The sequence below is a fragment of the Heyndrickxia sp. FSL W8-0423 genome (genome assembly GCF_038009395.1).
Lineage (GTDB): Bacteria > Bacillota > Bacilli > Bacillales > Bacillaceae_C > Heyndrickxia > Heyndrickxia sporothermodurans.
The window spans coordinates 2302914-2533599 of record NZ_JBBPBE010000001.1 but is presented as its reverse complement, the minus strand read 5'-3'; the positions used below and the strand labels follow the sequence as shown (position 1 = coordinate 2533599).

Sequence of the window (230686 nt, the reverse complement as noted above, 5' to 3'; positions counted from 1 at the left end):
CATTTTATGAGTGTTTATTTTTATTATGAATGATTTTGAACTAGGTTAAAAGAAAAAACAACCCAAACAGGTTGTTTTTCCACTTTTATGAAAAATCTTTATTATTATCTGTTTTTACGACTAATGTTTTCGCATAAATTTCTTCTAATGCCTTGCCGACATACTTTTGCGATTCAAAATGATCTAATGTCTCTTTACCATCTTCCTGAAGGTGACGAGCACGCTTTGCCGCTACCGAAACAAGAGAATATTTCGAATCAATTATTTTCAACAATTTATCAATAGATGGGTATAACATTTTATTCAACCTCCAGCATTTTTATATATCTTGGGGCAACTCGCTCTGTACGGCAGTGTTCTGCTTGAACAATGGCGTTTATACGTTCACATGCAGCCTCAACTTGATCATTTTCGACGACATAATCATATAATCGCATAAGCTCGATTTCTTTTCTCGCTTCTTTCATGCGATTATTAATTAAATCATCGGATTCGGTTCCTCTTGTCGTAATCCGTGTTTGTAATTCTGAAAGGCTTGGTGGGGCAAGAAAAATAAACAGTCCATCAGGAAATTTCTCCCTTACTTGTTTAGCACCTTGAACTTCAATTTCTAAAAATACATCTTTACCCGAATCCAATGTTTCTTTTACATAATCAATTGGAGTACCGTAATAATTGCCAACATATTCTGCATACTCCAAAAGCTTATCTTGTTTAATTAAAGCTTCAAACTCTTCCTTTGACTTAAAAAAATAATCAACCCCATCGACTTCACCTTCTCTTGGTTTCCGTGTCGTCATAGAGATAGAATATTCAAACTTCGTTCCACCTTTAGAGAAAATCGCTTTCCTAACAGTTCCTTTTCCAACACCAGATGGTCCCGAAAGAACAATTAATAACCCTTTTTCCTTCATTCAAGAATCCTACCCTTCTTCACCATTATCGTCCTTATTTCCTAGACGATGTGCAACTGTCTCAGGCTGAACAGCAGATAAAATAACATGATTATTATCCATTATAATGACAGCCCTTGTACGCCTTCCGTAAGTTGCATCAATTAAGCTTCCGCGATCTCTTGCATCTTGAACTAGTCGCTTAATTGGAGCAGATTCCGGACTTACAATTGAAATAATCCTATTTGCCGAAACAATATTCCCAAATCCGATGTTTATTAGCTTTATAGACATCATTATCCCCCAAACAACTAATAGTCTATTTTACACCTTAAATCATGTAAATAATCATGATTATTCAATATTTTGTACTTGCTCCCTTATTTTTTCTAGTATCGTTTTCATATCAACAACATAAGATGAAATTTTCGAATGATTTGCTTTTGAACCAATCGTGTTTACTTCCCGGTTCATCTCTTGAATCATAAAGTCAAGCTTTCTTCCAATTGGTTCTTGAAGTAATATTGTATCTTTAAATTGGGCTACATGACTTTCTAACCTTGTAATTTCTTCGTTAATATCTGCTTTTTCGGCAAATATGCCTATTTCGGTCATCAATCTTGCTTCATCAATTATACCATCCGAAAGGTCATTCATACGTTTTTGTAATTTAGTTTGATATTGCTCGACGACTAATGGTGCTAGTTCTTTTATATACAAAATGCGTTGACTAAAGTGTTTTATTTGATCAGATAAATCTTGAAACAGTTCTTTCCCTTCAACTTCCCTCATCGCTTTAAGATTTTGAACTGCTTCTTCAACAGCCTCAAGGACAAGCTGATATATTTCTTCATTCTCATCTTCTTTTTCAACAATTTCTAGAAAATCTTCATTCATTAATATATCCCGCAGTTGAATATCGTCGGGGAAATTATATTTCTGTTTTAACGTGTTTATAAACTGATAATAATCATCAAGTAGATTCCAGTCAATATGTAAACTTTTATGGGTAAGTCCATCACCATCTAACGTAACAAACACTTCTACTCGTCCGCGATTAATGAATTTATTTATTACTTTTTTAATTTTATCATCAATTTTCATTAATTGTCTCGGCATCCGTATATTTATTTCACTAAAGCGGTGATTTACTGATTTAATTTCAACAAATACACCAAATCGCGTAGAATCCTTTTTGCTGCTGCCATATCCAGTCATGCTAAACATTAACATTCTCACATCCCTTATACTAACTGGTATTTATCATTTATGTATATAGTATAGCGGATTTCAAAAAATAGAAAGGTAATAGAGAGTTTCTCTATTACCTTTGGCATTATATCATAATTTACTCTTTTTTTCTTACAAAAAGTGAACCTGCTAGTAAAAAAGTTGGAACTGAGCTTAATCCAACGATTAGTAACCAGTCTTTCGGTATAATCGGTAGCGTATGGAAAATTTGTTGTAACGATGGTACATAAATGACGATTAACATGAGTAGGATCGAAGAAATAACCGCCCAAACTAAGTACATATTGCCAAATGGATTTCGATTAAATACTGATTTTTCACTTCTACAATCAAAAACGTGGATAAGTTGAGTTAATACTAAAGTCGCAAATGCAACGGTTTGAGCATATTCTAGTTGATCCGGATTTTTACGATAAATCGTTAAAAAGGCAAGCAAAGTGACCAATCCTATGAGAAAACCTCTGGATACAACTTTCCAGCCAAGTTTCCTTGCAAATATTCCCTCTTTCGGATGACGTGGTTTTCGTTTCATCACATCATCTTCAGGTTTGTCTAATCCAAGTGCCATAGCAGGTAACCCATCTGTGACAAGATTCACCCATAAAATTTGGATTGGTACGAGTGGCAAAGGAAGTGACATTAACATCGCAAATAACATAACCAAAATTTCACCAACGTTGGATGCTAGTAAATACCGAACAAATTTTCGAATATTTTCGTAAATATTACGACCTTCTTTAATCGCCGCTTTTATCGTGGCGAAATTATCGTCTAATAATATTAAGGATGAAGCTTCTTTTGCAACATCTGTACCCGTAATCCCCATGGCAATGCCAATATCAGCGGATTTAATTGCCGGTGCATCATTAACGCCATCACCTGTCATTGCAACAATATGACCATGATTTTGAAAAGCTTTAACAATTTTTAATTTATGCTCTGGAGAAACCCTTGCAAAAACAGATACTTCCTCTACAACATTTTCTAATTCATCAACGGACATTTCATTTAATGCTGAACCCTCGATTACTTTCGACTTTCCCTTTAAAATACCTAGCTGTTTCGCAATTGCTTTAGCTGTAATAGCGTGGTCTCCAGTAATCATTACCGTTTTAATACCGGCCTCATGACATTCTTTAATCGCTTGTTTCACCTCTGGGCGCGGTGGATCGATCATCCCCTGTACCCCAACAAAAGTTAACCCTTTTTCAGCTTCTGATTCATGCATTATGTTTGTATATTCTTGTAATGGCTTAAATGCAACCGCAATTGTCCTTAATGCCTTCGAAGCTAAATTTTCAATAGAAGATTGTATTCCTCTTTGTAATTCTAGTGATAAGGATTGCATTTTCCCGTCCCACAATACTGATTCACTTAAACCAATTAAAACATCCGGCGCACCTTTAGTAATAACAAACCTTTTTCCATTTTTATCTTTCACGACGACACTCATCATTTTTCTCGTTGAATCGAACGGAAATTCCTTCTCGATTGTAAATTGTTTAAGAATTGATTCCCTCGTCATTCCCGCTTTCATAGCAGAAACAAGCAATGCTCCTTCAGTAGGATCCCCATCGATGATAAATTCATCATCCTTCATTTGGATTTCGGCATGATTACAAAGTAAACCGAAAGTTAGAAGTTGATATAGACTTTTTTCTTTATGCGGAACAATTTCTTCCTTATCCTTATAAAAATTCCCTTTAGGATGATAGCCTGTACCTGATACAGTCCACGTATTTCCACCACTCCACAAATGGGTAACCGTCATCTTATTTTGGGTCATCGTCCCTGTTTTATCGGAACAGATAACCGATGCACATCCTAATGTCTCAACAGCCGGAAGTTTTCGGACAATCGCGTTGTTACGAATCATCCGTTGTACTCCAAGTGACAAAGCAACGGTAACAATTGCCGGCAGACCTTCAGGAATGGCAGCAACAGCTAGTGAAACACCTGCTAAAAACATCGTATACAGATCATGTCCATGAACAACACCTGCTATAACAACTAGCAATGTTAATAGAAGTGCTACAGTAATTAGTATTTTTCCAAGTTGCTCTAACCTTCGTTGCAACGGTGTCATCATTGTTTCGGCATTTTGAATCATATCAGCAATTTTCCCCATCGCAGTATTCATCCCAATGCCGGTGACAATTCCAACTCCATTGCCTCTCGTTACCATCGTCCCCATAAATGCCATATTAGTTAAGTCCCCTAAACTGGCATTTTTCTCCGTGATCGGGTCAATTGTTTTTACAGCTGGCACTGATTCACCTGTTAATGCAGACTCTTCAATTTCTAAATTAGCCGTATGAACTAATCGAACATCCGCTCCAATTCGATCCCCGCTTGAAAATTTCAGAATATCTCCAACGACTACTTCTTTTGATGGAATTTTACTCCACTCACCATTACGTAGTACCACCACTTGTGGCGCAGATAACTCTCTTAATGCATTTAATGATTTTTCTGCTTTTCTTTCTTGAAAGAATCCTAAACAACCATTAATCAACACAATCATAATAATCGCAATTGCATCGATATATTCTCCTAGTAAACCGGAAATTAACGTAGCTGCAAGGAGAACCAATACCATAAAATCTTTAAATTGACTAATAAAAAGCATGAGTGCAGATTGCTTTTCCCCCTCTTGCAACTCGTTCCACCCAAACTGTTTTCGCTTTTTTTCGACTTCACTATCTGATAATCCTTGATCGATGTTTGAATTTAATACCTTTTCAACATCTTTTTCCTTCATTTCATGGAACATCATTCACAATACACTCTCCCCTTACCGAAACCGTAGTTGTCCACCTAATATCAAGTTATTCAGCCCTGTCCCAAAAAATGATATAATGATTAGAAATATTGTAGTAAGGGAATGTGAATTATGTCTTTTGACGGCTTATTAACTAGGGCAATGACAAAAGAACTTGCCGAAATACTTGTTGGAGGAAGGATAAATAAAATCCACCAGCCATACCAAAATGAAATAATTATCGTTATTCGTGCAAACGGAAAAAATCATAAACTACTCATCTCTGCACATCCAAGCTATGCAAGGATCCAATTAACGAACGAACAACATGAAAATCCACAAGATCCTTCCATGTTTTGTATGCTCTTACGTAAACATCTTGAAGGATATTTTATCGAAAATATTTATCAAGCGGGTCTTGATCGCGTGATGATCTTTGAAATTAAAGGTCGTAATGAAATCGGTGACATCTCTTATAAGCAGTTATTCGTGGAAATCATGGGCCGTCATAGTAATGTCATCTTGGTAGATAAAGAAAAAAACATGATCATAGATAGCATTAAACATGTGCCATCATTCATCAATAGTTACCGTACTATTCTTCCAGGTCAAGAATATGTTTTCCCGCCGAAACAGGATAAAACAAATCCTCTTCATTTGACAGAGGATGAGATCGTACGAAAACTTGATTTTAATAGCGGTAAAATGGATAAGCAATTGGTTGAAAATTTTTCAGGACTTTCACCACTTCTAGCAAAAGAAATTGTTCACCGTGCAGGGTTAGTCAATCGTACAACGATTCCAGAAGCAATGATGGACGTCATGAAAGACATATCTACTTACAATAATTGTCCAACAATCATTCAAACAGCCAACAAAGAGGCCTTCTATTTCATACCAATTACTTATTTAAATGGTGAAACTAAATCCTATCGTACAATCAGTGAAATGCTTGATCGATTTTATTTTGGTAAGGCAGAAAGGGATCGTGTTAAACAACAAGGTCATGATTTAGAAAGATTTATTAAAAATGAAAGAGAAAAAAATGAGACGAAAATAGAAAAATTAAAAGCGACATTATTGGAAGCAGAAAATGCAGATCGTTATCAATTATTTGGTGAATTATTAACAGCAAATCTACATTTAGTTAAAAGAGGCATGTCTGAAATAGAAGTGATAAATTACTATGATGAAAATGCTAGAATGGTAAAAATACTTTTGGATCCTAGAAAAACTCCGTCAGGAAATGCACAAAGTTATTTTTCAAAGTATCAAAAGGCAAAAACTGCTCTTGTTATCGTACAAGAACAAATCGAAAAAGCTCGGGAAGAAATGAAATATTTCGATAGCTTATTGCAGCAAATGGAATCCGCATCACCAAAGGATATTGAAGAAATACGAATGGAGCTAGCGGAAGAAGGGTATATTCGTCTTAAACAAAAACGTGGAAATAAAGCAAAGGTACAAAAAATAACCCTTGAGACCTATACTGCTTCAGATGGAACAGAAATTTTAGTGGGGAAAAACAATAAACAAAACGATTATTTAACAAATAAAGTGGCAGGTAAGGACGACGTTTGGTTGCATACAAAAGATATTCCCGGTTCACATGTAGTCATTCGCAGTAAAAATCCAAGTACTGAAACGATTGTAGAAGCTGCAAATCTAGCTGCCTATTATAGTAAAGCAAAAGATTCCTCCTCTGTTCCTGTTGATTATACGAAGGTAAGATATGTAAAAAAACCGAACGGGGCAAAACCTGGTTTTGTCATTTACGAACAACAGCAAACTATATATGTAACACCTGATGCGGACAAAGTGTTAGAAATGAAAAAATAATTTATGGTTAAACTCTAACCATTATTTAATGTGTACCATTTATAAAACATTTTTAAAAGATGATCTCTAAATTTGAACAGAGATCATCTTTATTCATTCATCGCTATTTTGTTAAACCGTGTTAGTTTTTCATTTAATCATGGTTATTCTGTTCCCGTTAATTTCTTTGCTGTTTCAAAAAATATTTGAACGGCATTTGCGATATGTCGGGAGTCCGACCACTCCTCCGGACAATGGCTCAGACCATGTTTACTTGGAATGAATAGCATCCCGACATCCGTAAAGTCAGAAAAAACCATGGCATCATGGCCTGCACCGCTGTTAATTGAACAGTAAGGCAACTCTAACTTACTGCTGATTTCTTTTAATTGAGCGACAATCTCTTGATTCATGGCTTTCGGCCGCATATATAATTGCTGCTCTGCCAAAACTCGAATATCATTTGTGTTATATGACTCTATTAATTCGTTCAGTTTCCGAATGACATTTTGGATATGTTCTTCCTTACCAGACCGTATATCAACTGTAAAAACGCACTTTTTCGGGATGACGTTGGCACCGTTTGGAAAAACATTCAATTGCCCCGTTGTAATGACGGTTCCTTCCCCTTCTTCGATGGCGAGGTCAGGAAATTGAGCAATCATTTTAGCAGCAGTTACAAGTGCATCCGATCGTCGATCCATCGGTGTGGTGCCCGCATGTCCGGCCTGTCCTTCAACAGTGACTTCAAATTGAGTCAGACCGACAATTGTCTCCACTACACCAATCGGAATATTTTTTTCCTCAAGAATCGGTCCCTGTTCGATGTGCAACTCTAGGAAGGCCTTGATTGTTTTAGGATCTCTTTTTTTAGGAAGTAATGGATCCAATCCGATTTTTTCCATTGCTTCTATTGTAGTAATCCCATCTTTATCTTTTAACTTCTTGAAATCTTCTTCACTCAGCAAACCGGTAATCCCTCTTGAACCCATTAAACCTCCGCCAAATCGTGCTCCTTCTTCCTCAATTAATGCAATCACCTCTAGCGGGTATTTAGGTTTAATTTGATTTTCAGCAAAAAGTGCAGCTACTTCAAGACCTGCCACTACACCTGCAGGTCCGTCATAAGAACCTCCATTTGGAACAGAATCAAAATGGGAGCCAATGAGAACACTTGGCGCATTCTTTAGTGTACCATCGAGCTTTCCGAAAATATTACCCAATCCATCTTCATGAACCGTTAATCCGTATTCCTTCATTTTTTCAATCAGATAGTCCCGTGCCTGCCTGTCCTCTTTACTATAAGTAAGCCGTGTTGTCCCATTTCCAGGTGTAGCTGTAAATTGACCTAATGTGTTAATATGTTCTTCAATTCGTGCTTGAAGATTCTTCATTTAAATCGCCTCTTTTATTTATAAGAATTTGACAAAGATGCCTGCAAGTATAACTGATACAATAGTAACGGTGATAAACCCGCCGACCAGCATTGGCGGTAGCATGTGACTTGTCAGCACCTCTTTTTCTTTCTCATCTTTTGTTAATGATTTAATTACTTCATTCGTGATAATGTAGTCAGCTGGAAACCCATATAGGGCAGTTAAGGATATCGCAAATGCCATTTCCTTGCTTACGTTAAAGATCTTACCTGCGACAAATGAGAAAATGTACATCCCGATTACTCCAATCACAATTGTACCTACGAGTGGATAAATAATTTCCAACATCATGCTTGGTGTCGCCTGTTTTAACCCATCGAATATAAATAACATAAGTCCCATAATGGCAAAACCGAACGCATTTGCTTTTTGTAACGTCTGCTTCTCGAGAAAACCAATGCTTTTTCCAATTATCCCAAACAGTAAGCACAGAACAAACGGGCTTATTGATATAACAGGTGCCAATAGAGTGGAAACAATATAGGCAAGTAAAGCAACCAAAGCAAGTCTAAAAAACTTAAAGTACTCTGTGTTATATTTTTCCGGAAGTTTTTTAAAAAGTTTAAGCTCTGTCGACATTACAGATTCTAGGGAAGCTGCAGTTTCAGCCGCCGAATGAGCTTGCGCCTTCACGGCTATTTCACCCTTGCGATACTGGTCAAGTAGTTTTTTCCCTTCTTTTTTTAACATGATTGAAGTAAGAGGGTATCCGGCAAATCCCTGCATAACGTAAATGACGATAGCAAATACCGATAGAGAAGCGAGACCTGCTTCCTTTGCCCCTTCTGACATGATCAAAGCGGACACGATACCACCTACCAGTGGCGGAATACCGACAACAACTGTTTTAAATCCATAAATAAAGGTTCCAATCCCCAACAACAGGACGATAATCCCTAATATCCCTGAAAGGGCAATAATAATAGTCTTCCATTGTTGTTTCAATTCTTCTAGGGACAGCAATGTTCCCATATTTGTAATTAGGAGGTACATCAGCATCGTTGCAACTACCGACGGTATACCAGCAATTGAAACGATTTCCTTTGGAAAGAATGTCCAATATCCGATAAGAAATAGAATTGCTGAAATAAAGATTGATGGCACCCAGGCTTTGGTTCGTACCGCCACCCAGTCTCCAATTAAAAGAATAAAAACGACAATGACTAAAGCTAGCATTTGCGGCATAAAGTTTACCTTCTTTCTATGATGTTGTATTTATTCGCATAACGAAGGAATAAATAATATTAATACAATAATATAATTATACTTTTCCGTCAATTCTAATTATTAATAATTTTCGTGCAACCGCTTTCAAAATAATAGATGCAGCAAATATTCATTTAACGTAAAAAGCACCTTCCTCCGAGGAAAGGTGCCTTTTATCGTTTTTCAGTAGAACTGGAAACTAGTCAAACTCAAAATGAATAGAGGTTTTAACTGTTACTACTTACGGGCGGAATAGCAATAATCTCTCTTTGAAAACTTCTTAAGTTGGATAACAATTTATTACCTTTTCTTTTTCTGTTGGACTAATGACCATCAGCCCCTTGTTCAGCTTCAGGTTTAATCGCAAAAAAAGTCGCAATCGCGGCAATTAAGCTCAAACCACTAAGCATGTAAAACCATGAATTTTCAGCACTTTTCATTAAAATAGCCATAACTGGCGGGCCTGCAGCTACACCGATAAAACGCATCGAGCTATATATCGAGGAAACCGTCCCACATTCTTGTTTTTTAATTCCTGAAGTTATAAAGGCATCAAGGCACGGTAAACTTACTCCTATACCAATTCCGCCTATTGTAAATAGCATCAACATAAACCACATTGTCTTCGAAAAACCTAGCACTGCTATCGATATAACCAATAAAATTATCCCTATAAACGTGACCCATTTCATTAAAACTTTGTTTTCTTTTATTAATTTCCCAGTAGTATAAGAAGCTAAGCAAAGAGCTGCTAATGGGATGGCAAGCAGAAGCCCCTTTTTTATATTTTTAATATGATAAACTTTCTCCAAAGTATCAGATAAGTAAAATAAAACGGAAAATAATACAAACATTAAGATAATCCCTATCATAAATATAGAATACAGCCATCTTGAATTATTTTTAAATGTTTCTTTTACGCTAGCAATAAATTTCTTAAAAGGAATCGGTTCTTGTCTTTTATTTGGAGTTTTCACTAGAAATAACATAAGTAAAATTGAAATTAAACAAAAAACAGGGATTGAAAAAAAGGGAATAAACCAATAAAATCCCGCTAAAAATGCCCCTAAAATCGGGCTCAAAACTTTTCCAAGTGTATTAGACGTTTCAATTAGTCCTAATGAGCTGCTTACTTCTTCGTCTGTCTTAAACATGTCGCCAATAAGCGGCATCACAATTGGGAAAGCTCCCGCAGCCCCTGCCCCTTGTAAAGCACGTCCGATTAAAATCATCCAATAGGGATGCTCCATTTTCCACCCCGCCCATGCAGCAATGAGTCCTCCAATCCCTGTAATGATCAAGCTTGGGATAATCACCTTTTTTCTCCCTATATGATCTGATAAAAATCCCGCAATAGGGATAAGAATGATGGCAACAATGGAGTAAATCGTAATAATAAAACTGCTTTGAAAAGAAGAAATGTCTAATTTGTTCTCCATAACCGTAAGAACCGGAATTAGCATCGAATTTCCAAGCGTCATGACAAGCGGTATTGAGGATATTGATAATACCGCCCATCTTTGATTATTCGATTTATTTTTCGAACGACTTTTTGAGCCTTTTTTTGATTTTATCGATTGAATATTTTCAACATAATCCATCAGATACACGCCTTTTTATCATAGTTATTTATTATTCTCTTTCATTTCCCGTGCGGATCGGTAAATCTTAGTGTTCATACTCCCTTGTATAATATTTTCTAAAAAAATTCACCTATTAACTCCAAATAGCTCTCATCCTCGAACATCTTTTTATCTTGTAATTCCATTTCGGCAAGTCCATCATAAATAGAAACAAGTGCATATGTATGATCATTTCCTGTTATTGGAGTTAATAATTCCACCTGATGATTATAATTTTCATTCCTAAATTTTTTTATTGCTTTAAGATTTTCAATTCCTTCTTTAAATTTATCTTGCTTTATTTCAAATGTTTGATAAACATATATTGGCATTGATGTCACTCCTAAAAATGAACTTTTGTATGTATAATATCCGCTTAAAACCTTCATTTATTCTTACAAAAAATAGAAGTAGGTATCTCATTTCACGAATAGAACTATTTAAGTGGTTGAATAAGTCCTTAATAGGGTTTGGTCTTCATTTTGGATATCATGTACATAAGTAGAGCTCCACCTTATTAATAGGCGGAGCTTATTTTATATACCTTGTGGATATAAATTATCACTTTTTTTCCTTCTCTTAACAAAATGCATGATAAGCACAACTACAACAATAAGAGCAACAAATAAGAGACTGACAAAAAATCCAAGCCTGCTTGTCTTATGAAATAATGTTCCGCTCACTGCAAACAAAATCAAAGCCATACCTGTAAATCTTTTTACATGATCAAAACCAGAAGCCTTAATAAACCTTGGAAAAGAAATAAGAATAAAAAACCAGTTATATAAGAGCATTAATCCTGCAGCCGTTGTAATGTATTCATATACACGATCCGGCATAACACGAGAAAGAATGATTGAAACAATCAAACCACAAATGGTGAGACATAATGCAAATGGAGGGACCTTTAATTTCCCCTTTTTAGCAAATACTTTAGGTGCATCACCATCTTCTGCTAATGTTACAACCATACTTGTCACAGCAAATAACGAAGCGGCCATCGTTGAAAAACCGGCGATAATAATTCCCCCATTAAATAAATGTGGAAAAAAGGAAATATTGTATTGATCAAGAGCAATAACAAAGGGACTCTCCTTTGAATAAAATTAACTGGCGGTTACTAGACCTGTTGCTAAAATAAGTGAGATGAAATATATGAGGGTTAATATCATTAACATAATGGTCCCTGACTTTTTCGCATCTTCTTTCTTCTTTAATCTTGTCGCCATAATCCCCATAATTTCAATCCCACCGAATGCATAAAATCCAAAAATCAACGATGACCATAACCCCTTCATTCCATTCGGCAAGAATTCCTTTCGAGTTTTCGGCAGTGTAAAGTCGTGATGGTGTCCTCCAAATAATCCAAAGAGAACAGCAATTGCTAAAATAATAAACATAAAAATAGCAGCAACTTTAATTATAGCAAAAACATTTTGAGCCCGTTCAAAGCCTTTTGTTCCTATAATCACCACTACGATTCCAAGAATCGCATATCCAGTTGCAAATAACCATAATGGAGTGTTAGGAAACCAGAAACGAGTTAGAATTGAAAGTGCAGTTAGCTGACTCCCGGTTATTAACATTTCCGAAAACCAATACACCCACCCGCTACTGAAACCCGCCCATGGACCAAATGCTTTCTTAGCGTACGAACGAAACGACCCTTTTTGAGGATCCTTAGCAGACATTTTTGTTAAGGCATCCGTTACAATATATGTACCAACTCCAGCTAACAAAAAGGTAATAAGAATTGAGGTTCCCGTCAGCTTAATCCCAATTCCAGAACCGAGGAAATATCCCGTCCCAATAATACATCCTACCCCAATAAGGGAAAGCTGCCACCAAGCTAATTTCTTTTCCTTCTCCTTACCGCCTTTTCCCCCTACACTTTCAGGAATCTCCATTAATAATTCCCTCCTTAGAATCTACATTAGTATGAACAGACTAAATTTCTATTATGTACTAGCCTTCCTTTTTAACTTAAAAACTGGATGTTTTACATAATTACGTCTGACAATAAGTAGAAAAGGTGAAGGGAACATTTATAAAGAAATGATTACGGGACTCAGGTTTTTTATTAAGTTATTATACTGATAATATGAATTCATCTTTAGTTGTATTTTTCTAAAAATTTGATCACTGCATTGGTCATATTGGTTGCTTCTTCGTTTTTGGATGTTCCGAGAAGTTCGGTTAATTCGCTATGGGAAAGAGTTCGTGCTTTAAAACTGGCTACTTTGTTACCGGATTTTTTTGTTGTATCCAAAAATTTACCTATACCATTATTTCCATGATCAATCAATAACGTTGGCGGAAGATCTTTATTTGATGCATAAGTAATTGGTGAGGCTTTTTCCCATACTTTTTGATCGTTTCCGAATACCTTTTTGTAAGTACCAAATCTTTTGATAAAATCTGTTAAATCAAGCGGGCCTTCTATATCTACAACTGAATTAATCAATTTGTATGAAAGTCCCACATTACTCAAAAAATGAGGATTTGTAACGACTAGCAATATTAAATGAGCGCCGGCAGAATGGCCAATCAAGTTTATTTTAGTTCGGTCAAAATGATAGTTGTCGGCGTTGTCGTACACCCATTTTATCGCATTGGAAACGTCATTTGCCATTTCCCGATAGCTTGCTTCTGGAGATAAACGATAGTTAATTGAAATGAATGCATAACCATTTTCAGTAAAAAAATTAGGTTTATCTGAAACGCTTTTTTTATCCCCACCTCTCCATCCACCACCATGTGCATAAATAATAACGGGTAGATTTTCCCCGTTTTGATTTTTAGGTGTATAGATATCTAATGTTTGCTTCGGATTATTACCATATTTTAGATTCGATTCTTTTACCTCTTGTCCACTTGCATGCTGAAAATAATAAAATGCAGTTCCTAAAATGAGAATACAGAAAACGTTAAATGATAAAAGTCTTGGTTTCAATTGTATTTTCCCTTTTTTCATCTCAAACTCCTTCAATGCACGATTCATGTTTCTAGAATTAAACAACTTATAAGTCCTTAGGACATTTTAAATTTGTATTACAATAGTACAAACTAGATTATAATAAAAGTACCAAAGATCAAAGGAGACAAATACATTATGAAAATTATTGTTACCAGCATCTTCGTTCAAGATCAAGATAAGACATTGAAGTTTTATACAGAAACGTTAGGCTTTATAAAAAAGCATGACGTTCCTGTCGGAGAATTTAGATGGATAGCTCTTGTTTCTCCTGATGGTCAAGACGGAACCGAGCTTTTGCTCGAACCGAATGACAATCCGGCCGCCAAAGAATATCAAGAGAAGATATTTTCCCAAGGCATCCCAGCAACAATGTTTGGCGTTGAAGATGTTCGCGAAGAATACAACCGATTAATAAAACACGGAGTGAAGTTTACTATTGAACCGACAGAAATGGGCGACGTCACATTGGCTGTCTTCGATGATACATGTGGCAACCTTATTCAGATTGCCCAGCAGTGACTTTATGACGAAGAGTCCTCATAATGAAAATGTACCCTACTATAAAGGGTACATTTATTGTTGAGACAGTCTTTTCCGATTATTTTTTCCAATCTGTTGGATTTTCCCGCCATTCTTTAAGTGTTTCAAGGTCTTCCTCTACTATCACACCTTTTTGAAGTGCGACATCAATTAATTCTGTATATGTTGCTAATGAATATGCCGGTATCTTCGCTTCCTTCAATTGTTCTTTTCCCTTAGCAAGTTCGTAAGTGAAAATAGAAACGACTCCTAATACCTCACAGCCGACACTTCTTAGTGCTTCCACAGCTGTAATAACACTACCACCTGTCGAGATTAAATCTTCCACGACGACGACTTTTTTACCTTCAGAGACTTTCCCCTCTATTTGATTTCCTTTTCCATGTGCTTTCGCTTTTGAACGTACATAACACATCGGAAGCTGTAGTTGGTCACTGACCCATGCTGCATGAGGAATTCCTGCTGTTGCCGTACCTGCGATGATTTCAACATCTGGAAAATGAGTAGTAATCAATTCACTTAATCCTTTGGCTATTTCTTTTCGAAGGGAAGGATAGGATAAGGTAAGTCGATTATCACAGTAAATTGGTGAAAGAATTCCGGATGACCAAGTAAATGGATCGTTAGGTTTCAAAAATACAGCTTCTATTGATAAAAGTTGTTCCGCAATTAAATTCGAATTAGTCATTTCCATTTCCCTCCCATAATTGTTTAACCTTTAAATATGTTTGCAGTGGGTCAGCCGACTTTGTGATAGTTCTTCCAACAACAATCGCAGATGAACCAATGTTTCTAGCAGATTGTGGGGTAACTACTCGTTTTTGATCATCGATAGAATCTTCCTCAAGGCGAATACCAGGAGTAACGCGGAGAAACTCTTTATTCGTCACCTTTTCAATTTCTCTTGCCTCAATTGCCGAACAGACAACACCATCTAAACCTGATTGATAGGTAAGTTTGGCATAATGCAGAACAGAATGTAAAATTGAATGTTCAATTAGCTGCTCATTTTTCATTTGTTCTTCAGAAGTGCTTGTTAATTGTGTGACAGCAATTAATAATGGACGCTTTTTACCAATTTCTGTTCCTGCTTCGAGTCCTGTAAGAGCTGCTTTCATCATATTTGATCCACCAGCTGCATGCACATTTACCATGTCAATATCAAGACGTGCCAATCCCTTCATCGCATGATGAACCGTATTTGGTATATCATGAAGTTTCAGATCAAGAAAAATTTTATGACCGTACTCCTTTAATTTTCCAATTAATTCTGGACCTGTTTGGTAAAATAATTCCATTCCTACCTTTACATAAAGGGATTCTGAATCGAACGCACGTAAAAAATCTATCGTTGAATCATAATTAGAAAAATCTAATGCGATGATAGGTGTATTAATCATGATCTTCCCAGCTCCTTCCGATCAATTCCGAAATATGTGAAAATCCTAATTCATCCAGTTTATTTGGTAATTCATTTATTAATTTTTGGCAAATAAATGGATCAATAAAGTTTGCTGTTCCTATTGCTACTGCACTAGCACCTGCGTAAAAGAATTCGATAATATCATCAACAGATTGAATACCGCCCATACCGATAATTGGTATTGACACTTGTTGGCTAACTTCATATATCATTCGGATTGCGACCGGTTTAATTGCCGGACCAGATAGACCACCTGTCCGGTTTGCTAATATTGGCTTTCCTGTGCGAATATCAATATTCATCCCGAGAAGCGTATTAATCATTGTTAGTCCATCGGCCCCCGCTTCTTCTACCGCTTTTGCCATATCAACAATATTGGCAACATTAGGGGAGAGTTTCACATACACAGGAACTTCTGAAACTTGCTTTACTTGTTTCGTTAAATCATGAGCAACTTCAGGAATTGTTCCAAAAGCAATTCCACCCGTTTTCACATTAGGACATGAAATATTAAGCTCAAGTGCTTTCACATTTGGGGCTTTTGATATTTGTTTCGCCACTTCTACATAATCCTCAGTCTGAGAGCCAGCAACATTCGCAATAATCGGTACATCAAATTGTTCTAACCATGGAAGTTCATTTTCTAATACTGATTGGAGTCCTGGATTTTGTAATCCAATCGCATTTAACATTCCTGCAGGAGTTTCGGCAACACGTGGTGTAGGATTCCCAAATCTCGCCTCATAAGTTGTTGCCTTTATCATAATAGAACCGAGGATACTTAAATCGTAGAACTGACTATATTCCTTCCCGAAGCCAAAGCATCCAGATGCGGGCATGATTGGGTTTTTTAACGACAATCCTGGTAATTCTATATTCAAGCGACTCATATAATCACCTCTCCAATTTTGAATACCGGACCATCACTGCAAACCTTGCGATATTTCGTACCAGACGGATCATCTGCTAGATGACAGACACATGCAAAACATGCGCCAATTCCACAACCCATTCTTTTTTCTAATGAAATATATCCTTCAATTGCTGGGTACTTATTTTCCAACGCTTTTAACATCGGCATTGGTCCACATGAATAAAGACAGTCAAAGGAGAGATCTTCTTGCTCCAATACATCCGTAACAAAGCCTTTTGTCCCTAATGAACCATCTACCGTTGCCACATATGTTTTTCCTAATCTACTAAATTCGTCCATATAGAATACTTTACTAGCCGTTTCATGACCTAATACATGGAAAACCTCAACACCTTGTTTGACAAGTTGCTTGGATAATTCATAGAGTGGAGGAACGCCAATTCCCCCGCCAACTAACAACGCTTTCTCACCTTTTTTTCTTTCGATCGGAAAGCCGTTTCCTAAAGGTCCAAGAACATCAATCGTTTCTCCGGCTTTTTTATGTGAAAGTATACGTGTTCCTTTCCCATCAGCCCGATAAATCATAGTAAATCTTTTGTTGGTGTGATCAATTTCAGCTATACTGATAGGTCTTCTTAATAATGGTTCGATAGATTTCGAAATTCGTAGGTGAACAAATTGACCCGGCTGCTTCATTTCATTAACAAGCTCACCTTCAAGGCTTAATTCAAATATTTGCGAAGCAATTTCCCTCTGAGAGCTTATTTTCATCTTCTCTTGCTTAATCATATCGTTACCACATCTTTTTTGATCTGATTTGCTGGCATCGCTTCTGACGAGAACGTCATTGATTCAAGCACCCTTAAGATGGCCTCAGCCGTATCTAATGATGTTAAACATGGAATATTATTTTCTACTGCTTCACGGCGAATTCTAAATCCATCACGCTCAGGCTGCTTTCCTTTTGTCAATGTATTTATGACAATTTGAACTTTTCCGTTTTTAATAACATCCAGCAGTGTAACGCCATCTGAGCCGATTTTATCAACAACATCCACTTTTAATCCTGTCGCTTGAAGGCTACCGGCAGTACCACTTGTTGCCATAAGCGTAAAGCCGATTGCGTCGAATCGCTTAGCAAGTTGGGTTGCCTCCTCTTTATCCTTATCAGCAACAGTAAACAGTACCGTTCCATAGTTTTGAATTTTCATACCTGAAGCTACTAGGCCTTTATACAATGCCTTTTCCAATGTCATATCTTTCCCCATTACTTCGCCAGTAGATTTCATTTCTGGTCCTAATGTAATATCGACTCTTCGAAGCTTAGCAAAAGAGAAAACTGGTACTTTCACATACACACCTTTCTTCTCCTTAACAAGGCCTGTTCCGTAACCTAAATCTTGAAGGCTTTGACCTAGTATCACTTTTGTTGCTAGATTTGCCATCGGAACATTCGTAATTTTACTTAAAAACGGTACTGTTCGACTTGATCGTGGATTTACCTCAATCACATATAATTGATCATTTGATATGACGTATTGGATATTTAATAACCCAATTATATTAAGTCCTTTTGCTAGTTTCGTTGTGTATTCAACAATTTTATTCTTCATGCTCTCTGAAATACTTTGTGTTGGATACACGGCGATTGAATCCCCAGAGTGAACACCCGCACGTTCAATATGTTCCATAATTCCCGGAATTAATATGTCTTTTCCATCGGAAATGGCATCTACCTCGATTTCTTTTCCAATTAAATAGCGATCGATTAATACTGGATGATTCGGATTTACTTGAACAGCATTTTCCATATATTGATATAATTCTTGCTCGTGATAAACGATTTCCATAGCTCTGCCTCCTAATACATAGGAAGGGCGAACTAGCACAGGATAACCGATATCATTAGCTATTGTTACCGCTTGTTCAACTGAAAAGGCTGTTTTTCCAAGTGGTTGACGGATATTCAATTGTTCCAACGCTTGCTCAAATTTATCGCGATTTTCGGCACGATCAAGGCTTTCTAACGATGTTCCGAGAATTTTGACACCTCTTTCCACAAGTTGTGATGCAAGGTTAATGGCTGTTTGGCCACCAAACTGGACGACTACCCCTTCAGGCTTTTCAAGGTCGATTATATGCATTACATCTTCAATTGTTAGCGGTTCAAAATATAGTTTATCTGAGATACTAAAATCGGTTGAAACCGTTTCTGGATTACTATTAATAATGATTGCCTCATACCCTGCCTCTTGAATCGCCCAAACGGAATGGACAGTTGCATAATCAAACTCGACACCTTGCCCGATGCGGATCGGACCAGAACCTAAGACAACGACACTTTTTTTATCTGTTACGATCGATTCATTTTCTTCTTCATACGTACCATAAAAATACGGTGTTTCCGATTCGAATTCTGCCGCACATGTATCAACCCTTTTATAAACAGGGATTAAATGATGTTGCTTTCTCCATTCGTAAACAGTTTTCTCATCTGAATTCCAAAGTCTCGCAAGCTTATGATCGGAAAATCCATATTCCTTTGCTTGTTTAGCTGTTTCTTTGTCAAATGGTTTATTGATTAATTCTTTTTCAAAGTGGATAATTTTTTGTATTTTATATAGGAAGAATAGGTCTATTTGACTCCATTCGTGAATCGTTTCGATTGTCACACCTCTGCGAAGTGCTTCACTTAAGTAAAAGATTCGTTCATCGCCAGCTTTTCGAATTCTCTTTTCAATCAGTTCATCACTAATTTGATCTGCATCAGCCAGTTCAAGATGATACGTATTGCTTTCTAGAGAACGAACTGCTTTTAATAATGATTCCTCGAAGCTTCTTCCTATTGCCATTACTTCCCCTGTTGCTTTCATTTGTGTTCCTAGTCTACGATTAGCTGATTCGAATTTATCAAACGGCCAGCGAGGGATTTTCGTAACAATATAATCTAATGCCGGTTCAAAACATGCATATGTTTTTCCTGTTACAGGGTTTATCATCTCGTCTAAAGTTAATCCCACTGCAATTTTTGCGGCTAGCTTTGCAATTGGGTAGCCAGTTGCTTTCGAAGCGAGAGCAGATGAGCGACTAACTCGTGGGTTTACTTCAATGATATAGTAATTAAAGCTATATGGATCAAGCGCTAACTGCACATTGCAGCCACCTTCGATTCCTAGTGCACGAATGATTTTTAATGAAACATTTCTAAGTAAATGGTATTCTCGATCACTTAATGTTTGGCTTGGAGCGACAACTATTGAGTCACCTGTATGGATTCCTACTGGATCGATATTTTCCATATTACATACAACAATTGCATTATCATTCGTATCACGCATCACTTCATATTCAATTTCTTTATAACCTGCAATGCTTTTTTCTAAGAGACATTGGTGAACTGGACTGTTATTTAACCCGCTTGTGACGATTTCTTTTAATTCCTCATCGTTTTCACAAATGCCTCCGCCTGTACCACCTAATGTGTATGCAGGTCGGACGATTACTGGGTAGCCAATATGTTTCACAAATTCGAATGCTTCATCTAGAGAATGAATAATATCACTTTCAGGTACAGGTTCATTTAAGTCTTTCATCAAGCTGCGAAACTCATCACGATCCTCTGCTTGCTTAATGGCAGATAATTTTGTTCCTAACACTTCCACATTGCATTCCTCGAGTATGCCCGCTTGTGCTAATTCCATTGCCATGTTTAACCCTGTCTGTCCACCTAATGTAGGCAAAATGGCATCAGGCTTTTCCTTACGAATAATTCTACTGATGAATTCTAATGTTAAAGGCTCGATGTATACAACATCTGCAATTTCAGTATCTGTCATAATCGTTGCAGGGTTAGAGTTTACAAGAATAACACGGTAACCTTCTTCCTTAAGTGCTAAGCATGCTTGTGTACCTGCATAGTCAAATTCAGCCGCTTGGCCGATAATAATCGGTCCTGAACCGATTACTAAGATACTTTTAATGTCTTTACGTTTAGGCATGTTGTTTCACCGTTCCTTTCCATTCTTCGATTCGTGATAAAAATTGATCAAATAAGAAATTCGTATCTTCAGGTCCAGGTGATGCTTCTGGATGATACTGTACAGTAAACACCGGATGAACTTGGTGCTCAAGTCCTTCAATTGTTTGATCATTTAAATTTATTTGAGTGACACGTAATTGTGTTGTTTGGATTGATTCTTCGTTCACCGCATATCCATGGTTTTGTGATGTGAAAAATACTTTTCCAGTGTGTAAATCTTTTACTGGATGATTTGCCCCGCGATGACCGAATTTTAATTTATACGTATCAGCTCCACATGCTAATGCAAATAATTGATGTCCTAAACAAATGCCGAAGATTGGTAGCTTCCCTATTAACTCTTTTATCATCTTGATTGCCTGAGGAACATCTTTCGGATCACCAGGTCCATTAGACAACATAACACCATCCGGCTTTAATGCTAAAATTTCAGCTGAACTTGTATTATATGGTACGACCGTTACATCACAATCTCGTTTATTAAGTTCTCTTAATATCCCATGTTTTGATCCGAAGTCAACTAACACGACATGATGCCCACGCCCAGGACTAGGATAAGCTTTTTGGGTCGATACTTGTTCAACTTGATTAGTAGGGAATTCTTGATTTTTTAATTGGTTTATCACTTCAGCTGGATTAGCAGAAATATGACAAATGGCACCTTTTAATGTTCCATATTGACGTATGATCCGGGTTAATTTTCTCGTGTCAATTCCAGAGATACCTGGAATATTTTTAAGTTTTAAAAATTCGGATAAACTCATATCATTCCGCCAGTTTGATGGAAACTCAGCTGCTTCCTTCACGATTAACCCTTTAATTGATGGTTGAATGGACTCATAATCATCACGATTAATTCCGTAGTTACCGATAAGCGGATAAGTTAGTGTAACGATTTGGCCGCAAAATGATGGATCTGTTATTGTTTCTTGATAGCCAGTCATCCCTGTTGTAAAAACAATTTCACCCACCATTTCAATCTCACTACCAAATGCCTTTCCAATCATGACTGTTCCATCTTCTAAAATTAATTGTCGTTTCATTTTCCAGCACCTCCTTCATTCCATTTCAATTCGCCGTCTACAAATGTTGCAACAGGCCAACCTTTACAATGCCATCCTGTAAAAGGTGTATTTTTTCCTTTCGATTCAAACTCTAAAGGATTGATGGCCATCTCTTTTTCTAAATTGATTAACGCAATGTCTGCGGCTGCTCCTACTTCCAATCGTCCGGATGACAATTGAAAAGCCTTAGCTGGAGCAATCGTTAGCCAATCAACTAATTGATTTAAAGTAAATATCCCTGTTTCAACGAAATGAGTGTATAGTAGTGGAAATGCCGTTTCTAAACCGACAATTCCAAATGGAGCGCTGCTCATTCCTTTACTTTTTTCTTCACTTGTGTGTGGCGCATGGTCGGTCGCAATGAAATCGATTGTTCCGTCTAATAGCCCTTCAAGAAGTGCTTCGCGGTCTTCCTTTCCTCTTAATGGCGGATTCATTTTATAATTTGTATCAAGACTTGGAATATCTTCGTCACATAAGAGTAAGTGATGTGGCGTGACTTCCGCCGTGACATGAATTCCCGCTCTTTTAGCATCGCGGACGAGGCGAACGGATTCTTTTGTGCTTATGTGGCAAACATGATAGTGACACCCGGCAGCTTCTGCAAGGAGAATATCTCTTGCAATATGAACGGACTCACAAACAGAAGGAATTCCTGGAATGTCATGCTTTTTAGAAAAATCTCCCTCATGTACTGCTCCGCCATAAATTAGTGAATTATCTTCACAGTGTGCAACAACTGCCATATTAAGTGCAGCCGCTCGTTTCATTGCCTCAAACATCGTACTTGCTGTTTGTACTCCTACGCCATCATCAGTAAAAGCGAATGCACCATTTTCCTTTAATCCTGCAAAATTTGTCAGTTCTTCCCCTAACTGACCTTTTGTAATTGCTGCATATGGTAATACCTTTACATGGGCTGTTTCTTCAATCCGGTTCATCAACCATTGCATTTGTTCAGGTGTATCCGGAACCGGCTTCGTATTAGGCATGCATGCAACGGTAGTAAACCCACCTTTAGCCGCAGCCATTGTTCCTGTTTCTATCGTTTCTTTATGCTCACCACCCGGCTCCCTTAAGTGAATATGTAAATCGATAAATCCTGGTGTTAGTAAACTGCCATTTGCATCAAAAATCGTTTCATCATATATTTCTAACTGTTCTCCAATTTCTTTGATTACACCGTTATGAATACGAATATCAGCCTGCATTTGTTTTCCATTTCCTGCTAAAATTTTTCCGTTTTTAATAATGTAATTCATGTAAACAACCCCTAACTGAATTTTCTAATGCTCGTTTAATGACAGCCATACGAATATAAACGCCATTTGCCATTTGCTTAAAAATTCTCGATTTTTTGCTCTCAACTAGTTCATCAGCAATCTCAACATTTCTATTGATTGGTGCAGGATGCATGATAATACTTCCGTTTTTCATTCTGCTTTCGCGTTCCACCGTTAAGCCATATTGTTCATGGTATTGTTTTGCTGTATAAGTAGATTGTCCTTGATGTCTTTCATGTTGAATTCTGAGAAGCATGACAACATCTGCCTGTTCGATCGCTTGATTAATAGGTACATAGTTTCCTAGTGAAAATGTGTGGTCAAACCATTCAGGTGGGCCCGAAAACACTACATTTGCCCCTAGTTTTGTTAAAGCTTCCATATTTGAACGGGCTACTCGACTATGTGAGATATCGCCTATTATCGTAATATTTAAGCCACTGAAACCACCGAATTCTTGTTTAATGGTGAATAAATCTAGTAATGATTGGGTTGGGTGCTGACCACAACCATCCCCTCCATTAATAATCGGAATATTTATTTTTGGTACTAATTCCTTATAATAATGATCCTGATTATGCCGTATAACTGCTAGGTTTACACCAATCGATTCTAGTGTTTTTACTGTATCGTACAATGTCTCACCTTTTTGCAAGCTAGACGTACTAGTTTCAAACGGAATGACTTCTAACCCTAACTTTCTTTCCGCCATTTCAAAACTGCATTTCGTTCTTGTGCTTGGTTCAAAAAATAAATTTGCTGCATACATTTTTTTAGGCGATGACCATGTACTGCCGTCCTTAAACATTTGAGCTTCTAGCAAAATTTCATTAATATCTGCATTTGTTAAATCCGCCATTGTTAATAAATGACACAAAGTAAATTCCTCCTTTTAAAAAAAACGCCCTATCTTAAATTAGGGCGTTTTTTTAATGTGTAACTTCATGTACACATTGAATGAAACACCCTTGTAAGTCTCTCTGGACTTCACTTAAAAGGTGATATGTTAATACTCATTTTCAATTTCACTAAACAGATCCAATTCTGAATCCTCTGTCGGTCTGCCAGGCAAGACAAGGTTTAGAATCACACCTAATATTGCAGCTAATGCCATTCCTGATAGCTCAAATCCTTCAGTAAATCTAATGAATGCTCCCCCTATTCCTACAACTAGGATGACGGAAGAAATGAGTAGATTACGATTATCTGCAAAATCGATTTTATGCTCAACAAGCATTCTTAGACCGCTTGCAGCAATAATTCCAAATAATACGATAGATACGCCACCCATTACAGCTGTTGGGATGGAACTCAATAGGGCACTAATTTTTCCAATGAAACTGAAAGCTAACGCAAGAACACCGGCACCGCCAATTACGTATACGCTATATGCTCGAGTGATTGCCAGGACTCCGATATTTTCTCCGTAAGTAGTTGTTGGCGGGCCACCAATTAGCGATGCGATAACGATTGAAACTCCATCACCTAACAGGGAACTATCTAGACCAGGATCCGCAACTAAGTCACGGTTTACAACTTTACTCAATACGATTTGGTGTCCAATATGTTCAGATAAAGTTACAATGGCAACAGGTACCATTAGCATCACAACTTGCCAAGAGAATGTCGGTTCATATGATATGAAAGGGAAAACAAAATCTGGTAATGCAAACCACTTCGCTTCAATGACACCTGAAAAATCTACTAATCCGGCAAATACAGAGATAATATAGCCTCCAATTATTCCTATGAGTACTGGGATTAGTTGAAAAAACCCTTTAAAAAATGTTGAACTAATAATGATGATTGCAATTGTGCAGAGGGCGACAACGATATGTTTTGTACTATAAATTAGATCTGCTTGAGGTGCACCTGGATTTTCGTACATTGCCATTCCTACTGCCGTTCCAGCAAGTCCTAGACCGATAACGATTATTACTGGTGCTACAACGATCGGTGGCAAAAGTCTCATTAACCATCTATATCCTAGTTTATTTATTAGTAAAGCAACAAGTCCGTAAATGATTCCGGCAAAAAAGGTTCCCAGCATGGCAGCTCCCGGACCACCTAATGCCTTTGCACTTATTAGTGGAGCAATGAAAGCAAAAGATGAACCTAGGTAAGCAGGAACCTTTCCTCTTGTGATAAGTATATAGGCAAGTGTTCCTAATCCACTCGAAGCAAGTGCTACTGCAGGACTTAAATGCACGAGTAGCGGAACTAAAACCGTTGATCCAAACATCGCAAACAAATGTTGGATGCTTAGGCTAATCCATTGGGATGTATTTGGTTTTTCATTGATGTCTAGTATGATTTCTGCATTTTTTCCCATTATTTAATCTCCTTTTTCTTAAGATGTACCTAACAACGGTTCTCATACAAAAAAACCTCTTTATAGCAAGAAGCCACAAAGAGGTTAGTCCATCATTGAATATCACAAAATCCAATAATAGATATCCACCTTTGTCAGCCTCTCTGGACTGCTTTTAAAAGGATGTATTTAATTTTCATAAATACTTACTTGATCCAATTCATCCACTTCATTAAGTGCAACAACAATTCGCTCTGAACTGGATGTAGGAATATTTTTTCCGATAAAATCTGCACGGATAGGCAGTTCTCGATGTCCCCGGTCTACTAGTACGGCTAATTGAATTTGCGAAGGTCTTCCAATATCCATCAACGCATCCATTCCTGCGCGAACCGTTCGACCTGTGTATAATACATCATCCACTAATATAACCTTCTTATTATTTATATCAGTTGGAATATGTGAACCTTTTACTTCTGGTACCGCATTCTCGGTCTTTTCCGTTAAATCATCACGATACAAAGTAATATCCAAAACCCCAACTTGTATCGATTCCCCTTCAATTTGCCCAATCCTTTCGGCTAATCGCTTAGCTATATGAATCCCACGGGTTTTAATTCCTACGAGAATGCAATTTTCAATACCTTTATTTCTCTCGATTATTTCATGAGCAATACGGGTAAGAGCTCTTCGAATAGCTTGTTGATCTAGAACAACTGCTTTTTGAGACATTTTTTTCACCTCTCAGATAAAAAACCCTCTCACCTAGAGGAGAGAGGGTTGACGAATGCATGTCTAACTATTAATAGCTTAAATTCGCTATATCCGTTTCCTTCTCAGCCTCACAGGACTGTATTAAAGGGGCTTATTAAATTATATTTAGAATACTATTAGTTTGCCTGTCTGTCAACTATTTTTTAAGGGACTGGATCAATTGAAGAAAATCTTCAGGCAATGGTGCTTCGAATTCCATGTATTTTTCGGTACGTGGATGGACAAATCCCAACACACCTGCATGCAGTGCTTGACCATTAATTGACAATGTTTTCCTTGGACCGTACTTAGGATCACCCGCAAGTGGAAATCCAATATATTTCATATGGACGCGAATTTGGTGGGTGCGTCCTGTTTCTAATTGACATTCTACAAATGTAAAATCGTTAAAACGATCGAGTACGCGAAAATGCGTTACTGCATGTTTACCACTATCTACAACTGTCATTCTTTGACGATCAACTGGATCCCTGCCAATTGGAGCATCTATCGTTCCATAATCATGTGGAATATTTCCATGGACGATTGCAAAATATTTTCTTGTTACGGATTTATCAACCAATTGGTTTACTAGACGCTCGTGGGAGAAATCATTTTTGGCAACCATTAATAATCCGGAAGTATCTTTATCAATCCGATGGACAATCCCAGGTCTCATTACACCATTAATGCCGGAAAGATCAGTACAATGTGCCATTAAACCATTTACTAACGTACCTGATGTATGACCTGGGGCAGGATGTACTACCATTCCTTTTGGTTTATTAACAACTAAAACATCTCCATCTTCATAATAAATATCAAGATTCATGTCTTCAGCCTCTACATCTAATTCTTCTGGCTCAGGGATTTCTATTACTAGTTGATCATTAATCATACATTTATAATTTGCTTTAACGTTTTTTCCGTTTACAGTTACATGACCTTCTTTAAGCCATTGCTGTACTTGCGAACGGGACCATTCTTCATTTAGAGCAGAAATAACTTTGTCGATCCTTTCATTATTTTCACTCTCAAGAATGATGTGTTCCATTTTTTCCATAAGTTTTCTCCTTTGATTGTCGTTCTTCTCTCAACATTTGTATGAGAAGCAGAACAACCCCGATCGTTAATGCTGCATCCGCGATATTAAAAATAGGAAAATCGATAATTTCCGCATAAAGAAAGTCAATAACTTCTTTTCGGAAAAGTCGATCAATAAAGTTTCCAATTGCACCGCCCAGCATAAAAGCCAAACTAATCCCTAATAAAGGTTTTCCTTTTGCATGTTTTTGAATGTAATAAATAATTCCCCCAACCACAATAATCGTGATTAAATAAAATAACCACATCTGGCCTTGTAAAATTCCCCATGCGGCACCTTGATTCCGATGGGATGTAATTGAAAAAACATTTTCGATTACAGGAATTCTTTCTCCAATTTCCATGTTTTTCTCAACTAGAATTTTTGTTAATTGGTCTAAAGCTATAACAAATAAAGAAATTATGTAATATATCACAAAGGAAACCCCCGTATCTTTTTCGTTAAAAAAGCTTTGCTTCCTTTGCATTGTAGCATAAAACGGGGGACTTAGAAAAGCTTATTTGTCATTAGCTAAAAGGGATTGTAATTTTTCCAAAGGACCATAATTGTTTCCATTCGTCAGAGGTTTTTAATGTAGGTATTGTTTCAAGCCATTCTTTCGGAATCGGTTCGCCATTTCGTTCACATTTTCCATAATTACCTTCATTCCATTTTGATAGGGCGGTATTAATGTCCTTTAATTCATCATTAATCAACTCTTTAATTAAGTCATCATTCGTTTCGTAAGAATTTAATTCTACTTTTAGATCATGAAGTAAATGAAATAAATGTTGATGTTCATCATTAAGGTACATTGATATTCCCTCCTTCATAGGTTGATGTTAGCTTACCCTTATTTTTTAATTATTTATCGAGTAACTCTTTCATAAAGTTACAGAAAATAGAAAACCCTCGAAGAATTACCTCCGAGGGTTTTATCTTTATGCGTTATAATAAGATTCTTTAACAACAGCAGCACATCTAGGACACAATGTTGGATGTTCTTCAACTTTCCCAACATCAGGGGTAACAACCCAGCAGCGCTCGCAAGTTTCACCATCCGCTTTTTCAACCAAAATAGCGGCATGTTCAAGCTTCAGTGCTTGTTCTGGCGCATCTTCAACAGAACCGGCAATTTCAAATCCAGAAACAATAAATAATTGGTTCATGTTTTCTGAAATGGAATCTAATAATTGTTTTGTTTTTTCATTTACAAATAAAGTAATTTTTGCAGTTAATGATTTTCCAATTACTTTTTCATTACGTGCCTCTTCTAAAGCTTTTAAAACGTCATTACGAAGTTTTAAAAATTCTCCCCATTTGCTTTTCAGCTCATTTGCATTTGGTAAGTCACTGAATTCCGGCATATCTGTTAATTGGACGCTTTCTTCTGCCGTACCAGGAATATATGCCCATACTTCATCAGCTGTGTGAGGCAAGATTGGTGATAAGAGTTTCGTTAACGCTGTTAAACAATCATATAATACAGTTTGCATTGCACGTCGTTCAAAATTGTCTTTTGCTTCGATATATAAAACATCTTTTGCAAAATCTAAATAGAATGAACTTAAATCTAATGTACAGAAGTTATTGACCGCATGATAAATACTTGAAAATTCATAGTTTTCGTATGCATCATGTGCATGTTTAATTAAATCATTCAATTTCACTAGCATATATTGATCAACTTCACGTAAATCTTCGTAAGCAATTTTATCTGAAGAAGGATCAAAATCGGATAAATTCCCTAATAAGAAACGGAATGTGTTACGAATTTTGCGATAAACTTCTGATACTTGTTTCAAAATGGCATCAGAGACACGAACATCCGCCTGATAATCAACAGAAGCAACCCATAAACGGATAATATCTGCCCCTAATTGATTGATTACTTTTCCTGGTAAAATTACATTTCCTAAAGACTTACTCATTTTACGTCCTTCACCATCAAGTGCGAACCCGTGGCTTAACACCCCTTTATACGGTGCTTTCCCCGTCACAGCTACAGCAGTTGTTAATGAAGAGTTGAACCAGCCACGATATTGGTCGGAACCTTCTAAATATAAATCTGCAGGGCGTTGTAAGTCATCACGCTCATATAATACTGCCTGATGAGAAGATCCCGAATCAAACCATACATCCATAATGTCATTTTCTTTCGTAAATTTACCATTTGGACTTCCCGGGTGAGTGAAGCCATCAGGTAATAATTCATTTACTTCTTTTTCAAACCAAACATTTGAACCATGTTCACGGAAAAGTTCTGAAACATGTTCAATTGTTTCGTCTGTAATAATTGGTTCACCATTTTCCGCATAGAATACAGGAATTGGTACACCCCATGCACGCTGTCTAGAAATACACCAATCACCACGATCACGAACCATATTAAACAGTCGGGTTTCTCCCCATGATGGAACCCATTTTACTTCTTTGATAGCTTCCAATAATGCAGGACGGAATTTATCAATTGAAGCAAACCATTGTGCCGTTGCCCGGAAAATTACCGGTTTTTTCGTTCTCCAGTCATGTGGATAAGAATGGGTAATAAAGCTTAATTTTAATAGCGCACCGACTTCTTCTAACTTTTCGGAGATTGGTTTATTTGCTTTATCGTAAAATAGCCCTTCAAATCCAGGTGCCTCTGCCGTCATGACACCTTTATCATCAACAGGACATAAAACGTCCAAACCATATTTTTTCCCTACAAGAAAGTCATCTTCCCCATGTCCGGGCGCAGTATGAACACAACCCGTACCGGAATCTGTCGTAACATGTTCGCCTAACATAACTAATGAATCACGATCATAGAATGGATGTTTCGCTAAAATATATTCTAATTCTTTACCGAGAACCGTTTTAACAATTTGTGGTGAATTCCATTCTAAAACTTCGGATACTTCTTCAAGAAGCGCTTCAGCAACTAAATATTTTTCATTTGCTACATTTACAACTACATATTTTAGTTCCGGATGAACGGTAATTCCAAGGTTAGCGGGAATTGTCCAAGGTGTTGTTGTCCAAATGATAATTTTTGTTTCATTATCTAATACACCTTTTCCATCTTTTACTTCAAATGCTACATAAATAGAAGCTGAACGTTTATCTTGGTATTCTATTTCCGCTTCCGCTAAAGCCGATTCGCTTGACGGAGACCAGTAAACTGGTTTCAGTCCTTTATAAATATAGCCTTTCTTCGCCATTTCTCCGAAAACTTTAATTTGTTGTGCCTCATATTCAGGTTTTAATGTTAAATATGGATTTTCCCAATCACCACGAACACCTAAACGTTTAAATGCTGTCCGTTGATTATCTACTTGCTGATATGCATATTCAGCACATAATTGCCGGAATTCTGCGATTGTCATTTCTTTTCTTTTTACACCTTTATTCGTTAACGCCTGTTCAATTGGAAGACCATGTGTGTCCCAGCCAGGAACATATGGAGCTTGATAGCCGGTCATTGATTTGTAGCGGACGATAAAGTCTTTTAATGTTTTATTTAATGCATGACCCATATGAAGATCTCCATTGGCATATGGTGGTCCATCGTGAAGAACAAAAAGCGGTCTGCCTTTAGTTTTGTCTTGAACTTTTTGATAAATATTCATTTCTTCCCATTTTGCTTGGATTTCTGGTTCTCTTTTTGGGAGATTTCCACGCATCGGAAATTCTGTTTTTGGCATTAATAGCGTATCTTTATAATCCATGTCTTTTCCTCCTAATTATTTGACTCCGTTACAAGTTTAATGATTTCCTCTATTTATTGACAATTAACTAAGGTGCCATACAAATAAATAGAAAAAGCCTTCTCATCCCTGGAAGGGACGAGAAGACTTTCCCGCGGTACCACCCTAATAGATATCATTAATGGATATCCACTTACACATTCGTATCGTGAATGAATCGCTTGTATCTACTTACCAACTTGATGTTCAATACAAGAACTCTAGGGTGATTTTCCAATTATTCGCTTATACCAAGCTTCCACTATCCTTGGTTCGCTTATTATAATAAGACGTTGAACAATTGTACTGTCCCTGTCATCGTTTGTGTATATATTTGATATAAATTATATGTGATACAATTTCATTTCGTCAAGATTCAAGATTATTTAATTTCTTCTTCAATATTTAATTCTGTAGCATCGATATCAAATTCCATTAAATTATCCCAATCATCATTCTTAAGTAAATCTAATTGAGCTTCTATGAGCATTTTGAAACGAGTTCGAAATACTTTTGATTGCTTTTTAAGCTCTTCAATTTCTAAGGCAATTTTCCGAGCTTTTGATAATGCTTCATTCACTATACGATCCGCATTTTTTTCAGATTCTCTAATAATCAGCTTTGCTTCTTTTTGTGCATTACCGCGGACTTCCTCCGCTGCTTCCTGGGCAACGACGATAGATTTATTTAATGTTTCTTCAATATTCGTAAAATGTCCTAGACGTTCATTTAGCGAAGAAAGCTTTTCTTCTAGTTCTTTCTTTTCACGTATAATCAGCTCGTAGTCTTTGATGACTTGATCAAGGAATTCGTTCACTTCATCTTCGTCATACCCGCGAAAGCCTTTACTAAATTCCTTATTATGTATATCCAATGGTGTTAAAGGCATCTTGCCACCTCCAGTAAGTTTTAATCTTCCGCTTTTCTCTTATCCAGCTTCAGTGCCTAGCCCCTCGAGGTCAAATAACCTAAACCAAATGAAGACAAATTGCGGACTTCCTTTGGTTTAGAACATTTGCTTGTCGGGGCTGACAGAGGCACTTCCGCTTTTAACTTATTATACTTTTTTTCGACAGTTTGTGGGGATTTTCCTGCAAATTTATCAAATTATTTCATTACGCCCACCAGTATTCGCCATTTTTCTTTTCTTGTTTGGCCATCAATGACAATAATTTTGCTTCTACCATAACCTCTTGCCGAGATCATATCACCTTCATCACAAATAAACGAAGTTTGCTCAGTCATCCTCCAATTTACTTTTACTTGTCCATGTTGAATAAGTGTTTGGGCTTTCTGTCTGGAAATGTTATAAATTGATGATATAACAGCATCTAATCTTAAAGAGCTAACAGTTGTTTGTTGTTCATGCCATGTTTCACCTATTGAAATCATTTCATTCATATTCATTTCCAATAATTCGATCGAAATTTTCCCGACCTGGCAAAATTCTAGTTTTATATAATCTTTTAATTCTTTAACAATGAAAAATTGGATCCGATGACCACCGATAAGGATGTCCCCGAATTTTTCCCTTTTAACTCCTAAAGACATAAGGGTGCCAAGTACTTGACGGTGTGTAATCGTAACAAATTTACTAGGATATTTTATTTCAAATAAAGCAATTTGGAAGTCTTCGTCGGCGGGAGTATAATAATCGGGATAGAGTAGAACCCTTTTTCTTTCACAAAACTCATGGCCTCCGAATACATGTACCCTCACCTGTTGTCCTATACCAATAATCGATTGAACAATATGAATTTGTCTCGGATCTAAAAAATCGGTTAGCTTTGGTGCATAACAGTCTTCAACATATTGTTTCCAATTGACAACTTGATCAATAAATTCTTTCTCTTCCGGTCTAAAATGTTGATAAATATTATCCATAAAATCCCCTAAAACGTTAATAGTCAAAAATAGATAAAGGTTCGTAGGCACTACCTAAATAATCCAAAAATATAGTGCCCTTACCCCTCTTCCAGCAAGATTTAACACAATAATAGCGATAATTGGTGAAAAATCAATCATTCCAAATGGTGGAATAATGCGACGAAATTGTTCTAAATACGGTTCACATATGCGTGCGAACATTTGACCAATTGAAGATTGTTGCGCATTAAACCATGACATAAATATATAAATAATAATTATGTATGTATAAATCTCAATAGCTTTAATTAAAATTCCAAACAAAATATCCATTCTACTTAAGACCACCTCGAATCAAAATCATTTTGCTGAATTAAGTCAGTAATATTTCCCGAAACTTCTACATTATCTGGCGTACTCAAAAATATATCTGTTCCAATTCTTTGAATATCTCCACCAATAGCATAAACAGTTCCACTTAAAAAATCGATAATTCGTTTTGCTTGATCACGATCAATCCTTTGTAAATTCACAACTACTGCCCGTCTATTTTTTAAATGATCAGCAATTTCTTGTGCCTCGGCATAAACTCGTGGTTCAACCAATATAACTTTTGAAGATTTTTGAACACTTTGTAAGCTGACAACATTTTGCTTTTGTTGTTGCGTCTTTGGATACTGCTCAGGTTCCATTTCATTATCCAGCTTTTCGTCTTCAGTATATTCATATTCATCATCCAATAAAAAAAATGATTTCAACTTCGTTTTCAATCCCATACGAACACCTCCATTTTATCCAACTAATGATGTACCTATTCTTACAAAAGTCGCCCCTTCTTCAATAGCAATTGTGTAGTCATTTGACATTCCCATAGATAATTCATTACATGGAGCATACTCAAGTTGTAAGGCTTGGACTTTATTTTGCAATTCTTTTAATCCACGAAAGCACCGACGAATGCTTGCTTCATCCTCTGTTAAAGGTGCCATCGTCATTAATCCAACGACTTTTATTTTATTTAAATTTTTTAAATTATGAATAAAACTTATCACATCTTCAGGATTAATACCATGTTTAGAATCTTCTCCAGAAACATTTACTTGAATGAAACAGGAGATTTGCTTTTCAGCCCTTTTATTAATTTCTTCCGCTAAAGACAGTCGATCAAGAGAATGAATGTACGCTACTTTATCAATAATATTTTTCACTTTGCGTGTTTGGAGAGTTCCAATAAAATGCCATATTGCACGTTCTTTAAGCGCATCCCACTTTTCAATTAAACCTGTGTCACGATTTTCACCTAAATTAACAATACCTGTTTCTACCGCTTCTTCCGCACGTTCAGTCGTTACATATTTAGTTACTGCAATAATAGTTACTTCATCAGGATTTCTCCCAGACTTTTTACATGCGATATCAATATTTTCTTTAATAATTGAAAGATTTTCAGACACTTTCATGAAGAAGCTCCTTTCAAACCAATAAAACTTAACATTCTTCCTGTTTTTCCATAATCACGTCGATGTGAAAAAAATTCATCTTGATCACATCTTGTACAATAGTTCGTTAAATAAATATTTTCAGGGGGAATACCCGATAATTCAAGGATAAACTGATTCAATTTTTTTAAATCTAGTTTAAACTGCCCTGGAGTTATTTCTTCATATGGCATTTCAATATTCGGTTTCATCCAGTTGTTTACTTTAGCAATTACCCGGTTATCAACAACATAACAATCTTTGCAAATAGAAGGACCAATGACTGCTTGGATATGTTGTACAGCTATTCCTTCACTCGTCCATTTTTCCACCATTTTCTTACCGATCCCATCAACCGTACCTTTCCATCCTGCATGGGCAATACCAATCATATTATAGTCCGGAGCAAAAAAATAAAGAGGAACACAATCCGCAAAACACAGTGTTAGCAATGTATTTTTTTCTTCAGTATAAAGACCATCTGTATTTTGGAGACTACTTTCATAATCAAGAGCACCTTTTCCTGCTTCAGATTCGCCTACTTTCGCGATTCGACAACCGTGCGTTTGCTCCGCTCCAACCCAGCTATTAATATCGAAATCAAGCTTTGTAGATAATAACTGACGATTTTGCTGAACATCAGTTAATGCATCACCAACATGAAATCCACAATTTAACGTTTGAAATTCATTTTTACTCTTCCCGCCATTTTTCGTTGTAAATCCGGCAATTAAGTTTGAATTTAGTCGATTCCAGCTCTCTATAATAAAATATTCTTTTTCCTTTTTTTGAAATGGCTCAAACATATATTTACTCCTATATTTTCCGAAAGATTCTTTTTAATAGTGTATCATAAATTCAGCTTATGTTCATTTTATAATTCAGTTACATCTTAAATTAAAAAACTAAAAAAAAAGAAGCTTATCCCTCCTTCAATTAGATAAGCTTGATAAATAAAGATATTATTATTGTTTAGGTTCCTGTAATTGTTGTTGCATATAGTTTTGATCACGGAAACGAACTAATATTACATCCGCTCCGATTTTGACAATATTGCTCCAAGGTATAATAAATTCTTCATCTTTTCCGAAAAAGCCAAAAACCTTTCCCGACCCACCTACAATAATACTATCAATTTTCCCGGTATCCAAATTTATATCTATATCTCCGATGTTTCCTAATTTCCGCCCGTCCGATATACTGACTACATCTTTTACTTGAAATTCTGAAATACGAACCATTGATAACCCCTCCATCAAGTCATGGCTTATTAACAAGTGCACAAATTATAATACATGTATATGCATTGGAAGGACATTTTAAGAAGAAAACTATTGGATTCGTTATAGAAATAAATTATGGACAAGTATCCTGTGAATTCCCAGGATACTTGTCCACCTATTGTATATTCTTATTCATTTGTTTAATTGCCGCTTTTTCTAATCGAGATACTTGCGCTTGGGAAATACCAATTTCCTCCGCCACTTCCATTTGTGTTTTTCCTTGAAAGAAACGCTTACGAATAATCATTTTTTCGCGATCATTTAATCTTCGCAACCCCTCTTGTAAAGCAATTTCTTCTACCCATTGTGTATCGCGGTTCTTTTCATCCCCAAGTTGGTCCATCACATAAATAGGGTCCCCTCCATCATTATAAATAGGTTCAAACAATGATACAGGGTCTTGGATGGCATCTAATGCAAAAACAATTTCTTCATGGGGTACTTCCAATACTTTAGCAATTTCTTCGGCTGTAGGTTCCCGTGAAGTTTTGCTCATTAGTTTCTCACGTACTTGGAGAGCTTTATAAGCTATATCACGAAGTGACCTTGAGACACGAATTGGATTATTATCACGCAAATATCTTCTTATTTCTCCTATAATCATCGGTACAGCATAAGTTGAAAATCTTACATTCTGACTTAAATCAAAATTATCAATAGATTTCATAAGTCCAATACAACCGACCTGAAAGAGGTCATCGACATATTCACCACGATTATTAAAGCGTTGGATTACACTTAATACGAGTCGTAAATTGCCGTTTACAAGTTTTTCTCTTGCATGTAAATCACCTTCATGCATTTTTTTCAATAATTCTCGCATCTCTTCGTTTTTTAGCACAGGAAGTTTAGATGTATCTACCCCACAAATTTCTACTTTATTCCTCTTCAAGTCATTTCCCTCCTCATAGGAGCTGCTGTTCAAAATTAAGTATCTCCGCGGGTGGGAAAATTATGCATGGGTAGAAATTTGAGTAAGGCCTCTTCTTTGCAAAATTATTGATGCGAAAAGGTTTTATTTAAAAAAAATTTTTTAAACCATTTTATTAAACTCCTTTTTTAACCTTTTTATAATTCTTTTCTCAAGTCGTGAAATATACGATTGTGAAATCCCTAGCATATCAGCTACGTCCTTTTGTGTTTTCTCTTCTCCACCTTGCAAGCCAAAGCGAAGTTCCATTATTTGCTTCTCTCTAGGTGTTAACTGATGTAATGCACTGAATAATAGTTTTTTATCGACATTTGCTTCAAGATCCTTCGTGATAATATCCTCCTCTGTTCCAAGTACATCGGATAGTAATAATTCATTTCCGTCCCAATCAATATTAAGCGGTTCATCGAAAGATACTTCCGAACGAATTTTATTATTTCGGCGCAAATACATTAATATTTCATTTTCAATACAGCGGGATGCATAGGTTGCCAGTTTTATTTTTTTCTCAGGATTAAATGTATTTACCGCTTTGATAAGACCAATTGTTCCAATGCTGATCAGGTCCTCAATATTTATGCCTGTATTTTCAAACTTTCGGGCAATATAGACAACTAATCGTAAATTTCGCTCAATTAATAACGATCTTGCTGCCATATCACCTTTGGGAAGCTTCTCGATTAATACTTCTTCTTCTTCTTTCGTTAACGGCGGAGGAAGCGCCTCACTTCCGCCTATATAATAAATCTCATCTGTTTTAATCCCCAGTTTAATTAAAATTTTGTACCAAAAATAGGATAATTTTATTCGAAAATTTTTCACGTTTAGTCCCCCTTCTAAATGATTGATGTTAGGAGTATAGTAATAATACCTTATTTAATCTTTTCGTTACGATGCGGATTGGATTGGTATCCCAGTTAACATTTTTGGATGAACAATACATTGAAACATGTCATCACTTGATAAACGTTGATTTGTAAAAGAAATAAGCGCCTTCTTTACGATCCAACTTTCGTATTCCTTCTCAATAATCAGATTGTCTGGTTTATAAGCTAATAATAATTGGTTGCTTTTCCCGACGACTTTAGCTGGGATGAAGCGGATTTTTTCACTCCATTCAGAAGGCAATGTTGTCTTTCCTTGAAGAAATCGATCTGAATGATCAGTAATTTCCTTAATTTCTATCGGAAACTGATCTAATGCATGCTGTATCGAAACAATCATTACCGGCTGTTTTGATAACGGATCGTATAATTGGTTTCCACTATCGATTAGCCCCTTTAATTGCAAAGAAATTCCGTTTATTGTTATTTTCACGTCAACTAATTGATCATATTGAATATTCGCCATTTCAAAATCTTCAATTCTTTGTTTTGAAAAGTACCATGCGATCGGCAAACCAAAGAGGACGAATAGCCAGCTAATAGGATCACCAAACCCTTTTACACTCGCAAGCAATACCGAATTCTTCAATTGAAAGTCAAAATGAATGAAATAATGGGTTCCAATTAACAATCCCCCAATCAAAAATGTAACAAAATAAAATGTTAAGAGGTTTGAAAAAAAATACTTCAAACGTTTAAACCCAAATGTGGAGTATACTATTAAAATGGAAAATGCTAATTTCACTATTGGATGACCTGCATAAGAAGAAAATGGTGTAAGACTCATAATAATGAGTAATGAGCCAATAAACCCTCCAATAAATATCCTCCATATAGAGATCCGACGTTTTAATATAATGGCTGTCAACCACAGAAGCATCGAGTCAACAAGTAAGTTTAGTAGCCATATAACGTCCATATAGACAACCAATTATATCCCCCCATTTGATGTGGTAGTTTGATTGTATCGTACATACTCGTTAAAAGTGTGTCATTTTTTGTGCGTGAAATTAGAGAAGTTTTCAATGTTTATTACGAATTTTGTCAAATGAAAGATATGATTTACCAAAGGAATGTTTGTACTTTTAAATTGAGGAATTTTATTTAAAATAAAAGGTTATACCAGATTGTTGATTTCTTCTGCCCTGTACTCGCTTTTAGTGGGTCGTGGCCAAAAATAAATAAAACCGGATAAGTTTCCTTATCCGGTTAGTAATTATTATTGGTTTCTGCGATTTCTATTTCTTAAAAATGTTGGGATATCTAACGTATCTTCAGCATGTTGATTATTGCTGCGAACTGACTCTTGAATTTCTTCACGTTTCGGTTCGCGCTTCACAGTTTGAGCAACATTTTGTTTTGGTTGTCCTGTTCCAAATGAAGGGCGTGTTTGTTGAGGCTGTGGTGCCGTCTCATTAAAGCCTGTTGCAATAACTGTTACGATAATTTCATCTTTTAAACTATCGTTAATGACAGATCCAAATATCATATTTACTTCCTGATCCGATGCAGATGCTACAATATCAGCTGCCTCTTGAACCTCATACAAGCTTAAATTCACCCCACCTGTAATGTTCATCAAGACGCCTTGGGCACCTTCAATTGATTTTTCTAATAGTGGAGAAGAAATTGCCTTTTTCGCTGCTTCAGTCGCACGGTTTTCCCCAGTAGCGATCCCAATTCCCATGAGGGCTGATCCCTTATTTGTCATAATTGTTTTAACATCGGCAAAATCGAGGTTGATTAGTCCCGGTGTAGCAATTAAATCTGATATACCTTGAACACCTTGACGTAATACATTATCGGCTTCACGGAAAGCCTCTAACATCGGTGTGCTTTTGTCAACAATTTCCAACAAGCGATCATTAGGGATTACGATGAGTGTATCAACCGCTTCTTTCATTGCAGCAATACCACCGGCTGCTTGTGTTGCACGTTTTCGACCTTCGAAAGTAAATGGTCTAGTAACAACACCAACAGTTAATGCTCCTAAGTCTTTTGCTATTTGCGCTATTACAGGTGCAGCTCCAGTACCAGTTCCACCACCCATTCCGGCGGTTACAAATACCATATCTGCTCCTCTAAGAGCTTCCTCAATTTGTTCCTTACTCTCTTCAGCTGCTTTTTTCCCAACTTCCGGATTAGCACCAGCACCTAAACCTCTAGTAAGCTTTGCACCAATTTGCATTTTTATTTCGGCTTTTGATAGGTTTAGAGCTTGGGCATCAGTATTAACAGCTATAAATTCAACACCTTGAACATCATGTTCAATCATACGGTTCACAGCATTATTACCGCCACCGCCTACGCCAATTACTTTTATCGTCGCTAATGAATCTAAATTTGTATCGAATTCCAGCATGACAAATCCTCCTAATTCGTCGATATTCCATCAAGACCTTAATATCTACGGCTCGGCAAGTCTGTGAAGAATTTTTAACGAATAATTATTCTTTCATCAAACATATTCTACTTACCTCTTTAATTACTCAAAGAAGTAGCCAAAGAATTTCTTCATTCTTGTGGAAATTTTCTCGTCTTGTTGTTTTTCACTTTTTTGTTTAGGTTGCGGTTTTTTAACTGATTTTTTTTCAATATGTTCTTGTTGAACAGATGATGCACTGACATTACGTCCTTGCAATCTAGCATTCTTATATGCGTATTGAATTAATCCTACTGCAGTTGTATATTGCGGTTCCCTTACACCTATATAATCCGGAATCGCTACTCTTACGCGATTTTGGAATACAGATGTAGCAAGATCCATTACCCCAGGAAGATTAACGGTACCACCAGTTAAAACGATACCACCAGGTAAATCCATAATTCCCATACGTTTTAATTCTTGAAGAACAAAATCAAAAATTTCTTCTAATCTAGCTTCTATAATATCAGAAATTTCTAATTGGTTGTATTGTTGATGTTGATCACTACCGATAATAGGCACACTAAAAACCTCATCTGACATAGCATCAACACTGTATGCATGTCCATTTTTCACTTTAATTCGTTCTGCATCTTCTGTTGAGGTTCTTAACACGATAGATAAATCTTTAGTAATATGTTCCCCACCGATTGGCATAACGCTTGTTTCTTTAATATATCCATTTTCAAAAACAGCGAGGGTAGTTGAACCACCGCCAATATCTACTAAAACAGTGCCAAGATTTTTTTCATCCTTAGATAGTGCAACAGCACCGGCTGCTAGTGGTTGAAGGACGATTTCGGTAATTTCTAAACCTGCTCTTTCAACACATCTTAATGTATTATGTAAAATTGTTTTGGAACCCGTTACAATGGTGCCTTCCATTTCGAGACGAACACCAATCATCCCACGGGGATCATTGATTTCATCTAAACCATCTACGATAAATTGTCTTGGGATCACATTGATAATTTCACGTTCCGGAGGAATGGAAATGACTTGTGCGGCATCCATTACCCTTGCCACGTCTTCATCAGATATTTCTCTATTTTCACTTGAAACAGCTACAACCCCATGACAGTTTTGTAACATTACATGATTGCCTGCAATTCCAACGATCACATGATTTATATTCATGCCAATCATTCTTTCCGCCTGTTCAACAGCCTTTCTAATTGAATGAACTGTTTCATCTATGTCAACAATTGATCCTTTTCGAATTCCTTCAGATTTCACATTCCCAACACCGATGATGTTTAAAGATTCATCTACCATTTCACCAATTATTACCTTAACGGTGGATGTACCGATGTCAAGACTTACATATATGTCATTGTTGTTCATACTTTGGCACCTCCCTTTGCCTAAATTATTAAAAAAATAAATTATTTAAATTTTTTAATAGGATATCAGAAATTACTATCTATAAGATATATATATTATAAAAGAATTCGTCATAAGAAAAGATTTCCCTTTAAAAAGTTTAAACTTTTTTCACATTTTCACGTTTAGTCGTCCATTTCGCTAATAAAATTCGTCTTATCACTGCAATATTTTGAAAAAGTCTTACACCAAATGCAAAAATTGCAGCTAAGTATAAGTCTACACCAAGATGTACTCCTAGAAAAGCTAAACTTGCAGCAAGAATTATATTAAAAAAGAAACCTGAAACGAAAACAAGGGTTTCATATATATTTTGCAGGTAAGCACGGATGCCGCCAAACAATGTATCAAGTGCCGCCAAAACGGCAATGGAAAGATAATTGGCATACTCATCAGGGATTCGTATATCAGTTAATAATCCTAAAACTACTCCCAAGATCAGTCCAAAAATTGGCAGCCACATATTTTATCTCTCCTTTTTGATAATATTTTTCGATCATGTTGAATCGTTTTCTCATTTTTCAAAGTTATTCAATTGATTTCATCCCTTTTATTACTATACTATCTTCAAAAGCAGGTATAACAAGTGACTTTTTCGGCTTGGAAATCGTGATTTTTAAGTTTTCAACAATAAATTCATCGATCACCGGGGACACTTGTATACGGTTATACAATTTATTTGCCTCATCCATATTTTTAGTAATAATTTTTATTTGAAAGGGATATTTTTTTATCGAATGACCGTTAATTTTTGTTTTTCCATTTATATCACGAATAACTGTTGTATTAATCAATCTTTCTCCATCAATCGAAATTTGATCGGCACCATACATATTTAAATCGTTTACTAGACGTTTTAATAGCATTGGGGAAACATCTGCGACAGGTTGCCCAAGCAACAATGCTTCTTTTAAAATGGAAACGGTAATGACAAGACCTGGACCTTTTATGTCTGTTTGTCCCGCTTCTTTTTTTAATCCTTCGAGTGTCTCTTTTAACGCCATTTCTTTGCTGTCTTTTATTTTCGTTTTATACTTAGATATCCGTTCTTCATTTGATCGAATCTCTTCAAGTAATTTCGATTGTAATTCCTGTTCTTTAATTAAGTCATCTCTTAACGCCCAAACATCTCTAGTATCCCGCACCTTCGGCTCTTTAACTGTTTGAAATTGGATGGCCAGCATGAATCCAATTATCACAGTAATCAATGTCATACTTATTGTAAATTTTGACCCCACTCCTTTTCTCCTTTGCATCTTTTAAGATTCACCAAAAATCGGTCCGATTTGTATTTGATCCTTTTTTTCTACCGTAAAGATAATATTATCGTTTACAAGTTGGTCCTTTATACCACCAGTAATTGACAATGCCGATGCCAGTACATCCGGATCGCCAATTGCCGAAATCTTAAACGGTTCCGGAAAAGGGACACCATCAACGGTAATTACCGGGCCATTACAAATGATATATGAATTATGGTTAATTCTCTGGCCATTAATTGCTATTGCTTGGGCACCGGAAACATATAACTCATTAATTACTTTAAATACATGATGATCATGCACGATATAGCTATTGACATTCTCCTTTTTCGGGTCATATGCACCATCTTCAAGTGTCACATCTATACCTTTTCCTGCAACCTTGACTTTACCCAAATACATTCTGTACTTCTCAGCATCTTCTGCAAGATTAAAAAAAACTTGTTCTTCCTTAGACAAGTCTTTTTCCATTGTCCGAACAGTACTTTGTTTTTTTTCTAATTCCTTTTGCAATGAACGATTATCTTGCTTTAGTCTAATCAATTGTTTTCTCAATTCTGTTTCTCTTGCAAATTGTGGATCTGTTAGTTTTTCACTACTTGATTGTTCTTTGTTTGCTAGTTTATAGGAAAATGCAAGCATGAAACCTAACACAATACAGACGAGAGCGAGTATAACACTTTTTCCTTTTGATTTTCTACTCGCCATTTTTGTCTTTTCCCTTAGCTTTAAAAGATTTAAAAACCGATCCCACTTCCAAATCGATAATACCTTTTTCTTTCGGATCCAGTTGAGAAACAATTGAAGGGTAATAAATGATTTTGCTAGCTAATGTTCTCATCGTTGCTGAAACTTCAAAGCCGTCATTCATATACATTGTAATATGATAATTATCCGTCTTTTTTGGATCATAGTGAATTTCCGAAATTGAATTTAGTATTTCATCAGGTAATTGCTTAAGCTGGTCTACCATTTCGTTTAAAAATTTTCCCTTTTTAAAACTAGTTAGTATCGGTATGTTAGTCAATATATCATCTTGTTGTTTGTTTAGAACACTTCCATTTCCAAGAACCGGTAAAAGCTTTTTACCGTTAGATATGTAGGCAATTTTAGCATGTTCCGTAATATTGACAACAATACTATTCGGAAAAACAATTTTAACTGAAGCTTTCTTTACTTCCGGAATTGATTCGACCTTTGCAGCGGTTTCCTCTTTATTCACTTTCCATACATTCGTCCTTCTTGATAATCCCGATTTCTGTATGATTGACTCGTCGCTAATTGTTTTATTACCTTCTACTTTAATTTTATTCACGTGGCTAAGAGGGGATTGAAAGTAGATAATTAACAGTATTAGCAAAAAGAAAACAGAAATTAAAAGGATCAGACGACGATTTGTTTTTCTTTTCCGCTGTTCTTTAAGTTTTGGAATTCGATCTTCTAAAGAGACAACTTTTCCATCTGGCACATTTTACCCCCCTTTTTTCATTTCTCTTATCTTTTTCGTTTCTATCATACTATATTCTAAACCAGTTTAAACTCTAGTAAAAGAATAATTATATGATTGTAATATAACTGTAGATAAAAAGTCCTAAACGTAAACAAAACCCTTAAAAAAGGGTTTTGTATTTACTGTGACTTATGCTATTTATAATCGTGCGTATCTGCTAATATTTAGCAATACCCCTATCGCCATTAGCATCAATGTTAAGGACGATCCACCATAACTTAAAAATGGTAAAGTAATCCCAGTGACAGGCATCAAGCCTGTTACAACTCCAATGTTTATCATAACCTGGATGGCTACCATCGATATGATCCCAACTGCTAAGAAACTGCCATAGAGATCTGGTGCACCTAGAGCGATTCGAATCCCTCTCCATAATAATAGGGAAAACAGCAGAAGGACAAAGGTGCCGCCAATAAACCCTAATTCTTCTGACAATATAGCAAAAATAAAATCCGTTTGTGGTTCAGGTAAGTAGAAGAATTTTTGCCTGCTTTCACCTAACCCTAGTCCAAATAATCCACCTGGTCCAATGGCAAAAAGCGACTGAATGATCTGAAATCCTGTTCCTTGCGGGTCTTGCCATGGATCTAAAAATGAGGTAATTCTCGCCATACGATACGGAGCTGATAATATTAAGGCAACGAAACCACCAACACCTATTAAACCTAAAATGACAAAATGGAATATTCTTGCACCAGCAATAAAAATCATTACAATACATGTTCCTAACATTACTGTGCCCGTTCCTAAATCCGGTTGTAACATAATCATGCCAAATGCAAGGAATACAAGAGATAAGGATGGAAGTAAGCCTTTCTTAATTGTCGTTATATATTTTTGTTGTTCAGATAAAAACTTGGCTAAAAAAGCAATCATTGCCAATTTTATGAATTCAGAAGGCTGAATAGAAAAGGCACCAACACCAATCCAGCTCCTTGAACCATTTCGCTCCATACCAATCCCCGGTATTAGCACCAGTACCAATAAGAGGAAACAGCCAATTAAAATGACTTTTGCCCATGATCTCCATGTCCAGTAATCGACATTCATAATAAAAAACATAGCGATTACACCAACCCCGGCAAATAAAAGCTGTCGTTTTGCAAAAAAGAAGGAGTCATCAAATTTAAAATTGGCCCAAATCGCACTAGCACTATAAACCATAATAAGTCCAACAGTCAACAATGTGAGTGTAACAATAATTAACATAAAATCGGGATTCGATTTTTTAACCGGCAAAGTCAACACCTCGAGAGTGAAAGATTAGAGCTCGTTTTTGTTCAATCTCAAGATGTTCATCCTTAAGCAGTTTGACAAGCCCTTATTTTAGCTTATGCACTGCATCAATAAAAATATCACCGCGAACTTCAAAAGTTTTATATTGATCCCAACTTGCACAAGCAGGTGACAGTAAAATAACATCTCCGGGATTTGACAAATCAAATGCTACTGGTACTGCCTTCTCAACATTATCGACACGTTTAATGATTTCTATTCCCGCTTTTTGAGCAACTTCCTCAAGTTTACTAGCAGTTTGACCAAAAGTAATCATCGCTTTAACATTTTTCATTGCTGGGATTAATTCATCAAAACCATTCCCGCGATCAAGTCCTCCCGCTAACAAAATAACAGGTTCATTAAATGCATTTAATGCACTTTGAGCTGCCAAAATATTTGTTGCTTTAGAGTCGTTAAAAAATCTTCTTCCCAAAATTTCATCAACAAATTGAGTACGATGTTTCACACCTTTGAAGGTAGTTAACACTTTTCTAATCGCTTGATTACTTACACCTAATAGCTTCGCTGCTGCTACAGCTGCTAATATATTTTCCAAATTATGATCTCCTGGTAAAGTAATATCACTCTTTGGCATGATTTCCTCGCCTAAAAAGGAAACCATTCCGTTTATAATTGAACTACCATTTGCAATATTTGTAGTTGTTGAGAATGGAATTAATTTAGCTTTTGAAAAGGAAATTAGCTCAATTAATTCATCTTGATCAGCATTTACGATTAAGTAGTCCTCTTCAGATTGATTTTTTGTAATATTTGCTTTTGCCTTTGCATATTCTTGTTTTGTTCCATGATAATCTAGATGCGCTTCATAAATATTGGTAATCACTGCAATATGCGGTTTAAATGATTGTATTCCCATTAATTGAAAGGATGACAATTCCACGACCATTTGATTATCTTCTGTCGCCTTTTGTGCTACCTCTGATGCCACCGTTCCAATATTTCCTGCAATTAACGGGTGAAATTCTTTATCGGCCTGTAGCATATTAAAAATTAACGTTGTCGTCGTTGTTTTCCCATTTGTCCCTGTAATGCCTACGATCGGTGCATCGGAAACTTGGTAAGCAAGTTCCACTTCGGTTATGACGGGAATCCCTCGATCAATTGCACCAGCAACTAAAGGATTCGTATAGGGAATCCCCGGGTTCTTTACGATTAATTCAAAGCCCTCATCCAATAATTCGATCGGGTGACTTCCACAAATAACTTTTATCCCCTGCTCTAATAACCCTTGAGCTTCCGGATTTTCATCAAGAGGTTTAAAATCATTTACGGTAACAAAAGCACCTAAACTATGTAAAAGCGAGGCAGCACTAACCCCACTCTTTGCGAGTCCCAATACTAATATTTTCTTATGTTGATATTGATTCGTCTTTTTCACTTACAACCACACCTCAATATAAATCGCTAATATAGCGCATAATAACCCTACTGTCCAAAAAGTTACAACAACTCTCCATTCTGACCAACCACCTAATTCATAATGATGGTGTAACGGACTCATTCGAAAGATCCTTTTTCCCGTTGTTTTAAAAGAAATGACTTGTAAAATAACAGATAAAGTTTCAATAACGAAAACCCCACCAATAATGATAAGTAAAATTTCTAGCTTTGTTAAAATTGCAATAGTTGCAATGGCGCCTCCAAGTGCCAATGATCCGGTATCTCCCATAAACACTTTTGCTGGATGTGCATTAAACACTAAGAAACCTAATACTGCACCAACAACCGCAACAGCAAACACAGCAACTTCAAATTGTGATTGATTCCATGCTAATACTGCTAATGCTCCAAATGCAATCGCACAAGTACCTGAAACAAGACCATCAAGTCCATCTGTTAAATTAACTGCATTCGAAAATCCTACTAGCCAAAAAATGATAAAAATTAAATAAAACCATCCTAAATCGAATGAATAATCAATACCAGGTATTGTAATTACAGTTGAAAAATTGAATTGACGAAATACAATATAAAAAATAACTGATATGATAATTTGTCCAAGTAACTTCTGCTTAGAAGTTAGCCCTAAATTTCTTTTTAAGACAACTTTAATAAAATCATCTAAAAACCCTAGTAAGCCAAAGCCAACAGTAACTAATAAAAGCAGATAAGTTTTTACCGTCGGTTCGGATAATTTCCCTGTCATAATAAGTGTTGTAATAATAATTGATAAAAGAATAACTATTCCACCCATAGTAGGTGTTCCCGTTTTCTTTTGGTGCGATTTTGGCCCTTCCTCGCGAATACTTTGCCCAAATTTTAATCTTCTTAAAAAAGGAATAAAAATAGGAGAAAGTAGTGCAGTAATTAGGAATCCCATTAAAATTGTAAAAAATAATGCTTGCTCCATCATTCTATCCCTTCCTACTCTTTTCTATATATTTTTTTATCGTTTCTTTTAACCGTTCATCTTCTACAGCTATATCATATGTGTATTTCGAGCCGTTCAGAAGTGAAGGTGAATAAAATGCAAATTTAGTCATTGTTTCACACTCTTTTTGATTTAATTTCCCCTTGTAATCCTCACATAAAGTAAGTAATGTTGCAATAGGCTGTTTGACAAAAAAAACTGGAAAATGGTTTGGCGTATAAGATGGAAGTGGTTCATTCTCCTTCCATATTGCCGCAATCGCTCCATTTTCAATTGCTTTATCCAAATTAGCATCATGTATCGGTATAAATAATCCTTTTGGTTGAGGGAAGTCTGAGAATATTGATACTAGTTCAAATGTAATATTCGACTGATTAATCCCCCTCATACTATTTGAAAGATGATTAATATCTTTGATTGATAGCATTCATCCATTCTCCTTTACCGCTTCTAAAGCTACAACACGATCATCAAACTCAAGAATTTGATCTCCAATTTGTTGATAAGTTTCGTGTCCTTTCCCAGCAATTAAAACGACGTCCCCACTTTTAGCTTGTTTTATGCCATAAAAAATTGCTTCGCGACGATCAACAATCGTTTGATAATTCTTTCCCGTCACACCTGCCTCCATATCTTTTAAAATTTGGACAGGATCTTCACTTCGGGGATTATCGGAAGTAAAGATTGGATCAGAAGCATACTGACAAGCGATTTGCGCCATAATAGGGCGCTTTGTTTTATCCCTGTCGCCACCACATCCAACAATGACAAAAACACGTTTTTTGGCAAAATGTTGAATTGTTTTCAAGACATTTTCAAGACTGTCCGGGGTATGTGAATAATCAACAATAATTGGAAAATCCTGCCCACCATGAACTAACTCAAATCTGCCGGCAACCCCTTTAATTGATTCGATTGAATGGATAATTTGTTCCATTGGAATATTAGAAACATATGCAGCTGCAATAGCTGCCAACACATTATATATGCTAAATTTTCCTATTAGTTGAATATGCAGCACATGTTCTCCTTCTGGAGATTTCAGTGTAAAAGTCGTTCCTTTTGCACTTATTTCAATGTTTTTTGCATAAAAATCTGCTTCATGATCAATTCCATAGCTAATAATATGTGCAGCCGTTTCTTTTTGAATTTTTTCCGAAGCCGGGTCATCCGTATTTAGTACAGCGAATTTCGGACGATTGTGATCATATGTATTTCCTAGTTGGGAAAACAATAAGCTTTTTGCTCTTCGGTACTCTTCCATCGTATGGTGATAATCTAAATGATCTTGCGTCAAATTCGTGAACACAGCGATATCGTAATCACACCCCATTACTCGCCCTTGATCTAATGCATGAGAGGAAACTTCCATAATAGCAGAATCCACATTCAAATCAACCATTTGTTTAAACGTTTTTTGAAGTGTCATACTATCAGGAGTTGTATTTTTTGTATCCAGAATTTGCTCCGCCATTTTTATATACATCGTTCCGATCAGTCCTGTTACTTTGCCCGCATCGCGAAAAATTTGGTCAATTAAATGACTTGTTGTTGTTTTTCCATTTGTTCCTGTAATACCAATTAAATGTAGCTTTTTCGTAGGTTGTTCATAAAAGGCATCTGCGAGTATAGCCATAGCTCTTTTCGTATTTTTCACAATAATCACAGGGATTGTGACATCAACAGGATGCTCTGCGACAATTGCTACTGCACCTTTTTCCTCGGCTTCTTTTGCAAACGTATGTCCGTCAACTGTAAGACCTTTAATGCAAATAAATAATGATCCCTTTGTTACTTTCCGATTGTCTTGAACAATTTCGATAACTTCCGGATTTTCATTTGGTTGTTTTATTAGTGGCAATACTTTAAGTAACGTATGTAATTTCATTTTTTAATCCTCCAATAGTTCAACCTATGGAAAAGTAGACGATTTCCAAATAGGCAGATAAAAAGCAGTCCTTATCTATTTTACTAAAAAAAACTGATTGATGCTATTTCTTTAGCAAAAAGAAGCAGCAAACAAATGCCGCTTCTTTCAACAATAATGTAATTGTCCGATTTTAATTCATATAAACACGTATTGTAGCCCCTTCTTCCACTTTTGTTCCTGGCTGAGGGTCTTGTCTAATAACTGTCTCTCCTTTTCCTGATACGTCTAATTTTAGATTATCTAATTGTTCTAATAGGCCTTTTTTCGTTAATCCTTTTAGATCCGGCACTTTTATCATAGGAGTATCCAAATAAGGAGTAATTTCTTTTTCCATTTGTTTTTTTCTTGGTTTAACGCCCATTGCACGAAGACTATCCCCAATGATTGTCCCAGCTATAGGAGCTGCCACCTGTCCTCCAAAAAGAACAGTGTTTTTGGGATTATCAACGGCTAAATAAACAACGATTTGCGGATCATCAGCTGGTGCAAAACCTATGAATGAAAGAACATAGTTATTTTCTAAATATCCTCCACCCGGCTTCGGCTTTTGAGCTGTACCCGTTTTTCCACCTACACGGTAGCCCTCTACAAATGCTTTTTTTCCCGTTCCTTTTGCGACAACGCTTTCCAAAGCTCTTCGTACTTCCTTTGAAGTTTCCTTAGAAATGACCTTTCGCTTTGCAACAGGCTTTTTTTCCATAACCGTTTTCTTTGTTTTCGGATCAACGAGTTCTTTTGCAACAAATGGTTCAAATAATGTTCCGCCATTTACAGCAGCAGAAACAGCAGCTACCTGTTGAATTGGTGTGACAGACACTCCTTGTCCAAATGCGGTCGTAGCTTGTTCTACCGGCCCCACTCTATTCATATTAAATAAGATTCCTTTCGATTCTCCAGCCAAATCAATCCCTGTTTTGTCACCAAATCCAAAATTGCGAATATATTTAAATAATTTCTCTTTCCCAAGTCGTTGTCCTAATTCTACAAAACCTGGGTTACAAGAGTTTTCCACTACCTCTAAGAAAGTCTCTTGCCCATGTCCCCCTCGTTTCCAGCATTTCAAATTGGCATTCGCTACTTTAATACTCCCTTTATCATAGTAAGAGTCCTTATCGAGATCAACTTTCCCCTCTTCTAGCGCAGCGGCCAACGTAATAACCTTAAAAGTTGAACCTGGTTCATACGTACTCCAGATAGGCAAATTCCGATTATAAACTTCTTGTTTTACGTCTTGAAATTTAGCGGGATTAAACGTCGGTCGACTCGACATCCCTAAAATTTCACCTGTTTTCGGGTTCATAGCGATTGCGATAAGACCATCCGGTGTATATTTCGTTTCAGCAATATCCAACTCTCTTTCGATGATCGTCTGTACCTTCGTATCGATTGTCAGCTTTAAATCAAGGCCATCTTTCGGCGGTTTATAATCGTCTGACATATCAGGCATCCTTCTCCCTTTTGCATCGGAATAAAATTGAACAGAACCTTTTTCACCTTTTAACTCTTCATCGTAAAAAAGTTCTAGTCCCATCAGCCCCTGATTGTCTACTCCTGTAAACCCTAAAACATGCGACAAATAGCTGCCGTACGGGTAGTATCTTTGTGAATCCTCTCCAATATAAACACCTTTCAATTTTAAATTTCTTACTTCATTTGCTTTATCAGTAGAAATTTTTCTCCCTTCTTTAATTCTTTCCATCCGTGAATTTGTTGTAATTTGCTTGTAAATTTTCTCTTTGGAAGCATTTAATACAGAAGCTAGCTTTTCTGCAGTCTCACCCGGGTTTACTACTTGTCTTGGGACAACAAATACGGTTGGCGCACTTTTATTTTCCGCAATTGGTATATCATTTCGATCAATGATCTTACCTCTCTCAGGTTCAAACGGAATTTCCCTGCTCCACAATTCCTTCGCACCACTTGTTAACCAGTTTCCTAAAGCTAATTGGACATAACCTAGCCTGACATCAATGATACCAAATATTAATATCCCAACAAAAAGAACAATTACTAATCGTTTTCTAACTGTTACATTGGATACACGTTTCACGTAAACGATCCTCCTCTTATTCTAGTAATGACTCGTACATTTCACATTTCTCAACTAGAATATATGCTTGTACATGTAGCAATAGAACAGAACAAGGCTGACCTTTTCAATAGGTCAGCCTTGTGTTAATCAAGTGGAGAATCGTCTTCATTTTTCTTTTTATCTTTTTTCGGTGTTTCCATATTTTCTGCAGATTGAAAATTTACTACTAGATGGTCACCTGTCTTAATCGGTGAGGATGGACTAATATTTTGCTTCGTTACATAACCAGTTCCAATCATATTAAGTTTTAAATCTAGTAACTCCACAACTTTTAATACATCTCTTTTTGACCAATGTAACATATCGGGAACGGATGGTTTTCCGTTCGTTTTTAGAATGACTTTTTCTCCTTGAAGCAGAGTAGAACCAGCTTTCGGCAATTGATCAATAACTTGGTTGCCATCCCCGATTGCAATCGCCTCATATCCTAAATCTTTTAATGTAGTTATCGCATCACTAACTGATTTCTTATCTACATTTGGAATGTTTTTAATTTCTGATTTTTCCATTTTTGCAGGTTTAATATTTAAGTATTGTAAACTATTTTTCATAACCGGATTAAATATTGATTGTACAACTTTGGAGCCATTTTCATAAGTCGTCTGTGGCTGTTTTACTGTTACATAAACAATTAATTTCGGATCTTTCTTCGGTGCCATACCTAAAAATGAAAAAATATAGTCACTTCCTCCTCTTAAATATCCGGCACCATTAGGATTGGGAATTTGCGCAGTACCTGTTTTTCCAGTGACAGAGTATCCTTCAATTTCATATCCTTTACCAGTTCCGTGTTTACTTGTTACAACTGTACGTAAAATATCCCTAACTTCTTTAGCTGTATCTGCACTAATAGGCTTGCCAATTGATTCCGGTTTTGTTTTTTCTTCCTTATTATTATTTGGATCTACTACTTTATCAACAATATATGGCTTCATCATAATGCCATCATTCGCAATCGCAGTTGCCGCTTGGACCATTTGGATAGGTGTAACAGTTGTTCCTTGGCCATAGGTCGTCGTATATTTTTCTTTTGGCCAGTTGTATAGTATTTTTCCCGACGCTTCATTCGGTAAGCCGATGTTTGTTGGAACACCAAAATGAAAACGATCTAGATACGTACGAAACGTGTCTTTTCCAATCTTATCAAGCAATTTAGCGAATGCTACATTTGATGATCGTTGAACACCTTCCAAATATGTGATCGGTCCCCAACCTTGTCCATAATTCCAATCATTAATAGGTCTTGGATCATTTTTAACTTTGAAAGTTCCAGACATATATTTTTCATTCGGATTAAACACACCTTGTTGGACAGCTGTTGCTAATGTAAATATTTTCATCGTTGATCCCGGTTCAATCGGTTCTTCTATCGCTAGATTTTGCCATTTCTTTTCGATGCCTTCACGAGTCATCGAGTCAAAGGTAGGCCTTTGTGACATTCCTAAAATTTTCCCTGTTTTCGGATCTGCGACAATAGCTACCATTTCTTTCGGATTATACTTTTTGTCAACCTCGGTCATCGCATCTTCTAAGAAGCTTTGGATTTTTTTATCGATAGTCAAATAAATATCTTTTCCGTTTTTGGGCTTTTTCACCTTTTCCTTAGAACCGGGAATTAAATAACTCCATGCATCTCCTTCAAACTGGATTTTCCCGTCTGTCCCTTGGAGATCTTTATCATAAAATTGTTCAATTCCCATTTTCCCTTTTGTTTTTTCCCCTATTTCTATTTTACCTGTTTTTTTATTTAGTTCCTCCGGTTTTTGAGCAAAACCAATGACATGTGATGCAAACACACCATTTGGATAGTATCGTTTAGATTCCCGGGCGAATATTATTCCAGGAAGTTTTAATTTTTCAATTTTTTCCTTCGTTTTATACGGTACATCTTCCCCTGCTTTGCCGAATTCAACTTGCTTTGCACCTTTTTTCGTTAAACGTTTATATATTTCGTTTTCCGGCATATCGATATATTTTGCAAGCTGTTCCGCCGTTTTTTGCGGGTCCATCACATGGTTTGGATGTTTTGGATCAATGGTCATTTTCTTATCGAGAATCGCTTGCAGGCGAAAAGAAGTTGTATCCTCTGCAATGACTTTCCCATTAACGTCATAAATATTCCCGCGTTTTGACTCAATTTCTGTATTTTTTAAATGTTGCTTCATTGCCATTGCAGCTAACGGTTTGCCTTGAACCTGGCCCGATACCTGAATCGTTAACATCCGAACGATTAGTATAAAAAAGAGCAGGCCGAATATTAGAAATAATATCGCTGCTCCGATGTTCATGCTAATTTTACTTTTTCTCATTGTCCCTCAACAACCTTAATATTTTTGTCATTCATTTTTAATCCTTGCTTTTTAGCAATTTCCCGAATACGTTCATATTTGCTTAAGTCACTAACTTGCATTTTTAAATCTTCATTTACCTTTTTCTTTGTTTGAACAGAGGCTTCCATCTGATGAATTTCTTTATTCACTTTATATATTGCTGCTTGCGTAGCAATAACCTTAATAGCCATAATGCAAACAAATGCGATAACGAGCGCAGCTAATAGCTTTTCACCTAATGTGATTTGACTGCGCCTATGTATTGGTTGAATTTTCGGTTCTGTATGAATCTTCGGTTGTATATATGGTTGTTGTTGTTTTCTTGCTAAATTACTCAATTTATGGACCCCCATTCATCATTTCTTAATTTTTCTCAGCAATTCGCAGTTTAGCAGATCGAGCACGATTATTCTCCTCGAGTTCTGAAACATCCGGAACAATCGGTTTTCTAGTAATGATCTTTAATTTAGGCTTATATTCGTCAGGTATTATTGGCAATCCTGGCGGCAATTCTGGCCCACTACTTGCTTCTTTATAAATTGATTTACATATTCGATCCTCTAAAGAGTGAAACGTAATGACACTAATTCTCCCACCTGGATTTAATAGGTCAATAGCTTGTTTTAATGAATCTTCGAATACACCTAATTCATCGTTTACAGCAATTCTTATAGCTTGGAAAACCCTTTTCGCAGGGTGACCACCTTTACGTCTTGCCGGTGCAGGTATACCTTCTTTAATTAATTCTACTAATTCACCAGTTGTTTTAATTGGACCATTTTCTCTTGCTGCTTCTATTTTCCTGGCAATTTGCTTTGAAAATTTCTCTTCACCATATTTGAAAAAAATTCGAACTAAATCTTCATACGGCCATTCATTTACAACATCATATGCTGAAACATCACCTTGTAAATCCATACGCATGTCGAGAGGTGCATCATTGTGGTAACTAAAACCACGTTCCGGTGTATCTAATTGCGGCGAGGAAACACCGAGATCATAAAGAATACCGTCTACTTTCTCAACACCAATCTTGTTTAGTTCTTGTTTAATATAACGGAAATTACTTTTAATAAATATTACTTGATTTTCGTATTTTTTTAGCTTTTCTTTCGCATGTTCGATTGCTGTTTCGTCCTGATCAAAGGCATATAATTTTCCTTTAGCGGATAGCTGGGATAATAAATACTCACTATGTCCCGCTCCGCCAAGTGTACAATCGACATACACTCCATCCGGTTTGATATTTAGTCCATCGACTGTTTCTTTCAATAACACTGTAGTATGTTTGAACATGTTGTATCACCTTTCTAAACGAATTAATATTTTAGAGTACTCTATCGTGGTTAAGAATTATATGTCAAAGCCAATCATATTTTCAGCGATTTCAGCAAATGATTCTTCAGACTCTTCAAAGTAGTCTCCCCATAATTCTTTACTCCAAATCTCAATTCGATTAGAAACTCCTAGAACAATACATTCTTTTTGTAATTGTGCGTAACTGACGAGTGGAGAAGGAATATTAATCCTTCCTTGTTTATCAAATTCACTTTCGGAGGCACCTGAAAAGAAAAAACGGGTAAATGCACGAGCGTCTTTTTTCGTTAATGGGAGGGCTTTTAATTTCTCTTCAACTTGTTTCCATTCTTCAAGTGGGTAACCAAATAAGCATCGATCCAATCCTCTCGTAATCACAAAGGTATCACCGAGGAGTTCTCTAAACTTTGCCGGAACGATTAAACGCCCTTTTGCGTCAATGTTATGTTGGTATTCCCCCATGAACATAGTACAAGCCCCCACTTTCTATAAATAATGTACCACATTCCCCCACCTTTCACCACCTCTTTTTAATATTTTCTATCAGAATGGAAAATTCCTGCTAATTTATTTAAATTTCATAAAAAAAAAGAGACTAGCTACAATGCTAGTCTAAATTCGAATTAATTTATGTTTGCCATCGAACTGATATTGAAGTGTCATGATTTGGTCAATAAATGTTTCGCCGTATTTGTTTAAGAAGTAATAGATGTTCCATATTCGTTCCTGTGGTGCTCCGTTTGGTTTCAGAAGTCGTTCTATGCGATTATATCGTTCAAGCATGACATCGTTTTTTTCGGATATCATTATATCCGCTTTTCTTTGAAGAAAGTCCAATTGATTTTGATGAAATTGAAGGTTTTTCTCTACAATCGGTAATAAACCTTTATCAGCTTTCGCTTCCATTTGTTTATATTGAGTCTCTAAGAAAGCTTTTGATTCACTGATCAGCCTTTCCAAATCATGATTTTTAATTGAATCCCAATACACTTGTTTTTCATCCTGCAATCCATGACGAATAACTTTTTCAACATCCAAATTCAATTCATTCATATCAGACTCAATCGAACGTTCCAATAGGCTTATGTTCAATCTTGGAATGATCGGAGGCATTTGAAATTGCAGTCCTTCAAATGCTAATTTCAGCTCACCCCAGTAAGCAATTTCTCCCGGACCTGCAATGAATGCTAATGTAGGAAATAGCCATTCTTGCATAATGGGACGAGTCACCACATTATTACTAAATGCACTCGGATTTTCCTCCAAAATATCGAGAAGTTCGTTTTTTGTAAAAAAGACTTCCCCATTCTTCCCCACAAATCCATCTTTTTCTTGTTGATATTCTAATAAAATTCTTTCCATACCATTATAATAAAATAAATTTAAAGCATTCTCACTTATGTCAATTGCATTTGGAAAATCATTTTCTTTAATCAACGTTTGTTGACGGATAACAGAATCAGTAATTCGTTGCTGGTTTTCGATGAGTTCTTGAAAAAATGGGACTTCTAATTGACGTAAATTTTTATCGGCAGAGTCAATGACAAGCAATCCATAGTCTTTAAATAAATCAACAACGATATACGTAAAAAAATCTACTAATGACTTGGATTGATTTAACGCTTCATCAATTAGGGCCATGATATTTTTAGTGTGAACGGTCTCGCCAAAATGCTCAAATACCTTTTTTATCCATTTACTTAATTGATTCTTATCATAAACAATATCAGAAACCATTCTTTTATCGATTGGTCCTTCTGAATAGCTGATTTTTTTTAACGACCTTTCGCTTTCAACAAATACATGATTGATTTCTAAATAATCATGGTCCTCTCCAGCTATCCAAAAAATTGGCACGACAGGTTTTCCTAGTTTTTCTTCTTGTTGTTTAGCAAGATGAATGATCGAAATAATTTTATGTATTGTATATAAAGGACCCGTTAATAAACCCGCTTGTTGACCACCAATGACTACAGATGAATCATCAAGTTTTAACTTGAGTAATGATTCTTTTATTTCCCCTGATTTCGGAAAACGTTCCATATATGTTTCAATACAATTAGCAAGCTCATCTCTTGCAAAGTTTCTTTTATGTAAATCTTCCAACCTTTTTTCAAAAACATGAGAATTTGTTATGTCATAATGAAAAAAACTTTTAACAGGCTGCTTTTGGTCTATATACAGCGAGGCAAAGCGATTTGTTGCTGGAATCGAGATAGTTTCCAGTTCCATTTTGTAATTCTTCCTTTCTCATAGCACAATTTGTCGTCTAATTTTCCACGCTACACTATTTTCTTCAAAGAGTATACCATCATTAGAAAGGAAAATAAAAAATCTTGCTTTAGTGAAGGCGCAATTTAGCTACCAATTACAGATTCCATTACACTAGAGGTTAATCCATATAGAAGTAAAATAATATAAATGCAGAAAAATAACAAAAAATTCAAACGCCAATACCCGCGAAAAATCCTTACATAATCAATTTCATCACGAAAATATCGATAAACAATCGCAAACAATAACGCTAACAGTAACATAACTAGAACAATTAGCCATAGAAAAGATTGTCCCCAAATCGTTTTTATAAAAAAATGTACAGAAATAATTAAAATTAGGGTTGTAATATCAATCGAGATGGTTACCGCTTTTCGATGATTTTTTGTTGTTTGTTTGACCAATACAAACGATAGAAAATATCCAATAAAAGGAATGATAATTAAAATTGCGATCATCCAAGATATAAAAGTACTCATTCAATTCCACTCTTTTCCATCCCTTTAATCATGCCATAAACCATATTTGTTAAGGGCAATTGGACATTTTTTTCCTTAGCTAGCTCTAATATATATCCGACAATTGCATCAATTTCTGTCTTCCTTTGTAAAGTAATATCCTTTAACATTGAGGATTCGTTATTTTCCGTATTTCTGCAAATCCTAATGATTTCATTCAAAACCATCTTGGAATCTAATTCCGGAAATAATGGAATAATCTCATTATATAAATCATGAAAAATTCGCATAAAGAAAGTATTTTTAATTAGTTCCCCATTTTTCACCTTCAATATAGCCGTTAATGGATTAATTATAGCGTTTACTAATAATTTTTTTAAAAGGATCTCTTTATAATCTAAATAAATTTTGAATTGAAAATATTCACTATGCCAATTGAGAAGCGGGCTAATACGATTTATCTCCCCTCGATAAGGAGCTAGTTTCGTTAATCCAATTCCATTATGCTCTACTGTTGTTTCGTTTATTTTTAATGCACCATGTTCAATCGATCCGACAATCATTGATTCATGTTCTAAATGATTGAGTAATTTTAAATGTGACATTCCATTTTGCAAAAATAGTAACGGAATATTTTTATGTATGTTAGTAAGATCTGATTGGATGTTTTCAAGTTGATATTGTTTAACCGCAATAATAATTAATTCTTGCTTATTAAACTCATTTTTATCCATCGTCGCTCTCACTCTAGTTGTAAAAGTTGAATCTAGGGTTTCAATTGTTACCCCTTTTTCGTTAATTAGATCCATCTGTTCATGTCTACGGGGAAAGAGTGTAACATCAAATTGCTTGCCTAGGTAGGATGCAAAAAGTAATCCTATTGATCCGGCTCCGAGTATTCCAATCCTCATAATATCCTCCGTTCTATATATACTTCTACTACCATTTTAACAAAATATTAAGGGACAGACACTAGAAGTAGTATCTGTCCCTAAAAAAATTATACTGGATAGACTGGATGTTTTCTCGTACTAAATTGTAATTCCTTTGTTTCATATAAACTGAATCGATTAATTAATACAGCTCTTAACCGATTAGGTTCTACAATTTCGTCAACAATTAATTCCGATGCAAGCTTATAAATGTCGATTGTTTCTTGATATTCTTTTTGTTTTTCTTGAATAAAAGCAATTCTTTCCTTCGGATCCTCAATCGCTTGTATTTTATTCGAGTACACTGCATTGACCGCCGCTTCCGGTCCCATAACCGCGATTTGTGCAGTTGGTAATGCGATGCAGCAATCAGGTTCGAATGCCGGTCCCGCCATTGCATACAATCCCGCTCCGTATGCTTTTCGGACAATGACAGAAATCTTAGGAACTGTTGCCGAGCTCATCGCGGCAATTAATTTAGCCCCATGACGGATAATCCCCGCTCTCTCAACCTTTGTGCCAATCATAAATCCTGGCACATCTGATAAAAATAGCAACGGAATGTGGAACGCATCGCAAAGTTGAATAAACTTCGCACCTTTATCAGCGGAATCAACAAATAGCACACCGCCTTTTGCTTTCGGCTGATTAGCGATGATTCCAACGACCTTGCCATCTATTCTTGCTAAGCCAGTGATTAATTCAGTAGCGAATAACTTTTTAATTTCAAAAAAACTATCTTCATCTATTAATTGGTTTATACATTCATACATATCAAATGGCGCATTTTGATGTTTAGGGATAATTTCTTCCAACGTACGCCCGGATTTAGGGGCAACCCCTTCAATTACACTAGGTTTTTCTTGAAAATTCGTTGGAAAATAAGATAAATATTTTTGCGCTTCTTTAATTGCTTCTTGTTCGGAATTTACAAGTACATCCCCACATCCACTTACAGTGCAATGCATGCGAGCACCGCCCATCTCTTCCAACGAAACTTTTTCTCCTATAACTTTTTCAGCCATTCTTGGTGACCCTAAATACATCGAAGCATTTTTATCAACCATAATGACAATATCACAAAAAGCGGGAATGTAGGCGCCACCTGCTGCAGATGGGCCAAATAATAGGCAAATTTGCGGTATCATGCCGGAAAGCTTTACTTGATTATAAAATATTCTTCCTGCCCCTCTTCGATTCGGAAACATTTCCAATTGATCCGTAATCCGCGCTCCTGCGGAATCGACTAAATAAAGCAATGGAACTTTTAACTTCTCCGCCGTTTCTTGAATTCGAATAATTTTCTCTACTGTCCGCGCTCCCCATGAACCGGCTTTTACGGTAGAATCATTTGCCATAACACAAACCGTTTTTCCACCGATTTTACCAATGGCTGTAACAACCCCATCCGCCGGTAAATCATCTGCTGTACAATTGGCAAACATGCCATCTTCTTCGTATTCACCGGAATCAAATAAAAGCTGCAAACGATCTCTTACAAATAATTTATTTTGTGTTTTTAGCTTCTCATGATATTTTTCCGGTCCGCCACGTCTTATTTGTTCTTTTCTCGTTTCAAATGTTTGCTCAGTGCTAGATAACACCATTGGTCACTCCTCCTTTTATCAATCTAATTACTCAATCGTTAGAAGCACATCCCCTTCATTAACAAAATCACCGATGTTTACATGAATTTCATTTACTTTTCCTGCAGTTGGTGATTCAATCGGGATTTCCATTTTCATTGATTCCAACATGACTACTGCCTGCCCAGCTACTACTTCATCACCGTTATTTACTAATACATTTAACACAGTTCCTGCCATTGATGCTGTCACTTCGATCATTTGTTTTTCCTCCTATAATAAATTAATTGTTCACTTTCATTTCATTGACTAAATTTGTTGTATAATCACCATTTTGGAAATTTGTAGATAACAATACGTTTTTTAAAAAAGGAATGTTTGTTTTAATGCCTTCTATTTTCGTATGATCTAAAAATTCTCGTGCTTTTTGAATACAGTCTGTTCTATTTGATGCAAAAATGACGCATTTAGCGATCATTGGATCATAGAAAGGGGTGACTTGTAATCCGGAAAGATATCCCGCATCAATGCGAATTCCTTCAATACTTCCCCACGTTAATTGAGTGATCTTTCCCGGGGAAGGAAAAAAAGTTTTTGGATCTTCCGCATAAATTCTTAGTTCGATTGCATGACCACTCTTTTCAATTTCGTTTTGCGATAAAGGAAGCTTTTCCCCTTGCGCAACAAGAATTTGCCACTTTACTAAATCGAGACTGGTTAACATTTCGGTCACAGGATGTTCCACTTGTAATCTCGTGTTCATCTCAAGAAAATAAAAATGTTCATTTTCATCGACAATAAACTCTACTGTACCAGCATTTTTATATCCTACAGCTTTCGCGGCATCAATTGCGGCTGCATACATTTTTTGTCGTGTTTCACTGGATATGTTGGGTGATTGGGCCTCTTCGATGACCTTTTGATTTCTTCTTTGCACCGAACAATTTCTTTCATATAGGTGAACAATATTTCCATATTGGTCACCGAATATTTGAACTTCAATATGACGGGCATTATCGATACATTTTTCAATAAATACTTCATCAGAACCGAAATATGCTTTAGAGCGCGCTTTAGTAGATTCATAGTGTTGATTGAGCGCTTGTTCATTTTCACAGCGCACCATTCCAATTCCACCACCGCCGCCACTTGCCTTTAACATAATTGGATACCCAATTTGATTGGCAAGATCCTGTGCCTCTTCAAGACTCTTTATCCCACTAATACTACCTGGAACAATCGGTACACCCGCTTCATGCATCGTCGTTCTTGCCTTTATTTTATCTCCCATCGATTCAATTGTATCAGGCGATGGACCGATAAAAATGACTCCATTATCAACAACTTTTCTTGCAAATTCACTATTTTCCGACAACAGACCATAACCTGGGTGAATTCCATCGACCTTTTCCCTTATCGCAATTTCAATCAACTGATCCATATTTAAATAAGATTTGTTTACCGGAGACTCTCCGATACGGAAAGAATAATCAGCCTCTTTCACAAACGGCATGCAGGAATCTGCATCTGAGTAAACGGCAACCGTTTCGATGCCCATTTGCTTACATGTATGAATAATACGTAAGGCAATCTCCCCGCGATTTGCAATTAATATTTTTTTCATCAAAATCCCCCTTAAAGAAGAATGGATAAAACACGATAAAATTAATAAATAATTGGTGTCCTTTAATAGAAAAAAGCTATCTTATCAAAGGACACTCAAAATATAAAAAACGAAAAATTTCTCCCCTAATTTTATTATTTCTACAAATTTTGTTTTTTTCCTGCAAATTTTGAAAACGTTTTCTTACATAATAGCAGAATTTTTTATAATTTTGTTATATAATTATATTAATTACATTAATCTAAAATGAATATTGATTGATTAGTAAGTTTACTTTAATCATATTCGTTTATTGTTATTTTATTAAAAGGAGCATTCCTGTTAGAAGGATTTTCGGGGACTTGAACAAAAAAGAGCCCTCTTGGTATGATACGGGGTGTCAAATCATAGCGCGAATTGACCCCTAACTTAGTTAACCAAGGAGGACTCCAAAGTGGATTTTAAACAAAATCAGAAAATAAATCAAGTCACCGAGAATACACTCGTAGTAGGAATTGACATTGCCAAGCGAAAACATTTTGCTTGCTTTGTAGATGATCGTGGTCGGGTGCTCCAAAAATCTTTCCCAGTATTACAGTCTAGTGATGGCTTCCAGTGTTTTTATCAACGTATTTTAACTGCAATGAAAGAATACGAAAAAACGGAAGTCATTGTCGGGATTGAACCAACAGGCCATTACTGGCTAAATTTAGCTTATTTCCTTGAGGAACGGGGTATTCCCCTAGTCATGACCAACCCTTTGCACGTTAAAAAGTCAAAGGAATTGGATGACAATTTACCAACCAAACATGACCGTAAAGATGCGCTAGTAATCGCTCGTCTTATTAAAGATGGACGCTTCAGTTATCCACGTATCTTGAAAGACATGGAGGCTGAACTTCGTGTTGGATCAACGTTTAGAGGGAAATTGACAGAGGAACTTAGTGCTGTCAAAAACATGATTATTCGCTGGTTAGATCGCTATTTTCCTGAGTTCACTCAGATCTTCCCGTCATTTGGAAAGATGGCAATGGCCGTACTAGAATGTACCCCATTTCCGAGTGATCTCCAACAGAAACAAGCTGATGAGGTTTTATCCCTTTATCGAAAGATTGAGGGGCTCAAATCTCCCCAACGACCAAAAGCAGTGCGCCTCATTGAAGTCGCTGCTTATTCCATTGGAGTAACAGAAGGACGTGAGATGGCCCGTATTGAAATCGCCACGCTCGTTCGCCGTTACCATCAGCTGGAACAAGATATCGAGAGGATTACTCAACACTTAGTTGAGCTTGTAAAAACTTCTGTAGAGTACGAGTGGCTATCAACGGTACCAGGACTAGGAGATACAACGATAGTTGATTTATTAGCTGAAATCGGAAGCTTTTCATACTATGAAGACCCACGCCAACTAATCAAACTCGCGGGGTTAACATTACGAGAGAGTTCTTCCGGACAGCACAAAGGGCAAAAGCGCATCTCCAAACGTGGCAGAAGAAAGCTGCGTGCCCTCCTATTTAGAGTTATGATGCCGATGATTCGACATAATGAGGCTTTTAGAAAACTGCACGAATATTATACAAATCGTCAGGTTAATCCATTACGTAAGAAGCAGTCTATCGTGGTTCTATGCGGAAAACTATTAAAAGTGTTACATGGAATCAGCACGAAGCACAAAGCATTTGATGCGCAGCGAATGATGAAGGATATTCCTAGTCTCGCAGAGGCTATATAGATTTCTACATCCCCTTTACAGACCTAGACAACAGGATGACACGGAGAAGCTGGCATTATATTCACCATTCGACCTAGAGTCCCTAAAGGAGCTTCGCTAGCCTCTGCCTTATGACTAGACCGAACGAAGGAATGTAGGCACACAGATGCCCAGAGACATGGGAGGGTACGTCATCATAAGTTACGCAGAGATCCATTGTGCATCACATAATTCTCTGACACTACTTACCACTATTAACCAGTAGTGACCGCGTAGCGTACCCATATAATGGAATAGTTTCTCATAATATAAAAATATTGTTAGGAAGCGTGTCGAAAAATATTTTTTTGACACCCCACCAACGGCTCAAACCGTTGATAAATCAACATTTATAGAGGGAGGAATTCCATTGCCTATTCAAGTTGAACGATTAAAAATCAATTACAAAACTCTTGAAGAGTTTAAAAAGTTTAAAGAATACGGTGTGCAAGAACTTTCAATGTTAGAGGATCTACAAGAAAATATTATTGAAGATAATTGCGACTCTCCTTTTTACGGTATTTACTATGGAGATAAATTAGTCGCACGGATGAGTCTTTATGAACGTTCCGCCAAATATGATTTATATTTCGATCCTCCACAAAACTATTTAGAATTGTGGAAACTAGAAGTGCTACCTGACTATCAATTTAAAGGCTACGGAAAAAAACTCGTCGAATTTGCTAAAAGCTTTGGTGTACCTATAAAAACCAACTCTCGCATGAAATCAAAAGAGTTTTGGGAAAAGATGGGCTTTCAAACAGTAACATATGATATGGACAGAGATTTAGGACAAAATCCTCTTGTTTGGTATCCCGAAGGTGTAAAAGAGAAAAAACAAACAGCTAACTAAAGCTGTTTGTTTTTTTATTAGACTGTTAAAATATTTTATTTATGTTGCAATGTTAATATTCTCGCTTTTTCCAAGATGGCTGCCATAGCGGAGTACTCTTCCTTTAAAGACTGATACTCACTTTTTAAACTATCATAACTTTGTTTTTGTTTTTCCAATGATTCAGTTAATTGTTGAATTTGCTGCTTTAATTTTTCATTTTCTCGTATCGTAGTTTCACTTGTACCTTGTTCACTTTGAAGTTGCTGTAAGTACTTTATCACATTGCTTATACTTTGATCTATGTTTTGCTCAGTGAAGCTTTGAGAATTAGTATTTTGCTCACTAACGGAAACTGTTTCAAAGGTTTGTGATTCTGATAATTTTGATTTTCCTTTACGTTCTTTCCTTTGTTTTTTCGCTAGTTCAATACCTGATTTATATTGTTTGCGAACATATGAATTCCATCTGAATCCGCATGCTGCAGCAGTTCGATTCATTTGTTTTCCAACTTCTTCAAATGCCTGTAACTGGGTTCCACCATCACGGATGTGACGTAACACCACCTCAGCCAGTAATAAATCCTCATCATGTGTCCAAGCATCTTGTCGTGTTGATGACATGTCTATCCCTCCTATAGCTTTTTATTCATACATATGCTACTAGTAGAAAAGATAGACTAATTATGACCGAGAATTATAGTTTATTACTATTGTCATTTACTTCATTATCTTCTATTGCCGTACATTTCTTTGAAAACTAAAAAAACGTGAAGAGCCATGGTCTCTTCACGTTTTTCTTGTCACAATTTCTAGTTGTTTACTACTTCTTTGCCTTTATATGTTCCACACGCTTTACATACACGGTGTGCAAGTTTCATTTCTCCACAGTTAGGGCACTCAACCATGCCAGGAACTTGTAGTTTGAAATGTGTACGGCGTTTTCTCTTCGCTGTTTTGGAAGTTCTTCTAAAAGGTACAGCCATTCTTCCCACCTCCTTATAGAGATCACTGTTGTTATAAGATCCAGTATTGCTGGTTCTTCAAAAATTTACGATTGTTCATCAAAGAATTTTGCCAATCCCGCTAAACGTGGATCAACCTTTTTTTCTTTGCTTTCCTCATCTTGTTTAACTTGTTCCTCCGTTACAACTTCCCATTCATTACCTGAAGGAAGATTTGCATCATTTTTAGCTGATTCACTAAAAACTTGTATTGGAATTTCAAGTAAGAGTAATTCTATTATGACGGGGTCTAAATCTACAATATCACCATTAGGATAATGGATTTCAACATCCTCTTCCTCTTCGTATGAGGTAGTGGAGTTTAAAAGATATATCTCGGTAGATTTAACGTCAATAGGATAATCCACATCTACAAGTGTTCTCGAGCAAGGAAGTACTAATTTTCCCGTTATATGTAAATGAAATGCAATTTTTTCAGATGTAATATCAGCATTACCAGTTACATGAATCGGTGAAACATCACGTATTTGCGGATCTCCTTTTTTTAAGTCCTCAGCAATATCGATTGTTTCATTAATATCCATACTCTTACCACGGTACTTTAACAATTGAATTGTTGACCATTTCAATGTAATCACTCCAAGACAACAAAGGTAATTATAGCTTTCATTATACCTTTTGTCAATATTTTATCTTTACGCGTATTTGCGTATTTTAATCTATTGTATACTGTTCTAAAAATTTTTCAAATTTCTATACCTTGTTAATTAGTATATACAAAATTTTAATTTAGTTTTATCCAAAAATGAATCCATGTTATATTAAAAGAAATTAAGTACTATTCCAGCAACATTTCCACTTTTGGAATAAAAAAATTTGGAGGATAAAATGAACAGTACTGGAGTTATCGTTGAATATAATCCATTTCATAATGGGCATTTTTTTCATGTAGAAGAGGCTAGAAAACGTACAGATGCTGATGTAATAATCGCTGTCATGAGTGGAAATTTTCTGCAGCGAGGAGAACCGGCAATTATTTCTAAATGGGCAAGAGCAAAAATGGCTTTGCAAGCCGGCGTAGATATTGTTGTTGAACTTCCTTATGCCTTTGCTGTACAACATGCTGCAACTTTTGCTTATGGATCTATAAATATTCTACATGCTTTAAAATGCAATTCTTTCTGTTTCGGTAGTGAATCAGGGAATATTAACGAATTTTCCGATGCGATCGATTTAATAGAAAATCACCGTGTGGAATATGAAGCCTTTGTTAAGGAATTAATGAAAACCGGAGTTAGTTATCCAACTGCTCTCTCACAAAGCATGAAAAAAATTTATTCCGATCCTAAAAATTACATAGATTTAGCAAAACCAAATAATATTCTCGGCTTTCACTATTTGCAAATAAATAATACACTTCAATCCCCAATGCGCGCTTTTACGATTAAACGAAAAAATGCAAATTATCATGACGAAGAATTTTCATCATCAACGATTGCTAGTGCAACATCAATTCGTAAGGCGACCTTTGATGCAAACCAATCAATTAATGGCATTATGCAATACGTACCCGAGACAACGTCAAACGTTCTTCAAGAATATTATAATGACTATCAAACATTCCACAATTGGGAAATGTATTGGCCATTTCTTCAATATCGATTATTATCCATTGAAGAGACCGATTTAGCAAATATATATGAAATTGAAGAAGGGATCGAACACCGATTAAAAAGACTCGCAAACGATGCCGTTAGCTTTCATGATTTTATGCAGAGGGTGAAGACAAAAAGATATACATGGACAAGAATTCAAAGAATGTGTGTACATATTTTAACCAATACAAAGAAAAATGAAATGGTACGTCATCACGATCATATTGAATATATCCGTCTATTGGGCATGACAGAAAGAGGGAGAACGTATTTAAGCGGAATCAAAAAAGAAATGGATGTTCCGCTTATTTCAAAGATTTCTTCTATTCCAAGCGAATTAATCGAACTTGATGTTCGCGCATCAAACATATATTCACATGGATTGCAGGAGCCATATCGACAAAAATTATTTAAAGCCGAGTATTCTCAACCACCTATTTATATTCAAAATAACTAAATAGAAATTACAAAAACCGCTATTCAAATACTCTAAGCGGTTTTTGTTTTACGTTATTTTAATGCTTCAAGGTATGCTAACGCATCATCAAAAGTTTTAACAGGCACTATCTTCATTTTTGTTCCAATTTCTTTCGCTGCCTTTAAAGCTTCCTTATAATTAGATTCAATTGTTGGATATTCTTTTTTCATTTCCGGTGTTATTTCATCGTCTGGGGCGAAAAATATTTTTGCGCCTTCTTTATCTGCAGCTACTACTTTTTTATCAATTCCGCCAATGCGGCCAACTACCCCATCGGGCTCAATTGTGCCAGTACCTGCAATGCTATAGCCTTTTGTTATATCTTCTTTTGTCAGCTGATTATATATTTCTAAACTGAACATTAACCCCGCTGACGGACCTCCGATACTTTCTGTATTCATTTTCACTGCAGGATTTGCAATTAGTTCACGATCATCAACTAAACCAATCCCCATGCCAATTTTGCCATTAGCATCGTCAAACTTTGCTAGTTGGATGTCGGCTGTTTTTTCTTTATTGTCTCGTACAAATGTTATTTTTATTTGATCTGCAACCTTTTTATTCTGAACATATTGAATGAATTTCTCAGACGATTCAAAAGTATGTCCATCCACTTTAATTATTCTGTCGCCAGCCTTTAATACTTTTGCTGCCGGCATATTCGGGTACACATCGAGCACATATACACCTTTATAATTAAAATGATACGATTTATTCGCTTTATTATACGCTACCTGAATGGCATTATTTTTGGAAGATTCCATTAAATATAATTGGTAAACATTATATTCCTCTTCCGTTTGTTTTTCATCCCTAACCTCATTTAGCGGGACAATGTCCTCAAATTTCTTTATTTTTGCTAATGCATAATCATAAATATTTGCTCTTCCCATACGGACAGTTGTTAACATCAATTTCCCTTTTTCAGGATAGCCGTTTTCGACATGTACATATGAATCTAATTCATGTGCCATACCCGGTTTCTCTACATAATAAGGTAATCGATAAAAGAAGAGTGCAATCATTATCACTAAAAATAGAATTAATATACGGGACCAAATCTTACGTTTCATTCTGATTTCTCACCTTCCATTCTTCAATCGACTGTTTAATTGCCGGAATATATTTTTTTGTTTCCTCTTCTCCTATCTTAATGATTTCTTCAATATTTGTAAAAGCTCTTGAACTATAAAGTGAAACATCCGGTTGGATGAAAAAATCGGATATTGTCTCATAATTTGTCGTATTTTCCATTTGTAGTATATCAATACTTTGCATTATGACATCATAAATATTCGTAATTTCTGCATCTCTTTTTACGAATGAAACATCTACTCCAATTATAATGTCGGAACCCATATCTTTAACAACCGATACTGGTACCCGATCAATTACGCCACCATCCACTAGTAGTCTGTCGTTTATTTTTTCCGGAACAAAAATTCCCGGTATTGAGATACTTGCACGTACAGCTTCTGCAACTGAACCCGTTTTGAATATTACTTTTTCACCTTTAATTAAATCGGTCGCTATCACTTGAACAGGAAGCTTTAAATCTTCAAAATTTTTGTTATGTGTAAAGAGTGTTAAAAATTCTTTGACACGTTTTCCAGATATAAATCCCATCTTTGGAATCGTAAAGTCCAAGAAAAATTTTCTTTTAAAAGCTGTCGCTATTTTAATGAGCTGATTCATATTATGTCCTACACCATAAAATGCTGCAACTATTGCCCCCATACTACACCCGGCAAGGTAATCGATTGAAATATTATTGTCCTCCAATGATTTCAATACGCCTAAATGGGCAAATCCACGTGCACCGCCGGATCCTAAAGCAACTCCGATTTTTGGGTTACTCAACACATATCACCTCATACAATGTTTAATGGAAATTTAATATTTACAAACATCATATGGTCTAAAATATTTCTCTATGAGTATATTGATTTATATGGGGACAAGTATATTTTAATGGATTCATATGATTAATTAGGGAGGCACATAACTTGATTCAATCAAAACTTAAAACAATATTTTTAGCCCTAGGCGCAACATTAATAGCTATTTCAATGATTATCCTTCCTGTAGAAACATTTGATGCATCAAAACGAGGCTTAACAATATGGTGGGGAACTGTCTTCCCTTCCCTTTTTCCTTTTTTTGTTATTTCTGAATTATTAATCGGGTTTGGCGTCGTGAAATTTATCGGGGTTATTTTAGAGCCTTTGATGAGGCCATTATTTCGCGTCCCTGGCGTTGGCGGATTTGCCTGGGCAATGGGAATGGCTTCAGGAAATCCCGCAGGTGCCAAAATTACTGCGAGGCTGAGGGAAGAAAAACAAATATCAAAAATTGAAGCGGAGAGACTCGTCTCATTTACAAACTATTCAAGCCCCCTTTTTATTTTTGTTGCTGTATCCGTTGGTTTTTTTCATAATAAAGGTTTAGGAATCCTTTTTGCGATTGCACATTATTTAGGGAATATTCTCGTAGGATTGATTATGCGCTTCTACGGTTACTCTAAAAAGGAAAAATTAGAAGTAAAAAATAATAAATTCCGTGTTTGGGAAGCTATCCGCGCTTTACATAGAACGCGTATTGAGGATAAAAGACCGATCGGAAAGCTATTAGGGGACGCAGTCGTTTCTTCGATTCATACATTACTCATGATTGGTGGCTTTATCATTTTATTTTCAGTTATTAACCGTTTACTTTTTCATTTACAAATTACAGCACTTTTAGCAAGTGTAATTAAAGAATTTTTTGCTATTTTACACTTTCCAAATCAGCTAACAATCCCTTTTATTTCGGGATTATTTGAAATTACAATTGGCAGCGATTTAATTAGCCGGGTAAAAGAATCAACATTACTGCAACAATCCATCCTTACTAGTTTTATACTAGGGTTTGGCGGTTTTAGTATACAGGCCCAGGTAGCCAGCATCCTTGCACAAACAGATATCCGTTTTAAACCATTCTTTATCGCAAGAATTCTTCACGGATTGTTCGCTGCCATTATCACTTTACTCATATGGGATCCTATTTTTGGAAAACAATATGAATCGAATGAATTTCCAATTTCTTTACCGGTATTTCTGCAAAATTCTCATAGTTTCCTTGATAAGTTATTTCAGTGGGGAATCGAATTTGGGCCAATTATTACTATCTGTTCCTTACTACTATACATTTTCATTTATTCAAGAAGATATGTTTATAAAAAATAGGAGGACGCCCCTCCTATTTTTTTACTTGTCATTAGAGTATTTAATTTTCAACGCTTTTTCAACTTGAGGTGGAACTAATTCCGATATGGACCCGTTATATTTTGCTGCTTCCTTTACAATACTTGAACTTAAAAAGGAATACTGATTATTTGTCATAATAAAAAACGTTTCAATCTCCTCGTTAAGAACTCTATTCATTGAAGTAATTTGCATTTCATATTCAAAGTCGGATACGGCCCTTAATCCACGAATAATCGCATTTGCATTGACACTTTTCGCATAATCGACAAGTAATCCTTGAAACGTATCGACAGCAACATTTGGAATGATTTTCGTTACTTCCTCTATCAATTGAACCCTTTCGTCCACCGTAAATAATGGATTTTTTGACGAATTATTTAATATGACAACAAACACTTTATCAAAAACCTTTGCTGCTCTCTTTATTATATCTAAATGTCCATATGTAATTGGATCAAAACTCCCCGGACAAACCGCAATACTACCCATCCTTCAATCCCCCTATTTACCTATACTATAAATTGAAATACCAATCATGCCGTAAACTGCTTCTTTTGTTTTCACTAAATCTCCTATAACACTTGGTAACTGTATATCTGAACTACACTCGCAGACAACGTAACCGCTTTCAGTTAATAATTTGCTATCATTGATTACTTGCAAAAGTGACACAAGTTTTTGCTTTTTATATGGCGGGTCAAGGAATATGACATCCAATTTAATATCCCGTTTAATAATGGCTTTTAAAGCTCGTTCAGAATCATTACGATAAAGCTCACTCTGTTGTTCAAAACCACATTCACTTATGTTTGCTTTAATTGTTTGGAATGCATTCATATCTCGATCGACAAAGATTACTTTTTCGAGTCCTCTACTTAGCCCTTCAATTCCTAGTCCACCACTGCCTGCAAATAAATCTAGACCAATTCCTGTTGTAAAATAAGGACCAATCATGTTAAAGATGGCTTCTTTTACTTTATCTGTTGTTGGTCTAGTTTGATTACCCGGTACAGATTTTAATATTTTTCCTTTTTTACTACCTGATATCACTCTCATCTGCTTCACCACATAGTTCTTAAATTTTCCTTACTATCCTACCATATTGTGCGAATAGGGAAAAGCGAAATTTGAAAAACTGAATGTATAATTCTGGAGATGATGGTGATACTTTTATTAGCAACATCATTTAACGATGTTGTTGCCAACCGCGGAGAAGACTTACGTTTCCCCATAAGTTCTTCCTCCGGTTTCTCCTCTCCCTTTGCCTTCTGTCCTTTTACATAGGATATAGAAGGACCCTGCAGATTTTTTGCAGGGTTTTTTATTGTTTATTTTTATCTGATTGATATTTGCTTTTCATTTTCATCCACTTTTACATGAAAGAGCTGCTGCAGCCATTTCATATCAATATAATACTCTCCGTTAAATTGGATAAAAGGATTGGAAAGTAAGCCGTATTTTTCTCCATTATAATCGAATATTTTTTCACCAAAATAAAATGTAAAGTGGTTATTCTTATTTATTAATCGAACGGATTGATTCCTATTTTCCAATTCAACTTTATAGCCGAGTGATTTAGCTGTGTCATTGAATGGTAGAAAGTTTTTCCCGTTTGATCTATGCACTTGCAACTTCCATATTTCTTTTCCTCGCACGAAAATCCTCCTCTGATCAAACAGAACAAATGATTTATTCGGTGCTGAATAGCGTTTATTCTCCGAAAAAAAACTCGTTCCTAATCCCGTTGCCTTTATTATCAATTGATCTAGTTTATGACTGGTTAACTTTCGTTGATCCATGTTGAAGATACTATTTGAAAAAGAGTTAAATTGTTCCTTACTTAACTTGCTTCTAAGCTCCGAATACATAAATTTTGCTTTTTTCGTACCTATAGCTTTATCTGTAACGATCGAGGCAATAATATCCTTCATCCACTCTTCTTCTTTAGGAAATATGAAATGATTATTTATCGCATTCTTAATGATTTGCTCTTCAAATCCTTTTTTCTTTACATTATTTTCAATTAATAATGAAGGTGAAAATGTTTGCGGATAATCATGTGTTAAAATAATAACCATTTTATTATTTACTTTTATTTTTTCTAGAGTGTTAAGTTTTAAATCTGCGAGATTCATAGATTTTTCATAATAAATCGTTAACCAATTATTCACGTTCTTTTTTGTTAACTTTTTTTTATGCCAGAAAAGACTGGGTGCTTGTCCATCGTTATCAAAAACAAAATAATTAATATACTTTTTTTTCTTTATCGATGTCGTGTTTGCTGCTGCAATCCATATTCCGTGCTTAAATTGTTTTTCAATTAAATGAACTTTACTAGCAGCTACATGTTGATTATTAAATTTTGCTACCCAATTTTTTAATAATAAAGTAGATTCACCTTTCATATTAATTGTATATTTTAAAGTAATTTTCCCTGACTTTATTTTCACATTCGTTTTTTCATTATTCGTCCATTGACATTGATTGTTCTCATTCAGACATTCACGATTATTGGCTGCTTGTGGCCAATCAATCGTATAATTACCTCCGCTAAGCGATGGTATAATTTGCTTTATATAAAATTGATTATTATGATGTTCAATAAAAATATCTTGTTGAATGGAATGTATCTTGTTTTGGTCCGACTTTGCAGAAAAACCGTCCCATTGAAAGTACAGTAAAAAACTAATAATCAATAATAGTAAAAGGGTTAAATAAATTACGTTTTTTTTTCGAAGCATTTTTTTCTCCTTTGAATACGAAACCGTTCTATCTTCTCAATTGAATAATTCAATGATACATTAATAAGGAGTGCTTTATCTAGTTGAAAAAATTTTAAAGAAATTAGGAAAAGTGAGGACTTGATATGCTACAACGTTTCATTGAACTTGGTGAAGGATATTCAGATATATATGAGCTAATTGAATTGGCAAAAGCAAATAAACATCGATTACACCATTTAATAGCGTTACATACGACAAATGGTCAAAAACAATTGACCTCACTATGTGTTGTGCTCCAACCAACCGATCCCGGTGAGTTTCAAGCTATTTATATTTGTCGTGAAGGGATACCAAATCCACATTCGATACCGAACCAAAGATTCGACTTATTTAATCATGTTGCTCAAAGTTTAGAAAAGCAAATAATTGAAATTGATGTAAAGCATTCAAAAGAATTTGCGGAAAAAGAACTGTATTTCCAATATTTAATTGGAATATTAAGACTGAATCACTATATTCCGCCATTACGATAAAAAACCTCCGTATGGAGGTTTTTTATCGTAGAAATATCTCTTTATTATAACCCTACTTTGTAATCATACTCTTTTGCTTTGTCGGGCTTGGAATTTTCATATTCAGTTTTCAAAAAAGGTTTCCATGATTGTTCAACTTTTCGAACGAATGGCATGGAAGAAAATTTCTCCAACAGTTCATTAATTTCAGTTTGATCACAGTATAACACAACGTATTTCATTCTTTTTGAAACATAATGAACGTTCCCAAACCGTCTTAAGGTTTTAGCGTGCTTTAAGTTATAAAGCCAAATAATTAAGCTTTGTCTTTCATTAAACATATAGTTTTCCCCTTAATTCTACATTCACACTATTTTAGCATATTCACTAGATGATAATCAATGTCAGAAAATTATTGTTTTATTTAAAGGTTTTAAAAAAAGGAATACAGACGAGTATTCCTTTTTAAGTCAAGTGTTATTCTGTTATGCAGAACAACTGCATCCTCCACCGGAACCGCATCCTCCAGAGCATGAACTATTTTCAGCAAAAAAAGGATTTCCTGTAGGAACTTTTATATGTTGGGAAACTGATTTACCAACGATCATACTGACATGATCAAGAATATCTTGTAAAGCATTTTCTGCTTTGCGAAATCTTGCAACATTTTCATCCATGTCCATTTCACGTTTTGCTTGACGTGTACGGATATTGATCGATTTGTAATCTGGATGATATCTACCAAAACGTTGGACATCTTCGTAATAGTCTTTCATTTTGATAAATTCTTTAATCTTTTCTTGCGTTTGTGCATCTTTATATAATTTATTATATGATTTTCTATATTCATCAGCAGCTTCTGATTGCAAAATCATTTTTGCCAAATCTTCCGCTTCAGTTATTATTTGCAGTCTTTCAATAGTTGCAAGCAAATAGCTCACCTCCAACATTATATTACCATGTTTTCAGTTAGCATGCGAATGATACATATTATAAGATAGTTACATAAAATTCTTTGGATAATCCGTGACTTTTATTATTTAATTTCACTACATCAATTTTTACATGATGAACACCTTTGGATAAATTTTTCATTACAAATGCTGCTGTGTGAAACTCCCCTTTCAATTGTCCATCAACGTAAACAACAATTTTGCCACGTTCTATCGCTTTATTTGCCCCGGAAAAAGATATATTTGGTACAAAACACTCGATAAATATATCCTTTCCATGAACGATATGACGAATAGAGGCATCTTTCGTTTTATCACTTTGAGCTGCTTTTCCGCTTTCCGATGCTTCAACATTAAATGATTCCGGCTTTGGTATATTTTGTTTACAACCACTCATAATTATTAAAAAAAGAGTTAAACAAATTAATCCTCTCATAACTATCACTCCTTGTCTTTAGCTTCTACAGAACAAGAAGTTTTTACACAAAAAAAAGATACATTTTCATTTAAATGTACCTTACATTGCAAATCATTTTGAGTATAAACCTTGAAGCATATTCATCATCATTGAAGCCATCTGTATGTTATTGTTGATTTTCTCAACTCTTTGCGGGATTGTCTTTTCGAAAAAATGTAAGGAGGCAATTTCAAATTTTTCAATTTCTTCGGGATGACGACTTAATTTTCGATACCACATCGGTTGTCTTCTTAAAAATTGTTTCAGTTCTTTTTTTGAGTAAATGTATTCCATTACATCTTGCCGCAAACTAATTCCTCCTTCTTAATCTTTTCGAAATGCAAAAGGATTCCTTTGTTCATTTGTTGGTGTAGTTGATTGCTTCTCACCTTGAAATTGTGCTAGTACTCCTTGCACAGATGCAATGACTTGACTTAAATTATTGAGATGGTACTGCATTTGGTTGGCATCCACTTTTTGGATAATACTTCCGATTTGTTTCATCCATTTTCCGTTACTTTCAGCCTTTTCATTGCTATCTGACTGAGTCTCTACCGTACCATCATCGTTATTTCTGTACTTTTCCCAAAAAGGGTCATCTTCACCTAGTAAATACCAATCTTCATAAAACTCTTGAAGTGTATTTGAACCATTTTTTACTTCGGAGATTAATTTTGGATGCTCCTTGACGAATTCTTTAAACTTTTCAACTGTCGGGTGAAGTTTTTTATTCCCCATTATCATTCACCTCATAATAGTGTAAAACTTTAATCTATATTTTATAAAAATTTATAGATAGGAGTCATTACAATGCCTATAATAATTTATGTAAAGATTACAAAAAGGTGAGAATGTTTATTTAGATATTTATTGTTTATAAGTAAATAAAAAAGCCTATAAACTAAGGCTTTTTTACTTTGCAATAAATTTAATTACTTCCACGTTTTCTCAATAAAATTTTGGGTATAATATTTTTGATATACGCCAACACCTAAATGTGTGAATTTAGGTTCCAATAATGCTTTCCTATGCCCTTCTGAATTTAACCAACCTTCTACTGCAGAAGGGGCATCCATATACTGTGCTGCGATATTTTCGCCTGCTAATTGGTAAAAAACATGTGCAGCTTGAAGACGTTTTTCTAAGTTGCCAAATTTCGGAGATTCATGGGAAAAATATTTTTCAACTGCCATATCTTTACTATGATTATAGGCTACTTCAGCTGTTTTTTGGTCCCAAAGCAATTTATTTAATTCAAACCTACTACGTAAAATATTTGTTAAGTCAAATATTTGTTTTTCACTACCTACTTCAATTGCTCTCCAACGGGATTCAACGATCGGTGCAGGGTCAATTAATCGTCCCCGATAACTTATCTCATATGGGCGCTGCTTGATGAGCGTCTCTTTATCCATAAATCGTACACCTGATAAAGTTCCTTTAAATTTATCAAATGAAAGCTGTGCATATATCGAACCTAATTGGACGAGAGGTCTCATATTTAAATCTTCTTCAGATAATTCAAACCGATATGTTCCTTTATCATACTGTACTGTAATATCAGTATCTAAAAGTAACTTTTGATAGATATCTTGAATCTCTTCGTTAATTTGAAATGGAGTGATATTCGTTTTACTTCCAATGGCATAAATTGTTACTACCTTTCCTTTATACACTCCGACTTGAAAATATTTCTCTTCATTTTTATTATAAATCCACCACTCATAGTCATATGCTGAGGGGTCGATTCTATTCGGTTTTCCATATTTTTTTACTATTTTATTTGCCGGTTCTCCAATAAAAGTAGATAATCCTTTATTAGGCCTTTTATACGGCTCCTTATCAATCTTTTTCTTTGGAGTTTTATCGTTTTCAGTCATAGGTATTTCTTTGATGCCAGTCCCATTTAAAATATTATTCTCGTTATCGGGTTTTAGATGGAAGTATAAACTAATGATAAATATAATAACTAATACGATGATCACCTTGAAAACAGTACGCAGATCTTTCCCTCCTTCTAAAAATTTAAGTTTTATCGTAAAGGTAAGATTTTTTTAAAAATTTAATATGTTCTATATTACTATACATATTATATCATTTAAACATTATGTGTTTGAAGTAAAACAATTGGTTCTTTTCATAAACTTCTCTACGATTTGAGAACGAAAAATCAATTAAATGGTAATGGTATTCATGATATTCCAAATATAGGCGCATAATATAAGTATAGATACTCAAGTCGTTATATCACTGATTATTCACAATGTATTCATTGCAAGAATTGTTTTTTTAGACTATTATAAGACATGTGGGAAATTGTGTATGTACTTATAATTTGTTCTTGGAAGTATGAGGAGGGAATAAAGATATGAATTTTGAAAATATCGGCATTCAAGCATTTAAAGCAGATTTAAACAGATTAGATGATGTAATGAAGAAATACGGAATGGTTCGTGCGGAACAATGGGATTACGAACGTGTATCATATGACCGTAAATTTATTATTAAAGAAGGTACATATTATCTTCGTGTCCAAGCTTACGCAGTAGAAGGCGACGTAGATACTTTCGATGCATTGATGCAATTAATGACACCTATATTGGGTAAACATTATTATCCACACGGAGTTGAATACGGTGATGATGAAATTTATCCTACACATTTAGTAAAACAATGTGAGCAAATTCTTACTGACTTGAAAAAAGAAATTGAAGCCTTTGCTGAATAATATACAAAAAAACAGTGCGGAATTCTGCACTGTTTTTTTATTTAGGTCCCTAATATAGCCTTTATGACAGAAGTTGTTTCTCCTCCATGATAAAAAACATATAGAAGTAAATACACAACAACGCCAGTTATCCCTGTAAAGAACCAAATAATACTTGTAATCGGACCTAGCTTGCGGTGAAGTGCTAATCTGTTTTTGTAGCCAGTCCACAAAGAAATAATTCCAAACACGGCCCCAATTGTTGCTAATGTAATATGGAAGATTAAAAAAACTGTATAGTATATCTTTATACTATCCGGACCACCAAATGATGTATTTCCAATAAATATCGTTCTTGATGCATAAATGATAAAAAATACTACCGCAAAGATCGCGGCAAGTGTCATCATTTTTTTATGCTGGTCGATTTTTTTCTTGCGAATTAAATTCCAACCAATTGCGACAAAAATAGCACTGATCACTATGCAAGATGTACTAATAGTTGGTAATATAGGAATCATCATATTTTCTCCTCTCGTTTTTCCTTTTGTATGTATTGTCGATAGAGGCGCATTTATCCTCTATCATATTTCCTTTTTATTCCGTCGGTTGTGGATGTTGTGACATCATTAGATTTTTTGTCATTTCCTCAGCTTCTTGTTGATCCTTTTTAAACCATTTATAGAATATTCTTGCTAGTACAATTCCATAAATGACTTCCTGAACAAGTTTCATAATAATCGCCCCTAGTTGTTGATCCTCAACAACAGGAAGTTTTGAAAATAACTCTGGTCCGCTTAAGTTAAGACCAGCCAATGTATCTGTTGGTACACATAACGCCATCGCTTGAAGCCAAAGAGCTCCATTCGAATACGTTTCATATAACGGTTTTCCAGCAAAAATTAAAATTCCACAAGCCGGGGTAAGTAACATCGCGCTTGAAAATAAATAACCAACCCGTTTCAATCCATTTAATTGCTTTTGGCCAGGTAATGTATTAATTAATGGCCACCACATAAACATAGCAAGTAAAAACAAGGACATAGTGTATGCACTGTGAGCAGTCTCACTCATTTTTATCTTATCAAAGATAAATGGAAGATGATAAAACGAAAAAGCAACATTAAACAGAATCACTGCTAAGACTGGTTTTGTAAAAAAACGAAAAATTGTTTTTACTACCGGAAGCCGTATAAATGCTTCCCAAAGCCAATTTGGTATACTTAGCATGAGCAATGGAGTCATAATCATTAATAAAATAGACATTTGTACCATGTGATAAGTAAACATAATGTGAGCCAAAAGATCGATTGGCGACCCTTTTACTAAATAAAGCAAAAGCATTGAAATAATGAAGTAAATCGCTTGTTTTCGCTTTAACGGCTCACTATTTTTAAAATCTTTTCTCCACTTTGTTGTAATTAAAAAGTATAAAACCGACATAAATAGAATCGTTATGATAAAAAACGGACTCCATAATGCCTGGAAACCAAATATGCTTAAAGGCATTGCCTTCACCTCTTTTTAGATTTTGTACAAGTCTACCATCTATAAGTTGTACAAGTAAATGTTGATTCCTCTCATTCCATTATACTTTTGTAAAAATGAATCTTCAATCTTCCATGATGACAATCTATTGACAGTTTACCTAAAGGAATTATTCCTTCAAAAAAAATCCAGTCTTTCGACTGGATTTTTTCTTACCACCAAATAATAGTGAAAAATGTTAACAATGTTAGAAATCCGACAAAAGCTCCTGAGAAAAGAAAGAGCTGTGGAGCCTCATGTCCTTTATGGCTCATATGCATAAAATAATATAATTGGAATATTACTTGCACAACTGCCATTAAAAGAATGACCGGAATCGTAAACCATTTTGATAAGTCAGCGGCAACCGCACCGAAAGCAATGAGAGTTAATAAAATCATCAAGACAAATGAAACAACTTGATATTTCATTTCCTCCGCGCTTTTACGACGACGATACTCATAGTCTACTCTTGGGTTGCCGGTATTTGTTTGTTCGTTTGTCATATTCTTATCCCACCATTCCCATTAAGTATACGACTGTGAAGATGAATACCCATACAACGTCAATGAAATGCCAATAAAGACTAGCAACATAAAATTTCGGTGCGTTGTACAGATCCAAACCACGACCTGCATTGCGAATCATTAGTGACAAGATCCAACATAATCCAAAAGCAACGTGGGCACCATGGAAACCTACTAAAGTATAGAAGGCTGATCCAAATGCACTGCTTGTAAATGTATGATGGAAGTGACTTACATAATGATTAAATTCATAAATCTCTAAACCTAAGAATGCAGCACCTAATAGTACAGTTACTAATAACCATGCTTGCATTTTTTTAAATGCAAAGTTTTTCATATGATACATTGCATATACACTGGTAATTGAACTTGTCAATAACAGCATTGTAGCAATAAATGATAATGGTAATTCAAATAGGTCTTTTGCATGCGCCATGGATGGATCAGGCACTTTATCTTTTAGAGCAATATATGTTGCAAATAAGGAGGCGAATAACACCGTTTCGCCGCCAAGGAATAACCAGAAACCTAAAAATTTGTTCTTCCCTTCGAGGGTTGCTTTTTCAGGTGCTTCAGGCCATGTTTTTGGAGTAAACTTTTCTTCAACATGCATTACGCCTTAACCCCCTTATCGTTATCATCTTCAATTAATTCTTCTTTATGAATATGAAAACCATGATCATCTTTAAGAGAACGTATTAACATTGATCCAAATGCGATCGCTAATCCAATAATTAACACTGGAATTCCCCAAGTATTTCCTTCATCTCCGTGATACATTGCACCAAATGCTGCAATAAATAATCCTAAAGAAATGAATACTGGCAAAATTGATCCATTTGGCATATGGATGTCACCAAGTGGTTCCGCAGGTGTTAATTCTTTTTTACCTTCCATTTTTTCAATCCACCAAGTATCGATACCACGAACTAATGGAAGTTGCTTAAAATTGTAGAAAGGTGGTGGTGATGGAATTGCCCATTCAAGTGTACGTCCATCTCCCCAAGGGTCGTTCCCCACTCTTTTATTACGTACTGAAGTCACAACGATATTAATTAACATTACGATAACACCGAAGGCCATGAAAGCTGCCCCGATGGAGCTAACTAAGTTCCCAGTTTCTAAACCTTGATTCGGAAGGAACTTCCAAATACGACGAGGCATACCCATTAGTCCTAAGAAATGTTGGATAAAGAATGTTAAATGGAACCCGATTAAGAATGTCCAGAAAGTGATCTTTCCTAATGTTTCATTAAGCATCGTTCCAAACATTTTTGGCCAATAGAATTGTGTACCCGCTAATAGAGCAAATACTACACCACCAACAATTACATAGTGGAAGTGAGCTACTACGAAATAAGTATCATGATATTGATAATCCGCTGGCGCAGCTGCAAGCATTACACCTGTTACCCCACCCATTAAGAATGAAGGAATGAAAGCTGCTGCCCATAACATTGGCGTTGTAAATTTAATATTACCGCCCCACATTGTTAATAGCCAGTTGAATATTTTCATACCTGTTGGAATGGCGATAGTCATTGTTGCAACCGCAAAGATTGCATTTGCAATATTCCCTAGACCAACTGTAAACATATGGTGAGCCCAAACCATGAATCCAAGGAATCCGATCAAGACTGTAGCAAACACCATTGATGAATAACCGAACAATCTTTTTCTTGAGAATACCGCAAAGATTTCTGAGAAAATACCGAATGCAGGTAAAATTAAGATATATACTTCCGGGTGTCCGAAAATCCAGAATAAATGTTCCCAAATAATTGTATTACCGCCGCCGGCAACTTCAAAGAATTGAGCGCCAAACATACGGTCAAATGTTAACATGAACATTCCTACTGTTAGCGGTGGGAATGCAAATAAAATTAATGCAGATGTGACAAAAGTTGTCCAAGTGAACATTGGCATACGCATATATGTCATACCTGGTGCACGCATATTAATAATGGTAACTAAGAAGTTAATACCACCCATTAATGTACCAAAACCGGTAATCTGTAAACCTAATGCGTAGAAATCCACACCATGTCCTGGTGATGCTAATGATAATGATGCATATGAAGTCCAACCTGCATCAGGAGCACCGCCTAAGAACCATGATAAGTTAACGAAAACTCCCCCAAAGAAAAACAACCAAAACCCTAATGAGTTAACAAACGGGAACGCAACATCACGTGCGCCAATTTGTAACGGCATGACTGCATTCATAAATGCGAATACAAGAGGCATTGCCGCCAAGAATATCATGGTCGTACCATGCATTGTGAGAACTTCGTTATAAAGACCAGCACTGACAAAGTTACTATCAGGAAGTGCAAGCTGGATACGAATGATCATTGCTTCAATACCACCGATTAAAAAGAACAATCCCCCTGCAATTAAATAAAGAATTGCGATCTTTTTATGGTCTACTGTTGTTAAATAGTCCCAAACGACAGCACCAAAGCCTTTTTTCTGAGCTTTACTACTCACAGTTAAACCTCCCTTTATGCCTTAATAACCAATTATTGTTGTACTTTTAATCCCATTAAATATTCCGCTAATGCATCTAAATCTTGATCAGACAAGTTTTTAAATGCAGGCATTTTATTTCCTGGTTTATAAGCTTGTGGATCTTTAATCCATTTTTTTATATTTTCTTTATTATGATCCAAGATACCTGCTACACGTTCACGTTCACCAAAATCAGTTAAGTTTGGTGCTCTACGTGCCGTTTCAGGTGTAGAATTGTCCGGTGAAACTGCATGACAGCCAATACAAGAGTTTGGCATTTTGCTTTTGAAAATATCTTCACCTTGTTTAGCTAGATCAGATGTTGGCTGTACGCCTTCTTTTCCAACACTTTTCATATTCTTAACCCATTGCGCAAAGTCATCTTGTGACATCGGTTTAACTTTAAAATCCATTAAAGCATGTGACGGTCCGCAAAGTTCAGCACATTTTCCGTAAAATACGTCTCCGGCTTCTTTTGCTTTTTGACTATCAAATTTCAACCAGAATTTATTGACATTATCCACATTCGTATCGATTTTCCCACCAACTGCAGGAATCCAGAATGAATGCTTAACATCAGATGATTTTAAAGAGAAATATACTTTTTGATCAGTTGGAACAACTAAATCTTGACTTGTAACAATTCCTAAGCCAGGATATTCGAATTCCCACCAGTATAGATTCGAACGAACATTGACAACCAACTCTTTTGGCTTACCATCTTTGTCCTTTTTCTCCATTGCAGCCGTATCACCTAGATTAAAGGTAGCTGCAACTACTGGTATTGCAAGAACAAGTAATAGAATAATCGGAATAACTGTCCAAATAATTTCAAGAACATGATTTCCTTCCACTTGTTTTGGTATCATGTTTTCTTTTGCTTTTGTCCGACGGAAGCGAATAATCGCAACAACGAAAATAACTACTACTACAGCAATTACAATAACCATAATGCCAGTACTCAATAACATTAGATCATATTGCTTTTGCGCGACTTCACCTGCTGGTTTTAGTGCTGATAAGAATGGTTCACCACCACAGCCGGAAAGAGCTAGCGCCAAAACAGCAAATACTGAGACAAGACGCCATTTTTTCAGCCATTGTTTCATAGCTTAATCAAACCCCACTTTCATTTTATGTCTTTCGTTACAAGGACTGTAATATATATGGATTTCTTTTAAAAGAAAGAATTCCCGAAGTTAAATAAGGGTAACGATTACCATTGCAACAAACAAAATCGTTAAGTAATTTAATGAATACACAAACATCATTCTAGCCCATTTTATATCATCCTTCATTTTAAAACCATATAACCCTATAGCTAACCATCCTATATTAAATAGAGTAGCAATAATAAAGAATGCTATGCCTAATGGTAGAAGGAAAAATGGCAGTGGCAGTAAACAGGCAACCCATATTACGATATGAATTTTAGTCACTTCAAACCCTTTTACTACCGGTAACATCGGTATATTTGCAGCTCGGTATTCCTCACAACGCTTCATTGCTAAAGCATAAAAATGAGGCGGCTGCCAAATAAACATCATCAAAAAGAGTACCCATGCAATCGTATCTAAATTTGGATCTACAGCTGCCCATCCGATTAAAGGCGGAACTGCACCCGATATACTTCCAACAATCGTATTACTTACATATAAACGTTTAGACCACATAGAATATAAAACAACATAACTGAAAATACCAATAATACCTATTATCCCTGCAGTGATTGACGTCATAAATAAAAGAATTGTTCCAAGTATAATAAAAGAAAATCCGATCGTTAATACTTTTGCACCACTCATTTTGCCGGTTACCGTTGGTCTTGATTTTGTCCTACTCATAATAGGATCAATATCACGGTCAATGAAATTATTAATACTGCATGAACCTGCGATAATTAAAGCTGATCCAAGTAAAGTAAGAATGACAATATGTATTGACTCTAAGAAGTGTTGATTAGTAAATACTAATGCCAGCCACAGACCAGTAAAAGTAGTTATTAGATTTGAATTAACAATCCCTATTTTAATTAAAGATAAAAAATCCTTAATTGCCGTAGTTTCCGGAATGTTTGCCTTTTCAATCTCGATCACTCGACTATTTGACATTCGCTCCCCCCCTCGTTTGTAATAAACAACATATATAATATTACTATAAAACAAATTTTACCGTTTTTCTATAACCCAGCGAATTTTCGTTAATTGTTCACTTTTGACCTTATTATGTACCTTGTTTTTTTTATATATGTCATTTATCTAGTTTCAGTTTACCACAATCTCCGAAAAATAGACTTTTAATATGGGTGGGAGATTATTTTTCTGCATCAATTCCATATTAAAACATATCTTGAATGTTTTTTGTGAATATTTTTCAAAGGTTTTATGTCTATTTTGTGTCACGAAATGCAGATATTGAAGAGACATCCCCATTTTCTATAAAATTTTTAAAAAGAAAATTTGGTAAATTTGTTACATGATTAAATTGGTGAAAGAATTGTAACATTTTATCGGTTGTCTTTTTGCAGGCTTTTAGGTACTATCATTAAGTGTATTAGATTAATTCATATCGGTTCGACATCATACTTTATTATGATCTTTTGGTCATATGAAATATTAGGTTAGTAGGTGAATAAATTGCGTCGAGGATTAAAATGGTTAGCAATTTTAACGACGCTAGGAATGCTTTTCGTCTTGATCGGTGGAGCATTAGTTACAAAAACCGATTCCGGTATGGGATGCGGGAGATCTTGGCCACTTTGTCATGGTCAGCTCTTGCCAAGCCACATAACGATGAAGACTTTAATTGAATTAGCCCATCGCTTTGTATCAGGTGGTGTCGGAATTCTGTTACTAATTTTATCGGTTTGGTCATGGAAGGCTATCGGCCACAAGCGCGAAACAAAATTTCTAGTGATTTTATCTTTATTCTTTTTAATATTACAAGCACTTATTGGGGCAGCCGCAGTTGTTTGGGGACAATCCAGTTTTGTGTTAGCACTACATTTTGGCATATCTCTTATCTCATTTGCTTCAGTGTTCTTATTAACATTATTAATATTTGAAGTGGATCAAAAATTTGATGCCTCGAAAGTAGTTTTTGATAAGCGAATGAAATTTCATATTATTGGAGTTACGATTTATAGTTATATTGTTGTTTATACTGGGGCCCTTGTCCGTCATACAGTTTCAAGCTTAGCGTGCAGAGATTGGCCATTTTGTTTAAACGATGCGATTTCACTTCCAACAAACATGTACCAATGGGTCCAAATGGGACACCGTCTTGCAGCAGGTATTATCTTTCTTTGGATCGCATATATAACATACTTAAGCTTTAAAAATTACAGAAATCAGCCGGTTATCTATAAAGGTTGGATCATTGCATTTATTCTTGTCTGCTTACAGGTCATTGCAGGAGCTCTTATAATCATAACAAGATTAAACATATATATTGCACTTGCACATGCATTGTTTATTTCTTGCCTTTTTGGTTTACTAAGCTATTACCTATTATTGATCGGTAGAAGTAATAAAAATATGGAACTGCTAGAAAAAGAACAATATAAAAAATAAAACACGTACAAGCAACTTGTACGTGTTTTATTTTTTATATTTTTTCAATTTCTATTAAAAGATCATTAGGTGTGATAGCTTCACCATTTTGGACATAAAGCTCTTTAACGACTCCGGAAAATGGAGCTTGGACAGTTGTTTCCATTTTCATAGCCTCAGTTATCATGAGGTGATCACCTTGATTGACTCGATCCCCTTTACTAACCATCAGCTTAATAACAGTACCCGGCATAGTTGCTCCGATTTGTTGTTCATTTTTCGGATCCGCTTTTACCTTATTTGCTACAGCAGATTTTATGCTTTCATCTTTAATAATTATTTCACGCGGCTGGCCATTTAGTTCAAAATATACAATTCTTGTTCCATCTTTTCGAGGTTGTCCTATTGAGACTAATTGAACAAAAAGTGTTTTTCCTTTTTCAATTTCTACTTCGATTTCTTCGCCTAATCTCATTCCATAAAAGAATGTTGGTGTATCGATAACGGAAACATCACCAAATTGCTGAACAGTTTTGACATAATCTAAGAACACTTTAGGATATAATGCATAAGAAATCGTTTCATGGTCATTCGCTTCCCTGCCTATTTCTTTAGACAATGCGTCTTTCAAACTAGGAAGATCAACATTTTCCATTAATTCACCCGGACGAATTGTAATAGGCTCTCTATCCTTAAGAATCACTTTTTGAAGCTCTTTTGGAAAACCGCCAACTGGTTGCCCTAAATAACCTTGAAACAATTCGACTACGGAATCAGGAAAATCTATTTTCATACCACGTGAATAGACATCTTCTTCCGTTAGGTCGTTTTGCACCATAAATAAAGCCATATCGCCAACAACCTTAGAAGATGGGGTTACTTTTACAATATCTCCAAACATACGGTTAACAATTTGGTACATTTCTTTCACTTCATCCCAACGATCTCCAAGCCCTACAGCTTTCGCCTGTTGTTGCAGATTACTATATTGCCCACCCGGCATTTCATGTCGGTATACTTCTGTGTGCGGTGAATTCATTCCACTTTCAAAGTCTCGATAATATTTTCTTACATCTTCCCAATAATCAGAAAGCTTTTCCGCAGATTCGATATTTATTTTTGGTTTTCTTTCTGTACCCTCTAACGCATAATATAATCCATTTAAGCTTGGCTGTGATGTTAAGCCCGCCATTGAATTTAATGCCACATCTACAATATCAACACCTGCATCAATTGCTTTTGCATACGTGTAAAGACCATTCCCGCTAGTATCATGTGTATGCAGATGAATTGGGATATCGATTGTTTCTTTTAATTCAGATATTAGTTGATAAGCTGCTTGCGGTTTTAATAACCCAGCCATATCTTTAATAGCAAGAATATGTGCCCCTTGGTTTTCTAATTCTTTTGCCAAGTCCTTATAATATTGAATATTATATTTAGTTCTAAACGGATCATTAATATCACCAGTATAACAAATTGAAGCTTCCGCAATCTTTCCAGTTTGTCTAACAGCATCAATGGCAACTTCCATTCCTTTTACCCAGTTCAAACTATCGAATATTCGAAAAACATCAATACCTGCATCTGCAGACAGCTTTGCAAATTCACGAATAATATTATCCGGATAATTTTTATACCCTACCGCATTAGAACCTCTAAATAGCATTTGGAAAAGGACATTTGGAACTCTTTCTCTTAATTCCTTCAAACGTTGCCAAGGATCTTCCTTTAAAAATCGATAAGCAACATCAAAGGTAGCTCCTCCCCACATTTCTAACGAAAATAAATCCGGTAATAATTTAGATGTTGGTTCGGCTATTTTTTTAATGTCTTGGGTTCTTACTCGTGTTGCAAGTAATGATTGGTGTGCGTCACGGAATGTTGTATCAGTTAGTAACACTTCTTTTTGTGATTTAATCCATCTTACTAAACCTTCAGCCCCATCACGGTCAAGTACTTGCTTTGTACCGGAAGCGGATTCTTCTACAAGACTTACTTTTGGTACTCTATTTTTCGGATAGAACGGCTTTTCCTTCTGTTCAATTCCCGGGAAACCATTAATCGTAACATTGCTAATATAAGAAAGCATTTTCGTTCCACGGTCACGGCTTGCAGGAAAGTCAAATAGTTCCGGTGTAGAGTCAATGAATGATGTATCATACTCTCCGGTAATGAAATTTTTATGTTTCACTACATTTATTAGGAAAGGTATATTTGTTTTAATCCCTCTAATTCTAAATTCTTGAAGATTTCGCACCATTTTTGCTGCAGCTTTTTCAAATGAAGTAGCTGATGTAGATAATTTTACTAAAAGGGAATCATAAAATGGAGTAATAACAGCTCCTTGGAAGCCATTTCCCGCATCAAGTCGTACACCGAAACCACCGCCGGAACGGTAGGCCATAATTTTCCCAGTATCGGGCATAAAATTATTTAATGGATCTTCCGTTGTCACCCTAGATTGGATGGCATAGCCATTGATTGTGATTTCATCCTGCTCAGGAATATTGACAATTTCACCATGTAATTGATGCCCCTCCGCAATTAAAATTTGCGACTGAACAATATCAATGCCAGTAATCATTTCTGTAATTGTATGCTCCACTTGTACACGCGGATTTACTTCAATAAAATAAAATTCATTGTCTGCTACTAAAAATTCAACCGTACCAGCGTTTACATAATTGACGTTTTTCATTAAATTAACTGCCGCTTGACAAATTTCCTTTCGTAACTCATCGGATAGTGATACACATGGAGCTACCTCAACGACTTTTTGATGACGTCTTTGAACTGAACAATCCCTTTCAAATAAGTGAACAATATTGCCGTTCGCATCACCTAATATTTGTACTTCAATATGCTTCGGATTTTTAATAAACTTTTCTACATAAACCTCATCATTTCCAAATGCCGCTTTTGCTTCTGACTTAGCGCGAGTAAACGCTTCAGTCACTTCCTCCGCGTGATTAACAATCCTCATCCCACGGCCGCCACCGCCTAGTGATGCTTTAATGATAATTGGATATCCATGTTGCTGACCGAAATCTTGAACTTCGCTAAGGGAAGACACTGGACCATTACTACCCGGAATGACCGGAATATTAGCAAGAATGGCTTGTTCCTTCGCTTTTACTTTATCCCCAAACATATCTAAGTGATTAGTATTTGGTCCGATAAATGTAATCCCCTCTTCCACACATCGCTTTGCAAATTGAATGTTTTCGGAAAGAAATCCATATCCCGGATGGATGGCATCGACATTTGAACTTTTCGCAATTTCAATAATTCCTTCAATATCTAAATACGCATCAATAGGTTTTTTTCCTTCACCAACTAAGTATGCTTCATCAGCTTTGTAACGATGATAGGATCCTGAGTCTTCTTTAGAATAAATGGCTACTGTACGGATATTTAGTTCCGTACACGCTCGAAAAACTCGAATCGCAATTTCTCCTCTATTTGCTACCAATACCTTTTCAATTTTTTTCATACAGTATGTCTCCCCTTTGCATGATCTTCGATGGATTAGTGATTATATTGTAAATTAATGTACCTTAAATCCACGATTATTAAATTTCGAATTCACAAAAGTAGTAGTTTCTTCTTTTTTCTTATACTTATCTTCATATTTTACAAACATTGATACATTGACTAACACACCTAATGAAGCGGATAAAAGAAGCAATGAGGATCCTCCATAACTAATCAATGGTAGTGGAACCCCTGTTATCGGTATTAATCCGGACACCCCTCCCAAATTAATAAAGCTTTGAATACCTATCATACTTGAGATACCTATTGATAATAAACTGCCAAATGGATCCCGGCATTTTACCCCTATATATATACCTCGTAAAACGAGATAGGATAAACCAATAATGACAAAACCGACACCAAAAATTCCAAGCTCTTCTGCAATGATAGCCATAATAAAATCTGTATGCGGCTCGGGAAGATAGCCAAGCTTTTGAACGCTTTGCCCAAGACCTAATCCCTTTACACCGCCGGATCCTAAGGCCAAATAGGAATTGTATAATTGAAACCCTTCTTTTGCTTGGCTTTTGAAAGGGTCCATATAACCAGTAATCCGTGCAATTTTATTTTTTGTAAATATTTCATCCTTTTTTAATAAGAAAAATGGGGAAAGGAGTAGGACAACAATTAATCCCAAACCCAATAGTTTCATCATCGTTTTCATTTTCATTCCGGAACAAAGCAATATCGTAAGTCCAATCGCAAAAATTATGGACGCTGTACCAAAATCAGGCTCTATCGCAATCAAAAAACAAACAAAAATTAAAAATAATAAAGGTGGAATGACTCCTTTATTAAATTGATCAATATATGACTGTTTTTTCGCATAAACTGCAGATAGGTAGATGATGACATTTAACTTTACAAACTCTGATGGTTGAATCATGCTTGTCCCAATTTTAAACCAGCTTTGCGCATTATTTGAATTATGACCAAACAGACGGATCCCGATAAGGGCTACAACCGATATAAGCATAATCGCCCCAAGAAATTTATTGCTTTTATATATTTTATACGGAAAAAAAGCGGTAAAGATAAAAACAACTAGTGACAATATAAAACTTTTTAATTGTTTCATATAAAAGAAATCACTGCTAAAACCGTATTTTTGAACAGCAACCACCATGCTTGCACTATATATCATGACTAATCCGAATAAACAAAGAAGTATGTACACGACGACAAGTGAATAGTCATAAGACTTTAAGATTTTTTTTAACATAGTAACCTTCCAATCCTTTAGTCTATAAAAAGATATTCTTCAATAATTTTTTATTTCCTGCTTAGTGAAAGAAATTAATAAAAAGTTTACAAAAGATACTCTTCACTCCTATTTTACAAAAAAACTCAAACAATTTCTGTGAACTGTTTGAGTTTTTTAATTATGATTTTTTTGTGGACGCTTCATGTAAAGCGGTAAGCTCTCGTTCTAATGAATCGAGTAATTCCTTACCATCCTTCTCTTCCACTAAGCCTAGTCTGACTGCAAAATCTATTTCACGGGATAGGCCAAACATTTGTGTATCCAATACTTCTTCATATAATGGACATTGGGGCATCGTTAAATTATCCATCTGGACTTTAATTAAGCGCAAAATTTTCTCTGCGTCCACCCTTAAAAGAGAATAGGCTTTTTCCCGGTGATCCATTTTAATTTCAGACGCCATATAGATCCCCCCAATTTACGAACAATTAGACAATCCTATCTAAAAATTTTACTCTGAAAAGAAGCAAAATGCAAGGATTAAGAGTATTAATTTTCGTACTTCTATTTTCTCATATAATTTTGGTTTAGGAAACTTTTTTCATTATGAAAAGTTTAGGTAAATGTGACAAGTTCATTTTTTCAGAGTATAATTTTAAAATGTAAGGAGGTTAAAAAATGATTATTCCAATAAAAGGTAATGTTAAGTTCCCAATTACTTTAGACGCCGGAACTTGGATATTTGACGATCGGAAACTAGATTTAACTACATATTTTGATAATAAGAATACCGGTATTGACGAGGATGAAGAATATACAAAAAGTGTTGGTAAATTTTTTGATCGCGAAATTAAAGAAGGTGCAATATCCCCCCCAACATTAAAATCGGAGAAGAAATTTTTGAAACAAAGACTTCTAACCGGTACATTCGGCATTAAGTTCGAACCGTTTTTAAAAAACGCTGAACCTCTTGAAAGTGCGACTACGCTTATTATTGAAACAAAAGATGAAGAAATACAAATTCCGATCAATGAAGCTTACGACCTTATCATCGCTTTTTCAAAAGAAGGGAAAGCGCTCAAAGAGGACGGGCCAGTACACATTTTATTCGAAGACGGCTCAAATAAAGATCAGCCAATAAAATATGTCAAAGGTTTTCGTGTGGAGTAATCTTTAATAAGTTATTGCAGCAACAGAATGGTATACACACCATTCTGTTGTGTTAATAACGACAAATTAAAGATTTTTCTTACTTTCATTTTTATAGAAGATCAGCTGCTAATTGTGCTAATCCCGATCTTTCACCTTTCATTAATTTAATATGCCCGGCCACTGATTGATCCTTAAACTTTTCGAGAACATACGTTAATCCGTTATTATATTCGTCTAAATATGGATGATCAATTTGTTCTGGATCACCCATTAACACAATTTTACTTCTTTCTCCCACTCTCGTTAAAATCGTTTTCACTTCATGCTTCGTTAAATTTTGAGCTTCATCAATAATAATAAATTGGTCCGGAATACTTCTTCCGCGTATATACGTTAATGCCTCCACTTCTATCGATCCCATTCCAGCGAGTATTGCCTCTAATTCACCTGGTTTTTTTGTATTAAACAGATATTCTAAATTATCATAAATCGGCTGCATCCAAGGTCTTAATTTCTCTTGTTTTTCACCTGGTAAATACCCCAAATCCTTTCCTACCGGCACGATTGGACGAGCAACAAGAAGTTTTTTATAGGAATGTAAATCTTCCGTTTGCATCAGCCCCGATGCTAATGCAAGAAGAGTCTTTCCAGTTCCTGCTTTTCCAATCATTGTTACAAGATTAATGTCTTGTCTAAATAATAATTCCATCGCCATTGTTTGCCCTACATTTCTAGGCTTAATTCCCCAAATCGGCTCATGGTTATAAACTAATTTTCGTACGACTTTACCTGTTTGATCTACAATCCCAATAGCGGAAGAAGAACTTCCTAATGCGTCTTTCATGATTAAAAATTGATTGGGGTAAAAAGGGTGATGGGTAATCTCCGATAAAGCTAATTCACCTTTCTCATAAAATAAATTTAATAAGTCGATATTTATATAAATTTCAAGTAAGCCTGTGTATATATGATCAATTTCTACTACTCGATCGTTTAAAAAATCTTCCGCCTGTAATCCGAGTGCATCTGCCTTAACCCTTACTAAAGCATCTTTACTAACTAGAATGACCGGTCTACCATTTTCCTTCGTTTCCTCCTCTAAGAATAAATTCTTAGCGACGGCTAATATTCGATTATCATTCGTTTTTTCAATAAATATATCTTGTAATTGTTGAAATGATCGGTGATTTAATTCAATTCTTAGTACTCCACCATTCTCAAGAGGAATCTTTTCATGGAGCTTCCCTGCTTTTCTAAAGCTGTCAATCAATTTGGATACTTGTCTGGCATTACGTCCAATTTCATCCATATACCTCTTTTTCGAATCAACCTCTTCTAGCACTACAGCTGGAATGACGATTTCATTATCTTCAAAAGAAAATATGGCATTCGGATCCTGTAATAAGACATTTGTATCTAATACATATATTTTCTTCAAATTGATGCCTCCTGCTCCTTATTGGATTATTGTATAATATGAACTTTTTCTACTTCCTGTTCATTTGAAGTGGACGGACATTGCTAAAATATATGAACAAATGAATAAAGATAGAAGAAAATTGCACACTAAATATAGAAATGCGATATCGCACCTAGATTATTGCGATGCAGCTAGACAATTAGAAAAGCGGAATGGATTAAGAATAGATTAAATGAGGTGAGTTTAGTTGAAAAAAATAGGATTACTTCTTTGTACTACTATCTTATTAAGTGCGTGCGCAAACAATGAAGCTGGACAGGGTAAAAACAACAATAATATCACACCAAAAACGATTTCTGTTAAAGATAGCAATATAAAAAATGTTGATAGAAAAACAGGACAGCAAATTTCACAACGTCTTGTAGACCTTGCCGTAAGCGTTCCCAATGTTAAAGATGCAACAGCGGTAGTATTCAGTAATTATGCTCTTGTTGGGATTGATGTTGATGATAATATTGATCGTTCCAGGGTGGGGTCCATTAAGTATTCGGTTGCTGAGAGCTTAAAACATGATCCATATGGAGCTAACGCTATAGTCGTTGCTGACCCTGATTTTACACAACGTCTTCGCGAAATTGGACAAGATATACGCAACGGCAAACCCGGACAAGGGATTATCAATGAACTCGCAGATATTGCAGGTAGGCTTATGCCGGAAATACCGAAAAATATCGTAGAACCAAAAAATCCGCAAAGCGGAACGGAAAAACCTAAACAAGAATTAAATCAATCAAAAGATAAGCAACTTGAAAGAGAACAAGAAAACCAATCAAATAATAAAAAATAAAAATGAAAAGTCCAAAATTTCCACACTTTCATTTCCATGTTATACTAAAAAAAACGGTAACTCGGGGTGTAACTGAATGAAAGTAAAATGTGTATTATGCGAAAAAATAAATGATATAGATGATGATTCCATCATGGCAAAACGACTTCGAAATCGTCCGATTCATACTTATATGTGTGATGAATGTTATGAAAGAATAACAGAAAAAACGACAGCAAGACTTGCATCAAGAGAAGAAAAAGATCTTAACGATATATAAAAAAAACAAATCCGCCATTTTCGGCGGATTTGTTTTTTATGCATCATTTTGCGCTTGATCTTTTTTGTAATTGTACCTGCGTATTTTATAAATGATTAAAATAAGGGCAGCAACTACGAGTCCTTCTGTAATCGGAAGAAATATTGCTAAAAAGGTTAAAATCGTACATCCCAATGCTAAAAACAAATAGATCAAAATCGATTTTAGCATTGGAAGTTTTTGAGCAAAGCCCAATTTATAAACAAGAATACATAAAGCTACAATGGTTAAATAAAGCATCCACATTCCTAGTTTTGGAAATTCATCAACTCGATACAAGCCTGCGAAAAAGGAAAGATGTTCCTGCACATTTACCTCTGGCACAATAGACTCCCTTTCTAGAAATTAGTTTTTAATTAAATTTCTGCGTATTTCATTTTTTTAGCAGCTTTTTCACGTTCATTTTTGTTTAATATTTTTTTACGCAAACGAATCGATTCAGGTGTAACCTCACAATATTCATCATCGTTTAAGTATTCAAGTGCTTCCTCTAATGACATTATACGTGGTTTTTTAATAACTGATGTTTGATCTTTCGTCGATGAACGGACATTTGTTGCATGTTTCACTTTCGTAATGTTAACGGTAATATCATTTTCGCGAGTATTTTCGCCAACGATCATACCTTCGTAAATTTCTGTACCTGGTTCAACAAATATTGTCCCTCTATCCTCTATTTGCATGATACCATATGTCGACGCTTTCCCTGTTTCCATGGAAACAAGCACACCTTGGTGGCGGCCGCCAACTCGACCCGGCTGCATCGGTTGATAACTATCGAAAGTATGATTAATAATTCCGTATCCACGGGTTAGTGTCATGAAATCAGTAGAATAACCGATTAGTCCACGGGCCGGCACATTAAAGATTAAACGCACTTGACCGTTTCCGTTATTAACCATATCAAGCATTTCGCCTTTACGGGAACCAAGTGATTCAATAATACTTCCTGTATACTCTTCAGGAATATCAATTTGTACCCTTTCAATCGGTTCACATTTAACACCATCAATTTCCTTTACAATAACAGATGGTTTTGACACTTGCAATTCAAAGCCTTCACGACGCATATTTTCAATTAAGATGGAAAGATGAAGTTCACCGCGGCCTGAAACAATCCAAGCATCAGGAGAATCTGTGTTTTCAACTCTTAAACTTACGTCTGTTTGTAATTGTGCGCGAAGACGTTCTTCAATCTTCCTTGATGTGATATATTTACCTTCACGGCCTGCAAATGGGCTATTATTAACAATAAACGTCATTTGCAATGTTGGCTCATCAATGCGTAATGGTTGTAGAGGTTCTTGATGGTCAATTGGACAAACTGTTTCTCCAACATTAATATCTTCCATACCAGACACTGCTATAAGGTCACCCGCATGTGCTTCTTGAATTTCTTGACGTTTCAATCCGAAGAACCCGAAAATTTTAGATACCCGGAATTGTTTTACCGTTCCATCTAATTTCATTAATGCAACTTGTTGTCCTACATGCATCGTACCACGGAAGACACGTCCAATTCCAATTCTACCTACATAATCATTATAGTCCAGTAAAGCAACTTGGAATTGTAAAGGCTCTTCTTTAGTATCAGCAGGTGCCGGAATATGGTCAATAATTGTATCAAATAATACTTGCATATTGTCATCTTGTTTCGTTGGATCATTGCTAGCAGTTCCGTTAATACCGGATGCATAGATAACCGGAAATTCTAATTGATCTTCATTTGCATCCAGCTCGATAAATAATTCGATCACTTCATCGACAACTTCCTCTGGTCGAGCAAAATCACGGTCAATTTTATTTACAACTACGATCGGAGTTAAATTTTGTTCTAATGCTTTTTTTAGGACGAAGCGTGTTTGGGGCATACATCCTTCATATGCATCAACGACAAGTAGAACCCCATCAACCATTTTCATAATACGTTCTACTTCACCGCCAAAGTCAGCGTGTCCTGGTGTATCCATAATATTAATTTTTATATCTTTATATTGAATAGCGGTATTCTTCGCTAAGATTGTAATGCCTCTCTCACGTTCAATATCATTAGAATCCATTGCTCGTTCAGCTACCTGTTCATTTGAACGAAATGTTCCGGATTGCTTTAATAGCTGATCGACAAGCGTTGTTTTCCCATGGTCAACGTGTGCTATAATCGCTATATTACGTAAATCTTCTCTTATTTTCAAAAGTGGTTCCTCCTGCCTTTATGACCGTCAATGTTAGTATAACTATAACTTACGTATTATATCATAGTTATTTATAAATCACCACTAATGCATTATTTCCATCTTCACTATGCAAAGTGGAGTTTTTCGAGTAAAATGATATTTATACTAGCCTTGATGAAGGAAACAAGTAGGAGGCAATTGATATGAAAGATATAAAATGGATTTTCATTCTGTTCGCTACAATTGCGGCTGCCTCAATGATTGGCATCGGAGTAGCAATCGGGGAAAAAAGTATCCTCGGTATAATTATTTGTATCCTTGTTCTCATTCTCGTGATGGGATATGGGTTCAAAACAAAAGCAAAAATGCGTCAAGAAGGACGATTATAAAAGATGTAAAAATAACAATAGCTACCTCTCATTTGAGGTAGCTATATTTATTCAATGGACAAAAAATAATTATCCAGTATTTCCTTATGGAGTCCACTATTACTCACAAATACCGTGCCGCTCTCTAATATGTGTAATGGTTCACCTTTAACCGTAGATAGTTTACCTCCTAACTCTTCTATCAAAAGTTTTCCGGCAGCAAAATCCCATGGGGCTAAACGCATGGCAATATAAGCATCTAATCTGCCTGTTGCAACATAGGCTATTTCAAGCGAAGCTGCACCTAGCGATCTTGTTGCACGTGAATCATGGACTAAACGATGTAAATTGGCGGTTGGGATATGTCGATTGGATATTATCCAAGAAGAATTGATCCCGATAATTGCATCTTCAACTTTCGTATCGGTCAATTTAGGAATCGGAACTTCATTAAAATAGGCTCCTTTACCTGCTTCAACAAAGTAAAGTTCATCTTGAACTACATCATAAATATAACCTAGCTTTCCTTTTCCATTTTCATAAATTCCAATGGAGATGGCAAAATTTCTTTGTTGGTGGACAAAGTTAACTGTGCCATCGATTGGATCGATTATCCATAACACTCCATTTGTTTGATCGATTTTCTGTCCATGCCCTTCCTCACCAATAATATGATGGTCCGGGAAATGTTCTTGAATATTATTGACAAAAAACGATTCTGTCTCCTTATCTATATTTGTAACTAAATCATTCCGATCCGACTTCGTTTCTATGTCTAATGTTTTTTTAAATGAATCAATGATATTAATTCTTGCTTCCTTTAGCCACATTCTTACATATGTATCAATTTGCTCCCAATTCGTCATCGCCCTGTCCTCCATCAAATCTTCGACTTAACTTATTGTATGATTAGCTTAAAGGAAAAAATTATGTAATTCAAGAAATTAACTTTATATTTAACTCCATAAAAACGAACCCCATCTGTGATGAGGAACAGGGAGTTCGTAAACCTACTTGGAAATACTCCTACATTGCTTTCATCCTTAATAATTCTTCTCGTATTTTTTCAAGTTTCTTTTTCGTTAAATCCTTTTTCTTATGGTCATTATTTTGAATTGCCTCATAAAGGACAGCTAGCTCATAGTCCATTTCTAATCTAAGTACTGCTATTCGTTGCTGATCAAATTTTTTCTTTTTCGAAGTGTTCATTACTTGTTTCATGAACTTCACATCCCTTCACTTTTTGCATTTTACAAATAACTAAATTTTCAGATATTACTTACTACATCATATGATGCTTCACTAATCGTGCAACAAAAATGTGTAATTGCCTAAGTAATTTCATTTTAGGAAATTTGTCGATTATGCTAAAATAAAGTCAATTGTAGGAAAGATGTTCAATAGAGGCTCATTTATGAAATTCCCAAGTTTTTCACATTCAGACTTAAAACGGCTTCCATTGCTTTCTTTTACCCAATCTAAAAAATGAATAAACGTTATGAAGGAGATTATCAACAATGCAATTCGAAGGTTTCACGAAGAACGATTTTGACACATTTAATATAGAAGGTCTTGACGCGAGAATGGAAGCTATCGAAGAACGAATTCGACCGAAATTCCGTGAAATCGGTCAATTATTAACGGACGAACTTTCCGTAAATTTAGGGGAAGAAATGTTTTTACATATAGCGAAACATGCCCGTCGCACTGTAAATGCCCCGAAAGATACTTGGTTGGCAATAGCGGGTAACAAACGTGGATATAAACAACACCCTCATTTCCAAGTTGGATTGTTTGACGACCATGTTTTCATTTGGTTAGCGTTTATTTACGAATTACCGAATAAAGCGGAAATGGCAAAGACGTTTTTGAAGAACTTAAAAACGATCAAGTCATCCATTCCTAATGATTTCGTTGTTTCTCAGGACCATATGAAAAAGAATGCAACTTCATTGAAGGAAATCGACTTAAAAAACGCACTTGAACGTTTCCGTGACGTCAAGAAAGCGGAATTCCTTATTGGACGACAAATTGCAGCCAATGACCCGATTTTAACGAATGGCACCGAATTTATCGACGTTGTAAGAAATACGTTTGAAACACTTATCCCATTATATAAATTAGCGTATAAATAGGAAATCGATTCTAAAAAGAGAAAATAGGAAGCGAGCAATGCTCCTTCCCCATTTTATCTTTTATTTTTACATTTTTATTATGTTACCGGGTTCAGATTCTTTTAATCTTTTTACAACTTGATAGGATGAATATCCACTTTCTTTTTCGAATTCATTACAATATTTTTTTTCATCAGCTTTTCCAGGAACGATTTCTTTAAATCGTCGATATTTCTCCATTAATTCTTCACGTTTTATTCCCTTTTCATAGGCCTTCTCAATTGCCTCAAAAAATTGGATTACTTCTATAACCTCAGTTGTTGACCAATCCATTGAGAAAGGATATTGATATTCCATTTCTACACCGTCTTTCTAGTTGTTGTTTACGATTACTTTCCCCATTTTTTACGAATTTCATTAGCATCTTGGATCATTCGTGTGATTAATTCCTCAACACTCGGAATATCATTAATTAACCCCATTACTTGTCCCGCCCACGCAAATCCACTATCTACTTCTCCATTATATATATAATTTTTATTTGCTTGTCCACTAATATAGTTTTTAAGTTTTTCGTATCCTCCATTATTTTTTTCAATCTCTAAAATTTGCTCTGTCCATTTATTCGTAATTGCTCGGCCGGGTGCACCTAAACTACGTTTTATGACGGTTGTATCTGTTTCTTTTCCTTTAATAATTGCTTGCTTATAAAGTTCGTTTGCGTGCACACATTCCTTTGTTGCAATAAAACGTGTCCCCATTTCAATTCCTTCAGCACCTAAGCATAAAGCAGCCATTAATCCTCTTCCATCACCGATTCCTCCTGAGGCGATGACTGGGATTGAAACAGCATCTACAACTTGTGGAATCAATACTAATGAACCTATATCGTCTTTCCCCAAGTGTCCACCACCTTCTTGACCTACTACCATAACTGCATCTGCACCTAGTTCTTCCGCTTTTTGAGCTTGGCGTTTAGCTGCCACAAGTACTAATTTTTTTACATTTGAACCTTCTAAGTACTGAAAAAACGGCGTGGGATTTCCTCCTGTTACAGATACTACCGCTACTTTTTCATCGAGGGCTACATCTAAATAGTCAGTATATGGTCTTCCGTGTTGTCCGATAGCAAAATTAACTCCAAACGGAAAGGTAGTTAATTGTTTAACCTTTTGAATTTCTTTACGGAGTGCCTCCGGGCTTTCTAAAGACATTGCAGTTATTTGGCCAAGCCCCCCTGCATTAGATACAGCCGCTGCCAATTCTGAGTAGGCTAAATAGGCTAATCCTCCTTGAATAATTGGATATTTAATATTAAGTAAGTCGGTAATTCTAGTGTTCCAATTCATATGTATTCACTCCTCAATATCATCAGCATTATATAATACTTCTCCTATTTACTTATATTTTCCTTTCGTTATGAAGAAACTATTTTCAATGGTAAGGTTAAATGATATAATTTCTTTTGTTTTAAAAGATGTAACATTAAAAGAGGTGTGAAGTTCATTGTCACAATTTGATACTCCGTTATTTACTGGATTAGTGGAACACGCGAAAAAGAATCCAGTTCAATTTCATATACCCGGACATAAAAAAGGCTCAGGAATCGATCCGGAATTTCGTCAATTTATCGGGGATAATGCATTATCGATAGATTTAATTAATATTGCACCTTTAGATGATCTCCATCAACCAAAAGGAATGATTCAAAAAGCACAGGAATTAGCTGCACAAGCCTTCGGAGCTGACCACACATTCTTTTCCGTCCAAGGTACGAGCGGTGCTATTATGGCCATGATTATGACGGTCTGCGGACCTAACGATAAAATTATCGTTCCTCGAAATGTTCATAAATCTGTTATGTCCGCCATTGTTTTCTCAGGGGCTATTCCTATATTTATTCATCCCGAAATCGATCCGATTTTAGGAATATCCCACGGAATCACGACTGAATCTGTTTCAAAAGCTTTGCAACAAAACCCTGATGCAAAGGGCGTATTAGTTATTAATCCAACCTATTTCGGGGTTGCCGCTGATTTGAAGAAAATTGTAGAAATCGCCCATTCCTATCAAGTTCCGGTTCTCGTTGATGAAGCGCACGGAGTTCATATCCATTTCCATGAGGAACTACCGATTTCAGCAATGGAAGCGGGAGCGGACATGGCAGCAACAAGTGTTCATAAATTAGGTGGATCAATGACGCAAAGTTCTGTATTAAACGTAAAAGATGGATTAGTGTCTTCAAATCGTGTGTCAACAATATTGAGTATGTTAACGACTACATCCACCTCATACTTATTATTAGCATCACTTGATGTCGCAAGAAGAAGACTTGCTACACATGGAAAGGAATTACTAAATAAAACGATTCAGCTAGCTCAATCCGTTCGTGCTAAAATTAATGAGATTGATCATTTATACTGTGTCGGTAAAGAAATATTGGGAACAAAAGCGACATTTGATTATGACCCAACAAAACTAATCATCTCTGTCAAAGATCTCGGAATAACAGGATATGATGCTGAAAAATGGCTGCGTGAAGTATATAATATCGAAGTAGAACTTTCCGATTTATACAATATTCTCTGCCTTATTACACCTGGCGATACAGAAGTGGAAACAAATCTGCTAGTAAAAGCACTTCAAGAGCTTTCTGATCAATTTTCACATCTGTCTAGCTCGGTAAGTATTCAAGTCATGCTACCGGATATTCCCGTTCTAGCTTTAACACCTCGTGATGCATTTTATGCGGACACAGAAGTCATCCCTTTCGAGGAATCTGCTGGAAGAATTATCGCTGAATTTATTATGGTTTATCCACCGGGAATCCCTATTTTTATACCGGGAGAAATAATAACTGAAGAAAATTTAAAATATGTTCGCAAAAATATTGAAGTTGGCTTACCAGTACAAGGTCCTGAAGATTTCGATCTTAAGTCACTACGTGTTATTAAGGAGCATAAAGCAATAAAATAAGCTTTCTCCCATAGGAGAAAGCTTTTCTTATTGTTTATTCATTTTCTTTTTCAATTTGTTCTTTATGACAATTCGCACAGCTCGAATATAAAACAGATACTTTTTCGTCTTCAAAATGATCAATAATTTTATTACATGCTTGGCAGATTAAAGTTCCCATATGAATGTTCCCTCCCAACGGAATTTGAAAACGTTTTCTATCTAAGATAATAATAATACATCTTAATTGAAATTTAAAGTCTATTTTGTATGACATATTTATGTAATTTTTATATTAAGTATGACAAATATAAAAAACGATAAGACGTTCTTATCGTTTTTTATTAAGAAAAAGGTAATGGTACTACTTGTTTTAGGATAACTTGTAATAAGAGATAAATTGATAAACTGGAAAATGTAATAATAATAGTCGATCGGTTCGATTTTACAATCATTTTTGTTAATAAAAATGATAAATAAAAGAAAACAATAAAAACGATTATCTTATATAGTAAATGATCTCGATGTGAAAGCCAAACCGCTAATGTAAAACAACTCCAAATCATTAATTGAAAAAGAAATGCAACATATTTTTTCATAGCATCACCAAGACTCATAATAATGTTGTTTCTACATGTACCATAATTCTCGTATGTTGATAATATTTATCATATGACCGTATTACCTCATTTTAAAACCTCATTTCAAAAAAAAAGCAAAAAAAATAAACCACAAAGCTGTGGTTTATTTTTTTTTTTGTAATTATTTAACAATGTGAATAGGTGTTCCAAGAGCAACTTCTGCTGCTTCCATTGTAATTTCACCTAATGTTGGATGTGCATGAATAGTCATTGCAATATCTTCAGCAGTCATCCCTGCTTCAATTGCTAAACCAATTTCCGCAATCATATCAGATGCACTTGTACCGGCAATTTGCCCACCGATTACTAAGCCATCCTCTTTACGAGTAACTAGTTTTAAGAAACCATCTGTACTATTTAATGCAAGTGCACGACCGTTTGCAGCAAATGGGAATTTCGCAGCTACAACTTCGATTCCTTCTTCTTTTGCTTGTTTTTCATTATAACCAACAGTTGCAAGTTCAGGTTCAGAGAATACAACTGCAGGAATTCCAAGATAATCAATTTCAGAAGGATGTCCAGAAATCGCCTCTGCAGCAATTTTACCTTCATAAGATGCTTTATGTGCGAGTTGAGGACCTGCAACGATATCACCAATCGCATAAATGTTTGATACATTTGTACGACATTGTTTATCGATATTAACAAGACCACGATCTGTCATTTCAATACCCACTTGTTCTAAACCAAGTTCATCTGTATTCGGACGACGACCAACAGTTACTAAAACATAATCAGCTTCTACGGATGTTTCTTCTCCTTTTACTTCATATGTTACAACAACACCGTCTTCTTTTTCTTCGACACCTTTTGCCATTGCGTTTGTTACAATTTCAGCACCTTTTTTCTTTAAGTTACGAGAAACAAGTGTTGACATTTGTTTTTCAAAGCTTCCGGCAAAAAGTTCGGCGCTTCCTTCAAGGATTGTTACTTCTGTTCCAAAGTTTGCGTAGGCCGTACCAAGTTCAACACCGATAACGCCTCCACCAATGATGACTAATTTCTTTGGAATTTCAGGTAGGCTTAATGCGCCAGTAGAATTAATTACTCGTTTTGAGTATTTAAATGTTGGAATTTCAACAGGGCGTGAACCAGTTGCAAGAATTGCATTTTTAAATGTATATGTTTGTGCGGAATTTTCATCCATTACACGTAAAGTGTTTGCATCAACAAAGTAAGCTTCGCCTTTCACAATATCCACTTTATTGCCTTTTAGAAGACCTTGAACACCGCCAGTTAACTGCTTAACCACTTTCCCTTTCCATTCCTGAACTTTAGAAAAGTCAACTGTAACATTTTCTGCAGAAATACCGATATCGTCAGAATGTTTAGCTGTTTCATAACGATGTGCAGCTGTAATTAATGCTTTTGAAGGGATACAGCCGACGTTTAAGCAAACACCGCCGAGCTCACCTTTCTCAACAATTGTTACTTTTTGTCCTAGTTGGGCAGCACGAATCGCTGCTACATACCCGCCAGGGCCTGCACCGATGACTATAGTATCTGTTTCAATTGGGAAATCTCCTACTACCATTTTATTACGCCTCCATTAATAATAATTCAGGATCGTTCAATAGACGCTTAATATGGTTGAGCGCATATTGAGCGGTAGCTCCATCGATAATACGATGATCAAAGCTCAATGATAATGCTAACACAGGTGCTGCTACAATTTCACCATTTTTTACTACTGGTTTTTCAGAAATTCTTCCGATACCCAAAATTGCTACTTCAGGGTGATTAATTACTGGAGTAAACCATTGACCACCGGCTGATCCAATATTCGTAATTGTACATGAAGCACCTTTCATTTCGTTTGGAGCTAATTTACCATCACGTGCTTTTCCTGCAAGCTCGTTAATTTCTTGAGAAACAGAGAAAACAGATTTGCGATCTGCGTTTTTCACTACAGGAACTAATAATCCTTTATCTGTATCTGCGGCAATCCCGATATTAAAGTAATGCTTATGAACGATTTCACCGGCAGCATCATCAATTGATGTATTAAGCGTCGGAAATTCGCGTAATGCACTTACTAGCGCTTTAACTACATAAGGTAAGAAAGTAAGCTTAATGCCTTTTTCAGCAGCAACTTCTTTGAATTTTTTACGATGTGCAACAAGTTTTGTTACGTCAATTTCGTCCATTAATGTAACGTGTGGAGCTGTGTGTTTAGAATTAACCATTGCTTTAGCAATCGCTTTACGAATTCCACTCATTTTTTCTCGAGTTTCTGGGAATTCTCCTTCAGGGATTGCTACTTTAGCTTGTGCAGCTGTTTCTGTAGTTTCCGCTGCAGTTGTTTGAGTAGAAGCTTCTTCGTTTACTGCTGCACCACCATTTGCATATGCATCAATATCTTCTTTTTGGACGCGGCCATTATTTCCACTACCTTGTACTAAACGAATATCCACGCCTTTTTCGCGAGCATATTTTCTAACTGATGGCATAGCGATTACACGTTTACTAGGATCTGCTTCTTTCGTTTCAGTTGCAGCTTGGGAAGAACTTTCAGTTTTATCTTCTTGTTGAGTGTTTTGCTCAGCTTTTTCTTCAGTCTTTTTCTCTTCTTCCCTTGGACCATGATCCCCTTTAAATTGAAGGTTTTCATATCCTGGCGCATCAAATTTGATTAAAACATCACCTACGATGGCAACTGTACCTTCTTCAACTAATATATCTTCAACAGTACCTGCAACTGGTGATGGAATCTCAACAACTGCCTTATCATTTTGTACTTCACACAGAACATCATCTTCTGCAACTTTATCGCCTGGCTTAACAAACCATTTTACGATTTCACCTTCATGAATTCCTTCACCAATATCTGGTAGTCTAAATTCGAATGACAAGATTGTTCACCATCCTAATTAAAATTTTATTTTGTGTATTGATTGTATCTAAAATTGCATAGCCCTTCGATAGGAAGGGCAAAAATTGAATTTGTTTAATTATTAAAAAGTAAGCACTTTTTTAGCTGTTTCGATAATATCTTTATAGTTTGGTAACCAAACTGATTCTGCTTGTGAGAATGGGTATACAGTGTCAGCAGCAGTTACGCGTAACACCGGTGCTTCCAAGCTCAAAATTGCTCTTTCATTAATTTCAGCAATAACATTTGCAGCAATTCCAGCTTGTTTTTGTGCTTCTTGAACAACAATTGCGCGATTTGTTTTTTCAACAGAAGCAACAATTGTATCGACATCAAGTGGACTGATCGTACGTAAATCTACAACTTCAACAGAGTATCCTTCTTTTTCAAGTTCATCAGCAGCTTTTAATGATTCATGAACCATCGCTCCATAAGTAATAATGGAAAGATCTTTACCTTCACGTTTCACATCTGCTTTCCCAAGAGGAATTGTATACTCTTCTTCAGGAACATCCTGACGGAATGAGCGATACAACTTCATATGCTCTAAAAAGATAACAGGATCATTATCACGAATTGAAGAAATTAATAATCCTTTTGCATCGTATGGCGTAGATGGAATAACGACTTTTAATCCTGGTTGTTGAGCAACAAGACCTTCTAAACTATCAGCATGAAGTTCCGGTGTGTGAACACCTCCACCAAATGGGGAACGAATCGTAATTGGGGCATTTAAGCTTCCGCCTGTACGATAGCGCCAACGTGCCATTTGTCCACTGACAGAGTCCATTACTTCAAATAAGAATCCAAAGAATTGAATTTCCGGTACCGGACGGTAGCCTTCTAATGTCAAACCGATTGCCAATCCACCAATTCCAGATTCTGCAAGTGGTGTATCAAATACGCGCTCTTCACCAAATTCTTTTTGAAGACCTTCAGTCGCACGGAATACGCCGCCGTTAACGCCAACGTCTTCACCGAATACTAAAACATTTTCATCATTACGTAATTCAGTACGTAACGCATCGGTGATTGCTTGAATCATTGTCATTTGCGCCATGGCTTACTTCGACTCCTTTGCTTGATAAATTTCATTTTGTTCTTTTAAGTTATGAGGTAGTTCCTCAAACATAACAGAAATTAAGTCAGTTACTTTTTGTTTTGGCGTATCGTCTGCCTTTTTAATAGCAACTTTAATATCTTCTTTTGCTTGTTCAATGACTTCAGTTTCTTTCTCTTCACTCCAAAGTCCTTTATTTTCTAAATATTTACGGAAGCGGACTAATGGATCTTTTCTTTCCCATTCATTATCTAAATCAGAAGTACGATATTTTGTTGGATCGTCACCTGACATTGTATGTGGTCCATAACGGTAACAAAGTGTTTCAATTAATGATGGACCTTCACCGTTAATAGCGCGTTCACGTGCTTCACGAACAGCGACATAAACAGCTAATGGATCCATTCCGTCAACAAGTTGCCCCGGAATTCCTGCTGCTACAGCTTTTTGTGCAATTGTTTTTGCTGCAGTTTGCTTTTCACGTGGAGTAGATATAGCAAATTGGTTATTTTGAACAACAAATACAGCAGGAGCTTTGTATGCACCAGCAAAGTTTATCCCTTCGTAGAAATCACCTTGAGATGAACCACCATCTCCTGTATATGTAATAGCTACAGCTTTTTTACCGCGTTTCTTTAATCCAAGTGCTACACCTGCAGTTTGTACATATTGTGCACCAATAATAATTTGTGGTGGAAGAATGTTAAGTCCTTCTGGGATTTTCATACCTTCAACATGTCCACGGGACCATAAAAATGCTTGGTGTAATGGTAGGCCATGCCAAATAATTTGTGGTACATCACGATAGCCAGGAAGGATATAATCCTCTTGTTCCAACGCGAAGTGCGAAGCAATTTGTGATGCCTCTTGTCCTGCTGTAGGAGCGACGAACCCTAAACGTCCTTGTCGATTTAATGAAATTGAACGTTGATCCAAAATACGTGAATAAACCATACGGCGCATTAATTCTTGAAGTTCCTCATCTGAAAGATCTGGAACAGCAGATTCATTAACGACTTCGCCTTGTTCATTTAAAATCTGGAACATTTCGAATTGCTCTTCTATTTTTTCGAGCGTTTTCTTTGCATCGAATTGTGCCTTCTTTGTAGAAGCCATAAAAAGTCACCAATCCTTTCTCATAATAAAAAAATAAATGATTTATTACATACAAATATAGGTTACCCAAAAACATACCGCAGAACCAATAAAAAATTCGCGATACCAGTGTTTTTACCATAACCATTTTTTCTAGCTACTAGATAACATTTCATAAATAGAATGTAATAGTTATCTAAAATGACCTGTATTAATTAAATACAAAAAGAAATTAATACAATATTTATTGAATACATTTAATAGATTACATCAATATAATCACCTCGTCAAATAATTAATTCTTGTACATTCATTATTTTCTCGCTATAGTTTTGCGCATCAATTTTGTGTGTTTATTTTCTTCTGTACTAATTCATCAACAGATCTGTATTAGTACAAATTGATCCTTATGTAAGCGTTAGCAAATTGCTGCTCATTGTTTTTTTATCCGCTGTTATATGACAATATGTTTCAGTTAACAACAAAAAAACTAGCCAATTTGTTAGCTAGTCAATTTTAATATGTGCATCTTGATAAAACTCCATTTTACTTTCATTAAACTCTTTAGTCCGGTCATTAAAAAGTTTATTCATTTTTAATACTTCAGAATAAGCTTGATTTGTCAGCGCTATTTGTTTTTCTAAATCATCCATTGATAAATTTTCTGTTTTTAACATTTTATATAGCTTACTATTTGTATCAATTCCTTGATTATATGCCGTATAAAGTTGATCATGTGCTTTATAGCGTTCCTGCATTAAATGATAAAGTTTAATTGCTTCAGTTTTTACTTTTTTAGCTTCAATTTTATTTATTTGAGGTTTCATTTTAGAAAATTCTTTTTTAGATGAAAGAATTGATTCTTGTTCAACATCCATTCGTTCTTGTCGTTTTGCTAAATTTTCTAAAGCAGAATCGGATAATTTCTCAATTTTATCCATATCATTCATTCCAAGATTGATAATTTTATCAAAAATCTTCTTTTCTTGCGATTCTAATTCCTTCAGCGGTTTTTGCTGCTTATTAAATTCCTTTTCTTTGGATACCGTTTTTTCTAGTATTCGATAAATTTTTTCTTCTGGACTTTCTTGACATCCCGCTAGTATTGCAATAACTGTTACACAAATAAAAATAATGCGAAGTTTAGTCACAAATGCTCCTCCTTACACTGTAACATTTAAACTATATCGATTATTGCGAAATTTAACAATATGTAACGAATATATAATTGTTGGCTTGTCCAAAAGTTATTTTTTATAATTTATTCAAAAATAAGCGTTAATATGCCTTTTTCTCTTATTTCAAACAAAATAATTCTATTAAATAGAAAAGCCAAGAAAAAATTCTCGGCTTTTACTTTTTTACGATATAAAATTGAAATGTTTTAATCCTTGATAGATTCCCGCTTCTGATACATCTGAAGTAATATAATCCGCGTATTGTTTTACCGTTTCGCTAGCATTTCCCATCGCTATTCCGGTTCCAACTGTTTCTAGCATTTCTATATCATTCAACCCGTCTCCAAAAGCATATACATCATCAATTTCAAATCCGATTTTTTCTATCAATATCTTTATTCCTTCGGCTTTCGATCCTCCGCTGGGGATTACATCCATCGAAAATTCATGCCATCTAATGAAATTAAATGGTTGGTAGTTATTCAAATACAAACTTTCTTCTTTTTCCTCGCAAAATAATAGAGCTTGATAAATTTCTTTATCTTTATAAAAATTCGGATCAAATGCGGGTGATGCAACCTTTAAACTTTCTATACTTGTATTAACGAATGGATGATTTTGAGTATTCGTTGTCATTGTTTCCTCGTTTAAGAATACTATAGGATGTTTATGATTGTTGGAGTCATCAATTAACTTTTCTAATTCTTTTTGATTAAGAGGGTTTGTATAAATAACTTCATTTTCGAATACAACGTATTGCCCATTAAAACATACATAGGAATCTATCTCTAACTCTTCTCTTAAATCTTTAAACATAAACGGTGCACGTCCGGTAGCAATTGCTACATACACTCCGTTATTTTTTAATTGGGTAATGGCTTTCTTTGTTGATTCCGGCAACTTCTTCTCATGATCCAATAAAGTTCCATCAATATCAAAAAACACAATTTTCTTCATTTCTCTACTCCTTACATGTTGTAAACTTCCTGAGGTTAAATTAATTTATAATCAAATAATTGTAGCATACTTAACTTTGTTTATGAAATTTGATGGCATAATTCCAATTATACCCTTGAAGAAAAATTGTATTATTGAGTAGAATATTATTAAGTTTAATCTTGGCCGCCTTTACTTTACGAAAAATTACATTAAAATAGAATATAGAAAAGTTACATTTGATAACGGAGTTAGGAGAGAAAAAAATGATTTATAAAGTTTATTATCAAGAAAGTAAAGATGAAATAGCAGTTCGTGAAAATACGAAAACAATGTATATTGAAGCGGACTCAGAAAGAGAAGTACGTTTATCTTTAAAAAACCGTCAAATTAATATCGAATTCGTACAACTCTTAGAAGGTTCTTACCTTGAATACGAAAAAAACCATAAAAATTTCGAGCTATCGGAGACTAGATAACCTATATGAAATTTGTAAAAAATGATCAAGCAGCCGTATTTGCCCTTGGCGGTTTAGGGGAAATCGGAAAAAATACTTATGCTGTACAGTTTCAAGATGAAATTATTTTAATTGATGCCGGGATTAAGTTTCCGGAAGATGAATTATTAGGAATTGACTACGTAATACCGGATTACACTTATTTAGTAAAAAACGAAGAAAAGATTAAAGGCTTGTTTATTACCCATGGACATGAAGACCACATTGGCGGAATTCCCTACTTATTAAGACAAGTAAATATTCCGATTTATGGTGGAAAACTTGCCTTAGGGCTAATTAAAAACAAGTTAGAAGAACATGGTTTATTAAGACAAACTAAATTTCATGAGATTCAGGAAGAAGACGTAATCAAATTCAGAAAAACATCAGTCACGTTTTTCCGAACTACTCATAGTATTCCTGACTCTTACGGAATTGTTGTCAAAACACCACAAGGGAATATCGTTCACACAGGTGATTTTAAATTTGACTTCACACCGGTTGGTGAACCAGCCAACTTAACGAAAATGGCGGAGATAGGTAAAGAAGGTGTACTTTGTCTACTATCAGATAGTACAAATAGTGAAGTCCCTCATTTTACAATGTCTGAACGACGCGTCGGTGAAAGCATTCAGGACGTATTTAGAAAAGTTGATGGAAGGATTATTTTTGCAACATTTGCATCGAATATCCATCGCCTTCAACAAGTAGCGGAAGCGGCTGTAATGAACGGCAGAAAAATAGCTGTGTTCGGACGAAGTATGGAAGCAGCAATAAATATTGGACATGATCTTGGTTATATCCAGTGCCCAAAAGATACATTTATTGATGCACAGCAAATCAATCGATTACCAGCTAATAAAGTAACTATTTTATGTACTGGTAGCCAAGGTGAACCAATGGCTGCACTTTCTAGAATTGCTAATGGAACACATAGACAAATCCAAATTCAACCTGGGGATACGGTAGTCTTTTCTTCTTCACCTATTCCTGGTAATACGATCAGTGTAAATCGTACAATTAATCTACTTTTCCGTGCCGGCGCGGACGTTATTCATGGACCACTTAATGATATTCATACGTCTGGTCACGGTGGACAACAAGAACAAAAATTAATGTTACGATTAATTAAACCTAAATTTTTCATGCCTATACATGGTGAATACAGAATGCAGAAGACACATGCTCAGTTAGCAATTGATTGCGGTGTCCCTGAAGAAAACTGTTTCATTATGGATAACGGCGAGGTTCTTGCATTAAGCAGCGATTCAGCGCAAGTTGCCGGAAAAATCCCATCAGGATCCGTGTATATTGATGGAAATGGAATTGGAGATATCGGTAATATCGTCTTGCGTGATCGACGTATTTTATCGGAAGAAGGTTTAGTTATAGTCGTTGTTTCAATTAATATGAATGACTTTAAAATTGCTTCAGGTCCGGATATTATTTCAAGAGGATTTGTTTATATGCGGGAATCAGGAGATTTAATTAACGAGGCACAAAATCTGATTTCTAAACATCTAAACAAAGTAATGGAAAGAAAAACATCACAGTGGACTGAGATTAAAAATGAAATTACAGATACACTCGCTCCATTCCTTTATGAAAAAACAAAACGCAGACCGATGATAATGCCTATAATAATGGAAGTTTAAATAAGAAAAGCGAAAGGCTAGACGTCGGAACTGGACAATAATAAAAAAGGAACATTCCAATTGGAATGTTCCTTTTTTATTGGGATAGTTTTTTCTCAAATCGATGGATGTCTGTATCTGCTCCAATAATAATTAGAACATCATTTGGTTCAATCGTGTCATATGCTTGAGGTGAAATGATCATCGTTCCACCGCGTTTAATAGCAACAATATTCAAGCCATATTTTGCACGAATATTTAAATCAACAATTGTATTTCCAACTAACCATTCATTAGCCACGATCTCTGCTATACTGTATTCATTTGATAGTTCAATATAATCCAACACATTATTAGAAACGATATGATGGGCGATTCTTCTTCCCATATCCCGTTCAGGATGGACAACATGATCTGCTCCGATTTTATCCAGAACTTTCGCATGATAATCATTTTGTGCTTTAACGGTTACATTTTTCACTCCGATTTCCTTAAGCATTAATGTTGTCAGTATACTTGCCTGGATATCGGCACCAATCGCCACAATCACATGATCAAAATTTCTAATTCCGAGGTTTTTTAATACTGTTTCATCGGTTGTATCGGCAATAACCGCATGTGTGGCGATTGAAGCAAATTCGTTTACCCGATCCTCGTCTTGATCTATTGCCATTACTTCCATACCTTGATCCGCTAATTCTTTACATATACTTCCGCCAAAACGCCCTAAACCAATGACGACAAATTCTTTTTTCATTTTTATTCCTCCACCTAAAGATCACTAATATCTTTGATTTTAGCATATATAACATTAATAGAACAGAACATTTACTTCTTTCCTTCGTAAAGAACAAAAAAAGAGAGGATAAGGGCTTAAATAGTCCTCATCACACTCCTATTCTTTTTTTATTAATTGGTGTTGAAATGCATATATAACAGCTTGCGTACGGTCTTGCACTTCTAGCTTACTTAAAATATTACTAACATGTGTTTTAACCGTTTTTAATGCGATAAACAATTCATCAGCAATCTCTTGATTAGTCATCCCTTCGGCCATAAGTAATAAGATTTCTATCTCTCTATTCGTCAAATCATCATGTAAAGGTCGTTTATTCCCTTGCTTCATTCGCATCATCATTTTACCGGTAACTTGTGGTTCAAGAACAGATTGTCCTTCAAATGTAGATCTCACAGCCTCGGCAATATCATTTGCTTTAGAAGTTTTTAACATATAACTTGTCGCACCAGCTTCTAAAGCGGGATATACTTTTTCATCATCTATAAAACTCGTTACGATAATAATTTTTGCTTCCGGCCATTCTTTAATGATCTCCCTCGTTGCTTCTATTCCGTCCATCTCACTCATTACTAGATCCATGAGAATAATATCCGGTCGCAATGATAGGGCAAGCTTCACTCCCTCTTTGCCATTTGCCGCTTCACCGACAATTTCGATATCTTGTTGAATTGAGAGAAAAGCAGAAACACCGATTCGAACCATTTCATGGTCATCTACTAACAAAACTTTTATCATACCACTTCATCCTTTTCTTTTATAATAGGAACCCTCACTTCAATGCTTGTTCCTTTTGTCGGGAGACTAATCATTTTTATCGTTCCACCTATTTCAGCAGCGCGTTCACGAATGTTTTGCAAGCCATAGGAACCGGCTTTTTCCTTCCCCATTTCAAATCCAATCCCGTCATCAATTATTTTTAATAAGACAAATTGTTCAAGCTTAATTAATAATAATTCCATCGTACTAGCCTTCGCATGACGGAGTGTATTTGAAATCGATTCTTGCATAATACGGAATAAATGATCTTCTACCCCTTTATCAAGCTTTACATTTTCAATTTTCCAAGTAACTTTTAGTGGGAGTTTTGCTGTTAATTCATGCAATAGCTCTTCTGCACCCTTTTTCAAACTTTTTCCTTCTAATTGTATAGGTCGTAAATGAAGCAGAAGGGCTCTCATTTCAGATTGTGATTCATTAATAATTTCTTCCACTAACTTCATTTGTTTTACAGTAATGTTAGCATCTGGATTAGGATTTTGATTAATCGCCGATAAAAGCATCGTTGCAGCAAAAAGCTGCTGGCTTACCGAATCGTGGAGCTCCCTTGCTAAACGATTTCGCTCTTGTGATAATACTTCTTGTTTCATGCTTTCATTCCAATCTGCACGTTCATTGGCAAGCTTTTGTGAGGCCTTTACTTGCTCATCAAACCGATTTTGGATACGCTGAAATCGCTCATATAATATGGATACTTCAGGTAATTTTTCTGCAGGAACTTTCGCTAAATCAAATTCACCCTTCTCAAGGTCAATTAAATGACTTTCTACTTCTTCCAGTTTCTTTTTCATCAAATATCCAATGACTAATCCACAAACGATTCCGATAATTATACTTGTAATAATAATAAATACAAAAACTGGGATAAGAAATATTTGCTTAAAGAACAGTGCATTATACCAATCGATTTTAACAGCTTGAATATAAATTGCGGAAACAAAAATCGCTATTACAAGAGAAAAGGAACTAAAATATATTAAAAATGTTTTCTGCATATTCATACGTGTTTCACCTCAAAATCACCAATCGGCAATGAGGTAATGATTTTTATTTTCCTTGAAGATTCTTCATAATTCTCCGAGTAATAGATAATGTTTTGATTAAATACATTCTCTTCCATATCATAAATTTTTACATTTCCAGTAAATGAAGAGTGGTTAACTGTTATCGCTACATCATATGGGATTAACAGCTGAATATTTCCGGCAATCCCTCTAATCATTACAGTTGATTCCCCTAATGGAAGCATTGTCATACTTAAATCAATAACTGTTTTCCCTAGCCCACATTGGATATTAATATCGTCCCATTCATATATATTGTTTTCGATCCGTTGGCTTCCAAAAAGTTTATTTTTAATATATGGTTGTTTTCGATTGATCTTAGCGTGTGTAGAAGGATCCACTGTTTCCACTTTAATAATTTTTGGTTCCTTCTTTTTCTTCCGATAGCGGAATAAAAGATAAATAAGAATTGAAAACATAAGAATTTTGAAGACAACTGTAGTAAGGATCGTTATGATACCTATTGAAATACCAATAATGATAAAAATAATACCGGAGGACCTATTGTTTTTTTTCCATCCAAAATAAATGAGGAGTGCGCTTATTCCAAGCATTATAAGGGACTCTGAATTAAATGAAATTTCAAATAAAATTCCGACAACGGCAACTAAGATTATCCATGTGGGCATGTTTTGATCTGATCTTGTTCTCATGTTGCCTCCTTCTGTCATTTATGACGAATTAAAGTTTTCACATACTTTTGTTAAACATGCGACGAGGGGGTGTCCAAAAGTGTTTGCAATCACTTTTCAGACATCCCCTTATCGCTAAAAACATTTTATTCTACTGTTCGCTTTTAATATTATCATGGATTACCATTTATTTAATAGATGTTTCTTTGTTTTTCAGCCCTTTTTCAAGTTCAGAAATACGAGAATCAAACATACTCATGTTAAAGCCTGAATTTAATTTAGCTTCAAGATGATCTATATACTTTTCAGTTTCCTCAAATCTTCTATTTGATTTTCCCATTACCGAGTCATCCAATATATGATTCATTTTCTTCGTTACCTTTATAACATTTTCCCTGCCCATTAATTCTAATCGTTTAATTTGCATATCCTTTAACTTCATTTTCATTTCACGGTGTTTCTTCTCTAACACTTCCAATTGATTCGATGCTTCGTTAAAAGCCTCTCTAAGGCTAAGTGCTTGCGTCTTATAAACTGCTTCTTCATCAATGGCTATTTGATGTAATTCTAGTTCATTCGCTTCTAATGCAATTTCTGCTTGCTTGCAGCGTTTGTCGGCCATAAATTCTGTTTGTTTTAATTCACGAGCAAATTCTTCCTTAAGTAAATATTGTCTTTCAATTAACTTCTCTATTTTTTTAGCCTCTTTCTCACTGTCCCGTAAATATTGGTTAAGCAAGCCGATAGGATTTTTCTTTTCTTTTGTTTCCATTGCATCATGCAGATCTGCCATTACCGAATGTTTAATCCGATCAAATAATGTTGACATGTTATCTCTCCTTTTTATCAATTCGATATATCTAATCATAAGAAAAAATTGAAAAATCGATAACGATCCCTAGCTTTATTTTTCTATACGACTTAAGGCGTAGATTATATTTGAAGCATATGAAAAAGGATGACTGGGTGTCATCCTCTCTCCTTGCTACATAGCTTCTAACATTTTAAATTGTGCTTTGACTAATCGGTAGTATTCACCTTGATATTTCATTAGTTGATCATGATTTCCTTCTTCAATGATCTTCCCATGATCAAGAACAAAGATTTTATCAGCCTCACGAATAGTTGATAGCCGATGGGCAATGATTACAGACGTTCTTCCCTTTAGCAATGTTCGTAACGCAGTTTGTATTTGTACTTCTGTTTCAGTATCAATACTTGCTGTTGCCTCATCTAAAATAATAATTCGTGGATCTGCAAGCAATGCTCGCGCAAAGGATAATAGTTGTCGTTCACCAACTGACAATATATTTCCTCTTTCTTCAACTTGCGTTTCATAACCGTTTGGTAGCATTTCAATAAACTTATGTGCACCAATCGCTTTAGCAGCAGTAATTGCTTCTATATCCGATGCATCCGGACGGCCGAATTTAATATTTTCCATTATTGTTCCGGAAAAAATAAATGTATCTTGCAAAACAACACTGATTTGGTTTCTTAAACTCTTTAAAGAGATATCTTTTAAATCATAACCATCAATCTTTACTACACCGCCAGTTGGATCGTAAAAACGACTGATCAAATTCGCAATAGTTGTTTTTCCGGAACCTGTATGACCCACTAGTGCAATCGTTTGACCTGCTTTCATTTCAAGATCAATCCCTTTAAGGGCTAAACGATTATCATCATATGAGAATTCTACATTTTCAAACCGTACATGCCCTTTCATTGCCTGCAATTGGATTGCCTTTTCACTTTCGTGTACAATTGGTTTTTCATCTAAATATTCAAATATTCTTTCCGAAGATGCCATTGCCATTAACAATTGATTATAAACCTGACCGATTCGAGAAATAGGCTCCCAGAACATTCCTAAATAAAAGGCGTATGAAACAAATTCGCCAAGATTCATCGCATCCGTACGTATTAGATGGGAGCCATACCAGATGAGGACTGCTGAACCAACGGCATTTGTTAGTTCAATCAACGGTCGAAAGAAAGCATTCTTCTTCGTAGCAATTCTCCAAGCTTCATAGTTTTCCGTATTTACACCATCAAAGAATTTCATATTTTCTTTTTCCTGTGTAAAAGCCTGTGTAACACGTATACCTTGAATACTTTCGTTCAAATGTGAATTTAATTTCGATTGTTTGATTCTCATAAACTGCCATGAGCGACGAATGTTTTGTCTAAGCTTTGTAGAAATGAAAAACATAATTGGCAATATAATAAGAACCGCTAACGTTAATTGAGGGCTTAATGTAAATAGAATGACAATGACCCCAACTAACATAATCATATCCATTAATAAGTTAACGACACCATTTGTAAACAAATCTTGAAGTGAATTTGTATCATTCATGATTCGAACAAGAATTGAACCTGCTGATCGCTGATCAAAAAAACGATGGGATAATTGCTGTACATGTATAAATAAGTTTTTCCGAATATCATATATTACCTTTTGTCCAAGCTCATTCATCCACCGTATTCTGAAAATATTAGCTCCATACGATATCAAATATAACGCAGCAATTAAGACAACGATAATCGTTAAAAAATCTCCATCCTTCTGTCTTATTCCTTTCTCAATCGCAAATACCCCGATTAAAGTAGGAATAATCAATCGGATTGCTGTATTCAAAAGCATTGCCGCAAATGATTTTGGCAGCAAATTTTTAGAATATGGTTTTAAGTAATTCAAAAGTCGAAGCATTTGTTTCCAGTTAAAAGGTTTATCAATAATCTGTTCAGTCGAATAATTAAACCTTTCAACTTGTTTGTCATTCTTTTCCTTAGCCAATGAATGTCACCTCAACCTGTCTGGGATTGCAGTATGGCCTGCTGATCTTTATATTGAATTTTGTATATCCGCTCATATGGTCCGCCATTTGCCAATAGATCGTCGTGTATTCCTCTTTCGACGATTTTTCCGTTTTCTAGCACGAGGATTTCATCAGCATGTTTTAGCGATGATATACGATGAGCGATAATAAATGTTGTTCTATCCTTCATCACTTGTCGTAATCCTTCTTGAATTTTAAATTCAGTATCCATATCAACTGCACTTGTTGCATCGTCTAAAATCAAGATACTAGGATTTAGACATATAGCACGCGCAATCGCGATTCTTTGTTTTTGACCACCGGATAAGCCAAGTCCTCTTTCCCCAAGCATTGTATTGTATCCATCGGGTAATTCCATAATAAAGTCATGTGCTTGTGCTCTCTTTGCTGCTTCAACAATCTCTTCCATCGTTGCATGTGGACGGCCATAAGCAATATTCGCTTTGATTGTTGATGAAAATAAGAAAGATTCCTGTAAAACAATCCCTATATTTGAACGCAATGATTGAATTGAATATTCATTAACCGGTTTTCCATCAATTAATACAGTTCCTGAGACTGGTTCATAAAATCGCGTCATTAATTGGGTAATGCTCGTTTTTCCAGAGCCAGTTGCACCAATTAACCCGATAACTTTTCCCGGTTCTGCTTTAAAATTGATATTTTTTATCGCGGCATTTTCATCTCCAAAATATTGAAGAGTTACATCTTGAAATTCAACTTCACCTTTAAAGCGTTCAGCTTCAAATGCATCCTGTATGTCAACGATTTCATTATCAGCTTCTAAAATTTCTAATAATCGCTCCCCGGATGCTTTTGACTGTGAAAATAAATTAATGGTGAAACCAAGATTGATAATTGGCATGAGGATATAGCCTAATAGACTATAAAAGGCAACAAGTTCACCTGGCTTTAAACTACCGTTTATAACAAGAAATCCACCATAGGCTAATAAAATAATAATTCCTAAGTTACCTATTAACTCCATCAAAGGAAAATACTTCGCCCAAATATTCGCTGTGCTTATTTGCTGGTCTCGATAATCATCATTAGAGAAATTAAACTTTGATGTTTGAAAATCTTCTCGCGATAATGATTTAACCGTATTGATCCCGCTAATATTTTCTTGCACATTCGTATTAAGCTTTCCAAATGATTTTCTAATTCCTCTAAAAGCAGGATGGACAACCTTATCAAACTTATAAACTGATATTGTTAGAAATGGCAGCATAATCATTGTCATCAACGTTAGTGATACAGAATAGTAAAACATGACACTGAAGCTAATCCCTAAAATCAAAATAAAGCGTAATGCCTCAGAGAATCCAAATGATAAGAAAAAGCGAAATCCTTCTACATCTGCTGTTAGGCGCGACATTAAGTCACCGGTTTTCGCATTATCGTAATACCGAAATGGTTGAAATTGAAGTTTTTTATAAAGTTCATTACGGAGACGATAAACAGAGGTTATTCCGAATAGGTCGCCAGTGTATTGTTGAATAAAGGTCGCAACCCCTTTAACGAGCATAAGTATAACAAACCCAATTGATAAGTATGGTATCATTTCATATTTCTTATCATATATGACTTCATCGATTGTTAATTGTAAAATAATTGGATAAATGATTGTTATTGCCGTAACAATAATTAAAAAAAACATGGACGTTATAAACAAGCGTTTATATGGCATATAAAAGTTTTTTAGCTTTTTAAACGTATCCATTTCATTCCCCCCACTTGAAAAAATTAATATAAACGTAATATTAAATATAACGGTTATCGAAATATTTATCCATCATTTTGTTCTAATTTTTACAAATTTTTTTTATTTCCCTATATTCAAAGATATAAAATAAATCAAATGATAATTTGTAAATAAAATGTAAAAGGATTTCAATTTGATTTTGCTTTAATAAGGGTTATCATTTTAAAATAGAGGGAATATATATAAGCGCCTCTTGAACAACAGAGATAAGTATTGAAAGGATGTATTAAATGGATTGGCTTACAAAGAAATTAGTAGATTTTGATTGGGCAGGTTTTCTGCTTGATGTCGGGATGTTTTTATTAAAATTAGTAATTATCTACATTGTTTATAAAATCGTTAAAGTGATTGGAAAGAAAATAATTCACTCTTCTTTTGAAAAGTATCAAAGCAAAATGTCGATTTCTAACGGAAGAACAAAGACCCTGCAAAATTTGGTAGACAATACGTTTTCATATGTTTTAGTTTTTATACTTTTTGTAACATTACTTCAAACGTTAGGGATTAGAACGACAGGAATACTTGCCGGGGCAGGGATTGTCGGCTTAGCTGTAGGTTTTGGGGCTCAAGGACTTGTCAGTGACGTTGTTACGGGATTTTTTCTTTTACTAGAAAAACAAGTAGATGTTGACGACTATGTAACGATCGGAAGTTTTTGCGGAGTTGTAGAACAAGTGGGTTTACGAACAACAAAAATTCGATCTACAGATGGAACAGTGCATTTTCTTCCAAATCGCCAAATTACCACATTAAGTAATCATTCACGCGGAAATATGCAAGCACTGGTTGATTTCTCAATTGGAGACCCTGCTTCAATCGACCATGCGATAAATGTGATTCAACAAGCGTGTGATCAAATAGCAATTGAAGATGATAATATTGTAGAAGGGCCCAATGTTTTAGGCGTTCAATCATTCGAAAGTTCGGATGTAGAGCTACGAGTTATAGCTAGAACAAAGAATGGGAAACAATCAGGTGTTGAGCGAAAGTTGAGAAAAGTGATTAAAGAAACCATTGATTCGCAAATAAAAGTAAAAGAAAATTCTAATTAAGTATAAAAAAGATAGGTGAAAACTTTTTACCTATCTTTTTTATTTACTAATTTATAATGATTGAATATATTCAACGATTGTGTTAATAGAGAAATCAATAGCACCCTCTTTTGGGTTTAATTTGGCATGGTGCAATCCGTACGGTGAATCGACGCCTAGCCAAAACATAAATCCCGGAATTTCCTTAAGCATGTATCCAAAGTCTTCCCCGGTCATTGCCTCCTTACAAATAAATAGATTCACATCATTTTTTTGCTTCAAAAACTCTATGAAATGCTTTGTTGGTCGTTCGTGATTGTAAACTTGATGATACATGCTGCCATAATCAATTTTGGCTTCACATTCGAACCCATTTTCTACTCCTTTAACAAGTGCTTCAATCCTTTTCTTGACCTTTTTCATCGCTTCAACTGAAAGGGTTCGAATGGTCCCTTCCAGCCTTGAATTTTCGGCAATGATGTTTTGAACTGTCCCACCTGTAATTTTACCTACTGTAATAACAGCACTATCAAGCGGATCAACATTTCTTGAAACAATGGATTGGAGCTGGGTAACTAAATAAGAAGCTGCTACAACCATATCGTTCGTTTGGTGAGGATAGGCAGCATGCCCACCTTTTCCTTTTAGATCAATAAACAGTTCGGATGTATTAGCAAATAACAGCCCTTCTTTAACGGCAATTGTGCCAACGGGATACTCTGGTGCAATATGTAAGGCAAAGATAAGATCCGGCTTCCATTCTTTAAATTCTTTACTTTGTAATAGTGGTTCCGCTCCACCAGGACCCTCTTCAGCAGGTTGAAAAATAAAAAGTAAATCGTCTTTAATCGGATGATTAACAAAATAAGTTAAAACACCTAAGGCAATACTCATATGAAAGTCATGACCACATGCATGCATCCTACCTTCGTGCTCTGATTTAAATGGTAAATTTGTTTGTTCTTCAATTGGCAGTCCATCTATATCTGTTCGATAACCAATTGTTTTAGATGGATTGGTTCCGAATATTTTAACTAGCAGACCAGTTCTCCATTTGCGGATTTCATACCGATTTCCGGGTAGTTGTTGAAGATAATTTAGAAGATATTCTTGTGTTTTAAACTCTTTAAACCCAAGTTCAGGGATTTTATGCAGTTCACGGCGAATATGCACAAATTGGCTTTGTTCCATTTTCTATTTCCCCTTTTATAAAAAGCCCGGCACGTTTGCCAGGCTCTAGAAATTGTTTCTTAAAGATTACGAAGTTCTTGTTTAATTTCAATTTTTGATTTTGTTTTTTCATCGATTTCTTTTAATTTTTTAGCTGGAACTCCGGCAACAAGCGTGTTCGGAGGAACATCGCTCACTACTATTGCTCCTGCAGCAACTACAGATCCTTTTCCAACGGTTACACCTTCTAGGATGACTGCATTTGCGCCGATAAGCACATCATCTTCAATAATAACAGGTTTCGCAGATGGCGGTTCAATCACTCCTGCTAACACAGCTCCTGCTCCGATATGGCAGTTATTTCCAACTGTTGCACGTCCACCTAATACGGCATTCATATCAATCATTGTGCCATCACCAATAACAGCACCAATATTAATTACTGCCCCCATCATAATAACTACATTATTACCAATTTCAACTTGGTCGCGAATAAATGCACCCGGTTCAATACGAGCATTTATATTTTTCATGTCCAGCAATGGGATTGCAGAATTGCGTCGATCATTTTCAACTACATAATCTTCAATTTTATCCCGGTTTGCTTCCAACACTGCGGATATTTCAGACCATTCACCAAACACAACTCCGCTGTTTCCATTAATAAATGTTTTGGCATGATCGCCAAAATTTACACCAGTTAACATTCCTTTTACATAAACCTTTACTGGTGTTGTTTTCTTGCTATTAGATATAAAAGAAATAATTTCATTAGCATCCATTAGGATTAATCCCCCTTCTATTATGTATGAAAATTACTTTATCAAACTAAATGTTGATATACAAGATAAAAGATTAAAATATATGTGGTTGGTTTGCTATAAAATCATTTACCACTTCAACAAAAGCTTGTACTTGTTTCAATTCAAAGGCAGATTCATAGCCAAGTAACCATGTATCACGTTTTAATCTTTGATCATGGTCACCTTTCAATGGAATCTTATACATATCTTTTGCAGATTCATTTAAAGTAATCGCTGGTAATATCGCATATCCGATTCCATTGAAAGTCATTTGCTTACATGTTTCAATTTGATCAACGACAATCGTTCGTTTAGGGGTCGTCTGAAATTGACGATGCCACCAATCTTGAATTTCTTGATAATAATTGGAGTCACTTTTAAATTGGATGAAAGGCCGATCTGTTTTCAACACATCTTCCACATGTTGAATTTCTTTATCTACCAAATATAGAGTGTCTTCAAATAAATGCAATTTATGTCCTTTCCAATCTGTCGAGCCGCGAAGAATACCAATATGGACTTCATCATCATAAAGTGATTTTAATATTTCACTACTCCATCCGGTCATTAATGAAATTTTCGCATGTGGATATCGATTCACAAATGTTTTCAAAACTTTAGGGAGCCAGTTTTGTCCAACAATTGAAGCGCAGGCGATTTTTAATGTACCATGAACTTTAGACTCTAAAGTTTGGATTTGTTCTTTAACCTTCTCCTCTTGATCTAAAACATTATTTGCAAACCGAATCACTAACTCACCCGAAGGAGTTAAGATCAATCCTTTTTGGGTTCGCAGAAATAATTTAGTTCCCCATTGCTTTTCAATATTTTGCAATCTTTGTGATAATGCAGGCTGAGAAACGAAAAGACGTTCTGCAGCTTTTCGCATATTCATTTCTTCCGCAAGAATGGATAGCAGGGAAAATTCATTCGTTGACATACACATACCCCAATAAGTTTTACTTATATTATATCAAATAAAAAATAAGCTCCAAGTAATAGGAGCTTATTTTTTTACCAAATCATACTTTTGAAAATTATAAATGATTTAATTTTTGTACATGCTTCTTTAATTCTTTTAGTAATGATCTTCTTGTGAAAATTCCGGCAAAAAATCCTTCCTCATCTTCTACACATAAAAATGGATGATCGATAAGAAGACCTAAAGCTTTTTCAAAGTGATCATCAATTTTTAGCCGTGGAATTTTAGTTGTCATGACATCTTCAACTTTTTTTTCACTAAGTTTTTCAAATTCAATTCTTTCAAGCCCTAAAATAGATTCAGTAATTAAGGATGAACTAATAAGCCCATGTAATTTGTATTTTGGATCTAATACTGGGATCGCTGAATAGCCGCTTTTTGTAAGTACTAATAATGCATGTTCCAGACTATTGCCCACCTGAACATGGGCTACTTTTTCTGAAGCAATCATAAAATCATTGATTTTTGGTTCAAGAAATTCGTTACTCCGTAAGGAAATCATAATAAAACTCCCTTGTTATGTTTTAAGGTTTCCCTACATCATTTTATCATAAGACAAAGAATTAAGTATCGATAAAGCATATAATAAATTATTTCTTTTTTTGAAGTATCGTTTTAATCTCTTGCAATTCTTTTTTCGTACTAATCAACTCAGCTACAATTAGCAACATTAATAACAATTGAATCCCTACTAATAAATAAATCATATTATCCTCCCCTTCTCTATAAAAAAAGAGCCCTAATTGAAGGCTCTAAGATGGATTCTTTTCTTCTTGAACAAGATCGAAAATTTCTATGGCAGTAATATCAATATCATCGAATTGGTATTTATTCACTTTCTTATCTTCATCATATTCTTCAAGTTCAAAAGTATCTGTAGCAGGGAAGAATTTCACTTGACATAAGGTTTTTCCGTTCACTTCAAATCTCCGTTGTTGAATTTCACCGGTATCTTTTGCATCCTGCATTGCCTTTAGTCTTTGGATTATACCTAATAGTTGGGACATAATTAACTCCTTTCCTAATTACGCTTGTTTCACAATTTAAGTCACCGATTTATCATAACCTAAACGAGAAATGATTACCACTCTCAATGTACTTAAACAAACATGATTTAATATTGCCATTATTCATAAACGGAAATCTTGAATTTTAATCCTATTTATTTCTCTATTTTATCATTCCCGAAAGTTGAATTCTAATAACTACAATGGGATTAATTGCGGAGAAAAAAGAATAAAGAAAGCAGACATTCCTGCTTTCTTTCAAATGATTCGTAAAAAGGAGTGATAACTAAAAAAGCGATGATGGAATTCCTTTAAAGGATGGTTTAGGAGCATATTTTCATTTAATGTAGAAAATGAATGGACTATAGAACCATTCGTTCCTGTTGTACCCTTTTGTTTGCTTTCTATTTGTTTTACAATTTTAGGAGGTATTTTATCTAAAACCTCATCAACCTTCCACTTTCCATCTTCATGAATTAATCGTACACCTTTGTAATCTTTTTCATATTTCACAGGCCCTTCTTGATGATGATTAATAGATTCAACAACATAATAACAATTTCCGTCCTTTACCACTTTAGTATATTCATCATAAGAAAAGAAAGGAATATAGTATAATGGAAAATCAGTTCCGAAAGTTTGGTAACCATGGTCAGTTTTAACAAGGTTTTCTTTAAGAAATAAAGGAATAAACTTTTTCGTAAAATATGGTTCCATTAATTCATTAATTTCGTTTAGTGACCGTTCCTTTTCACTTAATTGTACTTGAGCATCGAAAGCTCTTTTTACGATTGGTTTAATCGAAGAATCATCTGTACTTGCATACACATTAATTGCTTGTCCACCACAAATAATGATTAAAATAAAAATACTTACTGCAGTAAAAACTCGCATTATTATTCCTCCTTCTATTGTGAAGCATAAAAACTGTTTCCACACATGTTACCTGCAAACTAATTGTAGCAATAGAAAATTGTCGATATACCCAAAATGTTTCGTAAAATTCAAACAAGAACTGACAAAGATTATATTACATTATATTCCCTCATAAAAAGTATTTTATCTAGTTCAATAGCACTAAAAAAACCATCCTAAACGGATGGATCTCACTAGATTTAGAAAATATTCGATAATACTGTTTTTGGTATAACTATTCTAACCGTAACTAACGGATTGACAATTTGACTTATTTGAAGATCACAAACCGCGCTGAGTAGCCTATAGGCATCATTAAATGATAATGCAAGCTTTTTTTCAAATAAATGGACGACTGCTTCCATTCCTTTGCTTGATGCTTGTTCCAAGTTTTCGGCAGAAGAAATATACATAAATGATTCTTCTGTTTCTACGATTGGCATAGGAATTGCTTCATGAATTTTTGACAAAGTCATTGTAACTTTCCCACCAATTTCTACACCAGAACCATTCAGTTCTCCATCGCCCATCGTTGCATGTAAATCTCCTAAAGCTAACATCCCCCCATCATGAAAGACCGGAAGATATACTTTGTTTCCAGTAGTAATATATTTAGTATCCATATTACCACCGTGATCACCGGGTGACTCACACAAAACATCCCCTTCAAGCGGAGCCGTACCAATCACACCAATCATCGGCTTAATAGGAAGTTCAATTGCATCATTAAATGAAATTTTCCCATTATTAACGTCGAAAATTCTCGTATCTGTCTCTTTCACCAATTCCCCAAGGGGCCCCATTCCAGGATATAAGACCATTACACCCTTTTTATCTAACTGAATATCTTCGATGTCAACAACAAGTGTTTCTCCCGATTTTAGATTATTTATAAAAATTGGACCTGTTGCCGGATTAATATAATCAATTTGCATATTTGGTCGCAACTGCTCAGCGCTTGTAATGGCCCCTCCATAGCAATCAAATGTTTCAACAGAAAAAGTTTCACCTAAATCAACTGTATATGCAGGTTGATGCCTAGAAGAAAAACTTAATATAGATTTCCCTTTTTGAAGTGTTTTCAAAAGTTCCCCCACCTTTTATCCTTTAGTCTTCTGAAACAAAACAACCTTCATCCGTACAGTATTCACTTTTTGCTTTATTAGGATTGATCATTTTCAAAGGTGTTTTCCCTTGTTCCTCTTCCCATACCATGTTTAATGCATTTACAAATGCTTCAACAGGTTGTGCACCGGAAATAGCGTATTTTTGATTTAATACAAAAAATGGGACGCCTGTAATTCCTATTTGTTTAGCCTCATCCTCATCATCTCGCACAGCATCTGAGTATTTTGACCCATTTAGCATTTCAATTGTTTCTTCACGATTTAAGCCGATTTCCTCTGCCAAATCTGCTAAAGTATTTAAATCACTTATTTTTTTTGAGTCTGTAAAATATGCTTTTAGTAATCGTTCAGTCATTGCCGCACCAAACGATTTTTCTGCAGCAAACTTCGCCAATCGATGGGCATCGAATGTATTTGTCGGGATCATCGAATCAAATTTATAAGTTAATCCTATTTCTGCCGCTTGTTCCCCTATATTTTCATTTGCTTCTTTCGCTTGCTCTATGCTCATACCATATTTCTTTGCCAATGCCTCATGTATATTCAATTTATTATTCTTACTCGCATTTGGATCTAATTCATAGCTTCGATAAGCGATTTCCACTTGATCCCTTTCCGGAAACTGTTCTAATGCCATTTCGAGTCTTCTTTTACCTATATAACAAAATGGGCAAACAAAATCAGACCATATTTCTATTTTCATCTATAACACATCTCCTTAGCTTAGACCTTTTCATATTATAATAACACTCTCGTATAGAGGTTATCACGAAAAGTGCTTCACTATAACAGTTTGTGTTAAAAAGGATATTGATTTAACCATTGACCTCCATCCATTGTGATACATTCACCATTTATATATGCTGCCTGTTCAGAAAAAAGATAATAAGCCAAGCCCGCAATTTCTTCAGGTGTTCCTAATCGTCCTAGTGGTACACTATGTAGTGTTCTTTTTGCAGCCTCCTCTGATTCCCAAAGTTTATCCGCTCCACCGGTTCTTTCAATTGGTCCAGGTGCAATGGCATTCACCCGTATTCCATATTTTCTTCCCCATTCAACCGCAAGTGTGCGGGTCAAAGACAATACTCCAGCTTTAGCTGCAGCGGAATGTACGACACCAGGACCAGCATCCCAAGCATATGTTGCTACCATATTGATTATGCTTCCTTTAATCTTATTCTCAATCCAATAGTTTCCTACTGCTCTTGAACAATAAAAAGTTCCATTTAAAACAATATTTATGACAGAATTCCAGCCATTTACCGATAACTTTTCCGCGTGAGTAATAAAGTTTCCTGCTGCATTATTTACCAGAAAATCAATTCTGCCAAACTTATCATTTACTTCCTGCACCATTCGTTCAACATCTTCCGGATTTCTTACATCCATCTGTACAGTCAAAATATTAGAATGAAATTGAAGTAACTCCTTTTTCACATTTTCGAGGCGTTCTTCATTTCTTCCAGTAACAACAACACTTGCTCCTTCTTTAGCAAATCGATACGCCATATGCATTCCCATTCCACTAGAACCACCAGTAATAATAACAACTTTATCTTTCAATTACGTCTCCTCCTTCATGAATGAATACTCACTCATATTGTAACATGAAGTGATTTGAAATATTGCAAATTATTTTCATAAAAACAATGCAAAAATAAAAGGACCGAAAAACAGTACCTGTAGAGTAGATTTTTTCACTGTCTACTCTACAGGTACTGTTTATAAAAGGGCCATTCTATTTATCTTCCATCTTATTTAATAGAGACTCATTTAATTTCGTTAACGAGCGGATAATTGATTTTTTTCGATTATACCCTTTAACCGTCACCGTAATATCATTATATTCTGTATAAACCTGTCCCCAAGCACCGGAAGGGGAAAAACCATATGAAAATATTTTTAATACCCCTTTTTCAGAAGGAAAATATAGTATATCCAAATGCTCATGTGGTGTCATAATTGAAACCTCCCTTTTTAGAAACATCAAATGGAAACTTCATATTCTTTAAGTCTCTAAATTAATTATATTATAAAATAGTATGATTTTCGTTAACAACTTTAACAACAAATTTATCCATATTTCCTAAACAGCAATAGACGATTGAAATCACTATATATATAAAACTTTTTGCTCAATTTCTTTCGCGCTGACCGGGCGGCTAAAATAGTACCCTTGAGCCTTCTGACATTGAGCGGATACAAGAAATTGAACTTGATCTTCTTCTTCTACACCCTCTGCAATCACTTCCATCCCTAAATTATGGGCAAGATGTATGATTGTTTTTGTAATTGCTGCATCTTTTTCATTTACTTGAATTTCACGAACAAAAGACTGATCAATTTTCAAAATATCGATAGGAAATCTTTTTAAATAATTTAACGAAGAATACCCCGTACCGAAATCATCAACAGAAATGATAATTCCTATCTTCTTTAAACGATGCAACATTGAAAGTGCAGCGATTGTATCTTCCATCGCACCTTCAGTAATTTCAATTTCCAATGCAGATGCAGGTAATTGATTCATGAATAATGCTTTTTGAATGATTTCCGGTAAGTTCGTTTGCAGAAATTGCTTTGGAGATATATTAATTGCAACACGTATATCCTTATAACCTTTGTTACGCCAATCCGCTAATTGGGAACAAACACTATGAATTACCCACTCTCCAATCGGAATAATTAATCCTGTTTCTTCAGCCAATGGAATAAACTGTGATGGCGGAACATTTCCAAATTTCCTGTTTTGCCAACGTAATAATGCTTCAAATGTTTTTATTTTTCCTGTTTTTAAATTGACTTGGGGCTGATAATGCATTACAAATTCATTCATCTCAATCGCTTTACGTAAATGAGCCTCCATTAGAATATAGTTTGGAAAGGCATCTTTCATATCAGAACGATAAAATCGAAAATGACCTTTGCCCTTTTCTTTCACCTGAAGAAGTGCACCATCAGCATTTTTTATTAATGTTTCCGAATCTTGACCGTCTGCGGGAAACATACTTATTCCTATAGATGGTGTGACATAATAGTCCTGTCCATTAATATCAAAAGGGATATTAAATAAAGCTAATATATTTTGTGAAAATCGATTGACTTCTCTTTTTTCATGACCCGGTAACAAAATAACAAACTCATCTCCGCCTAAACGGTAAACACGATAATTAGCTAGTTTTAAAGTACCTAATCTTTCTGCTGTTTGTTTTAACAAAACATCTCCAGCTTGGTGGCCAAGTGTATCATTGAAATATTTAAAACGATCTATATCCATATATAATAAAGCAAATTCACGCTTTTTCTGCTTTGAATTAGCAATTTCCATTTGCAAATGTTCCATAAGCGCACGACGATTCCATAATCCAGTTAAATGATCGTGCATCGCCATAAAATTCATTTTTTCATGATTCTCCCATTGCTCTGTTAAATCACGAATAATAATATATATACCAATAATTTTTTCGTTCACTATTATCGGTACTGTTTTTAGTTGAACATTTATCTTCCTTTCTTCATTGCCGATAAAGATACAATCACTTGTTTGGGGTTCACCTAATAATGTATTAGTCATCACCCGAAAAATATCTGATACACTTTTTCTATCGACAAAATCGTAAATCGAACGATCAAGCATTTCATTTTCCGAATACCCAAACATTTCTTGACTTGCAGGATTTACATTTAATATTCGTCCCTTTTCATTTACAGAAAATATTGCATCTAAATTATGTATAATAAGAGATTGGTATATTTCTGTACTCTCCATTAATTGTTTTTTTTCAAATGCAGTATACGAAATATCTCTTGTAACCGAAACAATATAATTAATCGTATTATTTTTATCGGTAATCCCAGTAAGGCGAGATTCAAAAATTCTTTTTTCCCCATTTTCGATTTCTATTTCATCCAAAAAAACTACGGTATCGTTTGTTTCTATTACCTCTTTATAATAATGGATTAAATGTTTAGCATGCTCTTTCGGTAAAGCCTCTGTTAATAACTTCCCCATATCATTCTTATGAAGATTAGCATGTTCTAATCCTTTTTCATTTGCATAGACATAGCGAAATTTCCCACCTTGTTCCACTTTCAAAATTATAATTTTGTCCGAAAGCTGCGTAAAAAAAATGTCTTTAACCATTTTTTCTTCAAAAAGATTTTCAGGATGCTTCATATCATTTATTTGTCTATTATTTTTCTGATTCATAATCTCATCCTTTTTTTACCCTTGTTATCCAATTAACCCATAAAAAATCTGTTGTTTTTTCTCTATTATTGTCTATTTTACAAGGAATTAAGAAAAAAGAATAGGCATTTAAAAAATAATTAAAAATGTCTATTCTAAAGTTTGGCCAGGTTTTTAAACCCGGCCCGTTAAATTATTTGTTAGAAATGAAGGGCCACCAATTTCCTTTTCCAAGAGATCTTACCATAACGGGTACAAACAACGGTAAGATGATAAAGGCATAGAATAATAGACCTGACAACACGATTGTAGCAATTTGCAGCAATGACATCACGCCTGAAGGAAGCATCGCAGCAAAGGTACCCGCTAATATAATGGCAGCAGATATGATAACCGTACCCATGTTTTTCATTGCAAGTAACATACCTTCTTTAACATTTATGTGGCGATATTCTGAAAATCGATCCATTAAGAAAATAGAATAGTCTACACCTAATGCCATGATAATAACAAAACCGAAAAAAGGTACCGCCCAACTTATCCCGGAATGACCAAGTAGATTAACAAAGATCAGCTCAGTAATCGCCATTGAAGAGTAATAGGTTAGTAGTAACGATGCGATTAGATAAATTGGCATAATTAAGGATCGTAAGAGAATGACTAAAATTAGTGCGATCCCTGCGAGCATAAACATCACCGTTCGATTATAATCAGCATTTGACATATTTTGAAGATCATGATTCATACTCGTAATTCCTGAAATACCAATATGGGCATTTTCTAATTTTGTTCCTTTTATTGATGTTTTTACTGTATTTTCAATATCATTAATCGTTTTCATTGCTTGATTAGAATATGGATTTTCATCTAGTACTAAATCGAATGTTGTTACTTTCCCATCTTTAGATAAATAGACGTTAAATACTTGTTGAAACTCCTTATTACTTATTAATTCATCAGGAATATATATACCGGACTGTTGGATTGGTGTTTCTTTAGACATTTTATTTAAAAATGAATTGGCGTCGGAAAGTCCATTTTTAATTTCTCCAAGACCATCAGCACTTTGAGTCAATCCATCTGATAACTGATTCATCTGACCATTAAGCGGACTAAAACCTTTTTGAAGTTTAATTTGACCTTCAGCAATCTGATTCAGTCCATTCGAAAATTCGGGTAGCTTATTTACTACTTTATTTTGACCATTTGCAAGCAATGTAAGGCCATTTTCAATTTTCTCTAAACCTGAAATAATTTGATCGAATCCGGATGCAAAACTGTTTAACCCAAACGTAATTTTTGATAAACCTTGATTTGCTTGAGATAGTCCATTAGTTACTTTAGCTAAGTTTGCATTCAGCGCACTCATTCCTGGTGTTAATTCCGTTTTTAATTTTTGTGAGATTCCTTGAACTGTTAATTTTATTTCCATATAATTTTGATTTATTTGCAAACTAGGATTCTCTTTTTCTATAGCAGTGAAATTACCATTTAGATTTGCCAGCGCTTTTTGAACTTCTTTCAACCCGGCATTTACTTCAATATATTTCGGAGTAAGTTGATCCAATCCGGAATAAATGGTTTGGTAGCTTTTCAGCAATTCATTGGCACCATTTTTAAGCTTAATTGCTTCCTTTTTTGCTTCCTTCACTCCAGATTTAATCTCTTTTGTTCCTGTACCGCTTTTTCTAATATTCTCTTCAATTTTGGAAAGGGTATTTTGCAAATCACCAAATCCTGATTGGAGTTTAACCGTCCCATTTTGTAGGGCTCCAATCCCTTCTGTCGCCTCTTTTAATTTAGGGGTTGATTCTGAAAGTGATTTTGCAGCATCACTTAATCCATCTTTAATCGTTCCGATTCCTTTATTTCCTTTTTTGATGCCATCGCTTACCGTATCAACTTGATTTTTCACATACAATTCTTCCAATATTTTTCCGACAGGTCTTGTTGCACTGCGTACCTTTTCTATATCTTTTGTATGTGATAAATCATTACTAATTTTTTCGATTAACCCTAAATATTCTTTTGATTTCATTGATTCGTCATTTTCCATGACAATTTTAACTGGCATAATTTCACCCGGACCAAAGCTATCAGATACTAAATTAAATGCCTTTACAGATTCATATTCTTCACCTATTTCGTCTAATGAATTATATGATAAATCACCGTCATAGGAAATGAGTAAAGGGACTGTAAAAATTGCTACTATACATAGTGCAATGAGCGGACGAGTAATGGCTAAGTTTCCCATCCAGCCCCAAAGTTTGCTTTGTGAATGTGAAATGTCACCTTTAATCGGCCAGAATAGCTTATTTTTCAATGTCGCCATAAAAAATGGTACAATCGTCAGCAATGAAATTAGTAAAAAAATGACCCCAATAGCAACTGCAGAAGCGGATTGGTATAGTTTAAAACTGGCAAAGCCAATCGATGCAAAACCAATCATTACTGCTAAACCACTAAATACAACTGTCTTACCGGCACTTTTATATGTAGCTAAAATTGCACCGAAAGTGTCATTTCCTTTTGAAAGTTCTTCCTTATAACGGCTCAGAAGTAATATACAATAATCTGTTCCGATCCCAAAAAGGACAGCAACTAAAAAGATTTGTGTAAAATTCGATAAAGGAAAATTCAGTTTATCGACTAAAAAGGCAACAACCGATTGACTAACGAGATACGTTAAACCTACCGTAACAAGTGGAATAATCGGCGCTACGACTGAACGGAAAACTAAAATTAATACGATTAAAATAAATATGACTGTGATGATCTCTGTTTTTTTCAAACCGTTTTGTGAACTTATAACAACATCTTCATTAATTAGCCCATTACCCGTCATCATCGTTTCAACGTTTGGTGTTTGGATGGCTTTGTTAAGTGTTGCTCGAACGTCTTTTACTTCCTTGTTTTCCATATCTACATCCAACATAGCGAGGATAGTTTTACCGTCTTTCGCTACAAGCTGATCTTTTAAATCGCTTTGACCAAAATGGGTAGTAATTTCATTAATTCCTAGTTTATCCTTGTTATCTTTTAATTGATTAATCGTTTTTTCTATATTTTCCGTCTGTTCTTTAGTCAATTTCTTTTGATTATGGAATATAACAATAAATGGTTCTGAATGGGATTTATTAGTTGCGTGTTTATCAATTATTTCTTGTGCCAAGGTTGATGGGTATCCATCAGGAACGGTAATTTGGCCTTTTTCTCGGACTAGTTGTTCCATATTTGGTGCTTTCCATATTAATAAAGCAGCGGCTAAAATCCATAGCGCTAATACGATCCATCGGAAACGGACAATCGCCTTCATACATTAGTTTCCTCCTTATGATCTTGTATGATTGAAAGAATTTTCTCGTACAGATCGATGAATGCCTCAAAATCTTTAGGATCTAACTTCTCTAAATACTTAGAAACAAAGCTCTCGATCTTTGCTTCGCCTTGTTCATAAATTATCTGACCTTTTTCTGTTAGAGAAAGATAGATATTTCTACGGTCGTCTTTGTCTCTTTGACGTAAAATGAATCCTTTTGCCTCCAATTTCTCTATTTTCACTGTAATTGCGCTCTTATTCACACAAAGTTCTTCAGCTAATTCCGATGCTCTTATGTATTTTCGATTATATAACTTTCTTAAAATCGCAAATTGTTCAATAGAAAAACCGTCCAGTACTTGTTCAGACATTATTGACGATATTCTTTTTGTAGCGAATAGATAAACATCTTCATATCGTTTTATTAATAATTTTATTTTATCGTTTTCCAAATAGTTCACCCCTTAAACAGTTGATAACCTTAACTATATTCCGTGCTATATTTTTTGTCAATTAGGATAATAAGAGGTTTAATAAAATCGTTAATTTTCAGACAAGCTTTGCAATACGGGACATAAGTAGTATAATATGGTTAATATTTTATTTTGAATGGACAAACGAAAGAATTATTTCGAAAAATATGAAAGGAGATCTTTTTTTGAATTCGCACGAATCCACTCCATTAAAGCCTACAATTTTAAACCTTTCTCAAGCAATCTTTACAGTGAATCGTCATGCAAAGACGGCTACAAATCCAAAGTATTTGTATAAGCTAAAAAAAGCGACAATTGAAAAAATGATTATTGAAAAAAAGGCTAGTAAAGTAGGACTACACTTTTCAGAAAATCCAAAGTATAGTAAACAACAATCTGATGTCCTTGTAAAATGTGGAGATTATACTTTCCATATTCCACCTTCAAAACAAGACTTTCAAGAACTACCACATCTAGGAAAACTTGATCACTCTTCAAAAAACCCAAAATGTCGCGTATCGCTTAATCAAGCTAAACAATTGTTGGAACGATATACAGGTATCTGTGAGCTTCAACATACACAGCATCGGCCAAAAGCAACAAGACCCATTTTCAAAAAACTTGGTGAACGATATTAAAAATAATAAAATGGACTACTATGAAAATAGAGTCCATTTTATTATTATTTAGTGTTTAAAGAAAAGCAACAATCTTTTAGTATAGAGCCCTATTTTATATGTTCATCAATTTTTAATATTAATTGATTTATTTCAGGTTTGCTTACTTGATCATCTGCGCCTACGATTTCGCCTTTATGTCGTAAACTGTCAGTAATCAATGAGGAAAATATAATGACTGGTACTTGTGATAGCTGCTCATTGTTTTTCACTTTCTTAGTAAAATGATGGCCATCCATTTGTGGCATTTCAATATCAGTAATAATTAATTGCACTTCATCTAAAATATTTTTACCTGCCATGAGTATCGATTCTAAATATTGAAAGGCATCTTTACCATTTTCAAAAAATTCCACATTTTCATATCCCGCTTCATATAATGTGTCATGAATCAACTTTCTTAATAAAGAAGAGTCTTCAGCAACGACGATTCTTTTAGATGAGCGTTCCCTTTTACCAAGCTTTTTTATTTCATTTTTATTAATTCCTGTTTCCGGATTTATTTCAGTAACAATGCGTTCGAAATCTAACATGAGAATCATATTGTCATTTTTCTTTATTACTCCAACTATTTGTGCGCCATCTCCGGAATATAAATCGGAGGGTTTTTCAATTTGATCCCATGAGATTCGATGTATTTGAGTAACATTTTGTACTTGAAACACTACTTTTTGTTTATTAAATTCAGTAACAATGTATTTTTCATCGGCATTAGTTGTCGATTCCCCAAGTTGAAGAACTTTTCTTAAATCGACAACAGGCAATACCTCTCCCCTTAATTGAATGATCCCTTTAATAAACGGATGAGCGTGAGGAATAAATGTCACAGGAAGAGGTTGTATAATTTCTTTAACTTTGATGACGTTAATTCCAAAACTGTTGTTATGTATTTGAAATTCTATTATTTCTAATTCATTCGTTCCACTATCTAATAAGATTCCATTTGAACTTTCCATAAAAGACTTCCCTTCGCAATTATTCATTGTAAATATACCACGAAATAAACATATTGTCTGTTATCTAAAAAATGAAATCTATAATTCTTAATGTCATTTTGCAATAATTTTTCTCTTATTCCATCTTAGTCATGATAAAATATAAAAAAGCAGGATAAAAGGATGAAGATAATGGAACATTTACTTAATAAACAAGTATTAGACATTGAAATATCCGGAATTAGAAAGTTCTTTAATATGGTGAGTGATATCGATGATTTAATTTCTTTTACAATCGGACAACCTGATTTTCCTACGCCGGAGCATGTGAAACTGGCTGGAATAAAAGCGATTGAAGAAGACTTTACTTCTTATACACATAATGCCGGTTACTTCGATCTAAGAAAAGCAGCGAGTGAGTTTGTATTAAAAAAATATGGATTAACGTATCGTCCTGAAGATGAGGTAATTGTTACTGTCGGTGCCAGTGAAGCGATTGATATTGCCTTACGAACGATTTTAACGGAAGATGATGAGGTTATTTTACCCGGACCTATTTATCCTGGATATGAACCAATTATCCGGATATGCGGGGGAGTTCCCGTCCATATTGATACAAGGGATTCACAGTTCAAATTAACGGCTGAAAAAATTAAACCGTATATAACAGACAAAACAAAATGTATCATTTTACCTTACCCTTCTAATCCGACAGGTGTAAGTTTATCTGAACAAGAAATTAAAGAAATCGCATCCTTACTAAAGAAGAAGAATATTTTTGTCATTGCGGATGAAATATATAGCGAGCTTGTTTATGATAATGCCCACTATTCAATAGCATCAGACTTAAGGGAACAAACGATCGTCATAAACGGATTATCAAAATCTCATTCAATGACAGGTTGGCGAGTTGGATTTTTATTTGCAGATCAATCCGTTTGTAAGCATTTCCTAAAAGTACATCAATATAATGTATCGTGTATATCATCAATTTCACAAAAAGCTGCATTTGAAGCACTAACGACTGGCATAGATGATGCAAAATTAATGCGGGAAGAATACTTTAAGCGAAGAGAATATGTTGGTTTACGATTATCAGAAATGGGATTGGACTATGTTAAACCGGATGGTGCGTTTTACTTTTTTGTTAAAATACCGGAAAATTTCTCAACTAGCTCTTTTGATTTCGCTCTCGATTTGGCTAATAAGGCAAAATTGGCCGTAGTACCCGGAAGTGCCTTTTCTAAATACGGCGAAGGATATTTCCGTATATCCTACGCCTGTTCAACAGAAGTTCTTCAAAAGGGATTGGATCGATTAGAAACGTATTTAAATAGCATGAAATAATTGCAAAAGCGTATCTCACGGCTTTGATGTGGATACGCTTTTGTTATTTTATTATTGACCTTTATACTTTCCGTTGTTTTTACTTGCTTTTTCTTTCTTGGCTTTGTCTTTATGGATTTTATTAGCTGCTGCACTTCCCATTTCATGTGCAAATTCTTCATTTAATACAGCTGAATCAAAGCCTTTTTTATTTTTTTGATCTGCATCATTTTTCTTCGTACGTTTCGCCATTTTTCTTCCTCCAAACATAAATAAGATCAGACATATTTAGTTTGAATAATTGGCTAAAAATTATTCCCAATACTTGATTAAAGCTTGTGTTCCACTATTCTCTTCACCTTTTTCTGCCAACTGATCATAAAGTTTTTTCGCAAGTGAGAGACCCGGCAGGTGTAAATTCATTTTTTCAGCCTCTTCTAATGCGATTCCCATATCCTTAATAAAATGTTTGATGAAAAATCCCGGGGAATAATCATTCACTAACATTTTTGGAGCTAGATTTGACAATGAAAAACTTCCAGCAGCTCCTGCACTAATGGATTTCAAAACATTTTCAGGATCTAAACCGGCTTTTTTCGCATATACGAGTGCTTCAGCCACGCCAATCATATTTGTAGCAATGGCGATTTGATTACACATTTTTGTATGTTGGCCCGCTCCTGCTGAACCTTGGTATATTATATTTTGTCCAAAACATGATAAAATTGGTGACACTTTTTCAAAGATGGCTTTATCGCCACCAACCATTATTGTAAGTGTTCCATTTTTTGCTCCAATGTCTCCTCCGGAAACCGGTGCATCCAATGAATATAAGTCATTTTCTTTCGCAGCATCATAAATCGATTTTGCGAGAGTTGGTGTAGATGTTGTCATATCAATTAGAGTTGCTCCTTTACGAGCATGAGCGATTAGCCCATTCGAACCAAAATAAACCTCTTCTACATCATATGGATAGCCAACCATCGTAATGATGACATCCGCTTTTTCAGCAACCTCTTTTGGAGTATCACACCATGTTGCGCCATTATTGATAAGCTCTATTGCTTTTTCTTTAGATCGATTATAAACAAAAAGCTCATAATTCGCCTTTGATAAATGAAGGACCATACTTTTCCCCATAATGCCTGTTCCAATGAAACCAACCGCTAATTGTTTTTTATCCACTGAAATTCTCCTTTGACAATTAAATATTTTAATATGTACAAAAAAAGAGCCCGTGAAACAGGGCTCTTAAGAAAAGAATAGGGGATGTGAGAAAAAATCTCCAATTTATGCTTAAGCTTATTTTACCCTTTTTAAATATAGATAAACCTATTTAAATTGACTTTATTTTTCCTCCATCTACTAGAAAACTGCTGCCAGTCACATAAGAATTAGCAGCGGAAGCTAAAAATACGACAATATTTGCAAATTCCTCCGGTTCCCCATATCTTTTTAGCGGAATTGTTTGTTTCTCCATTTCTTCCACTTCTTCAATTGATTTATTATTTTTCTCTGCATTAATTTCATCCAAATGTTTCACTCGATCAGTAGCAATCCGACCTGGGCCTAAAGTATTTACCAAAATATTATATTTTGCAAGTTCCATTGATAACGATTTAGACAATCCGACGATTCCCGTTCTAAAAGTATTAGAAAGGATTAGACCTGGTATCGGCTCTTTAATTGAAGAAGAGGCGATATTAATAATTTTCCCACCGTTTTTCTTTAACAATGGCAAACATTCTCTAATAATCCTTATGTAGGATAGCAAATTAAGTTCAAATGCATTCTGCCATTGCTCATCGGAAATTTCTTCAAATCCTCCGGCTGGTGGTCCACCTGCATTATTAATTAAAATGTCTAATGAACCGTATTCACGATCTAATTTGTCCACTACCGCACGTATTTGCCCGGGGTCAGTAATATCACAGCCAATAAAGTCAACTTTTCCAGTCCCAACTTTAGAAAGCTCCTCTTTTACCGACTTTAATTGTTCTTCATTTCTACTAGCCAACAATACGTTCGTTCCTTCTTGTACAAAAACTTTTGCAATAGCTTTTCCTAATCCTTGACTTGAAGCGATAACTAAGGCAGTTTTCCCTTTTAATCCAAGTTCCATTAAACATTCCTCCTCGTATAATAAGTTTTAGAAATTGCTTTTATTGTTCTTTGATAACTAAATAATTAAGATATTGCTATCTATGATGGAGGCAATGCTGCTCTCTCTTTATATTCATAAATAGCACAACCCGAATTGCTTGGATACTGGGGGATATCCCTGGATAATAGACATTGGAATGGATCCAACTGGGAATATGCTGTTTCCTCCTGTAGTTCGACTACGATTAAAGACTGTGACCCAGACAATGGTTGTACTGCAAACACACAAGCTGTATCGGTGTATTTCTATACCAATGTTAGTGGACATTGGGGCAGCTTTTAGAGACGCACCTTTTGAATACTCATACGCGAGGCTGTTGCCAGACCATTGTTTCTAGGGATATCCCGCAGTATCCAAGCTTATTCCATAATCAAATGAAAGGAGGTCCTTTCCGTGAATTTATTTGTAGGTATTGATGTAAGCTCTAAAAAACTTGATGTGTGTTTTCTGGACAGCGAAGACACACGTTTAAAAGAAACGACTTTTCCAAACGATATTCATGGAGCGAACCAGATTAAAGAAAATATCTTAGCTTATCATGGACAATCCCATTACGAAAAAATCATTGTCGGCATGGAATCCACCTCTGTGTATAGCTTTCACCCTGCGCATCTTTTAGATAACGATGCCGACTTAAAACGGATTGGGGTGGAAGTGGTGGTTCAAAATCCAAAGGCGATCCATCGGTTTAAAGGCTTATTTGAAGAAGATAAAACCGATAAAATTGATGCATTTCGGATTGCCGACTTTCTTCGGTTTGGGCGCTATAATAAAACCATCATCAAGGAAGAAAAGTATGTTGCCCTTCAGCGTTTAACGCGTTCTCGTTATCAGGTCATTCATCAATTGACCGAGTGTAAGCAGCATTTCCTTGAAAATCTCTATTACAAGTGCAATACATTGACCAATGAAGTAGATACTTCTGTTTTTGGTTCGACCATGATGGAGTTGTTCGCTGAATCCTTTTCGCTGGATGAGATCGCTCAGATGGAGCTGGAAGAGCTGGCTGAGTTCCTTCAAGAGAGAGGAAAAGGTCGCTTTCGTCAGCCAGAAAAAGTTGCGAAATCCATCCAAAAGGCGATTCGTGACTCCTACCGTTTAGGCAAGGTCGTACAGGACTCCGTTGATGTCGTATTGGCCACCTATGCCAAACTCATTCAAACACTTAAAAACCAGGTCAAAGAGTTAGAAAAAGGGATTGAGTCCCTATTTCACATTATTCCAGAAGGACAGTGCTTGAAAAGCGTGCCGGGTATTGGTCCGGTTTATGCGGCAGGGATTATCGCCGAAATCGGTCAAATTGATCGATTTGAAACACAAGCGCAAATAGCTAAATATGCCGGTCTCTTCTGGAAAAAATCGCAATCAGGCGACTATGAATCGGAACGAACACCACGAGTCATGTCGGGAAATCAGTATCTTCGTTATTACTTAGTTGAAGCTGCCAACTCGGTCCAACGAAATGAACCCGCCTATCGTGAATTTTACTTAAAGAAGTATAAAGAAGTTCCGAAATTTCAACACAAAAGAGCCCTTGTCATGACTGCAAGAAAATTAGTGCGTTTGGTGGATGTGCTACTACGCAATCACCAACTCTACACGCCAAAAAGGAGCGTGTAACTCAAAAGCAAATAGCTGCTTTTGAATCCTTTCAGCAAACCCGAACAAGCGTTCTTGTGATGGTGCGGGTTTAGTTCAGTGCGCCTTTTTTTCCTTTGAAAGTCCAAAATCAACTTTATTTTTTATGGATTTTCTCTTGACTTATTACCACAAGTCTTTCTATAAGTATAAACGATTCATGATACACGTTTCATTAATTTTTACAAAATAAAAAAAACAGACGAAATTTATCGTCTGTCAAAAGAAAATAGGGGGAAAAATGAGAAAGAAATTACTCACCTCAAGGATTACCTTCAATTCAATCTTGAGATAATTAACTTTACCACCTATTTCTGATCATTAAACCAATTTCATTTTAACAACTCAATTACAATGAAGTAACATTCTTTACAGCTTCAATTACTTCTTCATTTGTTTGAAGTTGTAAAACTTTTTCAGCTAGTTTTTCCATGTCTGATTTGTTCAGAGAACGAATTTGTGAACGTGCTTTTAAAATAGAAGATGCACTCATCGAAAATTCATCAAGACCAAGACCAAGAAGAATTGGTATTGCGATTTCGTCACCCGCCATCTCACCACACATGCCAGTCCATTTACCTTCTTTATGTGAGGCATCAATAACCATTTTTACTAAGCGTAAAATGGCCGGATTATATGGCTGATACAAATAAGAAACGCGTTCGTTCATGCGATCCGCTGCCATTGTATATTGAATCAAATCATTTGTTCCAATACTGAAGAAGTCAACTTCTTTCGCAAATTGATCAGCAAGGACAGCTGTTGAAGGAATTTCAACCATGATTCCTATCTCAATTTGATCCGATACTGGAATATTTTCAGATTGAAGTTTATCTTTTTCCTCCAATAAAATCGCTTTCGCTTTACGGAATTCATTTAATGTCGCAATCATTGGGAACATAATTTTTAAATTACCGTATACACTTGCACGTAAAAGAGCACGTAATTGTGTACGGAACATATCCTGTTCTTCTAAACATAAACGGATTGCTCTAAAGCCAAGGAAAGGATTCATTTCTTCCGGCAATTTTAAATACGGAAGGTTTTTGTCCCCGCCAATATCTAATGTGCGGACAACAACAGATTTGTTTTCCATACCTTCTAAAACAGCTCTATAGGCTTCAAACTGTTCTTCTTCTGTTGGGAATTGATCTCTTCCCATATACAAAAATTCTGTTCGGTAAAGTCCAACCGCTTCACCACCATTAGCTTGTACACCTTGCAAATCGTTAGGAGTACCAATGTTAGCCGCTAGTTCGACGTGATGGCCATCTTTGGAAACAGTCTTTTCATTTACAAGTTTTGCCCACTCAGCTTTTTGCTGTTCATATTTTTCTTTTTCTTGTTTATATTGATTAATTACTTCTTGTGTTGGATTAATGTGAACTTCCCCATTTAAACCATCTACTATAATAATATCGCCATTTGCAATATCTTCAATGGCAGTCTTCGTTCCAACGACAGCCGGAATTTCGAGTGATCTTGCCATGATTGCAGAATGTGAAGTACGTCCCCCAATATTTGTCGTAAATCCTTGAACGAAGTCACGATTAAGTTGGGCTGTATCAGACGGCGTTAAATCCTCGGCAACGACGATTACTTCCTCTGAAATTAAGCTTGGGTTCGGAATTTTCACATTTAATAAGTGTGAAAGAACTCTTTTTCTTACATCGCGAATGTCGGCTGCACGCTCTCTCATATATTCATTATCCATTTGTTCAAACATCATAATGAACATATCAGTCGTTTCTTTTAATGCACTTTCCGCATTTATTTTTTCATCGTTAATTTTTCCTTCAACAGATGAAATGACCTCCGGATCATTAAGTACGAGAAGATGTGCATCGAATATTGCTGCTTTATCCGCACCAAGTTTTTCATTCGCATGATTTCGTATTACTTCAAGCTCGGAAGTAGCCGAAGCAATCGCGTCTTTAAATCGTTGCACCTCATTTGAACTATCATCAATTTGTTTTTTTTCAAACGATAGATCAGGTTCAACTAAACGGTATGCTTTAGCGATAGCAATTCCATTAGAAGCTGCTATTCCTTTTAATATTGTTGACATTATTCAGCTAAACCTTCTTTTTTCAATAATTCGTCAAGACTTTCTAACGCAGCCGCTTCGTCGCTGCCTTCTGCACTAATTGTAATTTGAGCGTCTTTACCAATTCCAAGAGACATTACACCCATAATTGATTTTAAATTTACTTGTTTTCCGTTATATTCTAGTTGGATTTCAGAGTCAAATTTACTTGCTGTTTGTACAAGCAATGTTGCCGGACGTGCATGAATTCCAGTATCTGCGATAACTTTAAATTGTTTTTGTGCCATTTGTAATATTCTCCTTTATAAATAAATTATATTGTTCTTATAACAAAATAAGCCACCTATCCCATTTCGTCAATAAAAATTAATAGGAAATGAAATAAGACTCTCCAATTGTTAAGGGTACCACGCGTTTAAAAAGATGACAAATTTATTGCTCACTTTATAGTATTACATTATTTTAAAAGGTTATGAATTCCCTTCATTAAGGACCTTTACAGGATTTCTAATTTTGAGTTGTTTTTTATTATTGCACTAAATTAGCTTCTAGGTATTTCTAAATATTTATAAATTACATGGCCATTTCGTTGAGCGATTCCTTGAAAATGTTTAAAGTCCTCCTGTTCAACGAGAACCTTTCGTACATCATAGAAATCTGCATTATCAACATACAACTCCTGAATTTCTCCTGTTCGTAGCTGATTTAGCAACTCCATTATTTTTTCCTGTGTCAAAAGAACCACACTCCATATCGATGATACTAAACAAGCCTTTAATAAAATTAACACATTCCGCATTAATACAAAAGAGCAAAATATTGTTTAAAAACTTGAAAATTTCTATAGAATGGTGCAAACTTAATAGAAGATATTAGAAAATTATAATAAATAACACGAAATGGGGGACGTCAGATGAAAAAAGCCGATGTTGGAAATGTTATTGAATTTAAAAACGGTTTGCGTGGCGTTGTTGAAAAAGTGAATGAAAACTCAGTAATTGTTGACTTAACATATATGGAGAATTATCGAGAACTCGAACTAGAAGAAAAAACGGTTATTAATCATAAAAATTATACGATCATCCAAGAATCAATCCAAGCATAAAAGGACTAAAAAAATTGGCTTGAATAGTCAATTTTTTTAATCCTTTTATTTACATATTGTTCATACGCTCAAATATTTTATTTGCTTTTAATATTTGTTAAAATATACTTTATAAGTTGTTTTGTTTTCTATCGTATAGTCGAGGGGAGTTTACATACAAATGAAACGCAGCGCGGCAGATATTAAGCTGATTTTAGGTATATTGTTAGCGCATGTATTGTTGTATATTACATTTCATGATAAATCAATCTTTTGGTACATATATACTGCAGTATCATTATTACTTATAAGCTATTCTATCGTTAATGAAAAGACCGATGATGATGTATCGACTAAGAAATACTTGTTTAAAGGGATTATTTCCGGCATTGGTTTATATTTAGTCTTTTGGATTGGAGACTGGTTTTTCTCCATCGTTTCTCCATACTTAGAGAATAAAGTAATCAAAACTTATGATTTGCTTTCTCCAAAATGGGTTTGGCATTATTTTGTTTTAGTATTTATTATGGCACCCGGCGAAGAAATCTTTTGGCGTGGCTTTATTCAAAAAAGACTGATGAAACAGATTCAAGGTTGGATTCCTGTTTTAATAACTGCCATTTTAAACGCTTCTGTGTTTATCTATTCAAGTAATATTGTTTTAATGTTCGCCGCATTAGTTGGAGGCATTGTGTGGGGTACGCTTTATTATAAATTTAAAAGCATCCCGCTTGTCGTTATTTCCCATTTAATTTTTGATTTATTGCTAATCGTTGTTCTTCCACTTCATTAAACCTCAAAAAAAGGCTTTGAACCGGCCTATTTTTTGAGGTCTATTTTGTCTTTTTTTACCCATAATAAAATGATAAATAATAGACTTATATAACCGAATAATGGATATAAAAATGAGAGAAGTGTGCCATAATTAATCTTACTAATTAACGTTACAACGGCAATGATCATTATATATATCCAGAACATTTTCAAAGAGATATATCGACGCAGTTGTTTTCCTAGACCATAAATATTCCCAATAATCGATGTGAAAATTTCACCGTAAATTATTGCTACATAAATAAAATAAATACTGCTGAACATATTTTGGACAATAATCGCCATAGGAATATCATACTGGGTTACGTTCGGTAGCATAATGAGTGTAATATGACTGGATATTAAAATAAGGGTTAATAAAACGCCTCCGATAATACCCCCCCATTTGACGATTTCTTTATCATTCACTTCATAGGCAATTGGCACCAGCACAGCTTGGGCTAATGTTAAATTAAGGGCTGCATAGGAAAATGGTGAGAAAAAAAATTTCCATCCATTATCAATCTCCGGAATATGAAAAAATGTATCAGCAAAATTTGGGGCTACGAGTGATTGTGTCATAATGATAAAATTATATAGAACCATCATCGGTACGACGAAAGAATTAACTGCAAATACGCCCTTCGTTCCAATAATCATAATGAGTATCGTTAATCCAATGGTAAGAAATATTCCTATATTTTTATCGATTCCTAAATGATCTTCAAATACGGAACCTGCACCTGAAAACATAACTCCACAAACACCTAACAACATAAACAACATAAATATATTCATCAACTTTGCAATGCTTTTTCCAAATACATATTGATTAAAAATCTCATATGAATGTGCTTTAAGATCAATGGCCTTCACCATGATTTTTGAACCTAATACAATAAATAAATATCCCGCCATTAGAATAGATAAAATTCCGATAAATCCATACTTCGTAAAAAACACAACTATTTCTCTTCCAGTTGCAAAACCGGCTCCAATTACTGTTCCAACATAAACTGCAGCAATTTGACATGCCCCTACCCACTTTTTCATTAACATCCCCTCACATTTGTATCCGTTTTGTCAAAACTTTTATATAAAATAGGCTATAAACTACCTTAATAGAGGGATTTTTGAGCAAAAAAATTGCCACCCCCCTAAATCTAAGGATAATTGAGGTTACCACACACCCAACAACCTTAGAAAAGGAAGTGACAAGTTGTACCCTCAAATTATAACCTATTTACTAACTTTTATAAAATTCCAAGAACAAATAATTCGAACATTACTCACCCTACTTATTGGGAAGAGTATGTTTGATAAACCGAAAGATCAGCAGCCTGTTAACAAACCTTATCGAAAACTACAAGTTGATGATCTTCCCATTATCGAAATCCCAGAAAAGCTGAATTATCGAAATCTCCTAACGGAGTACCAAGAGAAGCATGGGAAATCTCTTAAACCCGTTCGAAGACACAAGAACGCAAAAGTGTCGGTACCTAAAGGAATGAAATGTCCTAAGTGTGGTGCACCATCTGATTATCTTTATGCCAATAATGGTGATAAGGGACAGTATCAATGCAAGGTATGTTCTTGCCTTTTCAGCGATAAGAATCGTTTTTCGAAAGAGGCCATTTTGAAATGTCCTCATTGTTCTAAAACACTCGATAAGATCAAGGAGCGAAAAGATTTCGATGTGTTTAAGTGTAAAAACGACGACTGTCCGTATTATCAAAAGAAATTAAACGGTATGTCTTCCAAAGAAAAGAAACAGTTTAAAAAGGATCCCCAGTCGTTTAAGTTAAGGTATATTTTTCGCCAATTCCACATTGATTTTCAACCATTATCCAAGAATTCACCGGAGTTGCCAGTTGTTGATCTGTCTAGAATCTATGCTTCTCCGCATACGTTAGGTTTGATATTGACCTACCATGTGAATTACGGTCTTTCCGCAAGAAGGACCGCTGCCCTTATGCAGGATGTTCACGGTGTAGCTATTTCTCATCAGACGATATTGAACTACGAAAATAGTGTGGCTCTTTTACTTAAACCTTACGTGGATCACTATCCTTATGAGCTTTCAGATCAATTCTGTGGTGACGAAACCTATATCCGGGTCAATGGAAAATGGCATTATCTCTTTTTCTTCTTTGACGCGGTGAAAAAGATCGTCCTTTCGTACCGAGTGTCGCCTAATCGTGATACAGCATCCGCCATTCAAGCGATAAACGACGTCCTACTGAAGATGGAAGAGATCCCTGAAAACCTTACATTCGTAGTAGATGGAAATCCAATCTATCTTCTAGCCCAGCATTTCTTCGCTCAGAATGATATTTCTTTCGATGTGAAGCAAGTAATCGGGCTGACAAATGAAGATCCCATCTCAACCGAATACAGACCGTTAAAACAGATTATCGAAAGACTGAATCGCACATTTAAAGGAAATTATCGCTCTACACAAGGATTTGGATCGGATCATGGATCTGTTTCTTTTGTCACCTTGTTTGCGGCGTATTTTAACTTTCTACGACCACATGCATCCCTAGAGGGCAAGGTACCCGTTGTGAATCCAAAGTTATCAGGACTTCCTACCATGCCTGCGCGTTGGACAAAGCTCATCGAGTTAGCTCAACGATGGATAGTCGAACAAAGATCCGCCTAACTTTTTGTTTAGCAGAGCCCTTGGACCATTTAGCAATCGGCGGAGCGAACTCTTGACAAACCGAACTTGCCAATGGTTTAAAATGAAAATACCAAGGGCTTATTTGGTATGCCTTCTTTTTGTCCCCTTCGCCCTTGTTAACCTTGGATCAAACCATTGGCGTGTTTGTCAAGAGCGATTGCGGGAGCTCCCCACCTAATAAATGGAAAGTAACCTAAACAACTATTTAGTTTTCATAGAACTTTTTACAATACCTTTGTATCCACTACTAAACCATATGTACAAGCAATTAAAATTACGACAACAATATATTTTTAATAAAAAGGTCAAAAATGGTCAGTAAAATAGTTTACAAAATATAAAAATGGGTGTATGATAAATTCATAAGGTCAAAGATGGTCAGAAAAACAAACCATCATTTTTTTGATCAAATAGGTCAAAGTTAGTCAAAATCAAATTTTTTCGAAAAACATTTCATTGCTATTTAAGGAGGAATGCTTTTATGAAATGTCAAAAATGTCAAATGAACTTAGCAAACGTCCAATTACGAGTAAATATCAATGGTCATACACAAAATCTCCATCTTTGTTCCGAATGTTATCAAAAGGAATTTGCAATGAAGAAAACACCATTTGGTGGAATTCCTTCAATGAACGGATTTGAAGATTTATTTAAAGGATTGGGAAATTTCTCTGAAGTAAATATGAACACTCAAGAAGCGTCACATACAGGTAATAACAGCTTTCTCGATAAATTCGGTAAAAATTTAACGAATATCGCTAAAGCTGGACTAATCGACCCTGTTATCGGCCGGGATCAAGAAATTAATCGTGTAATAGAAATATTGAACCGCCGTAATAAAAACAATCCAGTATTAATTGGTGAGCCTGGTGTTGGTAAAACAGCAATCGCAGAAGGACTTGCCTTAAAAATTGCAGAAAACAATGTTCCGGCTAAATTAAAAAATAAAGAGGTATATTTATTAGATGTTGCCTCACTAGTTGCAAATACTGGAATTCGTGGCCAATTTGAAGAGCGTATGAAACAATTAATAGGAGAATTGCAGAGCAGAAAAAACATTCTCTTATTTATAGACGAAATCCATCTGCTTGTTGGTGCAGGTTCCGCTGAAGGCTCTATGGATGCAGGAAATATATTAAAACCTGCTTTGGCTAGAGGTGAGCTTCAAGTCATTGGTGCGACAACATTAAAAGAATATCGTCAAATAGAAAAAGATGCTGCATTGGAGCGTCGATTCCAACCTGTTCAAGTGAGTGAACCGACAATCGAACAAGCAATCAATATATTAAACGGATTAAAAGAAAAATATGAAAACTATCATCAAGTAAAATATTCTGACGAAGCAATAAACGCATGTGTCAACCTATCACATCGTTATATTCAAGATCGTTATTTACCTGACAAAGCCATTGATTTAATGGACGAAGCAGGTTCGAAATTAAATTTAACTTTCGGTACTACCGATCGTGCAGATATTAAACAGCGGCTTGTTGAAATAGAATCAGAAAAACAAAAAGCATTAGAAAAAGAAGATTATGAAACTGCCGCAAAATTACGTGATGAAGAGGAAAAATTAGAAAAAACATTGAATGCAAATGATCAAACGAATCATTCAGCAATTGTCGATGTATCCCTCATTCAGGAAATTATTGAACAAAAAACTGGAATTCCAGTTGGTAAACTACAAGAAGACGAACAACAAAAAATGAAAAACATTGAGAAAAACTTAGCAAAAAAAGTAATCGGCCAAGAGGAAGCAGTGAAAAAAATTGCTAAAGCGATTCGTCGCAGCCGTGCAGGTTTAAAATCAAAAAATCGTCCTATTGGTTCTTTCCTCTTCGTAGGTCCAACTGGTGTCGGTAAAACCGAACTAACAAAAACATTAGCCGAAGAATTATTTGGTACAAAAGATGCGATGATCCGTCTTGATATGAGTGAGTTTATGGAGAAACATAGTGTATCAAAATTAATCGGTTCACCTCCAGGATATGTTGGTCATGATGAAGCTGGACAATTAACGGAAAAAGTTCGCAGAAATCCGTATAGCATTATCCTGTTAGATGAAATCGAAAAAGCACATCCAGATGTACAGCATATGTTCCTTCAAATCCTTGAAGACGGACGGCTAACCGATAGCCAAGGTCGTACAGTAAGCTTTAAAGATACAGTTATTATCATGACTAGCAATGCAGGTACAGCTACTAAAGAAATACATGTCGGATTTGGTCAAAATAACGCCGTCAAAGAAACAAGCATTCTTGATTCACTCGGTAGCTTTTTTAAACCCGAATTTTTAAACCGGTTCGATAATATTATTGAGTTCCAATCTTTAAAGAAAGAACACCTACTTGAAATTGTTGATTTAATGATTAATGAATTAAATGAATCATTAGCCGAACAGCAAATTTCATTAGAGGTGACAAATGAGGTAAAAGAAAAACTTGCGGAATTAGGATATCACCCTGCATTCGGAGCAAGACCGCTTCGCAGAGTAATCCAAGAGCAATTAGAGGATCGCATTGCAGATTATATTTTAGATCATCCAGATCAAAAAGAATTAGTAGCAACTCTTAAAGACAATACAATCAGCGTTTCCATTAAAAATTAACAAAAAAGGAGAAAAGCGATAAGCTTTTCTCCTTTTTTGTTATAACTTGCTATCATCCACTTGATCTAGCCATTGTTGAATAGTACCAATGACGGATTCCACACATCCATCCTCAAATGGCGAAATAAGATTTGCTTCTTTAACTAGTTCTAAAAACGATTTGCTTCCACCTTGTTTGCATAAATGGATATAATCTTTCCATGCCTCTTCATGATTTTCTTGCGACTTTTTCCAAAATTGAAATGCACAAATTTGGGCAAGTGTATAATCTATATAGTAGAATGGTGATTCATAGATATGACCTTGTCTTTGCCAGAATCCGCCCTTTTCAAGATATTCTAGGCCGTCATAATCACGATGCGGTAAATATTTCGCTTCAATATCTTTCCATGCTTGCTTTCTTTCCGCAGGAGTTGCTTTTGGATTTTCATAAACAAAATGCTGGAATTCATCCACAGCGACACCATAAGGTAAGAATAAAAGTGCGGAGCTTAAATGGGCAAATTTATACTTATCTGTGTCCTCTTTAAAGAATAACTCCATCCATGGATATGTGAAAAATTCCATACTCATTGAATGGATTTCGCAAGCTTCATGTGTTGGCCAATTATACTCAGGAATTTCAAATTGGCGACTAGAATAAACTTGGAAAGCATGGCCGGCTTCATGTGTTAACACATCAATATCACCCGAAGTACCATTAAAGTTTGAGAAAATATACGGTGCTTTGTAATTCTCAATATACGTACAATAGCCACCGCCCGCCTTTCCTTTTTTCGCCACTAAGTCCATTAAATGATTCTCATTCATAAATGTAAAGAATTCATCTGTTTCCTTCGATAATTCCGAATACATTTTTTTGCCATTATCAATAATCCATTCAGGAGATCCTTTCGGAACAGCATTTCCTGATACAAATTGAAAACCTTCGTCATAAAACTTAAGAGAGTCAACACCAATCCGTTCTTGTTGACGTTTTCTTAATTTAGTCGCAAGCGGAACAATATATTCCTTCACTTGGTCACGGAATTTCGCCACCATATCGGCATTATAATCAATGCGTGACATACGATAATAACCGAGTTCAACGAAATTTTCAAAACCAAGTTTTAATGCAATCTCGGTTCTAATCTTTACTAATTCATCATAAATACGATCAAATTCATCCTCATGAGCAACGAAAAATCCAAATTTCGCCTCTACTGCCTTTTTCCTCGTATCACGGTCTTTCGATTCTGTAAACGGATCAATTTGTGCAAGGGTTCTTTCCTCCCCTTCAAACATAATTTTTGCAGAGGCAATTAGCTTAGTATACTCAGATGTAAGTTTATTCTCCTTTTGTAATAAAGGAATAATCTCAGGAGAAAATGTTTTTAACTTTCCTTCTGCTAAATCAAAAAGCTGCTTCCCCCACCTGTTTTCAAGTTCTGTACGAAACTCAGATGATACTAACGCTTGGTAGTATTCAGATGATAGACCTTCTACCAACGGCATAACTTCATCCATATAATCGTTTTCAGCTTTATAAAATTCATCATTCGTATCAATCGTATGACGAATATAGCAAAGATTAAACATCGTTCCTAGCTCATTGCTTATTTTATTAATATTTTTCATTGCTTCACTTTGCTCTTCTACATTTTTTGCATGTTTAAATTTTTCAAGTTCTTTATGAAAAGACGCTTCTACTTCTTCCATATTCGGTCTTTTGTATTCATAATTCTCGAATTTCACACTCATTACATACACCTCACTAAAATTATTCAATCCATGATTTATTCGATATAGATAGTTAGAATACCTCCTTTTAAATGAAAAAAGCATTTCTTCGGTCAAGAAATGCTCATTTCACTATCATAAGTGGGGAATATTTAATCCAATCTTTTTTAACGATTCAATTGCTACTTCCTTCTCATCCGGACTTAAAACGGACATCACTTGATGAATTCGATCTTGATGTTCCGGGAAAATGGATTCGATAAATTGTTTTCCTTGATCAGTAATGTGAGCAAATGTAACCCGTCGATCATTTGCACATCCTACACGTTCAATAAGTTTTTTCTTTTCCAATTTATCTACTACGTACGTAATACTTCCACTAGCTAATAATATTTTATCCCCAATTTGTTGTAATGGCTGATCGCCTTTATGATAGAGTAGTTCTAGTACAGCAAATTCTGTCGGATTTAAGCCGTTTTTCTGAATAAATTCATTCGTATATTCATTTACGGCCCGAAATGCTCTAGATAATACAATAAATAATTTTAACGATTGCTGAACTCCATTATCCATTCAATCCATTCCTTTACCTTTTACATATGAAAAACTATAAGATTTCTATTATTTTAATACAATTTATACTATGATAAAAGAGTAATTATCTAAATAGAGGTACTTCCATGAAAAATAATCTTAAAAAAATGTCACTATATTTTACTTTAGTTCTCGTTCCTGCTCTATTGATGACTCTATCATATGGGTACTATAGCTTTAAAAAAAATAATGAAAAATCAATTATGCAGACAGAACGTGATGCATCCATTTATCAAAGACAGTTGGATCAAGTAATTGGAGAAACAATAAAAAGTTTAGAGGTATTGGCAATAACATTTGAATCAAATTTTACTAATGTTTCCGATGTGAAAACAGCTCTTAATACAATTAGCGGGAAAGACCCGCGATACGGAGGAATCTATTTTTTAGATAAGAACGGAAATGTCATAACTGGAACAAATGACTATTTGAAACAATACAATCTTAAAAATCAAAGCTATATTAAGACGGTGTACCAGACTCATCAATCCGTCGTATCCGATCAAGTGGAAACATTATCAAACAATAAAAAAGTCATCGCCATCGTAACACCGGTAATAAAGAATAATGTCGTACAAGCAATAATCGTGGCACATATCCGCACAGATTATATCGTTAATATTATTCAAATGTTAACACCTAATACATTTGTGCATGTTGAAAGTGAGCAGGGAGTTCCTATTTTTTCAACGGATGATTCATTAATGCTTAATCCAACTAAACATTATGTCAGTACATCACTGGAAAGGGTACCTTGGAAAATCACATTAATTCCAAAAACGACAAAAATTAAATCTGTTGTCATTAAAACGTTTATATTTTTCTTAATCATTACGACTATCATACATGTTATTTATTTATTTTTCCATTCATTGTCAATCAAACGACAAGCAGAACGTGAAAAAATTCAAAATGATGCTCAAAAGTTAGAACTTGTAGGTACTCTTGCAGCGAGTACAGCCCATGAAATCCGAAATCCGTTAACTGGTATTAAAGGACTCGTACAATTATTATCAGAAAAATATAAAGATCCGAAAGACCAATTTTACTTTTCGGTTTTACACAAGGAAATCAATCGAATCAATCAAATTGTTAATGAATTCCTCATACTCGGCAAGCCTACCGTTCAAAAAATGGAAAAAATTGATTTAGACCAAGTGATTAATGACTTAAACCCATTAATTTATTCCGAGGCAAATTTATATAATGTCCACTATTCTTATCAAATTAAATCTGAGGAAATAACAGTATTGGCAACAATTGACCAATTAAAACAGGTTGTCCTAAATATAACAAAAAACGCCCTTGAAGCTATGCCAACAGAAGGCAAATTGTTACTTAATCTAGAAAAAAAAAGTAATCATGCTTATGTTTCTATTTCTGATAATGGAACAGGAATTTCCCCAGAAAACTTAAAAAAAATCTTTACGCCTTTTTTTACTTCAAAGGAAAACGGGACTGGTCTTGGTTTAGTCGTATGTAAAAGAATTATCGAATCATTTGATGGGAATTTGTCAATAAAAAGTGAATTAAATAAAGGTACAGAAGTATTAATTACCCTTCCTATTTAAAAAGGTTAATCTCGGTTAGGAGATTAACCTTTTTAATTATATACAGTGATGTATGAAACTAAAGGTGGGATTAATAGAGTCTAGTTCATTGATGATCAGTGAGGGTTATGCATGGTATATAATACTCTTTTAAATGGCTTTTAGTACGTTATATTTCACAACTCTCTTATTACTAAGCTTTTTATTTTTATATATAATAAATGAAGCTTCCCTGATAACGACTGGTTTCATACTTCTATCTTTTGATTGTTGGAATTTTTGATATTCATTCAAAAGCTCGTCTAATTCCTGAGAGCAAAAAATAGTTTTATCATTTGTTAACCCATATCGTTTTCCAAGTTGAATCATTTCTTCCCTTTTTACTTGAATTTGTTTTAAATATCTTTTTTCTTTTATTGCATTACTATAGGTATACACTTTTCATTCTCCTTCAATTTCATTCTCATGTCGAATTTTTTCGACTACCTTGTGAATTATCGCAGGTATACTCATAAAAGTAAATAGATTCGCAATATTAGACATTCTTTTTACAAATTTTCTTTAGTTCTACATAGAATACGATTGTTTTTCGACATTTCTCCGTAATATTCCCGATTTTTCTACACTCTTTTTTTACGTTTCTCTACTAAAAATTCTATTAGAAACAAAAATTAATCCCTTTTTATGAAAACTATTAACATTGAGGTTTTGTGCAGACTCCTATAAAATATATTAGGATAAGATAGTAACTTAAATCTCATGCATATTTGAAAGAAGAGGTAATACACATTCATGAAAATCATTGCAAGTACATTAAATGCTAAATACATTCACACGAATTTGGCCATTCGTTATTTAAAAGCTGCAGCAGCACCGGAATATAATATTGAACTTGCCGAATACACGATCAAAGACCCCGTGATGAATATTGTTTCTGATTTATTTACAAAAAAACCTGATGTCCTTGGGTTCAGCTGTTACATTTGGAATATTGAAGAAACCATTCGAGTCATTCAAATGTTAAAAAAAATTATGCCGGAACTAACGATTGTACTCGGTGGACCGGAAGTATCCTATGATACGACGTATTGGCTTAAGCGTTTACCGGAAGTTGATTTCATCGTAATGGGTGAAGGTGAAGAAACATTTAAACAGCTCCTTAATGAAATCCAAGGAAAGAAAGATTTCAAGCAAGTTCACGGCATTGGCTATATGGAAAATGGGAAGATGATTATCAACCCGATTCGCAATAAAATTGATCTTCGTGAGCTTCCATCACCTTATCGATTTGAAGAGGATCTCCCCCATCTTTCAAAACGAGTGATCTATATTGAAACAAGCCGCGGATGTCCGTTTAATTGTCAATTCTGTCTCTCATCTATTGAAGTGGGCGTTCGATATTTTAATCGTGAAAAAATTAAAGAGGATATTCGTTTCTTAATGAAACACGGTGCAAAAACAATTAAATTTGTCGATCGAACATTTAATATTAGTAGAAGTTATGCAATGGAAATGTTTCAGTTTCTCATTGATGAGCATACACCGGGAACTGTCTTTCAATTTGAAATAACCGGAGATATAATGCGTCCGGAAGTAATTGACTTTCTAAATAAAAATGCCCCAAAAGGATTATTCCGATTCGAAATTGGTGTTCAATCAACAAATGATTTAACGAATGAATTAGTGAAAAGAAGACAAAATTTCGAAAAACTTACGCGGACCGTTACAATGGTGAAAAACGGAGGTAAAATTGATCAGCATCTCGACCTTATCGCAGGGCTTCCTGAAGAGGATTACCAATCATTTCGAAAAACCTTTAATGATGTGTTTGCATTACGTCCGGAAGAACTTCAATTAGGCTTTCTTAAGATGTTGCGCGGAACAGGTTTGAGGATTCGCGCAAAAGAACATGACTATATTTATATGGATCATGCCCCTTATGAAATTTTAGGGAATAATATTCTTTCATTTGATGATATAGTTCGAATAAAACAAGTAGAAGATGTATTAGAAAAATATTGGAATGATCATCGTATGAATGAAACGATTGAATATTTAGTTACAAATGTTTTTGAAACACCATTCGATTTCTTCCAACAATTTGGTACTTATTGGGAAGAACAAGGATGGAGCAGAATTGGCCATCAACTGGAAGATTTGTTTAGAAGATTGTTATCTTTCTTAAAAGCTAACGAAGAAACAAGTGAACATATTGAAATTATCGAAGGATTAATGAAATATGATTACCTTCTTAATCAAAGATACAAGCCTCGGAAATCCTGGTGGGAGGATCGAGTAAATAAAGATGAAAGAAACACTATCTTTAACGATATCAACACGAATCCGCAACAGTTAGGTGAGAACTACGAGCATCTTCAATTAACGCAAAAAGATCTTAATAAACATACAATTATTGAAAAGATTCCATTTAACTTACATCACTATCACACAACAAAAAAAATAAACCGTGAAGATAGTTATATGCTTGTTTATTTTGATCCAAAGACCGGAAAATCATCTATTTTTAGCTCAATAAAAAAGTAGCCGCTTCATGCAGGCTACTTTTCCTTTTTAGGAGTCTTTTCCTCGTTTTCTTTTCGTCCGGCGTCCTTTGCTGCCTCATAAAACTTTATCGCATTTAGATCTCCTATTTCAACACCAAATTCTTCTTGAACATTGCCTTTACCGTTGTTTTTCTTCATTTTCCTTTACGGCCTTGTTTAGAATTTCGGTTTGCATGTTTTGCTGTTTCTTCACCATTCGCAAATTCCGCAGAAAACTCAGCCTCTTCTACATTCCTTTTTGGTGTATGACTATGTTTCACTGCGGCATTCACTTCAGCCTTTCGCTTTGCCATCTATATCCCCTCTTTTGACTATTTTATGGTACACCAATAGTTTTTTCCAAAACCATTTTGAATAAACCCAAAGAGATTATCCAATTATTAGTCGTTCCTTAGGATAATGATAATTATTCGATTGATCTCTTCCACCCATCATGTACATTAACGAAACAATTCCTACTCTTCCAATAAACATCAAAACAATTAATAAGCACTTACCAAATATCGACAAGTCAGGAGTTATTCCCAATGATGCTCCTGTCGTTCCAAATGCGGAACAAACCTCGAAAATTATTGAAAGCAAACTTTGATGTTCTGTTATGGATAAAAGAATAACCGAAACGATACAAATAAATGAAGCAATGACAAATACAGCTAATGCCTTTAATACATCCATCTCATGAATTTCCCGCTTGAAAATCTTTATATTTCGATTTCCTTTTGCAAAATGAATAATAAATAAAACAATTATCGCAAACGTTGTTGTCCGGATTCCTCCCCCAACTGAACTTGGCGAAGCACCAATAAACATTAATCCCGACATAATTAACAATGTTGGAGAGGAAAATTGATTAATATCTGCTGTTAAAAGGCCCGCGCTTCTCGTTGTATTTGATTGAAAGGTAGTATAGAAAAAAGCATCATACCAATCCTTTCCTTTTAAAAATAAATCCTTTTCTAACAAAAATATGGCTATTGTTCCAAAAACAAATAATATTCCATAGGTTGAAGTCGTTATTTTCGTAAATAATGAAAAGTGAAATTTAGGTGCGTTTTTCTTGCGTAATAAAAATTCTTTAAGCTCCAATAAAACAGGAAAGCCAATTGCCCCAAGGGTAATGAGGATCATATTAATAAATTGTACAAAATAATCTTTAGCAAACGGTATAAGCGATTGTCCAGTTAAATCAAATCCTGCATTCGTGGTTGCACTTACTGAAGCAAATAATCCGTGCAAATAAGCATCTTTCCAATCAGAATAATAAGTTAAAAAATATGTCCCTAATATTAAGGCTCCGCTTAATTCAATCATTAAAATTAAAACCAAAATTAATTTCAACATTTTAACTAAACCGGAAAGATTTGTTTGGTTTTGGTCTGTCATAATAAGTTTACGCTGTTTCAAACCAATCTTCTTGCCGAGGATTAACCAAAAGAATGTCGTAATCGACATAATTCCAATTCCGCCAATTTGCAGAATTAGCATTAATATAAATATTCCACTTGTACTGTATGTCTCAGATATATTTATTGTCGATAGTCCTGTTACACTTACTGCACTCGCTGCTACAAAAATTGTATCAAGGACACTAATATGGACCCCTGGTTTATGAGCAAAAGGAAGACTAAGAAAGATCGACGAAATAGAAACAGTTAAAAAATAATAATATACAATTAATTGAAACGGCGTTAATTTTCTTAATTTCGTTTGTAAATAATGTCTCATTAAACAAGATTCCTTTCCTACCAATGAATCAAATTCTTACTCCTTCTAATATATAGAAGAATGGCTGCGATTAAAAGGAAAATTATTTCAATAACATTTTAGAACTACTTAACTTCATTACAACCTTTTACCATTCATGTTTACCGCATTTATTAAACATAATAGTAATACAAGATTTTTATTAATTTTTGAAAGGGGTATTTAAAAAATGGCAAGAAGCAGCAATAAATTACTAATCCCAGGAGTAGAACAATATTTAGATCAAGTGAAATATGAAATTGCCCAAGAATTTGGAGTCAATCTTGGTTCAGATACCGTTTCACGTGCAAATGGATCGGTAGGCGGAGAAATTACAAAACGTCTTGTTAAACAAGCTCAGTCCGAACTTTCCGGTAAATAAAATAAATTAAAAATAAAGAGTAATCCGCTTTCAAGGACTTACTCTTTATTTTTGTGATTTTTCCCATGAATATTATGTTTAGGTTTATGATTGCTTCTTTCAATTTTATATTTATGCTTATTTCTCGGTTTATGTCTGTCTTTAGCGGTATGATGCGGATCAAATTTACCTTTTCTATACTTTTCTCTATGTTTCCAGTGACTTTTTTCATAGTCCTTATGTAAGTAGTCTTTTTTTAAGTCTGAATGAATATCTTTTTTTCGGTTATTTACTTTTTCCCGATTCTTTATTTTGTAATCTTTATGATGCCTGATCACATTATTAAAGCGTTTAGAATGATTTTCTTTTTTTGTTTTTTTAACAGGAGAAGCACTCATTTTTGTTGCAGGCAACTTATCTATTTTCTTATTCGTATGTTTATTTGGAGTTATTTTAATCCCATTTTCAATTTTTTTAATTTGAGTTTCTTTTTTAATTGAATTTTGGTCATCTATTGATTTATTTTTTCTTTTTTTCTCTACAATGAATTTACCAGGAGAAATACCTTTTTCACGTGCAGTTTTTCTTTCTTTTATAGATCCTTTTACGACTTCAATTTTAGCTTCTATCTTTTTAGCGGCGGTTTGAACTTCTTGAATTTTTTGATCAAGTAAATCATCCTTTGATTGTTCTTCTTTGTTTATTATAGAAGCTATGACAATGTTCTGTTTTTGTTTTATGTAGCCCATTGTAATACATGTATCCATAATTGTTTTAGCAACATTGGCAAAAGATTGATCTTTATCAAATTTAGTAGATGTTAATACCTTCTCGCCTATCTCATTATACGCATTCGTTCGAATGACATGGAAATTTTTATCTAATACAAACTCGATACTTGGATTCATATCCATCGTCACATAAGCATATGCCGAATCTTTTTCAAATGGATTTAAAAGCATCAAACCTATTATAAATATAGCAACTAGTGCGGACGCGCACGACAATAAAGTATATTTGCTCCGCCTCGCAAGTTTTCTTTCATCTGTTTCAAAATAAATTTCTTCCCCGATATCGTATGTATTTTCTGTTTTCTTACCTTTAATAAATTCCCCTTCAGGAGTCAGCATGACCAAGTGCTTACTCTTTATTTCTAATATGACACCCTTTTTCATTGTGATAACCGCCCTTTTACGTACTCCCTTAAATAAACAAAATCCAATGAAATAATTAAAGCGATGGCAATAATATATTTTCGATTACGTTCTAATGTTTTCCGACTGACATTCACTTTGCTTTCGAGCATTTTAATTGGTAATCTTTTTTTATCGTTCAAATAATGTAGAAGCTCTGGATCATTAACCAATGTTTTGGCAACTTGTATCGCATTTATTCTAGCATCTTCATGTTTAGGTGAATGTTTTATCAAATCCTTAAATTTTAATCCAAACGTCTGCAAAAGATTGGCAAATCGATTAATTTCGTCTTTTCTCTTTTCGTTATCTATGTTTCGATTATACTCCTCAACAGATAATGTATTTTCAAAAGTCAGAGAGCTTTCATCCTCATTTATCCCTCCATCGAAGCTTAAATCTTTATATTTATTGTTACTTCTAAGATAATCAATCACTCTTCTTTTAATAATGACTTCTGCAAAAGATAAAAGAGAAGCACCTTTACTTTCATCAAACTTAAGTATCGAGTCATGGAAGGCAATGAGTCCAATGCTAAATTCATCATCACTATCATTAATATAGTGCTTACATACTGAAGAAACAGTCTTCTTGATGAATGGCTGGTAGTCTTGAAGTAATTGATTTAATATATTTTCATCACCATGTTGGGCCAATAGAGCCATTTCTTCTAATGATATTTGTTTCCGATCTTGCACTAAACAATTTAGCATGAAAAATTCACCTCATTATCCACTAATTATAGCATGGAAGAGGTGCGTAATAAGTTTTCTATCTATTTACAAATTTGTTTCACCATACATTTCGAAAATCAACTTCGTTTTTTTGAGGGTTTCTAACAGAACAAAAAGAAAAACTATTGGAAATTAATAACATATTAATCCAACAGTTTTTCTTTTTTCCTTAGCTTATGCACTTTGTCTAATTTGTTGTTGATCTTTTTTACGTGATACTAAGTAGCCGCTTACGGCAATTCCTATGAGTACTACCCAGAAAATAAGCTTCCATGCAAGTGATTCTGGAAAATGTTTATCTAAAACATTCACACTTGGATGCGCCAACGTAAATACTGCTAATTTAACTCCTACCCAACCGACAATTAAAAATGCTGCCGTTTCAAGACTAGGGTATTTTTGTAATAGATTAACAAACCATTTTGCGGCAAAACGTATGATGACTAAACCAATAATGCCTCCGAGCAGCATGACTAAAAACTGCCCACCATCAATGCCGCCAATTTTCGTCCAACCAGTTGGTTTCAACGTTACAGCTAGAGCAACAGCTGCTAACATTGAATCAATTGCAAAAGCAATATCAGCAATCTCTACTTTTAAAACAGTCATCCAGAAAGAAGGCTCTTTCTTTTTACTATCTTTATTTTTAATATTTGTTTTACCGGTTTTGTGTTTAACAATATGGTGTGTCGCAATATAAAGCAAATATACTGCTCCTATTGCTTGAATTTGCCATACATTTACTAATAATGAAATTAAGAATAATGCCGTAAACCGAAACACAAATGCTCCAAAAAGGCCATAAAACAAAGCTTTTTTTTGTTTTTTTTCAGGCAAGTGTTTAACCATCACAGCCATAACTACCGCATTATCTGCGGCTAGGATTCCTTCAAGTCCAATTAAAATTAATAGTACCCAGCCATATTCTAATAACATTGAAACGTCCATATAAGATTCTCCCCTTTTTAATTTAATGAAGTGTGACGAAAAACCCTATAAAGACAAAAAGACCTCTGCCTATTATAGGCAAAGGTCTTGCTAGACATTATTCATGTCAACAAAGCCGATGGATTTTACACCCATGTAATGACGACTTTGTTTTAAATGTTTAAGTCACAAATTATCGTGTCTTAAATCATTTAACGCTACTCCCCTTTGACATTCGTCAAAAGCTATTTAATTATATTTAAAGTATATGGGAGTTTGCGCTAAATTACAACTCTAAATTTCTGAAAAAATTAATAGTTTTCCTTTTTCGTCCATAAAATGATATAGCGAATGATAAAACCTATGAATAAACCCGGAATTAAGAAAATCATTGGTAGAAAGATAGGACCGATAAAAATACTTTTTACCGTTACAATTGGCGAATACATTAGTCCAATTGTAACAAAATAAGCGCCAAATGCAAATGGGAGGTAATCATATTTTTTTGGATTTTCCCGTGTCACTTTATAAGCATCCCACATTGCAAACATATACAAACAAGGGTAAAACATTAACCACTGATAGTCAATAATATTAGCGGCTTCGGATGTTTTTCCCAAAAAACTTAGCATAATACCTTTATTAAAATGGCTTTTAACATTTATTATAAATTCAAGTCCTACGAATAATATCCCTTTAATATAGGAGCCGGATAATAATTGTGAAAATCCTGGTAAAGCAACACTCCACAGAATAGCTTCTAATGGTTCGTTTTTTTTCATATTACTTTTAGGAAAATTCAGTAGTTTTTGTATCATTAAGCACAGGGGTAAATTCCTCTTCCATCTCATAGGTAGTCATTCTTTCAGGAAAGCTATCGCTTAAATAACCAATCCAAAAACTTGAAAAATCCAACTCTCTCCAGTCATTTTTTCCCATAATTTTTCCTCCTATCATAACCATATAATTACCAAATAGCGAATAATTATTCTTATTGAAAGAAACAAATAAAGAAAATAATGTTCTTAGGAGCGGAGCTTTTTATAAATGAATTTAACGATCCAGAAGCCCATATTTTTTTTTAAATCGAAGGAGTATTTTAATCCACGCTTTACCAAAAACAGCGAGAAAAAAAACATTCGAAATCGCATGAGCTAGATCAAAGTATAAACTTGTACCAAAGGAAGCAAGAATATGTGAAATCGTAATTTGGTCCATATTCCCCACAAAAAACCATATATTCATAACCCAACCAAATAATATTCCTGAAATAAACCCAAATATGTATCTCCCAATTGACCATTTCATAAATTTTGTGTGGCGCAATAGACCTGCTGCAAGGCCAATCATTCCCCAAGAATACATTTGCCATGGGGTCCAAGGACCTTGGCCTAGAAAAAGATTTGAAACTAGCGCAGCTAATGCGCCAACAACAAAACCACTTTCAGCACCTAAGGCTAAACCTGTAATAATAATGACAAATGTCGTTGGCTGAACACTAGGAATGGATGCAAATGGAACTCTTGATACAGCAGCAATCGCTGAAAGTACAGCGAGTAAGACAAGCTCTCTTCCCGATACTTTTCTTCGTTCAAATCGAATAACGAATGGTAAAAACGTTAGCATGACGAATAAAACGCTAACAAGCATAAAATGATGCTGAATAAAAAGTGTTACGAGAATAAGCATGATTGACAGCATTAACGCAGAGCTCAGTAATATTACTTGATGACGCGCCATTTTGTTCTTGCCTCCTCCACTGTCAAAACATTTGGAGCACTGCTTCCTCTAATCATTCGATTAATTGTTGTCGTATAAAAAGTATTTCCCGAAAAAAAACTATGTACAGGTGCGGTTACAGTTATGTTTCCTTGGAATAACATTGCACATCTTGTCGCATACTGCGCGGCAAATTCGATATCATGGGTAATTAATACAATTGTCACCCCTTTTTCCCTTAAACGAACTAATAACTCTCCAAATCGTTTTTTTGCATCGGGATCCAAACCTTTTGTCGGTTCGTCGATTAACAGTACTTTTGGATTAGTCAGCAATACACCAGCAAGTGCTGCTTTTTGTAATTCTCCACCGCTCAAATCATATGGATGTCTATTTGCTAGGCTGGCTAATTGAAACCATTCAAGAAGTTCCTTCGCTCTCGTTTTTCCTTCATTTAGTTTATGCTGTTTAATAATTTCATCAAGTTCAGCTTCCAATGTGTCGTGTAAAAAGAATAATTTAGGGTTTTGCGGTAAATATCCAATATTTAAAGGATCGTGTTTTTTCATTCTTTTCCCTTTATAAAGAATCGATCCCCCTTGGGGCTTTTCTATTCCCGCCATGATTTTTAAAAGGGTAGACTTTCCTGTCCCGTTTGCACCAACAATCGCCAGTGCCTCTCCCTCAAAGACCGAAAGAGACGTACGATCCAGTATTTTTCGTTGATCTTTAGTATATTGAAAATCAATATTTTTCATTTGCAATAAAGGCGTACCTTCAGGAATTTCTTCTTTACTATTCGTTCGTACCTCTTCAATATTAAGTTGTTTTACCCACAGTTTTCCTTCTTTAACTGTAAGAGGAAGCTCTCTTTCTTGGATATTTAATGAATGCTCCAAATACAAAATGGCGGGACTAGGTAAGTATGAGTACAGTTTATTTTCAGCATTATTACCAATCCTTAGTGAAACATTGCGAGGTGTACTATCAAAAATGACTTTTCCTTGCTCGAGTATTATTGCTCGATCGGCCAGTGCAAATAATTCTTCTAAGCGATGTTCAGCAATAATAACAGTAATTCCAAATTCCTCGTTCATACGATGCAGCATTCCGATAAATTCCTTAGCCGCAACTGGATCCAATTGGGCTGTTGGTTCATCAAGCAATAATATCCTTGGCTCTAATAGGAGGATTGAAGCTAAATTGACAAGTTGCTTTTGACCACCTGAAATCTCATATGTCTTTTTTTCCAACAGATCATCTAAGCCAAAAAAGTGGACCATCTCAGCTACTTTTTTCCTCATATATTCAGTCGAAAAACCGATATTTTCCATTCCAAATATTAATTCTTCCATTACTTGATCCATCACTAATTGATTTTCCGGATCTTGAAAGACCATACCGAGCTCTCTTGCCGCTACTTCAGAATCTAATTGAAAGATTGGTTGGTCATTATAGTAAATATCACCGGAAACTTTCCCATGGGGAGACACTTCCTTTTTTAATAAACGCAGGAGGGTAGATTTTCCACTTCCAGATGCTCCACATAAGACAATGAAGTCGCCTTCATTTACATAAAATGACACATTGTCCAGTGCGGGACTTCGTTCTTCCGGATAATGAAAACTTATATTTTTCGCTTCCAATAATGCCATCTTAATGCCTCCCTGCCTTCTATTATCAGTGGAAAACTAATGTACAACATAAATATTATAAGGAAAAACCACTCTCTACCGATTAATCTTACAGTTTCCAAAATAGGATTAATCGCTAGAACATTATCACCTAGATACCATCCGAAAATTGAAATGCTTCCTAGTATGACAATAAATCCTAAAGCTAGCCAATCTTTGCTATGCATTTGATACGGTGTATACCGGCTTCTTTTTTTCACCCCGTACCCTCTTGCAATCATCGAATCTGCTGTTTGGATCGCTTCTTCTAATGACCAAGTTAACAAAATTTGAACTAGTTGAACACCATTTTTTGCGCGTAATTTTAAAGGACCTTCCGCTACAGATAGACCCCTTCCTTTTTGAACCTGTTGAATTTCCTGCAGTCTTCGTTTTAACAACGGAACAAATCGCATAGCTAACATAGCTAGTAATGCCCATTGTGGTAGCCATTTTGAAAATAAAAAAAGAAATTTATTCGCTGTTATCACAAGATTATAAGAAGCGAATAATATCATTAAGCATAATAGTGAAAGTGAAAAAATAACCCCTTGAATAACCGCTTCAAGCATGATCGGATTTTGTCCAAGATAAAATAAGATATATGTACCACGATGATTAATAAGAGGATTAATGATTATAAAGAACATTGAAACAAAGAGTAGCATTTTCCACCATTGTCTAATTGCTTTTCCCCTATCTAAACTAATATTTACACCAATGAGAATGATTGCTCCAACAAACAAAAACACTGGATGCTTTGAAAGCATAACCAGTGCCGCAGCCCCGATGTAGTAAAGAAAACATACGAAAGGATGAAACGATCGGAATCCCCTATTATTTTTTACTATAGTCTGTCGTATAGATCCACTCAATTCGATCACCATTCTTTACAGTTACTACTCCAGCACTACGATTTAATAATACGCCATTTTTTTTAACTGTCCAACCGCTCATTGGACCTAAATCAAATTCAAAAAGGTTCGCTATCCCTTGCACATAGGCGGTCGCTCCGCTTCCAGTCACACTTATAGGTATTCCCTTTTCTTTAAGGATTTTTCTCGTTGCTGTGAGCATTGTATCCCCGTTATTTATAACTACTTTTGTTTGCGAAAGAATCGTTCCAGTTTTTTTATCCCCTACAATACTTATCTGAACACTTGATAGTGGGGTTGCCGCCTTTTTCTGATGATTATTTTGCTGTTTTACCGTTTCTTTCGGTTGAGACGTTTGTTTTTTTGTTTGTTTTCTTGTTTCCTTTTTCGTTTCTTTGGTCTTATTCTCTATTGAAGCTTGTTTTCTTTCAGAAGATTTTGGCTTCTTTTCAGTAGTAGTTTTACTACTATTTATGTTACTATCTCTATTCGTTTTACTCACATTTTGGTTATTCGTTTTTTCTTCTTTCTTATTACTGCTTTCATTCGTAGTTGATTTAGACGTTTGCACTTCTTGCTTTTTTTCTCTTTCATCACTACTATTGTCCGCTTCCTTTTGTAAACCATTTTCGTTTGTATTACTTGCTGTAATGTTAGTTGCTTTGCTATCTTCCGTTATAGGTTTTACTTCATCCTTTTGACATCCTGCGATCAAAAAAATAGTCAAAGATGCAAGTAGCAAAACGGCGAAAGATTTCAACAGTTTCATTCAATCCATCTCCTATGTTGTTTTTGGATAAGCATAAATAATATACCTATTCGGCGCGTTCCCAATAAAATGAAAAGGATAACAAGTTGTGAGTACAAGCTCTTCTTTAGGTGCTGTTGAATGGATGATTGTTCGATCTTCTGCATCTACTACCTTTGTCCGTTCCACTATATACGTAAAAGTTTTTCCTTGATAAGTAACAATCAGTGGATCTCCTTCTTTCAACTCACCAAAACGTCTAAATACAGTATCACGATGACCAGAAAGAACAATTTGGTCATTTCCCCCAGGAAGTGCCGATTTACTAAAATGACCGACTCCCTTTTTAAGCTGTTCGTCAGTCGTTCCTTCTACAATTGGAAGCTCTGCATTCAATGTTGGAACTTCTAATATCCCTAATACATGTTTATCGACAGATTGAGTAGTTCTATTAATTCCGGGTTTTTCTAAAAATTTTATTGGCGTGAGTTCCCTAGCCTGCTGAAGAGCCAGCACTTGCGAGTGTTGGCTCTTCAAAATTTTCCAGCCACTGAAAAACACACAAAATAGACCCGCTATCAATAGAATCAGTGCTGAAATTTTTTTCATTTTATATCATACTCTCTTTTTGCGGGCATTTACATACAATACACCGCCTAAAATAATTAAGATCACACCAAAAATAAGAATATTGTACGTATTTGTTGCTGTATTTGGTAATCGTTCACCTTTAGTTGTTTTTTCCGACTGCTGATTCGTATCTTTCGGTAGATTATCGTTGGTTGTTTTTGGCTTTTCATTTGGTTTTTCATTTGGTTTTTCATTTGGCTTTTCATTTGGTTTATTAGATGATTGACTTCCTGCAAATTGATAAATCGAGCCTTTGCCATCTAAATAATCATTGTAAGCCGTTAACCCTAATAATGCTTGTACTGTTGCAATAATGTTAGATTCATTGTCAGTTATAATATGTGCAAATCCGCCATCTTTTTGTTTAAAAGAAAGTAAATGCTGAACTAGATTTACCCCTGATTTTGTAAACTGTTTCCCATTCGGGTCAACGCCAATGGCCGTTAAACCAATTATCACTTGTGATGTTGTTTCACTGGCATCCCCACCATTAATAGCGCTGCTAAAGCCTCCATTTTTATCCTGTTTGCTCGATATCCATTCCACTGCACTGTCAATAGCGGATTTTACCTTTTCTTGACTTTTATATGGAGATAGCGCAGCAAGTGCCATCGCCGTAATATCTACACTTGGACTATCGCCATATAGTGGCCAACCACCATCTTTTAACTGATTTTTAAGCAGGTAATCGAGTAATTTTTCTCTAGTCCATTCGGCATCAGTCGGAACCTTATACTTACCACTATCTAGCGCTAATAAAGCATAAATAATTCCATTCGTACCTTGATTGGTCATTCGTTCATTCTCATATATTTTCTTAATTAGGTTGTACCCAGCGAAATTAGATGCATCTTTTCCCGCAGCTGTAATACCAATAGCTAATCTTTCATAATCAGTTACGTTACGAAAAGTTCCGTCATTTTCTTTAAGTAAGTTTTCAATATTTTTCAAATAGGAATCTGGTACAGTATGACCGGATTTTTTCAATCCAACAATCTCAAATTCATTGCTTCCGCCATTTTTTAATATATAGTTGGCCGTTGATTTAAGCAGTGCTTCTACTTGTTTCTTTGAAATTTTTGTTTGTGTATCATCTATTTTCCCATCTGAATTATTGCTATTATCAGGATTTTCATTTTTATCATTTGTATCGGTAGGAGGTTCAGTTCCAACTACATTTAATTGAATTTTATCTTTATCCTTAATTTCATAAGAGGATAAACCAACTTCCATAGGTTTTCCGTTAAGAGAAATTGACCAATAATCACCTTCAGCAAGTTTCGTATTGCCAATATTATTTACATAACCAAAGAAACTCGAATCGACCGTAGTTTTAAGTTCAATTTTTTTTGTCTTTGCTGCAAGTTTTAATGCTGCATAGGCACTCGTACCTTCAACAACTTCAACCTCTGTTTCAGGTAAAACTTCCTTTTTATTTTTATCTTTAGCAGTAATTTTTGCTTTTATTGTTTTAGCCGGATAACTAACTACTTTTAATAAAAGATCATCACCATTTTGGACCGTATAACTCGATGCCCCTACTTGTGATTCACTACCATTAATATAAAAACTCCAATAAAAACCGCCATTTTCATATTTCGGTTCCGAATCACCAATCTTTACGATTTGTTCACCGAAATTCGGATCAACTTTCGTTTGAAAATCTACCTTTTTCTGTTTAGCTAATTCCTTTAAAACAGTGATTGCTTTTTCATCCTTATTTAACTTAACAACAGATGTAGAAATAATCGGTTTCCCATCTTTATCCAATACTGTGACCATTGCTGCGTTATTTAACGTTGCAGCTGACGCCCTTTGCCCGCCGAATAGTGTCCACTGCAATGAAAGAAGTAGCACTGCGGTCAAAATAGCAAGTATTCGCCTCTGAAAAATCCTTTGTTTCACATGTTTCCCCCCCAATTAAAATAAATAAAAAAACATCTCCGAAGTGGAGATGCGTGGTTTGACTGAGGAATGTGAAAAAATACCCTCAAGTTCAACACCACCCTATCCACGTAGGTTGTTCGGTGTAAAAAAATAGGCAGGTCTCCTGGCTCATGCTCAACACCCCTTAAAACCTTCCCATCCGCAGATAGTGGTATTGCTTAAGGAGCTCCCATTTACAGTGGCGGGACCGCGCCGGAATTTCACCGGACTTCCCTTTTAATGATCGATAGAAGAAATTACAATTAATTCTTCCTATCTATCAACCTATTTTTCTCACTATTCATTTAATACATAATTCACTATATCTATATATTCAAAGTGTGTCAAGATATGGAACATTATGATAACATTTCAATCATTTATGCAATCAATTTACTTTTATTTACTGTTATTGTTTTTCCAGTCCAACCAAAGACGATTGTTAACAATGGTGACAATAAGCAAAAAAAGGAAAATGGTAAATAGTCCATTGTAGAAACCCCAAGTACATTCGTTAAAAATACTCCACACACACTCCAAGGAACTAATGGATTTACAACTGTTCCAGCATCCTCTAAAACTCTTGATAGATTTTTGTTTGCAAGTCCCAATTTTTCAAATAGTTTTTGAAATGCTTCTCCCGTTAGAATAATAGATAAATATTGTTCTCCAATTAAAATATTTACCCCAATAGCTGTAAATGCAGCTGCTGTGATGACTGATCCAATTTTGTTTAATACTTTTGCTAAAGCCTTTAATAAAACCGGAATAATTTCTAAAGTAAACAATAATCCACCCATACTTAACGCAAGTATGACAAGTGAAACGGTAAACATCATACTATTCATTCCGCCTCTTGTTAACAAACTATCTATTGCTTCATTGCCCGTTTTCGAAACGTAACCATTAAAAAGAATTTGGAAAAGTTCTTGTCCACTTGGTATATGATGAAAAAGTGAAAGAATAATGGCAAGCAGTGAATTTAATGCTAATGTTAAAAATGCTGATATTTTTTTATAAGCGAAAATTGCGAGTACAACTACCGGAATGAGGCTATACCAATGTACTAAATTGGTTTGTATTAGTGCTTCTTGAATACTAGTTAACTTATTTAAGTTCGCTGCCGATACACTCGGTGAACATACGGCATAAATGATAAAACTTATAATAAATGCTGGTACAGTAGTCCATGCCATATTTCGAATATGCTCAAATAAATCGACGCTCATCATTGTTGATGCGATGTTCGTCGTATCGGATAATGGTGACATTTTATCTCCAAAAAAAGCTCCTGAAACAATTGCTCCCGCTGTTAACGCTAATGACGCATCAAGGGCGGAGGCAATTCCAATAAAGGCAACACCGAGAGTCGCTGAAGTTGTTAACGAGCTGCCGATCGCCATTCCCACAATAGCCGTAACAACGAAAACAATCGCATAGAAGAAATGAACAGTTACAATTTTAAAGCCAACAAAAACTAAAGTTGGAATTGTCCCACTTAGCATCCATGCAGCAATCAAAATTCCAATTAAGAAAAAAAGAAATACAGCGGATAGACCTGATTTCGCTCCATTTACCATCCCTTCTTCAAGAATTTTAAACGGCACTTTCTTCATTAGGCCATAGGATATAAGCATTAAAATTGATAATAAAATAGGGATATGAGGTGCAGCAGAATATTTCATTAAACTAATACTCATTAATCCTACAATAATCATTATAAGAATTATTGCCTCTATAACGGATGGCGAATGAGCTTTTTTATGATTTAACATGTTGATTACCTCCTCGATTTTAATAGAAAGAGCCTCTTCATCCCTAAAAAAGGGACGAAGAGGCTCTCCGCGGTACCACCCTATTTAATGACCGAAATCATTCACTCTTTTATCCAAAATGTTTAGCAACGGTGTATTTCATATCTATTGCTGCCTGAATTTTCAGCTCCCATTCAGTCTCTTCTTGCTGCATTCAATAGAATTACTTATGTCCGTTTTCTGGATCATCATTATTGACTTTTACACTTAGATGCTTTCAAGTAATAAAGTATTTGAATATAATATACCATGAAATTCGAATTAATCAAGAGTTAATTTTTTGGACAGGCTGTTACACCTGTCCCATTCATTATTCCATCGGATTTGTTAGCCGAATATCCGGATTTTTATCTTGGAACCATCTAAGTGCAAAATCATTTTCAAATAAAAATAATGGTTTATCGAAACGATCTTTTACTAAAAGGCTCCTTGAGCTTGAAAGTGATTCGTTTACTTGATCCTCATCAATCCAGCGAGCGATTTTCGATCCGATTGGCTCCATAATAACATCTGAATTATATTCATTTTTCATACGATGAACGAATACTTCAAATTGCAATTGCCCAACGGCACCTAGAATATAATCTTCCATTCGATACGTTTTATATAACTGGATTGCACCTTCTTGAACGAGCTGATGAACCCCTTTATGAAAATGTTTTTGTTTCATAACGTTTTTTGCAGATACTTTGACAAAAAGTTCAGGTGTAAATTGTGGAAGCTTTTCATAATTAATTAGTTGTTTTCCAGATGTGATTGTATCTCCAATTTGGTAAGTTCCCGTATCATACAACCCGATAATATCTCCACTTACCGCGGTGTTTACTGTACTTCGATCATCTGCAAGAAATTGGGTTGATTGCGATAATTTCATCGATTTACCTGTTCTTGATAAAGTGACATTCATTCCACGGTCAAATTGTCCTGAGCAAATCCGTACGAAGGCAATGCGATCACGGTGTGCAGGATTCATATTCGCCTGAATTTTAAAGACAAACCCAGAAAAGTTTTCATCAGTAGGATCGATGACCCCTGCATCTGAATTTCTCGGTTGCGGTGATGGTGCAAATTGCAGATACGTTTCAAGAAAGGTTTGGACCCCAAAGTTTGTTAAAGCACTTCCGAAAAATACAGGCGTTAAAGTCCCATTGGCAATTCGTTCATTTGAGAATTCATTACCTGCTTCATTTAATAATAAAATTTCTTCAAGGGCTTGTTCATAAAGACCAGATTGTTTAATTGGTGAGTCTCCGTCAATTTCTCCCTCTTCATTAAGTGGAATAAATCGTTCGTTCTCTTCAACACGAAACTGTTCAATTCTATTATGGAAACGGTCATATATCCCGAGAAATTCTTTCCCCATTCCGATTGGCCAATTCATCGGATACGATTCAATTCCCAATACTTCTTCTAATTCTGCTAATAACTCTAAAGGGGTTTTCCCTTGTCTATCCAACTTATTAATAAAGGTGAAAATCGGAATTCCTCTCATCCGACAAACTTTAAACAATTTCAGTGTTTGCTCTTCAATCCCTTTTGCGGCATCAATAATCATTACTGCACTGTCAACCGCCATTAATGTACGATACGTATCTTCACTAAAATCTTGGTGTCCGGGAGTATCGAGTATATTAACCCTTTTTCCATCATATTCGAATTGCATAACAGAAGATGTTACTGAAATTCCCCGTTGCTTTTCAATTTCCATCCAGTCTGAAGTTGCAAATTTTCCTGATTTTTTCCCTTTAACCGTACCAGCTGCACGGATTGCGCCGCCAAAAAGAAGTAATTGTTCGGTTAATGTTGTTTTCCCAGCATCCGGGTGGGAAATTATCGCAAAGGTTCGTCTTGATAAAACCTCGTCTTTCAAAGAAGTCATGTTGTAAAATCCTTTCGTTTGTAGATTCAAAATTTATATTCTATGAAATGTTTATGTTTTTACATTGGAATCACCTGTTTACCTTTCTACATTTCTCTTGTCCATTGATTAATTCGATGTGCTAAAGCAATTGCATCTTCATCAGTCAATTTCACCTTAAGTGAATCAATTAATTTCTCCAATAACTTCTCACCAAAGTCATCATATGTATAAGTTGTAGACCATTCTATTGCAGGAATAGCAACAACAAAATATTCATCTTTTTTGTTTTCATATATGAATAAGTTCATTTCTTTATCATTGAACATCGTTTTACGAATTTTCATTTCCTGTCCTCCAGTCACATTATATTATAAGGGAAAAGTGTCCGAGAAAAAAACAAATTATCCAATTTGCAAAAAAAAATAGAAGGAACAAACTACGGTCCCTTCTTTACTTCTTATTTACATAGCACCAATTGGAACTGTTTCACCGATTCGTCCTTTTCTTCCCGTTGTCATTTCCGCTTGGGTTAATGAATTTAGTATAGCTTCCTCTGTTGCTTCTGCTGCCGCCTGGAAAAGAAGATTCATGATCGGATGATCATCTCGTAATATTTTTCTCTGTTCAATCGCTTCCTTGGTATCGTGAGGAATCTTTTCAGCGTTAGAAAATGCGATGACAACATCACCGCTCCCATTATGAATATGACTCCCAGTTCTACTCAATCCAACAATACATCTTTTTGCCAATCTCTTTAATTGCCGATCGGAAAGAGGGGCATCCGTTGCTAAAACCATCATAATCGATCCATCCGGTCGCTCGGTATGGTCTTCTTCTACTGATTTCGCATAACGGAACTCATCTTTTTTTCCAAAGTTGCTTTGAACTAACATTCCTACTGTAAATGTTAATTTCTCAAATGAAATCATTCGGGATGAGCTTCCAATTCCACCTTTATACCCAAAACACATCGTTCCTGTACCAGCACCGACAGCTCCTTCATCCGCTTGATTGCTAGTTGCATTTTGAATTGCTTCAATCGCATGTTCCGGCTTTACCGCAAGGAGTCGAGCGGAGTTTAAATAACTATCATTACACTCACCCACCACAATATTAATTGAACTTGTCGTATCTCCGATTTTCGGATTCTCTTGTAGCATATACTGAAGTGTGCCTTGTAAAACTGGACCCACACTAAAAGTATTTGTTAACATAATGGGAGATTCAAGACATCCAAGTTCTTCAATTTGAACTAGACCTGTCGTTTTTCCAAAACCGTTTGCCACATACGATGCAGCTGAAACTTTTTCCGAAAATAAGTTTCCATCATGCGGTAAAATCGCCGTTACACCTGTTCGAATACATTCATCATTTAAATCTTCCATTAAGGTAATATGCCCTACCTGCACGCCTTTAACGTCCGTTATGCAATTGTTCATACCTGTCGGAAGGATTCCTACTTTAATTCCAATTTCACGTGCCTTCATTTTCATTCCCCCATCCTACGTTCATGCCTGTAATAACATCAATGACTTCGATGATATTTCGTTTTCCTGACTCCAATTATAAATAATCCTATACATTTCTTTTATATTTTCAGACGAAAAGTTATAAAAATCTATTAACTCTACTAATCGTAAAATTTGTTCAGTAGAGATAGATACTCGTTTAGTATTGAACAATGGAATATCTATATCATTTTTTTCTACTATATCGTTAATGGCATGATAAATATCGGAACTAGCCTCTTGTTGGAGTCTAGTTAAATTGTGCCATCGAGCCGATTTCGGTATGTAAAAACCTTTAAAATATTCCGGCTCTTCGATTAGTCCATCTACTTCTTTACTGCAAATACCTCTTACCAAAAAATCTTCTCTTATCTCCCGTCTTTCTTTTTCAAATTGATCATTAATTATTTTTAATACAAGTAAGTCTTGCACAATAAATAAATGCTTTCCTTGCATTATTTCTTTGCATTTGAAAAGTAGCTGTTCAAACGATATAGACATAAAGTCCCCCCTTTCGGCTATATAAAAAGAACCTTAATTTATCCTATGAAAATTAAGGCTCTAAAAAACTTATTGTGGAACGATGTCTGATTGTACATAGGCAAATAGTAATTGCTCTGTGTTGCGGATGGATGATTCATGCGTGCGTTCAAATGCGTGAGAAGATTCAATTCCAGGCCCAACAAGACCATGAACGATATCAAATCCAGCACGAATAGCGGCTGAAGCATCAGAGCCGTAGAATGGATAAATATCCACTTTATATTCAATATTGTTTTCCTTCGCTAAGTTGACTAAATGTTTACGTAAACCATAATGATATGGACCGCTAGAATCTTTTGCACAGATAGAAACAGTATATTCATCAGAGGACTGGCCGTCACCAAGAGCGCCCATATCGACCGCTAAATATTCGACGGTTTCTGGGGTAATATTCGAATTTCCTCCATAGCCAATCTCTTCATTATTAGAAATTAGAAAATGTGTTGTGTATGGTAGTTCAACATTATTTTCTTTAATGAATTTAATTAGTCGTAAAAGAATCGCAGCACTTGCTTTATCATCAAGATGACGAGATTTAATGTATCCTGATTCCGTAATTTCCACACGTGGTTCAAATGAAACAAAATCTCCTTCTTCAATACCAAGTGCACGTACATCTTGTTCATTTAATACTTTTTCATCAATACGAACTTCAATATTATCCTCATTACGCTCTGCCTTTCCTGCGTCTTTATACACATGAACGGATTGCTGATGCATAAGAATTGTTCCTGTATATACTTTTCCTGAAGAAGTTTCAATTTTACAATATTCCCCTTCAACGGAATTCCAACGGAAACCACCGATCATCGTTAACTTTAAGCGGCCATTGGCTTTTACTTCCTTTACCATTGCACCTAATGTATCTACATGCGCAGTTAACATACGATGTTGTTTCGTGTTTTTCCCTGGTAATGTGATAATAAGTCCGCCTTTACGATTTCTATACATTTCAACATTTGAATCTTTTAAATATTGCTCACAAAAGTCGATCACTTTTTTTGTATTTCCCGATGGACTTGGAATCGAAACGAGTTGTTTAATTAACTCCATTGTTTCTTTAGCATTGCCATATGTATTCATGAAAGATCTCTCCTATTTTCAATTTCACCCTTCTATTATATTAGAATATTTTGAAATACAATAGTCATACGCGTTATTTTTTCGAATAATCATGTATAATCATTTATGAGGAGGAATGTACAAATGGGAGAACACCGTTTTCATTTATCAGCAAATTGGACTGGTGGAAGAAATAGTGTTGGTGAAATTAATGCCGGAAATTTAAAAACACAAATTTCGATCCCCCCTGAAATGGATGGTCCGGGAATTGGAACAAATCCTGATGAAATGCTCCTTGGAGCTGCAGCAACATGCTATATTATTACGCTTGCAGCAATGTTAGAAAGACGAAACATTCCTGTTGCAAGTTTAACGCAAAATTCAGAAGGTATTGTGGAAGTAGATAAAGGCGTCATTACATATAAAAAAATTATTCATCGCCCAAATGTCGTCTTGAAAAAAGAATGTCCGGCGGATCAAGTAGAAAAAGTGAAGCAGCTAGCAGAACGGGCAGAAAAAAGTTGTATGATTTCAAGAGCTATTCAAGGTAATGTTGAAATTGGTTTAGAAGCAATTGTCGGGATTGAGAATTAACGGATGTAATTAAACTCATTTTTTCTATTCTAAAAATCCCTCCTTCGGAAAAACTATTGATGAATAGAGAAGGAGGATTGAAAGATGAAGAAAAATCAAAAACCGTCAATTGCCCCTGGAATGGACGATGCTGAAGAATTAGATAGAGAGGCTACCCCCGAAGAAATTGAAAAAGGGGAATACACAAATGTAACAACTTTTTCTTGGGATGAAGTAGATCCAAGCTAAAACTTACCACTTTTGGCAGCCGCTAGCTGCCATTTTTTTATTCAAAAAAATGACTGATCCCCGCTAAAAGTGTAAAATGGGTTCATATAACTATATTATACAAGGAGAGAAATCACATGAAATTTGCAACGATTGGAACTAATTGGATTACGTCCACTTTTATTGAATCTGCCCACAAATCCGGAAAACTTACGTTGAAAGCGGTCTATTCAAGGTCTATTAATAAAGCAAAAGAATTTGCTGCAAAGCATTCCGTTCCATTATATTTTAACGATATAACGGAATTAGCGAAACACCCGGAAATTGATATCGTCTATATTGCCTCACCAAATTCATTGCATTTTGAACATGCAAAACTATTATTAGAAAATAATAAACATGTCATTTGTGAAAAACCGATTTTTTCTAATATGAAAGAGTTTACAGAAGCTCACAAAATAGCTAATGATCATGGAGTTTATTTATTTGAAGCTATTCGGAACATCCATACCCCAAATATAAACCAGTTAATGAAGCAATTGCCCAAAATCGGAACGATAAGAAGCGCACTATTGCATTATGTACAGTATTCATCTCGCTATGATGCCTTTTTAGATGGGGAAACTCCAAATGTTTTTTCAACAGAATTTTCCGGGGGAGCATTGGTTGATTTAGGAGTTTATCCACTTTCCGTCGCAATTAAACTTTTTGGAAAGCCATTATCCTATTCATATCATCCAACTATACTTCGAAGTGGTGTGGATGGAAATGGAACTCTTATTCTCCGGTATAAAGAGTTTGTTTGTACAATTATTTGTTCTAAGATTTCTCACTCATATATTCAAAACGAGATTCATGGGGAGACTGGATCAATCCTTATGGATAGCGCAACACCAACGAGTTTAGAGTTGATAAATAATAAAACAAAAGAAAGAAAATCTATTGGTGTAGATCAAGAAGAATTAGATATGATCTATGAAATCGAAACGTTTACCAATATTATCGAGAAGAATGATCAAAAAGCCTATTCAGAACTAACTCAAATTAGTGAAGCAATACTATCAATTACTGAAACAGCTAGAAAGCAAAATAATATTATCTTTCAATCGGATAAATAAATTTTTTCATAGAATCCATGAAACGAGCCGGAACATAGCTAGTTCCACGTTTCACGGATTTTGTGCTGGTATATTATTCACCCGTATTTAAAACGCCATATTTCATTTTCTCCTTCACTTATGGTACATAGTTACTATATAATAATTATGACTATATACTTAGGGAGCGAAAAATACGATGATAAGAGAAGATGAACATTTACTATTTATTAAAGAACTTGGTCGCCTTTTTGAAGATTTCAATCATTGTGAATGTGAAGAAATTCGAAAAGATATTCTTAAGGATATTCAGTTGCTTAGTAATGTAATAAATCCTGATCATGAACTTTCTTTTCGCTCAATTGTCTAAATTTCTTCTTAAAAAAATCATTCATATACTAAACTCAACACTCCTTTTTTAATTCCAAGTGAAAGATTAGCTTTTTTTATAGGAATTTAATACTATTTGATTATTTTATTTTGGGGGAACTCAAGTGAAAAAAATTGCTCTAGGTGCCATCACAATTATCGTCATTCTTGTGCTAATTTTTATTTTTGTGATGGAACTTTACCCTTTTTCTTAAAAATACAAGTACATAACCCGTATATGGCTGCATAAAACGCAGCCATTTTTCATGTGTATTTTTCTTATAAGCATTTCTTCACATTAAATCTATTTTTTCGGTAATACTAAAAACAAATAATAAAAAGGATGATACTATGGAACAAATAGCTTCTATCTTTGCTTATTTTGGTTTTGGTGTGCCAATATTCATTTTTGCTATTACCATCCTAATCGAATTACTAAAGAGAAACCCAATAAAAGAATGAAGAGTTTGGAAAGGATAACATAGATTGATGCACATAATAAAATTAATAGGAGCCTATCTTCCATTTATAGGATTTGGATTCTCATTTAGTGTTTTCATTATTGCTTTCAGTGCAAGTATGATCAATAAAAAGAAAACAAAGAACCAAAATTAGCAAGCGAACAATCTTAACAAATTATTAATATTTATTTAACGAAATATTAGTATCTATTTATTATGATTAGTTTGTATCCGATATAACAGATACTTCCCCCCGAAAAATCCAGCTTGCTGGATTTTTTTGTACTTCAAACCCTATCCAATAACAGGAAGATATAGGTAATGAAAATGATGATTAATAATAGACTGGACTGGTTTTCAGAACCAATCTGATAAGAAAAACTTATTTTGGTTATGAGCTGTGAAGTGAGCGAGATGGGACGATGATAATGCAAATCTTGCAGCTATGGTACAGGTATTGGGGCAAGCGGGACAATGATTACTCGATTCACATAGCTATGGTACCGGTTTAGGGTGAAGTGGTACGATGATTACGCGATTCACACAGCTATGGTACCGGTTTAGGGGTAAGCGGGACGATGATTACGCGATTCACGCAGCTATGGTACCGGTATTGGGGCAAGCGGGACGATGATTACGCGATTCACACAGCTATGGTACCGGTATTGGGGCAAGCGGGACGATGATTACGCGATTCACGCAGCTATGGTACCGGTATTGGGTGAAGTGGTACGATGATTACGCGATTCACGCAGCTATGGTACCGGTTTAGGGGTAAGCGGGACGATGATTACGCGATTCACGCAGCTATGGTACCGGTTTAGGGGTAAGCGGGACGATAGTTGCTCAGAACCCGCTGAAACGGCCCCTCAAAGGTAAGAATCGTGCTGCAAACACCTCCATAAGATCCGAAATTCCCTACCCATTCTTTCTTAGTGTATAGTACCTTCGATTTCCTGAATCGCTTATTTTTTTAGGTGTATGATATTTGGATCCTCAATTTCCAATAGTTCTGTCCTATCATCCCATTCGTCTATTAGGCTTTCCGGAAGCTCTTCTTCCAATTCTTCAAAATTCACTTCTGTCCAACTTCCTTTAATAAAATTGAATAATCTATTTGGCAATTACAGCACCCCATTTATAATAAAATAACCGCTCCACATTAGTATTTAACTTAAAAAACAGTTTTTATCCAAAATGAGATATAAATTTCACCATAAAAAAAGCCCAACTGCATCGCAATTGAGCTTTGGACTCATTTTTAATCACTATTGACCTATAAATAATCCGATGGCCAACAAAAGTCCAAAAAATGTATTCGTTTGTGCTGTCGATTTCATAGCTGTAATCATTTTAATGCCAACTCCACCGCCTACGAATCCTTTAATTGCTTTAACCGGAATCGGCAGACTTAAAAAGACAAAACAAGTCCACGGACTTACAATATTCATCACAACTAATAACAATATCCATAAATAAGCAAGCGCAAATGCAACACCTAATACATAGATTGCATTTTTCCGGCCAATTAAAATGGCTAATGTTTTTCTTCCACCGAGCGTATCTTCCTCTATATCTCGAATATTATTAGCCAAATTGATTGCCCCAACTAAAATTGCAATAGGAATGGATAATAAAACACTTTGTTGATTAACATACCCCGTTTGGATAAAGAATGAAATCAAAATAAACATAGATCCCATACATACTCCAGCAAATAACTCGCCGAATGGTGTATAAGCAATTGGGAGCGGACCACCAGTGTATAAATAACCGATTGCCATGCCAACCACTCCAATTAATGCTAACCACCAGCTGCTTGCCATACAAATATAAAAGCCAAATATAATTGCGATTGCATAGCATAAAATAGCTAAATTCAGGACAGTTTTAGGTTTCATTCCTTCTCGTACAATTGCCCCGCCGATACCAACCGAATCAGCTGTATCCAGTCCCCTTTTGAAATCATAGTACTCATTAAATAAGTTCGTAGCAATTTGTATAAATAAACAAGAAAATAGCATAGCTAGAAAAAGCCAAATATTAATATGATTATAGAATCTTGCAGCAGCTGTACCGATAAGAACAGGTACAAATGAAGCTGTTAAAGTATGAGGACGAGTTAACTTCCACAACACCTTCAAGTTCTTTTTTCGATTCGTGTCCATGATTTTTAATCCTTCCTTTAATCATTCTCACCCGTTCAATATTTTATCATATTTTTCATTCATACGTTATATAAAAAATATAGAAAAACCGTAAATCTAATTTTCATTCGTTTAATTGCGAACGCCAAATTTCCACAAAGAACACTAGCGGCTGATAAAAGACAAAAAAATATCCAGTCATAGACTGGATACAAAAAAGTTTTATAAAAATAGGGGATAAGAAAAGAAAAATCTTATAAATTCATTTTACACACTTTAAAGCGTTAATGCATGAGGATATTAGATTAATACTATTTACCCCTTTTTTATTTATATTTTGTACTGAAATTGTAATTGAGATAGTATCCTAATAAATACAGATGTTTTAGCTATACCTATACCAGTCCCAAAATGTTGATCCTTGAGCAATGATAAACTTTTCTAACCAATTATCAAATTTCATAGGTATAATATTTTCTTCATCTTCAAACGTTACTCCATCCTCCATCCAAAAAAGATGATGTTGCGGTGTAATTACTAGTCTACATCCGTATAGCCGTATCCAATCGGAAACCAACCTTTTGGATAATCCATAACCTCCAAATCTTTAATAATGTCATTAACAGAATTTAATTCGAAACCACCACCATATTCAGGGTCATCATATAACATTGCACCATTATGCATTAATAAAAAATCTATATAGATATTTAAAAAGTCTTTTGGTAGTTTTGTAATTTCATCCGCCGTTGCAGGTTAATAAAATGTAATTCTCAATTTTTCTACATAACCACCTTCTCGTTGAACAGTAATAAGATTATCTTTATCTAATCTACTTTTGATTGTATCAATAGTTATTTTTAATGATGTCATGAACCAATATTCCTTCTAGTTAATAATTTGTCCACCAAGGATTTACTTCACTTCTATGGAATTGCTTTTTTAAGGATATTAAATTTGAATAATCATTTGAACCATAATACTCTCTTGGACGAATGTGATGAATTTCATAATTTCCCGTAATTATTTAATTAATTTATCTATTTCATTTTGCAATTTTATCATTCTATTAAATGCAGCTAATGCTACTTTTAGATGCTCCTTTTTAGGTTTAGATGTAAAAAATAAATATTGAAAAACATAACCGATAATATAAATAGGTTTAAAAAACTTGATCAACATTTTATTTTCTACAATAAAAAGTTCATATGCAATTGAATATGATAAAATAAGTAATAATAGAACATTAATATCATTTATTCTTGGTATAAACAAAAAAATTATAAACACTGTTAAAACAAAAGTTAATAGATTTGTTCCACATGATTCATGAACTCTTGATTGCTTTTGAACATTTAGTAGGTTAAGTTTTTTACCTTGATCATAACAATTCGCAACCATATGTTCTGCCGCATGATATTTTGATACTTCCGTAAATCTAATATATATTGTCAATATTAATACGATTGAAGGTATTATTAATTCAACTGGCACATTAAATGAATATTCCTTTGTAACTAAATTTATCAAAGAGAAATAACTTAATAAAAATGTGACAATTAATGAAATGCAAATTATCAAAAGGAACTTTTTTAATGAAGTAAAAAGTGATGAATAGAAATTCCAAACACCTCTAATAAATGGTATCTTGGATATAAAATATTCAAAATCAAAACCATGGTTTTCTATGTATTCGTACTCATCAAAATCAACATTATCAATAACTTCTATTGTATTATTTATACGCTTTGCAGTTACTGTAACATCGTTTGAACGAAACGTGACCCCATTTAAATGAGCTCTTCCTCCATAATTCATTCATTAGACCCTCACATCCTATTAAAATTAAACTTTTCTTCAACAATGGACATTTTCCGCCTTCTTATATACAAAAAATGTATCATTTTACTTTATTTTGTTATTATATCATTTGTAGATTTGGAAAGTTTACTACTAAACTATATTTACAAAATAGAGGTTACAATAATTCCTCCTTTATATAGTTCATTCGACACAGGAGAAAAGATCCCTCTAAAATTATGGATAAATTTTCATACTGCATTCCCCACTTGCTTTAACACATTCAATATCAGAGGCGAAACTTGGACTAATGCCAAAAAAACAATTTAATTTGTTTTTGGTCAATATTTTCGTAAAAGGAAATAATTCAAGTGAGATAGAATACTAATATTAGGTGATGAAAATGAAAAAAGTTAAAACTAATATAGGGGCTGGCTAATAAAGAAGGATGAACACAATAGGGAATCTTTAAAAGACAGATATGGAAAATTACTTAATACATTATGGTGTACCGGTAATAGTTTCCCTTCAGTACCGGAGCTTTATGATATTGCAGAGCTATTATGTTAAAGTGGATGAACTATACGAAAGGATTGTAGAAAAAACAACTGAAGATATTTCAGTTTTAGAACTTGATGAACCGAATAAAGTACATAAAATAAGGAGTAAGTATTATGAATTTAAATTTTTTATCAGAATTAAGAAATATTCGTATTACACTTGTTGTGCTGACAATTGTTTTAACCCTTTCAACATGTAGTAGGGACAATACTCAAAATATTAATAATGATTCTCAAGAAATATACCCCAAGTTTTCATCTACTAACATGATAGATTTTGGCAATGGTGACTTTGGAGTATTAACCAGTGAATCTGATTATGGAGATGATGTAATTCGTATTTATCATTACGATAAAAAAACAAATGAAGTTACATTTAAAAAGGAACAACCGCTAATTGAATTACAGAATAATGATGAATAGTAATGCAGCCCTGATAAATGATCCTGTTACAACAACATAACCACCAGCTGCATTATTAACTAATCTTTGACAATGGAGAAGATACTTCTTACAAACGTTTGCTGTAATATCTTGAACATTAACTATTTCATTTTCAGAACAATATTGTTGAAACTGTCCAAGAATATTTTTGCAGGCTAGAATAGTAGTAGATGATAAATTTTTAAATTCCCTTTCATCTAAAAAATCTTGAATGGCAAATTTGATAAGCATAAAAAAACCACCTCGCAATTATTTGCAAAGTGGTTTAGTTAGTTGGCAGGAGTTTTTATGACGACCATAACATTTTTAGTTATTTAGAATGTCGCTTGAACCCTTGATACGACTCGGTTTATGACCTGTGAGGGACTTGAACCCCCGACCCCAACCCTGTCAAGGTTGTGCTCTCCCAACTGAGCTAACAGATCGAAATATAATGTAGAACAATAATAAATATATTATGCTTCCTCTCTTCTGTCAACTGTTTTTTGTTGTATAAAATTATTTTCTTTTTTAAGTAGTTCGAAGTAAAATTAAAATAAGTTGATAGGAGGCAGTAAATTGAGTACACAAAAAAGCACGATTACAGAAATAATGTTTGAGAGTAAAGTATTAGGGGAAAATTTAACCGTCTTAGTTTATTTACCTGCGAATTACTCTCCATTGTATAAATATAATTTATTAATTGCGCAAGATGGGAAAGATTATTTTCAACTAGGAAGAATAGCGCGAGTGGCGGACGAGTTGCTGGATAATGCAGAAATTGAAAACGTTATTATCGTGGGAATCCCGTATCGAAATGTCCACGATCGACGAAAGAAATATCATCCAGAAGGTGAACAAAACGATGCATATATTCGATTTTTAGCGCATGAACTCGTTCCATTTTTAGATGAAAAATATCCTACATACCAAGTTGGGAATGGGAGAATCTTAATTGGAGATTCGCTTGGGGCGACCGTTTCATTAATGACAGCTGTGAAATATCCAAATATTTTTGGAAAAGTTATTTTGCAATCGCCATTGGTCAATGATCAAGTGTTACAACTTGTGAAAAATCATCCAAACCCCCATCTGTTAGATATTTATCATATTATTGGCAAGGGAGAAACAGAAGTTACCACGACAAATGGAAGTATTCAAGATTTTTTAACACCAAACCGTGAACTTCATCAATTATTTGAAGAAAAAGGATTTCAAAACTTTTATGAGGAATTTGAAGGAAATCATACATGGAAGTTTTGGCAGCCCGATTTAAAAAGAGCATTAAAACATGTATTATAGACTGATATATAGTTTATTATGTTAAATTTTCCGAAAAATTGTTATAATAATATTAATTAAGTATTTTTTAAGGAGGTAATAACAAATGAAATATGGTATTGTCATGTTTCCATCAAAGAAACTACAAGATCTTGTGAATTCCTACAGAAAAAGATATGATCCTCATTATGCGCTGATTCCTCCTCATATTACTCTAAAACATGTATTTGAATCTTCGGATGATGAAATTAAGACAATTTCGCATAAACTTAATCAATTATCTAAACAGCATCATCCGTTGAAGATTCATGTATCAAAGGTTAGTTCATTTCAACCTGTAAATAATACAATTTATTTCAAAGTAGAGCCGACAGAAGAACTTGAACAATTACACAAACAATTGTATAGTGAACTGCCTGGTGAAGATCCGGAATATTCTTTTGTCCCTCATATTACCATTGGGCAAAAGTTATCAAATGACGAACATTCAGATATTTATGGGCAATTACGTATGGTCGGAATCGATCATGAAGAAGTGATCGATCGTTTTCACCTTTTATATCAACTTGAAAATGGTCAATGGACCGTATATGAAACATATCGCCTAGGAGAGGAATAATTGCACTGTGAAAGTCATTCAAGTAGAAACAGAAGAACAGTTAAACGATGCATTTACTATTAGAAAAAAAGTCTTTGTCGAAGAACAGCATGTCGATGTTGAGGAAGAAATTGATCAATACGAAGAAAATTCGGAGCATTTTGTTTTATATGATGAAAATAATGCGGCCGGAGCCGGGCGTTTCCGAATCCTTGATGGAAAAGGAAAGGTAGAACGAATATGTATTCTGCCTTCTTATCGCGGCAAAGGTGCCGGCAAAATAGTGATGGATGCAATTGAACAATATGCGACGCAGCAAGATGTTCACGTCTTAAAACTTAATGCGCAAACACATGCCATCCCTTTTTATGAAAAATTAGGCTATAAAGTAATATCAGAAGAATTTATGGATGCGGGAATTCCACATAAAACGATGGAAAAACGCATTTAAATGAATGAGGGTATCATAAGATGCCCTCATTTTATTTTTCTTTTATAAAAGAACCCTCTTTAGGAAAACTTACTACTAAAGGAGGATATTATGAAGCTGTTTATTGAATACATACTAGATGAACTTGAACAAATTGGATTAAACAATAATTATCGGGTTTCTCTTTCCTCTTCAAAAAATGAGGAAAATTATGTAAGAGGTGTTATGCAGTATTTTGATCAATACTTCGATATACATTTTATTATTATTTTTAGCCATCCCGAAAAAAATCCAAATTTAAATTATATTTTTTGGATTCTAGACCGAGAAGGCAACAAAAGTTTAACTAATGGATCAGAGAAAAAAGAGAAAAAAACTGACATCATTAAAGAAAAGGCACTAAAAGAAATAAAAATCAACTTAACCGAAGGAGAAGATATTCGCTACCTACTGGAAGAAATCAATCAAATCGTAAAAGGAAATGTATAAAAACCAGTTTACTGGTTTTTTTTGTTGCCTCAATTACTTTTCTCTCCCAACAAACTTTTAAAATTCAGGTACCTAATTATCGCTTTAACATATGTTATATTGAACAATTTGCCTAGGCATTAGCACAATGAAAGGATGCGATGAATCTGAAAAGAAAATATGTATATTTTATCCCATTTTTACTTTTCATCTTATTCATATCAACAATTATGAGTGGGTGTAATAAAGGGAATCCAAAGGCAGCTTCTTCTTCAGATGACAAGGTTCTGCGGATCGGATATCAGAAAAATTGTCCTTTAGTTATTCTGAAAGAGCTCGGTACGTTGGAGAAGGAATTAAAATCTCACGGCTATAAGGTAAAGTGGTCTGAATTCCAAGCGGGTCCAGCACTACTTGAAGCATTAAGTGCCGGCAGTATTGATTTCGGTAGAACGGGCGATTCACCACCAATTTTTGCACAAGCAGCGGGTTCTACATTACGATATGTTGCCTCTGGGATCTCTAAATATCAAGGCTCAGGTATTCTAGTCAAAAATGATGGACAAATCAAAAGCTTAGCTGATCTAAAGGGGAAAAAGATTGCATTTGCAAAGGGTTCAAGCTCCCATTTTTTACTCATTAATGCGTTGAAAAAAGCGAATATATCTATAAACGATATTGAACCCGCCTATTTAGCACCAGGAGATGCAAGAATAGCTTTCGAACAAAATAAAGTAGACGCTTGGGTTGTTTGGGACCCATTTACGGCAGATGCTGAAAAATTACCTAACACAAAATTACTCGTAAATGGCAAAGGGCTAACATCTGATCGCGATTATTTTGTTGCCTCCTCTACGTTTGCGAAGGCCCATCCTGACATTATTAAAGTCGTTTTAAAGGAAGTACAAAAATCGTCAGACTGGGCGAATAGTCATCAAAAAGAAGCAGCCGAGCTACTTTCAAATCTTCTCGGAATTGAGGAGTCCTCCATGCTCAAGGCGATTGAAAGAAGAACATACGGTGTTGAAAAAATAACAGATGAAGTAATCAACGAACAGCAACATATCGCTGATACATTTTACGAATTAAAAATTATTCCGAAAAAAGTAAACATAAAGGAGAATGTCCTCAATTTAAACGAAAACTAGAAACGAAAGGATGCCTATACGTGAAAACATTCATAAAGAAACTAGTGCCTTGGGGAATTCCCGTTCTAATCGTTGTATGCTGGCAGTTTTTCACAAAGTTTCACATCTTGTCTACCAACTTTTTACCAGCCCCTTCCGATGTGTTTGTGGCGACATTTCATTTAATCAATAACGGAGAGTTATTTCATAATGTATGGGTTAGTTTATGGAGGGCTTTACTTGGTTTTTTCATTGGTGGAAGTATCGGTTTTATCCTCGGACTGTTGAATGGCATCTTTCGAACGTCTGAAACATTATTAGATACTTCGATACAAATGCTGAGGAATATCCCACATCTTGCCCTCGTGCCGTTAGTGATTCTATGGTTTGGAATTGAAGAGGAGGCAAAAATATTTCTCGTTGCGACTGGTGTTCTATTCCCTATATATCTTAATACCTATCATGGTATAAAAAATGTCGATAAGGGATTAATCGAAATGGGAAAAAGTTATGGACTAAAAGGTTTCCCCCTCTTTGTTCACATCATTTTCCCTGGCGCCCTTTCCTCCATTCTTGTCGGTGTCCGTTTCTCTTTAGGGATTATGTGGGTGACACTTATTGTAGCAGAAACTATATCTTCTACTTCGGGAATCGGCTATATGGCGATGACCGCAAGAGAATTTATGCAAATGGATATCATTGTATTAAGCATTCTTCTATATGCCTTATTAGGAAAGGCATCCGATATCATTGCCAAGTTTTTTGAAAAAAAATGGCTTCAATGGCATCCAAACTATCAACAAAGGAGGATTGATTAAATGAGAAGCAAAGTCAAAAAAGGTTATTTAAGACTTACACATATTAATAAAAGTTATAAAAATGTAGCAGTTTTAAAAAATCTTAGTCTCACAATTCAAGAAGGAGAATTTATTGCGATTGTTGGTAAAAGCGGATGTGGAAAAAGCACATTACTTCGTCTCTTATCAGGTTTGGAAAAGCCGGATAGTGGAGCTATAGAAATAAGTGGTAATAAACTAGAAAAGTTAAATCACGAGTCTCGATTAATGTTTCAAGACGGTCGCTTACTCCCTTGGAAAACGGTTGGCGAAAATGTAGCATTAGGTCTCACCCGTGAATCGAGTAAGGAAGTTAAAGAAGTTCTTCGCAGCGTTGATCTTGATAACCGGATTCATGAATGGCCTGAAAAACTTTCCGGTGGGCAAAAACAGCGCGTAGCACTCGCACGGGCTCTCATCCATAAACCACGTCTTCTTTTATTAGATGAACCATTAGGAGCACTTGATGCATTGACAAGATTAGATATGCAAGGTCTAATTGAGCAAATTTGGTTACAAAAAAAATTTACTGCACTTTTAGTTACCCATGATGTGGAAGAAGCGGTTTCGTTAGCAGATCGGGTAATTATTCTTAAGGATGGGAACATAGCAATGGATGTAAAAGTTCCATTACCGAGACCAAGACCTAGAAGCCATTTAACATTTCAAAGCATTGTTGAAATGATACTAAATGAAATTTTAGGAATTCCAAAAAAACATACCCAAATTATCAAAAAATCGTATGAATCCTTTGTTTAATTGTAAATAGGAACAAAAGCGCAAGCGCCTTGCTCATCGACGTAAAAACTGGAGGGACTTTGACTGAGATAAAGGAAACACGATGAGCCTGAAAGGCGAATCGATGTTGACTTATCGTAGGGAAAAGTCCTGAAGTTTTCTAGTCGATAGGCGCTGGAGCTAGACGTAGACACTTTATATAACAAAGTTATCCACAATGCGTAAAATTTATAATTTCCGCTAAACACACAAAAAGGCAATCCGAATTGTAAACTGATTGCCTTCTTGACTATTTTAATTTGTTTAACAAAATCGTTCGAGTCATATGGAGGATAAAAAATACATACATATTAACGAACAAATATTTTGTTACAGGACTGGTAGTATTGATAAAAAATAATTTCCGTAATGTACGAAAAATTTCCGAAAAATATTTCTACATCATTCTCGGATCAATTATTCAAGGATTTTCCATGGGATGTTTTCTTTTTCCGCATTTTATTCCTTCCGGAGGCGCAGGTGGGATCACAGTATTGCTTAATTATTGGTTCGCGCTCCCAATGAGTATCGGACTTTTTATCATTAACGCCTCTATGTTATTAATTGCTGTACATTATTTAGGTACTTCAAGTGCAATTGGAACATTAGTAGGGATCACGGGTACGTCTATAGCCGTTAATTTATTTGAAGTTTATGTTCCTTTTTCTTTCCAAAATGTTTGGATAGATCTTTTTATCGGTTCTGCTACTTTAGGAATTGGTGTTGGATTATTGCTTAGACAAGGGGTTTCACATGGAGGAATCGGAATTCTTGCACTTATTATTTCAAAATTAAGAAAAATCCCCCCAGGGAAACCATTATTTTTAATAAATGGGGTAATTTTTATCATTATTTCCTATATTATTAGTTGGCAAATTGTTGTACAAGCCATTATTTGTCAATGGTTTTCCACAAAGGTTATTGATTGGATTTTTCATCTCCAAGTTCCACCGAATATCATATCATTTTTGCAGCCACAATATCGAAAAAAGTAGAAGCAATTGATTTCACACTATTATCTACCTTCAACCGGTTGTAGGCTAGTAAAGTTGTTACTTTCCTTTTTATTTTTCGACTTTGCTCCCTCTTTGTTTGGATGTATGAGTAGTAAAGCTAACAGACCAACAACAAAAGTTAGACTAGCTATTGATAGAAACATACCTAGTTTTGACCACTCCATAAGCCGACTAAATACAGGTGGACCAATAGCAACCCCTAGAAAACGCACAGAACCATACAGTGAAGTGACAAAACCTCTTCTTTGAGCACCTACTGCATTTGTAATTAAGCTATTTATACATGGGAGCACAAATCCTGTACCTAAGCTGCTTAATGCAAGAATGGAAATAAAGAGAACCAATGGTTTAATAAAAGTTAAAAGTCCATAAGATATCGTCATAAATAAAAATCCTAAAACAATTAACTTTTTCATTATCGGCTGGTTTTTCCCTATTTTACTACCTGTAACATAAGACGTTGTACACATAACCAATAAAGGAATAGCTAGTATTAATCCCTTTATTACACCATTAATATGATGCTGTTTTTCTAAAACATCAGATAAATAAAATAAAATTCCAAATAATGTGAATAGGCAAGTTGCCCCTGCTAAATAGGTTGTAAATAGCCAGCGTCCTTCCTCTTTATAAACGGAAAGCAGACCTTTTACATATTTTCCAAATGGAGGCGGGGCCTTTTTCTTTGATTTCTCTTTAATAAATATCCACGTTAAAAGGATCGAAATGACACAAATAGCGGGAAAAGCAAAAAATACTCCGTACCACGCTAAAATAGCAATTAACGAACCTAATATCGGTGATAGCACCTTCCCAAATCCGTTTGAAGCTTCTATTAGCCCTAATACTCGACTTTCTTGTGCACCTTTAAAGAGATCCCCTGCAAGTGCCATAGCAATCGGTGCTGTTCCTGCTGCACCAATCCCTTGTAAACTTCGGCCGATTAATATCCATACAAATGCATGTGAAAACCATGCAGATGCAAAACCGGCTAATAATCCGCCGATTCCGTATAGAAATAATGCAGGGACAATAATAACTTTCCTGGAAAATCGATCTGATAGGTACCCTAGTATTGGGATAAAAATAGCCGCAACGATTGAAAATACGGTAATCGTTAAACTTACCTGTAATTGTGATAGGTGGAGCTCCGATTTCATTTTTGGCAAAATCGGTACAAGCATGGAGTTTCCTAATGTCATAATTAATGGAATCGATCCAATTGCTATTACCGTTAAATTTGATGGTTTTTTCTCAGACATGACAACTCTTCCTTCCAAAAAGCTTTACATGTCTTAGAATCTCCATCCGCTTGCATATTTATCAAACCTATATTTTACAAAAAACGAATTTGACCATTAAATATATTTGTTAATGATTTTTCCCTTTCCTGTAAGGTCAGCTATCGTTTTTTGAACTAAATTATTTTTAGTTTGTGATTCTTTTTGGTTTGGTGGGTTTGAAATCTTTGAGGTATGATGTAACTTGATATAGTCTTTCGGTTTCTGATACATACGGATTTTGTATTGAGTATAAGCTTCATGAACTAATGGTAAACTATATCCCATGACAATCCTCCTTCATCATGTATCCATCTTTACCCTAAAACATTCTATAAAAACATACGAAAGACCTGCATAAAAAATGCAAGCCCTTCTGAAATTATTTTTTATTGTTAATCATTTTTGAGATCGTATTCATATCAATGTTTTTGCCATCTTTGACAATAGAATTGACCATTTTATCTTCCATTTCTTTTGAAACGGGTTTATTTGCAATTTGTGAAACCCTTTGAATGATGCCACGAACCGTTTTTTCATCTTTAAAATTTGCGTTTTGTAAAGAATTGGCCAATTCAAAGATTTCTTTCATATTCACACCCGTTTTTTTCTCAATATTTTTAAAAAAATTATTTTCCATACTTTTTCTCGCCCTCCCTTTCAACTACATTATGTTATGAAAGAAGGATTAAAAAGGTGAAAGACAATAGCGGACGAGATTAAAAACAACGATTGTCATTACCTTTATGTACAAAAAAATAAGATGAAGTAAAACAATTTGTTTTACCCCATCCTTATTCTAATTTTATATTAGCAAAAGCTTGCTCCTACGATAATTAACAAAATAAATAACACTACAATCAATACAAATGTGCTTCCGCCGCCAAATCCACCGGCGTAGCCATATCCGCCATAACCACAGCCGCCTACACAACCGTATCCGCCGTATCCGAACATTTACTCTCACCTCACTTATCTGTTTTCACTAATAGAATATGTTAGGTGTGATAAATGTGTATGGGCACTAAAAAAGAAAAGGGTTATCCTTTCGGTTTAAATATCAATGCACCAATAAATCCAAAAATGATGGCAGCGGAAATTCCCGATGAAGTAACCTCAAACATACCGGTTAACACTCCGACAATCCCGTGTTTATTTGCTTCATTCATTGCACCTTCGACAAGTGAATTCCCAAAGCTCGTAATTGGAATCGTTGCACCCGCTCCTGCAAAATCAATTAATGGTTCATACAACCCAAACCCCGATAAAACAGCTCCGATAACTACCATTAAACTTAATGTATGACCCGGAGTTAATTTGGCAACATCAAATAATAATTGACCGATTAAACAAATGATCCCTCCAATAATAAATGCCCAAAAAAACATTGCTAACATGTTAAATACCGCCTTTCTATTCAATATTTACATATACTCAATGGAAACCGCATGAGCGATACAAGGGATTGTTTCCTTTTGTTGAAAAGACAATGGGGAAAGTAATGCACCAGTGGCGACAACTAAAATTCGTTTGTACACACCTTTTTTCATTTGATTTAATAAATGCCCATATAATACAGTTGCAGAACAGGCAGGTCCACTTGCGCCGGACTGTACTGGCTGGTCTTTTTTATAAATTAATAACCCACAGTCATTAAACTTATCTTCATTAATTTTAAGTCCCTTTTGCTGAAATAAATCTAAGGCAATATTCCGACCAATAGTTGCCAAATCCCCTGTAACGATAAGATCGTAATAAGAAGGATCAATTTGCAAATCTTGAAAATGTCTTTCGATTGTATCAACCGCTGCAGGAGCCATCGCCCCACCCATGTTAAAGGGATCAGAAATACCGAGATCAATTACTTTTCCAATCGTTGCAGATGTAACCCTCGGATGTGGTTTTGTTTCATTTATACCGGATGAGACTAATGCAAATCCTGCACCCGTTACTGTCCATTGGGCAGTTGGAGGCTTTTGTCCGCCATATTCAGTTGGATATCGAAATTGTTTTTCCGCTGATGCATTATGACTCGACGCTCCTGTAATGATTTTTTCTGCCCCTTGATAATTAATAATAAATGAAGCAAGTGCAAGTCCTTCCATAGAGGTTGCACATGCGCTAAATAAGCCAAGATTGGCAATTTGATTAGTTCTAGCAGCAAAGCTTGACGGTGTAATTTGATTAATTAAATCACCTGCTAAGAAAAATTGAATTTTTTCTTCCTTTAGTCCTGTTTTCTTTAAAATAATGTCCACTGCATCTTCTATCAATACTCTTTGCGCTTTTTCATATGAATCTTGCCCCATCCAAAGATTGTCATGTAACTTATCAAAATCATCTGCAAGATTTCCATTTTTCTCAAATGGGCCGCCAACAACCCCTGTTGAAGAAATAACCGGATGATTGGCAAATACCCACGTTTGTGAGCCCTTTAACATTACAATCCCCCCCATTGAATAAGGATCGTTTTAATTAAAGCAACAACAAATGCTGAAAACACACCAAAAACAATGACCGATCCGGCTAATTTAAAAATATTACCTCCTACTCCTAAAACATAGCCTTCAGTTTGATGCTCGATAGCTGCTGAAATGACAGCATTGCCGAATCCTGTAACAGGCACAGCACTTCCGGCACCTGAAAATTGACCAAGCTTGTCATACATTCCAAACCCAGTTAACAACATAGCAAAAAATACCATTGTGGCAACCGTAGGATTTCCGGCAGTTTGTTCGGTAAAATTAAAAAAGTAAATATAGAAATAGGTTACTGCTTGTCCAATGACACAAATTAAACCTCCAATAAAGAATGCACGAATACAATTTTTTAGAAGTGGACGCTTAATTTCATGCTTTTTTTCTAATTGATCATATTGAATTTGTTGAGGCGTTTTCGTCTTATTTATATTTGCCATTTAACACACACTCTTTCTATGTTAATTCTTCCGTTAATTTAATAATTTCGTTAAATCTTTTTTTCGCTTCTTTTTGAGAAATCGTTCGATCACTGATTGCTTCTTTAAGGCGAACCGATTCAAGAAATATTTTGTAATCACTTGATACGATAAATTTTTTTTTCGGAAAATGATGTTTCAGTTGTTTTTGAAGATTTTTTTCAATTCTTTTCATTTTAAAGCGATAAAAATGTTTCACCTTATATGCAACAAGAATCCTTTTGTCGCCTTCAATGACTGCGGCATCATATATCGCCTTGTTTTGCAACACCTCATTTTTTACTTGCTCTGAGATAGAGCGTTCTTGTTGATCCCTTATCTTTACCGGAGCAGGCTGTGTCGTTTTCATTAAAGCTAAACGACTTTCTTTACTATCGTGTTCGTGACTGCACCCCATCATTATTAGAACGATGATTAACAACCAAGTTTTTATTAGCAATGAATTTTTCATCATAATTCCCCTCAAATTAATTTCGTAGCTACCATTATTTTTAACTGAAATATTTTAATTATGATATGGAAATTAAAGGTAGGAAAAATGAACGTCAAAAAAAATAACAGGCGATATGCCCGTTATTTTTTCTTTTTCTTACCGCAACCGCAGCCACCTTTTTTGACCAAAGTCCCTGCCCCTTTGGAGTTTACTTGATTTTGTCCTAATTGATAATTTGGTAATACTGGAATTTTTCCATTTTGTTTCTTCAATTCACAACATCCTTTCTAATATATAGCCCCATATTTTATATTATGTTGTAAAAAACGGGTTGTTCGTGCACTAGTCTAGGATTTTTGTAATAATCGATTCAATGATCCCCGCGATTCCTGCAATAGCAAGAACAATGATGACCGGTTCGACTACAAATGGCCACATTAACCATGTCACATACAAGACAAACGAGCACCAAACGCCGGTACACCAATAACAGCTCAATAACTCACCGATCCAAGCTCTAATCCCTGTTCCTTTTATTTGAATATACGTTGACATATTTCCTTCATCATCAGCCATTTCTACTTCATTATGAAAAGGTTTCCGTATAAACGCGGTAATACTATCCGATACAATTAACCGAGTTAACCGGAAACTTGCTAAACCGAATATTATTAATAAAAACCAAGACGACTGTATCATTCAACATTCCCCTTTTATGAAAACTCCTTCATCCATCAGACTATGTAGCTCCCCTAGTTTTACTAGGCAAAAATCTAGTAAAACAGGAGGAATTCGAATCCTTATTGGTATATAGGATAAAATCCTATGCCTATTTTTCAAAAAAAGCCAAGACATTCGTAACAAATTGAGGTCATTTTCAATATTCTATTAATGTGATGTACATTACAAAAAATTAAGGAGTTGAAATTTAAATGAGTTACAGAGATCATGATGATCGCTTAAATTGTGTATGCGATGTAGTAAACTTTATAAATGATTTACAAGATGCTGCTGAGGAAGATGAAAACAATTGCCCAACCAATTGTTTAAACCCAGTGTTAGGTGCTAATACAAATAACAAACATCACCACAGAAAAAACACACGTCCATTCATTCTCTTTACTGAAGATGGTAATCCATTCGAAGCATTCTTTAAACCAAATGAAGGTTGCCATGACTGCCCATGTGATAAGGATGGCAAAAAGATTCATGACAAAATTGATTTCTTCTGTAAATCAATTTTCTTTAGAGTCGAGAATGTTGAAGGGTGCTGTGCAGTATTACGTGTATTAGAACCTGAATGTACAACTAGCCCTTGCCCGCAAGTTGACAGACCACAAGAAAATTTAAGGCTTTCAGATTCATGTATTACAGTCGATCTGAGAAAATTCATTGCCATTCAATGCTTAGATGACATTCATTTACCAGGCTGCTAACAAGAAAGAAACTTAAACAAATGATTGATTTCCATTCAAATATTCTTAGTATTTATTTACGGAAAGTCGATAAGAATGAGCTTATCGACTTTTCCTTTATTTTGTAAAAATTTTAATATCTTTGATTTCTGCTTCATTTAATTGAATTGGATGCTCGCCCATTTTCAATTGATCAAATACAACGATTCCATCCCTATAATTTAAAACAACACCAGTATAATTATTGTCTTCCGTCTGGATTTCAACAATTACTCTAGGAATATACCCAGGCTTATTAACTAAAAAATATATCTTTTCAGTTACATTCATTTCTCTAAACGATCTTCTTTGATATCCTGTATTTTGCTGCGGAGAATTCTCAATCATTGTGTGCATTGTTTTTCCGTTTTCAGGTACTTCTTTTGAATTACCTTCAATTTGCTCGCCTTTGATTTTTTCATCTTCATTAACTGGATCACCGTTTATTTCTTTGCCACGATCATTTTCATTGTCCAATTCAGTGTTTAATTCACTATCATCTTCAATTTTGGGTGAAGCAATTGCTTCCAGTGTTTCACTTTCTTTTGTTGAAATCTTACTTGAAAAAGTCGTCTGCATATTCACTGATACGGGTTTCGATTCTGGTTGGATAATATATAAAAGAGGTTTTCTTTTTTCATAATGATCTTTACTAGTACTCAAACAAGGCACCTCCGTTCGAAATAAGTAAATATTACATTTTATTTGTATGCAATAAAATGAGGAAGGTGCCTATATGGATTAAATACAATTTAAGGAGGTATTCGTTAAATACTGTCTTAGTATATATATAATTTTTATCTTCAACTTATTACATCGTTTGAGATCTCCCCTTCATTGGATTGAAGGGGAGTTTTTTTTAATATTTATTTAAATTTCTTATTGCTTCCAAAAAAGCATCTCGATATTTCTGTTGCTCATTAATGACCGTTTGCAATGTCGTTAACAAGGATTTATTTAATAAGCTCGATTCAGAATCATCCTTATTGTCCAAAGAATTCAGGAGGAATGTATAAACGAGCATTAAGGTAGAATAATTATCAACATATGTTAAATTGATCGCATGCCCCCCTCTGCCACCTTGTGCATGTGAATTTACAGATGGGTTTGATCCGTCAATGATGGTTTCAGCTAATGTTGCTGCAACCTCACCAGATATGCCTAAATCCATTAATTTTTCTTTTGCCAGTTGTACCTTATCAATTTCGCTCATCTTTTCACTCCTTTCTATTGGACGATATGGAAAAGACGAATTAAGCTACATCAATCCCATCGTTATCAATTGCTTTATTTTCGTTTTCACTAAAGTTTCTATTTAAATTGCCATTTAAATTATCGCTAAAATTATCGTTTAAGTTATCATTTAAATTATCATTTAACAATCCATTGAGGTTGCCATTTAAGCTTCCATCTAAGAAACTTACAGGAACATTCGTAACTGGATTAATTGGCGCGATTAGACCTCCAGCTCCTCCAGCTCCTCCAGCTGCCGTTGCGTTACTATTCGCTAAGACGGCAAAATTATTTGCAGCAGTAGCTAAGGCAGTTCCACCATTGCCCCCTGTAGATGTTAAGTCTCCATACTCATTAATAATTCCTTGAATTTTAACAACATCATTGCCATTACCATTACCGTTGCCATTACTTTTATCATCATCATTATTTTGACGGTCGCGTTTGTCATCATTTTCATTATTTATTGGATCACAATCATAGATTCGATAAGGCTTCATTCTACTCATAACTTTCACCTCCTGTCCTTGATAATATAATCTATGTTTTTATAGTTTAGTTGTATCCGCATTTATAGTAGGGTTATCGTTGATTTTACTCCTTGTTTTCTTGATTCGGTAAATCCATTTCAAATAGCTTCTTCTCATTTAATAGAACACTTAGTTTCCCGTTATCTGTTTTAATAACTGGCATTTTCCCTTTCCAGCTGGAAGATGCCAATTTTGATAATAAGTTGGAGCTTGATAGGCCCGATATTACTTGAGATAAATCTATCTGAGAATTTTCCTTTTTAAGTTTATTTATATTCTGGCCGCCAAACAAATTAGCTAAATTTTCATTTACTGCAGCAATTGCCTTTTCAATACTCTGATTAACTGATTCCACGATTTGGTTTACTTGGTCTTGGTTAAGATTTGATAATGAATCTCCGTCAACACTCATTTGAAATTCACCATCTTTTCCTTTCATCTCCTCATTCATTAACCATCACCTCCTTGACTACTACTTATAGGGTATTAATCTTATGTACAATCCGTTTCCGCAAATAACGGAGTGCATTCGCATATTTTTACTAGTTTAAAAGGTGATATGCCTATTATTCTATTGCTATTAACTATTGAAAATAGGAAGGAGTCTATAAAATTATCTTTTATAAACTTACTTACTCAAAACTATGCTGTTGTCTGATTTCACTATTTCTATAATTGAATATTGTATAGAGGAAGGAGTGATCTTAATGAGAATTATTCATGGACCGACTGAAATAGCGGGTCAAATAGGGATTCTTTGTAATCAATTGCGTAAAAATGGTTATCTTGTTGGAGGGTATAATTGGTTTCACACGTACTTGAATTATAAAAATCATATCATTAACACCGATCTATTTGAAATCGGACCGGAAATACCAAATTATATAAAGCACATGGACATCTTTCATTTTCATAATGGAGAGTCATTTGTACAAGAATTTGGCGACTTACCGCTTATTAAAAAGGCAGGAAAGAAAATGTTGATGCATCATTGGGGAAGTGATGTTCGAAATACCGAAATAACAAAGAAACTAAGTCCATATCCGCTTCCTCCAAGTTATTTTTCCGACGATGAAATTCACGCGCGGCTGGAAACTACCTCAAAATATATTGACACAGCTATTGTTCAAGACTACGAGTTATTACCGTATGTAAAAGATTATTATAAAAATGTGCATGTCATGCCCCTTGCTTTTGATATTCATAAATATGAACCATCTTATCCACGAATTGATAATGACAATCCATTACTTATCCATGCACCAACGAATCGTGAATTTAAAGGATCAGAGTATATTGAACAAGCAATTGCAAATTTAAAAGAGAAGGAAAGTTTCACTTTTAAACTGATTGAAAAAATGAGTCATAACGAAGCACTTGAAATTTATAAAGAAGCCGATATTATCATCGACCAACTGCTAGTCGGAACATACGGCATGCTCGCTGTAGAAGCAATGGCAATGGGGAAGGTTGTCGTTGGATTTATCCGGGATGATGTTCGCAATCAATTACCGCTTGAACTGCCAATCGTTAATGCTACACCTGACAATATACAGGAAGTATTAGCCGATTTAATTAACAATCCTAAGAAACGCAACGAACTCGGCCAACAGGGAAGAAAATATGTTGCAGAGTATCATGCAGCTAATAAGGTCGTAAAACAACTTATTAATATATACAAAGAGTTGTAAAAAAGAAATGAATTAAACGGAGGAATTATTTAATGATTCATGAATCGGTAGTCTTCGGCAAAAATGTAATCTTCGGAGAAAATATAATAATAGAAGAAAATGTCGTAATTGGTGATAATGTGAAAATCGGAAACAACGTTACCATTAAAGCAAACACGAAGATTGGGAACGGTGTTCAAATAAATGATTTATCCATTTTAGGTAAAGGGACATCTACAAATAAGAAAATGGCTAGAAAACCTTCTAATAGTGCGGATCCCTTAGTCATTGAGGATGATGTCATCATCGGATGCAACTGTGTTATTTATCGAACCGTTTTGCTTAAAAAAGGTGTGTTTGTGGGAGATTTATCAAGCATTCGCGAAAATGTCACTGTGGGTATGGATAGCATTATTGGCAGGAATGTTATCGTTGAAAATAAAACAACCATTGGAAAACGAGTTACGATTCAAACCGGATGTTATATTACGGCGGATATGATCATTGAAGATGAAGTTTTCTTTGGCCCTTGCTGCTCAACATCTAATGATAAATATATGGGAATGGGAAATTTTGAACATCAAGGTCCAATCGTGAAAAAAGGAGCAAAAATCGGTAATAATGCTACACTTCTTCCTGCTATTATTATTGGGGAAAATTCAATTGTTGGTGCAGGTGCCGTAGTAATAAAGGATGTTCCTTCAAACAAAACAGTGGTTGGAAATCCAGGTAGATTGTTAAATTAAATACCAGCTTTTTATCGATAAAGTAATATACCTGAGATTATAATTTTTCTTCTTTAAAATAGGCAAAATTGTTCACGGTCCCCCGTTGAAAAGGATTATTTCAACCTTGGGGACTTTTACTATTTTTTATAACTTCCTAATTAATAGTGAATACGTCGGTGCTCCTAAAAGAACTTCACATAGAATAGGATATCTTCAACTTCTTAATAGAAGACTTGAAGGAATTATTAAGAAAGGAGGTATAAGTAGATATATGGCTATTAGAGATTTAATTGTTAATGGTGACTTCGAATCAGGCACATTATCTCCTTGGATTATATTAAACGCATCTACCACCGTTACTTTCTCTCATTCTGGATATTTTTCTGCGCAACTATTTGGAGGAGATTTAAACTCTTTTATTGGACAATTTGTTCCAGCAAGTGCGGGACAAAGTTTTGAATTAATTGTTTCATTATCCAAAATAGGAGTTAACCCCTCACCACCCGTAACTATACAAGTAACCTATTTTGACAGTCTATTTAACTTTCTTGGATTCGGTAAACTCACAAATATTGCAACTGAACGTGTGCCCAATGTTGAGAACAATGTAACTTGGCTAGAAGTCTATCAAACTACTTCTCCAGCTCCAGCAGGAACCACTCAAGCATTTGTCTTAATAAACAAACTCCCTCTTACTGGAAGTGCAGATATTCTAGTAGATGATGTTTCTCTGCTTCTTTCCGAAGCTATGGGATCACCAGGACCTACTGGGCCTACCGGACCTACTGGCGTGACTGGACCTACCGGCGTGACTGGGCCTACTGGCGTAACTGGGCCTACTGGCGTAACTGGGCCTACTGGCGTAACTGGACCTACTGGTGTAACTGGACCTACTGGCGTGACTGGGCCTACTGGCGTGACTGGACCTACCGGGGTGACTGGACCTACCGGCGTGACTGGGCCTACTGGCGTAACTGGACCTACTGGCGTGACTGGGCCTACCGGCGTAACTGGACCTACTGGCGTGACTGGACCTACTGGCGTAACTGGACCTACTGGCGTAACTGGGCCTACTGGACCATAATGTGTATTTGTGGTTATTTAGTGTTTCTAATAAAGTGATTTAACAAAAGACTTGTAGAGAATTTTTTCTACAAGTCTTTTTATACTTATAAAATTATATACCTACACAAAAAGTCATTACCTTTTTAAAAAAGAAGTAATGACTTTGAACATTAATTTTTTTGAATTGTCCTATACAATGAAAGCATTTGTTTACTATTTTTAACCATGTCATGATTTTTTTCTACATATGCCCTCCCTCTTTTGCCTATTTCGGGAAGCATATCTAAGTTTTTAAGTGCATTTTCAATACAATCTTTTATCGTATCGGGATTAGCTATTATAATCGGAAGGTCTTTTGGGTAGTTTTCTTTCATATAATCACTAATCCAACAAATTACTGGTTTAGACATCGCCATTGTTTCAATCGCAAAAAGCCCATAGCTCCCAATATGGAGTTGATCAATTATAAGATCAGCCTCTCTATAAATTTGTATAGCTTCTTCATGGCTCTTTCCCTGAACCGTAATAAAATCAAAGTTATATTGGTCTTTTAAAGATTCTATAGCTTTTAATATATATTGGGTTCCTTTTATATAGGGGGAAGTTGGGGCATGAGCAATGAGTAATTTATTCTTTTTCTTCTCATTTACAGAAGGCTGGTACTGGTCCATATCTACCATTGCTGGAATGACTGATACATTTTCATAATAATCTTTAACATAATGGTACAGTTCCATATCAAATACTACACAATGTTTTATTTGCTGTGAAAGTTTTTGTAGATTCCATTTAATAAGATCCTCATTTGCATTTTTAACTAATGCATAAGGATTTAATTTTTTCGCTTCTGAAATTAGACGTACATCACTTCCCCAATGCTGCATAACTATTTCCTTTTCTGATGCTTTTAATATCGGAATATCGGACCAATCCAGTGTCAGGCTTGTTCCCCAATGAAAATGAAAAACGTCGTAATTTAGCAAGAATTCTTCTGTCAACTTTCTCAATTGTGTATTGATGGTAGGTGTACTCCGTTGACCAATTAAGGACCATTCATAATCGGAAACATAGTTTAAGTAGTAAGGATAATAGTTTAATGTATGTGAGCTAATTCCAAGTCTTTTTAAACCCTGCGATAATGTATTCATTTGATTAGCAATTTCCATACTTCCTTGAAGGACAGAAAAGCTACTCTGTATATTTACTTTTTCATAAGAATCAAGATCGAAAGGTAATTGAAAAGCTATTTCGATATTATTATTAAGTAACTCTTTTTTTTCCTTATAAACTTGTTCTTGTCCTCTCCTTCCTAAAAGTTGAGATATCATCCACATTAAATATAATAATTTTTTATCCTCTGGAAATAATTCTAGTCCCCTCCATAACCATAGCCATCCGTTTGTTAAATTTCCTTTTTTAATAAAAAAACATGCATTTAAAAAATAATAAGATGATTGGTTTATTTGTTCAGATTCATATTGCTTAAGGAGCTTATTTGCAAGAATTAGATCATTGTCATGTAAAGTTTTTAATATTAAATTTTCTTTTTCACTCATTTTAGTCCTCCTTTTAATTGCCCCTCTAGAGTATTAATTTAAATCCCACTAATACCTTATGATTTATATTCCGGTAAGAAACTGTCTAATGTCTAATTTGATATATGTTAATAAGAAAACCGCCTTCTAAAGCCCTTTCCTACTATTCATAGGTTCCAATCCAAACATTCATTTTGGTATTGAGTAAACTAATATATGGAACTAATAATAATTCAAAAGGAGTTGCTTTTTTTGGTAACGATAAGCCTTTGTATGATTGTAAAAAACGAAGAAGACGTACTTGCAAGAGGATTAGATACGGTCAAAGACATTGTCGATGAAATCAATATTGTCGATACAGGATCCACTGATCGAACAGTTGAAATTGCTAAAGAATATACCGATCGCGTATATTTTTTTGAATGGACGGGGAATTTTGCAGATGCTAGAAATGAGTCTTTTAAATATGCAACGAAAGAATATATTCTTTATCTTGATGCGGATGATGTTTTATTAGAAGAAGATCAAAAAAAGTTAAAAGAATTAAAACAATCCTTAGATCCATCTGTTGATTCCGTTTCCATGTTCTATAATGCAGGTACAGATGAATATGGAAATGTTACACTGCGTTATCGTAGAAATCGTCTGATTAAAACGGAAAAAAATTTTATATGGAAGGGCGATTGTCATAATTACCTTGAGGTATATGGAAAGGTAATTAATTCAGATATATCAGTAACACATAAAAAAATCAGCCATTCTACAGGACGTAACCTCAATATTTATCAAACAAAAATTGATAGAGGAGATATCTTTTCAGCAAGAGATTATTTTTATTATGGGAATGAACTAAGAGAAAATGGACATTATGAAAAAGCAATTGAAAGTTATAACAAAAATATTGCGTTAAAGTCGGGTTGGATCGAAGACAAAGTATATGCTTGTATTAATAAAGCGGATTGCTATCGTTTTTTAGGGGATTTGGATAATGAGCTAAAGAGCTTATTTCAATCATTCGAGTATTCGAAAACACCACGCCCGGAGACATGCAGTAGAATTGGTTACAATTTCCAAAGAAAAAAAGAATATATTCCGGCAGTATTTTGGTATGATATCGCTACGAAATCAGAACCTGACTCTAATCAATGGAGTTTCTCCTACCCTGCTTATTATACTTGGTACCCGCATTTGCAAATGTGCGTTTGTTATTATAATCTAGGAGATTTCCAAAAATCGTACGAACATAATGAAAAAGCATATGATTTTCGTCCAAAAGACGAGAGAATCCTGCATAATAAAAAGTTACTCGAGAAAAAGCTGGGAATTAATCAAAAATAAACACAAAACTTTTTTAGCTGCCATTCCTATGGTAGTTTTTTGTATTATCAGCAAATTTCTTGTATTTCACTTAATTTAATAATGTAATTATTCTAGTTTACATGCCGTTACGACGAAATCAATACTAACATAAGATATGATGATGACATCAAAAGTAAGGAGGAAAATAATGATTCAATTAATAGATTTAAAAAAGCAATTTTTTTCTGTTAAAACAGAAATATTACAAGAAATTGAAAATGTTCTAGAAAGCGGTCAATATGTTCTTGGCCCTAAAGTTGATGAATTAGAAAAAAAGATTTCTAATAAACTTGGTACGTTAGATGCAATCGCTGTTGGTAATGGAACAGATGCTTTAGTTTTAACATTGGATGCTTATGGAATTAGTGCCGGGGATGAAGTAATCACCTCTCCATTTACTTTTTTCGCAAGCGCTGAAGCAATATCCCGTGTAGGGGCTACCCCGGTATTTGTAGACGTAGATCCGGAATCGTACAATATTGATCCTTTAAAGATTGAAGAAAAAATCACTTCCGCAACAAAGGCAATTATTCCAGTACATTTATTTGGTCAATCAGCGGATATGGATGAAATAATGAAAATTGCAAAGAAACATAACTTAATCGTTATTGAAGATGCCTGTCAAGCATTTGGGGCCACCTATAAAGGGGCTCCAGTTGGTTCCTTAGGTGATGCTGCGTGCTTTTCTTTTTTCCCTACCAAAAATCTAGGTACACTTGGGGATGGAGGCATCATTACCACTTCTGATTTAGGCTTAGCCAAGCAAATAAGAAAGCTTCGTACACATGGAACAACGAAAAAGTATTTCCATGATTCTATTGGTTACAATAGTCGACTGGATGAAATACATGCTGCTATTTTATTAGTAATCCTAAACAAAATAGATCACTGGAACAGCAAAAGAAATGATGTAGCAAAACGGTATTATGAAAAACTTTCACAAACAAATACGCTAAAACTTCCAATTGTAAAAACTGATTGCTCCCACATCTATCATTTATTTTGTGTAGGTTCAGATAATCGCGAGAAATTTTTGAAGTTATTACAAGCAAATAATATTCAATCGGGAATATATTATCCGCTTTGTCTGCATTTACAAGATGTGTACTCGCATTTACCGTACAAGTATGGCGATTTCCCAATAGCTGAATCACTCTCAAAAACATTATTTGCACTTCCTATGTCTCCTTTTCTATCAGAAGAAGATCAAAATTATGTGATAGATGTGCTATTAAATGAGGTGAAGGGATAAAGTGACTATTCATTTTGGGATAATTGGTTGCGGATATATTTCCAAACGTCATATAGAGTCTTTAGCGACATGTAAAGATGCCAAACTCGTTGCAGTTAGCGACCTTCAAAAAGATAGAATGAAGGAAGCTGCTCTTCAATATACAAACCTTGCAAATGAACATCATCCAATACATCTTTATGAAAACTACACCGAATTGATAGAAAGTGATGAAGTAGATGCAGTTGTCATTTGTACGATTTCAGGTCTTCATGCTGAAATCGCTAAAATTGCGTTAATTGCGGGAAAACATGTGATTCTCGAAAAACCAATGACATTATCCCTTAAAGAGGCAGATGAATTGAATCAACTAGCAAAGGCGAACCAATGTAAAATTGTCGTTTGTCATCAAATGCGATTTAAGCCCATCATGAAAAAAATAAAACAGGTGATTCAAGATGGGAAAATCGGAAAACCGTATTTAGGTATCGTATCCATTCGACTAAACCGTTCACCTGATTACTATGCATCAGCTCCTTGGCGCGGTGATTGGGAAAATGATGGCGGAATGCTCGTAAACCAAGGGATTCATCTGATTGATTTAATGCAATGGTTTTTAGGGGATGTAGAAAAAGTGTATGGTGATATTTCTTCTTTTTCGAAGACAAAAGAAACGGAAGATATCGCCCTTGGCGTCCTTACCTTTTCAAACAAGGCAAAAGGATTAATCGAAGCAAATGTGATCACTCAACCAAAAAATTTAGGCTATCAACTATCAATATTCGGCGAAAAAGGCTGTATTTCTTTAGAAGGACCTTCATTAAATCAAATAAGCCGATGGTATATCGTTGATGAAGAAACGGATTATGAACATCTAAATGAACTATTGAAAGATAATAACGAACAAGTATATATGTACGAAAATTTTATTCACACCGTACAATATGGAGATGAAAAACTACTTATTGATGGATATGAAGGAAAAAAGGCGCTAGAAACTATTTTTGCTATTTATCAATCATATTTAACAAAAAAGGTGATTGATCTTCCATTAAACAGTTTTTCTACAGCAAATATGAAAAATGAAGGAGGATCGGAATGAATTTCGGTAAGATATTAATTACTGGCGGAGCGGGATTTTTAGGATCACAATTAGTACAGAAAATGCTTCCTTTATCCGATCATATTTATATTATCGATGACCTGTCTACAGGTAATCGATCTTCAATACCTAAAGATTCAAAAATAACATTTTATCATGACAGTATAACAAACGAAGATATTTTAGATGAGGTGCTTCCAAAAGTAGATTACATTTTTCATTTAGCATGTAAAAACCTCGTCTTATCCTATAACAACATACGGGATGATTTTGAAACCAATCTATATGGTGGTTTATTATTACTCCAAAAATCGCAGAGCTTATCACCTAAATTAAAAAGATTTATTTATACGTCTACGGCATCTGTCTATGGAAATGCAACAATTCTGCCAACCCCGGAATCCTATTATAATATCAAACTTCCCTATTCAGCTAGTAAATTTTCAACAGAACATTATTGCCATGTATATCACCATATATATAGTTTACCAGTTACCATACTTCGCTTATCAAATGTGTATGGACCAGGCCAATTAATAAGTAATCCTTATTGCGGAGTTGTGGCTAAATTTTTTGACTCAGCTAAACACGGGAAACCAATGACTATTTTCGGAGATGGAAAGCAAACTAGGGATTTCACTTACATCGATGATGCTTTAGAAGCGATCGTTTTAGCTGCTACACAAAATAAAGCAATCGGTCAGGTATATAATGTAAGTACTGGAAAAGAAACAAGTGTAATTGAGCTCGCTGAAGAAATTAGTGGGATTTGCGGTTTAGAACATGTAGCACTCCAATTTGGAGCAAAGAGAGATGTTGATATTGTTCAAAGGAGATGTCTGGATAACAATAAATTAATCGATTTAGGTTGGAAATGTACGAATGATATCCACTCTGGTCTAACTAAAACATTTGCATGGCTAAAACGAGGTGAAACATGATGAAAATTTTTCATGGGACAGTAGAAATTGCAGGTCAAATGGGGATTTTAAGTGATGCATTGCAAAAAAAAGGCCACTATTCTATCGGCTACAATACCTATTTTTCGTATTTAGGTTATGAAGACTACCTCATAAATACGAATTTTGATTACCTCTCAGAAAAACAGGAAGAGCTTATAGAATACTTTGATATTTTCCATTTTCATTACGCTAAAACATTAAATCCTTCTTTTGAAGATCTACCTCTCATTCAAAAGAAAAATAAAAAAATGCTGATGCACCACTGGGGAAATGATGTAAGATTCCATGACAAGGCAAAAGTGAATAACCCGTACGTAAATACGTGGGATTCCCCTCCAAATGATGTAATTGATCAGGTGCTAACAAAACTTTCTGCTCATATAAAAGAAGCCATCGTGCAAGATTACGAAGTATATGAATATGTAAAGGATTATTATGATAAAGTTCATGTCGTTCCCATTGCTATAAATTTAAGTCAATTCACCCCACGTTTTCCACAAGTCACAAAGGAAAAACCTTTAATTTTACACGCACCAACAAACCCCTATTTTAAAGGAACGGCTTTTATAGAGAATGTTATAGAAGAATTGAGGAAAACCCATAATTTTGACTATAGAAGAATTGAAGGAATGAATCATAAAGAAGTTATTAAACTTTATGAGGAAGCGGATATCATTATTGATCAAGTTCTTTGTGGATCATATGGGCTATTAAGTGTTGAGTCTATGGCGCTTGGTAAGCCAGTAGTTACTTATATACGTCCAGATCTTATCAGTACTTTCCCTGACGATTTACCAATTGTCAATGCAAATCCCGACAATCTATACGATCAAGTAAAATTATTATTAGACAATCCAATTTTACGTCAACAGTTAGGAATACTCGGAAGGGATTATGTATCTAGAGTACATGATCATCATATTATTGCCGATCAGCTTTTAGATATCTATGCTCAGCTATGAAAATTTATCAAGTAAAAAAAGCAACCTGATTTGTGAGAAGAAAATCTTACAAGCAGGTTGCTTTTTTCATTTCAAAAACGATTAATAGGAAATCCCAGGATATGAGTAATGTTGATAAATTTTCTTTAAAAAGGAGTATATATGGACATACGCAATACGATCATTGTCGTAAATCATCTTCATCGTTTGGTTTGGAAATTGAAAGACTACTAAACTATTATTCATATATCCATGACTTACTCCTAAATTCAAATAGTCATATATATGGGTATCATTAAATAATTTGCCTTTGCCATAAATAATTTGCATACCCGTATGGTAATGACTAGCAAAAGCTGTACTATTTTTAATCCAGCTTATATCTATGTTGGTATTTCCATAATAGTTAGGATTTGCACATGCGGCATCAAATTTGAAATCACTCCATGCCAAACATCCTGATGAACCATAATTAAATAACCATAGTGAAAGGAAGCCGCGATTATGGATGTAATCATTTGTTTCTTTTACTAAATTTTCATCACCTTCATTAATTGAGCTTCTTTGCCATACAAACCCTTTAAATGATAATGTATCATGTAGGTGAGTTTCTTTTTCCCATCGCATGATAAAACTATCAATCCACCATTGAATCGCCTTTATTTGATCAGTCTCGTTAGAAAAATCTAGCTTGTTGCCTAGAACTTTACCGAAGTTTTCTTGTAATGGGTTAGGGTAAGGGATCGTAACCCAAATATCTGTTGTGTCTCCCCTCCTCGTATTTTGTGCTAATGCGCTAAAATTTACATTTTCCTTAAATAAATGATCAATTGCCATTTGCCAATCATTATTTCTGGCTGGCTTCCCAATCCCTGTATGCATGACATGGATAAAATAATCTTTCCTCATTTGAATAGGATTAAATATAAAAGCACGGAACATTTTGTCAACTGGTTTGCCATCAACGAAATAATATTGGTAATGTTCTAAATCCTCTTTCGACCAGTCGATCGTATCAACTTCGGATAAGTCACCGCAAGGTAATACACATATATGGTTTTGAATAGAAAGTTCCTCGGCAGTTAGATAGCCAGTGGACGTATTTGACATAGTTATTGGTCTCCTTTACCTACACTTTTAACATTCGTTTTGAAAATGCCCTCTCTGTATACAGAGTATGTATTTCAACGTTTAACCGTGCAGCTACCCTGCCCTATTTTTATCTATGTTTTAACATAGAGTAGAAATTAACAACCAAGTTTAACAAAACAAAAAAAATCATTCCAAAAGCAGAATGATTTTTTGAAAAAATAAAATATGCTATGAAATTAAAGAATACGAACAAAGTTTATTTCGTCTATTGAAAAATCCGTATGCTTCTTTGAATTGTAATCGACCAATTCAACAATTGTAACACGTTTACCTCTAACTTCTTCCAATAATCCATCAATAGCATCCCTATTCGTATTAATTTCTATGTCGGACCCGATATAGGATGCTAATTCATTAATAAAATATTCTTCAGGCATTAGTCTTCCCTCCCCGACAATTCATAAACTGCTTCAATTCGGTTAAGAGGAATAAGGGTAGTGTATCCAACGATAATATAATCCTGTTCCACCGATAATAATGTCCCGGAAATAGTGCCTGATGATGTTTCTATTTGTATTTGTCGATCAACCAATGAGTTAAGTTGTTTCTTTAATTCACTTACATTTACACTATCTTTATTCAATAGTTTATCCATTTTGGTTGATTCTCGGACTTCGTTTTTATCAATTGTTTTTACTAATGTATTCATTTCATTTCTTCTGATTAAAAAATTGGCTACAACTGATTTAACAACGTTTAATTTATCATTTTTGAATATTTTTGCTATATCGCATAAGTCAATTTTACCGTCTAATATATTGGCTATAGTTTGTTTATTTACAGGCAGTTTCTCATTAGCCATGTTTTCAATTATTGCTTTTAATTCATTTTTTCTTTTTAAAAATCTCTCTACAATTTGTGGATCAACTTGGAATTCTTTTATTTTAGAAGTTATTGCTGCAGCTTTTGTTCGGGGAAGTTGCCATGAAAAAGCCTCGAATCCTTGTGAAATATTATTAGTAATTTGGCTCGTGATTTGATTAGTCATTGTTTTTATCTCTTGTTGAACGGTTTGAATCGTATCTTTTAGTATCGAATTATTTTCCATACTCACCATCGTCCTTTCTAAATTATTCTACTATCCGCTCCAATCAACATGGTGTTAACAGCAATACTGAACTTAACAAATCCTATACTAGTAATCCATTTCCTAGTTGCTTGATGTTCCCTTTACTTAATGAATCATCCTTATAAACGGCTCTAGTATCATAGATGGCCTTAGCATGTTTTGCGATTAAGTCGGAAGGTATTTCCGAATGATCTGTTAAAATAAGGACGATATCATTTTCGCTTATTGATTGGGGATCTAGGGCAATGCATTGTTTTCTTTCACCACTAATTTCAACTTCTGGTATAAATGGATCATGATAAGCAACCTGTGCCCCTTTTTCGATTAATTGTGCGAAAATATCTATCGCTCGTGAATCTCTTATATCACTAATATCCTTTTTGTAAGTCAATCCATAAATAAGGACAGATGGTTTTTCTTTTTCGGCGATCTCAAAAGTACGATGAACGATAAAATCAACTATGTCTTTATTCATTTGATCGGATAAATGTATAAACTGGCTAGATAAACCTTTTTGTTTCATGATAAATTGTAAGTAAAGCGGATCAACCGGAATGCAATGTCCACTTATTCCTGGACCTGGATAAAAAGGATGATATCCATAAGGCTTTGTACTTGCTGCATCGATAACTTCCCATAGATTGACACCTATTTCATTACACATTATCGCCATTTCATTCATAAAAGAGATGTTTACAAATCGATAGGTATTTTCTAATAGCTTTGTAAACTCAGCCGCCTCCGTTGATGAAACGGGGACTACATCACTATAAATCTTCGTATAAAGTTCAACTGCCACTTCTTTGCAATCTACAGTTATTCCCCCAACTACTTTTGGCGTATTTTCTAACTCAAATTGTTTATTGCCAGGATCTACTCGCTCAGGAGAATAGGCGAGGTGAAAATCGCGTCCAACGAGAAGACCACTTTTTTCAAGTATTGGTTTTACAATATCCCTTGTCGTTCCCGGATAGGTTGAGCTTTCTAATACGATTAATTGTCCTTTTTTCATCCTCTTCTGAATCATTTCTGCTGCTGATTGCACATAGTTTAAATTGGGAGATTTGTCATCATTTAATGGAGTTGGAACACAAATAATAATAATATCGACTTTTTCAAGTACTTCAGTATTCGAAGTCGCACTAAATTGATTTGAATGAAGAGCATTTACTAAGGTTTCATTGCTAATATCGGAAATATAGCTTTTCCCATTCTTAATTGATGAAATTTTTTTGACATCTATATCTAACCCAATCACTTTAAAACCCTTTGAAACTAATAGCATCGCTAGTGGAAGCCCTACAAACCCTAAACCGATTACTGCTACTTTTGGTGTTTTGTCTTGTATCACTTTGTTGCCCCTTTCTAAAATGTTCTTTTACAAATTATGTTTGAGAAATTATTTCGAAAGGTACAATTCACTATTTTTATTGAAATTCTATCAAAAACCATTATTTGTACTATTTTCGATAGGATTTTTACTTGATTTACATATAGAAGGAAATTCTGAGTTACTTTATGATATGAAGAAAACAAGAATGAGTAAGTGCGATAGTCACTATGTAGATCATCCAATTTAAGATAATGGGTATTATTTAGGGAAAGAAAAAAGTCTCATTTCTAATGAAACGAGACTTTTTAATAACCATTTAGTATTAGTTAATAACCTATTACATGATAGCCTGAATCAACATGGATGTTTTCTCCAGTAATTCCTCTTGCCATATCACTGAAAAGGAATACAGCTGTATCTCCTACTTCCTCTGGTGTTGTACAACGACGAAGCGGTGATTTTTCCTCTACTTCTTTTAAAATTGTATTGAAGTCACTGACACCTTTTGCTGAAAGGGTACGAATCGGTCCAGCTGAAATGGAATTTACACGAATTCCATATTTACCAAGATTACTTGCTAAATATTTTACACTTGCCTCTAATGATGCCTTCGCAACTCCCATCACGTTATAGTTCGTCATAACTCGCTCTCCACCGAGATAGGATAAAGTAATGAAACTTCCTCCCTCAGCCATTAATTCTAAATTTTTCACTTCTTTAGCGATAGCGGAAAGTGAATATGCGCTAATATTTTGCGCCAATAAAAATCCTTCACGTGTAACATTCAAATACTCTCCACTGAGTTCCTCTTTATTAGCAAAAGCTACACAATGAGCGATCCCATGAATAGTGCCAACTTCTTCTTTAATTTTGCTAAAACATGTATGGATTTGTTCGTCACTTGTCACATCACATTGAAGAATAATGGAATTATCCGTTTCAAGTGTTTCAGCTAACTGCTTTACACTTTTTTCCGTACGCTCACGGCCATATGTGAAAATTAAACGTGCTCCTGCTGCATGAAGAGATCGAGCAATTCCCCAAGCAATACTGCGTTTATTCGCAACTCCCATGACTACATAGGTTTTCCCTTGTAAAGAAAGATTCATTTTATTTTCCTCCTAGAATGGATTATGTATAAGTTTATCACAAGTTATTAGTACCTAGTGCTAATTTTACATGATTCATTCTCTTATTAAAAGTCTATATTTAAATTTAATACCATTCACATAATTCTAATTCACGTTTAAGTTCATCTACATATTCCGTTGAACCTGTAACAATCAACCGATCATTCATATGGAGTTCTGTATCCCCATGTGGAATAATCGATTCACCGCCGCGAAAGATTCTGACGAAAATAACATCACCAGTAAAAGGAAATTTGCGAAGGGTCATCCCTTCAAATTGACTATTTAACATGTTGATTTCAAATAGTGAATTTTCCTGATTTGTTAATATTCTCATGACTGCGGGTGATTCGATAAGTGATCGTAGCAAGGCTTGAGTAGATAGAAGAGTTGAAAATACTTCTACATCATGTTCACGTACCTCGTCTTGTAATTGTGGTGACTCAATTCGGGCAATTACTCGATCCACTTTGCGATTCTTTGCTTCAACTGCCAATGGTGTATTGATCTCTTCCTCTCCGGTCATAAATACAATAATATCCGATGTAAAGATTCCTTCTTCTTCCAATGTTATTACTTCATAATCATTTATTTCTTTTACTTTGAAAAGTGAATCAGCAATTTGTTTATCCGCTTTATCTAGTTTCGTATGATATAGTGTAACATCATATAATTTCGGGCTTAATTCTCTCGTAACAGGTAAAGTGAGCTGGTTAGCACCAACTAAGGAAACTTTACGCTTTCTTTCTTGTAAGTTTTCCCGAGGAAACAATTTTCTAAATAAAATTGGTGTAATGACGCATGTGATAACCGCTACTAAAATAAACATTCCACTCATTTCTTTTGTAATTGCCCCAATACGTTCAGCTATTTTTGCTGCAGCAATAACCAGTGATAAAGTTGATGTAAGCAAAAAAGCTGATGAAATGACAGTCTTTGTGTCATACCACTTTTTTAGTAAGAAGACCGGGATGAATTTCGATATTAAAAAAGCAATTATGAGTAAAGGAATTAAAATTAATAACTTTTTATCACTAAATAATGACCATAGGTCAAGATCAACACCGACCATAACAAAGAAAATCGGAATTAAAAATCCATACCCGAAAGAATCAAGCTGCCGTACCATTTCTGGATTTGGTGCTAATAAAGATACGAGGGTACCCGCAAGAAATGCCCCTAAAATGTTTTCTGCGCCGACTGATTCTGAAAGACCGACTAGAACAAGTATGAGGGTAAAAACTGCTCGAGTCCCGATTTGCGTCGTCCCTCTTGAAAGTTTCTCGAAGAATGTTTTTTGTTTAAATCGTCTCCCTATGAAATAGAGCAGAACACCAGCAGCAAATAGAATTAAGAGCAGCCACATGTTTCCACCGCCGCCACCGGTTAGCGATACGTAGACCGTTAACAAAATCATCGTTACAAGGTCAGCGATGACAGCGATAAGAAGAATGATTTGTCCTATAGCTGTTTTCATAATGTGAGCGTCCTTCAATGTTGGAACGACAACACCTAGCGAGATGGTGGAAATAATTAATGTTAGTAAAAATACATCGTCTACTAAACCGGCAAAGACAAATAAGTAAGAAAGTAATACAGATATAATAAGTATTCCGATAAAGATTACAGTTGCAACCTTCAATCGATTCGGTTCTTTTTTTCCATTCGGCAAGGTGGCTGCATTTTTCCCTCCAGAAAAAGCAGAAAAATCAATTTCAACTCCACTTAAAAACATAAGAAAAATAAACCCTAATGTTGATAATGTTTGCAGCCACATATCCTTTTCAATTAAATCAAAGCCACTTTTCCCAATAATCAATCCAACGATAATTTCACCTATTACAACCGGTATAACATTAAGCTTGAAGCGATGTAATAAAAGTGGTGTAAGAAATGCGGCAACAACTACTATTACAACAGATGTGAGTGATCCTTCCATAGTTCCTCCCCTTTTTAAAAACTAATTTTCAAATTAAATGACTCATAAATAAATTGGCCATTCCAAAATAAATTAAGATTGAGATAATGTCATTTATCGTCGTAATAAATGGACCTGATGCAACCGCAGGGTCAATATTTAGTTTATCCATAAGTAGTGGAATTAACGAACCTGACATAGTTGCTACAACTAATGAAGCCAATATTGATATCCCTACCAATAGGCCAAGAAAAAGTTCCCCTTTCCATAAGTACACAATAATCATAATCAAAATACCGCATGTAGCACCTGTTATGAGTCCTGTTCCTGCTTCCCTAAGAATAAGTTTCCATTTACTCTCTTCATTCACATCTCCAGTTGCAATTCCTCTCACAGCTACAGCTAGAGCCTGTGTCCCAGTATTACCTGCCATCCCGCCAATCAACGGGATAAAAACAGCTAATAATGCTACTTGTTTCAGTGTATCTTCAAAACGGCCAATAAGGCTGGCAGTAAACATCCCCAAAAAAAGTAAAACAATAAGCCAAGGCAATCTTTTCTTTGCTGCTGAAAACGGACTTTTACTTGGAGAATCCATATCAGTAACTGCAGCAAGCTTGGAGTAATCTTCTGATGCCTCTTCATCAATGACATCAACGATATCATCAATTGTTATAATCCCCAATAAATGTCTTTGAAAATCCACTACTGGAATCGCTAAGAAATTATAATCCTTCATTTTTCTAGCGATATCTTCCTGATCATCACCGACCGATACGAACACGACCCGATCATTCATAATTTCCGTAATCATCGTATCGTCATCTTCAATAATTAAGTCGCGAAGTGAAATAACGCCGACAAGCTTTTTATCATGATCAACGACATATAAATAATAAATCATTTCCGCTTTGGCAGCTTCATTCTTTAAAATAAACATGGCTGAACGAACGGTTTGACTTGCCTCGATTGCGACATACTCAGTTGTCATAATACTACCGGCAGTGTATTCTTCATAATGAAGCAAATCTTTAATTTCTTGTGCTTCCTTCTGATCCATCATCGTTAAGTAACTTGCAACTTGATCTTTTTCAAGAAGATTTAACACATCGACCGCATTATCGGTAAACATATAAGAAAGGACATCTGCCGCATATTGAGGATTCATTTCGGATAATAGTTTTTGATATTCATCATCCTCAATTTCAAGCTGTTCAAATAAAAATGCCATTTCTTCCGGAGACAAAAAATAATAAACTTGTTTTCTATGTACAGGATCAATGCCAATAAAAAACTGTGCTTGATCATAGGGATGTAAGCTTAAAAATTCATCACGGAAATTGTGAATTTCTTTATTTTCTAATGCAGAATTCAATAACGCCTGCTGATGAAGTTCGTTTTGCTCCAATGAGTTTTCACCCACTAACCATCACCTCATTTCTAAAATTACATACTACATATCCTAACAAAACTTTATCCATTTGTATTGTAATTTGAATATAGTTTTCCACATACTTTTTTAAAATATCTTTAAAATAATTAATAATCACTTTAGTAAAGAAAGGATACAAAATGAAAATTGATATTATTGGGGATATTCACGGCTGTTATGATGAATTTGTTCGTTTAGTGACTGCTTTAGGATATAAGTTTGAAAATGAAATTCCGATTCATCCAGGTAATCGAATATTAGGATTTGTCGGTGATCTCACTGATCGCGGTCCACAATCTTTAAAAGTTATTGAGACCGTATGGAAACTTCGCGAGAAAAATCTTGCCTATTATGTTCCCGGAAATCATTGCAATAAACTTTATCGTTATTTTTTAGGAAGAAATGTACAAATATCGCATGGTTTAGAAACAACTGTTGCTGAGCTAAAGGCCTGCACAAGAAAAGAGGAAAATCATTATAAAAAAATGTTTATGCAATTATATGAAGAGGCACCACTGTACCAAATAATCGATGAAAATAAATTAATCATTGCACACGCAGGAATTCGTGAAGATTATATTGGATTGTCCAATAAAAGTGTTAAAACGTTTGTACTATATGGTGATATAACTGGAGAAAAGCATGAGGATGGCTCACCAGTAAGAAGAGATTGGGCTAAAAATTACTTTGGTGATGCATGGATTGTCTATGGACATACACCTGTTAAAAAACCTAGGTTTGTTGGAAAAACTGTCAATATCGATACTGGTGCTGTATTCGGTGGAAAGTTAACAGCACTGCGCTATCCTGAAATGGAGACTGTTTCTGTTGATTCTACGATGCCTTTTGTGGAAGAGAAATTTAGGAGTTTTGAGTAACAAACAATGGACTTTAGCCTTTTACGCTAAAGTCCATTGTTTTCACACCTCAAACGGAAAATCACTATGAAAATTCATTTCCTTTTCTAGAGTCGGATGATAAAAAGTAAGGTTGCTGCAGTGCAGGGCTTGCCGCTCATATATATCCGTATTTCCGCCATAAAGATCATCACCTAACAGTGGGTGACCAATATAAGACATATGGACACGAATTTGATGCGTTCTTCCTGTATCAAGCGTCAGCTTGATATGACAAAACTTCGAACCACGTTTCATCACGTGATAATGTGTGCGTGCCGCTTTCCCATCTGCTCTTACTTCTCTTTCGATAATGCTTGAATCTTTTCGGCCTATCGGTGCATCAATCGTTCCGTCGTCTTCGCTTAAAACGCCTTCTACTAATGCCTCATAAGTTCGTTTAATCATTCTTTTTTGCTGCATTTGACTTAACAAATGATGGATATATCGATGTTTCGCCACAAGAACTAGACCGGATGTATTTCTATCCAAACGAGTCACAATATGAACCGTTGCATCAATGGATTTTTTTTGATAATACCCGATTAATGCATTGGCAAGACTCCCATGGGGATGTTCTCTTGAAGGGATTGTATTCATAAATGCAGGTTTATCAATAACTAGCAGGTCTTTGTCTTCAAAAATAATTTGAATCGGAATATCCTCACCAATTAATGTTTCACTGCTTTTCTCAGGTGGAAAAGTAACCTCAAGCCGATCACCACATTTTAATTGATACAAAACATTTTCTTCACGCTGGTTGACTGTTATTTTTCCGCCAGCGAATTTAATATCTGTTAACGCTCTTCGTGAAATGTCTTTCTCACTTAAAAACTGCCTAATAATTTTGTCTTTATCTTTATGAGCGATTGTCCACTGCAAGGAATAAGAAGCCATTATGCTCCCTCTCTTTAATCTGAAATAAATGAATCATGAACTCGTTTCCAAAACGGGAATGGGCGAAAACGAGCAAAGCGAACTTTCTCATCAGCAACACGGAATTGTATCGATTTCACATCTTTATGTAACAATGTTAGATGATCAATGGTAATCATGAAATCTTGTTCTCGAACAGGTTTAAGCGTGCATGTATGATGACCCGGGAAAATCAATGGTGACCCGATTGTTCTAAATACTTTATTATTAATAGAAGCCATTTCCGCTAATTGTATCGCCTTTATCGAAGGATGAATGATTGCACCACCCAACGCTTTATTATAGGCGGTACTTCCTGACGGTGTTGAAAGACATAACCCATCCCCGCGAAAACGTTCAAAATGTTGGCCGCGGACATCAATATCCATGACCAATGTGCCTTCCACACATTTTACTGTTGACTCGTTTAACGCTAAATATCTTGTTTCTTTGCCGCCATGCTGATAACGAATGATTACTTCAAGAAGTGGATATTCAACAACCTGATAAGGAGTTTTGGCGATCGCTATCACAAGCTTCTCGATTTCTTCGGGAACCCAGTCTGCATAGAAGCCAAGGTGGCCAGTATGCACTCCTACAAAAGCGGTTTTATCTAACCTTGAACTATAACGATGGAAGGCATAAAGCAATGTCCCATCCCCACCAACCGAAATAACGATATCAGGTTTTGCCTCATCATACTCAAGTCCAAAATCTTGTAAATATGTACGAATTTTATGCATCAACGTATTTGACTTTGCATTTCCTTTTGATGTAATCGAAAACTTCAAGTTCAATCACCATCTCCCTATAAAATGTACTAATTCTTTTTCCTCGTATTTTTATGCTGTTCTTTATTTTTTGTAAAATAAACTTGTGCTTCTTGAATTTCTTCTCGTATTTCGGACATTTCTTCATCCAATAGGAAAGCGGCTTCTGCAGCACGTTGAAGTCGCATTTTAATGTCCTCAGGAAACTGTCCACGATATTTATAATTTAGGGAATGCTCAATTGTCGCCCAAAAATTCATTGCAAGAGTACGAATTTGAATTTCACAAAGGATCTTTTTTTCACCATGAATGGTTTGAACAGGGTATTCGATTACGACATGATATGAGCGATAGCCACTCGGTTTATTATTAGAAATATAATCCCGTTCTTCAATAATGTTAAAATCATTCCGCATTCTTAATAGCTCGACAACTTTTTTTATATCATCAACAAATTGGCACATCATCCTAAGTCCAGCAATATCCTGCATCTGGGTTTCTAATTGATCGAGCGGGATTTCTTTTTGCGTTGCTTTGTCTAAAATACTAGCAATCGGTTTTACACGCCCGGTTACAAATTCAATTGGAGAGTGGATATGCTCCTGCTCGAACTGGGTGCGCATACCTTTTAATTTAATTTTCAATTCATCTACAGCTTGTTTATAAGGAGCTAAAAATTGGTCCCAATGGTTCACTAACATCACCTCTAACTAACAAATCAGGAGTAGAAATTTACCTAATCATAAATCCATTTCCATTTTACCATATTTCTTGTTTGCTAATGCAAGACTACAATTGATAAAATGCAAACAGTGACTAAAGGAAAAAGGGAGCGATAATAAAAATGGGCAGTGTAATTGAAATCGAATTAAAAAATATCGTAACGAAAGATGAATTTATCCGGATCAAAAATGAGTTTTCTATTAAAGATAATGATTTTACTAAGCAAATCAATCATTATTTTGACTCCCCTACTTTTAAATTAAAACAAATAGGCTGTGCACTGCGGATTCGAAAGAAAAAGAATCAATTTGAACTTACGCTAAAGCAGCCTGCCGAGATCGGCTTGTTAGAAACGAATGAAATAATTAATGAACAACAAGCCAATCAAATGATTACATATGGAGAACTGCCTGAAGGAGAAGTAAAAAACAAATTACTTCAAACCAATTTCCCATTACATTCCATCCGTTATTTTGGTTCATTGACAACAAATAGAGCTGAAATAAATTATTTAGACGGCTTACTTGTTTTTGATTGTAGTTCCTATTTAAATAAGAACGATTATGAGATAGAATATGAAGTAAATGATAGAATAATAGGTGAAAAAATTTTTCAAGAGTTGATGAACCGATTAAATATTCCTATTCGTGAAACTGAAAATAAAATTGTTAGGTTTTATAAAGCAAAAGAACAATGTTTAAGTGAGGATAAATGAATGACAACAGTTAATCAAATTAAAACATTGCTTGAAATACAAGCACTTCAAAGTTTTACAAATCCATCTAGTACCCAATCATCGGATACAAATTCCCTTTTCCAACAATTGTTAACATCAGCGCTTGAAAGTTCAATTAATGGAAAAACAGAAAGTAGTACAACTAATTTATATAGTACGTTAAATCAGACATTACCCGTGAATATTCATTTTCCAACCAATCAAAAACCAATCAATGCTCCAAAAGATCTTGATTCAATTATTCAAAAGGCAAGTGAAAAATACAATATACCTAAAGAATTAATTAAATCAGTCATTCAACATGAATCTAGCTTTAATGCAAATGCAGTTAGTAAATCCGGTGCATCTGGTCTAATGCAATTAATGCCTTCAACTGCCAAAAGTCTAGGAGTGACAAATGTTTTTGACCCGGAGCAAAATATATTTGCCGGTAGTAAATATTTAAAAAATATGCTTGATCGTTATGATGGCGATATCAATTTAGCACTTGCTGCATATAACGCCGGACCGGGCAATGTCGACCGTTTCGGAGGAATTCCACCATTTAAAGAAACCCAAAATTATGTAAAAAATATAACAAACTCTTTTTATAGTTAAACGTTATTCAAAAGAATAGCGTTTTTTTCTATTAATCCTCTGGGATATTATTCATTGCTTTGCAAAATATAATAATTGAAAAGGCTATTTGTTTGAGTTATTAGACGTTCACCTGCTAAAATGAATATACACAATAAAAATCTTTTTAAAGGAGCTTTTCATATGGTAGAGAAACGCATAGTGCCGTATGAGGTAATCGGGGAAAAAACGCTGCACCAACTAGTCGATGCATTTTATTCGAGAGTCGCGAAACATCCCGATCTAATCCCAATATTTCCGAAGGACTTATCCGAAGTCGCAAAAAAGCAAAAAATGTTTTTAACACAATACTTGGGTGGGCCTCAATTATATACAAATGCATATGGTCATCCGATGATGCGTGCACGTCATCTTCCACATGAAATAACGCCAAAACGAGCAAAAGCATGGTTATCATGTATGAGTGAAGCAATGGATGAAGTAAATTTAGAAGGAACAATACGAGAAGAGTTTTTTTCTAGATTAGTTTTGACTGCCAGGCATATGGTAAATACTCCAGATGAATTATCGGGTGAAATAAATTGAAAGACAAAGATATTCTAGTTTCAAATTACCATTGTTTTTGTAATTCTGATAAAAAGCCTCTAGAAATTTATATGTTTGTCGATCCGTTATGTTCCGAATGCTGGGCATTAGAACCTATTATAAAAAAGTTACAACTAGAATATGGACAATTTTTCTCCTTGAAACATGTTTTAAGCAGCAGTTTAACAAGATTAAATGTAAACTCTAAAAAAATGGATGCCCTTGCTCAACTTTGGGAGAAAACGGCCTCAAAAACCGGAATGCCCTGCGATGGGAGCCTCTGGTTTGAAAATTCAATTACTGCTCCATATATAACATCGATTGCGATTAAAGCTGCTGAATTGCAAGGAAGAAGAGCCGGAATTCGTTTTTTGAGAAAAATACAGGAAGTGTTATTTTTAGAAAAGCAAAATGTTACTAATATAGATGTTCTCGTTAAATGTGCAAACAGTATTAACTTGGATACTGAAGAATTTTTAAATGATATTCATTCGGAGAGTGCTGCTAAAGCATTTCAATGTGATTTGAAAATTTTATCGGAAATGGAAGTCGATGAATTCCCTTCCCTTGTTTTTTTTAATGAAAATATTGAAGATGAAGGGTTAAAAATCACTGGGTTTTATGAATATAGTGTGTATGTACAAATTCTTCAAGAAATGTTAGGTGCGAAAACAAAACCAAACCCTTTGCCGCCATTAGAAATATTTCTAAAAATTTATAAAGTAGCTCCTTCAAAAGAAATTGCCATCGTCTATGATATGACTATAGCAGATGTAGAGAAAAAGCTAAAAAAATGGGTGTTACAACAAAAGGTGAAAGCCATCCACGGAAAACACGGTACGTATTGGAAGTATATTGAAAAAGAAGAATAATATTAGATAAGGGTATAGTTAATACTATATCCTTTTTTTGTAGTTGTCGAAGTTGATGAGTTTTTCGAATCATTATAAGAAAAAGGCCTTGCATCAGCAAGACCTTTTTCAACACGAACAAAGGGGATGGGAGAAATTTTTCACGGTCAAACAAAGGGGTATATGTTTGTTTGTGATCAACTTCACGTCCTTACTATAGCATGTTATGACTTGTATGTGCAAGTATATGTTAAGACCTTCACAATATTGTCAAAAACAAGTGATAATTAATCTGCTTAGTACATAAATATATACTAGTCAGGTTTTATGGAAGGAGTATTTCTATGCAAAAGTTTGTTTTTCCAATTTTTTTCTTTGTGATCCTCCTTGCTTTTTGTATTAACATTCTGGGGCTTATGAAACTCCTTCCACTTTTCATTACCTCACCTATGCTATTTCTGACACTGTTCATTTTTGTCCTTTATTTAAACAGAAGAAATCATTTTCGAGGATTTAAATAAGAAAAGGTCAAGCAATTTTGCTTGACCTTTTCTTATTTAGATTGGATTTTACTACGATAATAAACGTTCAAGTTCATTTAATTTTTCTTCAAATACTTTAAGAGCTTCTTCGATTGGACTTGGTGATGTCATATCCACTCCTGCCTTTTTTAACACTTCAATTGGGTAGTCGGAACTTCCGGCTGACAAGAACCCGATATAACGTTCAACAGCAGGTTTTCCTTCTTCCAGAATTTGCGCACTTAACGCAGTTGCAGCGCTAAAACCGGTTGCGTATTGATAAACATAATAATTGTAATAGAAATGAGGAATTCTTGACCATTCTAATCCAATTTGTTCATCAATAACAATATCCTCTTCACCAAAGTATTTTTTATTTAGATCATAGTATTCCTTCGTTAATAATTCCGCCGTTAATGCTTCACCGTTCTGTTCTTTTTGGTGAATTAAATGCTCGAATTCAGCAAACATTGTTTGACGGAAAACAGTTCCGCGGAATCCTTCTAAATAATGATTTAATAAATATATTCTTTTCTTTTCATCATCAATCGTTTTAAGTAAATAATCATTCAATAAGGCCTCATTGCATGTAGAAGCTACTTCGGCAACGAAAATTGAGTAATCACCATAGGTAAATGGTTGATTTTTCCTTGTATAATAACTGTGAACACTATGGCCAAATTCATGTGCTAACGTAAAAAGATTGTTAACATTATCCTGCCAGTTCATCAAGATGTACGGATTTGTGCCGTATGCACCAGATGAATAGGCCCCACTTCTTTTGCCTTTATTTTCCACAACGTCTACCCAGCGATTTTCAAAGCCTTCTTTTAAAATATCTAAATATTCTTCACCAAGTGGTGCAAGACCTTTTAGAACTATCTCTTTAGCCTCATTGTAAGGAATTTTCATCTCCACATCTTTTACAAGTGGAGTATAAAGATCATACATATGCAATTCCTTAACTCCGAGAACTTTTTTCCGAAGTTTAATGTATTTGTGTAAGAGATGGAGGTTGTCATTCACCGTATTCACGAGATTATCGTAAACACTTTCAGGAATATTGTTCGCCGATAGTGCAGCATGTCGTGCAGAATCATAATTACGTACTTTTGCATTGAAATTATCCCTTTTTACTTGGCCGCTTAATGTACTGGCAAATGTATTACGGAAATTCCCGTAAGTCTCATACACTTTCTCGAAAGCTTCTTTTCTTACTCTTTGGTCGGAGCTTTCTAAAAATCGAGAGTAACGCCCATGTGTAATTTGAACCTCTTCACCATCCTCGTCTTTAATAGATGGAAATTCCAGGTCGGCATTGTTCAGCATTCCAAATGTATTGCTTGATGCATCCATAACCTCAGATGCTTGGGCAAGCAGTGCTTCTTGATCAGCAGATAGAACATGTGGGCGTTGAAGATTTAATTGTTCTAATACGTGCTCATACAATTTCAATTCACTTTTTTCATTAATAAAGCTTTTTAGTTTATTTTCTTCGATCGACAAAATCTCAGGTACTAAATAGGCAAATACACTTCCTGCCTCTGCTAATAAACTTCTCATTTGGCTTTCTTGACCTTGATAAAAGGAATTTCCGGTGTCTTGATCATTGCGCATATGTGCGTATGTATACAATTTGCCTAATCTTTCGGATACCTCATCTTGAAATTTTAATGCCTCATATAATTGATCAGCACTTTCGCCAAGCTTCCCTTTGAATTGGTCAGCTTTTGGTAATAATGTTTTAACATCCTTATATTCCTTTGCCCATAAATCATCGCTTGCAAATATATCTTCCAATCTCCAAGTTAATTCTTCAGCTACTTCATTACGATTTGGAAGTGATTTAGTAGATGTTCCAGCAGTCATTATTTTTCCTCCATTCTTTTTAAAAAGCTAATTTTCAATACACATTTTAACGTTAAAAAATGTTAAAAAAGGATATTAATAAACAAAATTTTTTCATTCTTCTTTATTTTAATTAAACATTTGAATTCCTGCAAATAATTAAATTACTCATTTATAAAATGTATTCATAAACTCATTTTCCATACGTGCAGCTTCCTCTATATTGTTTGGAAAGGGTATTGATTTATTCATTGCAAACCTCCCTTTTCGAGTTTCTTCTAAATATCCAAATTTAGATAAGAGTTTTAAGTAGTGATAAATCATTTGCTTTAAAAATTTCACATGTATTAAAGGAAACTTTCGTAATTGGATGTCTCCATTCAAAACCCGTTCTTCAAATTTTCCGACCACTAAAGCAAGAGACGTTTCATTCCCCTTATTTAGATGCTTGAAACTATCACACCAGATAAAATATTGCCAAATGGATACATGTGTTTTACAAATTTCCATAAACTTAACAGGAATTCCGATCAAAGGAGGGAATAAAATAGGTGAATGTCTATTGTAATACGCTGTGGCAAGAAATGAATCCTTTAAATTTGAAGCGTAGATGATTTTATTTTGGAGCATATTTTTCTTTTCATGGAACCAAAAGTTCCAATCAAATTTTTTGTTGTTTTTATTTGAAAGGTTGAGTGGAAAATCAACTGAAGCTAATGGATATGTCATCTGTTGAGCAAAAACTTTCCTAATCGAGATAGGTGCTAACTGCGAAAGTATTGTTATATTTTTGGTTTCGGGTGAGTAGCTGTAAATATGCATTCCATTTGTAGAATTATACTGTGCTAACGACCATTGAAAATCAGATACTTTAAATACGTTGTCAATTAGGGTAAACTTTTTTTGGTAAGGTTCACCACCAAGTAACCAAACAGGAACGATATCAATTGAGGAATAACCCTCCGTCCGTTTTTCAATTTCCTCTGTCGGAATAGCTGAACATTGAAACTCAATAGCATATTTTTTTCCATGCTTTTGAACATATAGATCCGAGCGTTGGTTAATTTCCGGGAAGAATTTCTCCATTTCAACGTTCAACCCTTGAGCTTTTAACCAACAAAACAAATCAATTTTCCCTTGTAAATGGCGTTCACTTTCGGGTTCTGAACTTGTGCAATTCGTGTTAGTTTTATGTGCGAAGTGAGGTATTTTAATCTTGCCAATCTTTACAATTACTTCTTCATGACATTGCGGACAATATAAAGGTGTTTTGCCTCTTATTTTCATTAGCTTTTCTTTACTTTCGGGATACAACAAGCAATACAATTCTCTATTTTTTGTAATAGCTGTAAGCATTTCTACTTCACCCTCCTCCCATAAATATTCAATTAGGCAGTTAGTTTATCCTCCTTCCAATACAAAAAAAATACCAATTTCATTATGAAATCGGCATTTATATTTATTTAAAGTACTTTTGTATCGTATCAAATACATTTCCATCGATGATCGTATTTCCATATTCTTGGAGACGATGTACGGTAAAAGATGACTCTTCTCCGTATTCAAGCAAAATACTTAAAACGTTATCAATCGACTCTTCGTCAAACACTTCTTCAGGAAACTCAACATATAAATAATATTTATTGTTGTATGACAAAAGCTTAGTGATGATGTCGTCTAAACCGGATTGCTTAGATAAAGAAATTACATCTTCAAAATCTTTGAATGCCAACATAAAGTCTAATATTTCATCTTCTTCCTGAAGACCCTTTGATTGAAAATGCTCATCAAGAAATTCTTCAAGTCGGTCGTTAATCGGTAATTCCTTAAGCTTTTCTTCTGATATCGGCAGTTCAAAACGCTGTCCATCTTTAGATAGCTGTGCTTTTGTTACCAATACTTCAAGTCCTTTATCAAGCGCCTGAACTTGAATCCACAATGGACCTTCTGGTACAAACTCTTCTTCATGATGAATTTCATCCATCATTTCCCAAAAAAGTTCCTCACTTCTCTCTCGATCATACCAAATTTCTTCGCGATTAAATCCTCTTTCTTCTATATCACCATAAGAAATATAAAACTTAACTGTATTTTCATTAATACGTTCGATTTCCATACATCAACTCTCCCTTCTATTTGAAAGTTATGAAGGGACTTGTTCCCCCATATAAGGCTAAGTGTATGCTAAACTGCTTAGGTAAAAGTGTAGAAAATTTCATAATAAATAATATTCTACTCTTGTACTTCTATTTTATGATAAAAAGATGTTAATTGGAAACAAAAACTCTTCCCAATTTTAAATTCCACTAATACCCAAAGGTTTTTTTCTAAAAAAAATTATTGTTTTGCTCATTTTAGCGGATATGCACCAAACATTCAAGACTAAATTTTCAGTAAACATATTTTTATCTTTGAAATAAAACGCCTCCATTCCAATCAATGCTGGTATGAAGGCGTTTTATATTACCTATTTCTATTTATGAAAAATATTAATTAACAAGTTTTTGAGCTTCAAGTAATTGATATGAGCGAACTTTTCGTGGTAAGAAACGACGAATTTCATCTTCGTTATACCCAACTTGCAAACGTTTTTCATCAACCATAATTGGACGTCTAAGTAGTCCCGGATTTTTTTGAATTAACTTATATAATTTTTGTAACGGATACGTATCTAAATCAACGTTTAACTTTTGGAAGGTTTTTGAGCGTGTAGATATGATTTCATCTGTACCATCCTCAGTCATTCTTAATATTTCTTTTATTTCTTCCAAACTTAAAGGTTCCGAAAAGATATTTCGCTCTTTATATTCAATATTATTTTCCTCAAGCCAGGCTCTTGCTTTCCTACATGATGTACAACTAGGTGAAGTGTATAATGTTACCATTTATCATTCACACTCCTTATCTATAAATTTAGTTTCATAATCCTTCAAGGATTAATTATTTAAATTAAAGGCGCTGTTAAATTTGACTGTTGTTTTCCGCTACAGGTGCTCACTTTCCGCTTCAATCAAATAGTGACAAATCAACATTGAACTTTAACATAGCCAAATTAAAATTACTTTAAATAAAAAATCTATATTATGTATTATACACTATTTGTACAACAATGAATATAGTTTTTCTAAAAATGAGTCCAGACATTTATAAAAATGACAACACTGTGACATTAGACTTATAGTCTATTTACCCCTGTAATCAGCCTTTAAACCATCTCTTTTATTCTTTTTTGCCCCCCTTTTCGGCTAACTTTACTTAAATGATTATCAATCTCATTTTCCTTTTTGATTATGTCATAAGGCCGAACGAGTCGACATACACAGAATACTAGATCATTCTTAAATTATCATTAAAACATAATTAAAATTTTTCATATCTTGACTTAGTCATTGCACTTAGATATAATATGATAAATTTTAAAATACCGAAATAGCAATGATAAAGAGTAGTACATTTGTTTTTGTTTTGTAGAGAGTTTGTGGCTGGTGAAAACAAACAAACAAAACTTATGGAATGGACTTTGGAGCACTAAAAATGAACAGAGGATTCCTCTTATTAGTTTTTGGCGAGTAATCTCACGTTAATGGGATTCCATGAATTATTTCATGGAACTAAGAGGCACAATAGTTTACTTGTGCACTTAGGGTGGCACCGCGGAATCAACCATTCGTCCCTATTATTTAGGCGACGGATGGTTTTTTATTTTGCCTAAAAAGGAAATCTAAACTTAATTCGAGGAGGAATTGTAAATGAAAACAATATTTTCAGGGATTCAACCAAGCGGGACAATTACACTTGGTAATTATATTGGAGCGTTAATGCAATTTGTTGAATTACAAGAGGAATATAATTGTTATTTCTGTATTGTTGATCAACATGCGATAACTGTTCCCCAAGATCGCTTACAATTGCGCAAAAACATTCGAAATTTAGCAGCTCTATATATTGCTGTTGGAATAGATCCTGAAAAAGCAACTTTGTTTATTCAATCAGAAGTGCCTGCCCATGCTCAAGCAGGATGGATGTTACAATGTGTAGCAAGTATTGGTGAGCTGGAACGTATGACACAATTTAAGGATAAATCTTCTGGTAAAGAGTCTGTATCTGCAGGCTTACTCACATATCCGCCATTAATGGCCGCCGATATATTATTATATAACACCGATTTAGTTCCTGTTGGTGAAGACCAAAAACAACATTTGGAGTTAACAAGAGATTTAGCCGAAAGATTTAATAAAAAATACAATGACATCTTTACGATCCCAGACGTTAGAATTCCTAAAGTC

The 230686-nt window shown here is 35.0% G+C and carries 239 protein-coding genes, 1 tRNA gene, 1 pseudogene, 2 riboswitches and 2 other annotated features (1 of these 245 running past the window's edge); of the genes and pseudogenes, 57 read left to right on the top strand and 184 right to left on the bottom strand.

Features of this window, described 5'->3' with window-relative positions; all coding sequences use genetic code 11:
• Nucleotides 1–85: 85 nt before the first annotated feature.
• The 5 genes from rpoZ to MKY81_RS12845 all read right to left on the bottom strand — a co-directional run bounded on the left by rpoZ (nucleotide 86) and on the right by MKY81_RS12845 (nucleotide 4920).
• Nucleotides 86–298 (bottom strand): DNA-directed RNA polymerase subunit omega, encoded by a 213-nt coding sequence (gene rpoZ / locus MKY81_RS12865; RefSeq protein ID WP_066230181.1) that lies wholly within the window; start codon nucleotides 296–298, stop codon nucleotides 86–88.
• 1 nt (nucleotide 299) lies between these two features.
• On the bottom strand, nucleotides 300–914 hold the full coding sequence (gene gmk / locus MKY81_RS12860) for a guanylate kinase (protein WP_066230178.1): 615 nt from the start codon (nucleotides 912–914) through the stop codon (nucleotides 300–302).
• A gap of 9 nt (nucleotides 915–923) precedes the next feature.
• Complete coding sequence (gene remA / locus MKY81_RS12855) at nucleotides 924–1187, bottom strand: extracellular matrix/biofilm regulator RemA (RefSeq protein WP_066230175.1); 264 nt, start codon at nucleotides 1185–1187, stop codon at nucleotides 924–926.
• Between the two features lie 60 nt (nucleotides 1188–1247).
• Nucleotides 1248–2126, bottom strand: coding sequence for a YicC/YloC family endoribonuclease (locus MKY81_RS12850; RefSeq protein WP_066230173.1), 879 nt, complete (start codon nucleotides 2124–2126; stop codon nucleotides 1248–1250).
• A 115-nt stretch (nucleotides 2127–2241) separates the two neighbouring features.
• Nucleotides 2242–4920, bottom strand: coding sequence for a calcium-translocating P-type ATPase, SERCA-type (locus tag MKY81_RS12845; RefSeq protein ID WP_066230170.1), 2679 nt, complete (start codon nucleotides 4918–4920; stop codon nucleotides 2242–2244).
• Between the two features lie 117 nt (nucleotides 4921–5037).
• Here MKY81_RS12845 and MKY81_RS12840 point away from each other — a divergent pair, with 117 nt between their 5' ends.
• Complete coding sequence (locus MKY81_RS12840) at nucleotides 5038–6744, top strand: Rqc2 family fibronectin-binding protein (RefSeq protein WP_341117986.1); 1707 nt, start codon at nucleotides 5038–5040, stop codon at nucleotides 6742–6744.
• A gap of 143 nt (nucleotides 6745–6887) precedes the next feature.
• Here the strand turns inward: MKY81_RS12840 and MKY81_RS12835 are convergent, their stop codons facing one another.
• The 6 genes and pseudogenes from MKY81_RS12835 to MKY81_RS12810 form a co-directional block, all read right to left on the bottom strand.
• Nucleotides 6888–8117 carry a Zn-dependent hydrolase gene (locus tag MKY81_RS12835; protein WP_066230159.1) on the bottom strand — a complete coding sequence of 410 codons (1230 nt, stop codon included), beginning with the start codon at nucleotides 8115–8117 and terminating at the stop codon, nucleotides 6888–6890.
• Between the two features lie 18 nt (nucleotides 8118–8135).
• Entirely contained in the window at nucleotides 8136–9344 is a 1209-nt protein-coding gene (locus MKY81_RS12830; protein ID WP_341117985.1) for a hypothetical protein, read from the bottom strand.
• Nucleotides 9345–9688: 344 nt separating this feature from the next.
• Nucleotides 9689–10966, bottom strand: a complete 1278-nt coding sequence (locus MKY81_RS12825) for an MFS transporter (RefSeq protein ID WP_066230154.1) — start codon at nucleotides 10964–10966, stop codon at nucleotides 9689–9691.
• 98 nt (nucleotides 10967–11064) lie between these two features.
• A complete protein-coding gene (locus tag MKY81_RS12820) occupies nucleotides 11065–11319 on the bottom strand; it encodes a hypothetical protein (RefSeq protein WP_244913439.1) in 255 nt (84 codons plus the stop codon).
• 204 nt (nucleotides 11320–11523) lie between these two features.
• Nucleotides 11524–12894: pseudogene (locus MKY81_RS12815) on the bottom strand (amino acid permease).
• Between the two features lie 206 nt (nucleotides 12895–13100).
• Entirely contained in the window at nucleotides 13101–13961 is an 861-nt protein-coding gene (locus MKY81_RS12810) for an alpha/beta hydrolase (RefSeq protein WP_341117984.1), read from the bottom strand.
• Between the two features lie 138 nt (nucleotides 13962–14099).
• Between MKY81_RS12810 and MKY81_RS12805 the strand changes: the two genes are divergently transcribed.
• Nucleotides 14100–14483, top strand: a complete 384-nt coding sequence (locus tag MKY81_RS12805) for a VOC family protein (RefSeq protein ID WP_066230144.1) — start codon at nucleotides 14100–14102, stop codon at nucleotides 14481–14483.
• 79 nt (nucleotides 14484–14562) lie between these two features.
• Here the strand turns inward: MKY81_RS12805 and pyrE are convergent, their stop codons facing one another.
• From pyrE to MKY81_RS12575, 46 genes are all read right to left on the bottom strand, one after another.
• Nucleotides 14563–15192 carry an orotate phosphoribosyltransferase gene (pyrE, locus tag MKY81_RS12800; RefSeq protein WP_235598295.1) on the bottom strand — a complete coding sequence of 210 codons (630 nt, stop codon included), beginning with the start codon at nucleotides 15190–15192 and terminating at the stop codon, nucleotides 14563–14565.
• Nucleotides 15185–15904, bottom strand: a complete 720-nt coding sequence (gene pyrF / locus MKY81_RS12795; protein WP_066230139.1) for an orotidine-5'-phosphate decarboxylase — start codon at nucleotides 15902–15904, stop codon at nucleotides 15185–15187. The genes pyrE and pyrF overlap by 8 nt, the downstream gene beginning before the upstream one ends.
• On the bottom strand, nucleotides 15897–16817 hold the full coding sequence (locus tag MKY81_RS12790) for a dihydroorotate dehydrogenase (protein ID WP_107920590.1): 921 nt from the start codon (nucleotides 16815–16817) through the stop codon (nucleotides 15897–15899). The genes pyrF and MKY81_RS12790 overlap by 8 nt, the downstream gene beginning before the upstream one ends.
• Complete coding sequence (locus tag MKY81_RS12785) at nucleotides 16814–17590, bottom strand: dihydroorotate dehydrogenase electron transfer subunit (RefSeq protein WP_107920589.1); 777 nt, start codon at nucleotides 17588–17590, stop codon at nucleotides 16814–16816. The genes MKY81_RS12790 and MKY81_RS12785 overlap by 4 nt, the downstream gene beginning before the upstream one ends.
• The gene (gene carB, locus MKY81_RS12780) at nucleotides 17587–20799 is read right to left on the bottom strand and encodes a carbamoyl-phosphate synthase large subunit (RefSeq protein WP_066230132.1); all 3213 of its coding nucleotides are present in this window, start codon (nucleotides 20797–20799) and stop codon (nucleotides 17587–17589) included. The genes MKY81_RS12785 and carB overlap by 4 nt, the downstream gene beginning before the upstream one ends.
• On the bottom strand, nucleotides 20792–21883 hold the full coding sequence (locus MKY81_RS12775) for a carbamoyl phosphate synthase small subunit (RefSeq protein ID WP_066230127.1): 1092 nt from the start codon (nucleotides 21881–21883) through the stop codon (nucleotides 20792–20794). Before MKY81_RS12775 ends, carB begins: the two co-directional genes overlap by 8 nt.
• Nucleotides 21880–23166, bottom strand: coding sequence for a dihydroorotase (locus MKY81_RS12770; protein ID WP_107920588.1), 1287 nt, complete (start codon nucleotides 23164–23166; stop codon nucleotides 21880–21882). The genes MKY81_RS12775 and MKY81_RS12770 overlap by 4 nt, the downstream gene beginning before the upstream one ends.
• Complete coding sequence (locus MKY81_RS12765; RefSeq protein WP_066230123.1) at nucleotides 23150–24064, bottom strand: aspartate carbamoyltransferase catalytic subunit; 915 nt, start codon at nucleotides 24062–24064, stop codon at nucleotides 23150–23152. The genes MKY81_RS12770 and MKY81_RS12765 overlap by 17 nt, the downstream gene beginning before the upstream one ends.
• Nucleotides 24065–24193: 129 nt before the next feature.
• Nucleotides 24194–25519: a solute carrier family 23 protein gene (locus MKY81_RS12760; RefSeq protein WP_108070684.1), complete on the bottom strand. Its 1326-nt coding sequence runs from the start codon at nucleotides 25517–25519 to the stop codon at nucleotides 24194–24196.
• 168 nt (nucleotides 25520–25687) lie between these two features.
• Nucleotides 25688–26230 (bottom strand): bifunctional pyr operon transcriptional regulator/uracil phosphoribosyltransferase PyrR, encoded by a 543-nt coding sequence (pyrR, locus tag MKY81_RS12755; protein WP_107920586.1) that lies wholly within the window; start codon nucleotides 26228–26230, stop codon nucleotides 25688–25690.
• A 178-nt stretch (nucleotides 26231–26408) separates the two neighbouring features.
• Nucleotides 26409–27314 carry an RluA family pseudouridine synthase gene (locus MKY81_RS12750; RefSeq protein WP_107920585.1) on the bottom strand — a complete coding sequence of 302 codons (906 nt, stop codon included), beginning with the start codon at nucleotides 27312–27314 and terminating at the stop codon, nucleotides 26409–26411.
• Nucleotides 27286–27771 (bottom strand): signal peptidase II, encoded by a 486-nt coding sequence (gene lspA, locus MKY81_RS12745; RefSeq protein ID WP_066230114.1) that lies wholly within the window; start codon nucleotides 27769–27771, stop codon nucleotides 27286–27288. The genes MKY81_RS12750 and lspA overlap by 29 nt, the downstream gene beginning before the upstream one ends.
• 91 nt (nucleotides 27772–27862) lie before the next feature.
• The gene (locus MKY81_RS12740) at nucleotides 27863–28150 is read right to left on the bottom strand and encodes a TraR/DksA family transcriptional regulator (RefSeq protein WP_107920584.1); all 288 of its coding nucleotides are present in this window, start codon (nucleotides 28148–28150) and stop codon (nucleotides 27863–27865) included.
• Between the two features lie 126 nt (nucleotides 28151–28276).
• Nucleotides 28277–31045: an isoleucine--tRNA ligase gene (gene ileS, locus MKY81_RS12735; protein ID WP_108070686.1), complete on the bottom strand. Its 2769-nt coding sequence runs from the start codon at nucleotides 31043–31045 to the stop codon at nucleotides 28277–28279.
• 110 nt (nucleotides 31046–31155) lie between these two features.
• Nucleotides 31156–31391 (bottom strand) — a binding site (T-box leader).
• 54 nt (nucleotides 31392–31445) lie between these two features.
• Complete coding sequence (locus tag MKY81_RS12730; protein WP_066230106.1) at nucleotides 31446–31952, bottom strand: DivIVA domain-containing protein; 507 nt, start codon at nucleotides 31950–31952, stop codon at nucleotides 31446–31448.
• A gap of 218 nt (nucleotides 31953–32170) precedes the next feature.
• The gene (locus MKY81_RS12725) at nucleotides 32171–32947 is read right to left on the bottom strand and encodes a YlmH family RNA-binding protein (RefSeq protein ID WP_107920582.1); all 777 of its coding nucleotides are present in this window, start codon (nucleotides 32945–32947) and stop codon (nucleotides 32171–32173) included.
• Nucleotides 32948–33001: 54 nt separating this feature from the next.
• Nucleotides 33002–33262: a YggT family protein gene (locus MKY81_RS12720; RefSeq protein ID WP_066230101.1), complete on the bottom strand. Its 261-nt coding sequence runs from the start codon at nucleotides 33260–33262 to the stop codon at nucleotides 33002–33004.
• Nucleotides 33263–33267: 5 nt separating this feature from the next.
• Nucleotides 33268–33705, bottom strand: a complete 438-nt coding sequence (locus MKY81_RS12715) for a cell division protein SepF (RefSeq protein ID WP_066230099.1) — start codon at nucleotides 33703–33705, stop codon at nucleotides 33268–33270.
• Between the two features lie 15 nt (nucleotides 33706–33720).
• Nucleotides 33721–34389 (bottom strand): YggS family pyridoxal phosphate-dependent enzyme, encoded by a 669-nt coding sequence (locus MKY81_RS12710; RefSeq protein ID WP_066230096.1) that lies wholly within the window; start codon nucleotides 34387–34389, stop codon nucleotides 33721–33723.
• Complete coding sequence (pgeF, locus tag MKY81_RS12705) at nucleotides 34386–35213, bottom strand: peptidoglycan editing factor PgeF (protein ID WP_107920581.1); 828 nt, start codon at nucleotides 35211–35213, stop codon at nucleotides 34386–34388. The genes MKY81_RS12710 and pgeF overlap by 4 nt, the downstream gene beginning before the upstream one ends.
• A 159-nt stretch (nucleotides 35214–35372) precedes the next feature.
• On the bottom strand, nucleotides 35373–35648 hold the full coding sequence (locus MKY81_RS12700) for a YlmC/YmxH family sporulation protein (RefSeq protein ID WP_066230090.1): 276 nt from the start codon (nucleotides 35646–35648) through the stop codon (nucleotides 35373–35375).
• A 157-nt stretch (nucleotides 35649–35805) separates the two neighbouring features.
• The gene (gene sigG / locus MKY81_RS12695; protein ID WP_066230088.1) at nucleotides 35806–36582 is read right to left on the bottom strand and encodes an RNA polymerase sporulation sigma factor SigG; all 777 of its coding nucleotides are present in this window, start codon (nucleotides 36580–36582) and stop codon (nucleotides 35806–35808) included.
• A gap of 141 nt (nucleotides 36583–36723) precedes the next feature.
• Nucleotides 36724–37443 (bottom strand): RNA polymerase sporulation sigma factor SigE, encoded by a 720-nt coding sequence (gene sigE / locus MKY81_RS12690; RefSeq protein ID WP_066230086.1) that lies wholly within the window; start codon nucleotides 37441–37443, stop codon nucleotides 36724–36726.
• A gap of 66 nt (nucleotides 37444–37509) precedes the next feature.
• Nucleotides 37510–38436 (bottom strand): sigma-E processing peptidase SpoIIGA, encoded by a 927-nt coding sequence (gene spoIIGA, locus MKY81_RS12685; RefSeq protein WP_108070688.1) that lies wholly within the window; start codon nucleotides 38434–38436, stop codon nucleotides 37510–37512.
• A 288-nt stretch (nucleotides 38437–38724) separates the two neighbouring features.
• Nucleotides 38725–39867, bottom strand: coding sequence for a cell division protein FtsZ (ftsZ, locus tag MKY81_RS12680; RefSeq protein ID WP_108070690.1), 1143 nt, complete (start codon nucleotides 39865–39867; stop codon nucleotides 38725–38727).
• A gap of 123 nt (nucleotides 39868–39990) precedes the next feature.
• Nucleotides 39991–41274 (bottom strand): cell division protein FtsA, encoded by a 1284-nt coding sequence (ftsA, locus tag MKY81_RS12675; protein ID WP_066230079.1) that lies wholly within the window; start codon nucleotides 41272–41274, stop codon nucleotides 39991–39993.
• Between the two features lie 139 nt (nucleotides 41275–41413).
• Complete coding sequence (locus MKY81_RS12670) at nucleotides 41414–41776, bottom strand: small basic family protein (RefSeq protein WP_066230077.1); 363 nt, start codon at nucleotides 41774–41776, stop codon at nucleotides 41414–41416.
• Nucleotides 41777–41840: 64 nt separating this feature from the next.
• Complete coding sequence (locus MKY81_RS12665; RefSeq protein WP_373454646.1) at nucleotides 41841–42551, bottom strand: DUF881 domain-containing protein; 711 nt, start codon at nucleotides 42549–42551, stop codon at nucleotides 41841–41843.
• 21 nt (nucleotides 42552–42572) lie between these two features.
• A complete protein-coding gene (locus MKY81_RS12660; RefSeq protein ID WP_066230074.1) occupies nucleotides 42573–43283 on the bottom strand; it encodes a DUF881 domain-containing protein in 711 nt (236 codons plus the stop codon).
• On the bottom strand, nucleotides 43273–44043 hold the full coding sequence (locus MKY81_RS12655) for a cell division protein FtsQ/DivIB (RefSeq protein ID WP_066230071.1): 771 nt from the start codon (nucleotides 44041–44043) through the stop codon (nucleotides 43273–43275). The genes MKY81_RS12660 and MKY81_RS12655 overlap by 11 nt, the downstream gene beginning before the upstream one ends.
• Before the next feature lie 180 nt (nucleotides 44044–44223).
• A complete protein-coding gene (gene spoVE, locus MKY81_RS12650; RefSeq protein ID WP_373454647.1) occupies nucleotides 44224–45294 on the bottom strand; it encodes a stage V sporulation protein E in 1071 nt (356 codons plus the stop codon).
• 112 nt (nucleotides 45295–45406) lie between these two features.
• Nucleotides 45407–46762: a UDP-N-acetylmuramoyl-L-alanine--D-glutamate ligase gene (gene murD, locus MKY81_RS12645; protein WP_108070692.1), complete on the bottom strand. Its 1356-nt coding sequence runs from the start codon at nucleotides 46760–46762 to the stop codon at nucleotides 45407–45409.
• Complete coding sequence (mraY, locus tag MKY81_RS12640) at nucleotides 46763–47737, bottom strand: phospho-N-acetylmuramoyl-pentapeptide-transferase (RefSeq protein WP_108070694.1); 975 nt, start codon at nucleotides 47735–47737, stop codon at nucleotides 46763–46765.
• Between the two features lies 1 nt (nucleotide 47738).
• On the bottom strand, nucleotides 47739–48182 hold the full coding sequence (locus MKY81_RS12635) for a hypothetical protein (RefSeq protein ID WP_066230062.1): 444 nt from the start codon (nucleotides 48180–48182) through the stop codon (nucleotides 47739–47741).
• On the bottom strand, nucleotides 48183–49643 hold the full coding sequence (locus MKY81_RS12630; protein WP_066230059.1) for a UDP-N-acetylmuramoyl-L-alanyl-D-glutamate--2,6-diaminopimelate ligase: 1461 nt from the start codon (nucleotides 49641–49643) through the stop codon (nucleotides 48183–48185).
• 172 nt (nucleotides 49644–49815) lie between these two features.
• Complete coding sequence (locus tag MKY81_RS12625) at nucleotides 49816–51735, bottom strand: stage V sporulation protein D (RefSeq protein ID WP_066230056.1); 1920 nt, start codon at nucleotides 51733–51735, stop codon at nucleotides 49816–49818.
• 125 nt (nucleotides 51736–51860) lie between these two features.
• On the bottom strand, nucleotides 51861–54086 hold the full coding sequence (locus tag MKY81_RS12620) for a penicillin-binding protein (protein ID WP_341117953.1): 2226 nt from the start codon (nucleotides 54084–54086) through the stop codon (nucleotides 51861–51863).
• Nucleotides 54083–54445 carry a cell division protein FtsL gene (gene ftsL, locus MKY81_RS12615; RefSeq protein ID WP_108070696.1) on the bottom strand — a complete coding sequence of 121 codons (363 nt, stop codon included), beginning with the start codon at nucleotides 54443–54445 and terminating at the stop codon, nucleotides 54083–54085. The genes MKY81_RS12620 and ftsL overlap by 4 nt, the downstream gene beginning before the upstream one ends.
• 25 nt (nucleotides 54446–54470) lie before the next feature.
• Nucleotides 54471–55403, bottom strand: a complete 933-nt coding sequence (gene rsmH / locus MKY81_RS12610) for a 16S rRNA (cytosine(1402)-N(4))-methyltransferase RsmH (RefSeq protein ID WP_108070698.1) — start codon at nucleotides 55401–55403, stop codon at nucleotides 54471–54473.
• A 57-nt stretch (nucleotides 55404–55460) separates the two neighbouring features.
• Nucleotides 55461–55892 (bottom strand): division/cell wall cluster transcriptional repressor MraZ, encoded by a 432-nt coding sequence (gene mraZ, locus MKY81_RS12605; RefSeq protein WP_066230044.1) that lies wholly within the window; start codon nucleotides 55890–55892, stop codon nucleotides 55461–55463.
• 144 nt (nucleotides 55893–56036) lie between these two features.
• A complete protein-coding gene (gene bshC, locus MKY81_RS12600) occupies nucleotides 56037–57656 on the bottom strand; it encodes a bacillithiol biosynthesis cysteine-adding enzyme BshC (protein ID WP_341117950.1) in 1620 nt (539 codons plus the stop codon).
• Between the two features lie 125 nt (nucleotides 57657–57781).
• Entirely contained in the window at nucleotides 57782–58177 is a 396-nt protein-coding gene (locus MKY81_RS12595) for a DUF3397 family protein (RefSeq protein ID WP_066230037.1), read from the bottom strand.
• On the bottom strand, nucleotides 58174–59067 hold the full coding sequence (locus MKY81_RS12590; RefSeq protein ID WP_341117949.1) for a 2-dehydropantoate 2-reductase: 894 nt from the start codon (nucleotides 59065–59067) through the stop codon (nucleotides 58174–58176). Before MKY81_RS12590 ends, MKY81_RS12595 begins: the two co-directional genes overlap by 4 nt.
• A gap of 89 nt (nucleotides 59068–59156) precedes the next feature.
• Nucleotides 59157–60695 carry an acyl-CoA carboxylase subunit beta gene (locus MKY81_RS12585; protein WP_341117947.1) on the bottom strand — a complete coding sequence of 513 codons (1539 nt, stop codon included), beginning with the start codon at nucleotides 60693–60695 and terminating at the stop codon, nucleotides 59157–59159.
• A gap of 27 nt (nucleotides 60696–60722) precedes the next feature.
• The gene (locus MKY81_RS12580) at nucleotides 60723–60935 is read right to left on the bottom strand and encodes an acetyl-CoA carboxylase biotin carboxyl carrier protein subunit (RefSeq protein ID WP_341117945.1); all 213 of its coding nucleotides are present in this window, start codon (nucleotides 60933–60935) and stop codon (nucleotides 60723–60725) included.
• A gap of 22 nt (nucleotides 60936–60957) precedes the next feature.
• A complete protein-coding gene (locus tag MKY81_RS12575; RefSeq protein WP_341117943.1) occupies nucleotides 60958–62298 on the bottom strand; it encodes an acetyl-CoA carboxylase biotin carboxylase subunit in 1341 nt (446 codons plus the stop codon).
• Between the two features lie 433 nt (nucleotides 62299–62731).
• Between MKY81_RS12575 and MKY81_RS12570 the strand changes: the two genes are divergently transcribed.
• Nucleotides 62732–64009: an IS110 family transposase gene (locus tag MKY81_RS12570; RefSeq protein ID WP_100346401.1), complete on the top strand. Its 1278-nt coding sequence runs from the start codon at nucleotides 62732–62734 to the stop codon at nucleotides 64007–64009.
• A 388-nt stretch (nucleotides 64010–64397) separates the two neighbouring features.
• A complete protein-coding gene (locus MKY81_RS12565; RefSeq protein ID WP_066230022.1) occupies nucleotides 64398–64880 on the top strand; it encodes an N-acetyltransferase in 483 nt (160 codons plus the stop codon).
• A gap of 35 nt (nucleotides 64881–64915) precedes the next feature.
• Here the strand turns inward: MKY81_RS12565 and MKY81_RS12560 are convergent, their stop codons facing one another.
• The 3 genes from MKY81_RS12560 to MKY81_RS12550 form a co-directional block, all read right to left on the bottom strand.
• A complete protein-coding gene (locus MKY81_RS12560; protein WP_108070707.1) occupies nucleotides 64916–65482 on the bottom strand; it encodes an RsfA family transcriptional regulator in 567 nt (188 codons plus the stop codon).
• 188 nt (nucleotides 65483–65670) lie between these two features.
• Nucleotides 65671–65844, bottom strand: a complete 174-nt coding sequence (rpmF, locus tag MKY81_RS12555) for a 50S ribosomal protein L32 (RefSeq protein WP_003348855.1) — start codon at nucleotides 65842–65844, stop codon at nucleotides 65671–65673.
• Between the two features lie 65 nt (nucleotides 65845–65909).
• A complete protein-coding gene (locus tag MKY81_RS12550) occupies nucleotides 65910–66461 on the bottom strand; it encodes a YceD family protein (RefSeq protein ID WP_341117925.1) in 552 nt (183 codons plus the stop codon).
• Nucleotides 66462–66711: 250 nt separating this feature from the next.
• On the opposite strand from MKY81_RS12550, the gene MKY81_RS12545 reads away from it, so the two are divergent.
• The gene (locus MKY81_RS12545; RefSeq protein ID WP_108070711.1) at nucleotides 66712–67935 is read left to right on the top strand and encodes a nucleotidyltransferase; all 1224 of its coding nucleotides are present in this window, start codon (nucleotides 66712–66714) and stop codon (nucleotides 67933–67935) included.
• Between the two features lie 53 nt (nucleotides 67936–67988).
• Here MKY81_RS12545 and MKY81_RS12540 read toward each other — a convergent pair whose 3' ends face one another.
• Nucleotides 67989–69029 (bottom strand): SepM family pheromone-processing serine protease, encoded by a 1041-nt coding sequence (locus tag MKY81_RS12540; RefSeq protein WP_341117923.1) that lies wholly within the window; start codon nucleotides 69027–69029, stop codon nucleotides 67989–67991.
• On the bottom strand, nucleotides 69019–69816 hold the full coding sequence (locus MKY81_RS12535) for a patatin-like phospholipase family protein (RefSeq protein WP_066230010.1): 798 nt from the start codon (nucleotides 69814–69816) through the stop codon (nucleotides 69019–69021). Before MKY81_RS12535 ends, MKY81_RS12540 begins: the two co-directional genes overlap by 11 nt.
• A gap of 146 nt (nucleotides 69817–69962) precedes the next feature.
• On the opposite strand from MKY81_RS12535, the gene ylbJ reads away from it, so the two are divergent.
• Nucleotides 69963–71180, top strand: a complete 1218-nt coding sequence (gene ylbJ, locus MKY81_RS12530; protein ID WP_107920858.1) for a sporulation integral membrane protein YlbJ — start codon at nucleotides 69963–69965, stop codon at nucleotides 71178–71180.
• Nucleotides 71181–71201: 21 nt separating this feature from the next.
• On the opposite strand, the gene coaD is transcribed toward ylbJ, so the two are convergent.
• The 3 genes from coaD to MKY81_RS12515 all read right to left on the bottom strand — a co-directional run bounded on the left by coaD (nucleotide 71202) and on the right by MKY81_RS12515 (nucleotide 73942).
• A complete protein-coding gene (gene coaD, locus MKY81_RS12525; RefSeq protein WP_325948998.1) occupies nucleotides 71202–71690 on the bottom strand; it encodes a pantetheine-phosphate adenylyltransferase in 489 nt (162 codons plus the stop codon).
• Nucleotides 71691–71702: 12 nt separating this feature from the next.
• Entirely contained in the window at nucleotides 71703–72257 is a 555-nt protein-coding gene (rsmD, locus tag MKY81_RS12520) for a 16S rRNA (guanine(966)-N(2))-methyltransferase RsmD (protein ID WP_341117919.1), read from the bottom strand.
• A 278-nt stretch (nucleotides 72258–72535) separates the two neighbouring features.
• Complete coding sequence (locus MKY81_RS12515; protein ID WP_341117918.1) at nucleotides 72536–73942, bottom strand: stalk domain-containing protein; 1407 nt, start codon at nucleotides 73940–73942, stop codon at nucleotides 72536–72538.
• A 125-nt stretch (nucleotides 73943–74067) separates the two neighbouring features.
• On the opposite strand from MKY81_RS12515, the gene MKY81_RS12510 reads away from it, so the two are divergent.
• Nucleotides 74068–74457: a DUF7147 family protein gene (locus tag MKY81_RS12510; RefSeq protein ID WP_107920238.1), complete on the top strand. Its 390-nt coding sequence runs from the start codon at nucleotides 74068–74070 to the stop codon at nucleotides 74455–74457.
• A gap of 44 nt (nucleotides 74458–74501) precedes the next feature.
• Here MKY81_RS12510 and MKY81_RS12505 read toward each other — a convergent pair whose 3' ends face one another.
• From MKY81_RS12505 to MKY81_RS12480, 6 genes are all read right to left on the bottom strand, one after another.
• The gene (locus MKY81_RS12505) at nucleotides 74502–74777 is read right to left on the bottom strand and encodes a YlbG family protein (RefSeq protein WP_066232059.1); all 276 of its coding nucleotides are present in this window, start codon (nucleotides 74775–74777) and stop codon (nucleotides 74502–74504) included.
• A gap of 144 nt (nucleotides 74778–74921) precedes the next feature.
• Nucleotides 74922–75368, bottom strand: a complete 447-nt coding sequence (locus tag MKY81_RS12500; protein ID WP_066232062.1) for a YlbF family regulator — start codon at nucleotides 75366–75368, stop codon at nucleotides 74922–74924.
• 58 nt (nucleotides 75369–75426) lie between these two features.
• Complete coding sequence (locus MKY81_RS12495; protein ID WP_066232064.1) at nucleotides 75427–75825, bottom strand: hypothetical protein; 399 nt, start codon at nucleotides 75823–75825, stop codon at nucleotides 75427–75429.
• Nucleotides 75826–75918: 93 nt separating this feature from the next.
• On the bottom strand, nucleotides 75919–76155 hold the full coding sequence (locus tag MKY81_RS12490) for a YlbE-like family protein (protein WP_066232066.1): 237 nt from the start codon (nucleotides 76153–76155) through the stop codon (nucleotides 75919–75921).
• 15 nt (nucleotides 76156–76170) lie between these two features.
• Nucleotides 76171–76584, bottom strand: coding sequence for a YlbD family protein (locus MKY81_RS12485; RefSeq protein WP_066232069.1), 414 nt, complete (start codon nucleotides 76582–76584; stop codon nucleotides 76171–76173).
• A 194-nt stretch (nucleotides 76585–76778) separates the two neighbouring features.
• Nucleotides 76779–77849, bottom strand: a complete 1071-nt coding sequence (locus MKY81_RS12480) for a CAP domain-containing protein (protein WP_376063508.1) — start codon at nucleotides 77847–77849, stop codon at nucleotides 76779–76781.
• A 365-nt stretch (nucleotides 77850–78214) separates the two neighbouring features.
• Between MKY81_RS12480 and MKY81_RS12475 the strand changes: the two genes are divergently transcribed.
• Nucleotides 78215–78574, top strand: a complete 360-nt coding sequence (locus tag MKY81_RS12475) for a YugN family protein (protein ID WP_066232072.1) — start codon at nucleotides 78215–78217, stop codon at nucleotides 78572–78574.
• A gap of 41 nt (nucleotides 78575–78615) precedes the next feature.
• Here MKY81_RS12475 and MKY81_RS12470 read toward each other — a convergent pair whose 3' ends face one another.
• The 7 genes from MKY81_RS12470 to cyoE all read right to left on the bottom strand — a co-directional run bounded on the left by MKY81_RS12470 (nucleotide 78616) and on the right by cyoE (nucleotide 85229).
• Nucleotides 78616–79077: a DUF420 domain-containing protein gene (locus MKY81_RS12470; protein ID WP_108070725.1), complete on the bottom strand. Its 462-nt coding sequence runs from the start codon at nucleotides 79075–79077 to the stop codon at nucleotides 78616–78618.
• Between the two features lie 73 nt (nucleotides 79078–79150).
• Complete coding sequence (gene ctaG, locus MKY81_RS12465) at nucleotides 79151–80062, bottom strand: cytochrome c oxidase assembly factor CtaG (protein ID WP_066232080.1); 912 nt, start codon at nucleotides 80060–80062, stop codon at nucleotides 79151–79153.
• Between the two features lie 191 nt (nucleotides 80063–80253).
• Nucleotides 80254–80586: a cytochrome c oxidase subunit IVB gene (gene ctaF, locus MKY81_RS12460; RefSeq protein ID WP_066232083.1), complete on the bottom strand. Its 333-nt coding sequence runs from the start codon at nucleotides 80584–80586 to the stop codon at nucleotides 80254–80256.
• Nucleotides 80587–80590: 4 nt separating this feature from the next.
• On the bottom strand, nucleotides 80591–81220 hold the full coding sequence (locus tag MKY81_RS12455; protein ID WP_066232086.1) for a cytochrome (ubi)quinol oxidase subunit III: 630 nt from the start codon (nucleotides 81218–81220) through the stop codon (nucleotides 80591–80593).
• The gene (ctaD, locus tag MKY81_RS12450) at nucleotides 81220–83097 is read right to left on the bottom strand and encodes a cytochrome c oxidase subunit I (RefSeq protein WP_108070727.1); all 1878 of its coding nucleotides are present in this window, start codon (nucleotides 83095–83097) and stop codon (nucleotides 81220–81222) included. Before ctaD ends, MKY81_RS12455 begins: the two co-directional genes overlap by 1 nt.
• Nucleotides 83098–83129: 32 nt before the next feature.
• The gene (coxB, locus tag MKY81_RS12445; protein ID WP_066232093.1) at nucleotides 83130–84227 is read right to left on the bottom strand and encodes a cytochrome c oxidase subunit II; all 1098 of its coding nucleotides are present in this window, start codon (nucleotides 84225–84227) and stop codon (nucleotides 83130–83132) included.
• 90 nt (nucleotides 84228–84317) lie between these two features.
• Nucleotides 84318–85229 carry a heme o synthase gene (gene cyoE, locus MKY81_RS12440; protein ID WP_066232096.1) on the bottom strand — a complete coding sequence of 304 codons (912 nt, stop codon included), beginning with the start codon at nucleotides 85227–85229 and terminating at the stop codon, nucleotides 84318–84320.
• A gap of 525 nt (nucleotides 85230–85754) precedes the next feature.
• On the opposite strand from cyoE, the gene MKY81_RS12435 reads away from it, so the two are divergent.
• A complete protein-coding gene (locus MKY81_RS12435; RefSeq protein WP_066232099.1) occupies nucleotides 85755–86690 on the top strand; it encodes a COX15/CtaA family protein in 936 nt (311 codons plus the stop codon).
• A 34-nt stretch (nucleotides 86691–86724) separates the two neighbouring features.
• On the opposite strand, the gene pyc is transcribed toward MKY81_RS12435, so the two are convergent.
• The 3 genes from pyc to MKY81_RS12420 form a co-directional block, all read right to left on the bottom strand.
• Nucleotides 86725–90165, bottom strand: a complete 3441-nt coding sequence (gene pyc / locus MKY81_RS12430; protein WP_325949011.1) for a pyruvate carboxylase — start codon at nucleotides 90163–90165, stop codon at nucleotides 86725–86727.
• A 54-nt stretch (nucleotides 90166–90219) separates the two neighbouring features.
• Nucleotides 90220–91431, bottom strand: a complete 1212-nt coding sequence (locus tag MKY81_RS12425) for an FtsW/RodA/SpoVE family cell cycle protein (protein WP_341117916.1) — start codon at nucleotides 91429–91431, stop codon at nucleotides 90220–90222.
• A 160-nt stretch (nucleotides 91432–91591) separates the two neighbouring features.
• A complete protein-coding gene (locus tag MKY81_RS12420; RefSeq protein ID WP_066232108.1) occupies nucleotides 91592–91876 on the bottom strand; it encodes a YlaN family protein in 285 nt (94 codons plus the stop codon).
• Nucleotides 91877–92091: 215 nt separating this feature from the next.
• On the opposite strand from MKY81_RS12420, the gene MKY81_RS12415 reads away from it, so the two are divergent.
• Nucleotides 92092–92583: a hypothetical protein gene (locus tag MKY81_RS12415; protein WP_066232111.1), complete on the top strand. Its 492-nt coding sequence runs from the start codon at nucleotides 92092–92094 to the stop codon at nucleotides 92581–92583.
• Between the two features lie 91 nt (nucleotides 92584–92674).
• Here MKY81_RS12415 and MKY81_RS12410 read toward each other — a convergent pair whose 3' ends face one another.
• Nucleotides 92675–94003 carry a PhoH family protein gene (locus MKY81_RS12410; protein WP_066232114.1) on the bottom strand — a complete coding sequence of 443 codons (1329 nt, stop codon included), beginning with the start codon at nucleotides 94001–94003 and terminating at the stop codon, nucleotides 92675–92677.
• A 229-nt stretch (nucleotides 94004–94232) separates the two neighbouring features.
• On the opposite strand from MKY81_RS12410, the gene MKY81_RS12405 reads away from it, so the two are divergent.
• Both MKY81_RS12405 and MKY81_RS12400 read left to right on the top strand, forming a co-directional pair.
• Nucleotides 94233–94832 carry a YhcN/YlaJ family sporulation lipoprotein gene (locus MKY81_RS12405; protein WP_107920187.1) on the top strand — a complete coding sequence of 200 codons (600 nt, stop codon included), beginning with the start codon at nucleotides 94233–94235 and terminating at the stop codon, nucleotides 94830–94832.
• A gap of 76 nt (nucleotides 94833–94908) precedes the next feature.
• Nucleotides 94909–95091, top strand: a complete 183-nt coding sequence (locus MKY81_RS12400) for a YlaI family protein (protein ID WP_066232121.1) — start codon at nucleotides 94909–94911, stop codon at nucleotides 95089–95091.
• A 36-nt stretch (nucleotides 95092–95127) separates the two neighbouring features.
• Here the strand turns inward: MKY81_RS12400 and MKY81_RS12395 are convergent, their stop codons facing one another.
• Nucleotides 95128–95454 carry a YlaH-like family protein gene (locus MKY81_RS12395; protein ID WP_066232124.1) on the bottom strand — a complete coding sequence of 109 codons (327 nt, stop codon included), beginning with the start codon at nucleotides 95452–95454 and terminating at the stop codon, nucleotides 95128–95130.
• A gap of 32 nt (nucleotides 95455–95486) precedes the next feature.
• Nucleotides 95487–97322 carry a translational GTPase TypA gene (gene typA / locus MKY81_RS12390; protein ID WP_066232128.1) on the bottom strand — a complete coding sequence of 612 codons (1836 nt, stop codon included), beginning with the start codon at nucleotides 97320–97322 and terminating at the stop codon, nucleotides 95487–95489.
• A 185-nt stretch (nucleotides 97323–97507) separates the two neighbouring features.
• Here typA and MKY81_RS12385 point away from each other — a divergent pair, with 185 nt between their 5' ends.
• Nucleotides 97508–97693, top strand: coding sequence for a YlaF family protein (locus MKY81_RS12385; RefSeq protein ID WP_066232131.1), 186 nt, complete (start codon nucleotides 97508–97510; stop codon nucleotides 97691–97693).
• A 47-nt stretch (nucleotides 97694–97740) separates the two neighbouring features.
• On the opposite strand, the gene MKY81_RS12380 is transcribed toward MKY81_RS12385, so the two are convergent.
• Together MKY81_RS12380 and MKY81_RS12375 are read right to left on the bottom strand one after the other, a co-directional pair.
• A complete protein-coding gene (locus tag MKY81_RS12380) occupies nucleotides 97741–98538 on the bottom strand; it encodes an inositol monophosphatase family protein (RefSeq protein ID WP_341117915.1) in 798 nt (265 codons plus the stop codon).
• A 160-nt stretch (nucleotides 98539–98698) separates the two neighbouring features.
• Entirely contained in the window at nucleotides 98699–98893 is a 195-nt protein-coding gene (locus tag MKY81_RS12375; protein WP_066232139.1) for a hypothetical protein, read from the bottom strand.
• A 296-nt stretch (nucleotides 98894–99189) separates the two neighbouring features.
• On the opposite strand from MKY81_RS12375, the gene MKY81_RS12370 reads away from it, so the two are divergent.
• Nucleotides 99190–99807 (top strand): YktB family protein, encoded by a 618-nt coding sequence (locus MKY81_RS12370; protein WP_108073010.1) that lies wholly within the window; start codon nucleotides 99190–99192, stop codon nucleotides 99805–99807.
• Nucleotides 99808–99873: 66 nt separating this feature from the next.
• Here MKY81_RS12370 and MKY81_RS12365 read toward each other — a convergent pair whose 3' ends face one another.
• Nucleotides 99874–100143, bottom strand: coding sequence for a UPF0223 family protein (locus tag MKY81_RS12365; protein ID WP_066232144.1), 270 nt, complete (start codon nucleotides 100141–100143; stop codon nucleotides 99874–99876).
• A gap of 32 nt (nucleotides 100144–100175) precedes the next feature.
• Nucleotides 100176–101135: an NAD(P)H-dependent flavin oxidoreductase gene (locus tag MKY81_RS12360; RefSeq protein WP_108073008.1), complete on the bottom strand. Its 960-nt coding sequence runs from the start codon at nucleotides 101133–101135 to the stop codon at nucleotides 100176–100178.
• Nucleotides 101136–101292: 157 nt separating this feature from the next.
• On the opposite strand from MKY81_RS12360, the gene MKY81_RS12355 reads away from it, so the two are divergent.
• Nucleotides 101293–102762 (top strand): aminotransferase class I/II-fold pyridoxal phosphate-dependent enzyme, encoded by a 1470-nt coding sequence (locus MKY81_RS12355; protein ID WP_108073006.1) that lies wholly within the window; start codon nucleotides 101293–101295, stop codon nucleotides 102760–102762.
• Between the two features lie 34 nt (nucleotides 102763–102796).
• Here MKY81_RS12355 and MKY81_RS12350 read toward each other — a convergent pair whose 3' ends face one another.
• The 8 genes from MKY81_RS12350 to MKY81_RS12315 all read right to left on the bottom strand — a co-directional run bounded on the left by MKY81_RS12350 (nucleotide 102797) and on the right by MKY81_RS12315 (nucleotide 110544).
• Nucleotides 102797–102922, bottom strand: a complete 126-nt coding sequence (locus MKY81_RS12350; protein WP_108073004.1) for a GapA-binding peptide SR1P — start codon at nucleotides 102920–102922, stop codon at nucleotides 102797–102799.
• 163 nt (nucleotides 102923–103085) lie between these two features.
• Entirely contained in the window at nucleotides 103086–103358 is a 273-nt protein-coding gene (locus MKY81_RS12345; protein ID WP_235993139.1) for a hypothetical protein, read from the bottom strand.
• Between the two features lie 145 nt (nucleotides 103359–103503).
• The gene (gene lpdA, locus MKY81_RS12340) at nucleotides 103504–104916 is read right to left on the bottom strand and encodes a dihydrolipoyl dehydrogenase (RefSeq protein ID WP_066232158.1); all 1413 of its coding nucleotides are present in this window, start codon (nucleotides 104914–104916) and stop codon (nucleotides 103504–103506) included.
• Between the two features lie 4 nt (nucleotides 104917–104920).
• A complete protein-coding gene (locus MKY81_RS12335) occupies nucleotides 104921–106234 on the bottom strand; it encodes a dihydrolipoamide acetyltransferase family protein (RefSeq protein WP_108073002.1) in 1314 nt (437 codons plus the stop codon).
• A 102-nt stretch (nucleotides 106235–106336) separates the two neighbouring features.
• Complete coding sequence (locus tag MKY81_RS12330; protein WP_066232165.1) at nucleotides 106337–107314, bottom strand: alpha-ketoacid dehydrogenase subunit beta; 978 nt, start codon at nucleotides 107312–107314, stop codon at nucleotides 106337–106339.
• A 3-nt stretch (nucleotides 107315–107317) separates the two neighbouring features.
• Nucleotides 107318–108430 (bottom strand): pyruvate dehydrogenase (acetyl-transferring) E1 component subunit alpha, encoded by a 1113-nt coding sequence (gene pdhA / locus MKY81_RS12325; protein WP_108073000.1) that lies wholly within the window; start codon nucleotides 108428–108430, stop codon nucleotides 107318–107320.
• Between the two features lie 485 nt (nucleotides 108431–108915).
• Nucleotides 108916–109560 carry a YkyA family protein gene (locus MKY81_RS12320; protein WP_108072998.1) on the bottom strand — a complete coding sequence of 215 codons (645 nt, stop codon included), beginning with the start codon at nucleotides 109558–109560 and terminating at the stop codon, nucleotides 108916–108918.
• Nucleotides 109561–109770: 210 nt separating this feature from the next.
• Complete coding sequence (locus MKY81_RS12315) at nucleotides 109771–110544, bottom strand: Cof-type HAD-IIB family hydrolase (protein WP_066232172.1); 774 nt, start codon at nucleotides 110542–110544, stop codon at nucleotides 109771–109773.
• Nucleotides 110545–110789: 245 nt separating this feature from the next.
• Between MKY81_RS12315 and MKY81_RS12310 the strand changes: the two genes are divergently transcribed.
• Nucleotides 110790–111002, top strand: a complete 213-nt coding sequence (locus MKY81_RS12310) for a DNA-dependent RNA polymerase subunit epsilon (protein ID WP_108072996.1) — start codon at nucleotides 110790–110792, stop codon at nucleotides 111000–111002.
• A 5-nt stretch (nucleotides 111003–111007) separates the two neighbouring features.
• On the top strand, nucleotides 111008–112675 hold the full coding sequence (gene rnjA, locus MKY81_RS12305) for a ribonuclease J1 (protein ID WP_066227771.1): 1668 nt from the start codon (nucleotides 111008–111010) through the stop codon (nucleotides 112673–112675).
• A 76-nt stretch (nucleotides 112676–112751) separates the two neighbouring features.
• Here rnjA and MKY81_RS12300 read toward each other — a convergent pair whose 3' ends face one another.
• The 7 genes from MKY81_RS12300 to MKY81_RS12270 form a co-directional block, all read right to left on the bottom strand.
• Entirely contained in the window at nucleotides 112752–113411 is a 660-nt protein-coding gene (locus MKY81_RS12300) for a potassium channel family protein (protein WP_066227773.1), read from the bottom strand.
• Nucleotides 113412–113549: 138 nt separating this feature from the next.
• A complete protein-coding gene (locus tag MKY81_RS12295; RefSeq protein WP_341117914.1) occupies nucleotides 113550–114188 on the bottom strand; it encodes a response regulator transcription factor in 639 nt (212 codons plus the stop codon).
• Nucleotides 114185–115231, bottom strand: a complete 1047-nt coding sequence (locus MKY81_RS12290; protein WP_066227777.1) for a sensor histidine kinase — start codon at nucleotides 115229–115231, stop codon at nucleotides 114185–114187. Before MKY81_RS12290 ends, MKY81_RS12295 begins: the two co-directional genes overlap by 4 nt.
• Nucleotides 115228–115947: a cell wall-active antibiotics response protein LiaF gene (gene liaF / locus MKY81_RS12285; RefSeq protein WP_066227779.1), complete on the bottom strand. Its 720-nt coding sequence runs from the start codon at nucleotides 115945–115947 to the stop codon at nucleotides 115228–115230. Before liaF ends, MKY81_RS12290 begins: the two co-directional genes overlap by 4 nt.
• A 166-nt stretch (nucleotides 115948–116113) precedes the next feature.
• Entirely contained in the window at nucleotides 116114–116755 is a 642-nt protein-coding gene (locus MKY81_RS12280) for a PspA/IM30 family protein (RefSeq protein ID WP_108072994.1), read from the bottom strand.
• A 156-nt stretch (nucleotides 116756–116911) separates the two neighbouring features.
• Nucleotides 116912–118729, bottom strand: a complete 1818-nt coding sequence (locus MKY81_RS12275) for an ABC transporter ATP-binding protein (protein WP_244913523.1) — start codon at nucleotides 118727–118729, stop codon at nucleotides 116912–116914.
• An 11-nt stretch (nucleotides 118730–118740) separates the two neighbouring features.
• Nucleotides 118741–120495, bottom strand: coding sequence for an ABC transporter ATP-binding protein (locus tag MKY81_RS12270; protein ID WP_108072992.1), 1755 nt, complete (start codon nucleotides 120493–120495; stop codon nucleotides 118741–118743).
• A gap of 272 nt (nucleotides 120496–120767) precedes the next feature.
• Between MKY81_RS12270 and MKY81_RS12265 the strand changes: the two genes are divergently transcribed.
• Nucleotides 120768–121589, top strand: a complete 822-nt coding sequence (locus MKY81_RS12265; RefSeq protein ID WP_108072990.1) for a mechanosensitive ion channel family protein — start codon at nucleotides 120768–120770, stop codon at nucleotides 121587–121589.
• Between the two features lie 51 nt (nucleotides 121590–121640).
• Here MKY81_RS12265 and MKY81_RS12260 read toward each other — a convergent pair whose 3' ends face one another.
• The 13 genes from MKY81_RS12260 to MKY81_RS12200 all read right to left on the bottom strand — a co-directional run bounded on the left by MKY81_RS12260 (nucleotide 121641) and on the right by MKY81_RS12200 (nucleotide 135535).
• Complete coding sequence (locus MKY81_RS12260; protein ID WP_108072988.1) at nucleotides 121641–122759, bottom strand: N-acetyldiaminopimelate deacetylase; 1119 nt, start codon at nucleotides 122757–122759, stop codon at nucleotides 121641–121643.
• Nucleotides 122760–122818: 59 nt separating this feature from the next.
• Nucleotides 122819–123520, bottom strand: a complete 702-nt coding sequence (gene dapD, locus MKY81_RS12255; protein WP_341117908.1) for a 2,3,4,5-tetrahydropyridine-2,6-dicarboxylate N-acetyltransferase — start codon at nucleotides 123518–123520, stop codon at nucleotides 122819–122821.
• Nucleotides 123521–123593: 73 nt separating this feature from the next.
• Nucleotides 123594–124481 carry a LysR family transcriptional regulator gene (locus tag MKY81_RS12250; protein ID WP_341117906.1) on the bottom strand — a complete coding sequence of 296 codons (888 nt, stop codon included), beginning with the start codon at nucleotides 124479–124481 and terminating at the stop codon, nucleotides 123594–123596.
• A gap of 97 nt (nucleotides 124482–124578) precedes the next feature.
• Nucleotides 124579–125025 (bottom strand): cyclic-di-AMP-binding protein CbpB, encoded by a 447-nt coding sequence (gene cbpB, locus MKY81_RS12245; protein ID WP_066227801.1) that lies wholly within the window; start codon nucleotides 125023–125025, stop codon nucleotides 124579–124581.
• A 250-nt stretch (nucleotides 125026–125275) separates the two neighbouring features.
• Complete coding sequence (locus tag MKY81_RS12240; RefSeq protein WP_058002465.1) at nucleotides 125276–125530, bottom strand: YkuJ family protein; 255 nt, start codon at nucleotides 125528–125530, stop codon at nucleotides 125276–125278.
• Between the two features lie 258 nt (nucleotides 125531–125788).
• On the bottom strand, nucleotides 125789–126424 hold the full coding sequence (locus MKY81_RS12235; protein WP_108072984.1) for a DUF3993 domain-containing protein: 636 nt from the start codon (nucleotides 126422–126424) through the stop codon (nucleotides 125789–125791).
• A 221-nt stretch (nucleotides 126425–126645) separates the two neighbouring features.
• A complete protein-coding gene (locus MKY81_RS12230; RefSeq protein ID WP_066227806.1) occupies nucleotides 126646–127530 on the bottom strand; it encodes an acetamidase/formamidase family protein in 885 nt (294 codons plus the stop codon).
• 22 nt (nucleotides 127531–127552) lie between these two features.
• Nucleotides 127553–128275 (bottom strand): DsbA family oxidoreductase, encoded by a 723-nt coding sequence (locus MKY81_RS12225; protein ID WP_066227809.1) that lies wholly within the window; start codon nucleotides 128273–128275, stop codon nucleotides 127553–127555.
• A 95-nt stretch (nucleotides 128276–128370) separates the two neighbouring features.
• The gene (gene fadH, locus MKY81_RS12220; protein WP_066227812.1) at nucleotides 128371–129135 is read right to left on the bottom strand and encodes a 2,4-dienoyl-CoA reductase; all 765 of its coding nucleotides are present in this window, start codon (nucleotides 129133–129135) and stop codon (nucleotides 128371–128373) included.
• A gap of 175 nt (nucleotides 129136–129310) precedes the next feature.
• Nucleotides 129311–129532 (bottom strand): hypothetical protein, encoded by a 222-nt coding sequence (locus tag MKY81_RS12215; RefSeq protein WP_066227815.1) that lies wholly within the window; start codon nucleotides 129530–129532, stop codon nucleotides 129311–129313.
• A gap of 153 nt (nucleotides 129533–129685) precedes the next feature.
• The gene (locus MKY81_RS12210) at nucleotides 129686–131782 is read right to left on the bottom strand and encodes a sensor domain-containing protein (protein WP_181294277.1); all 2097 of its coding nucleotides are present in this window, start codon (nucleotides 131780–131782) and stop codon (nucleotides 129686–129688) included.
• Between the two features lie 172 nt (nucleotides 131783–131954).
• Nucleotides 131955–135080, bottom strand: coding sequence for an MMPL family transporter (locus MKY81_RS12205; protein WP_108072982.1), 3126 nt, complete (start codon nucleotides 135078–135080; stop codon nucleotides 131955–131957).
• Nucleotides 135077–135535: a MarR family winged helix-turn-helix transcriptional regulator gene (locus MKY81_RS12200; protein WP_108072980.1), complete on the bottom strand. Its 459-nt coding sequence runs from the start codon at nucleotides 135533–135535 to the stop codon at nucleotides 135077–135079. Before MKY81_RS12200 ends, MKY81_RS12205 begins: the two co-directional genes overlap by 4 nt.
• Nucleotides 135536–135741: 206 nt before the next feature.
• Here MKY81_RS12200 and MKY81_RS12195 point away from each other — a divergent pair, with 206 nt between their 5' ends.
• Nucleotides 135742–136194, top strand: a complete 453-nt coding sequence (locus MKY81_RS12195; RefSeq protein WP_066227826.1) for a YkyB family protein — start codon at nucleotides 135742–135744, stop codon at nucleotides 136192–136194.
• Between the two features lie 89 nt (nucleotides 136195–136283).
• Here MKY81_RS12195 and MKY81_RS12190 read toward each other — a convergent pair whose 3' ends face one another.
• A complete protein-coding gene (locus MKY81_RS12190) occupies nucleotides 136284–137189 on the bottom strand; it encodes a chemotaxis protein (protein ID WP_108072976.1) in 906 nt (301 codons plus the stop codon).
• 171 nt (nucleotides 137190–137360) lie between these two features.
• Here MKY81_RS12190 and MKY81_RS12185 point away from each other — a divergent pair, with 171 nt between their 5' ends.
• Entirely contained in the window at nucleotides 137361–138515 is a 1155-nt protein-coding gene (locus MKY81_RS12185) for an aminotransferase A (protein ID WP_341117905.1), read from the top strand.
• A gap of 51 nt (nucleotides 138516–138566) precedes the next feature.
• Here the strand turns inward: MKY81_RS12185 and MKY81_RS12180 are convergent, their stop codons facing one another.
• The 3 genes from MKY81_RS12180 to MKY81_RS12170 all read right to left on the bottom strand — a co-directional run bounded on the left by MKY81_RS12180 (nucleotide 138567) and on the right by MKY81_RS12170 (nucleotide 140616).
• A complete protein-coding gene (locus tag MKY81_RS12180; RefSeq protein WP_066227834.1) occupies nucleotides 138567–138746 on the bottom strand; it encodes a hypothetical protein in 180 nt (59 codons plus the stop codon).
• Between the two features lie 60 nt (nucleotides 138747–138806).
• The gene (locus MKY81_RS12175) at nucleotides 138807–139679 is read right to left on the bottom strand and encodes an NAD(P)-dependent oxidoreductase (RefSeq protein ID WP_280523960.1); all 873 of its coding nucleotides are present in this window, start codon (nucleotides 139677–139679) and stop codon (nucleotides 138807–138809) included.
• A 151-nt stretch (nucleotides 139680–139830) separates the two neighbouring features.
• The gene (locus tag MKY81_RS12170) at nucleotides 139831–140616 is read right to left on the bottom strand and encodes an SDR family oxidoreductase (RefSeq protein ID WP_108072972.1); all 786 of its coding nucleotides are present in this window, start codon (nucleotides 140614–140616) and stop codon (nucleotides 139831–139833) included.
• A 435-nt stretch (nucleotides 140617–141051) separates the two neighbouring features.
• Between MKY81_RS12170 and MKY81_RS12165 the strand changes: the two genes are divergently transcribed.
• A complete protein-coding gene (locus MKY81_RS12165) occupies nucleotides 141052–142278 on the top strand; it encodes an IS110 family transposase (RefSeq protein WP_108073350.1) in 1227 nt (408 codons plus the stop codon).
• 367 nt (nucleotides 142279–142645) lie between these two features.
• On the opposite strand, the gene ptsP is transcribed toward MKY81_RS12165, so the two are convergent.
• From ptsP to MKY81_RS12150, 3 genes are all read right to left on the bottom strand, one after another.
• Nucleotides 142646–144364 (bottom strand): phosphoenolpyruvate--protein phosphotransferase, encoded by a 1719-nt coding sequence (ptsP, locus tag MKY81_RS12160; protein ID WP_066227840.1) that lies wholly within the window; start codon nucleotides 144362–144364, stop codon nucleotides 142646–142648.
• Nucleotides 144364–144630, bottom strand: coding sequence for a phosphocarrier protein HPr (locus MKY81_RS12155; protein WP_066227842.1), 267 nt, complete (start codon nucleotides 144628–144630; stop codon nucleotides 144364–144366). The genes ptsP and MKY81_RS12155 overlap by 1 nt, the downstream gene beginning before the upstream one ends.
• Before the next feature lie 254 nt (nucleotides 144631–144884).
• On the bottom strand, nucleotides 144885–145079 hold the full coding sequence (locus MKY81_RS12150; protein ID WP_066227844.1) for a hypothetical protein: 195 nt from the start codon (nucleotides 145077–145079) through the stop codon (nucleotides 144885–144887).
• Nucleotides 145080–145256: 177 nt separating this feature from the next.
• On the opposite strand from MKY81_RS12150, the gene MKY81_RS12145 reads away from it, so the two are divergent.
• Together MKY81_RS12145 and MKY81_RS12140 are read left to right on the top strand one after the other, a co-directional pair.
• Nucleotides 145257–145448 carry a YkvS family protein gene (locus tag MKY81_RS12145; RefSeq protein ID WP_066227846.1) on the top strand — a complete coding sequence of 64 codons (192 nt, stop codon included), beginning with the start codon at nucleotides 145257–145259 and terminating at the stop codon, nucleotides 145446–145448.
• 160 nt (nucleotides 145449–145608) lie between these two features.
• The gene (locus MKY81_RS12140) at nucleotides 145609–146220 is read left to right on the top strand and encodes a CPBP family intramembrane glutamic endopeptidase (RefSeq protein ID WP_108072970.1); all 612 of its coding nucleotides are present in this window, start codon (nucleotides 145609–145611) and stop codon (nucleotides 146218–146220) included.
• Nucleotides 146221–146246: 26 nt separating this feature from the next.
• On the opposite strand, the gene MKY81_RS12135 is transcribed toward MKY81_RS12140, so the two are convergent.
• Nucleotides 146247–147293 carry a YkvI family membrane protein gene (locus MKY81_RS12135; protein WP_108072968.1) on the bottom strand — a complete coding sequence of 349 codons (1047 nt, stop codon included), beginning with the start codon at nucleotides 147291–147293 and terminating at the stop codon, nucleotides 146247–146249.
• Nucleotides 147294–147459: 166 nt separating this feature from the next.
• Here MKY81_RS12135 and MKY81_RS12130 point away from each other — a divergent pair, with 166 nt between their 5' ends.
• Nucleotides 147460–148902, top strand: a complete 1443-nt coding sequence (locus MKY81_RS12130) for a DDE-type integrase/transposase/recombinase (protein WP_108073408.1) — start codon at nucleotides 147460–147462, stop codon at nucleotides 148900–148902.
• 502 nt (nucleotides 148903–149404) lie between these two features.
• Nucleotides 149405–151531, top strand: coding sequence for an ATP-dependent Clp protease ATP-binding subunit (locus MKY81_RS12125; protein WP_066227860.1), 2127 nt, complete (start codon nucleotides 149405–149407; stop codon nucleotides 151529–151531).
• 39 nt (nucleotides 151532–151570) lie between these two features.
• Here MKY81_RS12125 and MKY81_RS12120 read toward each other — a convergent pair whose 3' ends face one another.
• Nucleotides 151571–153265 (bottom strand): M3 family oligoendopeptidase, encoded by a 1695-nt coding sequence (locus tag MKY81_RS12120; RefSeq protein ID WP_066227971.1) that lies wholly within the window; start codon nucleotides 153263–153265, stop codon nucleotides 151571–151573.
• A 120-nt stretch (nucleotides 153266–153385) separates the two neighbouring features.
• On the bottom strand, nucleotides 153386–153823 hold the full coding sequence (locus tag MKY81_RS12115) for a MarR family winged helix-turn-helix transcriptional regulator (RefSeq protein ID WP_066227863.1): 438 nt from the start codon (nucleotides 153821–153823) through the stop codon (nucleotides 153386–153388).
• Nucleotides 153824–153930: 107 nt separating this feature from the next.
• Between MKY81_RS12115 and MKY81_RS12110 the strand changes: the two genes are divergently transcribed.
• Nucleotides 153931–155415 (top strand): ATP-binding protein, encoded by a 1485-nt coding sequence (locus tag MKY81_RS12110; protein ID WP_341117903.1) that lies wholly within the window; start codon nucleotides 153931–153933, stop codon nucleotides 155413–155415.
• A 129-nt stretch (nucleotides 155416–155544) separates the two neighbouring features.
• On the opposite strand, the gene MKY81_RS12105 is transcribed toward MKY81_RS12110, so the two are convergent.
• Nucleotides 155545–155832, bottom strand: a complete 288-nt coding sequence (locus MKY81_RS12105) for an aspartyl-phosphate phosphatase Spo0E family protein (protein ID WP_066227871.1) — start codon at nucleotides 155830–155832, stop codon at nucleotides 155545–155547.
• 354 nt (nucleotides 155833–156186) lie between these two features.
• On the opposite strand from MKY81_RS12105, the gene MKY81_RS12100 reads away from it, so the two are divergent.
• Nucleotides 156187–157938 (top strand): B12-binding domain-containing radical SAM protein, encoded by a 1752-nt coding sequence (locus tag MKY81_RS12100; RefSeq protein WP_066227876.1) that lies wholly within the window; start codon nucleotides 156187–156189, stop codon nucleotides 157936–157938.
• A 14-nt stretch (nucleotides 157939–157952) separates the two neighbouring features.
• On the opposite strand, the gene MKY81_RS12095 is transcribed toward MKY81_RS12100, so the two are convergent.
• The 3 genes from MKY81_RS12095 to MKY81_RS12085 all read right to left on the bottom strand — a co-directional run bounded on the left by MKY81_RS12095 (nucleotide 157953) and on the right by MKY81_RS12085 (nucleotide 159683).
• Complete coding sequence (locus MKY81_RS12095) at nucleotides 157953–158096, bottom strand: hypothetical protein (RefSeq protein WP_160331412.1); 144 nt, start codon at nucleotides 158094–158096, stop codon at nucleotides 157953–157955.
• Nucleotides 158093–158251 (bottom strand): hypothetical protein, encoded by a 159-nt coding sequence (locus MKY81_RS12090; RefSeq protein ID WP_165797717.1) that lies wholly within the window; start codon nucleotides 158249–158251, stop codon nucleotides 158093–158095. Before MKY81_RS12090 ends, MKY81_RS12095 begins: the two co-directional genes overlap by 4 nt.
• A 76-nt stretch (nucleotides 158252–158327) precedes the next feature.
• Nucleotides 158328–159683, bottom strand: a complete 1356-nt coding sequence (locus tag MKY81_RS12085; protein WP_066227880.1) for a TrkH family potassium uptake protein — start codon at nucleotides 159681–159683, stop codon at nucleotides 158328–158330.
• 208 nt (nucleotides 159684–159891) lie between these two features.
• Here MKY81_RS12085 and MKY81_RS12080 point away from each other — a divergent pair, with 208 nt between their 5' ends.
• Nucleotides 159892–160083, top strand: coding sequence for an alpha/beta-type small acid-soluble spore protein (locus MKY81_RS12080; protein ID WP_107919977.1), 192 nt, complete (start codon nucleotides 159892–159894; stop codon nucleotides 160081–160083).
• A gap of 38 nt (nucleotides 160084–160121) precedes the next feature.
• Here the strand turns inward: MKY81_RS12080 and MKY81_RS12075 are convergent, their stop codons facing one another.
• The 17 genes from MKY81_RS12075 to MKY81_RS11995 form a co-directional block, all read right to left on the bottom strand.
• On the bottom strand, nucleotides 160122–161237 hold the full coding sequence (locus MKY81_RS12075; protein ID WP_107919976.1) for an anti-sigma factor domain-containing protein: 1116 nt from the start codon (nucleotides 161235–161237) through the stop codon (nucleotides 160122–160124).
• On the bottom strand, nucleotides 161234–161968 hold the full coding sequence (gene sigI / locus MKY81_RS12070) for an RNA polymerase sigma-I factor (protein WP_107919975.1): 735 nt from the start codon (nucleotides 161966–161968) through the stop codon (nucleotides 161234–161236). Before sigI ends, MKY81_RS12075 begins: the two co-directional genes overlap by 4 nt.
• A gap of 195 nt (nucleotides 161969–162163) precedes the next feature.
• Complete coding sequence (locus tag MKY81_RS12065) at nucleotides 162164–162937, bottom strand: TerC family protein (protein ID WP_107919974.1); 774 nt, start codon at nucleotides 162935–162937, stop codon at nucleotides 162164–162166.
• A 24-nt stretch (nucleotides 162938–162961) separates the two neighbouring features.
• Nucleotides 162962–163155: riboswitch (yybP-ykoY riboswitch) on the bottom strand.
• A gap of 72 nt (nucleotides 163156–163227) precedes the next feature.
• Nucleotides 163228–163698, bottom strand: a complete 471-nt coding sequence (locus MKY81_RS12060) for a hypothetical protein (RefSeq protein ID WP_107919978.1) — start codon at nucleotides 163696–163698, stop codon at nucleotides 163228–163230.
• A gap of 7 nt (nucleotides 163699–163705) precedes the next feature.
• Complete coding sequence (locus MKY81_RS12055) at nucleotides 163706–163855, bottom strand: hypothetical protein (protein ID WP_165797718.1); 150 nt, start codon at nucleotides 163853–163855, stop codon at nucleotides 163706–163708.
• 114 nt (nucleotides 163856–163969) lie between these two features.
• Nucleotides 163970–164656 carry an ECF transporter S component gene (locus MKY81_RS12050; protein WP_108072960.1) on the bottom strand — a complete coding sequence of 229 codons (687 nt, stop codon included), beginning with the start codon at nucleotides 164654–164656 and terminating at the stop codon, nucleotides 163970–163972.
• Nucleotides 164638–166290, bottom strand: coding sequence for an ABC transporter ATP-binding protein (locus tag MKY81_RS12045; RefSeq protein WP_107982061.1), 1653 nt, complete (start codon nucleotides 166288–166290; stop codon nucleotides 164638–164640). The genes MKY81_RS12050 and MKY81_RS12045 overlap by 19 nt, the downstream gene beginning before the upstream one ends.
• Nucleotides 166263–167195, bottom strand: a complete 933-nt coding sequence (locus MKY81_RS12040; RefSeq protein ID WP_066227900.1) for a CbiQ family ECF transporter T component — start codon at nucleotides 167193–167195, stop codon at nucleotides 166263–166265. Before MKY81_RS12040 ends, MKY81_RS12045 begins: the two co-directional genes overlap by 28 nt.
• Nucleotides 167146–167952 (bottom strand): DUF4430 domain-containing protein, encoded by an 807-nt coding sequence (locus MKY81_RS12035; RefSeq protein ID WP_341117900.1) that lies wholly within the window; start codon nucleotides 167950–167952, stop codon nucleotides 167146–167148. Before MKY81_RS12035 ends, MKY81_RS12040 begins: the two co-directional genes overlap by 50 nt.
• A gap of 12 nt (nucleotides 167953–167964) precedes the next feature.
• The gene (locus tag MKY81_RS12030; protein ID WP_066227910.1) at nucleotides 167965–168540 is read right to left on the bottom strand and encodes a class D sortase; all 576 of its coding nucleotides are present in this window, start codon (nucleotides 168538–168540) and stop codon (nucleotides 167965–167967) included.
• A 6-nt stretch (nucleotides 168541–168546) separates the two neighbouring features.
• The gene (locus MKY81_RS12025; RefSeq protein ID WP_341117899.1) at nucleotides 168547–170466 is read right to left on the bottom strand and encodes a DUF4430 domain-containing protein; all 1920 of its coding nucleotides are present in this window, start codon (nucleotides 170464–170466) and stop codon (nucleotides 168547–168549) included.
• Nucleotides 170467–170584: 118 nt separating this feature from the next.
• A riboswitch (cobalamin riboswitch) is annotated at nucleotides 170585–170779 on the bottom strand.
• 88 nt (nucleotides 170780–170867) lie between these two features.
• Nucleotides 170868–172262, bottom strand: coding sequence for a Na+/H+ antiporter NhaC (nhaC, locus tag MKY81_RS12020; protein ID WP_341117898.1), 1395 nt, complete (start codon nucleotides 172260–172262; stop codon nucleotides 170868–170870).
• A gap of 349 nt (nucleotides 172263–172611) precedes the next feature.
• The gene (locus MKY81_RS12015; RefSeq protein ID WP_107919966.1) at nucleotides 172612–174180 is read right to left on the bottom strand and encodes a peptide chain release factor 3; all 1569 of its coding nucleotides are present in this window, start codon (nucleotides 174178–174180) and stop codon (nucleotides 172612–172614) included.
• Between the two features lie 86 nt (nucleotides 174181–174266).
• Nucleotides 174267–174506: a YueH family protein gene (locus MKY81_RS12010; protein WP_066227922.1), complete on the bottom strand. Its 240-nt coding sequence runs from the start codon at nucleotides 174504–174506 to the stop codon at nucleotides 174267–174269.
• A 117-nt stretch (nucleotides 174507–174623) separates the two neighbouring features.
• Complete coding sequence (locus MKY81_RS12005) at nucleotides 174624–175655, bottom strand: DmpA family aminopeptidase (RefSeq protein WP_341117897.1); 1032 nt, start codon at nucleotides 175653–175655, stop codon at nucleotides 174624–174626.
• Between the two features lie 15 nt (nucleotides 175656–175670).
• A complete protein-coding gene (locus tag MKY81_RS12000) occupies nucleotides 175671–176171 on the bottom strand; it encodes a type I restriction-modification system subunit M N-terminal domain-containing protein (protein ID WP_108072951.1) in 501 nt (166 codons plus the stop codon).
• 69 nt (nucleotides 176172–176240) lie between these two features.
• Nucleotides 176241–177296 (bottom strand): M42 family metallopeptidase, encoded by a 1056-nt coding sequence (locus MKY81_RS11995; protein ID WP_341117896.1) that lies wholly within the window; start codon nucleotides 177294–177296, stop codon nucleotides 176241–176243.
• Nucleotides 177297–177419: 123 nt separating this feature from the next.
• Here MKY81_RS11995 and MKY81_RS11990 point away from each other — a divergent pair, with 123 nt between their 5' ends.
• The 4 genes from MKY81_RS11990 to MKY81_RS11975 all read left to right on the top strand — a co-directional run bounded on the left by MKY81_RS11990 (nucleotide 177420) and on the right by MKY81_RS11975 (nucleotide 179543).
• Complete coding sequence (locus MKY81_RS11990) at nucleotides 177420–177869, top strand: OsmC family protein (protein ID WP_108072949.1); 450 nt, start codon at nucleotides 177420–177422, stop codon at nucleotides 177867–177869.
• A gap of 84 nt (nucleotides 177870–177953) precedes the next feature.
• A complete protein-coding gene (locus tag MKY81_RS11985) occupies nucleotides 177954–178097 on the top strand; it encodes a hypothetical protein (RefSeq protein ID WP_165797719.1) in 144 nt (47 codons plus the stop codon).
• Nucleotides 178098–178213: 116 nt separating this feature from the next.
• Nucleotides 178214–179194, top strand: a complete 981-nt coding sequence (locus tag MKY81_RS11980) for a Gfo/Idh/MocA family protein (protein WP_341117894.1) — start codon at nucleotides 178214–178216, stop codon at nucleotides 179192–179194.
• Between the two features lie 178 nt (nucleotides 179195–179372).
• A complete protein-coding gene (locus MKY81_RS11975) occupies nucleotides 179373–179543 on the top strand; it encodes a hypothetical protein (RefSeq protein ID WP_165797818.1) in 171 nt (56 codons plus the stop codon).
• Nucleotides 179544–180968: 1425 nt separating this feature from the next.
• On the opposite strand, the gene MKY81_RS11970 is transcribed toward MKY81_RS11975, so the two are convergent.
• From MKY81_RS11970 to MKY81_RS11945, 6 genes are all read right to left on the bottom strand, one after another.
• A complete protein-coding gene (locus MKY81_RS11970; RefSeq protein ID WP_181294718.1) occupies nucleotides 180969–181127 on the bottom strand; it encodes a hypothetical protein in 159 nt (52 codons plus the stop codon).
• A gap of 144 nt (nucleotides 181128–181271) precedes the next feature.
• A complete protein-coding gene (locus tag MKY81_RS11965) occupies nucleotides 181272–182171 on the bottom strand; it encodes a 1,4-dihydroxy-2-naphthoate polyprenyltransferase (protein WP_066227940.1) in 900 nt (299 codons plus the stop codon).
• Nucleotides 182172–182535: 364 nt separating this feature from the next.
• Nucleotides 182536–182658 carry a hypothetical protein gene (locus MKY81_RS11960; RefSeq protein WP_341117892.1) on the bottom strand — a complete coding sequence of 41 codons (123 nt, stop codon included), beginning with the start codon at nucleotides 182656–182658 and terminating at the stop codon, nucleotides 182536–182538.
• A gap of 29 nt (nucleotides 182659–182687) precedes the next feature.
• Nucleotides 182688–182837: a hypothetical protein gene (locus tag MKY81_RS11955; RefSeq protein ID WP_181294717.1), complete on the bottom strand. Its 150-nt coding sequence runs from the start codon at nucleotides 182835–182837 to the stop codon at nucleotides 182688–182690.
• A gap of 205 nt (nucleotides 182838–183042) precedes the next feature.
• The gene (locus MKY81_RS11950) at nucleotides 183043–183156 is read right to left on the bottom strand and encodes a hypothetical protein (RefSeq protein WP_341118779.1); all 114 of its coding nucleotides are present in this window, start codon (nucleotides 183154–183156) and stop codon (nucleotides 183043–183045) included.
• Nucleotides 183157–183173: 17 nt separating this feature from the next.
• The gene (locus tag MKY81_RS11945) at nucleotides 183174–183968 is read right to left on the bottom strand and encodes a DUF1385 domain-containing protein (RefSeq protein ID WP_108073435.1); all 795 of its coding nucleotides are present in this window, start codon (nucleotides 183966–183968) and stop codon (nucleotides 183174–183176) included.
• 656 nt (nucleotides 183969–184624) lie between these two features.
• Here MKY81_RS11945 and MKY81_RS11940 point away from each other — a divergent pair.
• Nucleotides 184625–184933: a hypothetical protein gene (locus MKY81_RS11940; protein ID WP_108073433.1), complete on the top strand. Its 309-nt coding sequence runs from the start codon at nucleotides 184625–184627 to the stop codon at nucleotides 184931–184933.
• Here the strand turns inward: MKY81_RS11940 and MKY81_RS11935 are convergent.
• Nucleotides 184913–185185, bottom strand: a complete 273-nt coding sequence (locus MKY81_RS11935; protein WP_108073431.1) for a phage integrase SAM-like domain-containing protein — start codon at nucleotides 185183–185185, stop codon at nucleotides 184913–184915. The genes MKY81_RS11940 and MKY81_RS11935 overlap by 21 nt on opposite strands.
• A 121-nt stretch (nucleotides 185186–185306) precedes the next feature.
• Nucleotides 185307–185379: transfer RNA gene (locus tag MKY81_RS11930), tRNA-Val, on the bottom strand.
• Nucleotides 185380–185545: 166 nt separating this feature from the next.
• Here MKY81_RS11930 and MKY81_RS11925 point away from each other — a divergent pair.
• The 8 genes from MKY81_RS11925 to MKY81_RS11890 all read left to right on the top strand — a co-directional run bounded on the left by MKY81_RS11925 (nucleotide 185546) and on the right by MKY81_RS11890 (nucleotide 191445).
• Nucleotides 185546–186235 (top strand): alpha/beta hydrolase, encoded by a 690-nt coding sequence (locus MKY81_RS11925; RefSeq protein ID WP_108073699.1) that lies wholly within the window; start codon nucleotides 185546–185548, stop codon nucleotides 186233–186235.
• Between the two features lie 85 nt (nucleotides 186236–186320).
• Nucleotides 186321–186833: a YjcG family protein gene (locus MKY81_RS11920; protein WP_108073691.1), complete on the top strand. Its 513-nt coding sequence runs from the start codon at nucleotides 186321–186323 to the stop codon at nucleotides 186831–186833.
• Between the two features lie 7 nt (nucleotides 186834–186840).
• Nucleotides 186841–187263 (top strand): GNAT family N-acetyltransferase, encoded by a 423-nt coding sequence (locus tag MKY81_RS11915; RefSeq protein ID WP_341117888.1) that lies wholly within the window; start codon nucleotides 186841–186843, stop codon nucleotides 187261–187263.
• Between the two features lie 90 nt (nucleotides 187264–187353).
• On the top strand, nucleotides 187354–187731 hold the full coding sequence (locus tag MKY81_RS11910) for a hypothetical protein (protein WP_108073695.1): 378 nt from the start codon (nucleotides 187354–187356) through the stop codon (nucleotides 187729–187731).
• A gap of 140 nt (nucleotides 187732–187871) precedes the next feature.
• Complete coding sequence (locus tag MKY81_RS11905; RefSeq protein ID WP_341117887.1) at nucleotides 187872–188858, top strand: sulfonate ABC transporter substrate-binding protein; 987 nt, start codon at nucleotides 187872–187874, stop codon at nucleotides 188856–188858.
• A gap of 20 nt (nucleotides 188859–188878) precedes the next feature.
• Complete coding sequence (gene ssuC / locus MKY81_RS11900) at nucleotides 188879–189655, top strand: aliphatic sulfonate ABC transporter permease SsuC (RefSeq protein ID WP_341117885.1); 777 nt, start codon at nucleotides 188879–188881, stop codon at nucleotides 189653–189655.
• The gene (locus MKY81_RS11895) at nucleotides 189656–190432 is read left to right on the top strand and encodes an ABC transporter ATP-binding protein (protein ID WP_108073394.1); all 777 of its coding nucleotides are present in this window, start codon (nucleotides 189656–189658) and stop codon (nucleotides 190430–190432) included.
• A gap of 365 nt (nucleotides 190433–190797) precedes the next feature.
• Nucleotides 190798–191445, top strand: coding sequence for a YitT family protein (locus tag MKY81_RS11890; protein ID WP_244913539.1), 648 nt, complete (start codon nucleotides 190798–190800; stop codon nucleotides 191443–191445).
• 20 nt (nucleotides 191446–191465) lie between these two features.
• Here the strand turns inward: MKY81_RS11890 and MKY81_RS11885 are convergent, their stop codons facing one another.
• The 10 genes from MKY81_RS11885 to MKY81_RS11840 all read right to left on the bottom strand — a co-directional run bounded on the left by MKY81_RS11885 (nucleotide 191466) and on the right by MKY81_RS11840 (nucleotide 196834).
• Entirely contained in the window at nucleotides 191466–192728 is a 1263-nt protein-coding gene (locus MKY81_RS11885; protein ID WP_066231296.1) for an MFS transporter, read from the bottom strand.
• 96 nt (nucleotides 192729–192824) lie between these two features.
• Complete coding sequence (locus MKY81_RS11880; RefSeq protein WP_341117884.1) at nucleotides 192825–193034, bottom strand: hypothetical protein; 210 nt, start codon at nucleotides 193032–193034, stop codon at nucleotides 192825–192827.
• A gap of 94 nt (nucleotides 193035–193128) precedes the next feature.
• Nucleotides 193129–193386, bottom strand: coding sequence for a stage VI sporulation protein F (locus MKY81_RS11875; RefSeq protein WP_066231303.1), 258 nt, complete (start codon nucleotides 193384–193386; stop codon nucleotides 193129–193131).
• Between the two features lie 170 nt (nucleotides 193387–193556).
• On the bottom strand, nucleotides 193557–193703 hold the full coding sequence (locus MKY81_RS11870) for a YjcZ family sporulation protein (RefSeq protein WP_084347620.1): 147 nt from the start codon (nucleotides 193701–193703) through the stop codon (nucleotides 193557–193559).
• Nucleotides 193704–193786: 83 nt separating this feature from the next.
• Nucleotides 193787–194143, bottom strand: coding sequence for a stage V sporulation protein AE (spoVAE, locus tag MKY81_RS11865; protein ID WP_066231306.1), 357 nt, complete (start codon nucleotides 194141–194143; stop codon nucleotides 193787–193789).
• A gap of 27 nt (nucleotides 194144–194170) precedes the next feature.
• The gene (spoVAD, locus tag MKY81_RS11860; RefSeq protein ID WP_107920754.1) at nucleotides 194171–195187 is read right to left on the bottom strand and encodes a stage V sporulation protein AD; all 1017 of its coding nucleotides are present in this window, start codon (nucleotides 195185–195187) and stop codon (nucleotides 194171–194173) included.
• Nucleotides 195187–195663, bottom strand: a complete 477-nt coding sequence (spoVAC, locus tag MKY81_RS11855) for a stage V sporulation protein AC (protein ID WP_325948549.1) — start codon at nucleotides 195661–195663, stop codon at nucleotides 195187–195189. Before spoVAC ends, spoVAD begins: the two co-directional genes overlap by 1 nt.
• A gap of 16 nt (nucleotides 195664–195679) precedes the next feature.
• Nucleotides 195680–196153: a YhcN/YlaJ family sporulation lipoprotein gene (locus MKY81_RS11850; protein ID WP_066231313.1), complete on the bottom strand. Its 474-nt coding sequence runs from the start codon at nucleotides 196151–196153 to the stop codon at nucleotides 195680–195682.
• A gap of 122 nt (nucleotides 196154–196275) precedes the next feature.
• The gene (locus MKY81_RS11845; protein ID WP_258223536.1) at nucleotides 196276–196407 is read right to left on the bottom strand and encodes a hypothetical protein; all 132 of its coding nucleotides are present in this window, start codon (nucleotides 196405–196407) and stop codon (nucleotides 196276–196278) included.
• A 70-nt stretch (nucleotides 196408–196477) separates the two neighbouring features.
• Nucleotides 196478–196834: a DUF1360 domain-containing protein gene (locus MKY81_RS11840; protein WP_066231316.1), complete on the bottom strand. Its 357-nt coding sequence runs from the start codon at nucleotides 196832–196834 to the stop codon at nucleotides 196478–196480.
• A gap of 233 nt (nucleotides 196835–197067) precedes the next feature.
• Between MKY81_RS11840 and MKY81_RS11835 the strand changes: the two genes are divergently transcribed.
• Nucleotides 197068–197571: a CotY/CotZ family spore coat protein gene (locus MKY81_RS11835; RefSeq protein ID WP_066231319.1), complete on the top strand. Its 504-nt coding sequence runs from the start codon at nucleotides 197068–197070 to the stop codon at nucleotides 197569–197571.
• Nucleotides 197572–197667: 96 nt separating this feature from the next.
• On the opposite strand, the gene MKY81_RS11830 is transcribed toward MKY81_RS11835, so the two are convergent.
• The 4 genes from MKY81_RS11830 to MKY81_RS11815 all read right to left on the bottom strand — a co-directional run bounded on the left by MKY81_RS11830 (nucleotide 197668) and on the right by MKY81_RS11815 (nucleotide 199803).
• The gene (locus MKY81_RS11830) at nucleotides 197668–198252 is read right to left on the bottom strand and encodes a CotO family spore coat protein (RefSeq protein ID WP_341117881.1); all 585 of its coding nucleotides are present in this window, start codon (nucleotides 198250–198252) and stop codon (nucleotides 197668–197670) included.
• A 196-nt stretch (nucleotides 198253–198448) separates the two neighbouring features.
• Nucleotides 198449–198802 carry a hypothetical protein gene (locus MKY81_RS11825; RefSeq protein ID WP_066231324.1) on the bottom strand — a complete coding sequence of 118 codons (354 nt, stop codon included), beginning with the start codon at nucleotides 198800–198802 and terminating at the stop codon, nucleotides 198449–198451.
• Between the two features lie 40 nt (nucleotides 198803–198842).
• Nucleotides 198843–199331 (bottom strand): hypothetical protein, encoded by a 489-nt coding sequence (locus tag MKY81_RS11820; RefSeq protein WP_066234334.1) that lies wholly within the window; start codon nucleotides 199329–199331, stop codon nucleotides 198843–198845.
• An 85-nt stretch (nucleotides 199332–199416) separates the two neighbouring features.
• The gene (locus MKY81_RS11815) at nucleotides 199417–199803 is read right to left on the bottom strand and encodes a 3-hydroxybutyrate dehydrogenase (protein WP_066234335.1); all 387 of its coding nucleotides are present in this window, start codon (nucleotides 199801–199803) and stop codon (nucleotides 199417–199419) included.
• Between the two features lie 256 nt (nucleotides 199804–200059).
• Here MKY81_RS11815 and MKY81_RS11810 point away from each other — a divergent pair, with 256 nt between their 5' ends.
• From MKY81_RS11810 to MKY81_RS11800, 3 genes are all read left to right on the top strand, one after another.
• Nucleotides 200060–201043 carry a glycosyltransferase gene (locus MKY81_RS11810; RefSeq protein ID WP_066234337.1) on the top strand — a complete coding sequence of 328 codons (984 nt, stop codon included), beginning with the start codon at nucleotides 200060–200062 and terminating at the stop codon, nucleotides 201041–201043.
• Nucleotides 201044–201075: 32 nt separating this feature from the next.
• The gene (locus tag MKY81_RS11805; RefSeq protein WP_066234340.1) at nucleotides 201076–201768 is read left to right on the top strand and encodes an N-acetyltransferase; all 693 of its coding nucleotides are present in this window, start codon (nucleotides 201076–201078) and stop codon (nucleotides 201766–201768) included.
• A 253-nt stretch (nucleotides 201769–202021) separates the two neighbouring features.
• Complete coding sequence (locus MKY81_RS11800) at nucleotides 202022–202834, top strand: NTTRR-F1 domain (protein ID WP_341117880.1); 813 nt, start codon at nucleotides 202022–202024, stop codon at nucleotides 202832–202834.
• A gap of 151 nt (nucleotides 202835–202985) precedes the next feature.
• Here the strand turns inward: MKY81_RS11800 and MKY81_RS11795 are convergent, their stop codons facing one another.
• A complete protein-coding gene (locus MKY81_RS11795; protein WP_066235779.1) occupies nucleotides 202986–204371 on the bottom strand; it encodes a glycosyltransferase in 1386 nt (461 codons plus the stop codon).
• 231 nt (nucleotides 204372–204602) lie between these two features.
• Between MKY81_RS11795 and MKY81_RS11790 the strand changes: the two genes are divergently transcribed.
• From MKY81_RS11790 to MKY81_RS11770, 5 genes are all read left to right on the top strand, one after another.
• Nucleotides 204603–205688 (top strand): glycosyltransferase, encoded by a 1086-nt coding sequence (locus MKY81_RS11790; RefSeq protein ID WP_066235778.1) that lies wholly within the window; start codon nucleotides 204603–204605, stop codon nucleotides 205686–205688.
• Between the two features lie 169 nt (nucleotides 205689–205857).
• The gene (locus tag MKY81_RS11785) at nucleotides 205858–206961 is read left to right on the top strand and encodes a DegT/DnrJ/EryC1/StrS family aminotransferase (RefSeq protein ID WP_107920348.1); all 1104 of its coding nucleotides are present in this window, start codon (nucleotides 205858–205860) and stop codon (nucleotides 206959–206961) included.
• A gap of 1 nt (nucleotide 206962) precedes the next feature.
• Nucleotides 206963–208042, top strand: a complete 1080-nt coding sequence (locus MKY81_RS11780) for a Gfo/Idh/MocA family protein (protein WP_066235776.1) — start codon at nucleotides 206963–206965, stop codon at nucleotides 208040–208042.
• The gene (locus MKY81_RS11775) at nucleotides 208039–208983 is read left to right on the top strand and encodes an NAD-dependent epimerase/dehydratase family protein (RefSeq protein WP_066235775.1); all 945 of its coding nucleotides are present in this window, start codon (nucleotides 208039–208041) and stop codon (nucleotides 208981–208983) included. The genes MKY81_RS11780 and MKY81_RS11775 overlap by 4 nt, the downstream gene beginning before the upstream one ends.
• On the top strand, nucleotides 208980–209966 hold the full coding sequence (locus MKY81_RS11770; RefSeq protein ID WP_341117877.1) for a glycosyltransferase family protein: 987 nt from the start codon (nucleotides 208980–208982) through the stop codon (nucleotides 209964–209966). The genes MKY81_RS11775 and MKY81_RS11770 overlap by 4 nt, the downstream gene beginning before the upstream one ends.
• Before the next feature lie 81 nt (nucleotides 209967–210047).
• Here the strand turns inward: MKY81_RS11770 and MKY81_RS11765 are convergent, their stop codons facing one another.
• From MKY81_RS11765 to MKY81_RS11750, 4 genes are all read right to left on the bottom strand, one after another.
• Complete coding sequence (locus MKY81_RS11765; protein ID WP_341117876.1) at nucleotides 210048–211055, bottom strand: DUF4855 domain-containing protein; 1008 nt, start codon at nucleotides 211053–211055, stop codon at nucleotides 210048–210050.
• A 218-nt stretch (nucleotides 211056–211273) separates the two neighbouring features.
• Nucleotides 211274–211474 carry a DUF2642 domain-containing protein gene (locus MKY81_RS11760; protein WP_107920352.1) on the bottom strand — a complete coding sequence of 67 codons (201 nt, stop codon included), beginning with the start codon at nucleotides 211472–211474 and terminating at the stop codon, nucleotides 211274–211276.
• Nucleotides 211474–212145 (bottom strand): hypothetical protein, encoded by a 672-nt coding sequence (locus tag MKY81_RS11755; RefSeq protein ID WP_107920353.1) that lies wholly within the window; start codon nucleotides 212143–212145, stop codon nucleotides 211474–211476. Before MKY81_RS11755 ends, MKY81_RS11760 begins: the two co-directional genes overlap by 1 nt.
• An 82-nt stretch (nucleotides 212146–212227) precedes the next feature.
• Nucleotides 212228–213517, bottom strand: a complete 1290-nt coding sequence (locus MKY81_RS11750; RefSeq protein ID WP_341117873.1) for a nucleotide sugar dehydrogenase — start codon at nucleotides 213515–213517, stop codon at nucleotides 212228–212230.
• A gap of 79 nt (nucleotides 213518–213596) precedes the next feature.
• Here MKY81_RS11750 and MKY81_RS11745 point away from each other — a divergent pair, with 79 nt between their 5' ends.
• On the top strand, nucleotides 213597–213746 hold the full coding sequence (locus tag MKY81_RS11745; protein WP_160331504.1) for a hypothetical protein: 150 nt from the start codon (nucleotides 213597–213599) through the stop codon (nucleotides 213744–213746).
• A 79-nt stretch (nucleotides 213747–213825) separates the two neighbouring features.
• On the opposite strand, the gene fabI is transcribed toward MKY81_RS11745, so the two are convergent.
• From fabI to mgtE, 3 genes are all read right to left on the bottom strand, one after another.
• Nucleotides 213826–214608, bottom strand: a complete 783-nt coding sequence (gene fabI, locus MKY81_RS11740) for an enoyl-ACP reductase FabI (RefSeq protein WP_107920354.1) — start codon at nucleotides 214606–214608, stop codon at nucleotides 213826–213828.
• 106 nt (nucleotides 214609–214714) lie between these two features.
• Nucleotides 214715–216568: a monovalent cation:proton antiporter family protein gene (locus MKY81_RS11735; protein ID WP_341117871.1), complete on the bottom strand. Its 1854-nt coding sequence runs from the start codon at nucleotides 216566–216568 to the stop codon at nucleotides 214715–214717.
• A gap of 28 nt (nucleotides 216569–216596) precedes the next feature.
• The gene (gene mgtE, locus MKY81_RS11730) at nucleotides 216597–217955 is read right to left on the bottom strand and encodes a magnesium transporter (RefSeq protein WP_244913481.1); all 1359 of its coding nucleotides are present in this window, start codon (nucleotides 217953–217955) and stop codon (nucleotides 216597–216599) included.
• A 164-nt stretch (nucleotides 217956–218119) separates the two neighbouring features.
• Here mgtE and prpE point away from each other — a divergent pair, with 164 nt between their 5' ends.
• Nucleotides 218120–218857, top strand: a complete 738-nt coding sequence (prpE, locus tag MKY81_RS11725) for a bis(5'-nucleosyl)-tetraphosphatase PrpE (protein ID WP_107920357.1) — start codon at nucleotides 218120–218122, stop codon at nucleotides 218855–218857.
• A 42-nt stretch (nucleotides 218858–218899) separates the two neighbouring features.
• On the opposite strand, the gene MKY81_RS11720 is transcribed toward prpE, so the two are convergent.
• From MKY81_RS11720 to MKY81_RS11710, 3 genes are read right to left on the bottom strand one after another with little or no spacing between them, the layout of a single operon-like run.
• The gene (locus MKY81_RS11720; protein WP_341117869.1) at nucleotides 218900–219772 is read right to left on the bottom strand and encodes an RluA family pseudouridine synthase; all 873 of its coding nucleotides are present in this window, start codon (nucleotides 219770–219772) and stop codon (nucleotides 218900–218902) included.
• A gap of 14 nt (nucleotides 219773–219786) precedes the next feature.
• On the bottom strand, nucleotides 219787–220581 hold the full coding sequence (locus tag MKY81_RS11715; RefSeq protein WP_108071972.1) for an NAD kinase: 795 nt from the start codon (nucleotides 220579–220581) through the stop codon (nucleotides 219787–219789).
• 29 nt (nucleotides 220582–220610) lie between these two features.
• Nucleotides 220611–221255 carry a GTP pyrophosphokinase gene (locus tag MKY81_RS11710; RefSeq protein ID WP_066234189.1) on the bottom strand — a complete coding sequence of 215 codons (645 nt, stop codon included), beginning with the start codon at nucleotides 221253–221255 and terminating at the stop codon, nucleotides 220611–220613.
• Between the two features lie 149 nt (nucleotides 221256–221404).
• Here MKY81_RS11710 and MKY81_RS11705 point away from each other — a divergent pair, with 149 nt between their 5' ends.
• From MKY81_RS11705 to MKY81_RS11690, 4 genes are all read left to right on the top strand, one after another.
• Nucleotides 221405–221998, top strand: a complete 594-nt coding sequence (locus MKY81_RS11705) for a CYTH domain-containing protein (RefSeq protein WP_341117867.1) — start codon at nucleotides 221405–221407, stop codon at nucleotides 221996–221998.
• Nucleotides 221999–222616 carry a lytic transglycosylase domain-containing protein gene (locus tag MKY81_RS11700; protein WP_107920360.1) on the top strand — a complete coding sequence of 206 codons (618 nt, stop codon included), beginning with the start codon at nucleotides 221999–222001 and terminating at the stop codon, nucleotides 222614–222616.
• 162 nt (nucleotides 222617–222778) lie between these two features.
• Nucleotides 222779–223180: a globin domain-containing protein gene (locus MKY81_RS11695; protein WP_066234177.1), complete on the top strand. Its 402-nt coding sequence runs from the start codon at nucleotides 222779–222781 to the stop codon at nucleotides 223178–223180.
• Nucleotides 223177–224052 (top strand): ClpXP adapter SpxH family protein, encoded by an 876-nt coding sequence (locus MKY81_RS11690; protein WP_066234173.1) that lies wholly within the window; start codon nucleotides 223177–223179, stop codon nucleotides 224050–224052. The genes MKY81_RS11695 and MKY81_RS11690 overlap by 4 nt, the downstream gene beginning before the upstream one ends.
• A gap of 551 nt (nucleotides 224053–224603) precedes the next feature.
• Here the strand turns inward: MKY81_RS11690 and pepF are convergent.
• From pepF to spxA, 4 genes are all read right to left on the bottom strand, one after another.
• The gene (gene pepF, locus MKY81_RS11685; RefSeq protein ID WP_108071775.1) at nucleotides 224604–226421 is read right to left on the bottom strand and encodes an oligoendopeptidase F; all 1818 of its coding nucleotides are present in this window, start codon (nucleotides 226419–226421) and stop codon (nucleotides 224604–224606) included.
• A 147-nt stretch (nucleotides 226422–226568) separates the two neighbouring features.
• A complete protein-coding gene (locus tag MKY81_RS11680; RefSeq protein ID WP_108071777.1) occupies nucleotides 226569–227756 on the bottom strand; it encodes a competence protein CoiA in 1188 nt (395 codons plus the stop codon).
• 103 nt (nucleotides 227757–227859) lie between these two features.
• Nucleotides 227860–228516, bottom strand: coding sequence for an adaptor protein MecA (gene mecA, locus MKY81_RS11675; protein ID WP_107920362.1), 657 nt, complete (start codon nucleotides 228514–228516; stop codon nucleotides 227860–227862).
• A 373-nt stretch (nucleotides 228517–228889) separates the two neighbouring features.
• Entirely contained in the window at nucleotides 228890–229285 is a 396-nt protein-coding gene (gene spxA, locus MKY81_RS11670) for a transcriptional regulator SpxA (protein ID WP_066234161.1), read from the bottom strand.
• 541 nt (nucleotides 229286–229826) lie between these two features.
• Nucleotides 229827–230078: a binding site (T-box leader), on the top strand.
• Between the two features lie 71 nt (nucleotides 230079–230149).
• Here spxA and trpS point away from each other — a divergent pair.
• Nucleotides 230150–230686: the 5' portion of a tryptophan--tRNA ligase gene (gene trpS, locus MKY81_RS11665; RefSeq protein ID WP_066234158.1), read on the top strand. 453 nt of this gene lie beyond the right edge of the window; the window shows 537 of its 990 coding nt (coding positions 1–537); its start codon is at nucleotides 230150–230152; its stop codon lies beyond the right edge, outside the window.

Bases quoted from the DNA above. Each gene is read 5' to 3' on its own strand.
- MKY81_RS12495 (WP_066232064.1), bottom strand. From the start codon at position 75,825: ATGAGAGGATTAATTTGTTTAACTCTTTTTTTAATAATTATGAGTGGT.
- MKY81_RS12280 (WP_108072994.1), bottom strand. From the start codon at position 116,755: ATGTCAACATTATTTGATCGGATTAAACATTCGGTAATGGCAGATCTG.
- MKY81_RS11885 (WP_066231296.1), bottom strand. From the start codon at position 192,728: ATGTCTGAGAAAAAACCATCAAATTTAACGGTAATAGCAATTGGATCG.
- MKY81_RS11825 (WP_066231324.1), bottom strand. From the start codon at position 198,802: ATGAGCGAAATTGATAAGGTACAACTGGCAAAAGAAAAATTAATGGAT.
- rpmF (WP_003348855.1), bottom strand. From the start codon at position 65,844: ATGGCTGTACCTTTTAGAAGAACTTCCAAAACAGCGAAGAGAAAACGC.
- MKY81_RS11800 (WP_341117880.1), top strand. From the start codon at position 202,022: ATGGCTATTAGAGATTTAATTGTTAATGGTGACTTCGAATCAGGCACA.
- sigI (WP_107919975.1), bottom strand. From the start codon at position 161,968: ATGCTAAATTGTTTAGTGCAAGATCGGAAACAAATATCATTAGAAGAA.
- pyrR (WP_107920586.1), bottom strand. From the start codon at position 26,230: ATGTCTCAAAAAGCAGTTGTTCTAGATCAACAAGCTATTCGAAGAGCT.
- MKY81_RS11810 (WP_066234337.1), top strand. From the start codon at position 200,060: ATGAGAATTATTCATGGACCGACTGAAATAGCGGGTCAAATAGGGATT.
- MKY81_RS11910 (WP_108073695.1), top strand. From the start codon at position 187,354: ATGAAGCTGTTTATTGAATACATACTAGATGAACTTGAACAAATTGGA.
- MKY81_RS12850 (WP_066230173.1), bottom strand. From the start codon at position 2,126: ATGTTAATGTTTAGCATGACTGGATATGGCAGCAGCAAAAAGGATTCT.
- ptsP (WP_066227840.1), bottom strand. From the start codon at position 144,364: ATGTCAACAATATTAAAAGGAATAGCAGCTTCTAATGGAATTGCTATC.
- MKY81_RS11955 (WP_181294717.1), bottom strand. From the start codon at position 182,837: ATGCATAATGGTGCAATGTTATATGATGACCCTGAATATGGTGGTGGT.
- MKY81_RS12330 (WP_066232165.1), bottom strand. From the start codon at position 107,314: ATGGCGCAAATGACAATGATTCAAGCAATCACCGATGCGTTACGTACT.
- MKY81_RS11805 (WP_066234340.1), top strand. From the start codon at position 201,076: ATGATTCATGAATCGGTAGTCTTCGGCAAAAATGTAATCTTCGGAGAA.
- MKY81_RS12590 (WP_341117949.1), bottom strand. From the start codon at position 59,067: ATGAGGATTGGAATACTCGGAGCCGGATCAATAGGATTACTTTTTGCA.
- MKY81_RS12345 (WP_235993139.1), bottom strand. From the start codon at position 103,358: ATGAGTCTTGGTGATGCTATGAAAAAATATGTTGCATTTCTTTTTCAA.
- MKY81_RS12595 (WP_066230037.1), bottom strand. From the start codon at position 58,177: ATGAGTACTTTTATATCTTGGATGATCGCAATTTTAATTATCATTCCT.
- MKY81_RS12365 (WP_066232144.1), bottom strand. From the start codon at position 100,143: ATGGAATATCAATATCCTTTCTCAATGGATTGGTCAACAACTGAGGTT.
- MKY81_RS12205 (WP_108072982.1), bottom strand. From the start codon at position 135,080: ATGAAGGCGATTGTCCGTTTCCGATGGATCGTATTAGCGCTATGGATT.
- MKY81_RS12400 (WP_066232121.1), top strand. From the start codon at position 94,909: ATGAAAGTAAAATGTGTATTATGCGAAAAAATAAATGATATAGATGAT.
- MKY81_RS12065 (WP_107919974.1), bottom strand. From the start codon at position 162,937: ATGGACGTTTCAATGTTATTAGAATATGGCTGGGTACTATTAATTTTA.
- MKY81_RS12300 (WP_066227773.1), bottom strand. From the start codon at position 113,411: ATGAAAAAAGAATTTGTCGTCATTGGTTTAGGGCGTTTTGGCGGAAGT.
- MKY81_RS12785 (WP_107920589.1), bottom strand. From the start codon at position 17,590: ATGATTAAGCAAGAGAAGATGAAAATAAGCTCTCAGAGGGAAATTGCT.
- MKY81_RS12050 (WP_108072960.1), bottom strand. From the start codon at position 164,656: ATGGCGCGTCATCAAGTAATATTACTGAGCTCTGCGTTAATGCTGTCA.
- coxB (WP_066232093.1), bottom strand. From the start codon at position 84,227: ATGAAACAATGGCTGAAAAAATGGCGTCTTGTCTCAGTATTTGCTGTT.
- MKY81_RS12055 (WP_165797718.1), bottom strand. From the start codon at position 163,855: ATGGGAAAAAATGACTGGAGAGAGTTGGATTTTTCAAGTTTTTGGATT.
- MKY81_RS12265 (WP_108072990.1), top strand. From the start codon at position 120,768: ATGGATTGGCTTACAAAGAAATTAGTAGATTTTGATTGGGCAGGTTTT.
- MKY81_RS12825 (WP_066230154.1), bottom strand. From the start codon at position 10,966: ATGGATTATGTTGAAAATATTCAATCGATAAAATCAAAAAAAGGCTCA.
- MKY81_RS12360 (WP_108073008.1), bottom strand. From the start codon at position 101,135: ATGAATTGGAACACTAGAATTACCGACTTACTTAATATTAAATATCCA.
- MKY81_RS12190 (WP_108072976.1), bottom strand. From the start codon at position 137,189: ATGGAAAGTTCAAATGGAATCTTATTAGATAGTGGAACGAATGAATTA.
- fabI (WP_107920354.1), bottom strand. From the start codon at position 214,608: ATGAATCTTTCTTTACAAGGGAAAACCTATGTAGTCATGGGAGTTGCG.
- MKY81_RS12040 (WP_066227900.1), bottom strand. From the start codon at position 167,195: ATGGTGATCGAATTGAGTGGATCTATACGACAGACTATAGTAAAAAAT.
- MKY81_RS12775 (WP_066230127.1), bottom strand. From the start codon at position 21,883: ATGAAACGACAATTAATTTTAGAAGATGGAACAGTCATGATTGGAAAG.
- MKY81_RS12420 (WP_066232108.1), bottom strand. From the start codon at position 91,876: ATGGCGTCTGAAATTAAAATGGATCACCGGGAAAAAGCCTATTCTCTT.
- MKY81_RS12100 (WP_066227876.1), top strand. From the start codon at position 156,187: ATGAAAATCATTGCAAGTACATTAAATGCTAAATACATTCACACGAAT.
- MKY81_RS11960 (WP_341117892.1), bottom strand. From the start codon at position 182,658: ATGGAGGATGGAGTAACGTTTGAAGATGAAGAAAATATTATACCTATG.
- MKY81_RS11975 (WP_165797818.1), top strand. From the start codon at position 179,373: ATGATAAGAGAAGATGAACATTTACTATTTATTAAAGAACTTGGTCGC.
- MKY81_RS11875 (WP_066231303.1), bottom strand. From the start codon at position 193,386: ATGGAAAATAATTTTTTTAAAAATATTGAGAAAAAAACGGGTGTGAAT.
- ctaF (WP_066232083.1), bottom strand. From the start codon at position 80,586: ATGACAAACGAACAAACAAATACCGGCAACCCAAGAGTAGACTATGAG.
- prpE (WP_107920357.1), top strand. From the start codon at position 218,120: ATGAAAATTGATATTATTGGGGATATTCACGGCTGTTATGATGAATTT.
- MKY81_RS12035 (WP_341117900.1), bottom strand. From the start codon at position 167,952: ATGAAACTGTTGAAATCTTTCGCCGTTTTGCTACTTGCATCTTTGACT.
- MKY81_RS11720 (WP_341117869.1), bottom strand. From the start codon at position 219,772: ATGGCTTCTTATTCCTTGCAGTGGACAATCGCTCATAAAGATAAAGAC.
- cyoE (WP_066232096.1), bottom strand. From the start codon at position 85,229: ATGTCAAATAGTCGAGTGATCGAGATTGAAAAGGCAAACATTCCGGAA.
- MKY81_RS11940 (WP_108073433.1), top strand. From the start codon at position 184,625: ATGAATTTAAATTTTTTATCAGAATTAAGAAATATTCGTATTACACTT.
- MKY81_RS11785 (WP_107920348.1), top strand. From the start codon at position 205,858: ATGATTCAATTAATAGATTTAAAAAAGCAATTTTTTTCTGTTAAAACA.
- mraZ (WP_066230044.1), bottom strand. From the start codon at position 55,892: ATGTTCATGGGGGAATACCAACATAACATTGACGCAAAAGGGCGTTTA.
- cbpB (WP_066227801.1), bottom strand. From the start codon at position 125,025: ATGATTTCCTTACGGAGTAACGAATTTCTTGAACCAAAAATCAATGAT.
- MKY81_RS12575 (WP_341117943.1), bottom strand. From the start codon at position 62,298: ATGAAAAAAATATTAATTGCAAATCGCGGGGAGATTGCCTTACGTATT.
- MKY81_RS12505 (WP_066232059.1), bottom strand. From the start codon at position 74,777: ATGTTTAATGAAAGACAAAGCTTAATTATTTGGCTTTATAACTTAAAG.
- MKY81_RS12250 (WP_341117906.1), bottom strand. From the start codon at position 124,481: ATGTCAACGAATGAATTTTCCCTGCTATCCATTCTTGCGGAAGAAATG.
- MKY81_RS12470 (WP_108070725.1), bottom strand. From the start codon at position 79,077: ATGATGATTCCTATATTACCAACTATTAGTACATCTTGCATAGTGATC.
- MKY81_RS12210 (WP_181294277.1), bottom strand. From the start codon at position 131,782: ATGAATCAGAAAAATAATAGACAAATAAATGATATGAAGCATCCTGAA.
- MKY81_RS12740 (WP_107920584.1), bottom strand. From the start codon at position 28,150: ATGTACCTTAATGATGAACATCAACATTTATTTCATTTACTTCATGAT.
- MKY81_RS11985 (WP_165797719.1), top strand. From the start codon at position 177,954: ATGAAGAAAAATCAAAAACCGTCAATTGCCCCTGGAATGGACGATGCT.
- MKY81_RS12135 (WP_108072968.1), bottom strand. From the start codon at position 147,293: ATGAAAAAGTGGGTAGGGGCATGTCAAATTGCTGCAGTTTATGTTGGA.
- MKY81_RS12270 (WP_108072992.1), bottom strand. From the start codon at position 120,495: ATGGATACGTTTAAAAAGCTAAAAAACTTTTATATGCCATATAAACGC.
- MKY81_RS12115 (WP_066227863.1), bottom strand. From the start codon at position 153,823: ATGGATAATGGAGTTCAGCAATCGTTAAAATTATTTATTGTATTATCT.
- gmk (WP_066230178.1), bottom strand. From the start codon at position 914: ATGAAGGAAAAAGGGTTATTAATTGTTCTTTCGGGACCATCTGGTGTT.
- MKY81_RS11820 (WP_066234334.1), bottom strand. From the start codon at position 199,331: ATGAGTAGAATGAAGCCTTATCGAATCTATGATTGTGATCCAATAAAT.
- pepF (WP_108071775.1), bottom strand. From the start codon at position 226,421: ATGACTGCTGGAACATCTACTAAATCACTTCCAAATCGTAATGAAGTA.
- nhaC (WP_341117898.1), bottom strand. From the start codon at position 172,262: ATGTTAAATCATAAAAAAGCTCATTCGCCATCCGTTATAGAGGCAATA.
- MKY81_RS12385 (WP_066232131.1), top strand. From the start codon at position 97,508: ATGAAAGATATAAAATGGATTTTCATTCTGTTCGCTACAATTGCGGCT.
- MKY81_RS12635 (WP_066230062.1), bottom strand. From the start codon at position 48,182: ATGCTATCAATCAAAGATATTAATCATCTTTCAAATAGTATGAGGGGG.
- MKY81_RS12260 (WP_108072988.1), bottom strand. From the start codon at position 122,759: ATGGAACAAAGCCAATTTGTGCATATTCGCCGTGAACTGCATAAAATC.
- MKY81_RS11905 (WP_341117887.1), top strand. From the start codon at position 187,872: ATGAATCTGAAAAGAAAATATGTATATTTTATCCCATTTTTACTTTTC.
- MKY81_RS11695 (WP_066234177.1), top strand. From the start codon at position 222,779: ATGGTAGAGAAACGCATAGTGCCGTATGAGGTAATCGGGGAAAAAACG.
- MKY81_RS11980 (WP_341117894.1), top strand. From the start codon at position 178,214: ATGAAATTTGCAACGATTGGAACTAATTGGATTACGTCCACTTTTATT.
- MKY81_RS11925 (WP_108073699.1), top strand. From the start codon at position 185,546: ATGTTTGAGAGTAAAGTATTAGGGGAAAATTTAACCGTCTTAGTTTAT.
- liaF (WP_066227779.1), bottom strand. From the start codon at position 115,947: ATGAGAACAAGATCAGATCAAAACATGCCCACATGGATAATCTTAGTT.
- MKY81_RS11735 (WP_341117871.1), bottom strand. From the start codon at position 216,568: ATGGAAGGATCACTCACATCTGTTGTAATAGTAGTTGTTGCCGCATTT.
- MKY81_RS12215 (WP_066227815.1), bottom strand. From the start codon at position 129,532: ATGACACCACATGAGCATTTGGATATACTATATTTTCCTTCTGAAAAA.
- MKY81_RS12760 (WP_108070684.1), bottom strand. From the start codon at position 25,519: ATGGGAAAAAATGCAGAAATCATACTAGACATCAATGAAAAACCAAAT.
- MKY81_RS12560 (WP_108070707.1), bottom strand. From the start codon at position 65,482: ATGTCATCAACACGACAAGATGCTTGGACACATGATGAGGATTTATTA.
- dapD (WP_341117908.1), bottom strand. From the start codon at position 123,520: ATGGATGCTAATGAAATTATTTCTTTTATATCTAATAGCAAGAAAACA.
- rsmD (WP_341117919.1), bottom strand. From the start codon at position 72,257: ATGAGAGTGATATCAGGTAGTAAAAAAGGAAAAATATTAAAATCTGTA.
- MKY81_RS12235 (WP_108072984.1), bottom strand. From the start codon at position 126,424: ATGCGAGTTTTTACTGCAGTAAGTATTTTTATTTTAATCATTATTTGT.
- MKY81_RS12580 (WP_341117945.1), bottom strand. From the start codon at position 60,935: ATGATCGAAGTGACAGCATCAATGGCAGGAACTGTGTTAAATGTATTA.
- MKY81_RS12125 (WP_066227860.1), top strand. From the start codon at position 149,405: ATGAAATGTCAAAAATGTCAAATGAACTTAGCAAACGTCCAATTACGA.
- MKY81_RS12080 (WP_107919977.1), top strand. From the start codon at position 159,892: ATGGCAAGAAGCAGCAATAAATTACTAATCCCAGGAGTAGAACAATAT.
- MKY81_RS11760 (WP_107920352.1), bottom strand. From the start codon at position 211,474: ATGCCTGAAGAATATTTTATTAATGAATTAGCATCCTATATCGGGTCC.
- MKY81_RS12225 (WP_066227809.1), bottom strand. From the start codon at position 128,275: ATGAAAATAGAAATATGGTCTGATTTTGTTTGCCCATTTTGTTATATA.
- MKY81_RS11895 (WP_108073394.1), top strand. From the start codon at position 189,656: ATGAGAAGCAAAGTCAAAAAAGGTTATTTAAGACTTACACATATTAAT.
- spoVE (WP_373454647.1), bottom strand. From the start codon at position 45,294: ATGTTAATTATTGTTACACTCACATTGTTGACTGTTGGACTTATTATG.
- pyc (WP_325949011.1), bottom strand. From the start codon at position 90,165: ATGAAAAAAATTGAAAAGGTATTGGTAGCAAATAGAGGAGAAATTGCG.
- MKY81_RS11935 (WP_108073431.1), bottom strand. From the start codon at position 185,185: ATGCTTATCAAATTTGCCATTCAAGATTTTTTAGATGAAAGGGAATTT.
- MKY81_RS11795 (WP_066235779.1), bottom strand. From the start codon at position 204,371: ATGAGTGAAAAAGAAAATTTAATATTAAAAACTTTACATGACAATGAT.
- MKY81_RS11920 (WP_108073691.1), top strand. From the start codon at position 186,321: ATGAAATATGGTATTGTCATGTTTCCATCAAAGAAACTACAAGATCTT.
- MKY81_RS12715 (WP_066230099.1), bottom strand. From the start codon at position 33,705: ATGGGATTGAAAACGAAGTTGAAATCATTTTTTTTATTGGATGATGAA.
- MKY81_RS12840 (WP_341117986.1), top strand. From the start codon at position 5,038: ATGTCTTTTGACGGCTTATTAACTAGGGCAATGACAAAAGAACTTGCC.
- MKY81_RS11755 (WP_107920353.1), bottom strand. From the start codon at position 212,145: ATGGAAAATAATTCGATACTAAAAGATACGATTCAAACCGTTCAACAA.
- MKY81_RS12000 (WP_108072951.1), bottom strand. From the start codon at position 176,171: ATGTCTATATCGTTTGAACAGCTACTTTTCAAATGCAAAGAAATAATG.
- MKY81_RS12030 (WP_066227910.1), bottom strand. From the start codon at position 168,540: ATGAAAAAAATTTCAGCACTGATTCTATTGATAGCGGGTCTATTTTGT.
- MKY81_RS12350 (WP_108073004.1), bottom strand. From the start codon at position 102,922: ATGGGAACTTTAATCTGCCAAGCATGTAATAAAATTATTGATCATTTT.
- pdhA (WP_108073000.1), bottom strand. From the start codon at position 108,430: ATGGCTTCTACAAAGAAGGCACAATTCGATGCAAAGAAAACGCTCGAA.
- carB (WP_066230132.1), bottom strand. From the start codon at position 20,799: ATGCCTAAACGTAAAGACATTAAAAGTATCTTAGTAATCGGTTCAGGA.
- MKY81_RS12180 (WP_066227834.1), bottom strand. From the start codon at position 138,746: ATGGCGAAACGTACGAAGAAAAATGATGCAGATCAAAAAAATAAAAAA.
- MKY81_RS12185 (WP_341117905.1), top strand. From the start codon at position 137,361: ATGGAACATTTACTTAATAAACAAGTATTAGACATTGAAATATCCGGA.
- MKY81_RS12110 (WP_341117903.1), top strand. From the start codon at position 153,931: ATGAAAAATAATCTTAAAAAAATGTCACTATATTTTACTTTAGTTCTC.
- MKY81_RS11995 (WP_341117896.1), bottom strand. From the start codon at position 177,296: ATGAATACATATGGCAATGCTAAAGAAACAATGGAGTTAATTAAACAA.
- MKY81_RS12425 (WP_341117916.1), bottom strand. From the start codon at position 91,431: ATGTTAAAAAAAATCTTAAAGTCTTATGACTATTCACTTGTCGTCGTG.
- remA (WP_066230175.1), bottom strand. From the start codon at position 1,187: ATGTCTATAAAGCTAATAAACATCGGATTTGGGAATATTGTTTCGGCA.
- MKY81_RS11770 (WP_341117877.1), top strand. From the start codon at position 208,980: ATGATGAAAATTTTTCATGGGACAGTAGAAATTGCAGGTCAAATGGGG.
- MKY81_RS12060 (WP_107919978.1), bottom strand. From the start codon at position 163,698: ATGAAAAAAAACGAACCATTAGAAGCTATTCTGTGGAGTGTTGCTTTA.
- rsmH (WP_108070698.1), bottom strand. From the start codon at position 55,403: ATGTTCAAACATACTACAGTGTTATTGAAAGAAACAGTCGATGGACTA.
- MKY81_RS12770 (WP_107920588.1), bottom strand. From the start codon at position 23,166: ATGAATTACATTATTAAAAACGGAAAAATTTTAGCAGGAAATGGAAAA.
- MKY81_RS12820 (WP_244913439.1), bottom strand. From the start codon at position 11,319: ATGCCAATATATGTTTATCAAACATTTGAAATAAAGCAAGATAAATTT.
- MKY81_RS12370 (WP_108073010.1), top strand. From the start codon at position 99,190: ATGCAATTCGAAGGTTTCACGAAGAACGATTTTGACACATTTAATATA.
- coaD (WP_325948998.1), bottom strand. From the start codon at position 71,690: ATGGGTAGTATTGCGGTTTGTCCGGGGAGTTTTGATCCAATTACATAT.
- MKY81_RS12750 (WP_107920585.1), bottom strand. From the start codon at position 27,314: ATGGAAAAAATGGAACACATCATTCTTGAGAGTGAAAATAATGAAAGG.
- MKY81_RS12170 (WP_108072972.1), bottom strand. From the start codon at position 140,616: ATGGAACTTGGATTAAAAGGGAAAACTGCCTTAGTTATCGCTTCAAGT.
- MKY81_RS12835 (WP_066230159.1), bottom strand. From the start codon at position 8,117: ATGAAGAATCTTCAAGCACGAATTGAAGAACATATTAACACATTAGGT.
- MKY81_RS12790 (WP_107920590.1), bottom strand. From the start codon at position 16,817: ATGAGTCGCTTGAATATAGAATTACCAGGATTGTCGTTAAAAAACCCA.
- MKY81_RS12720 (WP_066230101.1), bottom strand. From the start codon at position 33,262: ATGGATATTTTGTTTGGAATTTTAATTAAAGCTATTGAGATTTATACA.
- MKY81_RS12380 (WP_341117915.1), bottom strand. From the start codon at position 98,538: ATGACGAATTGGGAGCAAATTGATACATATGTAAGAATGTGGCTAAAG.
- bshC (WP_341117950.1), bottom strand. From the start codon at position 57,656: ATGGAACTGGAAACTATCTCGATTCCAGCAACAAATCGCTTTGCCTCG.
- MKY81_RS12145 (WP_066227846.1), top strand. From the start codon at position 145,257: ATGAAAAAAGCCGATGTTGGAAATGTTATTGAATTTAAAAACGGTTTG.
- spxA (WP_066234161.1), bottom strand. From the start codon at position 229,285: ATGGTAACATTATACACTTCACCTAGTTGTACATCATGTAGGAAAGCA.
- MKY81_RS12830 (WP_341117985.1), bottom strand. From the start codon at position 9,344: ATGCCGCAAATGCTAGCTTTAGTCATTGTCGTTTTTATTCTTTTAATT.
- MKY81_RS12475 (WP_066232072.1), top strand. From the start codon at position 78,215: ATGAATTTTGAAAATATCGGCATTCAAGCATTTAAAGCAGATTTAAAC.
- rnjA (WP_066227771.1), top strand. From the start codon at position 111,008: ATGAAATTTGTAAAAAATGATCAAGCAGCCGTATTTGCCCTTGGCGGT.
- MKY81_RS12085 (WP_066227880.1), bottom strand. From the start codon at position 159,683: ATGAGACATTATTTACAAACGAAATTAAGAAAATTAACGCCGTTTCAA.
- MKY81_RS12240 (WP_058002465.1), bottom strand. From the start codon at position 125,530: ATGTCCCAACTATTAGGTATAATCCAAAGACTAAAGGCAATGCAGGAT.
- MKY81_RS12700 (WP_066230090.1), bottom strand. From the start codon at position 35,648: ATGGTTCGTATTTCAGAATTTCAAGTAAAAGATGTAGTCAGTATATCG.
- MKY81_RS11990 (WP_108072949.1), top strand. From the start codon at position 177,420: ATGGGAGAACACCGTTTTCATTTATCAGCAAATTGGACTGGTGGAAGA.
- MKY81_RS12045 (WP_107982061.1), bottom strand. From the start codon at position 166,290: ATGGCATTATTGGAAGCGAAAAATATAAGTTTTCATTATCCGGAAGAA.
- MKY81_RS12725 (WP_107920582.1), bottom strand. From the start codon at position 32,947: ATGGATAATATTTATCAACATTTTAGACCGGAAGAGAAAGAATTTATT.
- ftsZ (WP_108070690.1), bottom strand. From the start codon at position 39,867: ATGCTGGAATTCGATACAAATTTAGATTCATTAGCGACGATAAAAGTA.
- ftsA (WP_066230079.1), bottom strand. From the start codon at position 41,274: ATGAACAACAATGACATATATGTAAGTCTTGACATCGGTACATCCACC.
- MKY81_RS11680 (WP_108071777.1), bottom strand. From the start codon at position 227,756: ATGCTTACAGCTATTACAAAAAATAGAGAATTGTATTGCTTGTTGTAT.
- MKY81_RS12730 (WP_066230106.1), bottom strand. From the start codon at position 31,952: ATGCCTTTAACACCATTGGATATACATAATAAGGAATTTAGTAAAGGC.
- MKY81_RS12015 (WP_107919966.1), bottom strand. From the start codon at position 174,180: ATGACTTCTTTGAAAGACGAGGTTTTATCAAGACGAACCTTTGCGATA.
- mraY (WP_108070694.1), bottom strand. From the start codon at position 47,737: ATGATGGAGCAAGCATTATTTTTTACAATTTTAATGGGATTCCTAATT.
- MKY81_RS11765 (WP_341117876.1), bottom strand. From the start codon at position 211,055: ATGTCAAATACGTCCACTGGCTATCTAACTGCCGAGGAACTTTCTATT.
- spoVAE (WP_066231306.1), bottom strand. From the start codon at position 194,143: ATGTTAGCAATGTTTTTTTGGGCATTTATTATTGGAGGGATCATTTGT.
- MKY81_RS12810 (WP_341117984.1), bottom strand. From the start codon at position 13,961: ATGAAAAAAGGGAAAATACAATTGAAACCAAGACTTTTATCATTTAAC.
- MKY81_RS12005 (WP_341117897.1), bottom strand. From the start codon at position 175,655: ATGAAAATGAAGGCACGTGAAATTGGAATTAAAGTAGGAATCCTTCCG.
- pgeF (WP_107920581.1), bottom strand. From the start codon at position 35,213: ATGTTTGAGCCATTTCAAAAAAAGGAAAAAGAATATTTTATTATAGAG.
- spoVAC (WP_325948549.1), bottom strand. From the start codon at position 195,663: ATGGCAAATATAAATAAGACGAAAACGCCTCAACAAATTCAATATGAT.
- MKY81_RS12455 (WP_066232086.1), bottom strand. From the start codon at position 81,220: ATGCATGTTGAAGAAAAGTTTACTCCAAAAACATGGCCTGAAGCACCT.
- pyrF (WP_066230139.1), bottom strand. From the start codon at position 15,904: ATGATTAATACACCTATCATCGCATTAGATTTTTCTAATTATGATTCA.
- MKY81_RS12710 (WP_066230096.1), bottom strand. From the start codon at position 34,389: ATGAAAGTGTCTGAAAATCTTTCAATTATTAAAGAAAATATTGATATC.
- MKY81_RS11705 (WP_341117867.1), top strand. From the start codon at position 221,405: ATGGGCAGTGTAATTGAAATCGAATTAAAAAATATCGTAACGAAAGAT.
- MKY81_RS11700 (WP_107920360.1), top strand. From the start codon at position 221,999: ATGACAACAGTTAATCAAATTAAAACATTGCTTGAAATACAAGCACTT.
- MKY81_RS12515 (WP_341117918.1), bottom strand. From the start codon at position 73,942: ATGCTTCGAAAAAAAAACGTAATTTATTTAACCCTTTTACTATTATTG.
- MKY81_RS11870 (WP_084347620.1), bottom strand. From the start codon at position 193,703: ATGTTCGGATACGGCGGATACGGTTGTGTAGGCGGCTGTGGTTATGGC.
- MKY81_RS12375 (WP_066232139.1), bottom strand. From the start codon at position 98,893: ATGAAACAAGTAATGAACACTTCGAAAAAGAAAAAATTTGATCAGCAA.
- MKY81_RS12010 (WP_066227922.1), bottom strand. From the start codon at position 174,506: ATGAAAATTCGTAAAACGATGTTCAATGATAAAGAAATGAACTTATTC.
- MKY81_RS12155 (WP_066227842.1), bottom strand. From the start codon at position 144,630: ATGGCACAAAAACAATTTAAAGTTATCGCAGATACTGGAATTCATGCA.
- MKY81_RS12310 (WP_108072996.1), top strand. From the start codon at position 110,790: ATGATTTATAAAGTTTATTATCAAGAAAGTAAAGATGAAATAGCAGTT.
- MKY81_RS11880 (WP_341117884.1), bottom strand. From the start codon at position 193,034: ATGGGATATAGTTTACCATTAGTTCATGAAGCTTATACTCAATACAAA.
- MKY81_RS12075 (WP_107919976.1), bottom strand. From the start codon at position 161,237: ATGAAAAAGGGTGTCATATTAGAAATAAAGAGTAAGCACTTGGTCATG.
- MKY81_RS11850 (WP_066231313.1), bottom strand. From the start codon at position 196,153: ATGAAAAATTCATTGCTAATAAAAACTTGGTTGTTAATCATCGTTCTA.
- MKY81_RS12315 (WP_066232172.1), bottom strand. From the start codon at position 110,544: ATGAAGAAAATTGTGTTTTTTGATATTGATGGAACTTTATTGGATCAT.
- MKY81_RS11775 (WP_066235775.1), top strand. From the start codon at position 208,039: ATGAATTTCGGTAAGATATTAATTACTGGCGGAGCGGGATTTTTAGGA.
- MKY81_RS11835 (WP_066231319.1), top strand. From the start codon at position 197,068: ATGAGTTACAGAGATCATGATGATCGCTTAAATTGTGTATGCGATGTA.
- MKY81_RS11815 (WP_066234335.1), bottom strand. From the start codon at position 199,803: ATGAATGAGGAGATGAAAGGAAAAGATGGTGAATTTCAAATGAGTGTT.
- lpdA (WP_066232158.1), bottom strand. From the start codon at position 104,916: ATGGTAGTAGGAGATTTCCCAATTGAAACAGATACTATAGTCATCGGT.
- MKY81_RS12585 (WP_341117947.1), bottom strand. From the start codon at position 60,695: ATGGTGTTATCTAGCACTGAGCAAACATTTGAAACGAGAAAAGAACAA.
- MKY81_RS12845 (WP_066230170.1), bottom strand. From the start codon at position 4,920: ATGATGTTCCATGAAATGAAGGAAAAAGATGTTGAAAAGGTATTAAAT.
- MKY81_RS12670 (WP_066230077.1), bottom strand. From the start codon at position 41,776: ATGTGGCTGCCAATTTTTGGACTGATCTTGGGAGTAGTTTTAGGATTA.
- MKY81_RS12090 (WP_165797717.1), bottom strand. From the start codon at position 158,251: ATGGCAAAGCGAAAGGCTGAAGTGAATGCCGCAGTGAAACATAGTCAT.
- spoVAD (WP_107920754.1), bottom strand. From the start codon at position 195,187: ATGTTAAAGGGCTCACAAACGTGGGTATTTGCCAATCATCCGGTTATT.
- MKY81_RS12660 (WP_066230074.1), bottom strand. From the start codon at position 43,283: ATGGCGAGTAGAAAATCAAAAGGAAAAAGTGTTATACTCGCTCTCGTC.
- MKY81_RS12510 (WP_107920238.1), top strand. From the start codon at position 74,068: ATGCTACAACGTTTCATTGAACTTGGTGAAGGATATTCAGATATATAT.
- MKY81_RS12540 (WP_341117923.1), bottom strand. From the start codon at position 69,029: ATGAAACGTAAGATTTGGTCCCGTATATTAATTCTATTTTTAGTGATA.
- MKY81_RS11945 (WP_108073435.1), bottom strand. From the start codon at position 183,968: ATGAATTATGGAGGAAGAGCTCATTTAAATGGGGTCACGTTTCGTTCA.
- MKY81_RS12630 (WP_066230059.1), bottom strand. From the start codon at position 49,643: ATGAAATTACATACGTTACTTAAAGTATTGCCACTAATAAAACAACCA.
- MKY81_RS12290 (WP_066227777.1), bottom strand. From the start codon at position 115,231: ATGAATATGCAGAAAACATTTTTAATATATTTTAGTTCCTTTTCTCTT.
- ileS (WP_108070686.1), bottom strand. From the start codon at position 31,045: ATGGATTATAAAGATACGCTATTAATGCCAAAAACAGAATTTCCGATG.
- MKY81_RS12415 (WP_066232111.1), top strand. From the start codon at position 92,092: ATGATTATTCCAATAAAAGGTAATGTTAAGTTCCCAATTACTTTAGAC.
- MKY81_RS12805 (WP_066230144.1), top strand. From the start codon at position 14,100: ATGAAAATTATTGTTACCAGCATCTTCGTTCAAGATCAAGATAAGACA.
- MKY81_RS12140 (WP_108072970.1), top strand. From the start codon at position 145,609: ATGAAACGCAGCGCGGCAGATATTAAGCTGATTTTAGGTATATTGTTA.
- ctaG (WP_066232080.1), bottom strand. From the start codon at position 80,062: ATGCCTTTAAGCATATTTGGTTTCCAGGCATTATGGAGTCCGTTTTTT.
- MKY81_RS12545 (WP_108070711.1), top strand. From the start codon at position 66,712: ATGAACAGTACTGGAGTTATCGTTGAATATAATCCATTTCATAATGGG.
- MKY81_RS12485 (WP_066232069.1), bottom strand. From the start codon at position 76,584: ATGGGGAATAAAAAACTTCACCCGACAGTTGAAAAGTTTAAAGAATTC.
- pyrE (WP_235598295.1), bottom strand. From the start codon at position 15,192: ATGACTAATTCGAATTTAATTGCGGAACAACTTTTATCAATAGAAGCT.
- MKY81_RS12620 (WP_341117953.1), bottom strand. From the start codon at position 54,086: ATGAGAAAAAGTAAAATTAGCATGAACATCGGAGCAGCGATATTATTT.
- rpoZ (WP_066230181.1), bottom strand. From the start codon at position 298: ATGTTATACCCATCTATTGATAAATTGTTGAAAATAATTGATTCGAAA.
- MKY81_RS11840 (WP_066231316.1), bottom strand. From the start codon at position 196,834: ATGATACAGTCGTCTTGGTTTTTATTAATAATATTCGGTTTAGCAAGT.
- MKY81_RS12095 (WP_160331412.1), bottom strand. From the start codon at position 158,096: ATGAAGAAAAACAACGGTAAAGGCAATGTTCAAGAAGAATTTGGTGTT.
- MKY81_RS12295 (WP_341117914.1), bottom strand. From the start codon at position 114,188: ATGATAAAAGTTTTGTTAGTAGATGACCATGAAATGGTTCGAATCGGT.
- MKY81_RS11965 (WP_066227940.1), bottom strand. From the start codon at position 182,171: ATGGACACGAATCGAAAAAAGAACTTGAAGGTGTTGTGGAAGTTAACT.
- mecA (WP_107920362.1), bottom strand. From the start codon at position 228,516: ATGGAAATCGAACGTATTAATGAAAATACAGTTAAGTTTTATATTTCT.